This window comes from Rhodococcus sp. 06-462-5, assembly GCF_002258315.1.
Taxonomy (GTDB): domain Bacteria; phylum Actinomycetota; class Actinomycetes; order Mycobacteriales; family Mycobacteriaceae; genus Rhodococcoides.
The window spans coordinates 1-230,060 of the sequence record NZ_NOYD01000014.1 but is presented as its reverse complement, the minus strand read 5'-3'; the positions used below and the strand labels follow the sequence as shown (position 1 = coordinate 230,060).

The 230,060-nt window shown below is 63.6% G+C and carries 224 protein-coding genes, 1 tRNA gene and 1 pseudogene (1 of these 226 running past the window's edge); 122 read left to right on the top strand and 104 right to left on the bottom strand.

The genetic code is table 11. The annotated features are described in order from the left end of the window. Window positions 1–397, bottom strand: the 5' portion of a protein-coding gene (locus tag CH251_RS10885; RefSeq protein ID WP_094613223.1) for a histidine kinase. Its footprint begins 92 nt before the window's first position; only the first 397 of its 489 coding nucleotides appear in the window; it begins with the start codon at window positions 395–397; its stop codon lies beyond the left edge, outside the window. 176 nt (window positions 398–573) lie between these two features. Further along, window positions 574–1,041, bottom strand: a complete 468-nt coding sequence (locus CH251_RS10880; protein WP_094613222.1) for an SRPBCC family protein — start codon at window positions 1,039–1,041, stop codon at window positions 574–576. Window positions 1,042–1,140: 99 nt separating this feature from the next. Between CH251_RS10880 and CH251_RS10875 the strand changes: the two genes are divergently transcribed. Continuing rightward, entirely contained in the window at window positions 1,141–1,749 is a 609-nt protein-coding gene (locus CH251_RS10875; protein WP_045196986.1) for a ClpP family protease, read from the top strand. Beyond that, window positions 1,746–2,372, top strand: coding sequence for a ClpP family protease (locus CH251_RS10870; RefSeq protein ID WP_094613221.1), 627 nt, complete (start codon window positions 1,746–1,748; stop codon window positions 2,370–2,372). Before CH251_RS10875 ends, CH251_RS10870 begins: the two co-directional genes overlap by 4 nt. Here CH251_RS10870 and CH251_RS10865 read toward each other — a convergent pair. The 5 genes from CH251_RS10865 to CH251_RS10840 all read right to left on the bottom strand — a co-directional run bounded on the left by CH251_RS10865 (window position 2,330) and on the right by CH251_RS10840 (window position 6,346). Continuing rightward, window positions 2,330–2,632, bottom strand: a complete 303-nt coding sequence (locus tag CH251_RS10865) for a helix-turn-helix transcriptional regulator (protein WP_256978963.1) — start codon at window positions 2,630–2,632, stop codon at window positions 2,330–2,332. The genes CH251_RS10870 and CH251_RS10865 overlap by 43 nt on opposite strands. A 45-nt stretch (window positions 2,633–2,677) precedes the next feature. Beyond that, window positions 2,678–3,115, bottom strand: a complete 438-nt coding sequence (locus CH251_RS27850) for a protein-tyrosine phosphatase family protein (protein WP_256978961.1) — start codon at window positions 3,113–3,115, stop codon at window positions 2,678–2,680. Window positions 3,116–3,643: 528 nt separating this feature from the next. Then, a complete protein-coding gene (locus CH251_RS10850) occupies window positions 3,644–4,309 on the bottom strand; it encodes a class I SAM-dependent methyltransferase (RefSeq protein ID WP_094613218.1) in 666 nt (221 codons plus the stop codon). Between the two features lie 63 nt (window positions 4,310–4,372). Further along, a complete protein-coding gene (locus CH251_RS10845; protein WP_094613217.1) occupies window positions 4,373–5,389 on the bottom strand; it encodes an NADP-dependent oxidoreductase in 1,017 nt (338 codons plus the stop codon). Window positions 5,390–5,491: 102 nt separating this feature from the next. After that, window positions 5,492–6,346, bottom strand: a complete 855-nt coding sequence (locus tag CH251_RS10840) for an alpha/beta fold hydrolase (protein ID WP_094613216.1) — start codon at window positions 6,344–6,346, stop codon at window positions 5,492–5,494. Between the two features lie 55 nt (window positions 6,347–6,401). On the opposite strand from CH251_RS10840, the gene CH251_RS10835 reads away from it, so the two are divergent. Beyond that, window positions 6,402–6,812 carry a MerR family transcriptional regulator gene (locus CH251_RS10835; protein WP_094613215.1) on the top strand — a complete coding sequence of 137 codons (411 nt, stop codon included), beginning with the start codon at window positions 6,402–6,404 and terminating at the stop codon, window positions 6,810–6,812. Window positions 6,813–6,878: 66 nt separating this feature from the next. Here the strand turns inward: CH251_RS10835 and CH251_RS10830 are convergent, their stop codons facing one another. Continuing rightward, window positions 6,879–7,709 carry a helix-turn-helix transcriptional regulator gene (locus tag CH251_RS10830; protein WP_256978960.1) on the bottom strand — a complete coding sequence of 277 codons (831 nt, stop codon included), beginning with the start codon at window positions 7,707–7,709 and terminating at the stop codon, window positions 6,879–6,881. A 128-nt stretch (window positions 7,710–7,837) separates the two neighbouring features. On the opposite strand from CH251_RS10830, the gene CH251_RS10825 reads away from it, so the two are divergent. Both CH251_RS10825 and CH251_RS10820 read left to right on the top strand, forming a co-directional pair. Then, window positions 7,838–8,233 (top strand): DUF1761 domain-containing protein, encoded by a 396-nt coding sequence (locus CH251_RS10825; RefSeq protein WP_032396149.1) that lies wholly within the window; start codon window positions 7,838–7,840, stop codon window positions 8,231–8,233. Between the two features lie 209 nt (window positions 8,234–8,442). Next, window positions 8,443–9,276, top strand: coding sequence for a phosphotransferase family protein (locus CH251_RS10820; protein WP_256978977.1), 834 nt, complete (start codon window positions 8,443–8,445; stop codon window positions 9,274–9,276). Here CH251_RS10820 and CH251_RS10815 read toward each other — a convergent pair. Together CH251_RS10815 and CH251_RS10810 are read right to left on the bottom strand one after the other, a co-directional pair. Then, window positions 9,270–9,680, bottom strand: a complete 411-nt coding sequence (locus tag CH251_RS10815; RefSeq protein ID WP_094613213.1) for a polyketide cyclase — start codon at window positions 9,678–9,680, stop codon at window positions 9,270–9,272. The genes CH251_RS10820 and CH251_RS10815 overlap by 7 nt on opposite strands. Further along, complete coding sequence (locus CH251_RS10810) at window positions 9,677–10,498, bottom strand: AraC family transcriptional regulator (protein WP_094613212.1); 822 nt, start codon at window positions 10,496–10,498, stop codon at window positions 9,677–9,679. Before CH251_RS10810 ends, CH251_RS10815 begins: the two co-directional genes overlap by 4 nt. A 55-nt stretch (window positions 10,499–10,553) precedes the next feature. Here CH251_RS10810 and CH251_RS10805 point away from each other — a divergent pair, with 55 nt between their 5' ends. Together CH251_RS10805 and CH251_RS10800 are read left to right on the top strand one after the other, a co-directional pair. Continuing rightward, the gene (locus tag CH251_RS10805; protein WP_094613211.1) at window positions 10,554–11,225 is read left to right on the top strand and encodes a TetR/AcrR family transcriptional regulator; all 672 of its coding nucleotides are present in this window, start codon (window positions 10,554–10,556) and stop codon (window positions 11,223–11,225) included. Further along, window positions 11,222–12,154, top strand: coding sequence for a TIGR01777 family oxidoreductase (locus CH251_RS10800; RefSeq protein WP_094613210.1), 933 nt, complete (start codon window positions 11,222–11,224; stop codon window positions 12,152–12,154). Before CH251_RS10805 ends, CH251_RS10800 begins: the two co-directional genes overlap by 4 nt. Window positions 12,155–12,173: 19 nt before the next feature. Here CH251_RS10800 and CH251_RS10795 read toward each other — a convergent pair whose 3' ends face one another. From CH251_RS10795 to CH251_RS10785, 3 genes are read right to left on the bottom strand one after another with little or no spacing between them, the layout of a single operon-like run. Next, window positions 12,174–12,929, bottom strand: coding sequence for an SDR family NAD(P)-dependent oxidoreductase (locus tag CH251_RS10795; protein ID WP_094613209.1), 756 nt, complete (start codon window positions 12,927–12,929; stop codon window positions 12,174–12,176). Then, a complete protein-coding gene (locus CH251_RS10790) occupies window positions 12,926–14,482 on the bottom strand; it encodes a long-chain fatty acid--CoA ligase (protein ID WP_094613208.1) in 1,557 nt (518 codons plus the stop codon). The genes CH251_RS10795 and CH251_RS10790 overlap by 4 nt, the downstream gene beginning before the upstream one ends. 11 nt (window positions 14,483–14,493) lie before the next feature. Continuing rightward, entirely contained in the window at window positions 14,494–15,618 is a 1,125-nt protein-coding gene (locus tag CH251_RS10785) for a DUF5938 domain-containing protein (RefSeq protein ID WP_094613207.1), read from the bottom strand. A gap of 244 nt (window positions 15,619–15,862) precedes the next feature. Between CH251_RS10785 and CH251_RS10780 the strand changes: the two genes are divergently transcribed. Continuing rightward, window positions 15,863–16,501: a TetR/AcrR family transcriptional regulator gene (locus CH251_RS10780; RefSeq protein WP_094613206.1), complete on the top strand. Its 639-nt coding sequence runs from the start codon at window positions 15,863–15,865 to the stop codon at window positions 16,499–16,501. Here CH251_RS10780 and CH251_RS10775 read toward each other — a convergent pair. Then, complete coding sequence (locus CH251_RS10775; protein ID WP_256978959.1) at window positions 16,495–17,703, bottom strand: citrate synthase; 1,209 nt, start codon at window positions 17,701–17,703, stop codon at window positions 16,495–16,497. The genes CH251_RS10780 and CH251_RS10775 overlap by 7 nt on opposite strands. Window positions 17,704–17,792: 89 nt before the next feature. Between CH251_RS10775 and CH251_RS10770 the strand changes: the two genes are divergently transcribed. Then, on the top strand, window positions 17,793–18,938 hold the full coding sequence (locus CH251_RS10770; RefSeq protein WP_094613204.1) for a citrate/2-methylcitrate synthase: 1,146 nt from the start codon (window positions 17,793–17,795) through the stop codon (window positions 18,936–18,938). Further along, window positions 18,826–19,329 (top strand): annotated as a pseudogene (locus tag CH251_RS28245) (winged helix-turn-helix transcriptional regulator); the annotation flags it as partial. The gene CH251_RS10770 and the pseudogene CH251_RS28245, both read left to right, overlap by 113 nt. A gap of 46 nt (window positions 19,330–19,375) precedes the next feature. Here CH251_RS28245 and CH251_RS27840 read toward each other — a convergent pair. Genes CH251_RS27840 through CH251_RS10750 form a run of 3 tightly spaced genes read right to left on the bottom strand, consistent with a single transcriptional unit; the run spans window position 19,376 to window position 22,289 of the window. After that, a complete protein-coding gene (locus CH251_RS27840) occupies window positions 19,376–20,728 on the bottom strand; it encodes an MFS transporter (RefSeq protein ID WP_094613202.1) in 1,353 nt (450 codons plus the stop codon). Further along, entirely contained in the window at window positions 20,728–21,660 is a 933-nt protein-coding gene (locus CH251_RS10755) for an NADP-dependent oxidoreductase (RefSeq protein ID WP_218828286.1), read from the bottom strand. The genes CH251_RS27840 and CH251_RS10755 overlap by 1 nt, the downstream gene beginning before the upstream one ends. Next, window positions 21,657–22,289 (bottom strand): DsbA family protein, encoded by a 633-nt coding sequence (locus CH251_RS10750; protein ID WP_179273441.1) that lies wholly within the window; start codon window positions 22,287–22,289, stop codon window positions 21,657–21,659. Before CH251_RS10750 ends, CH251_RS10755 begins: the two co-directional genes overlap by 4 nt. Before the next feature lie 97 nt (window positions 22,290–22,386). On the opposite strand from CH251_RS10750, the gene soxR reads away from it, so the two are divergent. Continuing rightward, entirely contained in the window at window positions 22,387–22,890 is a 504-nt protein-coding gene (soxR, locus tag CH251_RS10745; protein WP_094613200.1) for a redox-sensitive transcriptional activator SoxR, read from the top strand. Between the two features lie 39 nt (window positions 22,891–22,929). Here soxR and CH251_RS10740 read toward each other — a convergent pair whose 3' ends face one another. The 5 genes from CH251_RS10740 to CH251_RS10715 form a co-directional block, all read right to left on the bottom strand. Further along, on the bottom strand, window positions 22,930–23,691 hold the full coding sequence (locus tag CH251_RS10740) for a class I SAM-dependent methyltransferase (RefSeq protein WP_094613199.1): 762 nt from the start codon (window positions 23,689–23,691) through the stop codon (window positions 22,930–22,932). Between the two features lie 126 nt (window positions 23,692–23,817). After that, window positions 23,818–24,153 carry a hypothetical protein gene (locus CH251_RS10735; protein ID WP_094613198.1) on the bottom strand — a complete coding sequence of 112 codons (336 nt, stop codon included), beginning with the start codon at window positions 24,151–24,153 and terminating at the stop codon, window positions 23,818–23,820. 461 nt (window positions 24,154–24,614) lie between these two features. After that, on the bottom strand, window positions 24,615–24,989 hold the full coding sequence (locus CH251_RS10725) for a hypothetical protein (protein ID WP_094613196.1): 375 nt from the start codon (window positions 24,987–24,989) through the stop codon (window positions 24,615–24,617). Between the two features lie 80 nt (window positions 24,990–25,069). Continuing rightward, window positions 25,070–25,618: a hypothetical protein gene (locus CH251_RS10720; protein ID WP_143537830.1), complete on the bottom strand. Its 549-nt coding sequence runs from the start codon at window positions 25,616–25,618 to the stop codon at window positions 25,070–25,072. A gap of 18 nt (window positions 25,619–25,636) precedes the next feature. Continuing rightward, window positions 25,637–26,206, bottom strand: coding sequence for a cysteine hydrolase family protein (locus CH251_RS10715; RefSeq protein WP_094613193.1), 570 nt, complete (start codon window positions 26,204–26,206; stop codon window positions 25,637–25,639). A gap of 204 nt (window positions 26,207–26,410) precedes the next feature. Here CH251_RS10715 and CH251_RS10710 point away from each other — a divergent pair, with 204 nt between their 5' ends. Next, complete coding sequence (locus CH251_RS10710; protein ID WP_094613339.1) at window positions 26,411–27,166, top strand: N-acetyltransferase; 756 nt, start codon at window positions 26,411–26,413, stop codon at window positions 27,164–27,166. 190 nt (window positions 27,167–27,356) lie between these two features. After that, window positions 27,357–28,232 carry a hypothetical protein gene (locus CH251_RS10705; protein ID WP_256978958.1) on the top strand — a complete coding sequence of 292 codons (876 nt, stop codon included), beginning with the start codon at window positions 27,357–27,359 and terminating at the stop codon, window positions 28,230–28,232. A gap of 47 nt (window positions 28,233–28,279) precedes the next feature. Here the strand turns inward: CH251_RS10705 and CH251_RS10700 are convergent, their stop codons facing one another. Then, window positions 28,280–29,725, bottom strand: a complete 1,446-nt coding sequence (locus tag CH251_RS10700; protein WP_143537829.1) for a hypothetical protein — start codon at window positions 29,723–29,725, stop codon at window positions 28,280–28,282. Between the two features lie 169 nt (window positions 29,726–29,894). On the opposite strand from CH251_RS10700, the gene CH251_RS10695 reads away from it, so the two are divergent. Continuing rightward, window positions 29,895–30,266: a PLD nuclease N-terminal domain-containing protein gene (locus CH251_RS10695; protein WP_094613338.1), complete on the top strand. Its 372-nt coding sequence runs from the start codon at window positions 29,895–29,897 to the stop codon at window positions 30,264–30,266. Here CH251_RS10695 and lepB read toward each other — a convergent pair whose 3' ends face one another. Further along, on the bottom strand, window positions 30,267–31,004 hold the full coding sequence (gene lepB, locus CH251_RS10690) for a signal peptidase I (RefSeq protein WP_094613188.1): 738 nt from the start codon (window positions 31,002–31,004) through the stop codon (window positions 30,267–30,269). Window positions 31,005–31,045: 41 nt separating this feature from the next. Here lepB and CH251_RS10685 point away from each other — a divergent pair, with 41 nt between their 5' ends. After that, window positions 31,046–31,387, top strand: coding sequence for a hypothetical protein (locus CH251_RS10685; RefSeq protein ID WP_143537828.1), 342 nt, complete (start codon window positions 31,046–31,048; stop codon window positions 31,385–31,387). 57 nt (window positions 31,388–31,444) lie between these two features. Beyond that, window positions 31,445–32,326, top strand: coding sequence for a hypothetical protein (locus CH251_RS10680; RefSeq protein ID WP_094613184.1), 882 nt, complete (start codon window positions 31,445–31,447; stop codon window positions 32,324–32,326). A gap of 169 nt (window positions 32,327–32,495) precedes the next feature. On the opposite strand, the gene CH251_RS27835 is transcribed toward CH251_RS10680, so the two are convergent. Next, a complete protein-coding gene (locus CH251_RS27835; protein WP_256978957.1) occupies window positions 32,496–32,621 on the bottom strand; it encodes a hypothetical protein in 126 nt (41 codons plus the stop codon). A 107-nt stretch (window positions 32,622–32,728) separates the two neighbouring features. Between CH251_RS27835 and CH251_RS10675 the strand changes: the two genes are divergently transcribed. Continuing rightward, entirely contained in the window at window positions 32,729–33,610 is an 882-nt protein-coding gene (locus tag CH251_RS10675; protein WP_306436820.1) for a type IV toxin-antitoxin system AbiEi family antitoxin domain-containing protein, read from the top strand. 22 nt (window positions 33,611–33,632) lie between these two features. Here the strand turns inward: CH251_RS10675 and CH251_RS10670 are convergent, their stop codons facing one another. Then, a complete protein-coding gene (locus CH251_RS10670; protein ID WP_143537827.1) occupies window positions 33,633–33,845 on the bottom strand; it encodes a hypothetical protein in 213 nt (70 codons plus the stop codon). A 93-nt stretch (window positions 33,846–33,938) separates the two neighbouring features. Between CH251_RS10670 and CH251_RS10665 the strand changes: the two genes are divergently transcribed. Next, window positions 33,939–34,232 carry a hypothetical protein gene (locus CH251_RS10665; protein ID WP_143537826.1) on the top strand — a complete coding sequence of 98 codons (294 nt, stop codon included), beginning with the start codon at window positions 33,939–33,941 and terminating at the stop codon, window positions 34,230–34,232. 74 nt (window positions 34,233–34,306) lie between these two features. Here the strand turns inward: CH251_RS10665 and CH251_RS10660 are convergent, their stop codons facing one another. Then, window positions 34,307–35,524: a GGDEF domain-containing protein gene (locus CH251_RS10660; protein ID WP_094613178.1), complete on the bottom strand. Its 1,218-nt coding sequence runs from the start codon at window positions 35,522–35,524 to the stop codon at window positions 34,307–34,309. A gap of 147 nt (window positions 35,525–35,671) precedes the next feature. Between CH251_RS10660 and CH251_RS10655 the strand changes: the two genes are divergently transcribed. The 4 genes from CH251_RS10655 to CH251_RS10640 are packed head-to-tail and all read left to right on the top strand — an operon-like array spanning window position 35,672 to window position 38,567. Then, window positions 35,672–36,877 carry an MFS transporter gene (locus tag CH251_RS10655; RefSeq protein ID WP_094613176.1) on the top strand — a complete coding sequence of 402 codons (1,206 nt, stop codon included), beginning with the start codon at window positions 35,672–35,674 and terminating at the stop codon, window positions 36,875–36,877. A 14-nt stretch (window positions 36,878–36,891) separates the two neighbouring features. Beyond that, window positions 36,892–37,248 (top strand): metalloregulator ArsR/SmtB family transcription factor, encoded by a 357-nt coding sequence (locus CH251_RS10650; RefSeq protein ID WP_032396178.1) that lies wholly within the window; start codon window positions 36,892–36,894, stop codon window positions 37,246–37,248. Between the two features lie 27 nt (window positions 37,249–37,275). Beyond that, complete coding sequence (locus tag CH251_RS10645; RefSeq protein ID WP_094613174.1) at window positions 37,276–37,800, top strand: copper resistance CopC family protein; 525 nt, start codon at window positions 37,276–37,278, stop codon at window positions 37,798–37,800. A gap of 35 nt (window positions 37,801–37,835) precedes the next feature. Further along, window positions 37,836–38,567 (top strand): TetR/AcrR family transcriptional regulator, encoded by a 732-nt coding sequence (locus tag CH251_RS10640; protein WP_094613173.1) that lies wholly within the window; start codon window positions 37,836–37,838, stop codon window positions 38,565–38,567. Here CH251_RS10640 and CH251_RS10635 read toward each other — a convergent pair. From CH251_RS10635 to CH251_RS10625, 3 genes are all read right to left on the bottom strand, one after another. Beyond that, window positions 38,540–39,508 carry a diiron oxygenase gene (locus CH251_RS10635; protein ID WP_094613172.1) on the bottom strand — a complete coding sequence of 323 codons (969 nt, stop codon included), beginning with the start codon at window positions 39,506–39,508 and terminating at the stop codon, window positions 38,540–38,542. The two genes, CH251_RS10640 and CH251_RS10635, sit on opposite strands and share 28 nt — an antisense overlap. 224 nt (window positions 39,509–39,732) lie before the next feature. Further along, window positions 39,733–40,059 (bottom strand): hypothetical protein, encoded by a 327-nt coding sequence (locus tag CH251_RS10630; RefSeq protein WP_094613170.1) that lies wholly within the window; start codon window positions 40,057–40,059, stop codon window positions 39,733–39,735. Window positions 40,060–40,251: 192 nt separating this feature from the next. Beyond that, window positions 40,252–40,683, bottom strand: a complete 432-nt coding sequence (locus tag CH251_RS10625) for a hypothetical protein (protein ID WP_094613168.1) — start codon at window positions 40,681–40,683, stop codon at window positions 40,252–40,254. Window positions 40,684–40,908: 225 nt separating this feature from the next. Between CH251_RS10625 and CH251_RS10620 the strand changes: the two genes are divergently transcribed. The 3 genes from CH251_RS10620 to CH251_RS10610 all read left to right on the top strand — a co-directional run bounded on the left by CH251_RS10620 (window position 40,909) and on the right by CH251_RS10610 (window position 43,100). After that, window positions 40,909–41,757 carry a sensor domain-containing diguanylate cyclase gene (locus CH251_RS10620; RefSeq protein ID WP_094613167.1) on the top strand — a complete coding sequence of 283 codons (849 nt, stop codon included), beginning with the start codon at window positions 40,909–40,911 and terminating at the stop codon, window positions 41,755–41,757. A 97-nt stretch (window positions 41,758–41,854) separates the two neighbouring features. Continuing rightward, entirely contained in the window at window positions 41,855–42,469 is a 615-nt protein-coding gene (locus CH251_RS10615) for a bifunctional 2-polyprenyl-6-hydroxyphenol methylase/3-demethylubiquinol 3-O-methyltransferase UbiG (RefSeq protein ID WP_094613165.1), read from the top strand. Window positions 42,470–42,692: 223 nt separating this feature from the next. After that, window positions 42,693–43,100 (top strand): DinB family protein, encoded by a 408-nt coding sequence (locus CH251_RS10610; protein WP_094613336.1) that lies wholly within the window; start codon window positions 42,693–42,695, stop codon window positions 43,098–43,100. A 6-nt stretch (window positions 43,101–43,106) separates the two neighbouring features. Here the strand turns inward: CH251_RS10610 and CH251_RS10605 are convergent, their stop codons facing one another. After that, window positions 43,107–43,427: a hypothetical protein gene (locus CH251_RS10605; RefSeq protein WP_373454936.1), complete on the bottom strand. Its 321-nt coding sequence runs from the start codon at window positions 43,425–43,427 to the stop codon at window positions 43,107–43,109. Window positions 43,428–43,497: 70 nt separating this feature from the next. Beyond that, window positions 43,498–44,526, bottom strand: coding sequence for an ABC transporter substrate-binding protein (locus tag CH251_RS10600; RefSeq protein ID WP_094613161.1), 1,029 nt, complete (start codon window positions 44,524–44,526; stop codon window positions 43,498–43,500). A 180-nt stretch (window positions 44,527–44,706) separates the two neighbouring features. Here CH251_RS10600 and CH251_RS10595 point away from each other — a divergent pair, with 180 nt between their 5' ends. The 5 genes from CH251_RS10595 to CH251_RS10575 are packed head-to-tail and all read left to right on the top strand — an operon-like array spanning window position 44,707 to window position 48,251. Beyond that, window positions 44,707–45,720 carry an intradiol ring-cleavage dioxygenase gene (locus tag CH251_RS10595; RefSeq protein ID WP_094613160.1) on the top strand — a complete coding sequence of 338 codons (1,014 nt, stop codon included), beginning with the start codon at window positions 44,707–44,709 and terminating at the stop codon, window positions 45,718–45,720. Between the two features lie 33 nt (window positions 45,721–45,753). Then, window positions 45,754–45,978 carry a twin-arginine translocase TatA/TatE family subunit gene (locus CH251_RS10590; RefSeq protein ID WP_094613158.1) on the top strand — a complete coding sequence of 75 codons (225 nt, stop codon included), beginning with the start codon at window positions 45,754–45,756 and terminating at the stop codon, window positions 45,976–45,978. Then, entirely contained in the window at window positions 45,975–46,751 is a 777-nt protein-coding gene (gene tatC, locus CH251_RS10585) for a twin-arginine translocase subunit TatC (RefSeq protein WP_256978956.1), read from the top strand. Before CH251_RS10590 ends, tatC begins: the two co-directional genes overlap by 4 nt. Then, a complete protein-coding gene (locus tag CH251_RS10580; RefSeq protein WP_094613156.1) occupies window positions 46,739–47,179 on the top strand; it encodes a preprotein translocase in 441 nt (146 codons plus the stop codon). Before tatC ends, CH251_RS10580 begins: the two co-directional genes overlap by 13 nt. Before the next feature lie 49 nt (window positions 47,180–47,228). After that, window positions 47,229–48,251, top strand: coding sequence for a hypothetical protein (locus CH251_RS10575; RefSeq protein WP_143537824.1), 1,023 nt, complete (start codon window positions 47,229–47,231; stop codon window positions 48,249–48,251). 37 nt (window positions 48,252–48,288) lie between these two features. On the opposite strand, the gene CH251_RS10570 is transcribed toward CH251_RS10575, so the two are convergent. From CH251_RS10570 to CH251_RS10560, 3 genes are read right to left on the bottom strand one after another with little or no spacing between them, the layout of a single operon-like run. Then, window positions 48,289–48,963, bottom strand: coding sequence for a hypothetical protein (locus CH251_RS10570; RefSeq protein WP_094613334.1), 675 nt, complete (start codon window positions 48,961–48,963; stop codon window positions 48,289–48,291). A gap of 14 nt (window positions 48,964–48,977) precedes the next feature. Then, entirely contained in the window at window positions 48,978–49,856 is an 879-nt protein-coding gene (locus tag CH251_RS10565) for a cyclopropane mycolic acid synthase family methyltransferase (RefSeq protein WP_094613153.1), read from the bottom strand. Then, window positions 49,856–59,671, bottom strand: coding sequence for a non-ribosomal peptide synthetase (locus CH251_RS10560; protein WP_256978955.1), 9,816 nt, complete (start codon window positions 59,669–59,671; stop codon window positions 49,856–49,858). The genes CH251_RS10565 and CH251_RS10560 overlap by 1 nt, the downstream gene beginning before the upstream one ends. Before the next feature lie 266 nt (window positions 59,672–59,937). Here CH251_RS10560 and CH251_RS10555 point away from each other — a divergent pair, with 266 nt between their 5' ends. Then, window positions 59,938–61,713 carry a DUF4012 domain-containing protein gene (locus CH251_RS10555; protein WP_094613150.1) on the top strand — a complete coding sequence of 592 codons (1,776 nt, stop codon included), beginning with the start codon at window positions 59,938–59,940 and terminating at the stop codon, window positions 61,711–61,713. A 75-nt stretch (window positions 61,714–61,788) separates the two neighbouring features. Here the strand turns inward: CH251_RS10555 and CH251_RS10550 are convergent, their stop codons facing one another. Further along, on the bottom strand, window positions 61,789–62,400 hold the full coding sequence (locus CH251_RS10550) for a YveK family protein (protein WP_094613148.1): 612 nt from the start codon (window positions 62,398–62,400) through the stop codon (window positions 61,789–61,791). A gap of 254 nt (window positions 62,401–62,654) precedes the next feature. Between CH251_RS10550 and CH251_RS10545 the strand changes: the two genes are divergently transcribed. Together CH251_RS10545 and CH251_RS10540 are read left to right on the top strand one after the other, a co-directional pair. Next, window positions 62,655–63,527, top strand: coding sequence for a hypothetical protein (locus CH251_RS10545; RefSeq protein WP_143537823.1), 873 nt, complete (start codon window positions 62,655–62,657; stop codon window positions 63,525–63,527). Between the two features lie 85 nt (window positions 63,528–63,612). Continuing rightward, window positions 63,613–64,383, top strand: a complete 771-nt coding sequence (locus tag CH251_RS10540) for an SGNH/GDSL hydrolase family protein (protein ID WP_094613145.1) — start codon at window positions 63,613–63,615, stop codon at window positions 64,381–64,383. On the opposite strand, the gene CH251_RS10535 is transcribed toward CH251_RS10540, so the two are convergent. The 3 genes from CH251_RS10535 to CH251_RS27465 all read right to left on the bottom strand — a co-directional run bounded on the left by CH251_RS10535 (window position 64,384) and on the right by CH251_RS27465 (window position 66,038). Then, the gene (locus tag CH251_RS10535; RefSeq protein ID WP_143537822.1) at window positions 64,384–65,124 is read right to left on the bottom strand and encodes an alpha/beta hydrolase; all 741 of its coding nucleotides are present in this window, start codon (window positions 65,122–65,124) and stop codon (window positions 64,384–64,386) included. 20 nt (window positions 65,125–65,144) lie between these two features. Beyond that, complete coding sequence (locus CH251_RS27470; RefSeq protein WP_179273439.1) at window positions 65,145–65,444, bottom strand: LamG-like jellyroll fold domain-containing protein; 300 nt, start codon at window positions 65,442–65,444, stop codon at window positions 65,145–65,147. A 432-nt stretch (window positions 65,445–65,876) separates the two neighbouring features. Beyond that, entirely contained in the window at window positions 65,877–66,038 is a 162-nt protein-coding gene (locus CH251_RS27465; protein ID WP_179273438.1) for a hypothetical protein, read from the bottom strand. A gap of 95 nt (window positions 66,039–66,133) precedes the next feature. Here CH251_RS27465 and CH251_RS10525 point away from each other — a divergent pair, with 95 nt between their 5' ends. After that, window positions 66,134–66,325, top strand: a complete 192-nt coding sequence (locus CH251_RS10525; protein WP_094613140.1) for a hypothetical protein — start codon at window positions 66,134–66,136, stop codon at window positions 66,323–66,325. A gap of 21 nt (window positions 66,326–66,346) precedes the next feature. Here CH251_RS10525 and CH251_RS10520 read toward each other — a convergent pair whose 3' ends face one another. Then, the gene (locus CH251_RS10520) at window positions 66,347–67,969 is read right to left on the bottom strand and encodes a polysaccharide biosynthesis tyrosine autokinase (protein WP_094613138.1); all 1,623 of its coding nucleotides are present in this window, start codon (window positions 67,967–67,969) and stop codon (window positions 66,347–66,349) included. 951 nt (window positions 67,970–68,920) lie between these two features. Between CH251_RS10520 and CH251_RS10515 the strand changes: the two genes are divergently transcribed. Continuing rightward, on the top strand, window positions 68,921–70,057 hold the full coding sequence (locus CH251_RS10515; RefSeq protein ID WP_094613333.1) for a glycosyltransferase: 1,137 nt from the start codon (window positions 68,921–68,923) through the stop codon (window positions 70,055–70,057). Here the strand turns inward: CH251_RS10515 and CH251_RS10510 are convergent. Beyond that, window positions 70,006–70,947, bottom strand: a complete 942-nt coding sequence (locus CH251_RS10510) for a glycosyltransferase family 2 protein (RefSeq protein ID WP_094613137.1) — start codon at window positions 70,945–70,947, stop codon at window positions 70,006–70,008. The genes CH251_RS10515 and CH251_RS10510 overlap by 52 nt on opposite strands. Next, entirely contained in the window at window positions 70,944–71,732 is a 789-nt protein-coding gene (locus CH251_RS10505; protein ID WP_094613135.1) for a DapH/DapD/GlmU-related protein, read from the bottom strand. Before CH251_RS10505 ends, CH251_RS10510 begins: the two co-directional genes overlap by 4 nt. 238 nt (window positions 71,733–71,970) lie before the next feature. Between CH251_RS10505 and CH251_RS10500 the strand changes: the two genes are divergently transcribed. From CH251_RS10500 to CH251_RS10470, 9 genes are all read left to right on the top strand, one after another. Then, on the top strand, window positions 71,971–74,121 hold the full coding sequence (locus CH251_RS10500; RefSeq protein WP_094613133.1) for an acyltransferase family protein: 2,151 nt from the start codon (window positions 71,971–71,973) through the stop codon (window positions 74,119–74,121). 52 nt (window positions 74,122–74,173) lie between these two features. After that, on the top strand, window positions 74,174–75,037 hold the full coding sequence (locus tag CH251_RS10495) for a TylF/MycF/NovP-related O-methyltransferase (protein ID WP_094613132.1): 864 nt from the start codon (window positions 74,174–74,176) through the stop codon (window positions 75,035–75,037). Window positions 75,038–75,254: 217 nt separating this feature from the next. Then, window positions 75,255–76,652 (top strand): polysaccharide biosynthesis tyrosine autokinase, encoded by a 1,398-nt coding sequence (locus CH251_RS10490; protein ID WP_179273466.1) that lies wholly within the window; start codon window positions 75,255–75,257, stop codon window positions 76,650–76,652. Window positions 76,653–76,739: 87 nt separating this feature from the next. Continuing rightward, window positions 76,740–78,065 carry an O-antigen ligase gene (locus CH251_RS27215; protein WP_143544964.1) on the top strand — a complete coding sequence of 442 codons (1,326 nt, stop codon included), beginning with the start codon at window positions 76,740–76,742 and terminating at the stop codon, window positions 78,063–78,065. Then, entirely contained in the window at window positions 78,062–79,312 is a 1,251-nt protein-coding gene (locus tag CH251_RS27210) for a glycosyltransferase (protein WP_094717009.1), read from the top strand. Before CH251_RS27215 ends, CH251_RS27210 begins: the two co-directional genes overlap by 4 nt. Continuing rightward, window positions 79,309–80,541 (top strand): hypothetical protein, encoded by a 1,233-nt coding sequence (locus CH251_RS27460; protein WP_179273437.1) that lies wholly within the window; start codon window positions 79,309–79,311, stop codon window positions 80,539–80,541. Before CH251_RS27210 ends, CH251_RS27460 begins: the two co-directional genes overlap by 4 nt. Continuing rightward, on the top strand, window positions 80,538–81,632 hold the full coding sequence (locus CH251_RS10480) for a glycosyltransferase family 1 protein (protein ID WP_179273436.1): 1,095 nt from the start codon (window positions 80,538–80,540) through the stop codon (window positions 81,630–81,632). Before CH251_RS27460 ends, CH251_RS10480 begins: the two co-directional genes overlap by 4 nt. Beyond that, on the top strand, window positions 81,629–82,411 hold the full coding sequence (locus CH251_RS10475; protein WP_094613127.1) for a hypothetical protein: 783 nt from the start codon (window positions 81,629–81,631) through the stop codon (window positions 82,409–82,411). The genes CH251_RS10480 and CH251_RS10475 overlap by 4 nt, the downstream gene beginning before the upstream one ends. Beyond that, window positions 82,408–83,097, top strand: a complete 690-nt coding sequence (locus CH251_RS10470) for an SGNH/GDSL hydrolase family protein (RefSeq protein WP_094613125.1) — start codon at window positions 82,408–82,410, stop codon at window positions 83,095–83,097. The genes CH251_RS10475 and CH251_RS10470 overlap by 4 nt, the downstream gene beginning before the upstream one ends. A gap of 14 nt (window positions 83,098–83,111) precedes the next feature. Here CH251_RS10470 and CH251_RS10465 read toward each other — a convergent pair whose 3' ends face one another. After that, on the bottom strand, window positions 83,112–84,239 hold the full coding sequence (locus tag CH251_RS10465; RefSeq protein WP_094613123.1) for a hypothetical protein: 1,128 nt from the start codon (window positions 84,237–84,239) through the stop codon (window positions 83,112–83,114). A gap of 469 nt (window positions 84,240–84,708) precedes the next feature. Between CH251_RS10465 and CH251_RS10460 the strand changes: the two genes are divergently transcribed. Together CH251_RS10460 and CH251_RS10455 are read left to right on the top strand one after the other, a co-directional pair. Beyond that, window positions 84,709–85,956, top strand: coding sequence for a glycosyltransferase family 4 protein (locus tag CH251_RS10460; RefSeq protein ID WP_094613121.1), 1,248 nt, complete (start codon window positions 84,709–84,711; stop codon window positions 85,954–85,956). Continuing rightward, entirely contained in the window at window positions 85,917–86,519 is a 603-nt protein-coding gene (locus tag CH251_RS10455; protein ID WP_094613120.1) for a DapH/DapD/GlmU-related protein, read from the top strand. Before CH251_RS10460 ends, CH251_RS10455 begins: the two co-directional genes overlap by 40 nt. 38 nt (window positions 86,520–86,557) lie before the next feature. Here CH251_RS10455 and wzy read toward each other — a convergent pair whose 3' ends face one another. The 9 genes from wzy to CH251_RS10405 form a co-directional block, all read right to left on the bottom strand. Further along, window positions 86,558–88,015: an O-antigen polysaccharide polymerase Wzy gene (gene wzy, locus CH251_RS10450; RefSeq protein ID WP_094613118.1), complete on the bottom strand. Its 1,458-nt coding sequence runs from the start codon at window positions 88,013–88,015 to the stop codon at window positions 86,558–86,560. Beyond that, window positions 88,012–88,965 (bottom strand): NAD-dependent epimerase/dehydratase family protein, encoded by a 954-nt coding sequence (locus CH251_RS10445; protein WP_094613116.1) that lies wholly within the window; start codon window positions 88,963–88,965, stop codon window positions 88,012–88,014. Before CH251_RS10445 ends, wzy begins: the two co-directional genes overlap by 4 nt. Continuing rightward, entirely contained in the window at window positions 88,962–90,110 is a 1,149-nt protein-coding gene (locus CH251_RS10440) for a glycosyltransferase (RefSeq protein WP_094613114.1), read from the bottom strand. The genes CH251_RS10445 and CH251_RS10440 overlap by 4 nt, the downstream gene beginning before the upstream one ends. A 1,435-nt stretch (window positions 90,111–91,545) precedes the next feature. Further along, window positions 91,546–92,541, bottom strand: a complete 996-nt coding sequence (locus CH251_RS10430; RefSeq protein WP_094613111.1) for a GDP-L-fucose synthase — start codon at window positions 92,539–92,541, stop codon at window positions 91,546–91,548. Then, entirely contained in the window at window positions 92,538–93,560 is a 1,023-nt protein-coding gene (gene gmd / locus CH251_RS10425) for a GDP-mannose 4,6-dehydratase (protein ID WP_094613109.1), read from the bottom strand. Before gmd ends, CH251_RS10430 begins: the two co-directional genes overlap by 4 nt. Before the next feature lie 75 nt (window positions 93,561–93,635). After that, window positions 93,636–95,141 carry a sugar transferase gene (locus CH251_RS10420; RefSeq protein WP_094613331.1) on the bottom strand — a complete coding sequence of 502 codons (1,506 nt, stop codon included), beginning with the start codon at window positions 95,139–95,141 and terminating at the stop codon, window positions 93,636–93,638. 503 nt (window positions 95,142–95,644) lie between these two features. Further along, window positions 95,645–96,964 (bottom strand): UDP-glucose/GDP-mannose dehydrogenase family protein, encoded by a 1,320-nt coding sequence (locus CH251_RS10415; RefSeq protein ID WP_094613330.1) that lies wholly within the window; start codon window positions 96,962–96,964, stop codon window positions 95,645–95,647. A 199-nt stretch (window positions 96,965–97,163) separates the two neighbouring features. Next, entirely contained in the window at window positions 97,164–97,463 is a 300-nt protein-coding gene (locus tag CH251_RS10410; protein ID WP_143537820.1) for a hypothetical protein, read from the bottom strand. A 52-nt stretch (window positions 97,464–97,515) separates the two neighbouring features. After that, the gene (locus CH251_RS10405) at window positions 97,516–98,961 is read right to left on the bottom strand and encodes a sugar transferase (RefSeq protein WP_256978976.1); all 1,446 of its coding nucleotides are present in this window, start codon (window positions 98,959–98,961) and stop codon (window positions 97,516–97,518) included. Between the two features lie 382 nt (window positions 98,962–99,343). Between CH251_RS10405 and CH251_RS27455 the strand changes: the two genes are divergently transcribed. Further along, window positions 99,344–99,856 carry a hypothetical protein gene (locus CH251_RS27455; protein ID WP_179273435.1) on the top strand — a complete coding sequence of 171 codons (513 nt, stop codon included), beginning with the start codon at window positions 99,344–99,346 and terminating at the stop codon, window positions 99,854–99,856. 29 nt (window positions 99,857–99,885) lie between these two features. On the opposite strand, the gene CH251_RS10390 is transcribed toward CH251_RS27455, so the two are convergent. From CH251_RS10390 to CH251_RS10360, 7 genes are read right to left on the bottom strand one after another with little or no spacing between them, the layout of a single operon-like run. Beyond that, on the bottom strand, window positions 99,886–100,737 hold the full coding sequence (locus CH251_RS10390; RefSeq protein ID WP_256978952.1) for a sialate O-acetylesterase: 852 nt from the start codon (window positions 100,735–100,737) through the stop codon (window positions 99,886–99,888). Continuing rightward, a complete protein-coding gene (locus CH251_RS10385; protein WP_094613099.1) occupies window positions 100,734–101,951 on the bottom strand; it encodes a lipase family protein in 1,218 nt (405 codons plus the stop codon). Before CH251_RS10385 ends, CH251_RS10390 begins: the two co-directional genes overlap by 4 nt. A gap of 4 nt (window positions 101,952–101,955) precedes the next feature. Continuing rightward, window positions 101,956–103,218 carry an acyltransferase gene (locus CH251_RS10380; protein WP_094613328.1) on the bottom strand — a complete coding sequence of 421 codons (1,263 nt, stop codon included), beginning with the start codon at window positions 103,216–103,218 and terminating at the stop codon, window positions 101,956–101,958. Between the two features lie 17 nt (window positions 103,219–103,235). Beyond that, the gene (locus CH251_RS10375; RefSeq protein ID WP_256978951.1) at window positions 103,236–104,480 is read right to left on the bottom strand and encodes a lipase family protein; all 1,245 of its coding nucleotides are present in this window, start codon (window positions 104,478–104,480) and stop codon (window positions 103,236–103,238) included. Then, the gene (locus CH251_RS10370; protein ID WP_094613097.1) at window positions 104,477–105,178 is read right to left on the bottom strand and encodes a YveK family protein; all 702 of its coding nucleotides are present in this window, start codon (window positions 105,176–105,178) and stop codon (window positions 104,477–104,479) included. Before CH251_RS10370 ends, CH251_RS10375 begins: the two co-directional genes overlap by 4 nt. Further along, window positions 105,175–106,419 carry a S9 family peptidase gene (locus tag CH251_RS10365; RefSeq protein WP_094613095.1) on the bottom strand — a complete coding sequence of 415 codons (1,245 nt, stop codon included), beginning with the start codon at window positions 106,417–106,419 and terminating at the stop codon, window positions 105,175–105,177. Before CH251_RS10365 ends, CH251_RS10370 begins: the two co-directional genes overlap by 4 nt. 5 nt (window positions 106,420–106,424) lie before the next feature. Next, entirely contained in the window at window positions 106,425–107,900 is a 1,476-nt protein-coding gene (locus tag CH251_RS10360) for a polysaccharide biosynthesis tyrosine autokinase (protein ID WP_094613093.1), read from the bottom strand. 111 nt (window positions 107,901–108,011) lie between these two features. On the opposite strand from CH251_RS10360, the gene CH251_RS10355 reads away from it, so the two are divergent. From CH251_RS10355 to CH251_RS10305, 11 genes are all read left to right on the top strand, one after another. Then, window positions 108,012–109,433 (top strand): O-antigen ligase, encoded by a 1,422-nt coding sequence (locus CH251_RS10355; protein ID WP_256978950.1) that lies wholly within the window; start codon window positions 108,012–108,014, stop codon window positions 109,431–109,433. A gap of 141 nt (window positions 109,434–109,574) precedes the next feature. Next, window positions 109,575–111,065: a glycoside hydrolase family 5 protein gene (locus CH251_RS10350; protein ID WP_256978949.1), complete on the top strand. Its 1,491-nt coding sequence runs from the start codon at window positions 109,575–109,577 to the stop codon at window positions 111,063–111,065. 432 nt (window positions 111,066–111,497) lie between these two features. Then, complete coding sequence (locus tag CH251_RS10345) at window positions 111,498–112,631, top strand: glycosyltransferase (protein ID WP_094613089.1); 1,134 nt, start codon at window positions 111,498–111,500, stop codon at window positions 112,629–112,631. Then, complete coding sequence (locus CH251_RS10340; protein WP_094613087.1) at window positions 112,628–113,626, top strand: GDP-mannose 4,6-dehydratase; 999 nt, start codon at window positions 112,628–112,630, stop codon at window positions 113,624–113,626. Before CH251_RS10345 ends, CH251_RS10340 begins: the two co-directional genes overlap by 4 nt. Further along, window positions 113,623–114,597: a GDP-mannose 4,6-dehydratase gene (locus tag CH251_RS10335; RefSeq protein WP_256978948.1), complete on the top strand. Its 975-nt coding sequence runs from the start codon at window positions 113,623–113,625 to the stop codon at window positions 114,595–114,597. The genes CH251_RS10340 and CH251_RS10335 overlap by 4 nt, the downstream gene beginning before the upstream one ends. Next, window positions 114,594–115,199, top strand: coding sequence for an acyltransferase (locus tag CH251_RS10330; protein WP_037195795.1), 606 nt, complete (start codon window positions 114,594–114,596; stop codon window positions 115,197–115,199). Before CH251_RS10335 ends, CH251_RS10330 begins: the two co-directional genes overlap by 4 nt. 69 nt (window positions 115,200–115,268) lie before the next feature. Next, window positions 115,269–116,339, top strand: a complete 1,071-nt coding sequence (locus CH251_RS10325) for a glycosyltransferase (RefSeq protein ID WP_256978947.1) — start codon at window positions 115,269–115,271, stop codon at window positions 116,337–116,339. Continuing rightward, window positions 116,336–117,481, top strand: a complete 1,146-nt coding sequence (locus tag CH251_RS10320; protein WP_094613325.1) for a polysaccharide biosynthesis C-terminal domain-containing protein — start codon at window positions 116,336–116,338, stop codon at window positions 117,479–117,481. Before CH251_RS10325 ends, CH251_RS10320 begins: the two co-directional genes overlap by 4 nt. Then, window positions 117,478–118,593, top strand: a complete 1,116-nt coding sequence (locus CH251_RS10315) for a glycosyltransferase (protein ID WP_094613083.1) — start codon at window positions 117,478–117,480, stop codon at window positions 118,591–118,593. Before CH251_RS10320 ends, CH251_RS10315 begins: the two co-directional genes overlap by 4 nt. Before the next feature lie 5 nt (window positions 118,594–118,598). Further along, a complete protein-coding gene (locus CH251_RS10310; RefSeq protein WP_094613324.1) occupies window positions 118,599–119,624 on the top strand; it encodes a hypothetical protein in 1,026 nt (341 codons plus the stop codon). 228 nt (window positions 119,625–119,852) lie between these two features. Continuing rightward, complete coding sequence (locus CH251_RS10305; RefSeq protein WP_143537819.1) at window positions 119,853–120,422, top strand: hypothetical protein; 570 nt, start codon at window positions 119,853–119,855, stop codon at window positions 120,420–120,422. Between the two features lie 29 nt (window positions 120,423–120,451). Here the strand turns inward: CH251_RS10305 and CH251_RS10300 are convergent, their stop codons facing one another. Further along, complete coding sequence (locus CH251_RS10300) at window positions 120,452–120,898, bottom strand: ABC transporter permease (protein ID WP_256978946.1); 447 nt, start codon at window positions 120,896–120,898, stop codon at window positions 120,452–120,454. Between the two features lie 266 nt (window positions 120,899–121,164). Here CH251_RS10300 and CH251_RS10295 point away from each other — a divergent pair, with 266 nt between their 5' ends. Then, a complete protein-coding gene (locus CH251_RS10295; RefSeq protein WP_094613079.1) occupies window positions 121,165–121,575 on the top strand; it encodes a hypothetical protein in 411 nt (136 codons plus the stop codon). Between the two features lie 84 nt (window positions 121,576–121,659). On the opposite strand, the gene CH251_RS10290 is transcribed toward CH251_RS10295, so the two are convergent. After that, a complete protein-coding gene (locus tag CH251_RS10290; RefSeq protein WP_094613077.1) occupies window positions 121,660–122,034 on the bottom strand; it encodes a hypothetical protein in 375 nt (124 codons plus the stop codon). A gap of 47 nt (window positions 122,035–122,081) precedes the next feature. On the opposite strand from CH251_RS10290, the gene CH251_RS10285 reads away from it, so the two are divergent. Further along, the gene (locus CH251_RS10285) at window positions 122,082–122,366 is read left to right on the top strand and encodes a hypothetical protein (RefSeq protein WP_094613075.1); all 285 of its coding nucleotides are present in this window, start codon (window positions 122,082–122,084) and stop codon (window positions 122,364–122,366) included. Window positions 122,367–122,376: 10 nt separating this feature from the next. On the opposite strand, the gene CH251_RS10280 is transcribed toward CH251_RS10285, so the two are convergent. Beyond that, window positions 122,377–122,784: a hypothetical protein gene (locus tag CH251_RS10280; protein WP_094613322.1), complete on the bottom strand. Its 408-nt coding sequence runs from the start codon at window positions 122,782–122,784 to the stop codon at window positions 122,377–122,379. A 200-nt stretch (window positions 122,785–122,984) separates the two neighbouring features. On the opposite strand from CH251_RS10280, the gene CH251_RS10275 reads away from it, so the two are divergent. The 5 genes from CH251_RS10275 to CH251_RS10255 all read left to right on the top strand — a co-directional run bounded on the left by CH251_RS10275 (window position 122,985) and on the right by CH251_RS10255 (window position 127,167). After that, on the top strand, window positions 122,985–123,962 hold the full coding sequence (locus tag CH251_RS10275) for a bile acid:sodium symporter family protein (protein WP_094613074.1): 978 nt from the start codon (window positions 122,985–122,987) through the stop codon (window positions 123,960–123,962). A gap of 165 nt (window positions 123,963–124,127) precedes the next feature. Further along, window positions 124,128–125,108: an SDR family oxidoreductase gene (locus tag CH251_RS10270; protein WP_094613072.1), complete on the top strand. Its 981-nt coding sequence runs from the start codon at window positions 124,128–124,130 to the stop codon at window positions 125,106–125,108. After that, entirely contained in the window at window positions 125,105–125,890 is a 786-nt protein-coding gene (locus CH251_RS10265; RefSeq protein ID WP_094613070.1) for an SDR family oxidoreductase, read from the top strand. The genes CH251_RS10270 and CH251_RS10265 overlap by 4 nt, the downstream gene beginning before the upstream one ends. 46 nt (window positions 125,891–125,936) lie before the next feature. Next, window positions 125,937–126,653 (top strand): TetR family transcriptional regulator, encoded by a 717-nt coding sequence (locus CH251_RS10260; protein ID WP_094613069.1) that lies wholly within the window; start codon window positions 125,937–125,939, stop codon window positions 126,651–126,653. A gap of 139 nt (window positions 126,654–126,792) precedes the next feature. After that, window positions 126,793–127,167 (top strand): GNAT family N-acetyltransferase, encoded by a 375-nt coding sequence (locus CH251_RS10255; RefSeq protein WP_373454939.1) that lies wholly within the window; start codon window positions 126,793–126,795, stop codon window positions 127,165–127,167. A gap of 1 nt (window position 127,168) precedes the next feature. Here CH251_RS10255 and CH251_RS10250 read toward each other — a convergent pair whose 3' ends face one another. Both CH251_RS10250 and CH251_RS10245 read right to left on the bottom strand, forming a co-directional pair. Then, entirely contained in the window at window positions 127,169–128,338 is a 1,170-nt protein-coding gene (locus tag CH251_RS10250; RefSeq protein ID WP_094613065.1) for an MFS transporter, read from the bottom strand. Next, complete coding sequence (locus CH251_RS10245) at window positions 128,338–129,177, bottom strand: MurR/RpiR family transcriptional regulator (protein ID WP_094613063.1); 840 nt, start codon at window positions 129,175–129,177, stop codon at window positions 128,338–128,340. The genes CH251_RS10250 and CH251_RS10245 overlap by 1 nt, the downstream gene beginning before the upstream one ends. 142 nt (window positions 129,178–129,319) lie before the next feature. On the opposite strand from CH251_RS10245, the gene CH251_RS10240 reads away from it, so the two are divergent. Genes CH251_RS10240 through CH251_RS10225 form a run of 4 tightly spaced genes read left to right on the top strand, consistent with a single transcriptional unit; the run spans window position 129,320 to window position 133,046 of the window. Beyond that, window positions 129,320–129,895, top strand: coding sequence for a tripartite tricarboxylate transporter TctB family protein (locus CH251_RS10240; protein ID WP_179273434.1), 576 nt, complete (start codon window positions 129,320–129,322; stop codon window positions 129,893–129,895). Between the two features lie 3 nt (window positions 129,896–129,898). After that, window positions 129,899–131,422 (top strand): tripartite tricarboxylate transporter permease, encoded by a 1,524-nt coding sequence (locus tag CH251_RS10235; protein WP_094613059.1) that lies wholly within the window; start codon window positions 129,899–129,901, stop codon window positions 131,420–131,422. Beyond that, on the top strand, window positions 131,419–132,411 hold the full coding sequence (locus CH251_RS10230) for a tripartite tricarboxylate transporter substrate binding protein (RefSeq protein WP_094613057.1): 993 nt from the start codon (window positions 131,419–131,421) through the stop codon (window positions 132,409–132,411). Before CH251_RS10235 ends, CH251_RS10230 begins: the two co-directional genes overlap by 4 nt. 23 nt (window positions 132,412–132,434) lie before the next feature. Continuing rightward, window positions 132,435–133,046, top strand: coding sequence for a methyltransferase (locus CH251_RS10225; protein WP_094613055.1), 612 nt, complete (start codon window positions 132,435–132,437; stop codon window positions 133,044–133,046). An 8-nt stretch (window positions 133,047–133,054) separates the two neighbouring features. Here CH251_RS10225 and CH251_RS10220 read toward each other — a convergent pair whose 3' ends face one another. The 4 genes from CH251_RS10220 to CH251_RS10205 all read right to left on the bottom strand — a co-directional run bounded on the left by CH251_RS10220 (window position 133,055) and on the right by CH251_RS10205 (window position 137,414). After that, window positions 133,055–133,810 (bottom strand): EAL domain-containing protein, encoded by a 756-nt coding sequence (locus tag CH251_RS10220; protein WP_094613054.1) that lies wholly within the window; start codon window positions 133,808–133,810, stop codon window positions 133,055–133,057. A gap of 45 nt (window positions 133,811–133,855) precedes the next feature. Further along, window positions 133,856–135,148 (bottom strand): lipase family protein, encoded by a 1,293-nt coding sequence (locus CH251_RS10215; protein WP_256978945.1) that lies wholly within the window; start codon window positions 135,146–135,148, stop codon window positions 133,856–133,858. A gap of 22 nt (window positions 135,149–135,170) precedes the next feature. Continuing rightward, window positions 135,171–136,760 carry a GMC oxidoreductase gene (locus CH251_RS10210; protein WP_094613052.1) on the bottom strand — a complete coding sequence of 530 codons (1,590 nt, stop codon included), beginning with the start codon at window positions 136,758–136,760 and terminating at the stop codon, window positions 135,171–135,173. A 102-nt stretch (window positions 136,761–136,862) separates the two neighbouring features. Next, window positions 136,863–137,414, bottom strand: a complete 552-nt coding sequence (locus CH251_RS10205; RefSeq protein ID WP_094613050.1) for a TetR/AcrR family transcriptional regulator — start codon at window positions 137,412–137,414, stop codon at window positions 136,863–136,865. 66 nt (window positions 137,415–137,480) lie between these two features. On the opposite strand from CH251_RS10205, the gene CH251_RS10200 reads away from it, so the two are divergent. Next, the gene (locus CH251_RS10200; RefSeq protein ID WP_256978944.1) at window positions 137,481–138,785 is read left to right on the top strand and encodes a carboxylesterase family protein; all 1,305 of its coding nucleotides are present in this window, start codon (window positions 137,481–137,483) and stop codon (window positions 138,783–138,785) included. Window positions 138,786–138,792: 7 nt separating this feature from the next. Here the strand turns inward: CH251_RS10200 and CH251_RS10195 are convergent, their stop codons facing one another. After that, window positions 138,793–140,121 carry an MCE family protein gene (locus tag CH251_RS10195; RefSeq protein ID WP_094613047.1) on the bottom strand — a complete coding sequence of 443 codons (1,329 nt, stop codon included), beginning with the start codon at window positions 140,119–140,121 and terminating at the stop codon, window positions 138,793–138,795. Window positions 140,122–140,188: 67 nt separating this feature from the next. Beyond that, entirely contained in the window at window positions 140,189–141,298 is a 1,110-nt protein-coding gene (locus tag CH251_RS10190; protein ID WP_094613320.1) for a cytochrome P450, read from the bottom strand. Window positions 141,299–141,645: 347 nt separating this feature from the next. On the opposite strand from CH251_RS10190, the gene CH251_RS10185 reads away from it, so the two are divergent. Beyond that, window positions 141,646–142,908: a CdaR family transcriptional regulator gene (locus CH251_RS10185; protein WP_094613045.1), complete on the top strand. Its 1,263-nt coding sequence runs from the start codon at window positions 141,646–141,648 to the stop codon at window positions 142,906–142,908. Between the two features lie 28 nt (window positions 142,909–142,936). On the opposite strand, the gene CH251_RS10180 is transcribed toward CH251_RS10185, so the two are convergent. The 4 genes from CH251_RS10180 to CH251_RS10165 are packed head-to-tail and all read right to left on the bottom strand — an operon-like array spanning window position 142,937 to window position 145,870. After that, window positions 142,937–143,323, bottom strand: coding sequence for a hypothetical protein (locus CH251_RS10180; RefSeq protein WP_256978943.1), 387 nt, complete (start codon window positions 143,321–143,323; stop codon window positions 142,937–142,939). A gap of 2 nt (window positions 143,324–143,325) precedes the next feature. Continuing rightward, window positions 143,326–144,477 (bottom strand): NAD(P)/FAD-dependent oxidoreductase, encoded by a 1,152-nt coding sequence (locus CH251_RS10175; protein WP_094613043.1) that lies wholly within the window; start codon window positions 144,475–144,477, stop codon window positions 143,326–143,328. Further along, complete coding sequence (locus CH251_RS10170) at window positions 144,474–144,671, bottom strand: ferredoxin (RefSeq protein WP_094613042.1); 198 nt, start codon at window positions 144,669–144,671, stop codon at window positions 144,474–144,476. Before CH251_RS10170 ends, CH251_RS10175 begins: the two co-directional genes overlap by 4 nt. Next, complete coding sequence (locus CH251_RS10165; protein ID WP_094613319.1) at window positions 144,668–145,870, bottom strand: cytochrome P450; 1,203 nt, start codon at window positions 145,868–145,870, stop codon at window positions 144,668–144,670. The genes CH251_RS10170 and CH251_RS10165 overlap by 4 nt, the downstream gene beginning before the upstream one ends. Window positions 145,871–146,030: 160 nt before the next feature. Between CH251_RS10165 and CH251_RS10160 the strand changes: the two genes are divergently transcribed. Then, entirely contained in the window at window positions 146,031–146,717 is a 687-nt protein-coding gene (locus CH251_RS10160; protein ID WP_094613041.1) for a TetR/AcrR family transcriptional regulator, read from the top strand. On the opposite strand, the gene CH251_RS10155 is transcribed toward CH251_RS10160, so the two are convergent. The 6 genes from CH251_RS10155 to CH251_RS10135 form a co-directional block, all read right to left on the bottom strand. After that, complete coding sequence (locus CH251_RS10155; protein WP_094613040.1) at window positions 146,698–146,910, bottom strand: hypothetical protein; 213 nt, start codon at window positions 146,908–146,910, stop codon at window positions 146,698–146,700. The genes CH251_RS10160 and CH251_RS10155 overlap by 20 nt on opposite strands. Window positions 146,911–146,914: 4 nt before the next feature. Next, complete coding sequence (locus tag CH251_RS27450) at window positions 146,915–147,058, bottom strand: hypothetical protein (RefSeq protein WP_179273433.1); 144 nt, start codon at window positions 147,056–147,058, stop codon at window positions 146,915–146,917. A 518-nt stretch (window positions 147,059–147,576) separates the two neighbouring features. Then, window positions 147,577–148,338, bottom strand: a complete 762-nt coding sequence (locus CH251_RS10150) for a lysophospholipid acyltransferase family protein (protein WP_094613039.1) — start codon at window positions 148,336–148,338, stop codon at window positions 147,577–147,579. A 9-nt stretch (window positions 148,339–148,347) separates the two neighbouring features. Further along, window positions 148,348–150,183 carry an FAD-dependent oxidoreductase gene (locus tag CH251_RS10145; protein WP_094613038.1) on the bottom strand — a complete coding sequence of 612 codons (1,836 nt, stop codon included), beginning with the start codon at window positions 150,181–150,183 and terminating at the stop codon, window positions 148,348–148,350. Continuing rightward, a complete protein-coding gene (locus tag CH251_RS10140) occupies window positions 150,180–151,106 on the bottom strand; it encodes a fumarylacetoacetate hydrolase family protein (RefSeq protein WP_094613037.1) in 927 nt (308 codons plus the stop codon). Before CH251_RS10140 ends, CH251_RS10145 begins: the two co-directional genes overlap by 4 nt. Window positions 151,107–151,146: 40 nt before the next feature. Continuing rightward, window positions 151,147–151,782 carry a VOC family protein gene (locus tag CH251_RS10135; protein WP_094613318.1) on the bottom strand — a complete coding sequence of 212 codons (636 nt, stop codon included), beginning with the start codon at window positions 151,780–151,782 and terminating at the stop codon, window positions 151,147–151,149. 118 nt (window positions 151,783–151,900) lie between these two features. Here CH251_RS10135 and CH251_RS10130 point away from each other — a divergent pair, with 118 nt between their 5' ends. Next, window positions 151,901–152,530, top strand: a complete 630-nt coding sequence (locus CH251_RS10130; protein WP_094613036.1) for a TetR/AcrR family transcriptional regulator — start codon at window positions 151,901–151,903, stop codon at window positions 152,528–152,530. Between the two features lie 251 nt (window positions 152,531–152,781). Next, on the top strand, window positions 152,782–155,136 hold the full coding sequence (locus tag CH251_RS10125; RefSeq protein WP_094613317.1) for a pyruvate dehydrogenase: 2,355 nt from the start codon (window positions 152,782–152,784) through the stop codon (window positions 155,134–155,136). A 165-nt stretch (window positions 155,137–155,301) separates the two neighbouring features. Here the strand turns inward: CH251_RS10125 and CH251_RS10120 are convergent, their stop codons facing one another. Continuing rightward, window positions 155,302–155,733, bottom strand: a complete 432-nt coding sequence (locus CH251_RS10120; RefSeq protein WP_094613035.1) for an SRPBCC family protein — start codon at window positions 155,731–155,733, stop codon at window positions 155,302–155,304. A gap of 141 nt (window positions 155,734–155,874) precedes the next feature. On the opposite strand from CH251_RS10120, the gene CH251_RS10115 reads away from it, so the two are divergent. Both CH251_RS10115 and CH251_RS10110 read left to right on the top strand, forming a co-directional pair. Further along, a complete protein-coding gene (locus tag CH251_RS10115) occupies window positions 155,875–157,077 on the top strand; it encodes an oxidoreductase (RefSeq protein WP_094613034.1) in 1,203 nt (400 codons plus the stop codon). Window positions 157,078–157,147: 70 nt separating this feature from the next. Continuing rightward, on the top strand, window positions 157,148–157,813 hold the full coding sequence (locus tag CH251_RS10110; RefSeq protein ID WP_179273432.1) for a TetR/AcrR family transcriptional regulator: 666 nt from the start codon (window positions 157,148–157,150) through the stop codon (window positions 157,811–157,813). Here the strand turns inward: CH251_RS10110 and CH251_RS10105 are convergent. Next, a complete protein-coding gene (locus CH251_RS10105) occupies window positions 157,810–158,559 on the bottom strand; it encodes a tryptophan-rich sensory protein (RefSeq protein ID WP_094613032.1) in 750 nt (249 codons plus the stop codon). The two genes, CH251_RS10110 and CH251_RS10105, sit on opposite strands and share 4 nt — an antisense overlap. 69 nt (window positions 158,560–158,628) lie before the next feature. Between CH251_RS10105 and CH251_RS10100 the strand changes: the two genes are divergently transcribed. From CH251_RS10100 to CH251_RS10090, 3 genes are read left to right on the top strand one after another with little or no spacing between them, the layout of a single operon-like run. Then, the gene (locus CH251_RS10100) at window positions 158,629–159,825 is read left to right on the top strand and encodes a S9 family peptidase (RefSeq protein ID WP_094613031.1); all 1,197 of its coding nucleotides are present in this window, start codon (window positions 158,629–158,631) and stop codon (window positions 159,823–159,825) included. Then, window positions 159,819–160,682, top strand: coding sequence for an alpha/beta fold hydrolase (locus tag CH251_RS10095; RefSeq protein ID WP_094613030.1), 864 nt, complete (start codon window positions 159,819–159,821; stop codon window positions 160,680–160,682). Before CH251_RS10100 ends, CH251_RS10095 begins: the two co-directional genes overlap by 7 nt. Beyond that, window positions 160,672–161,769, top strand: a complete 1,098-nt coding sequence (locus tag CH251_RS10090; protein ID WP_094613316.1) for a M20 family metallopeptidase — start codon at window positions 160,672–160,674, stop codon at window positions 161,767–161,769. The genes CH251_RS10095 and CH251_RS10090 overlap by 11 nt, the downstream gene beginning before the upstream one ends. Here the strand turns inward: CH251_RS10090 and CH251_RS10085 are convergent. Then, window positions 161,730–162,755 (bottom strand): LacI family DNA-binding transcriptional regulator, encoded by a 1,026-nt coding sequence (locus CH251_RS10085; RefSeq protein WP_094613029.1) that lies wholly within the window; start codon window positions 162,753–162,755, stop codon window positions 161,730–161,732. The genes CH251_RS10090 and CH251_RS10085 overlap by 40 nt on opposite strands. 201 nt (window positions 162,756–162,956) lie before the next feature. Here CH251_RS10085 and CH251_RS10080 point away from each other — a divergent pair, with 201 nt between their 5' ends. From CH251_RS10080 to CH251_RS10045, 8 genes are read left to right on the top strand one after another with little or no spacing between them, the layout of a single operon-like run. Beyond that, window positions 162,957–163,823, top strand: coding sequence for a BtpA/SgcQ family protein (locus CH251_RS10080; protein ID WP_256978942.1), 867 nt, complete (start codon window positions 162,957–162,959; stop codon window positions 163,821–163,823). A 3-nt stretch (window positions 163,824–163,826) separates the two neighbouring features. After that, on the top strand, window positions 163,827–164,723 hold the full coding sequence (locus CH251_RS10075) for a carbohydrate kinase family protein (protein ID WP_094613028.1): 897 nt from the start codon (window positions 163,827–163,829) through the stop codon (window positions 164,721–164,723). Then, complete coding sequence (locus CH251_RS10070) at window positions 164,720–165,733, top strand: substrate-binding domain-containing protein (protein WP_094613027.1); 1,014 nt, start codon at window positions 164,720–164,722, stop codon at window positions 165,731–165,733. Before CH251_RS10075 ends, CH251_RS10070 begins: the two co-directional genes overlap by 4 nt. Before the next feature lie 4 nt (window positions 165,734–165,737). Beyond that, on the top strand, window positions 165,738–166,520 hold the full coding sequence (locus CH251_RS10065) for an ATP-binding cassette domain-containing protein (protein ID WP_045197204.1): 783 nt from the start codon (window positions 165,738–165,740) through the stop codon (window positions 166,518–166,520). After that, window positions 166,517–167,551, top strand: coding sequence for an ABC transporter permease (locus tag CH251_RS10060; protein ID WP_094613026.1), 1,035 nt, complete (start codon window positions 166,517–166,519; stop codon window positions 167,549–167,551). The genes CH251_RS10065 and CH251_RS10060 overlap by 4 nt, the downstream gene beginning before the upstream one ends. After that, a complete protein-coding gene (locus tag CH251_RS10055; protein WP_094613025.1) occupies window positions 167,548–168,576 on the top strand; it encodes a phosphotriesterase in 1,029 nt (342 codons plus the stop codon). The genes CH251_RS10060 and CH251_RS10055 overlap by 4 nt, the downstream gene beginning before the upstream one ends. A 9-nt stretch (window positions 168,577–168,585) precedes the next feature. Next, window positions 168,586–169,338: a glutamine amidotransferase gene (locus tag CH251_RS10050; protein ID WP_094613024.1), complete on the top strand. Its 753-nt coding sequence runs from the start codon at window positions 168,586–168,588 to the stop codon at window positions 169,336–169,338. Further along, window positions 169,335–169,961: a TenA family protein gene (locus tag CH251_RS10045; RefSeq protein WP_094613023.1), complete on the top strand. Its 627-nt coding sequence runs from the start codon at window positions 169,335–169,337 to the stop codon at window positions 169,959–169,961. The genes CH251_RS10050 and CH251_RS10045 overlap by 4 nt, the downstream gene beginning before the upstream one ends. A 64-nt stretch (window positions 169,962–170,025) precedes the next feature. On the opposite strand, the gene CH251_RS10040 is transcribed toward CH251_RS10045, so the two are convergent. Next, on the bottom strand, window positions 170,026–170,466 hold the full coding sequence (locus tag CH251_RS10040; RefSeq protein ID WP_094613022.1) for an Hsp20/alpha crystallin family protein: 441 nt from the start codon (window positions 170,464–170,466) through the stop codon (window positions 170,026–170,028). Between the two features lie 168 nt (window positions 170,467–170,634). Further along, window positions 170,635–171,804: a thiolase family protein gene (locus CH251_RS10035; RefSeq protein ID WP_094613021.1), complete on the bottom strand. Its 1,170-nt coding sequence runs from the start codon at window positions 171,802–171,804 to the stop codon at window positions 170,635–170,637. 93 nt (window positions 171,805–171,897) lie between these two features. On the opposite strand from CH251_RS10035, the gene CH251_RS10030 reads away from it, so the two are divergent. The 5 genes from CH251_RS10030 to CH251_RS10015 are packed head-to-tail and all read left to right on the top strand — an operon-like array spanning window position 171,898 to window position 173,649. Further along, on the top strand, window positions 171,898–172,395 hold the full coding sequence (locus CH251_RS10030; protein WP_094613020.1) for a helix-turn-helix domain-containing protein: 498 nt from the start codon (window positions 171,898–171,900) through the stop codon (window positions 172,393–172,395). After that, on the top strand, window positions 172,392–172,592 hold the full coding sequence (locus CH251_RS10025; protein WP_094613019.1) for a DUF1737 domain-containing protein: 201 nt from the start codon (window positions 172,392–172,394) through the stop codon (window positions 172,590–172,592). Before CH251_RS10030 ends, CH251_RS10025 begins: the two co-directional genes overlap by 4 nt. Beyond that, the gene (locus CH251_RS10020) at window positions 172,592–173,086 is read left to right on the top strand and encodes a hypothetical protein (RefSeq protein ID WP_094613018.1); all 495 of its coding nucleotides are present in this window, start codon (window positions 172,592–172,594) and stop codon (window positions 173,084–173,086) included. The genes CH251_RS10025 and CH251_RS10020 overlap by 1 nt, the downstream gene beginning before the upstream one ends. A gap of 42 nt (window positions 173,087–173,128) precedes the next feature. Further along, window positions 173,129–173,257: a CGNR zinc finger domain-containing protein gene (locus CH251_RS28240; RefSeq protein ID WP_179273431.1), complete on the top strand. Its 129-nt coding sequence runs from the start codon at window positions 173,129–173,131 to the stop codon at window positions 173,255–173,257. Beyond that, a complete protein-coding gene (locus CH251_RS10015; protein WP_094613017.1) occupies window positions 173,254–173,649 on the top strand; it encodes a VOC family protein in 396 nt (131 codons plus the stop codon). The genes CH251_RS28240 and CH251_RS10015 overlap by 4 nt, the downstream gene beginning before the upstream one ends. A gap of 188 nt (window positions 173,650–173,837) precedes the next feature. Here the strand turns inward: CH251_RS10015 and CH251_RS10010 are convergent, their stop codons facing one another. The 7 genes from CH251_RS10010 to dcd form a co-directional block, all read right to left on the bottom strand. Continuing rightward, on the bottom strand, window positions 173,838–174,953 hold the full coding sequence (locus tag CH251_RS10010; protein WP_094613016.1) for a fused (3R)-hydroxyacyl-ACP dehydratase subunits HadA/HadB: 1,116 nt from the start codon (window positions 174,951–174,953) through the stop codon (window positions 173,838–173,840). Between the two features lie 50 nt (window positions 174,954–175,003). After that, window positions 175,004–175,972 (bottom strand): Hsp70 family protein, encoded by a 969-nt coding sequence (locus CH251_RS10005; RefSeq protein WP_256978941.1) that lies wholly within the window; start codon window positions 175,970–175,972, stop codon window positions 175,004–175,006. Between the two features lie 140 nt (window positions 175,973–176,112). Then, window positions 176,113–176,400 (bottom strand): ANTAR domain-containing protein, encoded by a 288-nt coding sequence (locus CH251_RS10000; protein WP_094613014.1) that lies wholly within the window; start codon window positions 176,398–176,400, stop codon window positions 176,113–176,115. Between the two features lie 150 nt (window positions 176,401–176,550). Next, window positions 176,551–177,660, bottom strand: coding sequence for a hypothetical protein (locus CH251_RS09995; RefSeq protein WP_094613013.1), 1,110 nt, complete (start codon window positions 177,658–177,660; stop codon window positions 176,551–176,553). 81 nt (window positions 177,661–177,741) lie between these two features. Further along, a complete protein-coding gene (locus CH251_RS09990; RefSeq protein ID WP_094613012.1) occupies window positions 177,742–179,184 on the bottom strand; it encodes a CYTH and CHAD domain-containing protein in 1,443 nt (480 codons plus the stop codon). A gap of 55 nt (window positions 179,185–179,239) precedes the next feature. Continuing rightward, window positions 179,240–180,784: an Hsp70 family protein gene (locus CH251_RS09985; RefSeq protein WP_094613011.1), complete on the bottom strand. Its 1,545-nt coding sequence runs from the start codon at window positions 180,782–180,784 to the stop codon at window positions 179,240–179,242. Between the two features lie 169 nt (window positions 180,785–180,953). Further along, window positions 180,954–181,532: a dCTP deaminase gene (gene dcd / locus CH251_RS09980; RefSeq protein WP_032396620.1), complete on the bottom strand. Its 579-nt coding sequence runs from the start codon at window positions 181,530–181,532 to the stop codon at window positions 180,954–180,956. A 140-nt stretch (window positions 181,533–181,672) separates the two neighbouring features. Here dcd and CH251_RS09975 point away from each other — a divergent pair, with 140 nt between their 5' ends. The 6 genes from CH251_RS09975 (at window position 181,673) to CH251_RS09950 (ending at window position 188,867) form a co-directional block, all read left to right on the top strand. After that, a complete protein-coding gene (locus tag CH251_RS09975; RefSeq protein ID WP_094613010.1) occupies window positions 181,673–182,386 on the top strand; it encodes a hypothetical protein in 714 nt (237 codons plus the stop codon). Continuing rightward, entirely contained in the window at window positions 182,383–184,512 is a 2,130-nt protein-coding gene (locus CH251_RS09970) for an Rv1355c family protein (RefSeq protein WP_094613009.1), read from the top strand. Before CH251_RS09975 ends, CH251_RS09970 begins: the two co-directional genes overlap by 4 nt. Before the next feature lie 117 nt (window positions 184,513–184,629). Continuing rightward, on the top strand, window positions 184,630–186,411 hold the full coding sequence (locus tag CH251_RS09965; protein ID WP_094613008.1) for a bifunctional diguanylate cyclase/phosphodiesterase: 1,782 nt from the start codon (window positions 184,630–184,632) through the stop codon (window positions 186,409–186,411). A gap of 31 nt (window positions 186,412–186,442) precedes the next feature. Continuing rightward, window positions 186,443–186,516: transfer RNA gene (locus tag CH251_RS09960), tRNA-Gly, on the top strand. 374 nt (window positions 186,517–186,890) lie between these two features. After that, window positions 186,891–187,742: a glycoside hydrolase family 16 protein gene (locus CH251_RS09955; protein ID WP_256978940.1), complete on the top strand. Its 852-nt coding sequence runs from the start codon at window positions 186,891–186,893 to the stop codon at window positions 187,740–187,742. 168 nt (window positions 187,743–187,910) lie between these two features. Next, window positions 187,911–188,867, top strand: coding sequence for a triacylglycerol lipase (locus CH251_RS09950; RefSeq protein ID WP_094613006.1), 957 nt, complete (start codon window positions 187,911–187,913; stop codon window positions 188,865–188,867). A 3-nt stretch (window positions 188,868–188,870) separates the two neighbouring features. Here CH251_RS09950 and CH251_RS09945 read toward each other — a convergent pair whose 3' ends face one another. After that, on the bottom strand, window positions 188,871–190,058 hold the full coding sequence (locus CH251_RS09945; protein ID WP_094613005.1) for a CdaR family transcriptional regulator: 1,188 nt from the start codon (window positions 190,056–190,058) through the stop codon (window positions 188,871–188,873). Between the two features lie 188 nt (window positions 190,059–190,246). Here CH251_RS09945 and CH251_RS09940 point away from each other — a divergent pair, with 188 nt between their 5' ends. The 5 genes from CH251_RS09940 to CH251_RS09920 all read left to right on the top strand — a co-directional run bounded on the left by CH251_RS09940 (window position 190,247) and on the right by CH251_RS09920 (window position 195,660). Then, the gene (locus tag CH251_RS09940) at window positions 190,247–191,965 is read left to right on the top strand and encodes an aldehyde dehydrogenase family protein (protein ID WP_179273464.1); all 1,719 of its coding nucleotides are present in this window, start codon (window positions 190,247–190,249) and stop codon (window positions 191,963–191,965) included. A gap of 34 nt (window positions 191,966–191,999) precedes the next feature. Further along, window positions 192,000–193,586 carry a GMC family oxidoreductase gene (locus CH251_RS09935; protein ID WP_094613004.1) on the top strand — a complete coding sequence of 529 codons (1,587 nt, stop codon included), beginning with the start codon at window positions 192,000–192,002 and terminating at the stop codon, window positions 193,584–193,586. A 164-nt stretch (window positions 193,587–193,750) separates the two neighbouring features. After that, the gene (locus tag CH251_RS09930; protein ID WP_094613313.1) at window positions 193,751–194,437 is read left to right on the top strand and encodes a hypothetical protein; all 687 of its coding nucleotides are present in this window, start codon (window positions 193,751–193,753) and stop codon (window positions 194,435–194,437) included. 90 nt (window positions 194,438–194,527) lie between these two features. Next, complete coding sequence (locus CH251_RS09925; protein WP_094613312.1) at window positions 194,528–194,998, top strand: hypothetical protein; 471 nt, start codon at window positions 194,528–194,530, stop codon at window positions 194,996–194,998. Next, a complete protein-coding gene (locus CH251_RS09920; RefSeq protein WP_094613003.1) occupies window positions 194,995–195,660 on the top strand; it encodes a methyltransferase domain-containing protein in 666 nt (221 codons plus the stop codon). The genes CH251_RS09925 and CH251_RS09920 overlap by 4 nt, the downstream gene beginning before the upstream one ends. On the opposite strand, the gene CH251_RS09915 is transcribed toward CH251_RS09920, so the two are convergent. Then, window positions 195,647–196,963 (bottom strand): hypothetical protein, encoded by a 1,317-nt coding sequence (locus tag CH251_RS09915; protein WP_094613311.1) that lies wholly within the window; start codon window positions 196,961–196,963, stop codon window positions 195,647–195,649. The genes CH251_RS09920 and CH251_RS09915 overlap by 14 nt on opposite strands. 79 nt (window positions 196,964–197,042) lie before the next feature. Here CH251_RS09915 and CH251_RS09910 point away from each other — a divergent pair, with 79 nt between their 5' ends. The 5 genes from CH251_RS09910 to CH251_RS27445 all read left to right on the top strand — a co-directional run bounded on the left by CH251_RS09910 (window position 197,043) and on the right by CH251_RS27445 (window position 200,546). After that, the gene (locus tag CH251_RS09910) at window positions 197,043–197,840 is read left to right on the top strand and encodes an S-methyl-5'-thioadenosine phosphorylase (RefSeq protein ID WP_094613002.1); all 798 of its coding nucleotides are present in this window, start codon (window positions 197,043–197,045) and stop codon (window positions 197,838–197,840) included. Then, complete coding sequence (locus CH251_RS09905; RefSeq protein WP_094613001.1) at window positions 197,837–198,895, top strand: NAD(P)-dependent oxidoreductase; 1,059 nt, start codon at window positions 197,837–197,839, stop codon at window positions 198,893–198,895. The genes CH251_RS09910 and CH251_RS09905 overlap by 4 nt, the downstream gene beginning before the upstream one ends. Beyond that, entirely contained in the window at window positions 198,888–199,541 is a 654-nt protein-coding gene (locus CH251_RS09900; RefSeq protein ID WP_094613000.1) for a glycosyltransferase family 2 protein, read from the top strand. Before CH251_RS09905 ends, CH251_RS09900 begins: the two co-directional genes overlap by 8 nt. Beyond that, the gene (locus CH251_RS09895) at window positions 199,538–200,188 is read left to right on the top strand and encodes a DUF2064 domain-containing protein (protein ID WP_094612999.1); all 651 of its coding nucleotides are present in this window, start codon (window positions 199,538–199,540) and stop codon (window positions 200,186–200,188) included. The genes CH251_RS09900 and CH251_RS09895 overlap by 4 nt, the downstream gene beginning before the upstream one ends. 196 nt (window positions 200,189–200,384) lie before the next feature. After that, window positions 200,385–200,546, top strand: coding sequence for a hypothetical protein (locus CH251_RS27445; RefSeq protein WP_176459095.1), 162 nt, complete (start codon window positions 200,385–200,387; stop codon window positions 200,544–200,546). Window positions 200,547–200,552: 6 nt separating this feature from the next. Here the strand turns inward: CH251_RS27445 and CH251_RS09890 are convergent, their stop codons facing one another. Continuing rightward, on the bottom strand, window positions 200,553–200,987 hold the full coding sequence (locus tag CH251_RS09890; protein ID WP_094612998.1) for a MarR family winged helix-turn-helix transcriptional regulator: 435 nt from the start codon (window positions 200,985–200,987) through the stop codon (window positions 200,553–200,555). A gap of 162 nt (window positions 200,988–201,149) precedes the next feature. Between CH251_RS09890 and CH251_RS09885 the strand changes: the two genes are divergently transcribed. The 3 genes from CH251_RS09885 (at window position 201,150) to CH251_RS09875 (ending at window position 204,797) form a co-directional block, all read left to right on the top strand. Beyond that, complete coding sequence (locus CH251_RS09885; RefSeq protein ID WP_256978975.1) at window positions 201,150–202,235, top strand: DUF4185 domain-containing protein; 1,086 nt, start codon at window positions 201,150–201,152, stop codon at window positions 202,233–202,235. A gap of 23 nt (window positions 202,236–202,258) precedes the next feature. Then, window positions 202,259–202,882: a bifunctional 2-polyprenyl-6-hydroxyphenol methylase/3-demethylubiquinol 3-O-methyltransferase UbiG gene (locus CH251_RS09880; protein ID WP_094612996.1), complete on the top strand. Its 624-nt coding sequence runs from the start codon at window positions 202,259–202,261 to the stop codon at window positions 202,880–202,882. 79 nt (window positions 202,883–202,961) lie between these two features. Beyond that, the gene (locus tag CH251_RS09875; RefSeq protein WP_094612995.1) at window positions 202,962–204,797 is read left to right on the top strand and encodes an acyl-CoA dehydrogenase; all 1,836 of its coding nucleotides are present in this window, start codon (window positions 202,962–202,964) and stop codon (window positions 204,795–204,797) included. Between the two features lie 369 nt (window positions 204,798–205,166). On the opposite strand, the gene CH251_RS09870 is transcribed toward CH251_RS09875, so the two are convergent. From CH251_RS09870 to CH251_RS09855, 4 genes are all read right to left on the bottom strand, one after another. Then, complete coding sequence (locus CH251_RS09870; RefSeq protein WP_094612994.1) at window positions 205,167–206,153, bottom strand: hypothetical protein; 987 nt, start codon at window positions 206,151–206,153, stop codon at window positions 205,167–205,169. 507 nt (window positions 206,154–206,660) lie between these two features. Further along, the gene (locus CH251_RS09865) at window positions 206,661–207,152 is read right to left on the bottom strand and encodes a flavin reductase family protein (RefSeq protein ID WP_068049175.1); all 492 of its coding nucleotides are present in this window, start codon (window positions 207,150–207,152) and stop codon (window positions 206,661–206,663) included. A gap of 151 nt (window positions 207,153–207,303) precedes the next feature. Continuing rightward, window positions 207,304–209,577 carry a VanW family protein gene (locus tag CH251_RS09860; RefSeq protein WP_179273430.1) on the bottom strand — a complete coding sequence of 758 codons (2,274 nt, stop codon included), beginning with the start codon at window positions 209,575–209,577 and terminating at the stop codon, window positions 207,304–207,306. Between the two features lie 228 nt (window positions 209,578–209,805). After that, window positions 209,806–211,110 carry a CdaR family transcriptional regulator gene (locus CH251_RS09855; RefSeq protein ID WP_306436819.1) on the bottom strand — a complete coding sequence of 435 codons (1,305 nt, stop codon included), beginning with the start codon at window positions 211,108–211,110 and terminating at the stop codon, window positions 209,806–209,808. A gap of 148 nt (window positions 211,111–211,258) precedes the next feature. Here CH251_RS09855 and CH251_RS09850 point away from each other — a divergent pair, with 148 nt between their 5' ends. From CH251_RS09850 to CH251_RS09830, 5 genes are read left to right on the top strand one after another with little or no spacing between them, the layout of a single operon-like run. Then, window positions 211,259–212,113 (top strand): ABC transporter ATP-binding protein, encoded by an 855-nt coding sequence (locus CH251_RS09850; protein ID WP_256978938.1) that lies wholly within the window; start codon window positions 211,259–211,261, stop codon window positions 212,111–212,113. Beyond that, window positions 212,103–212,825: an ABC transporter ATP-binding protein gene (locus CH251_RS09845; protein ID WP_094612992.1), complete on the top strand. Its 723-nt coding sequence runs from the start codon at window positions 212,103–212,105 to the stop codon at window positions 212,823–212,825. Before CH251_RS09850 ends, CH251_RS09845 begins: the two co-directional genes overlap by 11 nt. A gap of 26 nt (window positions 212,826–212,851) precedes the next feature. Then, entirely contained in the window at window positions 212,852–213,730 is an 879-nt protein-coding gene (locus CH251_RS09840; protein WP_094612991.1) for a branched-chain amino acid ABC transporter permease, read from the top strand. 1 nt (window position 213,731) lies between these two features. Next, window positions 213,732–214,775: a branched-chain amino acid ABC transporter permease gene (locus tag CH251_RS09835; protein WP_094612990.1), complete on the top strand. Its 1,044-nt coding sequence runs from the start codon at window positions 213,732–213,734 to the stop codon at window positions 214,773–214,775. Next, on the top strand, window positions 214,772–216,091 hold the full coding sequence (locus CH251_RS09830) for an ABC transporter substrate-binding protein (protein ID WP_094612989.1): 1,320 nt from the start codon (window positions 214,772–214,774) through the stop codon (window positions 216,089–216,091). Before CH251_RS09835 ends, CH251_RS09830 begins: the two co-directional genes overlap by 4 nt. Before the next feature lie 152 nt (window positions 216,092–216,243). Here CH251_RS09830 and CH251_RS09825 read toward each other — a convergent pair whose 3' ends face one another. Next, window positions 216,244–217,587, bottom strand: a complete 1,344-nt coding sequence (locus CH251_RS09825; RefSeq protein ID WP_094612988.1) for an acetyl-CoA C-acetyltransferase — start codon at window positions 217,585–217,587, stop codon at window positions 216,244–216,246. Window positions 217,588–217,670: 83 nt separating this feature from the next. On the opposite strand from CH251_RS09825, the gene CH251_RS09820 reads away from it, so the two are divergent. Further along, window positions 217,671–219,017, top strand: coding sequence for a 3-oxoacyl-ACP reductase (locus CH251_RS09820; protein WP_094612987.1), 1,347 nt, complete (start codon window positions 217,671–217,673; stop codon window positions 219,015–219,017). Beyond that, window positions 219,014–219,871, top strand: a complete 858-nt coding sequence (locus CH251_RS09815) for a MaoC/PaaZ C-terminal domain-containing protein (protein WP_094612986.1) — start codon at window positions 219,014–219,016, stop codon at window positions 219,869–219,871. Before CH251_RS09820 ends, CH251_RS09815 begins: the two co-directional genes overlap by 4 nt. Before the next feature lie 108 nt (window positions 219,872–219,979). Here CH251_RS09815 and CH251_RS09810 read toward each other — a convergent pair whose 3' ends face one another. Together CH251_RS09810 and CH251_RS09805 are read right to left on the bottom strand one after the other, a co-directional pair. Further along, window positions 219,980–220,582: a TetR/AcrR family transcriptional regulator gene (locus CH251_RS09810; protein WP_032377568.1), complete on the bottom strand. Its 603-nt coding sequence runs from the start codon at window positions 220,580–220,582 to the stop codon at window positions 219,980–219,982. A 62-nt stretch (window positions 220,583–220,644) separates the two neighbouring features. Further along, on the bottom strand, window positions 220,645–221,823 hold the full coding sequence (locus CH251_RS09805; RefSeq protein ID WP_094612985.1) for a glycoside hydrolase family 3 N-terminal domain-containing protein: 1,179 nt from the start codon (window positions 221,821–221,823) through the stop codon (window positions 220,645–220,647). A 153-nt stretch (window positions 221,824–221,976) separates the two neighbouring features. On the opposite strand from CH251_RS09805, the gene CH251_RS09800 reads away from it, so the two are divergent. From CH251_RS09800 to CH251_RS09790, 3 genes are all read left to right on the top strand, one after another. Further along, window positions 221,977–222,444, top strand: a complete 468-nt coding sequence (locus CH251_RS09800) for a universal stress protein (RefSeq protein ID WP_027495380.1) — start codon at window positions 221,977–221,979, stop codon at window positions 222,442–222,444. A gap of 103 nt (window positions 222,445–222,547) precedes the next feature. Continuing rightward, complete coding sequence (locus CH251_RS09795) at window positions 222,548–222,718, top strand: DUF2613 domain-containing protein (protein ID WP_082073827.1); 171 nt, start codon at window positions 222,548–222,550, stop codon at window positions 222,716–222,718. A 22-nt stretch (window positions 222,719–222,740) separates the two neighbouring features. Continuing rightward, on the top strand, window positions 222,741–226,988 hold the full coding sequence (locus tag CH251_RS09790; RefSeq protein ID WP_094612984.1) for an alpha-(1->3)-arabinofuranosyltransferase: 4,248 nt from the start codon (window positions 222,741–222,743) through the stop codon (window positions 226,986–226,988). Here the strand turns inward: CH251_RS09790 and CH251_RS09785 are convergent. Continuing rightward, window positions 226,966–228,114, bottom strand: coding sequence for an acyltransferase (locus CH251_RS09785; RefSeq protein WP_179273429.1), 1,149 nt, complete (start codon window positions 228,112–228,114; stop codon window positions 226,966–226,968). The two genes, CH251_RS09790 and CH251_RS09785, sit on opposite strands and share 23 nt — an antisense overlap. 166 nt (window positions 228,115–228,280) lie before the next feature. On the opposite strand from CH251_RS09785, the gene CH251_RS09780 reads away from it, so the two are divergent. Further along, entirely contained in the window at window positions 228,281–229,417 is a 1,137-nt protein-coding gene (locus CH251_RS09780) for a DUF3068 domain-containing protein (RefSeq protein WP_094612983.1), read from the top strand. A 66-nt stretch (window positions 229,418–229,483) separates the two neighbouring features. Here CH251_RS09780 and CH251_RS09775 read toward each other — a convergent pair. Continuing rightward, the coding region (locus tag CH251_RS09775; protein ID WP_306436846.1) for a nitrilase-related carbon-nitrogen hydrolase at window positions 229,484–230,060 on the bottom strand (577 nt) is incomplete at its 5' end.

The following is a 230,060-nucleotide window of genomic DNA, read 5'->3' as shown; positions in this document are numbered from 1 at the left end:
GCACCAACCAGGTGTTCACCGACATACCGTCCGCCGCCGCGGCCTCGTCCACACGTGATTTGAGCGCGTCCGGCAGCCGAAGAGTGGTGCGAGATGTGCTCGTGTCGTCGAGTTCGATGCTGGGAGGGGTTTGTTCGTCATCTTCCGGTTCCGAGACAGGTGCCGCCACGACGAATTCGATCTCACGTCCGCGGAGCCTGATGTCCACGGAACCAGGGGCAAGGTCGCGGTTGATGTCTCCTACCGCGGCCGACAGCACGTCGAGCATCACCAGACGCGTCGCCGCATCCATCCCGTCGACGAGTCGTTCAGCGGCGGCACGAGTGTTCTCGTCTCCGGTTGCTGCCGCCTCGACCAACCGACGTTGGAGGTCGTTGACGTACTGCCCAAGTTCCATGGTTCAACAATGACACCACAGTGGTGTCACGTCAAGGCCCAGTGGTGTCACGATGGTCGACGACGTGCGTCATCGCCCGTCGATGGTGCGCTCAATGTCCACTATTTGCGTCGAGAGCCCGATTTTCCGTCGTCGTCGTCGAATAGTGGACAGTCAGCGCACCTGGCAGACAGTAATCAGGCCTCGGCTTCCACGATTCGCTTGATTGCCGCCAGGGTCTGCGGGATGCCGTCGAGCGCTGCCTGGCTACGTGTGTCGATTTCCTTCTGCGCGTCGTCGCCGAATTTGCGGTGGAAGTGGGCGATGCCACCGGGCAGGAAGTTCCAGTTCTCGGTCAGGCGTGTCCCACCGTCCACCTGCTCGAGGGTGTAGCCCCAGCGGACGAAGTTGTCGCCCACCACCCACGCGAATTCACGGCCGGGTTCTGCTGCGGCCACTGTCGACACGGTCTCCCACGTGCGGCCCGGCACCACGTTGCGTCCTGTGAAGGTCGATCCGACGCCACCGCCGTCGGCCTCGTTCCACCAGCACTCCTGGCAGATCGGGCTCCACTCGCCCGTTCGGGTGATGTCGGAGACGACGGCGTACACGTCGTCGACCGACGCAGCGACGACAATTGATTCGGAGAACTCGAGTGCAGTCATTTCACCATTGTCCCTCCACGTACAACGAAGCTGTGGGCAGAGTCGCTGCCTACAGCAGAAGTACTGGTGCGCAAACGAATTCGGACGCAGACTCGACTCATGAGCGAATCGCCTCGAATGTTCCCGCCCGAACTCCGCAACCAACTTCTCCGCCATCGGGTTCTCGTGCTCGACGGTGCCCTCGACGACGACAACGGCACCGTCCTCACCACTCATCTGCTGACGTTGGCGGCCGAGAATCCCTCCGCCGACATCGCTCTGTGGATTCACTCACCGGGAGGGTCGGTTCCTGCGATGCTGGCCATCCGGGACGTGATGCACCTCGTACCCTGCGATGTCTCGACGCTCGCGCTCGGATTGGCCTGCAGCGCTGGTCAATTCCTCTTGTCCTCGGGTACGCGCGGCAAGCGGTACGCCCTGCCGCACTCACGGATTCTGATGCATCAGGGCTCCGCCGGCATCGGAGGGTCGGCCGTCGAAGTGGAGGTACAGGCCAACGATCTGCGGCATACCCGAGATACGGTGCTCGGCCTCATCGCCGACGACACGGGGCAGACGCGCGAGCAAATCTTCGACGACTCTCTGCACGATCGCTGGTTCACCGCGGAGGCTGCCCGTGAGTACGGGTTCGTCGACGCAATCGTCGACTCGTTCGATCAGGTCATGCCTGCGCGACGGGTGTCCTTCGGAATGGAGATGGCCCGATGAGCACGTACACGATTCCCAATGTGATCACGCGAGATTCCCGCGGCGAACGCGTCGTCGACGTCTATTCGCACCTGCTCAGTGAGCGCATTGTTTATCTCGGCACCGGCATAGACGCCGGTGTGGCGAATGCAATGATCGCGCAGTTGCTGCACTTGGAGGCCGACTCGCCAGACCAGGAGATTTCGATGTACATCAACTGCGAGGGCGGTGACACTGCTGCCATGCTCGCCGTCTACGACACGATGCAGTTCATCGGATCACCCGTTGCCACAACCTGTGTGGGGCAGGCCGTTGCAGCAGGTGCGGTGCTGCTCGCAGCGGGAGCACCGGGCCGACGCTCGGCGCTGACCCACAGCAGGGTGGTGTTGCATCAGCCTGCGGCGCAGGGACGCGGCACCATCCCCGATCTGATTCTGGCTGCCGACGAGGTCGTGCGCGTCCGGGCCGAGATGGAAGCAATTCTCGCGAAGCACACGGGACGCGACGTCGAGAAACTCCGCCACGACACCGACCGCGATCTGGTGTTGACGGCACCGGCTGCCCGTGAGTACGGCGTCGTCGACCAGGTGCTAGAGGGCCGTCAGGCAGCCATCAACGTCGCGTCGCCGCGAGACAGGTCGTGATGCGCCAGGCCTGAAATCTCCGCCATGGATGTGCCGAGCGCACCAACGACGGCCGCAAGAATTTCGCTCGACGGGTCCTTGCGGCCACGTTCGACCTCCGACAAGTACTGGGGCGCAATGCCTGCGCGTGGAGCGGTGTCGGCCAGGGTGTCGCCGCGGGCGTGTCTGCGCTCGCGCAACCGTCTGCCGACCACCTCACGCCACAGCGGTTCCACTGCGCGCGCTGCTCGACGTTCATCAATCTGTATGACCTCGCCCATGACCGGAGCCTAGGCCTCGATTCCACGACGGGTCGGCAATTCTGCTCAGAGCAGAGAGTCTGGTTTCGCGAATGTCTTCGCAAAGCGCTTCTGCCAGGGCGTCTCCAAGGCTCGATGCGAGTACTGTCGCCGGACGTAGTCGATGGCCGCGTCGCCGAGCACACCGTCGAGCGCGACGAGACATGCCAGTGCCGTGCCAGTGCGTCCGACACCACCGGTACACGCAATCTCCACTCTCTCGGTTACTGAGCGGCGCAATGCTTCTCGCAGTACGACCTCGAGTTCTGTCGAGCTGGGCGGAAGCCAGAAATCAGGCCAACGAACCCATCGACTGTCCCAGTCGAACCCGCCGGGATCCCTACCCTGCAGGTAGACCCCGAAATCTGGTGAAGGTCCGTCAGGCATCGGATCACGCAAGGCGCGTCCACGAACTACGCTGCCCGACGGCAACTGCAGCACGCCCGGGCTTTGTGCGTCCCACATGTACTCGTCCTTCCCCGGGACCGACTCCCCACGCTGTACCCGCTCGTCTTCTGGAAGTACCGATACTGCGGTATCGTTCGCTTCAGCAAACCGAAGCACTCACCGGCCCGCCTCCGTTATGGCGCACATGATGACAATTTCGCACGAGAGGGCAAAGCCCCCGTTGGTCCGGTGAACCCCCACAGGCCCCGCAAGGCGCGGTCCGATGGTTGGGCACTCCAATATTTGGCGCAGTGGCGTCGACGAGTCGAATATCTGGAACATCGCGTCAATCGAAAGCCCAGAGCGTTGTCCGACAACCGGGTGCCGATCTTGGCCGGATTCACGGGTTGTCCCGCTTGCGACGGCCACTTCTTCGGCGACGGGCCTCGCGATCGATTGGAGCGACTCATGCGACGTGATGGGCGTCGTGCCCACCGATTGCGCGTCGCAGTAGCTCGATTGGATCAGCGGTACCGCGACGTGACCGTGGAGATCGATCAGTCCAGAACGATGCCGTGGTGGGAACGCCGAGCACCGTGGGTGTGATTACCGCGGTGGCTTCGTCCACTCGATCGTGTGTCGAAACCCTATGCGATGTCGCATCATCGCACCCGGTAGCCACTTGTCGACCATGTTTTCGATCTCGTCGAAGCTCAGCACGGGGTCCTTCACCGGGAACGGAGGCGGCGGTGCTGTCACCGGACTCGGCCATGGGTGGTGCAGAAATCCGATGAGGGGATTGGTCACGATCGAGACCGAATCCCACAGCAGATCTCGTACGCTTCGCGGTGGTGCAAGCCCGACGATGAGCGCGCGCCCGCCCGGCGCAAGAATTCGTTCAACATGGCGCAACGCGTCGTCCATGTCGAGGCGGTGCAGGACGGCGACCATTGTCACGAGATCGATCGAATCGTCTGCCCAGGAGTCGAGTTGGCGATCCGTGATCGACACGTTGTCCGCAGCGGCAGAAGTTGCCTCTGCGATTCGGCGCATCTCCCCATCGGCGTCGGCCCCGACGACGTACTCGAAATGCGGAGCCAGCGCACGAACCAGACCGCCTCGACCACAACCCATGTCGACTGCAGTGCCGCGCCCCTCCGGCAGATTCGCCAGAATCCAGCTGTGAAAGTAGTCGTTGTGGCTCCAGGGGTGTCGCTCGTTCAGCTCTCGCACCCACTTGGCCCCTCTGCCTCCGATAAGGGACGTTCCCATTCGTCTCAGCACCACGGGGCCCAGTATCCACCAGGCCCGCCCGCAACGGCTTAATGAACCACGTCAACTGGCCAGCTTCACGATCAGGTTTCCACGATGGTCACCTGCCAGGAGTTCGTCCAACGCAGTCATGGTTCGACTCAGGGGACCTTCCAGCACAGTGTGTGGAAAAGTGATCGTGCCCTGCGAGAACGAGGGGATGTAGTGGCCGATCCAAGCCTGGATCTGTTCGGGGTTATGCATGGTCGTGAACGGCCGGATCTGAACTTCCTTGACGATCGCGGTCATGATGTCCAAACGCGGATGTCCGCCGTCACCGCCGCCGATCTGTCCGGCGAGCGCCCCGCACAGCGCGAATCGCGCGCCGAAGGCTGCGTGTCGGACGGCAGTCTCGAACTGCGTGCCGCCGATGGTGTCGAAGAAGACGGTGATGCCCTTCGGTGCGAGTTCACCGAGACGAGCGTCGAGATCCTCGTTCTTGTAGTCGATCGCCGCATCGAAGCCGAGCTGCTCGGTGAGGTAAGCGCATTTGTCCGGACCACCCGCGATACCGATCACCAACGCGGCACCCTGCGCCTTGGCGATCTGCCCTGCGATCGACCCCACTCCACCTGCCGCCCCGCTGACCAGAACCACGTCGCCCGCACCCACTCCTGCGATGTCGACCATGCCATGGAAGGACGTCACTCCCTGATTGAGCATGTACTCAGGGCCTGGGAACACTCCGTCTGGAACGGGAAATACCGCGTTCGACGCTATCGCGGTCAGGTCCCTCCACCCCTGGTTGTGCTGCACGACGGTTCCGAGCGCAATCTCCGATCGAGATTCCACTACCCGCCCGACCGCCGGCCCGTACAGAGGCGCACCGACCTCGAAGGCCGACAGCGGGAGACCCGGGTTCTCGAACATCAGGTCGGCATGCACAGCAACGATCTGTAGAAAAATGTTCTCTACGAGCACTTCTCCATCCCCGATAGGTCGCTGATCCACGACTCGAACCTCCAGCAGCTCGGACGGCTGCTGACCGACATCCGTGCGGTGCGAGCGCAGAACCACCGCTGTGGTTTCGGTCGAATTCATCTCTGTTCCTCTCGACGGCGTGCGAGACCCGGTCTTCCAGGTGCGATGCCGACGGTAGGAACAGATGCGGACAGCTTCGGTCCTCTTGACCGATGGCCCGAATCACGTTGACGCCAACCACGCGTCCAAGGCCTGTTGGACGAGGGATGGGGCCTCGAGCGGACTCAGGTGCCCCACACCCGGAAGAAAGATCACTTGCGATCGCCCCGGCAACAACTGCCGCTGTCGATATGCCTGTTCGACGGGAATCGAGGGGTCCTGCTGGCCCCATCCGATGGAGGTGTCGCAGCGGACTCGGGGAAGTGCGTCGACGATCGGTCGCGTGTCCTCGGGCCGCAGTTCGGCGATCTGTCGGTAGAAGGCAGGCTGACCGTCGTCGGACATCCAGGGTTCGGCCAACATCGCCACGATGTCTCGGTCCGGCCGCTGATGTGACGCTCCTGCAATGTATTCGGACACCAGTGCTGCGTGCAGGGAAGCCGGCAATGCGGCGAAAACGTCGCTGTGGTCCGCAACGAGCCGGAAGAATGGAGATCCCCACGGGTCCAGGGTCACCACGTCCCACAAGAACAAACTGCCGTAGTCGCATCCCTGTATCAGGTGGGCTCCCAGGGCGACTGCGCCGCCGATATCGTGCGCGACGACGAAGGGCCGCTCCAACTTCCAGTGGTCGAGCAACATCGCGAGCCGTGACATCTGTGTGGCCAGGTCGGTCCGCACCTGAGGTCCCTGCGCGGAGCGGCCGTATCCGGGCATGTCCCACAGGTAGACCCGATGCCCAACGCCGAGGTGGCGAGCGGCCTGCGCCCACACCTGCGCCGACCAGGGAGTTCCATGGCAGAACACGACGTCAGCGGATGGTGCGTCAACCTCGGGGGTCAGCTCGTAGGTCGCTACTCGATCGCCGCCCACGGACACGAAGACGGGCTCCGGTAGATGGAATCTGTCGGTCGTCATGGCGAGGACCTTAGAACTTCAGGTCGACCTGAAGTCAACGTGAGAGCATCGGCGGGTGAAGATCGGAGAGGTTGCGCAGGAGCTCGGGGTTCCGACCCATGTGTTGAGACATTGGGACGACGCCGGTGTTGTTGTGCCCGAACGCCTACCGTCGGGCCACCGCGATTACAGCGAGGAGCATGTACGACGACTGCGGGTGCTGCGAGCCTGTCAAGGAGTCGGAATCAGCTTGGCCGATATTCGCCTGATACTTCATCGAGACGAGCCCGAACGGACGTCGGTGATCGAAGAACATCTGGCTCGAATACGACGGCAACAAGCCGAACTCGACCATGCCGAGCGCTTTCTCGCGCACGTCGTCTCGTGCACGCATGGTCTGCTCACCCGATGCGCGCAGTGCAGCGAGTACTCCACTACGCAGCTTCGGTCACCACTGGACGCCGGCGCGCCGATCGATTCCGAGTAATCGGTACACGACACGGTGACGGAGGCCGAGGTATCCACGCGCAGAGGACCTTCGGTAGAACCTCTCTCAGGCGCGGACGAGTGCAGCGAGTTCACGAAGATACGCGCCCGGCGTAATTCCTGCGACGCCTCGGAAGTCGTTGATCAGATGGGCTTGATCGACATATCCGAGATCCGCGGCAATGTGGGCAGCGTCGGCATCGGGAAGCGAGAGTTGCTGCAACACTTCCTGTAGTCGAACCCGCCGGGCGACTGCTTTGGGGCCCATCCCGAGTGTCGATCGCAGTGCCCTCTGCACGGCACGTTCACTGACCCCGAGCCTTCCTGCCACGGATTGCCCGGATTCCCTGCCGGCCCCCTGCACCAATGCGTCGACCGCGGCGTTCGCGAGTCGGTGTTCGGGAGTGGGTGGTCGATTCGCCACCATCTCGGTGATCACCGAATCTGCCCGTCGAGCATGGTCGGCAGCCGAATCCTGCGCGGATACGGCGCCGAGCATGCCGAAGAGGACGTCATCGAGTTCTCTGGTGATCGGTTGCGCTGCGGGAAGTCTCGTGGGATCGAGGTTGGACACCACAGCCAGGCCGGCTGGACGCAGTCTGACGCCGAACACGAAGCCTCGACCTTCGATCGTCCGGGACCACGCCCTGCGCTGAACATTTGTGAGCATGAACGGCGCAGGCACTGCACCGGTCTCCACACTGACCGTGACTGCCGGAAACTCGAGGACTCGCTGCTCGATGGTTTCGTCCGCGGACAATTCCCATCGCACACTCCAGTACGCGTCGACTACATCTCGAACCTCTGCAGCCGGTTCGTGCCAGGTGGCGTCGAAGCGACGAAGAAGCGAGGGAGCCATGACGCCGGATCGTTCGAGAACGTCGATGGGCTTCGACACGCCCGTCTTTCTTCCATGTCGCAATTCTGCAATACAACCGACCTTCAGTCTCGAGACGATCACGTCATGACCACCAGATCTTGGACCGTCGTCGACCGGGCGACTCAACCGGGCCGAAGGACAGTGTCGTGAACTGGCTGTATGTAGCCGTGGCGGCGGTTGTGTACTACGCCCTCGGCGCGCTCTGGTTCGGTCCCCTGTTCGGGCGTGCGTGGGATCGTTCGATCGGGCATGATCGGGCGCAGACGGGCGGCCGATTCCCGTTGTCCTACTACGTAGTTCCGCTCTGCTGCTCGGTGGCGACGACCATCGTGATCTCTCTCGTTCTCGACGCTATCGACGCGGACGCCGTGACATCGGGCGTACTCGTCGGCCTCGGAGTCGGATTGGCCTCCGCTGCAGCATCATTGACCAACGCGCTGACGCCCCACACTCCGCAACCATTCGTCTTCGGAGCTGTCACCGCAAGCTATCACCTCACGGGAGCAACAGTAGCGGGCGCGATCCTCGGAGTCGTTCCGTGACGTTCGGTCAGTGCAGTACCGAATCGTCGCTGTTCCGTCAGTCAAACAACCTTGCACATGCTCGATTCGTCTGGTGTAGTGACGTCGTGACCGAACCCGGACCGCCCTCGACAGTGCGTCCGTCCACTCGTGCATGGGTGACTCGACACCTGAACTCCGATGAACGCGTCACCGAATCCGAAACGCTAGCCGGCGGTATCACCGCAGAGATGCGGAAGCTGACCATCTGGACCACCGCTGGATTCAGCCGGAACCTTGTGTTGCGCACCTATACAGAACCAGCCAGTGTGCAGCACGCACAGGACTCGTTGGAGCGGGAAAGCGCCGCTTTGACAACGCTTTCGGGGTCAGCCGTACCGGTCCCCGAACTGTTGGCATTCGATTCCACAGCCACTCATTGCGAGTATCCCTCGCTACTGATGACTCATCTGCCGGGTTCGACGGTTCTCTCCGACGCGGGCGTGGACGATCGAGTCCCCCTCCTCGCTCGGCAACTCGTCGAGATTCATGCAGTGGATTCCAGTACTCGGCCCCGTGAGTATCAGGCGATGACGACTCCCGATACCGTCGTGGTCCCTGCACGGGCCGACGCGACTGTGTGGGCCGCCGCGATCGACGTACTTCGCAGGCCTGTACCCACATACGGCGGGCGAGTTCTGCATCGAGACTTCCAACCCGGGAACGTTCTGTTCGACGTGTCGCAGAACGCCACGCCTCGGATCACCGGAGTTGTCGACTGGGCGGGGGCATCATGGGGGCCGACGGATCTCGACGTGGCACATTGTTCGACCAACCTGGCTCTGCTGCACGGGCCGCAGTGGGGACCACGGTTCGCCCTCGCCTACGAAGAAGCCGGCGGCGTACTCTCCGAAAGCACTCTGACGCGGCAGTATTGGCGCGTACGCGACGCACTGGCCTGCTCAGAGGAGGTGCAGTCGTGGGCATCCCCGTGGCGCGATGCGGGCCGAATCGACTTGACGCCGCGACTTGTGGAGGATCGACTGAACGCGTACGTCTCGATGTTGATGGAGTGTGGTCACTGAGTTTCCAGTACTTCCTTCAGTCTCTTCAGGTCTTCGGCCACCATCCCGAGATCGCGCTCGAATTCTTCGTCGCTGAGTTCGATTTGACGCACCGTGAACAAGATTTCCGCGCCGTTCGGGTGGCTCAGCACCCGTACGGGATTGTTCACAACCGTCCCTGACGGCAGCGTCACGTCGTGATCGAGGACGCCGAGATCGTTGCGTGGCACGAAACGTACTGCCACCTGTCCCATCGGCGATTCAGCGAGAAGTCTGTCGCCCTCGATGGTCACGGGACTGTTCGCCAGTCCTGCTGCCCATCTCGGTAGGTTCGCAGGGTTCGCCGCGAACTCGTACACCTGATCCGGTGTACACCCGATGACTTGACTGACATGCCGACTTACCACGACGGATTCTCGATTCATACCAGCGACCCTACGTATGACGGTCCGCGGCGTTCTTCCAGAAATCGGACGGGTGTCAGTGTGGTGAGTGCACGCACCTCGTCACACATGTGCGCCTGACTCGCAAATCCCGCGGCATACGAGAGTGACGCCAGAGCGGGAACGGTGGCGGCGACGTCGACGAGCCGACCGACTCGCAGCACTCGGGCGAGCATCTTCGGTCCGTAGCCGACCTCGTCGACGAACTTCCGATGCAACTGCCGGACAGCGATTCCCAAGCCGTCGGCGAGATCGACGACTTTGATACCCGGCCGCGCCTCGAGTACCCGCACAGCGGCCAGGACCAGCCCGTCCTCGGCAGGCCTCATGGCCCGAACAGTCAGGTCGGCGAGGAGCTTTCGCCGCGCAGGCATCGCAGCGTTCGCATCGTGATCAGCGAGGGAACGGGCAACCTCCATCAACGACGCTCCCAAATCTGCGACATACGGTTGCTGATCGCACAGTTCGCCGATCGGAATCGCACTGACCCGTCGAGCTACGGCAGGAGCGAGACGCACGCCGACCATCTCTACCGGAGCAATCGTGACGGCTCGTCGAGCTGCGGTATCCGGGCCCGCCACCTCCAGTCGTCCGTCGGAGAACCAGATCAGATCCACACATCCGTCGGGAACGATCAACGGCCGGTCCCCCGCGTGCGATCGACGCTGCCAGGTGCACCGAATTCCCTCGACGGGCGCGGGAAACTCGGTGTACGTCCTCTCCTGCGACAGCATGAAGACATTCTCCTCGGTCGGGCCCATCGGAACCAGATCTTTCCGTCGAACCGGAATCTTGAACATGTTCAAACAATGGTCTACGGTCAATTTTGAACACGTTCAGAATTGAGGTGAATCGATGGCTCGCACGTCCGAGACTCGCGACAAGGTGGTCGAGGTTGCACTACGTCTCTTTCGCGACGAAGGGTTTCAAGCGACCACGATGCGTCGCATCGCCGACGAAGCGGGTGTCTCTCTCGGGAATGCGTACTACTACTTCGCCGGCAAGGACGAGTTGGTCAACGAGTTGTACATGGTGATTCAGCGAGACCATCGCGAGCGCGCCCTCGACGTTCTCGTCGACGGCGGTTCGCTGTCCGAAAACTTTGCTGCCGTTCTGCATTCCGGTTTGGACGTCATGGAGCCGTATCACGCCTTCGGTGGATCCTTCCTGCAGTTGGCGCTGCCCACGAGATCCAGTTCCAGCCCGTTCTCGGAGGAATCGTCCGACGCCAGGTCCATGGCCATCGACCTCATGCGAACCACCTTGGAAACGTCGAAGCAGAAGGTTCCGGCGTCTCTGAAAGACGCTCTTCCACAGCTGCTCTGGATGATCTACATGGGTGTCACCCTCCACTGGGTCACCGACTCTTCGGACAACCAGGCGCGCACCCGCACGTTGGTCGACGGGCTCGTGCCGTTGGTGGCCAAAGCCGTCCGCCTCGCTCGCCTCCCGGTGGCGCGGGGGTTGGTCACCGACGTGGCCGGCCTGTTGAAACGAATGACCTCCCCAGAAGGGCTCGAACAATGAGTGATTCACCATCGACCGTCGTCCTGTGCGGTGCCTCCGGCTACATCGGACGGTATCTACGTCGGTCCTACGAAGATCGCGGCATTCGCGTCAGGACCATCGGCCGCGGAACATCCAGCGATGCAACGTGGTCCGATCATCGCAGCCTCGTCGATGTGCTCGACGGTTCCGATCTGGTCGTCAATCTCGCAGGCCGCTCGGTGAGCTGTCGCTACAACAAGACGAACGCGGACGAGATCATGTCCTCGCGCATCCAGACGACGGCCCAGCTCGGCCGCGCTCTGGCGGACGTATGCAACGCACCAGATTTATGGGTCAACGCCAGCACCGGCACCATCTATCGCGATTCGCGTGACAGGCCGATGGACGAACGGTCCGGCGACATCGGGTCGGGCTTTTCCGTCGAGGTCGCACGCGCCTGGGAGCGTGAGCTGTTCGACGCCGAAGTGACCATTCGCAGAGTGGCGCTTCGTATGTCGATCGTGCTGGGCGCAGGCGGCGGGGCCATCAACCCCATCATCGACCTGGCGAGAGTGGGGCTCGGCGGAAAGATGGGCGACGGCGGCCAGAAGTTCAGTTGGGTGCATGTCGCCGATGTCGCTCGTGCCCTCGATCATCTCTACGACCAACCGGACATCTCCGGGCCAGTCAACGTTGCTACTCCGTACCCGGTGACCAACGAGGACATGATGCAGCAGGTCAGGAATGTTCTCGGCCGCAGTCACGGGCTACCGGCACCGGCTTGGCTGCTTCAGTTCGGTGCACGGCTGATTCGCACCGAGGCCGAGTTGGTCTTGAAGAGTCGCTGGGTGGATCCACAAGTGTTGACGGGCAGTGGTTTCGAGTTCCGGTACCCGAAGCTGGACAGTGCACTGGCAAACATTGCGTCCGAGACGCCGCGAGGGTTGCTCCCCGTCGCCCTGGGATGACGACGGGGAACCCTCGAACCTAGACGAGCGACGCCGACAAGCCTCCGTCCAGGATGTAATGGCTTCCGGTGATCCACGACGCTCGGTCGGAGGCGAGGAACAGCGTCACTTCCGCGATGTCCTCGGGAGTGCCCAACCGTCCCTGCTTGGCTTTGACGAGGTCACCGAACGGGATCTGGGTCGCAGCCTCGAAGTCCGGGACCAATCGATCGACCATTGCGGTATCGGCGAATCCGGGGCACACGGCATTCACCCGCACTCCCGATGCGCGCATCTCGATGGCCGCGACGCGTGTGAGCTGGATGACCGCAGCCTTTGTGGCACAGTAGGACCCGAGCAACGCTGTTCCGCCCACGCCGGCGAGCGAAGCGATGTTGACGATGTTTCCCTTCGACTCGACCAGTGCACCGATCGCGGCCTTCATCACCAAGAATGTGCCCTTGACGTTGACGGAGTAGATCTTGTCGAAGCTCTCCGTCGACTGCTGGAGCAGCGGCGACGACACTTCGATTCCCGCGTTGTTGACGACGATGTCGAGTCCACCGAGAATCTCCACGGCCTGTGCCACCGCACTCTGCACCTGGCTTTCGTCGGACACGTCGCAGTTCGCGATGCCGGCGGCACCGATCTCCTCGGCCGTCTTCGCTGCTGCGCCTTCGTCGATGTCGCTGACGACGACACGAGCGCCTCGCTCGATGAACATCTTGGAGATGGCTTTTCCGATGCCGGCTCCGGATCCGGTCACGAATACTCGCTTGCCCTCGAACTCGGTCATGGTGTGCTTCCCTTCGATGATGAGTGAGACATGGTGCTGCGTACTTCGGTTTTGAGGATCTTCCCCACCTTCGAGCGGGGAAGGTCGGTCCAGATCTGAATCTGTTTGGGTGCCTTGACGCTTCCGATCCGCGCTTTCACGTGGAAAATCAGATCCTCGTCGGACGCGTCACGGCCGGGCCGCAACAGGACTGCGGCGGTGACGCGTTCGCCCCACTTGTCGTCGGGCAGTCCGACGACGGCGCATTCCTTCACCGAGGGGTGCGACAGCAGGGCCTGTTCCACCTCGGCCGAGTAGACGTTGAACCCGCCGGTGATGATCATGTCCTTGGCACGATCGACGACGTACAGATAGCCGTCGCCGTCGAGGTACCCGATGTCTCCGGTGTGATGCCACCCGTGGGCACCGACTTCGGCTGTGGCGTCGGGATTCTCGTGATAGCCCTGCATCACGAGGGGACCGCGGACGACGATCTCGCCACGCTCGCCGCGCTCGACCAGTCCACCGTCGTCGTTCATGATCGCCACCGTTGTCAGGGGCGTCGGCTTGCCTGCCGAGCTCAGTCGTTCGGTGGCGATCGATCCGTCGCTGCGGAAGTGATCGGCCGGAGCGAGTGTTGCGATCATGTTCGGTGCCTCGGTCTGCCCGAAGAGCTGTCCGAGAACCGGCCCGATGCGGGTCAGTGCCTCTTCCAGTCGAGTCGGCGACATCGGCGCGGCCCCATACCAGAGGCACCGCAGCGACGTCAGATCCGTGACGTCGAGATCCGGATGATCGAGCACGCCGTAGATCACCGTCGGCGGCAGAAACGCGTGAGTGATCCCGTGTTGCTCTATGAGTGACAGAAACTGTCCGACGTCGGGAGCACCCATCACAACGACGTGTCCGCCGAGACTGAGGATGGGAAACGTCAGCACGCCCGCAGAATGAGTCAGCGGTGCGAGAGCCAGGTACCGAGGTCGATCCCCGAAGGGGTAGCTCATGAGTGCTGTTGCCGTGGAGGTCATCATGTTCTCCTCGGTCAACCTCACTCCCTTGGGTTTTCCGGTCGTACCGCCGGTGCCGGCGATCATGCACAACCCGTCCGCCGGTCGTCTCTCGGCAACGGAATCGGAGCCGTGTTCGACGAGCCAGCTGTCGTACGAGAGCGCTCCCGGCACGTCGCCGTCCAGGCAGACGAGCCATTCCAGTCGAGGAAGCTGATCGCGAATGCGACCGACGAGATCGGCGAAGGCTTTCTGGAAGAACAGGAATCGGCAACCGAACAGCTCGAACAGTTGCCGGTTCTCGTCTGCTTCGTTGCGTGGATTGATCGGGCACCACACCGCCCCTGCCCGCGAGATCGCGAATACGCAGGTCAGCGCCAGCGGATCGTTGGCGGAGAGCACGGCGACCCGGTCACCTGCCTCGATTCCGTTGTGCTGCAACGCAGCGGCGATGGCCACTGTGTCGTCGTACACCTGGCCGTAGTCTCGGGTGGTGTCACCGATGGTGAGACAGGGTGCGTCTCGGCCCAGTGACACACCTTTGTCGAGGTAGTCGGACAGCCGCATCGGCCCTGTCCTCAGCTGTGTGCAGTGACGATGGGTTCGAGCACCAGCCCGAACGCGCGAAGCACGCCGAGCAGTTCCCGATGTCCGAATGCCTGGCAGCTCGAGGCGAATCCGACCTTCTTCGGCGGTCCCTGCAGCAGATGCGCCGCTGCGTAGGCGTTGAGCAGCGCTGTCTGCTTGTAGTTGCAATTGCCGTGGATCACGGTGTGTACGCGACCGAGTGGCCCCGACGCGTAGACCGAGTCGAGTGAGGTGTTGATGCGCGGATTCTCCCGTGGGGGCGTCTCGCTGCGCACCGACGACGACACCGTGTCGATGATCTGGTACTTCTCCGCATCGGATTTTCCTTCCATCTGAGCCAGTGCGGCAGAGATGATCTGGGGCACGGCGAGCATCAGCGGCTTGTTGATGACGCCACCCAGGGCACGTGCGTTCGCTACGCGCGGATCGTTCTTGAACCACACCGGATGGGATGTCCCACCCCAGGGAAGCGCCAGGCCCAGGTCGTGCTGGCCGGGCACCACGACCTGCATGACGCCGTCGTCCGGCCATTCGACGTACTCGTTCTGCTCCAGGTAGTAGGCCTTGGAGAACGCGGCGTTGGTGAGGATCGTGTTCGTCGACGCGACCGTCGGGTGCCCTTTCCAGAAGACCTCGATGTCGAGTGTGTCCAGCCCCGGCGTCTCGAGGCAGATGTTCGCAGCGATCTCACCGATGCTGTACATCTGCGCCAAACCTGGTGTGAGTACGAGGTTTCGGGATGCGAACTCGGTGCCGTACTTCGCCTCGGCGTCGATCATCCAGTCCTGCTCACCGGTTGTGTCGGTGTAGTGCGCACCGATCTCGATGCACGCCTGCGCAACTTCGTGCCCGTACCGCGAGAACGGACCGACCGTGTTGAGGACGATCTCGGCACCCCTGAATGCTTCGGCGAGAGCCGCTGCGGTGTGGTCGACCTCGACGACGTCGTACTCGACGGTCTCGATTCCGGGAACCACGTCGACGATGCCCTTGACTCGGCCCTCGTCGCGTCCGGCGGCCAGGAACGGGATGTTGTACTCGCGCAGGTATTCACAGATCAGTCGGCCGGTGTATCCCGACGCTCCGTAGACGACGACGCGCTTGTCGGTTGGCATGAAAAGTCCTCTCGTGATCGGCCCGTCCGCACGGCGGACCGAGATGGGTTGAGACTTCGGGCACCGGAGGGGACGTAGGGAACATCCGCCCTTCTGACGTGTGCCGTGGCTCACACTAAGATAGAATTTGTACAGACGTCAAGCTTTTTCTTGACGACTGCCCAGGATCTGCGCGACGCCGAAGTTCCTCGTTCGGCCGTCGGGCATACACTGGTGACGACCACGCGCGGAAAGGACACGGACCATGACCCAGACCGCTGATCCGCGCGCGCGTATCGAAGAGCGCGCCCGCAACAAGTTCGAGTCCAAGCGGACCGAGCTGGCCGAGGCGACGCTGCACACACTGGCCGAATTGGGTTATGCGCGCACGTCACTGCGGGAGATCGCACAGAATTCCGAGTACTCACACGGCGTGCTGCACTACTACTTCACCGACAAACTCGACCTGATCACGCACGCCGTTCGCCAGTACGAGGCCATTTGCGTCACTCGTTACGACGAGGTCGTGGCCAACGCCTTGGACGCCACCCGCCTGTACGCGGACTTCGAGGCGAAGTATTTCGCCACCCTGGCTGCGGACGCCGGCATTCATCGTCTTTGGTACGACCTTCGCAATCAGGCCCTGTTCGACGGTTCGTTCCGCAGCGACGTGCTCGAGATCGAAGAGCGTCGCGAGGACATGATCTGGCGAGTGGTGGCTCGGTACTGCGAACTTCGCGGCACCACTCCTGCACTCGACAAGGCCTCCGCGTACATCCTTCTCGACGGCATCTTTCAGCGCGCTCTACTGCATCATCTGGCCGGCAACACAGCCGAGATCACTTCCGCGCATGCGCAGCTGCATGCGGCGTTCGCATTACTGGATTGCCCGACGCCTCAGTAGGTTCCCGGCCGAGTTCCCGTGTAGATGCCGGGAACCCGAAAGCGCAGGGGCGCTTCGTCGTATTCCTCGAGGGCGTGTGCGGTCCAGCCGACAATGCGGGCGAGGGCGAACACTGTTTCCGGCGTGTCTGCCCTGAGCGCGTGGGCGAGGGTGAACGTGGCGAGAGCGAAATCCGAGTTGGGAAACGTATCGAATCTGTTGCTCACCTCCTCGATGATGACGTCCGCAGCAGCGACCACTACGGGGTCCGCACCGTGCGCGGGGTCCCGAAGCAATCTCAGTATTTCCTCGGCACGCGGGTCTCGGTCGGTGTAGATGACGTGCCCGAAGCCGGGCACCCGCTCCCCCGACCTCAATTGTGTTGCGAGAGCGCCTATCGGGTCGTCGACTGCCGTCGTCAGGAACCGGTACACGGGATCGGCGGCGGAGCCATGCAATGGGCCGTCGATGCAGCCGAGTCCCGCCGACACTATCGAGTAGAGATTGGCTCGGGTGCTCGCAGCAACCCGAACTCCGAGCGTCGACGCGGCCAGACCGTGATCGGCCATCAGGACGAGTGCGGCCTGCAACACCACATGGCCGTCCGGATCGGTGTCGTCCGACTTGATTGCCTCCCAGACCGATTCGGCGATCGGGAGCTCCGCTGAGCCAGAACCGAGGGCTGCTGCGACCGTCACCAGCAGCTGCCCGGCCTCGCGGACAACGGATGTGGACCCGGTGTCGAATCGCATCGGCCGGTAGGTGGAGGCGATGTCGACGGCGATACGGATCCGGTCGATGGACCGGCAGTTCGGGTACATCAGCCCCAGTGCGTCTCGGCATCGCTGCACCACAACGGGATCGGCGGCGAAGTGAGCTTCCTCCATCAGCTCACCCGTCCACACGAAATGTGCGACCGATTCCAGAGTGCGTGAGCTGAGCTCGACCGCGTCACGCCCCCGGTAGTAGAGATGCCCGTCATCGATCAGGGTTATCCGAGTCCGAATTCGTTCCACGGCACCGATGTCGGTACGCCGAGCCGTGTCGCGTCCGGCGAGGGACTCCACCTCGTCTACGTCGAACACGCTCCCCCGCACTCCGGGCAGTCGAGTACTGGTCAACAGACCGCGACTGACGTAGGCGTACACCGTTTCCGGTTTGACTCCCAGCCGTGCGGCGGCCTGTGCGGTGGTGAGCATGTTCCGACCGTCGGCGTGCGTCATGTCCGCCTTCCACATTGACTCGATCAACATTGACAAGAATCAACGTTAGCGCGGATCGTAGGGGTTGACCAGCGCAAAGGAGTGCAGCCATGACCGTTCTCGACGCCCCACGGGGGCTCCACAACGTCGTCGTCACCACCACATCGATCGGAGATGTACGAGGCGACGAGGGTTTCTATCACTACCGCCAGTACTCGGCGATCGACATCGCGCTACACATGACGTTCGAGGATGCATGGTTCCTCATGGTCGAGGGCCGGTTGCCGAGCGAGTCCGAGCGCGCCGAGTTCCTGAGGGCGGTGGCACCGCTGCGCGTGCTGCCGACGGACGTCGCAGCGGCCGTGAAGACGGTGGCACTGTCGGGTCCCGAGCAACCACTCTTCGCGTTGCGGACGGTGTTGTCGGGAATGGCAGGTGCTGTACCGCTGTACGAGTCGTCGGAATCGGACAAGCGTGCGACCGCGCTGCGGCTGTGCGCGATGACACCGACCATTCTGGCTGCAGTACACAGGATTCGGGCCGGGCAGGAACCAATCGAACCACGCGATGACCTGACGATGGCTCAGAACTGGTTGTTCATGATCACCGGGCAGGTGCCCGATGCCGACCACGCCCGAGCGATCGACCGGTACCTCACCGCCACGATCGATCACGGGTTCAACGCGTCGACCTTCACTGCGCGAGTCGTGGCGTCGACGGGGTCGGATATCGCCTCCGCAGTGTGCGCTGCGATCGGCGCCTTTGCCGGGCCGCTGCACGGAGGTGCCCCGGATCGCGCCCTCGACGGGCTGGACGAGATTGTCGACGTCGACTCCGCCGATGTGTGGGCACGCTCCAAAATTGCTGCAGGCGAGCGCATCATGGGCTTCGGTCATCCGGTGTATCGAACCGATGACCCCCGGTCGGTGATGCTGCGCGAGACTGCGCAGGAGTTGGGCGGCGACCTGATCGACAAGGCCGTCCAGGTCGAGAAGGTCATCGCTGCAGCGCTCGCAGATCTCAAGCCGGACCGCAAGCTGTACGCCAATGTGGAGTACTACGCAGGCGTCGTCATGGAGCTCTGCGGGATTCCTCGGTCGATGTTCACCCCTACGTTCGCATGCAGTCGAATGGTGGGGTGGTGTGCCAACATCGTCGAACAGTCGCACGACAGCAAAATCATCCGGCCGATCGCCCGCTACGACGGCCCGGTGCCTTCGGCAGTGGTGCGGAAAAGTGCCACCCAGGGCACTTAGGCACGCCACTGTGGCGGAGCCGCACACCGCTTACAACTCGCAGGCAAGTGACCAGGTCGCCGACGGGTGTTGCCGCGATGGCCGTGACGCTTACCAATGGGATGCCCGCGAGGACTGTGGCGTCAGGCAGATTCTCGATCGTGTCGCCGACAAGTGGTCCCTTCTGGTGATCGCGTTGTTGGACGAGCAAACCTTTCGATTCGGCGAACTCCGACGAGAGATCGACGGGATCAGCACTCGCATGTTGACCGTGACTCTGCGCAACCTCGAGCGCGACGGGTTGATCGATCGGCGCATGTACCCCGAAATTCCTCCGCGCGTCGAGTACCGACTCTCGGACCTGGGTCGAACGTTGCTGGGAACCATCCAAGCTCTCGTCGAACGGACCGAACACAATCAGCAACGAACTCCCCACGCTCGGGCGGTATTCGACGACGTCAGCAGTGACTCCGTCTCAGGTTCGAGTCGGGTCGACGCGCAAGGAGAACGGCCGCACCGCCGACACCAGCAATCAGCGTGTAGGCGATCAGGAACTCGTGCGCGATCGCGAGCGACAACACCGCTCCTGATACCGCGATCAATATCGATTGGTTCATCGACTCCGAGATCTGTAGACCGGAACTGTTGGCACCGTATTCGGCCTCCGTCGATTCCGCCAGAACAGTGGCGGTGATTCGCGGGTACGCCAGCCCCATACCTGTTCCCATGACAATGCATGCGACCACCAGAGCAGGTACCGGTATCGCTCCGGCGATGAACAGCCACGCGCCGACAGGACCGACGAACACCAGCACTACTGCTCTCGGTACCAGAGCGGAACCACCGCCGGAGCTTCTACCCTGCAGCCAGGCTCCGGCAATCCATCCGATCGCTCCGAGGGCAACGATCAGGCCGGACGAACTGGGACTGTAGCCGAGCTGGCGCTGGAGGTAGAGAGGCAGATAGATGTCCGTTGCCGCAACGGTCGCACCCAGCAATCCACGCAGCACGGTCGCATGAGGAATGCCAGGTCGAATCCTGAACGTGCCCTGGGGAAGAAGGCGTGTTGCCGACAACCCGATCAACGAAACGGCGCACAAGCTGCCCAGGACAAGAGTGGGAACTGTTTGCTGACCGGCGAGGTGCAGCGCGAGCACGCCCGCCGCTGCAACTATGGCCCATCTTCCTCGACCTCCGAATATTGCTGTGCCGTTGCGTAACTGGACCGAACCTCGGACCGCGACAAGCAGTATCGTCAAGGACACCCCGGATCCGACCAAAGCCAGCGCGAACACCGTTCGCCAACCGACGAACTCGACGAGTACACCGGCGAGCAGTGGTCCCGAAATTCCGGGTAGAAGCCACGCAGCCGTCAACAGCCCGAAGGTTCGAGAATGCAGCTCGGCTGGGATGCACTGTGCAATGACTACGTACAAGACGACAGAGTTGATTCCGCCGCCGAATCCCTGCAGCAGCCGACCTGCCACGAAGAGCTCGATCGTGGGTGCCACCACACAGAGCGCAATCCCGACGAGAAAGGCAGTACCGCCCACTGCCATCGGGACCTTGACACCGCGTCGGTCGGCCCAATTTCCCCCAATTGTCATCCCCACCAGAGCTGCGGTCAGTGTCGAGGCATACGCAAGCGAATACCAGCGATCGGCATCGAAGTCATCGACGATCACGGGCAGAGCAGTCGTGATTGCGAACGACTCGAACGCAATGAACGTCATCGTTCCCAGCAGGCCGATGATCAGCGGCCGATGTTCTCCCGACAGCAGGCTCGAAGGACGGTCCACCCTGTCGGTCATCAGCTTCCTTCATCGACGAGCAACACGACCTTGCCGCGCCCGTGTCCGGTCTCGACGTCACGATGCGCCTGGCCGGTCTCGTCGAGCAAGTACGCGGCCCTAACTGTGACGCGCAACTGTCCGGTAGCGCACAGATCGACGAGTTCGCGCAGACGCTCGGCCGATCGATCGCTCGAAATCCATTGGCAATTCAATTCTCTTGCCAGTGCCATGTCTACGATCGTTCCGATGCGGGAACGGTCGGACGTCAGATCGACTGCGGTGCGCAGGTTCTCATGCCCGGCCGCGTCGAGGACCACATCGACTCCTTCCGGAGCCGCTGCCACGATTCGTTCGATCTGGCCCTCACCGTAAGTCACTGCAACAGCGCCCATCTGCTCCAGATACGGGTGATTGTCTCGACTCGCCGTACCGATCACCCGCAGGCCTCGATGAAGCGCCAACTGAACCGCCATCGAACCCACCCCACCCGCTGCCCCATGGACCAGCAAAGTTTCACCTGCCCGCGCGCCCAACCGTTCCAGGGCGGTGTGGGCCGTCTGACCCGACGCGGACAGCGACCCCGCCGTGCGCCAGGAAACGTGAGGGGGCTTGGCTACAATCTGGTCGGTCGGAACGCTCACGTTCTCCGCGTAGCAGCCGAGAACTCGATATCCCAGGACGTCGTCACCGACCGCGAACTGGTTGACATCCGCACCGAGCGCCTCGACGGTTCCCGCAAATTCGTTGCCGAGAATCTGCGGAAACTCAATTCTCGCGCCCGGCGGTACCCACCCTTCCCGAATCGCCGCATCGGTCAGTTGCACACCGGCCACTCGAATCTTGACCAGCACCTCTCCAGTATTCGGAGTCGGACGGGCCAGCGTTCGAGTCTTCAGCACCGATGCGGGTCCGTGTTCGTCGATCGCAACGGCGCGCATCGTGTTGATCATCGGCCGACCGCCGGGCGAACTTCGATCCGATCGAGACCGACGCTCGGATCACCAGTGATTCTCACCGAGTTGGCAAGAACAGTCGGAATCGAGCTGATGCCGAGCGCGGCCGCATCGCGTATATCGTCGTCGACGGCGGCCGAGCACTCGTCGGTCTCTACGAGCATCGTGATGTCGCCGCCCGCCAGGCCCACCTGTTCGCCGACCGAGCGGAGCACCGTCCAATCCGCGATATCGTCGTTGGACTCGAAGTGCCTCGAATACAAGGAATCCCACGCCTCGAATCTGTTCAACTCTCGATCCGCCACCAGCTTCAGCAGTCGGTGCGCATTGCGCGAGTCGACTACCAATGTGGTGTCGATGTTGATGGTGAGCGATTCCGATGTACCGCCCGCCACGATCTTCCTGCTGTGAGCTGCCCATCGCTCTTCGTCGAAGCCCCACGAGGACAGCGCCGCTTCCCGAACGGTGATGCCGGCGCGAGTTGGACCGGCCGGTTCGAGCAGAAAGCTCCTGTACTCGACCCGCGTGCCGGATTCGAGACGACCGAGTGCCCGCCCCAGTTGTCGATGCCCAATCCAGCACCACGGGCACCGAAGGTCCGCCCAATTCGTGATCGTTGTCGTCAATTGTCTCTCCTGACCTCGCCGAAGACTGCGATGTACAGTGCACTTCATCAAGTGCACTTGATGTCAAGGCGTGTGAGCGAACCCGGAGGGGCAGGTCATGACACAACTGGATACGGACGCGGTATGGCTCAAGCCTGGCCAGGTCGCAGAACGCGCCGGGGTCGCGGTATCCGCCCTGCACTACTACGAACAGGTTGGATTGATTTCCAGTCGCCGCACGAGCGGAAACCGTCGGGAGTACCGGCGCGACGTGCTGCGGGTTATCGCCTTCATCAGAACAGCTCAGCGTCTCGGCGTGTCCCTGGAGAAGATCAAGGATGCGCTCGACCAACTGCCGGAACAGGCGATACCGGGAAAACGCGATTGGGCGCGGATATCTCGACAGTGGCGCGACGAACTCACTGCTCGCATCGAAGAATTGACTGCGCTGCGAGACAACTTTTCCGACTGTATCGGATGCGGATGCCTGTCGCTGACATCGTGCCCCTACTCGAACCCCAATGACATTCTTGGACAACAAGGTACGGGAGCACTGCGCCTCACAGCCCGGACTACGCAATCGACGAAACGCACAGGAACCGAAACCTCGCTGTTTTCGTGATCGTGGAACGATCGACGTGCCACGGACTTCTCGAACAGCTCAGTCGATTTTCTTGGCCTCGATGAGAAATCGAGTCGAGTGTGCAACGAATGGCCCGTCGTTCTCGATTCGTTCGTGCAGTTCGTACAACGAGTCGCGATACTGCTCGACGGTGAAGCCAGGCACCATCCAGATCACCTTGCGCAGAAAGTAGATGACGGCACCGACGTCGAAGAACTCGGTCCGTAGCGACTCGAACTGGATGTCCACCACGTCGAGTCCAGCGTCCCGAGCATCTGCGCTCTCGTCCTCGTAGTGACGCGCGCGCCGAGTGGCCGCGGGCTGCGGTCCCAGAAAGAATTCGACGAGTTCGAAGACACCCGAATGTCCAACGTGCTGCGCGAAATAGGTTCCGCCCGTGCGCAGGACGCGGGAGATCTCGTCCCACCACACCGTGGCGGGATGTCTACTCGTCACCAGATCGAAGGCCCCGTCGGCGAAGGGCAGAGGCGGCTCATCGGCGTCCTCCACCACCACAGCTCCGCGCGGATGCAGCAGCGCAGTCGCTTTCGCTACGTTCGGCGGCCACGATTCGGTAGCGGCCATCACCGGCGGAAACGACGCTGCACCCGCCAGCACCTCTCCCCCTCCGGTTTGGATATCGAGTGCCGCCTCGGCGATTGCGAGCCGCTCGCCCATGAGCCGCTGATATCCCCATGAGGGACGCTGTTCGGACGCGCGACCGTTCAACCATGAGAAGTCCCAGCCATCGACCGACACGGAGTCCGCTTCGGCCACCAACTCCTCGAACGATCGGGTCATGGGGCACAGCCTGCCAGACTCCAGACGTTCAGTTCCAGACATTTTCGCGACGGATGGCGACGTTCTGCCTCTCATCACCGGAGCCATGTCGAGCTCCTTCGTGGGTTCGGCAACATAAGTCACCAATCACAAGGTCTTGATTTTGGCGAACGGGTAGCCACTGATCACCACAGCGACGAACACGTAGGCTGCCAGCCCGGCCAACTCCCACGTCGTTCTTTCGCGCTGAAAATCGGAGAATATCCAAAGAAGCGGGGCCAGAAGCAGAATGGCGGCGACGACGCCGCAGACCACGAACAGTCTGTTCGCCCGCGCACGCAGGTGCGGCGTGGTCTTCACCCGGTCCGGTACGTCGCGGCCGTAATAGTCCGGATAGAGCACTTTGCGTCGCAACCCGACTGACGAGCCGTACGCGAACGCGACGATTCCCGCGATCAGCCCAAGAGCGAGTGCAGTGTTCACGGATCACCGTGCCGTTGCAGCTCGGCCGGACTTGGAGAGCGCTCTATAGTTTCGAATCGTGTTGACGCACAACCACCCAGTGACGATGGGGGCGAAGAACCCGAGTGTCAGGCCCTCCCCCATCAGCGACATCACAACGACGGCGCACCCGAGCAGAGTGACACCCACCAAATCGATCTTTCGGCCGATAGACGAACCCGCGGTCGCGACGATTCCAGGAAATCGCGGCGAGTCGACAAGAATCCGTATCGCTGCGATGCACGCAATCAGTCCTGCAACGACCATAAATGCGAACACAATCGTTCCACCCCAACCGATCTCAGCCCAGTTCAACCGCGGCTCGAACAGCCCGCGAACGAATGCCTCAAGAATCGGGACCGACGCGAAATAGCCCAGATACAGCAACACGATGGGTCCCGCCAGACCCGCTGCAGTCCGCCGATTCGCCATACCGAACGGTATCAAACGGCTCGAATGTCGTCAGGCGTTGACGCCGAAGGTCGTGATTTTGCCGTTCGGAGTGCTCGCATCCGTCGCAGCACACTCGACACACTCGCCACGAATACGACGGCACATGCTCCGCCCAACCCCGTGTTCTGCCAGCTCCAGCGTGTGGTTCCCACGGCGAGGTCGATGTCGACATAGTTGACGCAAATTCCCACCGGCACGGGCAACCACGCCCAGTGCGCCTCGTAGAGCGCACCGGGTATCCGCGTGCACAGTTCGTCGATTCCGCCCATCAGCCCCCACTGCGCGAAGGTCCCGAACGACGCGATCCAGCCGACGAGCGATACAGCGGCGACCACCGCAGTGAGGGGTGTTGCGATTCTGCTCATCCCGTCTCCGTTCGACCCCTTCAGCGATACCCACGTATCTCGACTCATATTGGTGCGCAATCGAAGTAGTGGACGACCGCCTAGATTTCACCTCGAACGCTTCGCATGTATTCTCGCCATCCCTCCACATAGGGCTTCACATCATCGATTTCGATCAGAGCGACATCTTCGACCGGGTAGTTCCGACTTTCGATGACGAGCGAGACGGTGTCGACTTCGCCGGCGGCCCACCATCGGTCGGGTCCGCCCCACTTCGAGAACTCGACGCTCACACCGTCGCAGGGTATTGGCACAGCGACCCCGGGAGCGTCGCGAACTGCCCGGTGCCGGTTCTCGTAGTCGGGCTCCCTCGGGGAAATTCCGGTAGCGCTTTCGATCGCTCGAACCACCTCCCGCCGAGGATCTCCGACCACCGTGCTGATCTGTACAGACAGGTCGCCGTCAGGAGTGCCGTGCACGAGTCCGGCGGATGAGAGTCGGTCGTCCACCCATCCCCAGTCACCGATCGTGATGGGGCCGATCCACTCCTTCATTCCGAACACGCGAACCTGCCGAGCTTCCGAAAGCACTCGGCTCTCGAGCTGGCTCATGTGTTCCCAGAACTCGTCCGGGGACAATTGCCCTGCCACCTCCATTGCGCACCTTCTTCAGTCCGAGAGCAGGTCTTCTGTCGTGACAACAGTTGCGAATTCATCGTGCAGGTTTGTCGCGGTGATCGCAGACAAGGTCGCGGCAGGCACTGTGGTCCCATCGAGCCCGACGCGATCGAAGGTGTGTGTGGCGTCGATGACGAAGTAGGTGTCGTATCCGAGGTTTCCGGCCATGCGAGCTGTCGTCTCGCAGCAATGATTTGTCGTGATCCCGCAGATGACGACCTGGTCGATGCCCTCGGCCCGTAGCCAGGCATCGAGATCCGGGGTGCCATAGAAGCTCGAATTGACCCGTTTGCTGATCAGCAGATCTGGACTTCCCTCGATGACGTCTTTGAACGCGTGCCCGGAACTACTCGGTGACAACGGAGACAGAGGGTTGTCGGAGTCGTGTCGAACGAACACCACCGGCCATGACCTGGATCGCCAAAAGCGTATGAGGGCTGCGATATTGCCTTCGCACGACGGGTTATCTCGCGGACCCCAGAACTCGGCATTGTCGAATCCCGCCTGTACATCGACGACTATCAGAGCGGGCCTTCGGAGGTCGATCTGCGATGTGCCCATGCAGCCAAGGATACGGCGAGTTGTGCGCGGGTTTCGGCATCGCACTCATCGCTTCCGCGGCCGGCCAGTTTCATGCCTAGAGATACGCGGTGACGGTTGGCAGCATGCATTCCGGGTCGAATCGGGTGCAGGCGACCGCGCTGAGCGCGGCTAGCTGCACCCGATATTTGTTCTTCTCATGCAGCTGTCGTGCACGATGGTCTCGTGACTCTTGCTGTGTCGGTTCTGGCCGATCGTCCTGATCTCGCGATCGCAGCCTGGAACATGACTTCGTCTTGGCCGACGTTCATGACGAAGGATCCGATTGGATCGATGTACTTCGACCCCGACGTTCTGGCTCTTTTCGCCGAACACATCCTCGTCTGCCACGACGAAGCCGATGCCGTGGTCGGCAAGGCACTCTCCATACCGATCCACTTGCCCGACGGCACAGCCCTTCCCGACGATGGCTGGGACGGCGCGATACGACGCGGGACAAGGGCGCGTCTGGTTGGCACACCAACCAACTTTGTGTCCGCGCTCGAAATTTCAGTCGTCCCGGGATGGCAGGGTCGTGGCTTGTCGGCATTGCTTCTTGCAGCACTTCGGGACAATGCCCAACGCCTAGGATTCGACGAATTGATTGCCCCACTGCGACCGAACGGCAGATCTGATCTCGACGAATCCTTCGCCGCTTACGTTCAACGGATCCGGTCGGACGGCTTACCCGTCGACGCCTGGCTGCGTGTTCACGTCCGCGCTGGCGGTCTCATCGACGCGATTGCCCCGCGCTCGATGGTGGTGCCAGGAACTCTCGACGAGTGGCGCCAGTGGACAGGGCTGCCGTTCGACCGATCCGGTCCCGTCCATGTTCCGGGTGGACTCGTTCCTGTCATCTGCGACATGGATCGCGGGACCGCTGTGTACACCGAGCCGAATGTGTGGGTGCGCCACAGGACCACGCCCACGCTGGACACATGAGAGTTCGATTGAACCCCGGGGCATCGTTCGCCGGTGGGTAGCCCGCGGTATGCGCAAGTCCGCTCGGGCAACCCTGGTCGTTGTGTCGTGTGGACTGTTGACGGCGTGCAGCGACATCGTGCCTTTCGCTGGTTTGGAGACAGAGTCGTATCGACCACCCACAGCGAGTACGACGCATACTCCGAACTGCATGGCCGAGAACATTTTCACCGCGCTCACCGGATCCGGGCCGTGGGACCCCGAGATCACCGCAGATGCTCCGACACCGGGGTATCCCCCGCGGTATTTCACGCCGGTCGAGGTACTGCGGTGCGAGAGAGCGTTGAGTGACGACAACGTGTTGACACTGGATTCGGTACGTCTGCGCGGGGACGTCGATGCTGCGATGGACGCGTTCGCAGTTGCCTCGGAACGCTATGCGGGGCACGTGACGGTGAGCTGTGCGTACTCGGTGGAAGCACCCGTCGGACTGTGGTTCGTCGACGGGTCTGGACGCGCATTTCGGCCGGCCTGGCCTGCTGTTCCTTGCGGACTGCAGGACGAGCCCCTGCGTGCACTGAGCGAGCTCGAAGAAGTCTCCCGAACCGTGCACCCATTGGGATACGACTACTCCACCACGTGCACAGGACCCGCTACCGGCGAGTTCTTCGACACCACAGCCGAATACGTCGACCACGCAATCGAGGCCGAGGCCAATGGAACCGCTTCGTTTCCTCCCACGCTCGTGATGCCGACTGACGACGTCGGATTTCTGCGGATCTGTACCTATCCAGTCGTCGACATTGCGTCAGCGCTGCCTGTCGAGATCGGGACGGTGCCCGGAAGCTCAGCCAACCTCGACCGGCCGAGCAGCATCGAACTGATCGTCGACCTCGCCGCCGCGCCCATTGCACAGCCTTGCTCGGCTCCGGCGACACGGTTCGCCCACGCCGACTTACGCCGCCCGGACGGGTCCGGAACCGCCCGCATCACAGTCGAATTGGACGGCTGCCGACGCATCGCGGGAATGGGATCCTTCCGAGAACTGTCGGCCGATGCATTCGAAACCCTCACTCGGGAGCGATGAATCGATCGAAAGTCGCGATTCCTGTCCACCTCGCGTTCCGCGGGCTCCTACCCTCCGATTCCCCTGTACACACCATCGGCGTCGGTGTTCTCGGAGAAGTCCTCGAAGTCCATGTTCGCGATGGACAGATTGTTCTCGATCGACGCGATCTCGGACGGAATCACTCGGAACGACTGTCCAGGTTGATGATCAGTTTCTTCGGGTCCGGTATCGACCACCACAATCGGACTCTCCGGATCGGTGATCGTCTGGCGGTCCGCTAGAAAGACGTAGTAGATGGGGCTGTCACCGATCGACGCCAGAAGGGCATCGATCGTCAAGCCGTCGTACCGCACATTGTCGATGCACGTCAGATTGGCATAGAAGTCCGACTCGTCCCAGCTTCTGGGAGCCGTGGCGGCTGCCACCAGGTCGCGCCATGCTGCGTCGTCACTGAAATCAGTTCGTATCAACAGCGATACGCCTTCTCGGTCGTCCAGGTAATCGTCCAGCGTGCGGCCGGTGCCGAGCATCGCCTCCAACTCCGACTGACGTTGCTGGTCCCTCTGCCGCACAAGCAGGTTACGAATCTCATCCACCGAGTCGTTGGGCGGTTCGGGCGTCTCGATGGATGCGACGATGCGCTCGCAGTCCTCGGGCGACATAGCAGTAAACCCGCGAATCTCGTAGGTCCAAGGCCCCCTGTCCGCCCGATACACGGCCGGCATGTTCTGTATGGCCCAATCCAACTGCGGTTCCCCGAGTTCGGTGATCCATTGGCGAAGCAGCATCTGCACGTACTGAGCTGTGACGTGCAGATCGAGTGCACCGGTGCGTACGTCACCATTTTGTGGCTGGGTCGTAATCCGCCTCGGTAACCACGTGATGACCGGTTGCGGCATGTCGGTCAGCTCACGAAGCCGAGCTTCGCGCTGCGCTTGCCCTGACGAAACCGCCTCGTCGGCCTCCTTTCTGATCGGACCGGACCACGTGAAAATAGAGGGATCGAACTCCTCGTCCAGAACAGGGTTCGCCAACTCAAACCAAGCCGAATCTCGCCTCCACGACAAGGCGATACCCAATACTGCGTCGATGACGTACGTATCTTCCTGGCCGTTGGAGGGATCATGAATCGTGACCTCCCAACCCTCACGGCCACGAACTTCCACTCGCCGAGGTGCTGTGATTGCCTCAACCGTTTCTCGGCCGGAATGCGCCTCCACGTGGGGCCACCTGGCGTAGGCAAGCAACAGCCGTCCCGGGCCTCCGCCCATGGTCGACATCATCCGCTGGGCTGACTTCTCGGAATGCACCATCACGCCGTCGTCCGCGAGGTAGTACTGGTCGGTGTCGTTTTCGACGAAAGTGACCGCACCCGTCGGGTTTTCATGTCGCCACAGCGACTTCGGCGTGTGCCACACTCTCAACGAGTAATCGCCGAGTCCGTAGATTTCCGCACGAACGGACCTGCCCATCGTGCTGTAGCTGAGTCCCCGAACCTGTGGCCACGTCATCGACATGTTCGCTAACCCTACCGCCGGTCCGGTTTCTTGTGACTGCCTCGACTTGATCTTGTCGCGACGTTTCTTCGATTGGTCATCCTCTCGGGGCTGTCGAATTCCGCACCATCCCGCTACGATGCTCGGTACATCAGACCGAACGGTCTTGAACATGGAGGATCACATGCCGTATCTCGGTCTGCTGGTGATGTTGCTGTGGGTGTTCTGTCTGATCGACGTGATCACGGCCGACGACGGTGGAGTGCGATTCCTCCCGAAGATCGTCTGGCTGCTGTTGGTGGTGTTTCTCCCGTTGGCCGGCTCGTTGGCATGGCTGTTCGCGGGACGTCCGATAGGTGGCGGAATCTGGGGAGGTTCCGGCGGCGGTAACCGGCGCGCGAGCAATTCCGCGTTTCCGGAGTACGAGACGCGGCCCGGTCGTCAGGCCGCGCAGAATCCCGACGCCGATGCGGAATTTCTTCGGCAGTGCCGAGAGCGAGCGGAGGAGCAACGTCGACTCGAGCGCGAACGTCGCAAGCGAGATCTCGGATTCTGATCAGTGTTGCTGAATCGACGGAGACTCGATGGTGCCCCATCGCGACGGCGGCAGCACGATCAGGCGCGCTTTGCCGATGATATCTGCGACGGGGACCGTGCCGCCCAGTTCGTCTGTGCGGTGAGCTCTGGAATCGGCTGAGCCGCTGCGGTTGTCACCCATCATCCAGAGATTTCCGGTGGGCACGGTCACCGGCTCGAAACAGCGTCCGGATTGGGGAGCGGTCTCGCAACTGAGCGTGTTCTCGATGAACGAGAAGTCCATGACGACGTATGGCTCGTCGAGTGGCTGACCATCCACTTCGACGCGACCTTGCGCATCGCAGCATTGCACGGTTTGGCCACCGGTTGCGATGACGCGTTTGACGAGGTCGTTCTCGTCGGGTGCAACCAGTCCAGCCCACGAACCGGCGTCTTGCAGCGCCTTCGCTATCGGGTTGGTCGACCGCGTCGAGCTGTACCCGACGTTCCACGACGGGGTCGGCGCACGGAACACCACCACATCACCCGGCTCCGGGTCATCGAAGCGAAAGGTCATCTTGTCCACGACGATCCGATCGCCCGTACATCCCGCACACCCGTGCAGCGTCGGCTCCATGGACTCGGACGGTATGAAATACACGCGGCCGACGAACGTCTGCAGAGAAACGCTCAACACCAGCGCCACGACGACGAGGACGGTGATCTCGCGGAGCCAGGACGGGACTCTGCGTCGCTGCGGATCACGTGCCGTTGCCATCCTGGCAGCCTAGAGCCCTGCCGTTGCGTAACGTACTGAGCATGTTGTTTCTGGGTCTTGCGGTAGCTGTAGTGGGAGCAGTCATGATGACCGACGCCACGCTGCGACTCGCCCGAATCAACGAAGGACATCGCCTACCGATGACGTGGGGCAGATTTGCAATCGCGTCACCGAAGGACCTCACCCGCCGACGGGTGGGAGCCCAAGCCGTCTCCGCACTCGGTGCCGCGATCGTGCTCACGTCGACGTGGGACTACCGAGCGGCGACGCCTCCCACGGTCGCCGGAGCCATGACTCTCGTTGCTGCCATTGCAATTCCAGTCATCGTCATAACCTCCGCACACAACAGACGCCTGCCGGACTCCGGTCTGCGAAATCGATGATGCCGTCGTCGGACATTGCCAGCAAGCTCCGATCACAACAGAAGGAGTGCAACCCAGATGAAGTGGTTCGTATCGGCCCGCAGCGCAGAGACTACGAGTAGCACCATCCGCACAGGCGAAGCGCCGGATTGGGCCAAGGCCGTTGCGCAGGCAATACAGACCGGTCGAGAACTGACGCACGCGGACGACGGCACGCCGCTCCAGCCCGGAAGGAACTATCGAATCGGCGACGGTGAGGTGGTGTCGAAGGACAACGGTAGCCACACCGCGAGCGAAGACGATCTGCGACGCCGCATACAACTGCAAACCGAGTACGACGCCGGAGTCGTCAACCCAGCTCCACATCAGGCCGCGTCCCCCAGTCCGGCGGACCCGGTTGTCGAACAATGGGGCCGAATTGCCCAGTGGCTCGCCGACAACCTCGCGACCGTCTCGATCGCCGGTGCCATAGACGAACAAATTCAGGACGCGATGCGCGCAACCGGCGGCCTGTGGCCCGAGGAATTGACGTCGTTCTTCCGTCTGGTCAACGGCTTTCCGCGCGAGAACTGGGTATCGATCTTTCCCATGCACGAGCTGTTCGACCTCGACCGCGCGGTCGACGAACGCCAGCTGGAGCTCGACATCTGGGGTGAGATCGACGCCGAGATGGGTGCCGAACCTCAGTTCGGTACGTCGGCTGGAGACTACGTCGGAACCTACTTGCCGGAGTTCATTCCGTTCGCAGGAGCAGATGGGTATCTGCTGTTCGTCGACGCTCGGTCGGGGCCTCTCCGTGGGTGCGTCACAGAGTTCCAGAAGGTCGATGCCGACGGCGCAGGCCCCAAGTGGCCATCGTTGAGCGCGATGTTGGCGGATTTGGCCGACGCCCTAGAGACCGGCGGATCCTTCGACGGTCGGACTCCGGCCGTCGTCGATGGCCAATTGCGTTGGCAGTAAGCAGTGGTGGCTCGACATCGATACGTACCGAGCCGATGAGAAGCGCCGGAACAGCCACCATCGGCCCTTGTCATGCGGTCTACGCATTGGCAAGGACGAATTAGTTCGTTCGTGCCTCTTGTCGAAATCCGCTCATGATGAGCCACCCTGTCGCCTGTCTACATCAGATTTAGGTCGGTTGCCCCTCCACCGGTGGAGACAGAGGCCGTCCCCCTGCATCCAGATACTCCTGGTTGACCCCGGTCAGGGCACCGACGGTCGCAGACAAACCGAACTCCTCGGACACCCAGTCCATGCGAACGACTCGAACACACAGCGCCTTGCCGATCGAATCGGGTGCAGCCAGCCGCGCTGAGCGCGGTTCAGTGCACCCGATTCGCTTCGTGGAACCGCTCCGGCGCCGTGCACGTCAAAGTGGACATGCTCGGTGAATGGCTTGCGCAGCACGACGGCGTCATCACTCGCGCGCAGGCGGCGTTCTGCGGCCTGAGCGGCGATGCTGTGGACCGTTCGGTGCGCGCGGGTGCGTGGCGAACGATTCACCGCGGGGTGTACTTCGTCGTCGACCGTCCGTTCACTGCGGACGCGCGCATTCGGTGCGCTGTGTGGGGTGCGGGACCGAACGCCGTGCTCAGCGGGGAAGCCGCGGCATTCTGGCACGGGGTGATAGCCGAGGTGCCGAGCATCATCGAGGTCACCATCCCACGCAGGGGGCGAAGCCGCGCCGAGGGATGCCGACTCCGCCGCCGCGATATCCACAGCAAGGACATCGTCGAGCGCCGCGGACTGCAGGTCACGTCTCTCGAACTCACCGTTCTCGAAGCTGCGATAGGCAAGGCGCACATCATGGATCGGGCACTTCAGCGACACACCGACCTCGGGCGATTGCGGCAAGCCCACGCGCGCAATGCCGGTCGCACCGGTGCTCCCGAAGCGAAGCGGCTACTGAAGGTCGCAGCGAATGGCGCCCGTTCCGAGGGAGAACGTCTCTTGATCGGAGAGTTCCGGGCCCGCAAGATCAGCGGCTGGGTGGTCAACTATCGATGGGGCGAATACGAACTCGACATCGCGTTCCTCGTCGAGATGGTCGCCATCGAAATCGACGGCTGGGCATTTCACTCCGATCACGATGCATTCCAACGGGATCGGACCAGGCAGAACGGCATGAGTCAGAGTTGGACGATCCTCCGCTACACCTGGGTCGACCTGACCGAAGACATGGATCGCGTGATCGTCGAAATCCTCGCTACTCTCGATCGAATCCGGTGCAGCCAGCCGCGCTGAGCGCGGTCAGCTGCACCCGATTTCATGGCCGCGGGGACCGGGGCGGACTGTGCGACCCATCGAGTCGACCTCTGATGCGCCGGATCGCCTTCCATCCCGCAGGCGTCACCGCGGTGCTGATAATCGCACCGAACATGACGCCCTGCAGCAGTGCCGACCACTGGCCGGGGCTGTCTCCGAACAGAGGCCACTTGTACAGAATTGCGAGGACCGCGAGGAACACCAGAGCACGCATACCTGCACCCTCCCACGACATCGTCAGCGCCGCGAACTATCCGGTACCGTGGAGGAAACGGGCAAAGTGGACCACACCAGGCCGGAGGCCGAGATGCAGAAGCCATTTCGCAAGTGGGTCATGACCGGGGCCCTGAGCAAGAAGTGCGGCGCAACTCGAGCCGATTACATCAATGCTCTGGCCCTCGTCCCAGCGATCGGAATCGGCTTCCTTCTGATCCACTTGGCGATCGACTCGGGCTCCACAGCACTCGATATTGCAGCAGGGTGCCTGGGCGGTGCGATCACCGGATTCCTGTATCTCTACATCGCGTATCGAGTCGATTCACGCAAGAACCGTGGGCCTACTCCTGCGCCGCCGCTGGGTGCTCGGCCCACACGGCTCTGAGATGCGCCCTGCTCCAGCGGATCAATGCGACTCTGTTGCATTCTGACCGACTGAAAGTCACATTGATCCCGATCTCAGGCGCGCTTCGAGGAATACATTCGTTCGTCTGCGATGCGTAGCAGATTGTCGGGGCTGGTGGTCGGCTCCCAGCTCCAGCCGACGCTCACTGTCACCTGGATTGCGGTGCCTGCGATGTCGTACGGTCCGGCGAGTAGGCCGACGACTCGTTCGGCCAGTCGCTCTACTCCTGCGAGTGAGCGGGCACTGCGCAGCAGGACGACGAATTCGTCTCCTCCGATGCGGCAGGCGACGTCGTCCGAGCGGACGTTGTCGAGGATGCGTCGTCCGATTCCCTGCAGCACGGTGTCGCCGACGGCATGGCCGAATCGGTCGTTGATGGACTTGAAGCCGTCGACGTCCACGAAGAGTATTCCGACGGGGCGGTCGCCTGCCGACTCCCTGAGCGAGTGCAGTTCGGCCATCAATCGTCGCCTGTTCGCCAGCCCGGTCAAGTCGTCGATCAACACTTGTCGTTCGAGATCGGCTTCGGCGGTTTTTCGCGCGGTGATGTCCTGGATCTGGGCGATGATCACGTCGCCGGCTTCGCTGTCGCGTACCAGCGTGGCGTTTCGCTGCACCCAAATGGTGGCACCGTCCTTGCGGATGTACCGCTTCTCCGACGCGATATTCGTCAGGGTTCCTTCCGCCAACGCGCGCAGGTGTTCGTCCGCGAGGGGGATGTCGTCGGGATGAGTGAGATCGCGAAACGTTTTCTGCTGCAACTCTTCTGCGGTGTATCCAAGAAGTTCGCACAGGGCCTTGTTCACCTGCAACCAGCGTCCACCCACGGTCAGAACGGCTTTGCCGATCGGGGCGTTCTCCATCGCGATCTGGAACAGCCGGATCGCTCGGTCTCGTTGCCGTTCCACTTCGGCGCGTGCGCTGATGTCGACCACGAATTCGGTGAATCCGACGACGGTATCGTCGACGATGTCGGGAACGTAGGTGGCCTGCGTGACGCGAACCGCGCCGCGCACATCGATGAGTGTGCGATCGAACTGTTGCTGTTCGCCGGCGAGCGCGGCGGTTATGTAGGGAGAGTTCAACCCGTACAAGGTCTCGCCGAAGAGTTCACCGATGTGCATGCCGACCATCCGTGACGGCTCGATGCCGAAGTAGTCGGCGTAGACATGGTTGGCGAAAACGTTCTGCTGCGAAGGATCCCAGTATCCGATCATCGCGGGCAACTGATTGATGGCCCGGAACGCACTCTCCACGAAGGCGTCGGCCATGAACCACCCCCGGATGCTCGATTGTGGTCCCGAATGTACCGAAAAATCCCAGTTCACGTGCGGTTACTCATGCAACGCGAGCACAGAGATCCACCATCCAACAGCATTATGAGTGCGCACTTGCGCACATATGTGTATGTTGAAACGATGCTGCTCGACATTCCCGCGTTCCGACGCCTCTTCACCGCGCAGGTCGTCGCATTGCTGGGCACCGGACTGTTGACGGTGGCGCTGGGGCTGCTCGCCTACGACATCGCCGGCAGTGCCGCGGGCGCCGTGCTCGGCACCGCACTCGCGATCAAGATGATCGCGTATGTGTTTGTCGCTCCGATTGTTTCGTCACTGACCACCACGCTCCCCCGCAAGCTCGTACTCGTCAGCGCCGACGCCGTCAGGGCGCTCACCGCACTGGCATTGCCCTTCGTCGATCAGGTGTGGCAGGTCTACGTGCTGATCTTCGTTCTGCAGGCGGCGTCGGCCACCTTCACTCCCACCTTCCAGGCCGTCATTCCGTCCGTGGTGCCCGACGCGCAGCAGTACACCCGCGCGTTGACGCTCTCGCGACTCGCCTACGACCTCGAATCACTGGTCAGCCCACTGATCGCCGCTGCATTGTTGACGGTCATCGGCTTCCACACGCTGTTCGTCGGCACAGCTCTGGGGTTCGTCGTCTCCGCAGTGTTGGTGGTCAATACCGAATTGCCGAGACACCTCGCGCTCGAGATCCGAAGACCGACAACAGGTATCGCGACGTTCGTCAGAAATCACGAACTTCAGGGGTTGCTCGCGCTGAACACGGTGGTCGCTGCAGCGACGGCTCTCGTGGTCGTCAACTCCGTTGTCTACGTCCGCGATCTGTTCGGAGGGTCGAGCAGCCAGCTGGCCATCGCTCTCGGCTTCTACGGTGCCGGGTCGATGGTCGCCGCACTGTTCATCCCGCGCGTCCTCAGAGCTACGACCGATCACTCCCTCATGCTCACCGGAGCCGCCGTGGCCGTGACAGGCACGGCTGCAGCAACATTGGTGTCGACCTTGCACGGAGGGTCGACCGCCTGGGTTGCGCTGGCCACGACGTGGGCGGTGCTGGGTGTCGGCACGTCGATGATCAATACGCCGTCGGCGAGGATTCTGCGTCGTGAATCCGACGAGAGCACCCGAACGTCCATCTTCACGGCGCAGTTCTCGTTGTCGCACGCGGCGTTTCTGCTCACCTATCCCATTGCGGGATGGGTCGGGGCCCGGTTCGGACTGTTCACCGCGGCGATGGTGCTCACGGGCTTGGCTACACTTGCGGCACTGACCGCAGCACGCCTGTGGAGTCGCTCCCGAATGTCGGTGGTCGCCTCCGCGTAGGGAGACGACGTTCGATGCCACCGAAGAAGGAACCGCGCATCAGTCTCGACCATGCCGTCGAACCGGACTCCGCACGCCTGGCCACGGCCAGTGACACCTTTCGGATGCTCTCCGACCCCACGCGACTGCACATCCTCTGGCTACTCGACCGAGGCCCCGCGGACGTCAGCGCATTGACCACGGCCACCGGAACGTCCCGCACCGCCGTCAGCCAGCATCTGGCCAAGCTCCGATTCACCGGACTCGTCGAGACCCGACGCGACGGCCGCAACGTCATCTACCGCCTGGCCGACGGTCACCTCGCGCGTCTCGTGCGTGAGGGCCTCAACTTCGCCGACCACAAGGTCACCGGCGAGCCCCCGCACGAATAACCCTGCACCACAACAAGAAAGCACCCGATGAAACGTCTGGCCGTGATTGCAGCCGCCATTCTCACCGCGACTGCACTGTCGATCGCCCCGGCAGCTGCGCATGCAACTCTGCAGTCCAGCAACCCTGCCGAGAACTCCGTGCTCGACGCCGCCCCGGACGAGGTGACCCTGACGTTCAATCAGTCGGTGCAGTCGAACTTCGCCACCGTCACCGTCGTCGGAGCCGACGGAACCCAATGGGCAGCATCGGATCCCGTCGTCGACGGCAGCACGGTGACCGTGGATCTGGACGGGCTCGGTGCGGCGGGCGAGTACAACATCGGCTACCGAGTGGTCTCCGCCGACGGGCATCCGATCACCGGCAGCATTCCGTTCCAACTCACCCAGCCGTCCCCGACGTCGGCAGCACCCACAGCGCCGGCGACAACCGAAACAACCCCAACCGCCGTGGAAGAGACCGCCAGCGGATTCCCACTCTGGCCTATCGGGGCAGCGGTGGCCGTAGTCGGTGCAGCCGGTGTTCTGTTCGCACTTCGTAAACGCAGCAACTGACGTCTACATCCGATGGGGACGTGAGAGCATGCAGCATGAGTGACGGTGGCCCACGCCCGAAGTCCGATGGCCGGAAGCGGCGTTGGGAACAGCACAACACCGATCGTCGACGTCATATCATCGATGCCGCCATGACGGTTCTGGCGCGCGATATCGCTCCCGGTGAGCGGCTCACCACCGCTCAGATTTCCGCGGAGGCCGGGGTACATCGCACCGGGCTGTACCGGCATTTTCGTGATCGCACCGACTTGGACACGGCTATTCAGCGGGCCATCTGCTCGGAGTTGACGGCCACATTGGTCTCATCGTTCGCGTTGACCGGCACTCCTCGCGACGTGGTGCATCGCATGGTGAGCACCTATGTCCGCTGGGTGGCCGAGCATCCCGCGTGGACGCGGTTCGTCGAGCAGGACGTCAGTGCCGAGTCGCCCACGCCCCTCGAGGAGACCAACGCTCTGCTGGCAGAGCAGTTGGAAGTGAGCGTCGCCGCGTTCCTGTCGCTGGTCCACGCAGACCTGACCACCGACGACTGGTCGCTGGTGCGGCCGTGGGTGGCGGGCCTCGTCTCCGGTTGCATGGGTGCGGTGCGCAGTTGGAGCGGGCAGACCGAACATCGCACCGGTCTCGATCATTTCGCGACGTTCCTGGCCGACACCATCTGGCTGCAGGTCAAGGGCCTGGGGGCATCCCGCGGGATCGCAATCCCGCAGGTGCCCCTCGAAAGCGTCATCGACGAGCCTCAGCCGAACGACGGCTCACTGCGGTAGCGCGAGGGGCGTCCGTCGATACCGAGGGCGCGCCAGAGGCGTCGGGACACGCGGTTCATCAGTCCGAGCTCACCCGCCAGCATTCGGACGTCACCGAATGTGTCGCGCAACGCCTTTCGTGACGGTTCGCTGTTCCACCACACGGCGTCGACAACCTCGTCGGGGATGTCGAGGTCGCGTCGCATCTGCTTGCTCGGCTTCATGATCACATCGCACAGCAATCGCATGATGATGGGCGTCAGGATCGAGATCGACGCCTTCTCGAAGGGGCCGAGCCGCGGGGCCTTGTGCTCGAGATACTGATGCGCGAAGCCGATGTGTCGCGCTTCCTCGGCGATGTGAATCTGCATCACGCGCTGGACCAAGGGGTGTCCGACGCTACCGGCACGCAGGACGCCCTTCTGCATGTGATCGATCGGCTCTTCACCCGCGAGGACGCCGACGAAGAATCCGAACGGTGCCGATCGAGCGGCGAACACCGTGAGCACAGGTACGACCTTGCGGAACCACGCGGGCCCACCCGGCACGTCGATGCCGATGCGGTTCACCAGCTCCTGGAACATCTGGGTGTGGTGGCACTCTTCGGTTGCTTCGTGCGTCGAGTACCGGAATTCGGGTGAATCGTTGGGCAGCGTGAGGGCGTACTGCATGAGTCCGCTGATGAGGATCTGCTCGAACTGCAGGCCGACCTTGACCATGCTGGCCTGGCGATACATCCCGATGTGAATCTGCCGGTCCAGGGGAAGCGACTTGTACCAGTCGGTGTGGCCGAGCGGGTCCGCGTCCGGGAGCACCCAGCGTGGATCGTTGGGAACGATCGCGTATTCGGGCTCGTCCCAGGGGATGTCGAGGAAGGCGTCGAAGTGCTGATGCACCGATGCCGTCGACAGTGCATGCAGCCTGTCTCGGTAGAGCGTTCGTGCGTCGTCGACTGCAGTCATGGTGGTCCTTCCGCCTGCGTCCGAACAATGTGTACGCAACACAGCGTCACACATAAAACGGGTTGGTGCAACGCTCCGTCGCAGATACATGAGAAATGTTCTTCGAAACGACGAAACCGGCCGACCGCAGTGCGGTCGACCGGCCTCGAGGCAGGCGCTCCGGTCGTGAACGGTAATTCGTAGTGGGCTACGAAGTTCTACTCACATGCGACGAAGTCGCTCCATCACCAGTACGGCAGCACCATCACCACGAATCCCAAGCCGACGATGATTCCGAGAATTCCGGTGCCGACAGCCAGCGCAGCATCGCTGCGATCGGCGGGCGGTCCGGAGAGGTCGGGGCTGCGATCGGCCCACAGCGCAGAGGCGACGGCAATCAGGCCTGCCGCGATGCCGAGGCCGGCGGCCCAGAACGAGACGATCGACAGCGCACCGAACATGACGGCATATTCGGTCACCTGTGCGCGGGTACGAATGCGCCGGTTCCACCACTTCGGTGGCATGTCGTCGTCCGAATCACGTGTATCGAAGTGGGGAGAGGTGACGGTCACTGCGGACTCCTTTCGAGTGAGAATGTGCCTCCCATTTTGGCACTCGACGGTTGAGAGTGCCAATCCCCTGGACGGGGCCGATGGGTGCGCGCGCCTCCGGTTTCGCACACACGCGCGCACTTGTCGGACGCGTCCGGATTCGCCACCGATCCGGGCATAATTCTCGCGAACGCGCGCGCGTTTGCGGAGAGATCAGGGCCACAGAAGCCGTTGCCCCACAGACGCCTTCGTCGGACCCAGATCGAAGGTCGTGGCGTCGGGCATCAGGTACGGGACGAGTATCCGCATCGCGTATTCGCGGTGTTCGAGCAGAACCTCGAGATATGTGCCCGACGCCTCCTCGCCGGTGACGTCGGAGACGATGGCGTACGACCGCAGATCTCCGGCGACGGCACGCAGATCGTGGACGAGTTGTTCGTGCATCACGGTGTTCGATGCCCCGCCTCCCTCCGACTGCAGCGGCGTCAGCACCCGCTGACCGCCGGAGAGGTCGTTGACGACGGCCACCGGGTGCAGTCCCCAGTTCTCACTGATCCGTTCGGCTGCGATGTCGATACAGACGTCGAGCAGGTCGTCGAAATCCTGTTGGCACTCGATGCTCGTCACTTCTCGCCACTTCGTCATGCTCGAACGTCCCCCGTCGTCGACCGACTACCCCATCCCTTCGACGCTCGACGGCGACGGATAGTTCCCGAAAGTCGTACATTCGTGCCAGTTTGACGCTTACCGGCGACAGTTCCAGCACGAGTCCGCCGGACGGAGCTGCCGGCAGCCGACTGCGCCACAGGGCTCGAGCAGACTTCAACTAGACTCCCGATCCGGGAAGGGGAGAAAGCGGGTCGTTGCGTCGTGGAGGATCACTGGTACCGGCGCATGTTCGCCTCCAGCCCCGTGGCGCAGGCTCTCTCCGACGCCGATGGGCTCTTCGTCGACGTCAATGCGGCCTATTGCGAACTCGTCGGCTTGTCCTCCTCGGAACTGATAGGTCGATCCGCGACGGTGCACACTCACCCGGACGACCTCCCGCTCCACGGCAGCGTCGAGGATCTGATGGCCGCTGGGAAGGCCGCGGATGAATCCGTGAAGGTCGAGGTGAGGTTCGTTCTACCGAACGACGAGATTCGCTGGGTTCTGCTGACTCTGGTCCCTTTCACCGGTCCGTCCGATGCCGAGTGGACGCTCGGTGCAGCTCTCGATATCACCGAACGAAAAGTGGTCGAGGACGGCATCCTGCTCGCGTCCCGAACGGATCAGCTGACCGGGGCACTCAACCGTCGCGGCTGGTCGGATCACGCGGTGTCCCTCGTCGACGACGATTCGGTCGACACAGTCGTCGCGGTTCTCGATCTGGACCACTTCAAGCAGTTCAACGACCACTTCGGCCACGCCGCCGGCGACGCGTTGCTACGAGACTTCGCGTCGACTGCCCGCAGCTGCATCGGCGTCGATGGACTCTTGGCACGCTGGGGCGGAGAGGAATTCGTGATCACTCTGCGCAATTGCGATCGTCGCGGTGCTCTTCGATCACTCGAGGCTCTCGCCGCCGCCACCATGTCATCGGGGGTGACGTTCTCGGCCGGGTACACGCTCCAGCGACCGAACGAAGGCCTTCGCAGCACACTCGACAGAGCTGACGCATTGATGTTTCAGGCGAAGCGCGCCGGCCGAAATCGAATGATCACCGACGCACCTTCTTGACGCAGCACAACTTGCTGAAACGGCAAACATACTTGCCATAAATGCACACAGGCTGCCACGCTCGATCCCAGGACATCGACGCGAGAGGACCCTGCACATGACGCACGCATTCGACAAGGAGTATTGGGAGCACCACTGGGATGACCGAACATCCCATACCGTTGCAGCGAACCCGTATCTCGTGCAGGAAACGGCCGGATCGACGCCCGGTACCGCGCTCGACGCAGGCTGCGGTGCCGGTGCAGAAGCGATCTGGCTCGCCGAGCAGGGCTGGCGAGTCACCGGTGCCGACATCTCCGCCGCGGCCCTCACCACCGCCGCACAGCAGGCACAACATGCAGGGGTCGACGTCACCTGGATCGAATCCGACCTCACGACCTGGAATCCGACCGAGCGATGGGATCTGGTGATGACCCACTACGCGCATCCGTCGATTCCGCAATTGGAGTTCTATCGACACATCGCGCAGTGGGTTGCGCCGGGCGGTTCGCTGCTCATCGTCGGGCATCTGCACGATGGCGCACAACATCATTCACACGAGGGCGAGCCTCCGCACGAGGCCACCGTCACCGCGAAAGACATCACCGCCCTGTTCGACGCCTCCTCGTGGCGCATCGACACCGCAATCGAGCGTTCCAGGACGGTCGGCGGTACCGGTGTGCACTCGAAGACGTTGCGCGATGCGGTGGTTCGGGTGAGCCGTCGGCTCTGATTCCGCGGTCGCAGCAATGTCTGTCGCCCAAGGGCCAGGACCCAGGCACATGGGCAGGCGAACGGGTGTACGGTCCGGTGATGCACGGCGAACCAGGAAGTGATCTGTACGGCTGTTTCCTCGACGACGTCGAGCCGCACCCGTGGTGACACCGCAGCAGGACGACGCCGCAAGCCGTGTCGCTGACGCTTTTCTGGCGATCACGGGCGGGAGCCTGTCGTCGATGACGGAAATCCTCCGGGACCTGGGCGACGAGCTGGCCAACACGAAGCCGGACCTGCCCGGTGCCAACAGTCCGTACGCCATCGTGTTCCACTGCGTGGCGGTGATCGAGTACTGGGCGGGCTCGGTGATCGCCGGTCTGAAGATCCCGCGGGACCGCGCCGCCGAATTCACGGCCGAGGGCCGGGTCGACGAACTGACCACACGGGTCGACGAGGTTCGAGCGCGTCTACCCGAGTGGGTGAATGTCGGCTTACGCGAGGGGATTCGCGATCGGACCGTCATGGGCACCACCCGCCCGGAGCTCGCAACCGCCACCCCGGAGTGGGTGTTGACGCACCTGGTGCGCGAGCTGGCCCAGCACCTCGGCCAGCTCGAGCTCACACGCGACGTCCTTCGTCAGGCGTGACCTGGGTCAACGATCGATGGTGACGGTCGGCCACGGCGGCCGCCTCAGGACCGCAGCACATCCCAATGTCGCAGCAACGAGGCCGGTGAGCACACCGATCAGTTGGATGCGGCCGGCATCGACGGCTGGGGTCCACACCGCCGTGCCGTCCGTGATGGTGAACAGCCCCACTGCGGTCTCTGCTCCCCGAGTCGATCGACGCGATACCGGCAGAATGGTCGTGCGGTCGTCCACTCTGACGGTCTCGCCGTACTGCACTGCAGACGGGCTGAACACGTCGGGCAAGCGTGAGGTCATGAGCGCACTCCCGGAGTCGACCGATGTCATTGCGGTCAGACTACTCGCGCGCAAGCACCTCCGGGCTCTTCCGAATGCCCTCCACCGCACCCCATCGTCGTCAACGGTCGGTGTTCACTGCAGCAGCAAGTCCGTCGACCAGGGTCGGCAGGAAGTACGGAATCGACAGTGCCGTCGGGCCCACTGCAGCTCCGGCTTCCTGGCCGACGAATCCGGCTACCGCACCTGCTGCAACAGCCGGAATCTGGCGTGAGACAGGCGAATCGAGGAACTGCTGCAGGGCGTCGTCGCTGTCGACCTGAGTGAACACCACATCGGCGTCGATTTTCGAGATGTTCTCGGCCGAGACCGTTGTCGAGTACGTGGCATCGTCGGTCGCGAGGTCGGTCACCGATGCAGGCGAGGCGAAGCCGAGGTTCTCGAGCAGCTCCACCCGAGGGTCCGACGGCAGCAGCAGGTAGTACACGTCCGCAGCCTCGGACACGTATGCGATTGTGCGGCCGTCGAATTCGGGATGCTGTGCGCCTGCGTCCTGCACTTGGCGGTCCAGGTCGGCAACGAGATCACTTGCCCTGTCCGGCACTCCGAGCACATCACCCGTCGTGGTGATGACATCGCGCCACGGCGTCGACCACAGTTCCTCGGGCGGGGCGATGACGGGAACTCCGGCAGCGGTCACCGCGTCGTACTCGGCCCGCGTCAGCCCGGAGTGCGGAGCCAACACGACATCCGGGTCGGTAGCGAGAAGCTTCTCGACGGACAGTGCGTCCGTGACGTTGTCGAGCAGAACCGGTGCCGGACCGCCCGACGACTCGATCGCGTCGGACACCCACGGGTAGATCAGATCGTCCCCTCCGCCGTACTCGGCCGAGGGCATCGCCACCGGGACGACCCCGAGGGCGAGGACCGCGTCGGTGGTGCCGAATCCCCACGTCGCGACTCGTTCGGGCACCTCGTCCAGCGTGGTGTCTCCGTACATGTGGTGCACGGTCAGCGGAAACGAGCCGGTGGACGGGGCGACGGCCGCGTCCTCCGCAGTATCGGCGGAGCTGCAGCCGACCAGCGCGATGGATGCGGCGGCCACGGCGGTGAACAGTGCAGCGAAGCGAGTGGTTGCACGGTGAGTCATCGAAATCCTGTACGTCGAGAGCGGGACAGACTGAGGTTAGCCTTAGCTACTCCGCTTGCCAAAATCCGACGACACCGCTCACAGGAACCTCGCAGCGAGGGTTCAGGGTCCTCACCGGAACATCCCAGAGTATTGGCACTACCGAAACATTCAGTGCCGCAACGAAGGAGACGTACGACGATGACCCGAATCCCCGAGCCGACCGATACACCCGACGGACCCGCCTACGAGGGACGACTTCTCGATCGCCCCACCGAGGAGGTCGTCGACCAGGGCGCAGGCTTCGATATCACCACCCTCGTCACCCGCCGCCGCGTGCTGAGCCTCGTCGGCGCCGGAGCCGGCGCGTTCGCGTTGGCCGCATGCTCGAGCACCTCCAGCGCCGGAAGTTCCACCGCCACCACGGCAACCGCGTCGACGACCACCTCGACAGCGACGAGCGAGATCCCCCAGGAAACCAATGGCCCCTACCCGGCCGACGGCACCAACGGCGTCAACGTCCTCGAGGAATCGGGCATCGTCCGCAGCGACATCACCTCCAGCCTGGACGGCGGAACCACGGTGAGTGGAGTGCCTCTCACGTTCACCTTCACGCTCACCGACCTGGCGAACGACAATCGACCGTACGAGGGTGCGGCCGTGTACGTGTGGCAGTGCGATGCGGACGGCCAGTACTCGATGTACTCCGAGGGTGTCGAGGACGAGACGTATCTCCGCGGCATCCAAGCCGCCGGCTCCGACGGCACCGTCACATTCGAGACCATCGTTCCCGGCTGCTACTCCGGTCGCTGGACCCACATGCACTTCGAGGTCTACCCCGACGCCGCGTCGGCGACCAACGTGGACAACGCCATTGCCACCTCACAGGTCGCCTTCCCGCAGGACATGCTCGAGACGATCTACCAGGACAAGATCGACCTCTACCCCGAGTCGACGAAGAACCTGACCCAGCTGGGCAGCCTCGACAACGACAATGTCTTCGGCGACGGCTACGAGCTGGAGATGGGCACGTTCACCGGCGACCCCACCTCCGGCTACGTCGGATCACTCGCAGTGGCGATCGACGCCACCACCGAACCGGCGATGAGTGCTGCTCCCGCGGGCGGAGGCGGCGGTGGCGGCCAGGCCCCCATGGGCGGCGGCACTCCCCCGGCGGGCGGACCGCCCAACGGCGGCTCTGCACCCACCAACTGATCACCCATACCTCACACCACCGAAGGAATCACCATGTTGCACAACCTCACCGGCTGGCACGCTCTCATCGTCCTGGCCATCCTGCTGCTCGTGTTCGGCTCCACCAAGCTCCCCTCACTGGCCAAGGGCGTCGGTCAATCGTTGCGCATCCTGAAAGACGAAGTGCGCGAGGAGAAGAAGACCGCGCCACGTGACGACACGACGGCACCGGTCTTCGCCGACGCGTCCACGCCGGTTCCGTACCGACACACGTCGTGAGCACAGCCACCGCCGCGCGAGGAGTGATGCCCCTTGCCGGGCATGCGCGCGAAGCACGTCGTCGCGCGATACGCGCGGCGGTGTCGCTGCTCGTCGGCATAGCGATCGGATTCGCTCTCTCCGATCAGATTCTCGACATCCTGCGCGCACCCGTCGAAGAACTCGCCCTCACTCGCCAGGCCAGTCTCAACTTCGACACCGTCACCGGCGCTTTCGATCTCGAACTGAAGATCGCCCTGTTCACCGGCGTGATCGTGTCGTCTCCGGTGTGGCTGCGTGAGCTGTTCGCCTACCTCACCCCCGGCATGACGCGTCGGGAAAAGAAGTACGTCTACGGGTTCTCCGCTGCCGCAGCTCCACTGTTCGTGGCCGGCTGCGTGTTCGGGTTCGCCATCTTCCCGCGCATGGTCAGCGTCCTCGCCGGATTCTCCTCCGACCAGGACAGCACCATCCTCAACGCCTCGTACTACGTCGACTTCGTGATGAAGATCGTGCTGGCCACGGGCATCGCCTTCGTCCTCCCGGCCCTGCTGGTGATGCTCAACTGTCTCGGCATCCTCTCCGCACGCAGGCTACGCAGCAGCTGGCGCATCAGCGTCGTCGCCATCGCGCTGTTCAGCGCACTTGTCACCCCCGCGGCCGACGTCCTGTCGATGTTCCTCGTAGCGGTTCCGATGGCAACACTGTTCGGAGCAGCAATCGTCATCACCGAAGTACACGACAGACGCGCCCTGACATCACCGAAACCGGAGCTTTCATCATGTTCGGCTTGACCTTCGAGAAACTGTTCCTGGTCGCGATCATCGCCGGGTTCGTCCTCGGCCCCTCCCGCCTACCCGGATACGCCCATCAACTGACCCGCGCCGTACGCACCGTGCGCCACTTCGTCGACACCACCCGCACCGCGGCCGAAACAGAAATGGGCGTTCCACTCCGACGCTCCGAATGGGAATCGATGAACCTGCGGCAATACGACCCACGCCGCATCGTCACCGACGCGTTGCGTGACACCGACTCCGCTCCGAAATCCGAGTGGCCGGAACAGGTGCTCACCGAAGCAGCCCGCATGCGACCCGGTCAGAAATATCTCATCACCGGGCCGGCATCGCATCCCCGACGCATCCTCATCGACTCACTACCCCAGCACGACCCACGCCGCATCGCGGCGCAGGTACTGCCGGATGTCGCAGCTGCAGGTTAGGGCGGCGAAAGAAGGACAACGTGTAACACATTCGGGCATGATGTAGCCCATGACTACCAGCGTCGTAGCTGCTACCGAGTCCGGTGTGACGTCGATTCAGGTATGGACCTTGATCGTCGTCGTCATCGCTGCGCTCGGTGCCGCGTGGGCGGCGATGAGTGTCCGACGGGTCGGCGCGAACGAGGATGTGATGTCGCGGGAGTTGGCGGCGTTGCACACCTCCGTCGATCGCCAGGTGCGCCAGTCCAGCGACAACGACTCGTGGATCCGCGACCAGGTGACGGCGCGTTACCAGGAACTACTCTTCGCGCTGTCCAATGTCGATCGAGTTGTGGCCGAGGAGATTTCGGCTGCGGTGGTCTCGACGCCGGTCGGTGACCTCAAAGCTGCGACGCGGGCGTTGGACAAGGCGTACGACCAGCTCAATCTGGCGCTCACTGCGGCGTTGGTGGTCGCGCGCAGGCGGGTTCATCCGTTGGCGTTGGAGTTGTCGACGGGCATCGATCGTCGGGTGTTCACCCCGCTGGCTCCCGAGACCGGAATACCCGCTCCGGCACACGAACGTCTGCAGAGCGAGCACGCGTACATCACCAGAATGCACTCGCTGCTGCTGACGGCAATGCGCGCCGATCTTGGCCTGCTCGATCCCAGCGCCGAAGCGACACTGATCTTCACGACCAAGGAAGTGGAATCCGGTGTGCTGGCGGATCGGTCGACCGCGGCCGGACGTAGTGGGGTACAGCTGATCAACCTTCTCGAGGACTTCGGCGTCATCCCGTTGCTCGGAGCCGAGGACGACTTCGTGATGTCCGACGCGCTGGTTGTCCAATGCGAGGAGCTCTACAGCGCGGTGAGCCCGAACTTTCAGGCGGTACTGCGCCACATCGGCGACGAGATCCATCTCGCGATCAGGCCCGATCTCACCGACGATCGCCTCGAGGAGATCTACGAGATCGCGGCACGACTGGTCGAAGCCGGATTGCGCGGAAACATCCATCGCAGAGACGGATTGGACGGCAGCAGCCTGTTCCTCATCGATCCGACGCACCAGGCGGGAAAGGATCGGGCGTAGGTCCGAACTATCGCGCCATCCCCGGAAGCTCTGTCGATCAGCTTCCCACCGGCCGGAAGCCCGCTCCCGGGGCCCCCGATTCACCCAGCAAACGCAACGACTCCGACGCGGAAGCGTAGGCGGTGGGACTGAGCAACGGAGTGCCCGAGGCATGGCTGGCGATTCCGACGAGCGTGGTGCCGGCCACCAGCGGTGCCCCGGAGTCGGCCCAGACGGTGACGGCATCGGACATCAGGTCGCTGCCTCGGTTGTCGACGATGGTGCCGCAGGTCAGTCCGCTGCCGACCCCGCTCTTGCAGACCGGCTGACCCACCGATCCGATGCCGATGTCCGTCACGGTGATTCCGCCCAGACTCGATACCGGCGTGACCTTGGTGGGATCGAGAACGATGACACCGTAATCGGGTCCCCAATGCCCGACGGCCGTAGTGCCGACCGGGGCCGCGGGCGATCCGACGAGGGTGACGGGCAGACCCGTGCGCAGAATGCAGTGTCCGGCGGTCAGGGCGACGAGTCGGCCGGCGTCGTCATATCCGACGGCCGCGATGGAGCACGCGGTGAGGTCGTCGATACCACCGGTGGTGACGAAACCACTGCCGGGGCCGACGACCGGTAGGGGTGCCGCAGCAGCGGTACCGGGAGCCATCGCGGTGAGCGCCAGGACCGCTGCGGTGAACAGTCCACTGACAAAACCGAGTCGAGCGTTCTTCATGTTGGGCATCCTTGTCACTTCACAGGTATGTCTGTAGCCGTCAGCGTGAATTGCACGACGTCGATACGTGAACTCTTGAATCGCTCCGACGAGCCGGTGAGGTACTGCACGTACTTGTCGTAGGTCGCCTCCGAGGACACGGCAATGGCCTCGTCGCGAGATGCGATCAGTTTCTCGGCCCAGGTATCGAGAGTCCTCGCGTAGTGCAACCTCAGAGGATGCTCCCGAAGCAACTCGAAGCCTGCCTCGGCCGCCTTGGACTTGATGACCTTGACGAGCGTCAACTGTCCGCCGGGAAAGATGTCGCGCAGGATGAAGCGGGAGAAGTGCGCATCCTCGCGCGTGAGGCCGCCGGCACCGGACGTCGGATCGGGCGGCGTGATGACGATGGTGTGCAACAACATCCGCCCGTCGTTCGCCAGTACCGAGCGGCACTTGGCGAAGAACGCCGAGTATCGGTTGCGTCGAAAGTGCTCGAAGGCACCGATACTGACGATCCGGTCGACGGGCTCGTCGAATTCTTCCCACCCCTGCAACCGGATGTCGACGGTGCGGTCGGTCGACAGGCCGGCAACAACGGTGCGTCCGTGCTCGTACTGATTGCGGCTCAACGTCAGACCGATGACGTTGACGTCGTACTTCTCGACCGCTCGCTTGGCGAGAGCTCCCCAACCGCAGCCGATGTCGAGCAGCGTCATCCCCGGCTTCAGGTCCAGCTTGCCGAGGGCTAGGTCGATCTTGGCAGTCTGCGCCTCTTCCAGCGTCATGTCCTCACGCTCGAAGTAGGCGCAGCTGTAGGTCATACTCGGATCGAGGAACAGAGCGAAGAACTCGTCCGACAGGTCGTAGTGTGCTCGCACGTCATCGACGTACGGCTCCAATTGTTCGCTCATCACGCCACACCTTTCCCCACCGCATCGGTGCCGATCACTCGGCCTAGTGCACGGGCACCGAACTCGCCCAGCATGTCTTCGTGTTCTACATCCACCCGGTGAACCGAAATCCGCCCGCCCACGAATTCCGTCCACTGCTCCGCGCCGTGCGAGCCGCGGGCGGCGAAATAGTGCACCGGCCCGGCGAACACAGCCGGCGTGTACGACGCCACCCAGGTGGGAGCCATCGCGACGGGTCGATACATTCGCCGTAGATGATCGACGGTGAGAAACGCCAGTTCGCTTCTGCTGCCGTGCAACCCATCCACGACGGTCTCGAACGAGTCACCCTCGACTCCGAGCTGACGAGCGAGATCGTCTATACCGAACTCCGCAGCACCCTCCGGTGCCGAGAGCTGCGCGTCGACGAGCGCCAGCAGCGCGACGTCCTCACCTTCCGACTGCAGTTGTGTCGCAACAGCATGCGCGATCACGCCGCCGAGCGACCAACCGAGCAGGTGGTAGGGGCCGTGCGCCTGAACGCCCCGGATCTCGCGCACATATCTCTCGGCAAATTCCTCGATCGAGGTCGGTGCCACCTCACCGTCGGCGATACCGGGCACCTGAAGGCCGTACAACGGACGTTCGGTCTCCCCGAGCAGCGAGAAATAGCTCCACGCGATTCCGATGGCCGGGTGCACACAGAACAGCGGCGCGCCGACGCCCTCGGTTCGGAGCGGAAGCACCACCTCGAAGGCTCTGTCGGCACCGTGCTCGCCCTTGTCGAGTTGTGCCGCAAGGGCCGAGATCGTCGGATGGATCAGCAGCAGGCTGATGGGAAGCCGCTGGCTCAGCCGGTCCCCCAGTGCATCCATCACCTGCACCGCCGAGAGGGAGTGACCACCGAGATCGAAGAAGTTGTCGTCCACACCGACGTCCTCGGCGGCCACCTGCAGTACCGCGGAGAACACGGCATGGACCAGTACTTCGTTCGCCGAGACCGGAGCACGTCGTTCGGTCGACATGACCGAGGGCTCGGGCAACTTGCTCGCATCGACTTTGCCGGACAACGTCATCGGCAATGCGTCGACGACGGTGACGGTACTGGGCACCATGTACGCCGGCAGTGTCCTGGCCAGGAAATCGCGAGCCTCCCGCGGTTCGACGCCGCCCACCACGTAGGCAGCGAGAGACTGTGCACGGCCGATCACGCTGGCCTGGCGCACTTCCGGGTGACGCAGCAGTGCCGCTTCCACCTCGGACAGCTCGACGCGATGGCCGCGGACCTTGACCTGCGAATCGACCCGGCCCAGATATTCGAGTTCTCGATCGCTGCCCCGAACCACGCTGTTCTGAACAACCCAGCGCACGAGATCGCCTGTGCGGTAGAGCCGACCGTGACCGAACGGATTGGCAACGAAGCTGCTCGACGTCGTCCCGCTCTGCCCCAAGTATCCTTCGGCAAGACCGGTCCCGCCCAGGTAGAGCTCCCCGACGACGTTGTTGCCCACCGGACGTAGACGGGCATCGAGGACCACTGCGTCGAAGCCGCGAATCGGCCCGCCGATGGTCACCGGTATCGCCACGCCCCATTCACGGTGGTCCGTGGTGCAGGTGCTCATGACGGTTCCCTCTGTGGGACCGTAGGCGTTGAACACCGAGCGTCGACTCGACCATCGTTGCAGCAGTGCAGAATTGGCGGCCTCGCCCGCCATGACGATCACGCGCAGCGACGGCACGGCCTCGGCGTCGGTCACCTGCAGAACGGTCGGCGTGAGGCAGGCATGGGTCACCTGGTGGTGCTCGATGAGCGCTTCGAGTTCACGCCCTCCGTGCACCTCCGGCGGCACGATCACCACGGCGGCTCCCGCACCCACGGCCATCAGTGTCTCGAAGATCGACGCATCGAAGCTCGGCGACGCGAATTGGAGCACCCGGGATTCCGGATCCACTCCGAAGAGGTCTCGTTGGCTCTGCACCAGATTCGCGATGCCGCGGTGCGTCACCCGTACGCCCTTGGGCACCCCCGTCGAACCGGAGGTGTAGACGACGTACGCCACGCTGTCCAGCGATGCCTCACGAACATCGACGTGATCGAGCTCTTCGCCGGTGACGCTCATCCAGTCACTACCGACCGAATGAAATTGTGCAGCCGAGATTCCCGTGACCGGGGCTGCGCGCTCGAGGATCTCCTGCACCCGGGCCACGGGTTGAGACGGGTCGATGGACAGGAATCCTGCACCGGTCTTGGCCACGGCACAGATCGCGACGAGGTAGTCGACGGAGCGAGGGTAGGCGATCGCCACCAGTGTGCCTGGCCCAGCGCCTGCACGTACCAGCTTGTCTGCCAGCGCATTCGACTGTCGATCCACCTCGCGGTAGGTCAGTGATCGAGATCCCTCGATCACTGCGACATTGTCGGGCCAACTCTGCACTGCCTGCTGAAACACTGCCGCCAGTGTGAGTCCGGGTGCACTGTCGCGGTGCGAGGTAACGCCCGACGCCACGTGCCCGAAGTCTGCGCTGCCGAGCCGAATGTTCGGCTGGGCCCCGACCATGGTCAACACCTCGGTCAGGCGCTCCGCGAGTCCGAGGATCACCGATCGGGAGAACCGTGCGGGCGAGTACCCGAGATGGCCGATCAATCCGGACTCGGACTCCTCGACCAGGACCTCCAGGTCGAACTGGGTGTCCGTGATGTCCACCCGGCGCGGGGTGATCGGGGACGAGCCCAGTTCGATTGTCGGAGTGGCTGTATCACCGAAGGCGAGGAGCACCTGGAACAGCGGGTGGGTATCGATCGCGCGGGTGGGTTGCACCGCGTCCACCACCCACTCGAACGGTACGTCCGCGTTCGCGAAGGCATCGAGATCCCCGTCGCGTACCACGGTGACGAAGTCCTCGAACGTCGTCGACGGATCGACCTCCGTCCTGAGTACGACGGTCCCGACGAACATGCCGACGAGATGGTCGAGTGCCGGGTCGGATCGGCCCGCCACCGGGGTCCCGATGGCGATGTCCTGGGTGCCACTGGCTTCGGCCAGCACGGCGGCCAACGCCGCGTGGACCACGACGAACACCGTCGCGCCCAACCGATGCGCGAGCGAACGCAGACGAGTCAGGCTCTCCGGGCCGACGGAGAACTCCAGGGCCGTCGCATCGGCGGAGGCATCGGGGGTTCCGGTCGGCAGGTCGAGGAACTCCGGAACTCCGCCCAGGGTGCGTCGCCAGAACTCGAGCTGATCCGACGCCACGGTGTCGAGAACATCCCGCTGCCACAGTCGATAGTCGGAGTAGTCGACGGTGAGAGAACCGAATTCCGGTACGGAGCCGGACATGCGGGCCAGGACAGCGATTTCGACGTCTCGGGCCAGGGGACGGAGCGAGAGGCCGTCGACCGCGATGTGATGCGCGACGACAGACAGCACGCGCTCGCCACCTCGATCCAGCAGGCCCAGCCGCAACGGTGCTTCGAGAGTCAGGTCGAAACCATGCAGGGCAACATCGAGCCCTGCATGAGCGTCGTCCAACGTCGACAGCACGATCTGCGGGTCGAGAACAACGGTGACGGGACCTTCCCCAGTCGACGGATACATCGTGCGCAGCGGCGTATGCCGTTCCAGCACATCGGCTATCGCGGCGCGCAGCACATCGAGATCGAGGTCTGCCGGAAGCGGCACCTCGAACGCGATGTTGTACGCAGCCGATGTGGGGTCGTATCGATTCTGCAGCCAGATTCGTCGCTCGGCCGGGGCAAGACCGGGGTACGACCTTGCGTCGGGATCGTGGACCAGAGCGGGTAGTGGGGTGTAGTTGTCGGACAATAACTCGATTGCCGACGAAAGCTGTTCCGCGGTGGGCGATTCGAAGAGGGTCCGCACCGGTACGTTGGTGCCGAGCGCAGCGCTGATACGGGTGGCAGCACGCGTCGCGACGAGAGAGTCCCCGCCGAGGACGAAGAAGTTGTCGTCGACGGCCGGATCGTCGACTCCCAGCAGGTCGGCGAAGATTCCGAGAATCACCTCCTGCGCCAAGGTGCGCGCCTCCGCCGGATCGCCGCCGGACTGCGTCTTCGCGGTCAAGGCGACGAGATCCACTTTTCCGTTACCGGTCAGCGGAATGCCGTCGATCCGGGTGATGGCGGCCGGCTGCATCGACAACGGCAGCCTGTCCAGCAGCCACCGGGCAGCGTCGTGCTCGTCGATGCCGACCACCCAGGCACGAATTCTGTTCTCGCGCAGTATCGCTACTGCGGCGCTGACGTCGGGGTGCGCCGTCAGCGCACTCTCGATCTCCCCCAGTTCGACGCGCACACCGTTGATCTGGACCTGATCGTCCCGGCGCCCCCGGTAGTCGAGCCCGCCCGAGACGTGCTGGCGAACGAGGTCTCCGGTCCGGTACATCCGAGTGCCGCCAGGTGCGGCGACGAATCGCGCGGCGGTCGATGCCGGGTCCGAGTGATAACCGCGAGCCACGCCCGAGCCTGCGAGGTAGAGCTCCCCGACGCCCCCCAAGGGCACCGAGTGCAACCGGTCGTCGAGCACGAGCGCTCCCACGTGCTCCAGCGGCCGACCGATGGTGACCGGTTCACCGGTACGAAGCGACTCGGCCAGCGTGGCCACCACCGTTGCCTCACTGGGACCGTAGGCGTTCAGCATCGACCGCCCTGCCGACCAGTCGTCGACGACACCCTGGCCCAGCACGTCTCCGCCGACGGCGACGGTCTCGATGCCGGCGATCGGCGGCACGGTGGCGAGCACCGCGGGCGTGGAGAGGTAATGGGTGACGCAATGTGCAGTGAGGAAGGCCGACATCTCGTCGCCGCCGAGTAGTTCGGGCGGCGCGATCACCATGGTCGCCCCGGCCCCGAAGGCAAGGACGAGTTCGAGCACAGCGGCGTCGAAGTTGACCGAGTAGCCATGGAGCACGCGAGAACTCGATGACACCCCGTAGCGCGGAACGACCTGCTGCGCGAGCCCGTACACCCCCTGATGCGTCACCACCACGGGCTTGGGGGTTCCCGTCGAACCCGACGTGTGGATCACGTAGGCGGGGTGCGCTGGTGTCAGCGCTGCCAGGCGGTCCGCGTCGGTCATTGGCAGGTCGCTGAAGTTCTGGGCCTGATTCTCGTCGAGCCAGTGCACTGTCGGCTCGACTCCGCCGAAACCGATCTCGATGTGCCCCAGCATCTGTTCCCGGCGGACGGCCGGGTAGCGCGGATCCACCGGCACGAACGCCCCGCCCGCCTTCACCACGGCCCACAGCGCGACGATGTACTCGGCCGAGCGTTCGAGAGACAGAGCGACAAGAGTTTCCGGCCCGACGCCGTGTGCGACGAGCAGCCGCGCGATCCGGTTCGAGCGACGGTCGAGCTCGGTGTACGTCACCGATTCCTGGCCGTCGATGGCGACAGCGTCACCGGAAATGGTTGCGCCACCTATCAATACGTCCAGCAGCGTGCCGCTGGGTGTCGAGGAAGGCAGTGCCGGCGTGTCGGCGAGGGCGAGGTCGCCGACGAGAACTGCGGGGTTCGCGACCGCCGCGTTCAGGATGGTCAGAATCACCGACGCGAACTGTTCGACGGTTGCCCGGTGGTACAGGTCCACTGCGTACTCGATCTGGCCGGTCGACGAAGCCGAATCACCCTGTTCGTCCGCCAGCACGAGCGTCAGATCGAATTCCGATGTGCGGGTCGCTATCTCCAGCACCGAGACGGGCAGGTCCTCGACCGACCGGTGCGGTGCATTGTCGAATGCCAACATCACCTGGAACAACGGATGCCGGTCGAGGGATCGATCGGTCGCCAGGGCGTCGACGATGCGCTCGAACGGCACGTCGGAATGCGAGAAGGCGTCGAGGTCCGCGGTGCGCACTGCATCGAGCAACGACGCGAAACTCACCGACGGGTCCACTGTGACTGCGAGAGGCAGGGTTCCGACGAACATGCCCACCATCTCGTCGAGCGCTTCGTGACCTCGCCCTGCAGTCGGGGATCCGACCACCACGCGGTTCGACGTACCGAATCGACTCAGGGCGGCGGCCACGGCGGCATGGAGGACCATGAAGGTGGTCGAGTGGGTCGATCGGGCCAGCTCACGAATACCCGCGTGCAGGTGTGACCCGATCTCGAAGGGAACGGCGTCCGTGATCATCGATTGCACTGCAGGCCTGGGGAAGTCCGTCGGCAGCTCCGCCGCGGCCGTGTCGGTACCACCCAAAACTGAATCACTCAAGACCGAGGTCCAGAACGAGAGCTGTTCGTCGGCAACCGAATCCACCATCGCCCGGTTCCACACCGCGTACTGGCCGTACTGCGCACGCAGGCGCGGCCAGGTGGGCGCGTGACCCGCTCCGCGAGAGGCGTGGGCGAAAGCGAAGTCGCGTACCAGTGGGTCGACCGACCACCCGTCCATCGAGATGTGGTGCACCACCACCACGACGATGGTCTCGCCCGATTCCTGCACACTCAGAAGTGTTGCGCGGATGGGCACTTCGGCCGACACATCGAATCCCGCGGCCACGGCCGCTGCGACAGCAGAGTCGAGGTCACGCTCGGAGACAGTGCGCTCGGGCACCTCGACGAGGACGGTGTCGGTGGGCCGCACCACCTGCCGCGGCCCGTCGTCGTCGGCCGGGTAGTACGTGCGCAAGGCTTCGTGTCGCTCGATGACGTCGCGCAAAGCCGTCAGAACCATCGAGGGATCGTCTCCGGCTCCGCCTCGCACTGCGACCGGCATGTTGTACGCGGGCGATGCGGGATCGAACTGGTTGAGGAACCACAACCGCTGCTGGGCATACGACAGCGGGATACGGCCCGGCACAACGGTATCGAGAAGCTCGAGCGACACCTCACGCGTCGCGGACACATCGACGGCCGCGGCGACTGCGCGGACGGTGGGGTCGGCGAACAACACGGTCAACGAGACTGCGGAACCGAGGCGTGCGAGAACGCGGGTAGCGCTGAGCGAGTCACCGCCGAGCTCGAAGAAGGAGTGCTCGCGCCCCACATCCTCGACACCGAGGACGTCGGCGAAGGCTTTCGCCACGGCACGTTCCGTATCGGTCTGCGGAGCAACGTATTCGGTATCGACGAATGCGGTGGGGGCAGGCAACGCACGACGGTCGACCTTGCCGCTCGCCGTCATGGGTAGTGCATCCAGAACGACGACGATGCTGGGAACCATCCAGGCGGGCAGACGTTTCCGGAGATGACCGTCGAGATCCGCCGAGACTCCCGTGACGTACAGGACGAGTCGGTTGTCGCGAACGACGGCCACTGCGGCGGTCACCCCCGCGCACGTCGTTGCCGCGGACTCCACCTCGCCGAGTTCGAGACGACGCCCGTGCAGCTGGATCTGCTGATCACTGCGGCCGAGGTATTCGAGCGACGATCCGTCGAACGACCGGCGAACGATGTCTCCCGTGCGGTACAACCGAGCTCCGGCTACCCCGGGGTCTGCGACGAACCGCGTCGAGGTCACACCCGGCTGCCCGCTGTACCCGCGGGCGAGTCCGTCGCCGCCGAGATAGAGCTCGCCGACGCCTCCGCACGGAGTGGGCCGCAGGTGGGCGTCGAGCACCAGCCCGCGGACACCCGGCAGTGGCGAGCCGATGGTCACCCGTTCGGCGGCGTGCATCGGCTCGGACAGCGTGGCCAGCACCGTGGCCTCGGTCGGTCCGTAGGCGTTGCGCATCGTTCGATCGGCAGAGACGAACCGGTCCCGCAACGCGGGTGGGCACTCCTCTCCCCCGACGTCGAAGACGTCGATGGAGCTGAGGTCGTCCAGGTCGAGAGTGGCCAGCACCGTCGGCGAGGTGATCAGATGCGTGATCTTCTCGCGGTCGAGCACGCCGGCGAGGGCGGGACCGGCGTAGACGTCGGCCGGGGCGATCACCAGGGTGGCACCCGCAGCGAACGCGGCGAGTATTTCCTGGATGCACGCGTCGAACACCGGCGATGCGGCGTGCAGCACGCGCGAGTCGGGGGTGACGGCGTACTTCTCGACGACGTTGGCCGCGAGTTGCGCGAGTCCGCGGTGAGTGACGCTGACGGCCTTGGGTTTACCCGTCGACCCCGAGGTGTGGATGACGTAGGCCTCGTTGTCGACGTGCAGGGTCGGCGGCGTGAACGGCCTCGCGTCGGCGTCGAGTAGGTCTTCGATGTCGAACCATTCGATCGTGCTCGGAAGTTGTTCCAGCACAGCCCCTGTGGTGACACCGAAGGCGACGTTCGCGTCGACGAGCACTGCGGCCAGCCGCTCGGCAGGTTCGGTGGGGTCCAGGGGAACGAACGATGCGCCGGCAGTGGAGACCGACCATGATGCGAGCACGGACTCGTAGGAGCGTTCGATGGCAACGGCGATGCGCGTCTCGCTCGACGCGCCTATCGAGACGAGTTGCGCAGCAATATGTTCCACCACACTGATGAAGTCTTCACTGGACTGATCGACTCCTGTGGCACGCACCACCGCGCCGCGTCTCAGTAGCGAGGTCAGCGGCACGGGGGTTGCCGTCGCAGATGCGCCGATCACCGCTGCCTTGTCCTCGGCGTCGATCACCTCGAGCTCGGACACCGCGAGCCCCTCGGGGGCGTGGACCACCTCGCGCAGGAGTGCCAGGAAGCGTAGATGGTGGGCTGCGAGCTCGTCGGTGCTGTAGAGGGCCGGGTTGCCGAGGAAGTCGACGCGGGTACTGGTGCCTGCGACGCCGGGGTAGACGTTGACCATCATGTCGTCGATGGGTCCGCTGGAGAGCACGCGGTATTCACCGACGACGTCGCCGAGCCGAATTGTGCTGTTGTACATCATGATATTGACCGTGGGACCGAACACTCCGCGTCCGGCCGCGGCACTGCCGGTGCCGTCGCCGGTCGCTCGCTGCATGTCCTCGACGCGGAATCGCTGATGGCGAAGTGCGCCGGTGAGTTCCACCTGGATCCGTCGAAGAAGTTCCTCGACGGTGACCCCCGGTTCGACACCGATGCGCAGCGGTACGACGTTGGACATCATGCCGGACGATTCCCGCAGTTTGGTGGTCGCTCGACCCGATACCGGCAAGCTGAGCATGACGTCTTCGGTGTCGGTCATGCGCGCGAGGTAGAGCGCGAACGTGGCGAGCACAACGGGGACGTCGGAGGAGTTGTACCGATGCGCCACTGCGGCAACGGCTTCGGTGAGGTCTGCGTCCAAGACGGCACCGACACTCACCGTCACTCCGCTGGGAGCGGCCGGTTCGCGGGGGTTGCCGGCCAGCCTGGGGGCCTCATGGTGGCCGTCGAGTCGACCGAGCCAGTACTGGCGATCGGTCTCGTAGCGGGAGGAGTCGGGGTACGCGGCCTCGTAGTCGTAGATCTCTCGCACTCCGATGGACCGGGTCTTCGGGATCTCGGTGTCCGAGATCAACGCGGTGTACACCGCAGCGGTGCGCTCCTGCACCGAAATTGCGCCGAGTCCGTCCATCACGATGTGGTGAGCCCGGCTGTACCAGTAGTAGTGGCAGCTGCCCACCTGGATGATCTCGGAGGCGATCAGTTGGTCGCGAACCAGATCCACCGGTTGCCGGTACTGCTCGTCCATGTAGCGCTTGGCATCCTCGATGGGATGGTCTCGGTCGGTGAAATCGCGGTAGATCATCGCGTACGGCACCCGCAGGTCCGACCACTGGTACGGGTTACCGTCGTCCACGCCGATCCGCACGGCAGGCGATTCGAGCTGTCGGCAGGCGATGTCCGTCGCGCGAATCAACACGGACGGATCGATATCGCCGCGGATTTCGACGTATTGAGCAATGGTGAACGGCACATCCGGTGCCAGTTGCTGAGCGAGGTAGATATTCATCTGAGCAGCCGACAGAGGGAAGCGGCCATCCTCGAACCGCTGATCCGCCTCTGGCGACACTCCCCGACCTCCTCAACGCACGCACCCTGACGGCTTCGATTCGGCCGGCGGCACCGCTCATCGACGTCGATCTTTTCATCGCCCACTACAAACTAGTCGACACACTGTGAATGCTCTACCTGGATCGAAGACAGGTACGCCAGATCGACTCCTCCCCTTTAGGCTGTGCACTCGAATACATTTCCTCGACCGAGAGGCCACCGACGATGGCAACCAGTTCCACCGATACCCGGGGCCGGAAATCGGGCAGAAAGCGGCCGATTCTCATCACGGTGGGGGTATTTCTGGTCATCGTCATAGCTTTTGCGGTCTGGCTTGGTTACGAAGCCTATTCCGCGCAGTCGAGTTTGACTGCCACCCGCGACTCGGCCACACAGGCCAAGGACGCATTGCTCGACGGCGACTCGGCCGGAGCCGAGGCCGCCGCGGCTCGCGCCTCCGAATCCGCGGACGACGCTGTATCGGCAACGACGTCCATACCGTTTTCCATCGCCAAAGCCGTTCCATATCTCGGTAGTCCCCTGAAATCGGTAGCTCAGATCAGCGACGTGGTGCAGGGACTGGCCGTGGACGTGCTCGCCCCCGCGTCGGCCGCGGGTGCGAGCTTGAATCCGAGCAGCCTCGTGGAGGGCGGCGGCAAGGTGGACACCGCGGCCCTGCGGGACGCGCAGCCGGTACTGCAGCAGACCTCCGCCGCAGCCGACGAGCTCAGTGAGCGGGCCCAGCAGGTGGATGAGCCCGCCTTCCTCGGCGTGGTGGACGAGGCTCGCACGTCACTAATCGACCAGACTCACGAACTCGCGAATCTGCTCACCAACACCCGGATCGCCAGTGAACTGCTGCCGTCGATGCTCGGCGACAACGGCCCGCGCAGTTACTTTCTCGCGTTCCAGACCAACGCGGAGGCTCGGGGCACCGGTGGGTTGCTCGGTGGCTACGGCATCATTCGGGCCGAGAACGGCACGGCCCGCGTCGATACTCTCGGCAGCAACAACGAACTCGAGTTTGCCGAGCAGCCCATCGATCTGGGCCCCGAATACAACGCGCTATGGGCTCCTCGGAGGACGACCATCGACTTCCGTAACTCGAATGCGAGCCCGCACTTTCCGTATGCCGGCCAGATCTGGTCGTCGATGTGGACGGAGCAGACGGGTGAGGTGCTCAACGGTGCCATCGCCACCGACCCGATCGCGTTGAGCTACATCCTCGATGCCACCGGCCCGGTTGCGTTGGCCGACGGTGAGCAGATCACTGCCGAGAACGTCGTCGAAATAACTCTCAGCACGGCGTATGCCAGGTTCGGCGACGACCAGTTGGCTCGCAAGGCGTATCTCCAGGAGATTGCCGCGGCGGTGGTGCAGAAGATGACCACGGGCGCAGCACCCACCAGGTCGCTGCTCGACGCGGTGGGCCGCGCCGGCAGCGAGGGTCGCATCTCGGTGTGGAGCGCTGATCCGGCCGAGCAGGCAATTCTGGCCGGTACCAAGGTGGGTCACGTATTGCCGGACAGCCCGGCCCCGTACGCCAATGTGGTGGTCAACAACGCCGGCGGTAACAAGCTCGATTACTACCTGACGCGCGACATCACGTATTCGGCTGAATCCTGCACGGCGGGTACCCGCAAGTCGACCGTGACGGCCACACTCACCAACAACGTGAATCCGAACGGCCTCACGCCCTACGTGGCAAGCACGTTCCAGCCGACGGCGGAGTACGGCACCAACGAATCGATCGTCTACCTGTACGGCACTCAGGGCGCGAAGATCACGTCCATGAAGGTCAACGGCATCACGGGATTCTCCATCCAGGCCGGCACCGAGCTCGGCCGGCCGGTGCAGGCTGCTTACCTCACCATTCCGCCGGGCAAGTCACAGACGGTGACGTGGGAACTCGAGGAGCCTTCCGCTCCCGGCGAGGCGACGGTACCCGTGCAGCCTCTGGTGGATCAGCCGACGGTGAGCATCGACGTTCTGCAGTGCTGATCACTCGGCAACTCGGTCGGCCCGGGGATCCGGACGATGAACCGCTAGGAACTGGGTTCTCCGAAATGAGTCCGATCAGTGTCCGGTCCCATTCGAGCGGTGACGGGCAAACACCAACGCAGTTCCGATGAGCAACCCCACTGCTGCTCCGCCCACAAAGTAGGCCCGGGTGTTCGGGCTGATCGGTGCATCCGACGCTTCGGCCTGGCTGTACATCTTCAACGCCACCGAGGGCGGCTCGCCGTCTCCGGGAGCGTTGAGCTCCGCAACCAGGGCGCTCAATTCTGTGGCCATGGTGTTCGCAATATCGCGCGCGAGCTCCGGCGAAGTATCGGTGGCGACGATATCGAACACGACGGTGTCCGGCGACGACGACGTTGTCACCTTCTCGATCAACTCCGCCGGAGTGAGATCGAGTGCGAGATCGGCGATCACTTTCGAGGCCAGAGCCTCGTTGGTCACCAGTCCTGCATACGACGACACTGCCTGCCCCACGAACAAGTTCCCCACGTACGTATCGCTCACGGTCGAGGACCCCGAGGTGGAGACGAACATCTGAGTGCGTGATTCGTACACCGGTGTGATCAGCGAGGTGATTCCGAATGCCGTCGCCATCGACAGCGCGATGGACACGGCAACGACGTGCCAGCCCGCGATCACGGTCTTCACGAAGCTACGCACCGACATCCCGATCCCTCCCCATCTCCCAGTCTCGCGTCACGCTATGAGAACTCCTCGACGCACCGACCTGGCCGGCTTTGACACCCGTAACGTCGTTCAATCGAATGAACTTTCGCGTCTCGAGGCTATGGAATCGACCGGCTTGTTCGCACAAATATCTCGCGTTATGCACCCGTTTCAGGCGAGGCAGCGCCGGGCGGTACGGCATGATTGCTGCACATGCGAATCGGTCAGCATCCCAACGTTGCGGAAGCACGCTCATGACAGAGGCGAACGCCGGTCGATCCTGCGTGTTCTGCGGCAACCGGCCCGTGACGAAAGAGCACGTTTTTCGGAATGCGTACAGACGGTTGCATACAGACGAGGTCACGAACTACAGACATAAGAACTTAATGTCCGGAGATGCAAGGAACCTCCGGGGGAAGACCCCGTTTGAAGAAACACAGGTGAAACGGGTCTGCGCGCAGTGCAACAACGGCTGGATGAATGACCTTGAGGTTGCTACAGAGCCGACGTTGTGGCCTATGGTGCACGGCAAACAGACACTCGTGGACGCAGGTTCTGCTCAATTGCTCGCGCTCTGGGCGGTGAAAACCTGCATGATGAGGGCCTTCGCCGATCCGCATCACGCGGTTCAACAATCTGATCTGAAGCACGTCTTCGCGAACCGCCGACCTCCCGACCACTGGCGGGTTTTTCTTGGACGAACTAGCTCGAATGGCCTAGCCGAAAATACCTGGTGGAGCCAGTCCCTGTTGTCCGAAACCGGCACGAAGCCCAAGTTGGGAGCTGAGCCCAATCTGCACCTGCAGCAACACAACCTGATGATCGGGGACGTCTTCCTCTCGACCATTGGCTGCGCTTCGACGTACGGCACGTCCACGGCAAAGGTGGTCGTCGATCTCATGACCTCGGAAATCCAGTCCACGACAACGAGTCAACTGCTGATGCTTTGGCCTCAACCGCAACAGTTCACCTGGCCGTTCGAGCCACCCGTTCCGGCTGCCGGGTTCGCAATGGTGGGGTCGGCCGTTGAGCGGTTCGCCCGTGAATCACCTCCCCTACCCGGGGCGTCTCTCGGTCGGCCGGTTGGTGGATTTCTCTCGCACTTCGTGTTCCCTGCGGAGGATTGACGCGATCATCTGCACAGCTCGAAAGCCGCTGGGGACACGGCAGCTTGCCGAGCGGCCAGACCGGGCGGTACGGCATGATGCACGCATGGCAAACACGGACCCGCGTGCGTACGACCGCAGCAAAGTCGCAGTCGGACTACTGGTGGCCTTCACCCTGATCGCAGTCGTCGCGGGAGTGGTCTGGCAGAACGGCCAGTTCAGCCGCACGACCAACGAGGCGCAGAGCGCAGCGGCGATTTACACCGCGCCACCGCCGAAACCTGCAGCATCCGTCTTCGTCATCGGGGACTCGTACACGGCCGGTTCGCTGCAAGGTGGGCTGAAACGCCAGAACTGGGTGCAGCGCGCGAACATCGGATTGAACGAGGGCGCGTACCGATTCACGTTCACGAGTCAAGCGTCACTCAGCACCGGGTACACGCGGCGAGGTCCGACCGGCTACACGTTCCAAGACCTGTTCGCTAACACCCCGAGGCCGCTCGTCGATCTCGTTGTCGTGTTCGGTGGAGGGTACGACCGCGGCATGGACGTCGACACCACCAGCCGCAACCTCTACGAACTGATCCGGTCACGTTCGCCGGAAGCCTCACTCGTCGTGGTCGGCCCGCCATCCCCGGACCCCGAGGTGCCCGGTGACATTCTCGCAGTTCGTGACGTGTTGCAACGGAACGCAGTAGCCGCGGGTGCCACATTCGTGGACCCAATCGCGGAGGGCTGGTTTCGCGGCGAGAACGCGAAGTTCATCGGACAGGATGGCTCGCTGCCGACCGATGAAGGTCACCAGTACATGGCTGACCTGCTCGCGCCGCAGATCCAGACCGCGATCGAGAATCGGCCGGTAGACAGCTCGGAATAGCTACGCGAAGCAGCGTTTCGCGAACGCGACGAAGTCAGCCGGGTGGGTGCAGTAGTTCGCGAGGTGCCCGCCGCGGTGGGTGACCATTCCGGACTCCGGTGCCGCCGCGATCTTCGTTCTGAATGCGTCAGCGTTCGTCGCCTTCTCGACCTGCGTGGTGTCTGAGGTCGACTGGTAGAACCGCCAGCGCTTGGAAGTGAAGGCGGACGCGGCCAGTAAGTTCGGGTCTGATCCCGCCGTTTTCGCCGCGTAGTCCGAGCCATCCGAGGCGATGCCGTACGCAGTCTTGATAGTGCCCGAGAAGTCGGCGAATCCGGCGCTCGGTCCGTATGCCTTCGCGAGGTTGGTCACGGCGTCGATGAGCGCTACACCGACCACGGGGATGCGGCCGTCCGGGACAGCTAGTGCCGATGCGAGGCCACCCATCGACTGACCCCACATGAGGACCTTCGGCACGGCCTGGCGGGTGTTCATCATCGAGTACAGATCGACGTTGTCGTTGACGGCAGTCGGGTTTCCCCACGAGTTCGCGTGCATGTTGGACGCGGCCACCCGCCACCCTTCGGCGATGCAGGCGGTGATCACGGCGTAGGTGTAGCCCGCTGCGCTCGGGGCAATCTGCTCGTTGCCGGTGTACTGATGGGACACGATGATCAGGGGCGCGTCGGGCAGTAGCACCGGGGGTTCCCAGATGCGGCAGGCCTGACCGTTCGGCTGGACGGTCTGCTCGAATGTGATCATCTGCTGCGGTGTTGCGGTGGCTACCACTTCTCCCCCAATGCGGTTGTGATGAGTGCGACCTGCTCGAAGGTGAGCGCGGAGTTGAAGACCATCGCTTCGGCAATGTCACCCACCCACGGCGCGGTACCGCCTCCGTTCGACCCGAGCGCCAGTCCGCGCAGCGTGTTCGCGCCGTGCGTCTGGGTCGTGGACGACGCGACGAGATAGCCGTCGATGAGCGTGGCGTTGCCGAGTGGAGTGAGGATCGCCGCGAAGATGTGCCACTGCCCGTCGTCGGCTGCGGGTCCACCGCTGGAGTTCGATGCAGCCCGGATCTGCACGCAGCCGAGGTTGCTGTCCAGGGCGACGGTGCAGTCCTGCGCGGTGCCGCTGATGAGGTACCCGGGGGGGTGCCGTTCGGTGCGGCCACGGTTGCCCGTGCGACGGCGATGAAGGTGAGCGGCTGTGCGATACCGGCACTCGGCTGCAGCCAGTCGCCGTTGCCGAGCAGGGAGCGAGTCAGGTAGGCGTTCGCACCGCACGCAAGGTACTTCTTGCCTGCGGGATTGGTCGCGACGGTTGGTCGACGTGCCGCAGTGACCTGAGTGAGGTGGTGTCCGTTGCCCGACATGTCGGGCAGGAAGGGCACTGTCGCGCCCGACGCGATCGCGAGAATCGACGGGTCGTACCAGGCGAGCAGGGACGATGGGAGGTCGCGGCGGGGGTCGAGGTGGTCGAGCCGGGACCCGCGCTTGTCGCGCATGTACGCCATGTCAGACCACCGTCCTGATGATGATGTCGTCGATTTCGCCGTTGGCGTCGAGGACGATGTCTGCGGCCTTGGTGGGGATCGGCTCACCGGCCTGATCTACGACGCGAGCGCGCAGCGTGAAGGGCGCATAACGCGTGTCGAGAGCCTCTTCCCTGCGGCACACAACTCCCGAATGCGCTGTAACCGAACACCTTTCATGGCGCACGCAGGGTGTAGCTTCGGCCTGGTAATCCACATTCCACAGGTCAGGAGCCACTCATGAGCCAGAAGAAGCCGATCGAACCCAGCATCAGCGACAAGGTGACGGCCGTGATTCAGATACTGTTCGCTGTCGCCATCGCCGCTCAGGTACCGAATGTCACGACACCGGTCGTACTCGCCACGATGACCCTCGCGGGCGTAGTCGTCGGCGCGAGTGGACGGCCCAAGCGAAGCTCTGGGCGATCGTGATGGATTCCGATCGCCCAGCGCCTATTTCCTCAGACGGGGGTTCTCGACGCCGTTTCTGGGCAGATCACCGGGTGCCTCGGGACGCCGTGCCCGCGAGTACGGCGCGGCGGCGGGAGCTGCAGTACGTGCGGCTGCGCTCGGTGCAGCCGATGCGGTCTGGGTCGATCCGGGGCGCGCCGAGGTCGGTTGCGGCGCAGGTGCCGCTGCGGGGGTCGGAGGAGCCGGCGCTGCGACCGGAGCCTGAGGTGCAGGCGCGGGAACCGGCGGTGTCACCTGCTTGGGCAGATTGGTATCGGCGGTGTAGTTGTACGAGTAGCTGTACATGTCGCCCTTCTTGGAGGGCGTCAATGCCAGCACCACACCGAGGACGTGCGCACCAATCGTTTCCAAGTTGCCAATGGCCCTGGACAATTCGTTGCTCTTGGTGTGCCCGTATCGGGTGACCAGGAGAGCACCGTCGGCGTGCGTCGTCAGGACTGCCGAGTCGGTGACCGGCAACAGAGGTGCGCCGTCGATGATGACGTAGTCGAACTTGGAACGGAGTTCCACCAACAGCGCCCGAGATGCCTCCGAGCCCAGGAGCTCGGACGGGTTCGGCGGAATCGGGCCGGACGCCATGGCTTGCAGTCCCTCGTACCTGGTCGGCTGAAGCACCTCGTCGACCTTCGCCTGTCCGGCAAGGACGGTGCTGAGGCCGACCGAACCGATGAGACCCAGATACTTCGAGACGCGGGGCCGACGCAGATCGCCCTCGACAAGGGCGACGTGGTGGCCGGCCTCGGCGAGCGAGATTGCCAAGTTCACCGCTGTTGTGGTTTTGCCTTCACTCGGAATCGCGCTGGTGACGACGATGACGCGCGGAGGATGGTCGACTTCGAGGAACTGCAGGTTGGTGCGGAGCTCACGGAAGGCCTCGGCACTGGACGACTGGGCAAGATCCTGGAAGTCGACGGCCGGATGCGTCTTGCGCTCCTTGTCGAACGGGATGGTGCCCACCAACGCCTTGCCGGAGATCGACTCGATCTCGCGACGGTCCTTGATGGTGTTGTCCAGACGATCACGCAATACGGCAAGTGCGATACCGAGCAACAGGCCGACGGCCGCACCGAGGGCCAGGTTTCGCTTGGTGTTCGGGCTGACCGGCGATGCGGACGCATCGGCCTGCTGGAAGGTCTTCACTCCCGCCGACGGGGTTCCGCCGTCCTCGGGGGTTTCGAGGTCGCGTACCTGTGATGTCAGCTCCGAGGCCATCGCGTTGGCGATGTCGCGAGCCACCGCGGGGGACGGGTCGGTGACGGTGATGTCGAACAGAACGGTGTCGGGAGTCGACGACGCCTTGACCTTCGCGGCCAACTGCGACGGCGTCAATCCGAGGGGAAGGACGTCGAGCACTCGGGCTGCCAGTGCCTCGCTGGTCACCAACTCCGAGTAGGACGCCACTCGCTGCTGCGAGAACAAGTTGCCCTGGTACGTCTCACTCACCGACGTTCCACCGGAGGTGGAGACGAACATCCGTGCGCTCGACTCGTAGAGCGGCGTCGTCAACAGGGACGCGCCCAGGGCACCCAAGATGGCGACGATCATGGTGACGGCGATGATGATCCACCTCGCCTTCAGGATTCTCAGATAATCCTGTATCTCCATGCTTCGCGCTCCTAATTTGTTTTCGTACTACTCGCGACGTGTCACTGCGTGGCTCAATCGTTACATAGCTGGTCGCATTCCGTGCACCGGATGGACCCGGGCGCAACGCGAGTCAATTCATTCGTTCGATATGCGAGCACAATCAAGTCAATTCCCCGTTGTGACGTGTCACCGAGGAACCGGGCCTGATTCTGTGCGCGAACTTCGTTGTTCGGCTGAGCTCCTCCACCACGGTGACAGACGCCTGTGCACCGACGATAGACAAGCACGCACCCGTCACGTCACGTTAAGTGATCCTGAACACCCCACCGGTCTCGAACTGCCGGTCGACTCACCCCTGCAGCCGCCTTTCTCGCCCGGATCGGATGCCGCGCTCGAAGCGGCGCCACGACACGCCACGCGATGCGATATCGACCAGGATCGACAGCTGGGGACAATCCAGCTCGGACCGAGTGCGCTGACTTACTTCGCGGCCGCGTTGCCGATCCCCCGCGCGAGCTCCGGAGACCTGTCGGCAGCGGACGAGATCAGCTTGGACACCTGGGCGCGCGATTCGTACATCGGCGTCACGAGAATCAACCCACATCCCGCAGCGATCGTCTTTGCGATTTCTCGTGCCGTTGACCCCTCTGCGATTCGTCACACCATCCCCAATCAGTACTTTAGCGAACTTACCGGCCAACGTAACAAACCGACCAATTCAATACTGCCAGCAATTCGGGGAACCCACCGGCGTCTAAACCGTCTTTTCGGATCCATTCCTGCATCGGCGTCCAATTCTACGGGTCGTTGACTGTTTCCGAAAGCTGTTCGCGCGCCCAAGTATTCGCATCTCTCACTTACTCAGCCAACTAGGAAATTGTTGTATAACATCGCGCTCGACGGCGCATTTATCGATCGTGCACGGAGGTCGACGAGCGCACAGCGCATCACTTTCCGGTGGGGGCACACATGACTCGTACGATCGCAATAATCGGCACGCGCGGATATCCGAGTTTCTACGGTGGATTCGAGACCCTGGTTCGACACCTTGCCCCCTACCTGGCCGATCGCGGTTGGAACGTGGTGGTCTACGGCAGACATACTGCACTGAGCTCGAATCCGGCAGATAAAGATCACCGAGTGCGGTCGGTGATCACGCCAGGAATCGACAGCAAATCCGCAAGCACTCTCACATATGGAGCCACCTCCGCTCTGCACGCCGTTGCCACGAAACCCGATGTGGCACTGGTGATGAACGTTGCGAATGGATTTTGGCTGCCACTGCTTCGCGCCCGGGGAATTCCCACGATGGTCAACGTCGACGGTATCGAGTGGGAACGTGAGAAATGGGGCCGTGTCGCCAAGACGATCTTCGCCATCGGCGGGCGCGCGACGGCGCAGCATGCCACTACGCTGATCTACGACTCACGTGAACTCGGTGCTCGATGGGAGGACCTCTCGGGCCGAACCGGGGTGTTCATTCCGTACGGTGGTGATCCTCGGACTGGAGATGACCCACCCGACGGGCTCGGTCGACGCAAGTATGTGCTGATGGTCGCACGCTTCGTACCCGAGAACACGATCGCCGCCTTTCTCGATGCGGCCGAGAAGCTCTGCGACCGTGTGAAAGTGGTCATCGTGGGATCCTCAGGCTACGGAGGAGAATTCGACGAACGCGTGGCCGCTCTCGCCGCGGAGAATCCCAACGTTCGGTGGTACGGGCATCTGAGCGACGACGACACATTGTTCTCACTGTGGGAGAACGCCGGGGCATATTTCCACGGTCACAGCGTGGGCGGCACAAACCCGGCTTTGGTGCAGGCAATGGCGTGCGGGGCACCAGTAGTGGCCAGAGATACCGTCTACAACCGCGAGGTTCTCGGCGATGGAGCACTCTTCGTCGACCCGACGGCGAACAGTATTGCCGCAGGTATCGAAACGTTGCTCAACGACACCGATCTACAGCAGAAGTTCAGTACCATCTCGACCCAACGCGCTCACGATCACTACACGTGGGAGCGGGTCTGCGCCGATTACGACAGCGCGCTACGCAGTCATCTGCCGTCGGACTCGGTGGTCAGCGAACCGAAGACCGCGCGAGAATGACGCGCAAAATTTCGGGCCGAATCACGCTGTCCAGCAGCGGGATTCCGCAGAGATTGCAGCTGGAACACCAGCGCCCGGAACGCGAGACCAGCACCAACCACCACGCCCCACCACAGCCGCTGCAGTCCTGACCGGGCCAGGTCTCTGCGGTAGAACTCGTAGAGGTTGAGCACCCAGGCGGAGTTGGTCTCCATTGTGGCTTTGTTGTTGCTCCTGCCCACCAGATGCCGTGCCCGTGCACACGGCTGAATCACTACCGCGCCACCACTACGGCCCACCCGCCAACAGAACTCGATGTCCTCGGCGTACATGAACCAGCGTTCGCTCAGTCCGCGGACTCGACGCCAGGTCTCGGCGTCGACGATCAGACAAGCGCCGGTGACCCAGTCGACGGATACCACGTCGTCGCCTATGTCGGACGGCAGCAGGTAGTGCCCTTGCAGCCTGCGTCGGCCACGGGCGAGTCTGGACAGCCCGAAGTAGTGCGAGGCCATCGCCCACGCGGTCGGCATCCGCCCGGCAGCAGCCACTCGGACGCCCTCGGTGTGGATTAGTGGGGCCACGATTCCGCCGTGCGTGGACGCCACGGTCTCGGCGAGGATCCACACATCCTCGGCCGCGATTACCGCATCGGGGTTGAGCAGCATGATGTTTCGGCCGGTGGCCTGCGCTGCAGCTCTGTTCACTCCACCCGCAAAGCCCAGGTTCCGGTTCCCTGCGATCACCGAACAATGCGGAAAATTCTCTTCGATCAGAGTCACGGTCGCGTCGGACGAGGCGTTGTCGTAGACGATGACCTCATGGTCCGAGCCCAACGCCGCCAGGCAATCACCGATCACGTGCGAGCTGTTGTAGGTGACGATCAGTATGGAGACCTCCGGCCGACTCATCCGGCAGTGTGCTCCCGCGCCTTGATCAGCTTGGCCGGCACCCCTCCCACGATCGTGTACGGTGCCACATCTTTCGTCACCACGGACCCGGAGCCGACGATTGCCCCCTCACCGACGGTCACACCCCGGGTAACGACGGAACCAGCACCGATCCAGGTGTCCGAGCCGATCACCGTAGGGCTACGGATGAATCCCTGGCGATTCATCGGCACGGACATATCGGCAAATTCGTGGTCTTCGCTGAAGATCGAGACATGTGGCCCGATCATCGCGTTGTCCCCGATGGTGATGCCGCCCTGCCCCCAGATCACGTTGTACATCCCTACTGCGACGCCGTCACCGATCACCACGCCGACGCCGGGTTCCGAGATCACCCCGGACCCGTTGATCGACGATCCGCGGCCCACCGTGGTCCGATCTCCGATTGTGATGCCGTGTGCGGAATGCGCGTCGATCGCGACACCGTCGCCGAACACGACGCCGGTGCCGACGTGCAACTTCGCCGCGTTACGTACTTTCACCCCGCGACCGCGGAAGTGCACCGCCGGTCCCTTCACGTACGGCAACCCGAGAATCTGGCCACGTAGAGCTTGCGCCACCCGGTCGAGGACGAAGCTCATCAACGTTCCGGCTGGAATGTCGTCGGGCATATGTCGGTGACGCAGTCGCCAATAGATCCTGTCGATCAACGCGTGCAGCATGACGCACTCCCTCGAGTCGCAACCGATGCGCTCACGGTAGCTCCCCGGCCCGGCATCGGCATCCCGATCGCGGGCTTTACGCATGGCGAACAATATTGTGCCGCAACGTAAACCGTTCTTACCTACCAGTAATGACTACTCAAACAATCATCCGGTCGGCTACGGAGGCATTCACCCGACCGCGGACAACACAATTCGGCGAGTCTCGGCAATTCGTTGAAAAGCGCAGATTTCTTACCGCGAACACGCGCACCGATTCGGACTATCATTCGCGACATCGTCCGGGTATTCCGGTATCGCGCAACCACATCGGGGATCGTAGATGACTCTGCTCGCGAGAAGAGCCGACTCCACGTCGGCCACTGTGACACCACCGAAAGCTGCCTCTGCACCCGGGAAGTCCAACGATTTCGGATTCTTGCTCGACATTCAGGGTCTGCGCATGATCGCGGTGACACTGGCCATCACGCACCACGTCTTCCGTTGGCCCGAAGGTGGATACGTCGGTGTCGACATGTTCTTCGTCATCTCGGGATTCCTCATCACCAGCCTCCTACTGCGAGAGGGTTTGCGCTATGGGCGGGTGTCCATCGCGGACTTCTATCGTCGACGTGCCCGTCGCATCCTGCCGTTGGCATTGTTGGTCATGGGTGCCACCCTTACCGCGTCGTACGTACTGGTGCTCACAGGCCGATTCGAGTCCATCGTCGTCGATACCTGGTGGTCGGCGGCGTTCATGATGAACTGGCATTTGATCTCGGTCGGCACCGACTACTTCCAGACGGCGCTGCCGCATTCACCTCTACAGCACTACTGGTCCCTCGCAGTGGAGGAACAGTTCTACGTCGTGTGGCCGCTTCTGATGGTGGGGCTGCTGTTCATCGCTACCCGGTCGGGAAAGAACCTGCCGCTGCGGCCTTTCGTGGCCGGGTTCGCCATCATTGCCACCGCAGTGTCGTTCCTCTGGGCCATCGACGAGAGCGTGGCCAGTCCGACGGCCGCATACTTCTCCACTTTCAGCCGAATCTGGCAGTTGGCCGCTGGGGCGCTACTGGCCGCCGCTGCTCCCCTCTTTCATCGCACACCCGTGTGGCTCAGGTCTGTCATGGCCGTAACCGGCCTCGTCGGAATCTTCTACGCCCAATTTACCTTCGAGGTCACCTACACCATTCCGGCCCCCTACGGCGCGCTTCCGGTGATTGCGACCTGCATGGTGATCGCTGCGGGAATCGGCTCCACCGGCCTCGCAGTGACATGGCCTCTCCGATTGCGACCCGTCGTCTACATCGGTGCGATCTCCTATTCGCTGTATCTGTGGCACTGGCCGCTGGTCGTACTCCTCCTGACCGTTATGAACGTCGGACTCACGTACTACGTTTCCGTCATTGTGGGCACCGTGGTGTTGTCCATCGCGTCGTACCACCTGGTCGAGAAGGCCGTGCTCGACTCGAATTTCCTCGCGCCCCGTTCCCGAAGCCGCGGACACAGAGCGCCTTCGAACGACAACAACGACGGGCAGCGGGTGTTCGTCGGTGCCATGGGTGTGGTGATGGTCTTTCTTCTCGTCGCGCTGTTCAATCAACCGTCAGTCGTGCTGCGGGACGACGGCCCCAAGCCGGTGCTCGCCGCGGCGGCCGTCGGTCAAACTCAGGATCCACTCGAGGCCGCCATCCGAGAGTCGCTCGCGGCCAGAACCTTTCCGGCGACGAGTCCGCCATTGGACGATGTCGAGAGCGGTAAACCCATCGAGATGACGCCGGAAGCCGGGTGCTTGGATCCGCCGGAGCTCAGCCTCGACATCTGCAATTTCGGGGCACCGGATGCGCCGCAGTCGGCCATCGTCGTCGGTGATTCGTTCTCCGCTTCGTGGCTGCCGGCCATCGCTGGAGCTCTGGTGCCCAACGGTTTTCGGGTGCACGGTATAGGCCTGAACAACTGCCCCTTCATTGCCTCCGACGTGACCATCGGGGTGGATCAGGAGTCGACCGATCGATGCAATTCGAGCCGGGACGAGGTGGCCGATCAGATCAACAGCGCCCGACCCGACATGGTGGTGATGGTCGACATGGAGTACGGAATCCAGGCGATGGTGGACAACAAGGGTTCCGAGGAAGCGTGGACCACGGCCCGAACCGAGATCATCGACCGTATTGCGCCCAGCGATGCCGCCGTTGTCATCCTCACCCCGAATCCACTTGTCAAAGCCGCTACCGAGTGCGCGGGAAGGTTGGCGGTGCCATCCAACTGCATCAGCACCATATCGGAGAATTGGCTGGCCAAGCACAGTGCTGACGAGGCTGCCGCCCAGCAGACCGGTGCGACGTTGATCGATACTCGGGCCTGGTTCTGCTACCGCAACACGTGCCCACTGTTCGTATCCGACATCGTGATCAGTTGGGACACCGGGCACATCACCCGGCAGTACGGCGAATACCTGATTCCGCGTCTCGAGGAAGCGCTGCTGCCGGCATGAGCCTCGAGTACATCGCAAGGCACACCGCGTATTTCGTTGCTAGTGTGTGCCGATGATCAACGATCAGACGAACTCCGATGATGTTCGACGGTTGTATCTGAACCTCGTCAAACGGTCTTTGACGGGAGCCCTTGCCGAAGACAACGACTCGGTGCTCGGCGGCGTTCGGTGGCAGGGCAACCCCTCGCTGCCGAAACGGCTGGCAAGTAGATTCGCACAGGTCGCAGCGAAATTCGATGTCGAGATCGCCATCAAGAAGCCCTACGACGAACACCAGCGCGAGCTCGGCCTGGACTGGCCGTCGCGGGCCGAGTCGATGATCGGTCTGGCTCGAATGACCAACATCGAGGAATGTATCGCCACCGTGGTGTCGGAGAACGTTCCGGGCGATCTCATCGAGACGGGTGTGTGGCGGGGTGGCGCATCGATCTTCATGAAGGCCAACCTCGTCGCGTGGGGCGACCGGGAGCGCGTCGTGTGGGTCGCGGACTCGTTCGAGGGTCTGCCTCCACCCGATCCCACCAGGTTCCCCGCTGATTCAGGCGACCGCAATCACGAGCTCGGCGGGCTCGCTGTCGGAACCAGAACAGTGCAGCACAATTTCGATCGTTACGGCCTGCTCGACGATCGGGTGCAATTCCTCGTGGGGTGGTTCAAGGACACACTTCCTACCGCCCCTGTCGGGTCGCTGGCGCTGATGCGATTGGACGGGGACATGTACGAGTCCACCATCCAGGCCCTGGAATCGTTGTACCCCAAACTGTCCCCCGGCGGATTCTGCATCATCGACGATTACGGCAGCCATTCCTCCCAAGCGGGGCAGGCGGTGCGCGATTATCGGCTTGCCCATTCCATCGACGAGGAGATCGTCGATATCGACGGTTCCGGAGCGTTCTGGCGTCGGACACCGATCTGATTCGCACCGCACAACACCTATCGTCGGTAGGTTTCGATTCCACAAACCGATACGAAGCATGTTTCGCCTCAGTAGCTTTCATCGATAGCGGGCGTATCGGATTAGGTCGTGTGGTTAGTCCGCCAATTTCATCCCCTGCCAGTAGATTGATGGACGATGACATTCGGGCGACCGGTGACGCCGCACAGATTTACCCCGCCGAGGAGGTAGCCGCGTGATGATTCGCGAGTATGCGGCGGCGCTCCGCGCGCGATGGCTGACCATCGTGGCGACAACGATCGTCGGAACCACTGCGGCCGTGCTGTTCTCGCTTCTGTCCACGCCCGCCTATCAGGCCACCACTCGCTTTTTCGTCTCGACAACGGCTGTCACCGCCAGTGACGTTTATCAAAGCAATTTGGCCTCGCAGCAGCGCGTTGTTTCCTATGCCGAACTCCTCACCGGACGCACCCTGGCGCAGCGAGTCATCGATCAGTTGTCGCTTCCCATCGGCGCAGACGAACTCAGTGCGCAGATCGAGGCAACATCCACACCCAACTCGGTGCTGTTGGACGCGTCCGTGCTCGATACGTCGCCACTGCGTGCCCGCGACATCGCCAACGCACTCGGAGAGCAGTTCCCCGCACTCGTCAGTGAGTTGGAGACCCCGGCCGACGGGGGGACTGCGTCCGCGTCGGTGGCCGTAGCCGAAGCGGCCGAGACCCCGACGGCACCGGTGACACCGAAGAAGCTGCGCAACGTGATCCTGGGTATGACGATCGGGCTGTTGGTCGGTATCGCCGGAGCTCTCGTCCGGGACAGGCTCGACAACACGGTGAAGAAGGCCGGTGAACTGCAGGAGCTGACCGACAGCGTATTGGTGGGCACCATCCCGTACGCCAAGAAAGTGCGAGACACTGCGGCCATCGACTTCGGCCGGTCCACTGCCCCCGTTGCCGAGGCGTACCGGGAATTGCGGATGAATCTGAAGTTCCTCGCCGTCGACAACCCTCCCCGCTTGCTACTGATCACCAGTTCCATTGCTGGAGAGGGAAAATCGGTCACCGCCGTCAATCTCGCGCTGTCTCTGGCCGAGGTGGGCAACAGGGTGGTTCTGGTGGACGCCGATCTGCGGAGGCCACGCATCTCGGAGTACCTCGACATCGTTGGATCGGTGGGAGTCAGCTCGGTACTCTCGCACGAGGCCACGGTGGACGAGGTCGTTCAGACCACCACGTTCAACAATCTGTGGGCTCTGGGCGCGGGACCGGCCCCACCGAACCCGAGCGAGCTGCTGGGAAGCACTGCCGCGCAATCACTCCTGCACGAGCTCAAGCGCGCATTCGATTACGTGGTGGTCGATTCCCCTCCGGTGCTGCCGGTCACCGATGCCGCAACTCTGGCAACCCAGTGCGACGGCACGATCCTCGTCACTCGCTACGGCTTCACTCGGCGCGACGAGGTGAGTAGGACCGCGGCGAATCTGGAGACGATCGGGGCTCCACTTCTCGGGGTCGTCATGTCGGTGGTTCCGACGTCGAGGAAGTCCGAGTACCGCTACGGATACGACTTCGAGCCGGGCCGTACCCCGGCTCGCGCTGCAACACCACCGACCATCAGCACCAACCGGCACTGATCGGATCTGTGGGAGGTGCGTCCGCGTATCAGTGGTCGATCGACCAGTGGTCGATCCGGTGCGTCCTCGGCAGAGTTGTGCGGGCTGGTGGCGTTGGCTGTCGTGGCGGTCTGCGTCGCATTGGCTGCACCGTTGGTGGCCATTGCCGCGATGTGCGTGGCAGCAGCGGTCGCTGCTGCGATCCTGTCGATCCGAAGTATCCGATGGGCATGGAGCATCTACTTCTTTGCACTGTGCGCCAATGGACTGCAGGTCACAGTAGGCGGCTTCACCGTCCGTCCCGAGTACGCCGCGACTCCGTTGTTTCTCCTCGCGCTCTACGCCTACGCCGGCCGCGAGCCCAGTGCCAGAACTCGGTCGCCGTTCATCGTGGGCCTGATCAGCGGCTCGGTCGGGTTGGTTGCCGTGGGGCTCACCTCCGGCATGCTGTTCGCCCCCGAAACTGCAGCCAGCCTGCGCATGGCCGTGCAATTGATCGTGGCACTGATCGCTGTGGTCCCCCTGACTCGGGTGGCTCTCGACCCCAGATTCGTGGTGCGGTCGGGTACCGCAATCCTGTCTGCGATCTCGACTGTCAGTATTGTCGGCTTCGTGTTGGACCCCAGCACTCGCGTCGCCGGCCTGGCCTTCGAGCCCAACATCATGGGGTGCCTGTGCGCCGGGTGGATCGGGGTCCTGTACTACTTCGCAGGCGATGGGTCGGTGGTGACCCGGCAGGTGGTGTTGCTGGCGGCCCCCATCCCCGTGGCGCTGATACTCACCACTACTCGGGCGGCGTGGATTGCCCTCGCAGTCGTCGTTGTCTGCGTGATGGGACGAAACGCGGCCAGATACCCGGTGACCATCGTGTGTTCGTTGCTGGCGTTCACGGTCGGCGTCGCGTATCTCCACGACGTCTACTACCGGGTGGGCGATGCGGACACGTTCCTGTGGCGGGTCGTCCACGTCATCGATATCGAGAGTGGCACCGGCGCGTATCGGCTGCAGCTGTGGAACATCGCGATCGACCAGATCGCGGCCCGCGACTGGAGTGCGGCGATCGGAACCGGGTTCAACACGTTCCCCCAGTTCAATCCGGTGGATCCCACCAATGTCGCTGCTGCGTATCTCAGTTCGATGTGGTTGGGGCTGATTTACGACGTCGGCTTCGTAGGGAGCGCCTTCTTTGCCGTACTCGCGATAAGCCTGTTCCTGGGAGTGCGGCACAAGAGGCACGCACTCCCCCTGTTCATCGCATTGGCCATCTGCACATCGGTGACGAACGTGATCTGGTTTGCGTTTCCCTGGGTGTTCATGGCGCTCACGGTGACGGCAGCGCGCAGCGGATCGAGTTCCGCGTCGGAGGAAAACGATGTCCGCAGGCTCGGTCACCCTCACAAACGCCGACGCCACCGAGCGGCGGTAGCCTCATGAGCAACCGGAGACACGCAATAGTGCTGTGCTCGTTCACCGTTCACCCGGACATGCCCAGCGAACCGGGCATCGGATGGCAGTTCTTGATTGCCACCCTCGAACACGCCCGAACGGTTGGGGCGACGGTGATCCTGGTGACGATGCGTCGCTCGGCCCAGGCCTGCGCTGGGCGGGTACCGGCCGAGCTCGAACGGCACCTCGAGGTCGTCACCGTCGAGATCCCGATGGCTCCGTCGTTCTTTCGATGGCACTATCCCCGGTTCACCCGCATCGAGCACGAACTCTGGGTTCGATTGGCCGTCCCGTACGTCCGTGAGATCGAGCGGACGTTCTCCGTGGTCTATGCGCACCACGTCACGTTCGCCTCGGAGATTCTGTCGACGCCGATCACCAGGATGTCGCCGAACATCCACAAGGTCTGGGGCCCGGTCGGCGCGGGCGGTGTCGCCGACGTGTTCGCCATCTCGCCCACCTCGCGCTCGTCACGCAAGCAATGGCTTCTGCAGATGGTGCGTGACCGAGTCGCCTCGATCCCGGCTACGCGTATCGCTCGTCGGTGCGACCTGGTACTTGCACAGAACGGAGCAATGGAAGCCACTGTCGCACAGACGAATACACGGTGCCATCGGTTCCCCAATGTCGTCGTCGATCTCCCGGCCGATCGGCCTGTACGGGCCGAACACGACGGCCTCGCGATTCTCGTCGTCGGGCATCTCATCACGCGCAAGCGGCAGGAACTGGCGATCGAGGCGCTGGCAGCCACGGCGTTGCAGGACGCCCATCTGCACATTGTGGGCTTCGACAGCACGAGCCACGGAACGTATCTGCATCGCAGGGCAGAGATTCTCGGGGTGCAGGATCGGGTGACTTTCCACGGATCACTCGACCGCACAGCGGTATTGGACATGATGGTCCAAGCGGATGTACTGATGCACCCCTCGGGACGGGAAGGTGCCAGCGGGGTCGTGGGCGAGGCCGCCTCGTGCGGGTTACCGGTGGTGTGTTTCGAGCGAACCGGAGCAAGTTCGGTGCTCGAGGATTCCGGCACGTCCGGGGTAGTGCTACCGGCCGATGCCGCAACCACGCGAGACACGCTGGCAGACGCAATTATTCGCGCGTCGCAGATGCCGCGCATCAGCACGACTCAGTGGACGAAACAGCGGTTCGTCGACCTTGTCGCGCAGCTCTACGCCGAAGGCCTGGCATTCGATGCTGCACTTCCCGGCCGGGCGGGTCGAACTCGATGACCACCAGTGCTGCCGTTGAGAACGCGTCCGTCACCCGGGCTGGCGTGCTGATCCGCACTCTCGATCAAGGCCTGTGGTCCCTCGGCTTCTTCGTCTTCAACGTCACGGCCGGTGTGTCGTTGACGGTCGGCGAGTTCGCGTCACTGTCGGTCGGTGCAGCGCTGGGGTTCATTGCCGTGGGCACCTCCCGAGCCTGGGGAATATACGCGCCGATAGTCGACGCTGCACGGCTCGGCGTCCGCCCCGAAAATTCCATCGACCGGAGTTCGAGCTGGCGGGGCACCATCGCATTCGCGACCGTCGTTGCCGTGGCGGCACTGTTGTGGATCGGCCGCGGCGGTGAGTGGGGATACGCGGGCGCGGTTGCGGCGTTGCCTGGGGCGATGGTGATCTGCGACCTTCCGCGTCAGGTCCTGATCATCCGAGGCCGCTATTCCCGTGCGGCCTGGTTGGCGGCAATCTATGCCGCCGGCGCGTTCGTCTGCGCGGGAACCCTCGCGCTCGGTGTCGACAGCGCTGCGCTGCTGCCGATGTGGTTGTGCACCTTGCTCATCGTGCTCACCATCGGCATCGCCTTCTGCGGTAACGCCACGTCCACCATCAAGTCCGAGTCTCATTTCTCCATCGCCTGGCGCATCACCGCAGAGGCCGTCTACCTGGGAATCGGCAGCCAGATCGCGACACTGCTGCTGTATCTGATCCAGGACGACACCGCCACTGCCGGTATTCGGTTCGCCTACTCGCTGGTGTTCGCGCCAGCGTTCGTCATCATTCAGAGCATCCAACCGTTGATCTTCAAGCAGTTCGCCACTCTCAGTGTTCAGGGCACGCGCGCGGTCCTGCCCGTCTCGGTGCGATGGAATATCGCGGTTGCCCTCGGCCTCGGCGCGTGTGGACTGGTGGGGTACACCGCACTCTCGACGGTGTTCTCCGACATCGGCCCCGCCACCGCGCTTCCCTACGTAGTTCCGGTGGGCTTGGCGATCCTGTCTGCGCAGACCTTCGAGGTAGCACTGATGGCCACTCGATTCTTCGTCAGCCCTGTCTTCACACATCGAGCGCGATTGATATCGGTCCTCGTGGATGTAGGGAGCCAAAGCATCGCTGTATTCATCGGCGGTGCAATGGGTCTGGTGTGGACTCTCATCGTCCTGAGCGCGCTACGCATCGCTGTGTCGGTGGCGATGCTCGTCGTACTGCCACGACGCGACAGAACGGAGACGGCATGAGGGTCTTGTTCGACGGGTACTACTGGTTCGGCGGTCCCCCCGCCGGCATCGTCATCACACACGAGAAGATCGCGGCGTGGCGACGCGAGTTTCCCGACGATGTGCTCACTGTGGCGCTGCGGCGCAGTCCCACCCCGGCGGAGGCCTCGGATCTGAAAAGGCAGGGGGTGCGGTGGATCCGCACATACCTACCGACGCAGCCGCTGAAGAACATGATCGAGCTATCGCTGCGTGTACGCCTCGGCCCCTACGACATGGCATGGGGTTCCAATTATTCTCCGCTGCTGGGCAAATCGGCGGTCTTCGTGCACGACGCGCTGTTCCAGTCCAACCCCGAATGGTTCACGGCGATCGAGCGCGTCTACCTCTCCCCCATCATGATCGCCGCACGCGCGGCGAGCGTGTTGTTCGTCAGCAGTAGTACCGAGGCGGCTCGCATTGTTCAGCACAACCCGCGCCTGGCACCGTCCGCCGTCACTGGCTTCGGCATCTCACACGCGCTACTGGGCGCGAATCCAGAACCACCTCCGGCGCTCGACCTTCGGCCCAGCTCCTTCGTGCTGTCCGTCGGACGATTGAACACCCGGAAGAATCTGGCGACAACCCTCTCCGCCGCTGTCCGTTCGGGCGCGATCTCACCGAGCCACCCGTTCGTGGTCGTTGGTCCGGCGAACGGCAAGGCCGACCAGCTCGAGCACCGGGTACTCGCGGCCATCGACGACGGCTCCATTCGCTACACCGGTTTCGTCGAGACCGAACAGCTGGCATGGCTATATCGCAATACCGCCCTGTTCGTCTATCTCTCTCTGAATGAGGGTTACGGGCTACCCCCACTCGAGGCGGTGCGTCTCGGCGCACCCGTGCTGGTGAGCGAACGGCCGATCTTCCGAGAACTGCTCGGTGAGTCGGTGCGCTACTGCGACCCCACCGACATCGACGCAGTGGCGCAGGCCATCACGCTGAGCCTGTCCCGTGGTCCACTCCCGATGCCGACCGGCTTCGAGTTTCCGTCGTGGGAGCACATGGTCCACACGATGCGTGACGCGATGGCCGATCCGAAAGGCGCATCCCGTCGGCGGTTGACCTCATGACACCGCGACGCGTGGCAGCCGCCGTGGTCGTGGCGGTGACGCTCCTAGCGGCTGCGGGGTGCAGCACCCCGGACACGTACCGCCCTGTCACGGCCGCAACAACAAATTCGGTTGCACAGCAACCGCTGTCCAGCAGATTGGCTGCGGCGAACGATCCCGTCGACATGCTGCTCGTCGGCGACGGTACCGGCATCTCGCTCGGTGGTTGGGTGTTCTTGACGATGCAGGGCCTGGCGCAGGAGTACGGCCGCCCAGCGGTGATCCACGAGTGGAATTTTGCGGCGGGTGCGGGTTACCTCGAGCCGCCAATTTCCGTCGCTGACGGTGTCGGCACACCGATCTCTCTGTGGAACGCGTCGGTCTCACGCAACGTCGGTTTTCTGACGAGCGCGCTTCCACAGATCCGTCCACCGTCGAATATCGATGTGGTGTTGGTGAACAACGGTCTCGACATGGGTCCTCGCACGCTCGCCGTCGAGTCCGTTCCGCTGCTGCGCACACTCGCCGAGACGTACCCCCAGGCAGCGGTGGTCGCGATACTGCAACCGTCCCCGAAGGAGCCCGAGGACATCGGGGACCAGGTGCGCGCCAACGTCCATGATCTGGAAATTTCCGCCCGGAAGAATGACTTCCAGATCATCGATGCGGCGGCGACGGTCAACGGTGCGGAGGGAACGTACGACGGCGCGAATCGTTACCCCAATTCCGAGGGGTCACGACTATGGGCCGTGGCGGTCGCTGATGCCCTGATCGATGCAGTGGGAGTGCCGGCACCATGAAGGCGAGGAGGGCGGTGCTCATCTACATCGCTGTCTCGGTTCTGATCGTGGCGTTCAGCGGAATTCTCGGATGGCAGATCGGCTCACGGTCGGAGCCTCCACAGGCAGCACCAGCTCCCACACGGTTCATCCCGGATTCGGTGCCCGTGGTCGTGTTTCTGGGTGACTCGTACAGCAAGGGCACCGGCGCCTCCTCCAACGGGAAGCGGTGGACGACGCTCGTATCGGCGGCGATGGGATGGTCCGAGCTCAACCTCGCCGAAGGTGGCTCCGGCTACACCACGAGCTATCTCGGCCAGAAGACGGACTACGCGATCAAGCTGGATGTGGTTGCCGCAGCCCAACCGGACATCGTCATCGTGTCCGGCGGCCGCAACGATTACGAGGCCGGCACCTCGAGCGTCACCGGGGCTGTTGCTTTATCGCTGTTCGAGGCCATCAAAGCTGTGGCACCGAACACGAAGGTGATAGTCACCAGCCCGATCTGGGACTCGACCGAGCCCCCGGCGGACTTCGCGATTCTGATCGACGGAGTGAAGGCCGCAACCGCAAGCGCGGAGGCCCGATATCTCGACATCGGTGAGCCACTCGCCGATCATCCGGACATGATGGACCCCGACGGTCTGCATCCCAACGACGCGGGTCACCGAACCATTGCGGGTGCGGTCATCGGTGTATTGGGGTGAGCTTCGCTGTGACTTCAAGAACGAGCATCGACTTGATGGCGATTCGTCAGCCCGAGGATGGCTGGCCAGCAGGCAACGACAGCCCCGATCAGAGCCAGTAGCGCCGAGACTGCAATCAGCTCAGTGTTCGCGCTGTACCAAGACTCCAACTGCTCGAACGGCTGCGGGCGCAACGAGTATGTGAATCGGGACGGGATGACCGAGACGACCGCAGGGATCGCGAACATGACGCCAACCGCGATGCGGACTTTGCCCGACTCCGAGAGGGCCATCGCGCAGAGGGGCACCACGGCCGGAAGGGCGAACACCAGTAGTCGACTGGTGTCGGTAGCGAGGGGAAGAACCGCAACACTCAAGACTATTGTCAATGAGAAGTACTGAAGATCCTGTCGCGCAACCACCTTCCGCCCGCGCGAAATCTGCAGAACCGCTATCGCGGCGAGAAGCCACGCTGCTCCCAACCCGAATGCAAACTTCACAACGAGCCCAACGGAGAACTCGGGGAGCAGGGCAGAGCCTGGGGCTGACGACACCACTCCGTAGTAGAGCAGCCCGGCAGACAGGACACACGCAATTGTCAGCTCCCGCCACCGACGACGCAGCAACAGCAACAGCAGAAATCCGATCACCACTTCCTTGATCGTGACGCCCAGTACGGCCAGAGCCGCGAGTGCCCAGTAGTTCTCTCGCCGATAGGCGATGCCGATGAGCGCGAACACGAACAGACCCGCAGAATCGACCAGAAACGGGTTTTGAAACAGCACGAGCAGCGCCACACCTGTCGCGCTGAAGGCCCACGCACCAACCATTGCTGAAGCCGACAAGGCGTAGTCCGCAGCGAGGTAGGTGATCGCCGCAACCGCGAGAGACAGGAACAGATAGTTCAGCGCCTGCAGCGCGCCCACCGATGCGCCATCCGCAAGCGATGCCACCCGCGGCACCAACCAACGCCCGCCCCACGGATACGCAGTCGGGTCGCCCTGCGCCAGCCCGATATAACGACCTGCATCAGATCCAGCGAGGCGATACCACACGTCGTCAGCGTTACCGCTGCGAGAGGGGATGAGGAGCACGCCGATCAGAGTCACGGCCAAAGCAAACCACAGCAGAAACAGCCAATCCTTCCGCTTCTCGTGGCTCATGTGGAGATCATGCCGCACTTCCTCAGCACCTGCCGGTTCTTCCTCCGACTCCAGACACGGTCGAACAACAGGAAAATAACCCATGCCGGAGAGACAGACCCCTGGCACCGGAGAGCCAACTGTGCAACGTCTTGGGCTTCCTCTGCCGCTCCTACGCTTGCGAAACGCGGCGAGAAACCCGACACGGCTCGAGCCTCGTTGACACCCAGTTCGCGGCCAACCCCTTCGATGGCGCACTATAGACGCGATCCGCGTTCGGACGGTCTCGACACAGTACTCGGTTGTGGATGAACTGCGCGGACAGGACAGGATTGCGTCCTTCGACCGGCACACCAAGTTCCTCGATCTCAGTGTCCCTCATCGGCCGGCCGGCGTGACCAACGTGACGAGAATGGCTATTCGACAGCGTTCCAATTGCAACACCCCTCAAAAGGTGCGCCGAACACCAGTCATCATTTAGGATTTCCATGTGAACGCTAAAAAGGCACGAGTCACGATCATCTCGCTTAACTACGCGCCAGAACAGACTGGCATCGCCCCCTACGCGACCGATCTAGCAAACGGCCTTCACCAACGCGGGCACGCAGTCCAAGTCATCGCTGGTTACCCTCATTATCCTTCGTGGGAAGTCTCCGACGGATATCCGGGCAAACGAATGTCTGAGACAATTGATGGTGTCGCCGTACGGAGAGTAAGGCAGTACACACCGCGACACCTCACCAACGCGAAGCGTATTCTACTCGAACTAAGTTTCGGTCTCGGCGCAGTCTTGCAGAACTGGAACAAACCGGATGTTGTAATATGTACGTCGCCAGCACTTCTTTCAACACTCCTCGTTTCCCTGAGATTGCGTGCCTTCCGGAGGCGTCCAAAACTCGGAATCTGGGTTCAAGACATATACAGCAAAGGTTTGGCTGAAATCTCAGACCAACCGACGAAGATATCGGGGCTGGCCGCGAAACTCGAATCTGCGGTTCTTCGGTCAGCGGATGGAGTACTGGTAATTCACGACCGGTTCAGATCCACTTTAACTGACGGCATGTCGATCGAACCCCGGAAGATAGTTACGATCAGGAACTGGACACATATTGTCAAAAATGCGGAAACGACTGCGCATAACGCCAGAGAAAAACACGGCTGGCCGGAACGCAGCACCGTAATACTTCACGCCGGAAATATGGGTGCTAAGCAGGGACTCGAGAATGTCATCAACGCAGCGAAAGCAGCCCACCTTTCAGCATTGCCAATGTACTTTGTCTTACTTGGCGATGGGAATCAGAGGGAACACCTAACTAAGCTTGCAGGAAACCTTCCCAACTTACAATTCCTCGACTCATTGGATGACGACGATTTTCAAAGCGCTTTGGCCGCCTCCGATATGCTCTTAGTCAATGAACGAGCGGGTGTTGTCGATACCGCTGTGCCCAGCAAGTTAACAACCTATTTTCTGATGGAACGACCAATTATCGCCGCCACTGACAGACGTAGCGCAACAGCCGACGAAATCCGCGATTCACAAGCCGGAATTGTGGTCCCACCTGGAGACCCCGAAGCGCTGATCGAAGCGATCCAGACGCTAATGGGAGACAGTGGGTTAGCTACGAGCCTGGCGCGAAACGGTGGTGACTTCTACCGAGCAAACCTGGACAGAAACTTTGCAATTGACCGATTCCAGCTATGGTTGGGTCACGTATCAGGGAAGGGCGATCTCAAGTGATAAAAAATCCTGGAGACAAACCGCGGCCGGACTCCGAGAGCGGTGAGAGACAACTCGCAAACTTTATGGGTACCGGCTATGACAAAGGTCGGTCAATTCCAGTTCAAGTAGCTTGGATGATCGTGTCCACGACTGTCCTTCCACGATGGTGGATGCCGAATGCAATTCGCATCAAAATATTGAGAATGTTTGGAGCAAACATTGCAGATGGCGTGCTTATTCGACACGGAGTGAAAATCCACTGGCCATGGAAGCTCACCATCGGTGCCCACAGCTGGATCGGCGAACGCGCGTGGCTCCTAAACTTAGAGCACATTACAATCGGTCAGAATGTATGCGTCTCGCAAGATGTCCTGCTCTGCACCGGCAGCCACGACCGCCACTCACCCAGTTTTGAGTTCGACAATGCAGCAATCACCATAGAGGACGGTTGCTGGATTGCAACGAGAGCGACGATATTACGTGGAACTACGATTGGAAGAAACTCCGTCATTGGCGCAACGTCCTTGGTGACGCGCAACATCCCCGCAGGCACTCTTCATACGAATAACTTGATCGTGTAACCCTCTTTTTTAACAGTGGTCCACATCTGTGCCCGACTTTAGGTAATGGCGGTAGGAACGTCTTTATCTAAAGAGGACTTAGTCAACTTCGCCAATATCAGAAGGGGAATTCCAAAAAACAAAACCATGATCGTTAAAGCAGAAACCGAACTCCACCACATGTATAGAAATCCCCAGTACGTTCCTGCGTAAGCGAGGACACCAAAGAGGCCGCGACGAAAGCACACTTTGGTCCACCAAGCCGCGAACAGCCCGATCAGTAGACCACCGATAGTGGCACCCAGCAGACCGTAATCCGCATAGAACGTCGACACCGGACCGTAGGTTGGACACAGAGAAGTGCATCCTGAGCTAGACAGACCGTACCGGTACTCAATTAACTCATTTCGCAGCGATTCAGGTTTTCCCGGCCAAATCTGTTGCGGAATCGGTTGCAAGATCGTCTCTGCTAGGGTGTACCTACCGAGACCCTCATCGATACCAGCCGATTCAGCATCCTGGATTGCCATGGCAAAGGCGGGGAGCATCGAGGTCGACTGGCTTGAGAAAAGTCCCTCAAAAGCACCCGCCGGGTCGCCACCGAACCGCACGACCGCCGAGGCAAAGCTCCCGCCGGAATCACTCCCACCCTCCCGGACAGATTCGAGAGGAAGCAATACGAGCACAACGCCCAAGACAGCCACAAGAGCAACTTTGAGGACAGGGATGCTGCCGCGGCGAATTATGAACCAGCTAATACATAGGCCTACCAACAGAGGAAGCGCGTAACGGCGTGACCCCTCGGCCAGGGTAATCGCAACGACAGGGAATGCCATCAAGAGGCCGAACCTCAGATCCGTTGAACTGCCCGGATTGCCAGGTAGGAACGACAACGAGATACGTAACACCGCGGCTACTACGCCAAGCATCATGGTGTACTGGATCGCAGCGACGCTCTCAATCGCTGTAGCCGACCCACGAGTAGAGATGAATGCAAGCGGACCGCCGGCGATGACTAGAGTTGCGGCTATTGCGCAAAGGCCAATAGCAAAGAGCAACCAGCTTCCACGCCGAGCCGCTAATATCTCCTGTTCATTGACCCTCAATCGACCAACCACCCCCTTGAGCTTTGGTCTTGCTGCCAGATAGCCTATAAAAAATGAAAGCGAGAATAACGCGGTGGAAAGAACGGCTAGTCCATAAGTCGCCTCAACATTTACGTTTACCCACTGTAGTGCGGGCTTACCCAAATCGTAAATAATGCGCGCACAATAGATGGATATAATGAAGGCACCAACTCCGACGGGTATTTCGAAAGTAGCGGCGCGAGACCTGCTGAGCATCACCGCAATGACGGCCACTATGATGCAGCAACCCGTGAACCCTAAGATCTGCAAATCGCTGGGCAGCTCGAACTTCGGAGTTAGGTAGAAGATTGCAATAAAAACCAAAACATACAAGGCTGAAGTAGGAACTAAATTCGACCGCGCTCCCGAGGCGACCGAGAGGGAGATCAACGGTCCCTACCTTTGTGCCACGCCAACTGCGCCGATAATCCGTCGTGAAGCGACGTTTTCGGAGACCAATCTAGCTCGTCTCTAATTTTCTTCGAGTCGCCAGCAGTTCTGCGTACGTCGCCAGAAACAGCTGGCACGCGCTCCACAGGAACCGGAGAGCCTGCTATGCGTTCCAACGTCTCTAACACATCATTCACGGTGGCATCCGTCCCTCCGCAAACGTTGTAAATGGATCCTTTGCCGACATTCGAATGAGTCATGGCCAATATATTTGCGCGGACAATATCGTCGACGTAGGTAAAGTCGCGCCGCTGGCCCCCGTCACCGAATATCTTTACGGGGTTTCCGGAAATTGTTGCTTCGCAGAATCTGTGAAAGGCCATATCTGGACGCTGTCCGGGACCATACACAGTAAAATACCTGAGAGAGGCAGTGTGCAGTCCGAAATTCTCCGCATACAAAGAAACGAGATGTTCGGCAGCAAGCTTGGTCACTCCATATGGTGAAAACGGCTGAGGTGTAGCTGCTTCCGAGCAAGGCCAGTGCTCCTGATTACCGTACAAGCTAGAGCTCGATGCGTACACAAATCGTTCGATCGAGAATTCTTTCGAAGCTTCGAGAAGGCGTTGCGTAAGGATAACATTCCGACTTACATATTCATCGAAGCCACTAGACCAAGAATTACGAACACCTGGCTGACCGGCTTGATGGACAACGAAGCTAGCCGATTCGATGATTTCTTTGAGTGGAAGATCCAGGAGGTCACCCCGGATGAAAGTGAAGCGCTCCCTCCCAGAGAGTTTCTTCAGCCGGTCCTCTTTCATCGCTGGGTCATAGTAGTCGTTCATACTGTCAACACCCAAGACCTCGTAGCCCTCTTGAAGCAAACTGTCAGAAATGGTGCTGCCAACAAACCCCGCTGCGCCAGTAACCAGTACTCGAGAAGTCACAACCTTGCCCCCTGATTTCTGTCAGACCTGCTTGATTGCAGGTAGATCTCCTCTAACCGTTCTGCAACAGCGCTCATGGAGAATGTGCTATTGCAAAGATCAAGGGCATTCTGCCCTAGCTCATGCCTAAGATTCGGCTCCTCAGCAAGCCGTTTCAAGCCTTGAGCAATTCCGTCTGCTCCATGCTGCACGACGATTCCAGCGTGATTGGCCTCTAAGTACGGAGCTATTCCACATTCTTCGGTACAGATGGATGGCAAACCTGTGGCTAGCGCCTCCAGTAGGCTGTTGGGAAATGGCTCATGCCGCGACGGCAGCACATACGCATTATAACGGCTCAAAGCCGACCTAACTTCTCCATACGCCAGCGGTCCGCAATAGCGGACGCTATCTTGCACTCCATTCCGGGAAATGGCGGCTTCCACATTAACCACGTCCCCCTCGTCTGGCCCATAAATGTCCAGACTGATTTGAATGTTTTGCTGCAACAACTTGCTCACCGCCGCTACCAAATCTGGCATATGCTTGCGTGGATGTATGCGTGCCGTGGTCACTACACGCAGGCGGCCATCTCCGATTCCCACTGGCAACTGCATCGCGGGGTCATCGACTCCATTTAAAACTAGCTCAGTCCTCGGCATCCAATTCCATTTATTGAGCTGCCGTTCCTCGTAGTTTGTGAGGTACAAAGCTGCATCCGCTGGGGCATAGGCGCGCTGTGTCATCACGGAATCGTAGGACTGGACCGTCTTTGTTTTACGTGGGTTCAGCATGCCATGGGTTTGTATCACAAAGGGTACGCCAGCCTTCAATATAATCCGGCATGCGTTGAGAATCCACACTTCGCGCCCACCGTGAATGTGGACGACATCAAAATTCCTGACGTTGTGGCGCAGCCAGTTCAATGCGGCGATCGAGACTAGGCCACCAAATCCCGGCAGAATAGGTAGCTGATGGGCAGGAAAAGTCACTAATTCAACGCCAGCATTTGCCGGACCTTCGGGTTTTAATCCCTTCCACAGCGAGAGCACAGTAACCGAGTGACTTCTATCCGTCAACGCAATAGCCTGACGGATAGTCCCGCGAGCAGGGCCTCCGTATTCTGCATTTGCTCCAATTAGAGGTACTAGATGCAGGATCTTCATATTGCTCCTTCCGATGAAAATTGCCGAGCGGCAATGAACGACAAGCTAATCCATACTGCCGCAGAAATACCCGTCGATATAGCCAGAGCCCAGCCGAGAGTTTCCAATTCGCCGATGCGCCAGGCGATAAGTCCGCCAACAATCGCGAGAATTGCTTGAGACACGCGAGCGATCAAGCTCAGCGATGTGCGTGCTGTCGCTCTCAGCATTAGAGTAGAAAAACTGATTAGAGACAGGGCTAAGTATTGCAGAGATATTGGCAGGATTAACCCCCTCGCATACTGAAAGGATTCGCCGAGAAACAATGGCCCAACGAAGTCGCCAACGCCAATCACTATACTTGAGAATGCAAGACCCGATGCAAGTATTGGCCATCCCTGCGATAGCCAGACTGAACAGGCCCCAGGGGCGGGGCTTTGGTGAATAGCCTTCGTAATTCGTGGTACCACAGCAACTCTAATGGCAGTAAACAACACGTTCATAGGTCCGAATAGAACCTGTATGCCCCGAAATCCCGCAGTGTCTCCTAACGATAGATACAAGGGTGTAGAGTAAAGAATCGCTTGATTTGCGCCTTGCATTACTCCAAACTCAGCCCCTAGATCCCTCCGATACTTGCCTGGAATTTTGGCCAGGCCGTGTTTCGTCCTGTAACGCGCAAGATTCTCAACCGCGAGAACCACACACCCTCCCGTAATAGACACGGGAATTAAGTAGGCCATTAACGCATGCAAGGCAGACGAACCACCCATCATAAATTGCGCAAATGTGAGCAGCAGGGAGAAGTACAGGAGGCAGTCAATCCGCAGCGCCTGCCAACCCCGCGCGCCCGACTGTAGTACGACGCGGTTAGCGTCAAGCACTAATACGAGCGGTAGCGTCACACTCATTGCCAGTACTAGGAGTATCCACGTTCGTGGAAGCGCCAACGAGCACAGTGCCAAAGCGGACGACAAGAGAAGGCCAAATTTGAGTGTCGCCCGCAGAACCATTCGACGATTTATTGCGCTCAAGATACTAGCGTTCCGACTCGCGACGAGCATCAGCGGTTCTACGTTGACCGCCTGATTTATTCCTGTCGCGAATACGATGGTGCTATACGCCAGTAGAAAGGCTCCCATCTGCTCAGGGTCCAGCTTCCGCGCGGAGATGACCACAATAATCAAGTTAACGAGACTATTCGCGGCCATAGACGTGAGTGCGGGACCGATTGAGCGGTTGAACCTACCAGCGAAACGGTGCCAGACGTGCTCGATGGGCTTATCTAGACCAATTAGGCGCAGGTCGCCATCGGTTGCAGACTCAGCCGAAGCACTTGATGTCCTGGCCATCTCTCAGCCCGCCTCTGGTCGGGCTTCTGCAAGAACCCTGCCACATCGTGCAGTTTGCCGGGCAGTTGCCGGTCTAGTGTGCGTCATTGCTATTAGCCCATTTACTATTCGCGCAGGCTATCGACGTGGCCTCGGTACCATTCGACGGTCGAAGCGATGCCAGACGCCAGGTCGATCTGCGGCTTCCATCCAGAGTCCCGAAGCTTGGTCACGTCCAGAAGCTTCTGCGGTGTGCCGTCCGGCTTGGAGTTGTCCCACTCGGTCTCGCCTTCGAACCCGACTGCAATTGCCACGATGTCGGCGATCTCTTTGATCGTGGCGTCTTCGCCGGTGCCGACGTTCACCTGATCCGGCCCGTCGTAGTTCTCGAGCAAGTGGATGCACGCAGCTGCCATGTCGTCGACGTGCAAGAACTCGCGTCGCGGAGAACCGCTGCCCCAGTTCGTCACCGTGTCGATACCGTCGCGGCGAGCCTCGTCGTAACGACGGATCAGCGCTGGCAGGACGTGCGAGCCCTTAGGTGAGAAGTTGTCACCCGGCCCGTACAAATTGGTCGGCATCGCGGAGATCCACGGCAGGCCGTACTGCTTACGCACCGACTGAATCTGCAGAATGCCCGCGATCTTCGCGATGGCGTACGCATCGTTGGTCGGCTCGAGGTGCCCGGTGAGGAGGTACTCCTCCTTGATCGGCTGTGGAGCCAGCTTCGGATAGATGCACGACGACCCGAGGAACAGCACCCGCTCGACGTTCTGTGCCAGAGCTGCATCCAACACGTTCACCTGGATGCGCAAGTTGTCCGAAAGAAAATCGACGGGATATGTGCTGTTGGCAAGAATGCCGCCTACCTTGGCGGCTGCCAGCACCACCGTAGCCGGCTTGGTCTCCTCGAAGAATGCAAAGACCGCGTCACGGTCTTTGAGATCCAGTTCGGACGACGAGCGGCCGATCAGATCGCTGAAACCGGATGACTCGAGCTGCCGCCAGATAGCCGATCCGACCAAACCGCGGTGCCCAGCAACGTAGAACGGCGCGTCTCGATCGAGTGGAGCTGGCGTGTAATCGGAAACCGCCGATCCATTCGTCGCCACGGTACTCATGCCCAATCCGGGAGTGCCGGACGGTCGATCCACGGACGTCCCTCGTGCTCGAGTGCCGCGATATCTGCGTCGACCATGATTTTCGCGAGTTCGGGCGTGTGCACCGTGGCCTTCCACCCGAGTTTCGCTTCGGCCTTACTTGCGTCACCTATGAGAGCGTCCACCTCGGTGGGGCGCAGGTAGCGCTCGTCGAACTTGACGTGCTTCTCCCAGTCCAAGCCGGCCCGCTCGAACGCGACCACGAGGAAGTCTTTCACCGAGAAGTTGCCACCGGTGGCCAACACGAAGTCGTCCGGCTCATCGACCTGCAACATGCGCCACATGCCCTCGACGTACTCCGGCGCGTAACCCCAGTCGCGGATGGCGTCCAAATTGCCCATGTAGACGTTCTGTTCCAGGCCGGCCTTGATGCGCGCGACCGCGCGGGTGATCTTGCGGGTAACGAAAGTCTCTCCACGGCGCGGAGATTCGTGATTGAACAGAATGCCGTTGACGGCGAAGATGCCGTACGCCTCGCGATAGTTCTTGGTGACCCAGTAGGCGTAGACCTTGGCGGCGCCGTACGGCGAGCGGGGGTAGAACGGAGTCCCTTCGTTCTGTGGGGGCGGAGTTGCGCCGAACATCTCGGAGCTCGACGCCTGATAGAAACGGCACTGTAGTCCCGCGAGACGGACGGCCTCAAGCAAACGGATGGACCCGACGCCGGTCGTGTTGCCGGTGTGCTCGGGTTCGTCGAAGCTGACGCGGACGTGCGACTGCGCACCCAGGTTGTAGACCTCGTCCGGCTGGATCTCGGTAAGCAGAGTGACCAACCGTGCGCCGTCACTCAGGTCGCCGTAGTGCAGAAACAGCTTGGCGTCTTTGTCGTGCGGATCCTGGTACAGGTGATCGATGCGAGAGGTGTTGAAGGTGGACGACCGCCGGATCAGGCCGTGCACCTCGTATCCCTTGCTGAGCAGGAGTTCTGCCAGGTATGAACCGTCCTGGCCAGTGATCCCAGTTATCAACGCGCGCTTCATCGTTTCCGCTCCTCCAAGGCCCCACATGTGTGGGCCCGACAGATCTGAATTTTCAATAGGACTCGGCATGAGTGATCAGTAAGCCCCGTCGCTTCCAGCCACTGCCCTCAAGGTCTTGGCGATGATCAGCAGATCCCCCACCATCGACCAATTCTCGACGTACGAAAGGTCGAGCCGCACAGTCTCTTCCCACGACAAGTCGGATCGCCCACTGACCTGCCAAAGACCCGTGACTCCCGGCTTGACCAGCAATCGCCGTCGAACCTCACCGTTGTAGGTCTCCACCTCACGTCGCAGCGGAGGCCTCGGCCCCACCACGCTCATCTCGCGCTTGAGCACGTTGATGAACTGCGGCAGTTCGTCGAGACTGAAACGCCGTAGCACCTTGCCGACCGGCGTCACCCGTGGATCGTCACGCATCTTGAACAGAACCCCGCCGGCACCCTCGTTCTGATCGAGGAGATTCGCAACCTGCTTGTCCGCGTCGATAGTCATGCTGCGGAACTTGATCATCGAGAACGGCTTACCGTCGATTCCCATGCGCTCGGACTTGTAGAACACCGGGCCCCGACTCGTGGCCTTCACCGCGATGGCCACGGCCAGCAGGATCGGTGAGATCAGCACCAGCACCAGTGCCGCGAATGTGAGATCGAAGGCGGTCTTGCTGAACCGAGTCGCACCGTTGTACTGCGGCTTCTCGACGTGAATCAGCGGGAAGCCGGCAACAGGCCGCATCACCAGTCGCGGGCCGGCTACATCGACGACCCCCGGCGCGACCACCAAGTCGACATCTTTCTTCTCCAGGTCCCAGATCATCTTGCGGATACCCTTGTGGCCGAGGTGCTCGGTGGCCGTTACCGCAACGGTGTCGGCACCGCACTCTTCGATCGCAGCGAGGACGTCGTGCTCATCGCCCAGCACCGGAATGTCGGTTCCTTCGATGTGAACCACGCCGTCCCGCGGAGCTTCGTAGCCGGGCATGCAGATTCCGACCACCGCGTACCCCGCGGATGCAGACTTCTCGAACGACTGCGCCATCGACACCGCGGCCGTACGGCTACCCACGATCAGGACCGAAGTCTTGTACTCGCCCTTGCTACGCAGCCGAGTGACGGCTTTGCGCCAGGTCCACCGGCTCAGCAGCAGTGCGAGCAGTCCGACGGGGAACGCGATCGCTAGGTAGAGGCGAGCGAAGTCGATACGGAAGAGCAGCGACACGATGGCGATGACACCGAACAGGCGGAACGTGGCCGACACGATGCGGCGGTACTCCTCCGCGCCGTTGCCGATGACACGAGGCGATCGGGTACGAAAGATCGCGAGGAACGCGATCCAGAAACCGGCCAGTGCGACGGAGACACCCGTGTACGTCATGGTCGAGAGCAAGGCCGTGGTCTCGACACTCCCGAACCGCACGATCTGGGCCAGTGCAACCGACAGGACCACAGCCAGTACATCGGTCACCCGCAGGCGTGCGATGTATTTCCGTTCCCACACATGCCGCGATGTCAGCGTGCGCGTTGCCACGACGTCCGAGCGCCGGGGAGATCCCCAGAGAGAGCGGTGTGCAGCCCCGACCATTGCCACGTGCTCCCCTCCTCTGCACTAGTACGCACGCCACCGGCGAGCGGATGAATCCGATCGATACCCATCCGCTGTGCGACTGGTATCGAATTGAAATAGTCCCATGCCGTCTGATGTACCACCATGCGAGCGGCATAGATCACAAACGAATAACAGCATTGACGTTGTTTACCACATCGAAGGTAGTGCTGCGATCCGCGAGAACAATCGAACTGCGCTAGCAATTTTTCCGCCCAGAATTGCTCTGCGACAAGCGGATTGAACATGAGCTGTGACTCGTCACAGGTATCGAAGTTGTTTTTAGGGCAATTATCCTATATCGCAGCGTGTGCTTACTGCCGATAAAGGGCTACAGCACCCCGAGACGCACGTCGAAGCGAGCGAAGTACCCAATACGGGCTGGCAACCAGCGCGAAAATTGGATTCCATCGAAGATGCCCCAGTGGTCCCGAAATTCATTCCCTTGAATGAACTTCAGGAATCGGCCTTTGCCACTGCGATCAGGGACGGCCCAACCCGCGGTAGTTCCAACCCGCCGCACGCCACTGTTCCGGGTCCAGACAGTTGCGCCCGTCGATCAACGTCCTGCTGCGCACCGCACCCTCCAGGTCCTGCGGAGTAAGTGCCTTGAATTCCTTCCACTCCGTCAGCACCAGCACCACGTCAGCGCCCTCGCACGCTTCGAGCGCGGAACTGCTGTAGGTCAGGGTGGGGAACAGTGCGCGGGAGTTCTCCATGGCCTTCGGGTCGTACACGTTGACCGCTGCACCCTGGAGCTGGATCTGCCCGGCCACGTTCAGGGCCGGTGAATCACGAACGTCGTCCGAATCGGGCTTAAAGGCCGCGCCCAGGACCGCGACCCGTGCACCGAGTAGAGACCCGCAGGCCTCACGCGCCAACTCGACCATGCGCGTGCGGCGTCGCATATTGATGTTGTCGACCTCACGCAGGAACGTCAGTGCCTGGTCAGCGCCCAGTTCGCCGGCCCGCGCCATGAACGCCCGGATGTCCTTGGGCAGGCAGCCACCGCCGAAGCCGATGCCGGCATTGAGGAACTTGCGGCCGATGCGCTCGTCGTGGCCGATGGCGTCGGCGAGCACGGTGACGTCGGCTCCCGCGGCCTCACACACCTCCGCGATGGCGTTGATGAACGAGATCTTGGTGGCCAGGAATGCGTTGGCCGATGCCTTGACCAGCTCGGCCGTCGCCAGATCGGTGACCAGGAACGGGATCTTCTCGTCGAGAAGCTGCGCGTAGACCTCGCGAGCCAGCTCCTCGGCACGGCCCGGACGGGAACGATCGACGCCCAGCACCAAGCGGTCGGGATGCAGTGTGTCCTTGACAGCGAAGCCCTCGCGCAAGAACTCGGGGTTCCACGCGACCTCGACGTCGTCACCGGCAGGTGCGAGGTCGCGAGCTATCTTGCCGAGCCGCTCCGCCGTACCCACGGGGACGGTCGACTTACCGAAGATCACGGCGGGCTTGGTGAGCAATGGCGCGAGAGTCTCGATGACCGAGTCCACGAACTTCATGTCGGCCGCGAACTCCCCCTTCTTCTGGGGCGTACCGACACCGAGAAAGTGCACCTCCGCGAAGTCCGCGGCTTCCTGGTACGACGCGGTGAACCGCAGACGTCCGGCCGCGATGTTGCGCTGCAGCACCTCTTCGAGACCGGGCTCCCAGAACGGGACCTCGCCGGCTTCGAGCTTCGCGAGCTTGGCCGGGTCCACGTCCACGCCCAGAACCTCGTGGCCGAGCTCGGCCATACATGCCGCGTGAGTGGCACCGAGGTAACCGGTACCGAACACTGTGATTCGCATTTGTTCCATTCCCCGTCAGTCGTTCTGAACAATGGCGTACTCGAAAAGAGCCCGTGACGACCCGTCACAGTAAGCGCCTGGAGGACATCGCCTTCAGGTCACGCGCACATACGGGAATAGTAAACACAGGCGATCAGGACCGTCACCCAGGAGACTGCGGTCACAGGACCAGTTGAACAACCGGCAAAGCGAAGGTCTCTCAGCGACGAACGGGAAACTGCGGGTTCTCCGGTTCTTCGACGGCCTCGGCGCAGCGGTGGATGAAATCGCTCAGTTCCGAGCGGACCTCAGCAGCGAGTAGATCCAGGGGTGCATCCGTGCCGTGATACTCCGCGAACGCCGAGGTGTAGGCATCGACGCTGTCGGAGATCACCGCGTGCAGCGAGGTGGACCTGTTCAGATGAACCTTGGCGATCACGTCGACGCGATCGGCCAAGAAATCGTGAAACGTATTCTGCGCCATGGTCATGCCACGTCCGTTCTCCGAAACAGTTGTCATTGCGTCATGGTACGAACAAAACCGACCGTCCGCAGGGTGAGCGTCGGCGCTACTAGTACGCGCCGTCACTCTTGAGAACTGCGACCGCGGTCTTGGCGATGATGAGCAGATCCCCTGTCATGGACCAGTTCTCGACGTACGAGAGATCGAGGCGAACGCTCTCCTCCCACGACAGGTCCGATCGGCCACTCACCTGCCACAACCCGGTGATGCCGGGCTTGACGAGCAGCCTACGACGCACTTCACCGTCGTACGTTTCCACTTCGCTACGCAGCGGCGGCCGCGGACCCACCACACTCATCTCGCGCTTGAGCACGTTGACGAACTGCGGCAGCTCGTCGAGGCTGAACTTGCGCATCACCTTGCCCACCCGGGTGACCCGTGGGTCGTCTCGCATCTTGAACAACACCCCGCCTGCCCCTTCGTTGAGGGCGGCCAGCTCCTGCACTCGCTTGTCTGCGTCCTGCACCATGCTGCGGAACTTGATCATCTGGAAAGGCTTGCCGTCGATACCCATTCGCTCGGACTTGTAGAAGATCGCGCCCTTGCTGGTGAGCTTGATGATTGCGGCGAGCGTGAGCAGGACCGGAGAAATCAGCAGCAGAATCGAGGCGGCGAACAGGAAGTCGAACGCCGTCTTGCCGAATCGCTTCGCGCCGTTGTACTGCGGCTTCTCGACATGGATGAGCGGAAAGTTCGCCACCGGACGCATCACCAGACGCGGACCCGCGACGTCCACCACTCCGGGCGACACGACGAGGTCGACCTTCTTCTTCTCCAGGTCCCACACCATCTTTCGCAGTCCGTGATGGCCGATGTGTTCGGTGGCGGTGACGGCGACCGTATCTGCGCCGGAGGTCTCGATGGCCTCGACCACACTGTGCTCGTCACCGAGCACCGGAATCTCGACGCCGTCGATGGTGAAGGACGTGTCGTTACCGGGCTCGTAGTTGGGTAGGCAGATGCCGACCACGCTGTAGCCGGCCTCGGGAGAGCGCTCGAACGACTTGGCCATGGCCAGAGCCGAGCTCCGACTGCCGACGATGAGCACCGAGGTCTGGTATCCGCCACGAGCACGCTTGCGTGACACTACTTTTCGCCATACCCACCGACTCAGCAGAAGTCCGACCAGGCCGACGGGCAGCGCGATCGCGAGATACAGACGGGCGATGTCCAGACGGAACAACAGGGAGAGGATCGCGATGGTTCCGAAGAGCCGGAACGTGGCCGACACGATGCGGCGGTACTCCTCCGAGCCGTTGCCGATCACCCGCGGTGAGCGGGTGCGGAAGATGGCGAGAAACGCCAGCCACAGAATTGCGAGTACTCCGGATATCCCGAAGTAGCCGATGATGGACCACGGTTCACGAAAATCGATGTCGCCGAAGCGGATGATCTGCGCAACCGTCACCGCGCCGAGAACGACCACCGTGTCGGTGACACGGAGTCCCTCGGTGTAGTGCGTCTCCCATTCACGACGCGATGTAAATCTGCGCAACCGTCGTGCGTCACGCCGCGAGACAACCGAACTCTGCGCTTCCAGATCGCTGACTGACACTTGTTTCCCCTCGGTACTTACGCGTTGCCGAACCCCTGCGTGATCGGCACAGCTCCGTGCCACCCCGTCGTGAAGATTATCTTTTCGTACTTATTGTGTCACTTGGTAACGATATGTTGATCGACACGAACCCGCAGGTCGTTACATGTTTCTACTGCATTAACCAGACGCGTCCACCGCGTTGCCGAATTCTTCGGAAGCCCCCATTCCGGTCATTCTCGACCACCTATTAGTGCCACATCCACGTCATGTGTCAAGCACTGTCGGTCGAACGAGGGACCGATACCGGGGTGCTAACGTGTGACGACTCCGGGGAAGCGTTGTGAGTCTCGAAATGCGTCTGCTGCGCGTCGCGGCGTTGCTGGGGTTGTTTCTGGCGGTGGGTCTTCTGCTGCCCAAGCTAGGGCCGCAAGCACCGGACTCGCACCAGGGAGTCGCGAGACCCGCCACGACCACGACCACCACTGCGCTACAGCCGACGGGATCGACCGCACCGACGTCCACGCGCGTGGGACCGCCGCCAGGCTTCCCCTCGATGGAATTCCCGCCACCCGAGAACGAAGTGTCCGAGGGCGACCCGATCCCGATCGACACCAAATACAAGATCAGCTACACCGTGCCCGGCGACTGGCGGGACTCGTCCGGAGCGATCGCCGGTTGGGAGGGCGACATGGGATCCGTGACATACGGAGCCATTGCCATGTACGGATACGACTACTGCCCGGACGAACGCGATGGGGCGCGCAAGGCAATCACCGGGATGACCGGCCGCAACGGCACCGACATCGCCACCGAGGTCGACCGAATTGTGTCGCCCCTCCGCCGACAGAGCTGACGACCGGGGAATCCCTGGCACTAGTTTTCCTACTCGGCAGTTCGAGCCATGCCCTGGTAGGCCTCCCACATACGTCGACCCAATTCCCGTTGCCCTGCCGCGTTGTAATGAATCTTCTCGGTCTCGCTGTTGTACATTCCCTCCGGGCCCGACACGAAGACGACACCCTTCCTGCGCCGGGGCGTATCGGCATGAACCGCGTCGATGACGGCGTAGTTCGCATCCCCCGATTCGATCTCGTCCGGCACGATCTGCCCGATGACGAACGGCACGTTGCCGAACTCGGCACGCACGGTGTCGATCACCGAGTCGAGCTTCTCGGCATACACCGGCCCCGACGTCAACGGCACGTCACTCTCACCTTGATGCCACAGCACTGCAACGAGCTCGTTACCAGACTTGGTCGCCAGCCCGGTCCTGATGCGCTGCATCGCATTCCAGAACAGGTTGACTCGGGCACCGGTGTCGGCCGGATCCCAGGAGATGCCGTTGACCCGCGCGAACGCCGAGTCGCCGCGCGCATACGGAACCAGCAGTACCGGCCTACCCGTCGTATCGGCGAGGTGCGCGGCAAAGGTGGGGCCGAATCCAACTGCCTTGGAGGGTACTTCGTGAAACAGAGGATTGCTCCCCGCCACGATGGTGTTCTTCGACCGACCCGAGGCCGCCCACTGATGCACCCGTGGATGCGGCGCATCCAGACCGACCCTGTCCAATCCGACGCCGGCACCGTGCGCATTGGACTGCCCCAGCACGGCAACAACAAGATACGGCTCGTCGAACGGCTCCACCGGAATGCCTCGTCCGAGCCGCCTCTTGATGACATCCTTCGCCCGTACCGTCAGATCCTTGCGCAAGCCCACGACGCTCCCCCTACTCACGTGCAGTCGTTCTGAGCCGGTACCCCGGCGAAACGATCCCCTATCCACTGATTGACGGCGTCGCCGTTCACATCCCCGTGCCCCCGCCCGGACTGCCGGTCGATGGTGATGACATCGCCCAGTTCGCATGCCGACTGCAATGCCGCATCGGTCCACGCCACGTCTATGTAGGTGTCGGCATCTCCGTACGCCACCAACATCGGTGCCGACGCCGGCCCCCTCGGCAGAGCCATCCGGGTCAGCTCCTCACGCAGCGCCGCAGCCGCCGCGGGGGACTCGGGGGCAAAGTCTTTGCTACCGAGCCTCTTCGCCGCATCGGTGCGCGCACCCGCCTTGTCCAGCGTGCACTGGGTGAGCGTGTCCCAATCCCGCTCGGCGTTGCCGCTGCGGTAGTCGTCGAGGTTCAGATTCTCGTCACGTCGAGCGAGTGATTCGAGAATCCACTGCAGCACCGGTCCCTGGTCCTCGGTCAACGTGCCCGCCACCGCCTTGTCCACCAGGCCCACCATGTTCGCGGTGGGTGCCAGAGCCACCGCACCGACCAGATCCAGCTCCGGCGCGTAGGAATCGGCGAGTTCGTTCGCCGCCCAGGCAGCACCGCCGCCCTGCGAACCACCGAACGCAGCCCACCGCGGACCCACATCGGGAAAGACCGTACGCAATGCCCGTACGGCATCGATCACGTCGTAGCCGGCGGTGATGTTGTCCAGGTAGGCATGGTTGCCCGGATGTCCGAGTCCCTCGTAGTCGGTGATGGCGACCGCGAATCCGGCTGCGGTGTAACCCTGTACGAGCGCCGATGCCCCCAGCAACGACGCCGATCTCGACGGCGCGCAGGCCTGCTCGATACCCGTGGTTCCGTGGGCGTAGGAGATGACGGGCCACCCACCCTCGGGCGCATCACCGGACGGGGTGAACACCGTGCCCGATACCTCGCGCTCGCCCACACCCGGTTGCACCGAGCGGTACACCACCTTTGCGGCTTCGATACCCGACATCCGCACCGGCAGCGGCAGATTCGGCATCGTCTCGGCACTCACGATCGAGCCGCTTCCGGTACCCGGGTTCGCGATGTCCATCGGCTCCGGATCGGAACCACGGATCACCGACGCCACCGCCCCCTGCGCCTGGCCGCCGAGCGGAACCACCACGGCGCATCCCGCGAGCAGAGGGAGGAGCGCCAGCGGCGCGGCGAGCCTACGGACGATGTGCATGAATCTATTTGCTCGCCTTGAATCTACGCGCGTAGGTCAGCGACGGCTTCTCGATGAATCGGTACGTCACCGCACCGAACGCGATGCTCACCGCGCTCACCAGCACGAAGTTCCGCAGTAGTCCCAACGGGCTGTCGCCTGCCATCCATCCGAAGCGCCCCAACATGATCAGGATGGGAAAGTGCCACAGGTAGACGCTGAGCGAGATCATGCCCACGTAGCTCAGTGGCGCCCAGTCGGCTCGTTCGGCCAACTTGGACCGCTCGCCGCGTGCGAGCGGCACGATGATGAACAGAATGAGCAGCGCCGATCCGAACGACACGGTGGATGTCTGCCAGCGCGAGTTGACGTCGATCAACATCAGTGAGATCACCGCGGTGGGGATCATCGCGATGCCCGTCCACCACCGCATCCGGGTGACGATCGCACCCCTGAGAATTCCGTTGTCGATCGCGACGAACACCACCGCCGCCAGCATCCCGTACGTGAAATTGTCTGCCAGCGACCAGAAGCTACGGCTGAGCACCGCGATCTCGTTGGGTCCCCATTCCAGCAACTTCGGATCGGTGATGCCCGACGGCCCCACGCGCGAGGCGGTGTACAGCTTTCCGGTGATTCCGATGACGAACATGATCACCACCGGGATCAACGCCAGCACCGGTGCCGAGATGGACGTTCGCTTGCGCAGGAAGAAGGCGATACTCGTCAGCAGCGGTAGTGCGATGTAGAACGCGAATTCCAGCGACAACGACCACGACGGGTTGATGCCGGTCTGGATCATGCTCGGAATGTAGGTGTGCACCAGCGTCAGATTGGCCACCAGCGTCAACGGATCGGTGAGGATGCCCAGACCGTTGTCGGTGAAATGTTGTTCGGCCACAGCAGCGTTCTCCACGAACACCGCACGCATCACGAAGTTGGCGAACAGGAAGATGAACAGGTACGCCGGGAACACTCGCAGCAGCCGATGCATCGCGTAGCTGACGTTGTTCGGCATCGGTTTGCCTGCGAACAGTTTTCGTACCATCGGGAGGAAGATCAGAAAGCCCGACAGCGCGAAGAAGAAGATCAACCCCTGCCCCAGCACGCCGAGCTTGTAGGTCAGGACGGTCTGCGGCGAATAATGTCCGCCGACGTGCACGGCGAGCACGCACAGGCAGGCGAATCCGCGGGGACCGTCGAGCCCGACGAGGCGGGCAGGTCGCTTGGTACCGGTATCGGCGACCGCGGTGGCGGCGGTCGCAGTGCTGTCGGGTGTGGCGGTCATGGGTACCTTCTCCAAGGTCATGGCGCAGGAGGCGGGCAGAAGCTGATGGCGTCGGCACCGGCGAACCGGTCTTCGAGCCATCCGAACGCAGCAGCACCGTCGATGTCTGCGTGACCGGAATTCGGTTGGAGCACAGATTGAATGGAGTCCCCGTTGGCGCAGCCGGCCGAGATGGCGGCCTCGGTCCACGACTGCGAGATCAGCGTGTCCTTGCCGCCGTAGAGAACCAGCATCGGTGCAGCGGCCGGAGCCATCGGCAAGCTCATCTCCCGCAGGTAGTCCGCGAGCTTCGCCGTCGCCTCGGGGGTTGCCGGACGCAGATCGTCGTCGCTGATCTGCGCTGCCAGGGACGTGCGGTCGGCAGCGAGAACGCCGCCGCACGCCGAGAGCTCGTCCCACTTCTCGGCGACGATGCCCCTGCGATAGTCGTCCAGGTCCAGTTCGGGGTGAGACTGGGCGAGGCCGACCAGAACCCACTGCAGCAGCGGCTTCTGATCGTCGGTGAGGGTGCCGGTGGCGGCGGCTTCCGCCAGACCGACCATATCGGCCGCCGGTACCAAGCTGACCGAGCCGACCAGGTCGACGCCTTCGCCGTAGCTACCTGCGAGTTCGTTTGCGGCCCAGGATGCCTGGCCGCCCTGGGACCCGCCGAACGCCGCCCACTTGGTGGAGGCCTCGGGTATCAGCTTGCGGGCAGCGCGTACCGAGTCGATGAGGTTGTTGCCGACGGTACGGGCGTCGAGATAGGGATGATACGAACCCTCGAGGCCCAGCCCCTGGTAGTCCGACACCGTGACGACATTTCCGGAACGCACCAGCGCTGCGACGATCTGCGAGCTGCCGAGCAACTCGGGATCGGTCGACGGTGCGCAGTCCTCGAGCACACCGGTGGTGCCGTGGCCGTACGCGATGATCGGCCAACCGCCCTCGGGCGGAGTGCCTTCCGGCGCGAAGATCGTGCCCGAGACGCGCTGCGGCGAACCGTCCACGCCGGAGGTGGACGAGTAGACCACCCGCGCGGCGACCGAGGAGACCGCACTGACCCGGCGATCGATGGTCAGCAATTGCTGCGCACTCTCGAGCGAACCGGGGCCGGCTTCACCGTAATCGGCGTCGAGCGTGGCACCGAACGCCGCGGATTGCGACACCGAGTACGGATCGGCAGGCGGATCGTCGGAGGCGCACCCCGACGTCACCATGATCAAGGCCAGTGCGCAGGCACCGCCCGCTCGGCTCACTCTGCGCTTTCGAGACAGTGTCATCGGACCCCCTCTGTGGCAGGCGTCCGCTTGGCCGCGGTCGCCTGCTTCACGATGTTCTCCACTTGATCGCGATGGTCGATCGAGTCGCGTGCAATTCCGAAGGCCAGAACCAGCACACTGCTCACGATCGCGCCCATCACTCCCCCCAGAATCATGTTGCTCGTCGGCTTGGGTGTGGTGACCGAATCGGGAGTGGTGGCCGCGTCGACGAGCGTCACCGCCGACACCGCTCCGTCGGCACCCAGGTCGATCTCACCCACGAGCTTGCTGAGCTGCACTGCAACAGAATTGGCGATGTCCCGAGCCAGCTCGGCGTTCGAGTTCACCACCGAGATCTCCATCAGGGCGGATCCCGGAGTGGGCACCACCGTGATGTCGTTCTTCAGCTCGTCGGGTTCGACGGCCAACCCCTGCGAGGCGATGACCCGGCGCAACACCTGCTCGCCCGTTGCCAACACCACATACGATTCGACGCGAACCAGTGACCCACGGTTGCCGTCGAGCGAGTTCTTGGGCGACGTGGGACCGGGCGCGGTGACGAACACCCGAGACGCTGCGGTGTACGTGGGCTCGACCAACTGCGTCGCCAACCACCCGGTGCCCGCCGACAGAATCGCAGCGGCCAGGATCAATGCCCAGCCGGACAACAGAATACGGCCGTAATCTTTGAGGGTCGGCACACCCGTGGGTGCGATCATCGATTCAGCTCGCACGTGTTCACCGGTCGTTGGCCGGCGAACATGCCCTTGACCCACGGCAGCGACCGACTGCTGTCCAGATTGCCGTGACCCTCGCCCTGATGCAGCTCGTATTCAACGAGGTCTCCGGAATCACACGCGCGCTGCAACGCTTTCTCGGTCCACGGTTCGAGAATCAGATCGTCCTCGCTGCCGTACATCACCAACAGTGGTGTCGACGAACGCTGCTGCGGCAGAGCCATATCCGCCAGGTATCCGCGTAGACGATCCGTCGCTTCGACGCTGACGGGGGTCAGGTCGGAAGCTTGCAGGCCCGCCAGGAGACCGGGCACGTCGTCGGACTTCGGCGGTACGCACTCCATGAAGTCGTCCCACCGCTCCCGCGCCAACCCGGATCGGTAGTCGTCGAGGTTCATCTCGGGATGACTGATCGCCAACGTGTGCAGCGCGTACATCAGCAGCGGGTACTGGGCCCGCGTCAGAGTCTGATTCGCGGCAGCATCGGCCAAGCCGGACATGTCCGACACCGGCACCATCGCCGCGGTGCCCACCAGCTCGAGCCCGCCCCCGTACTCGGCATTGCGGTCGCTGGCCGCCCAGGCCGCCATGCCACCGAGCGAGACACCGTAGGCAGCCCACCGCGAACTCAGGGTGGGCATGAAGTTCCTGGCCGCACGGACGGCATCGATCATGTTGTAGCCGAACGTCTTCGAGTCCAGGTACGGGTGATACGACCCGCCGAGCCCGAGGCCCTGGTAGTCGGTCATCGCAACGGCGTAGCCGTTGAGCACCAGCGCCGCCACGATGGGGGCACTGCCGAGAAGGTTGGCGTACCTCGACGGCCCACAGGCCTCGAGCACACCCGTCGTACCGTGCCCGTAGGACACCACCGGCCAACCCCCCTCGGGCGCAGTGCCACCCGGGATCACCACGGTGCCCGACACCTCCGTCGGCTGCCCGGTGACTCCCGACGTCGATCGGTAGACCAGGCGAGTCGCAGTAGCACCCAACTCGGTGATGTCTGCGGCGATGTCCTCGATCGGCTCGGCCGAGATCAGCGAACCAGGGCCCGCACCACCGAAATTGGACGGTGGTGGCGGCTCCGACGTCGCCGGAGCGGCCGTGACGGGAGCCGTCGGCGCACCGGCAGGCAGCACGATCGGAGCCTGCTGCGAGCAGGAGATCGACACCACGGCTGCGGTCACCAGGACGCCGACCCGGATCGTCCACCTACCTGACATCGAGGCTATCCTCTGCTCGCCGAGGAGGTCGCAGAGTCGTTCTTCGCCGGCCTCGGCCTGACGGCGGCGGCGTGCGCGGGTCCGGACGGAGCCGCTTCCGTGGACGGAGCAGTGGAAGCCTCTGCAGCAGATGATGTTTCACTGGAGGTGCCGCCTGCTGCGGGGCTGCCACCGCGGAGGCGTCGGCCCGCGGGTTCGAAGGTGGTCACGACGCCCAGCACGATGCCGCCGACGCCGTCGAGCGCCTTGATCGCACGTCGCAGCTTCTCCCGCGTGGTGCGGCCGGTGCGGGCGAGAACCACTGTGCCGTCGGACAATGCAGTGAGAATCGCGCCGTCGGTGACATCGAGCAGAGGCGGGGTGTCGACGATGACGTAGCGGTAATCGGCGCGCAGCTCTTGCAGCAGGTCCTGAGCGCGGTCCGATCCGAGCAACTCGCTCGGGTTCGGCGGCACCGGTCCCGCAGGAAGCACCGACACACCGTCGAACACATCGTTCTGGATCGCATCCTCCACGCTGTGCTCGCCGGAGAGGACGGTCGACAATCCGCTGTTCTGCTCGATGCCCAGGCGGGTGCCCAGGGTCGAGCTTCGCAGGTCGCCGCCGACGAGCAGCACCGTGTGCCCGGCCTCCGCGAGAACTGCGGCCAGATCGATGGCGGTACTGGTACGCCCTTCGCCCGAGGCCGCACTCGTGATGGTGATGACACGCGGCGGCGATCCACCGCCGAGGAAGCGAATGTTGGTGCGCAGGACGCGCAGTGGTTCACCCATCGTCGCCATCGACGCCACCGGCACGGTGGGACGCGTCGCATCCACCGGGAGACCACCGAGTACGACACGGCCCGAGACGTCCTCCGCGCGTGGACGATCGCGAATCGAGCGATCAACCAGCCCACGGAGCAGCGCGAGGGCGAGGCCGAGAACGAAACCGATCGCGCCGCCGAGACCGAGGGTGACGAACAGACCCATGCCGATCGGTGCCGACGGAACGTCACCCTGATCGACGATGGTGGCACCGGCCGCGGGGTTACCGCCGCGCTGGGACGTCTCGAGTTCCTGCACCACCTGGGTCAGCTGCCCGGCGACGGCATTGGTCAACGCCTGGGCGACCTCGGGATCGGCATCGGTGGCACACAGGTCGAGCAACACCGTCTTCTCGATCGGCGTCGCAGTGATCCTGGAACGCAGTTCGGCTGCCGACTCCTGCAGCTGCAACTGATCGACAGCTCGCTGGGCAACCTGTGTGCTGGTGGCCAACCCGGCGTACGAGGACACGCGTTCCTGCGAGAACAGATTGTTCTGGTAGGCCTCACCGACGGAACTGCCACCTTCGGTGGTGACGAACAATCGAGCACACGCTTGGTACTGCGGCGTCGTGAAGAACGTGTAGGCATAACCCCCGGCGACGCCGATGGCGGTCGCGAGAGCGACGATCCACCACCCTGCGCGAAGGATCCGCCAATACTCTCGAATCTCCACGAATGCTCCTATCGAATAACCGTCGGTCAAGGGGAAAGAATAAAGCGCAGCGAAGGATTCGGCAGGGCGTAGATGTTGCGAGTAGATGAAAGCGTGACAACATCAGAACCCATGAGCATCACGCAGCGGGTCGGATGGGTCGCCATCGTGGCAATCCCCGTTCTCGTTACATTCGCCATGATCGTGGGCGGAACTCCAGCGAAATTGGGGGCTTTCGCCCTCGTCGCGCTGACCGTGGGAGCGTATATCGGCCTACGTCATCCGCTGTATTTGACTCGCGCTCTTGCATTTTCATTGGGCGCACTTCCCTTCGGCTACGTACCGGGCACCCCCGCGCCGTTGGTCTTCACGTTCGCTGTCGCGACGATCCTCGCCACTGTGATTCACCGCACAGCAGTGAGCCGCATCACATGGCCCGAAACGACCGTCATTGCGCTCATCGTTCTCTCCGCTCTGTCGGTCGTCGTCACGGCGACCGGACTCGGCGATTTCTTCGAATTCGGTAAATGGGTCATATCGACCCTCGTGGTGGTGTGCCTGCTGCGCATGCCGAGGGACGAAATGGCCATGTTCGGCAGGATCTACGTCTACGCAGCGTCGGCCGCCGCCGCGTTCGCGCTGCTGATCTTCGTCGGCGATCCCGCGGGCAAGCTCATTCGCTACCTGTCGATCTTCGGCTACGGTGCCGAAGAAGAGAGCACGCGATTCGTCTACAGCCCCACCGGAGCCACCTCGGTTCGCCTGGCAGGGACGTACATCGACCCCAACGCCGCCGGAATCGGCTTCGTCCTCGCACTGATGCTGTGCATTCTTTTGCTGCGTGGATACCTGAGTATGGCCCTCGGTGCCCTGCTGTTCCTGTCGATCGTGCTGACGCTCTCGCGAGCAGCCCTGTTCTCGGTGGTGTTCGGCGTACTACTGATGTTCGCGTTCCAACAACTGCGCACCAGGGAACGCCTGGCCATCGTGGGCGCATTCGTGGCAGCCATCATCGGAGCGCTCGCAGTACCGAGCGTGCGCAGCCGCGTCTTCTCGTCCTTCGGCAGCGAGGACGCGGGCTCGAGCGCACGCGGCGACGCACTCGCCGAATTCCCCGGCCACATGCAAGGCCACTGGCTGTTCGGCCTCGGTTGGGGCCGGCCGGAATTCGTCGATCCCGCCACCGCGTTCGAGGTGAACTTCGTCGCCAACTCGCCACTGCTGACCGTCTACCGCGGCGGCATTTTCACCGGCCTCGCCTTCACCGCAATTCTCGTCGCCGGTGCCGTTGTGGGCTACCGGATGCTGCGATCGGGACGCTGGGAACTCGGCTTCTACGGCGGCACATTCATCGGATTCTCGGTGGTCGCGCTGCAACTCGACTTTCCCGTCGTCAGCAATCCATCCACCACGACAACGTTTTCGGTGATGCTCGCATTCGTCGTCTACGCGTGGGAAAAGACTAGGGAAACCAAGCCCGACGGCGACAACATCGAGGATACGAAAACGAAAAGCTTGCTTTCGGCCGGAGGTACTCGACCAGCAGTTTCATAATTATCGGTCCGCTTTCTGGGATTTGTACAAAAACGCGTTGAAGGTGCAATGATTCCCGCACCGGCCCGTCGAATGTTGGTACGGACCCCCTGGTGGAGAGAATTGAAAATGGTTCACTTTCGCGGTGGTTTTCGCACACTGATGTCAGCAACAACCGTTTTGATCGTCGCTGCCGGACTCTCGTTCGGAGTCACGTCCGTCATCACTTCACCCGAACACCTCGTCGGTCCGTCACGCGCCGAAGCGGCCCCCAATCCACCCGGCGTCGGCATCTCCGACGGCGGCGGACTGCTATGGGCCTCCGACGCGGAACTGGACACCACCGTGCAATTCATGACGGGAATGGGCGTGAAGTCCATGCGTATCGCCATTCCGTGGTCGACCGTCGAGTACACCCAGAATCAGCTGGACTGGTCGGCCGTCGATCGCGTCGTGAACAAGCTTCGAGCAGCGAACATCTCGATGCTCGGCATCATCGCGTACACCCCGCCGTGGGCGACCTCCCCGGTCAACCAACCCATCAACACCCGCCCGGCATCGCCTGCAGCATTCGGCGACTTCGCCGGCAAGGTCGCCGCTCGCTACAAGGGCAAAGTTGCCGACTACGAGATCTGGAACGAGCCCAACGGGTCGATGTTCTATGGGCCGCAACCCGATGCGGCCGGCTACACCGCCCTGCTCAAGGCCGCTTACCCCAAGATCAAGGCGGCCGACTCGGCCGCAACCGTCGTCGGCGGCGTCCTCGGCGCAGCCGAACAGGGCTGGGGCATCGTCAACCCCGTCGACTTCACCAACCAGATGTACGCGGCAGGTGCGGCCGGCAACTTCGATGCACTCTCCTACCATCCGTATCAATACTCACTGAAGTTCTCCGAGGGCCCCTACGTCGAGCATTCACCGGCCCGGCAGGTCATGGACATGCGCGCGGCCATGGTCGCCAACGGCGACGGCAGCAAGAAGATCTGGGCCACCGAGTACGGCGTTCCCACCTCCGTGGTGTCGGGAGATCAGCAGAACGTCATGATCACCGACTTCATCCAGAAGTGGCGCGAGCTGCCCTACACAGGCCCGATCTTCCTGTACACGATGCGCGACAAGGCAACCGGCAGCAACGATCCGGAAGACACGTTCGGCCTGCTCGAGAGCAACTGGGGTGCAAAACCGGCCCTGTGGGGACTGATGGGTCTGCTGCAGCAGGGCATCCCGCGCACTGCCGAGTACAACCGATTCGCTGCTGCTCCGAACAACTCCGGAGCGGTACTGGGACCGGTGTTCCCCGTTCGCGATACCTGGGCGCAGTACCGCCAGGATGCGGTTCTCTACGAGATGCCGAACGGGTTCGTCGCCGTCCCCCGCGCAGTGGCCGAATCGATCCGCGCCACCGGCTTTCTCCCCACGACACCGTTCAATGGCACCTACCAGGATTTCGACAGCCCCTTCGGCCTTCGTGTGTTCTCCACCGCCATCGGTGGCACCCACAACATCGGCGGCGGCATCTACAGCGCCTGGGATCCCACCCTGGGGCCCGCGACGAGCGACGAGATGCCGCAGTACGGCGGCGGCGTTCGGGTGACGTTCCAGTACGGCGCGATCACGTGGACACCGTATGTCGGAGCGACCGTCACCCGCTGAATTCGTTCGGTCGATAGATTTACAATTCACAAACCGCACACCCCTTTTGATTGGGGGAAGTGTGCCCATTTCTCGGGGCCATCATTGCGTCCGCGTTAACTCTGCGCAAAGGCGCGGTTTCGCTTTACAGATCAATTATTTTGCGTTGTGAACCATCTCACTTAACGCTATCTATTTCGTGCTGAAACGGATATTCATATAGCGCGAACGAATGACTCTTCGTGGCAGGATTATGTCCAGTGTTCGCACGTCTCGTCGGGGGACGCCGATAATTCGACGCTGTTGTCGTGCACCGTCGCACGTCATCAGCGCCAACAGGCGTTTCGGGATGCCCTAGCTCCACTCGAGTACGGACCGACACGATGGGTAGCGCATGAAGACGGATAGTGTTGTGCCACTGTTCATTAAGCCAGTGTTAATTCGGGCCGCAATATGACCGACGGCCTCCGCGTCGCTATTGCGCACGACTACCTCACCCAGCGCGGCGGTGCCGAGAAGGTCGTCCTGGCCATGGCCCGCGCCTTCCCCGACGCCCCCATCTACACAACGCTCTTCGAGCCGTCGACGACGTTCCCCGAATTCTCCGAACTCGATGTGCGCCCATCGACGTTGAACCGTGTCGGATTCCTGCGCAAGAACCACCGCGCCGCACTTCCGTTGCTGCCCTTCGCATCCTCGTCCATCGAGATCGACGCCGACGTGGTGCTCACCAGCACCAGCGGCTGGGCACACGGCTTCCACACCTCAGGACGCAAACTCGTCTACTGCTATTCACCTGCGCGTTGGTTGTACGAATCGCAGATGTACCTGGGGGAAAGTCGCAGCCCTGCCAAACGTGTTGTGCTCAAGGCACTCTCGTGGCCGTTACGACGGTGGGACCGGCGAGCCGCGCTGTCGGCGGATCGCTACCTCGCCATTTCCACCGTGATACAGCAGCGCATCACCGACGCATACGGCATCCCGTCGACGGTGGTGCCTGCCCCGTTCACCGTCGAGACGGCACCACCACAGTCGATCCCCGAGGCAGCGACATGGCTCGACGGCACCGGCTATTACCTGTGCATCTCCAGGCTGCTGCCGTACAAGAACGTCGACAAGGTGATGGCCGCGTTCGCCGGCACCGACCGCAAGCTGATCGTCGTCGGCCGCGGCCCCGAGGCCGACCGTTTGCGAAAGTCGAAGTCCGACAACGTACTCATGCTCAGCGATCTGACGTCTGGCCAGATGACCTGGCTCTACCGAGGCTGTAACGGTTTGATCGCCGCGAGCTATGAAGATTACGGATTGACCCCCATCGAAGCGGGTTACCACGGCAAGCCCAGCGCCGTACTCCGCTGGGGCGGCTTCCTCGACACCGTCGAGGAGGGCATCTCAGGGGTGTACTTCGATCAGCCACAACCGGATTCGATTCGCGAGGCGGTCACCGCTCTCGAACGGACGGCCTGGGAACCACTGAAGATTCAGGCACACATGGAACAGTTCAGCGAAGAACGCTTCGCTGCCGAACTCATTTCCGCAGTATCCGAGATCAACGCAGAACGAATCGAGAGGACCGCGTCGCGATGAACACCAAGCGCGCTTTGATCACCGGCATCACCGGACAGGACGGCCTCTATCTCGCAGAGCTGCTGCTGAGCAAGGGATACAAAGTGTTCGGTTTGCTTCGCGGACAGAACAATCCGAAAGCCCCGATGCTGGAGCGAGTACTACCGCAGGTCGAAATTCTGCACGGCGACCTACTCGACCTGTCCGCGCTGATGCGCGCGTTCGCCGTGGCCGATCCCGACGAGGTCTACAACCTCGGAGCCGTCTCCTTCGTGGCGTACTCCTGGGAGAACGCTCGTCTCACCACCGACGTCACCGGCGGCGGCGTGCTGAACATGCTCGAATCCACCCGGTTGTACGAGCAGGTAGCGGGCAAGCAGGTTCGCTTCTACCAGGCATCGAGCTCGGAGATGTTCGGCAAGGTGCAGGAAGTACCGCAGCGCGAAGAAACGCTGCTCTGGCCACGATCGCCGTACGGTGTCGCGAAGGTCTACGGCCACTACATGACCATCAACTACCGCGAGTCCTACGACATGCACGCCAGCTCCGGAATTCTGTTCAACCACGAATCACCGCGTCGCGGACCGGAATTCGTGACACGAAAGGTCTCCCAGGCCGTCGCACGCATCGCACTGGGGCTGCAGAGCGAGATCTCGCTGGGCAACCTCGATGCAAAGCGCGACTGGGGATTTGCAGGCGACTACGTCGAAGCCATGTACCTGATGCTGCAGCAGGATCAGGCCGACGACTACGTCATCTCCACCGGCGAGACCCACTCGATTCGCGAACTCCTCGACCATGCTTTCGCTGCCGTCGACATCGACGACTGGGAGCCCTACGTCAAGATCGATCCGCGCTTCTTCCGGCCCGCCGAGGTCGACCTCCTCGTCGGCGATTCGTCGAAAGCACAGGCTGCTCTGGGCTGGAAGCCCAAGGTCGCCTTCCCCGAACTGGTGGCCATGATGGTGCACAACGACCTCGCCGAACAGTCCCCCGACACCGTCAAGATCGCGTGAACACCGGGCCCCACCCGACCGCTCTGATCACCGGAGTGGCGGGCCAGGACGGCAGCTATCTCGCCGAACTCCTGCTCGGCCGCGGCTGGGCAGTGCACGGCGTCGCCAAGCCTGGCGGGACCCACCACTCGGTGAACCCCCTCATCGAACAGCACGAAACCAACCTGAGCGACCACAGCGCCGCAACGGCATTGGTCACCGAAATCGACCCCGACTACGTGTTTCACCTAGCCGGGATCTCCTCGGTATGGCGGTCGTGGAACGACCCGGTACTGACCACCAGGGTCAACGGCGTCTCTGCAGCAGCATTGCTCGATGCCTGCTTTACCCACCAGGAGGCGTCGGGAAAACGGATCGTGATGATCAACGCATCCAGTGCCGAGATCTTCGCCGGATCGGGCGTCTCGCTGCAGAGCGAGGCGACCCGAATTGCCCCCACCTCGCCCTACGGTGCATCGAAGGCGCTCAGTCACCACATGGTCGATGTCTACCGATCACGCGGACTCGAGGCCACCAATGCCATTCTCTACAACCACGAGTCACCGCGGCGGCCGGAATCCTTCGTGACTCGGAAGATCAGCAAGGCCGCGGTCGCCATCTCACGTGGACGCCAGACCACGCTCGAACTCGGCAACCTCACTGCGGTACGCGATTGGGGCTGGGCTCCGGACTACGTGGACGCGATGGTGGCGATGGCCGAGTACGGCAAGGGTGACGACTTCGTGGTTGCCACCGGCCAGGCCCACAGCGTCGCCGACTTCGTGTCGACTGCCTTCGAGGCCGTTGGCATCGACAATTGGCGTGACTACGTGCGCAGCGACTCGGAGATGCTCAGGCCGACCGATTCGGCCAGAATGGTCGGCGACGCCTCCAAAGCCCGAAACCTGTTGGGCTGGGAACCGACGAAGACCTTCGATCAGGTGGTCCGAGCAATGATCGAGTTCGACATGACCGAGGAGATTGCAGCATGACAGCGGTGGAAAAGCCCGAGAACGAGATCTACGACGTGTCGAACTACAAGATGCAGGACATCACGTTCAAGCGGAAGCTGCGCAATCGCATCGGCACACTGGGCTTCAACATGATCGTGACCTACATTCCGTCACACTGGATTCGGCAGAACTTCCTGCGCGCCTTCGGTGCAACGATCGGCAAGGACACCTCGATCTTCCGCGGCACCACCATCCTCGATCCGGAGGGCCTCACCATCGGTGACGCCTGTGCCATCGGGTTCCGCTGCATGCTCGACGCCCGCGGCGGAATCACCATCGGCAGCAACGTAGTCATCGCCAGCGACACCCACATCATCGGTGGGTACCACGATCACAACTCCCCCGAGTTCACACCGATCCTCGAGCCCTGCGTGATCGGCGACTACGTGTGGATCGCCAGTCGCAGCACCCTTCTGAGCGGAGTGACCCTCGGCCGCGGTGCCGTCGTCGGTGGTTGCTCGATGGTGCGCTCGGATGTCGGCGAACTCGAAGTGGTTGCCGGCGTGCCCGCGAAGGTGCGCGCGATGCGTGATCCCAAGGCACTCGCCTACCGCCCCAAGTATCGGCCGCTGTTCTACTGACCCCCATGTGTGCGGAACTTCGTAGCCCACTACGAACTTCCGCTCACGACGGAAGGGAGCCACCGGAAGGTGATCCTGCGTGACTGCCGACTCGTCTACGTCGCCCCCCGATCCGGGGTGGGCGGCGTGGGCGACTATGCCGACGACTTCGCCGACGCCGTGCGGCCGCACTTCGCCGAGGTGATCGAGTATCGCCACGAGGGACCCGGATCGCACTCGATGCGCGATATCCTGCGCCACCGCAAAGCAATTCAAGAACTCGTCGACGCCGATCCCGGCCGCGTCATCGTGCACTGCGAACTCAGCGGCGGTTCGGTGATGCCGTTCTGGGCAACCGCCCAGCTCACCGGCGACCCGGTTGTGACCGCTACGGTGCACGACCCGCCCGGACTGGTCTGGTGGCCCGCACGAACCAAGTTCCTCGCGGGCAAGAAAGTGCTCAATCACGGCCTGCACTACCCACTTCGGTCGGCATGGCGCGCACTCGAACGCCGAGTGGCGGGCAGCCGAACGCTGTTCGCTCTGACCCGCTCCGGTGCCGATTCACTCGCGCGCGAGTACCCCGACGCCACCGCCAAGGCCAGCGCCCTCTTCGTTCCCGCGCGTCCCGACATCACCCCCGCCGAGGAGCGGCCGCTTGCGGTCGGACTCTTCGGGTTGGTGTATCGCGGCAAAGGTTTCGACCAGATCCACCAACTCCGCGACAGCCTCCCCCGCGACATCGCGATCCGCATCGCAGGCCGGGGAACCGAACTGCTCGACCCCGTCGACGGCGTAGAGATACTCGGCGAGGTCAACGGACCGGACGAGGATGCCTTCTTCGCGTCCATCCGCGCACTCGTCCTGCCCTACGGCAAACGGAGTATCTACGGAGATGCGTTCCCCGCCTCCTCGGTGGTGACGCGAGCGATCGCGTATCAGACCCCGGTGACCTGCCTGAAGGTCGGCGCACTCGCCGAGTCCGACAGCGGAGCCCTGGTTGTCGACGGCGGTGTCGACGAACTCGCCGACGCCACCGCCGAACTCATCACCGATCCGATTGCGCTGGGCAAACTTCGACGCGAGGTCGAGGCGCTGCGCATCTCCCACACCGCAGAGCTCGTCGTCGAGGACTTCGTCTCCGTGTGGGCGGCGCAATGAACGCCAATCTGCTCAAGGCCGGGATCGCTGCTCTGTGGACCTACGGCGGCCGCGGCATCGGCCTGCTGTGGACCGTCGCGCTGATCGCCAAGCTGGGGATCTCCGATTACGGCCAGTACGCGATGGCCTTCGCCCTCGCTGCGATCATCGCAGCTCCACTGGATCACCCCTTCACCGTGCGCTCGATCCGCGTGAACGAACGAGAGTTTCTGGGCGAGCGCACTACTCGCGTGCTCGTCGGTGCCGTTCTCATCGTCGGCGGCCTGTGCCTGGTGCAGGTGAACTACATCGCCTGGTTCGCCCTCGTGATCGGCGGTGGCGAGCTGGTGTTCAATGCCTACAAGAGCAGGGCACTGCGCGACGGCCGCCCCGACCTCACCCAGCGGCTGGACACAACACGCCAAGCCACGTCCATCGCGCTCGCGACGGCGTACTTGTTCGCCGTGCCCGACCCGAATCTGACTGTCGCGAGTCTGCTCTACGCCGCACCGTATTTCGTCATCGCCGTGCTGGCCGCGGTACGGACGCGCGCCGCAGCTCCGCGCATCCCCGGTTCCTGGCGCGAGATGTCGATGCTGTTCTCGGAGAACCTCGCCAACGCGGTCTACATCCAAGGCGACGTGCTGCTGCTCGGCTTCCTCACCGACTCCACCATCGCGGGCTACTACTCCGTCGCTGCAGTGACGGCCTGGGCGGTGGCGTTCATCGGTCAGGCCTTCGGCAACACCTTCCACGAAAAGCTGCGTGCAGCAGACGGACTCGTCAGCGCCGGACCGGCCTTGAAGCACACCGCGGTGCTCGGCGGTGCCGCAGGCTCACTGCTGCTGGTGGCGGGTCTGCTGCTCTTCTTCACACCGGCGTCCCCTCAGGTCGCGGGGGCACTCGTGGTGATGTCCTTGTTCGTGGTGATGCGAGTGATGAACCACGTGTTCACCACGGTGCTCTACCTGCAGCACCGCGACCGCACACGAGTGATGGCAGCGGCGACGCTGGCACCGCTGAAGATGGTTCTCGTCCTGTGCCTGTTCCCCTTCGGTGCCGTCGGCGCAGCCGTGGCCTCGGTAGTCACCGACGCCGTACTGCTCGTCTGGTTCATGCGTGCCCTGTACCGCGATCCGGTGAAAGAAGAAGTGACGCAATGAGACGCGCGACGTTCCTGCTCTCCAAAGACCCCGTCACCGAGCACGGCGGCGATATCGCGCTGTCTCGCTTGATGATGCAGCTCGCCCGCGAGGCATTCGAGGTGCGGTCGATCTGCCTGTCCAAGGAGACCGACGTGGCCCCCGACGTCGTGCGCGTACCCAAGCCCAAGGTCGATGTGGGCTTGCTGATGAAGTCGGTGCGGCCGACGCGCTCGGTGGTCCACGGACGTTACGACGTCGACGCCTTCCGCGACGCCATCGACGCATCCACCTCCGACGTGTATGTGGCCGAACACAGTTACATGGCCGAGTCGTTTCTGCGCTCGTCCAAGCTGGGGTCACCGTTCGCAATCAACACCGTCAACACCGAGTCGCAGGTGTGGAAGGTGACGCGCGGAGTGATCGGCCGCATCGAGGCACCACGCATCCTGCGGGACGAGATTCGCGTCGCCCGCGCGGCAGATGCCGTCGGGACCTACGATGCCGACGAAGCGCAGATGTACCGCGACAACGGAGTTCGCGACGCTCGGTGGATCGACCTCACTCTCGAACCCGCGCCGCAGCTGGACCTGTCCGCGACCGCGAAGCGCCTGGTGTTCATGGGGACTCGCGATTGGCCGCCGAACCAGGAGGCCTTCAAGATCGCGCTCGACTACTGGCCGGCGATCTCCGCGGGCATCGAGGGAGCCGAACTGTGCATCATCGGAGCGAAGGCCCCGGGTGCCAAAGATCCCGTCTACCCCGCCGGAGTCCGCGATCTCGGCTTCGTCGACGACCTGCAGGAATTCCTCGGCACCTGCCGGGCGCTGATCGCTCCGGTCGCCACCGGCGGCGGCGTGCGCGTCAAGATCCTCGACGCCGCGAGCAAGGGACTACCCGTCGTCGGAACCTCGGCTGCCGTCGGATCGCTCGACTCGATCTTCGAGCTACCGACGTTCGACGACACCGAGCAGTTCGTCGCCGAATGCCGCCGCTACCTGCTCGACCGCACCGCCGCCGTCAAGGCAGGTGAGCGCATCTACGAGTTGAACACCGCGCGCTGGAACGATCGCGTACCCCATTCCACCGTCGAAGCACTGATCAGCGCCCCGCTGACGAGCACCCTAGGATGATCGCCATGACCTTCCGCTCCCGTCTGCTCACCGTTGCCGCAGCCGCCGCGATCGCCGTCGGACTCTCCACACCCGTCGCTCACGCGGCCCCGGCCGACCTGGGCTTCACCGGTGGCGCACCGTTTCTGACGCTCGACGACGCCACGCTGAACAACGAGCTCGGTGCCGGACGCGACATCGGTGCATCGTGGGTGCGGGTGGTCGTGAACTGGGCCGCAATCGAAACGGCACCGGGAGTGTTCGACTGGGGCAACACCGATCGCGTGATCAACGCCGCGACGGCGCAGGGCTACTCGGTACTGGCCGTGCTCGGCGGAACCCCCGGATGGGCGCAGGGCGGCATCGCCTCACCTCTGCCCGGTGCAGTTCCGTTGGATCCCAATGCCTTCGGCGCATTCGCCGGAGCGGCCGCGGCGCACCTCGGTAATCGCGTCGACCACTACGAGGTGTGGAACGAGCCCAACATCCCGACCTTCTTCGCACCCGTCGACGCCGTCCGCTACACGAACATGCTGCGCGCGGCCTACCCCGCGATCCACAACGCCGACGCCGGAGCCACCGTGCTGAGCGCAGGACTGGCAACCACCATCAACGCCGGAGCCTGGACCACCGCACCGGTGACCTTCCTGCAGCAGATGTACGCCGCCGGAGCAGGCGGATTCATGGACGCCGTGGCCCTGCACCCCTACACCTTCCCGTTCACCGTCGAGAACGACCCCAACGGCCAATGGGCACAGGTGGATCAGGCCTACGGCACGATGGTGGCCAACGGCGACGGTGGCAAGAAGATCTGGATCACCGAACTCGGCGCACCCACCGGAAACGGCCCGGGAGCGGTTCCCGAGGATCTCCAGGCCTCCATCATCGGCTCGAGCCTGGCCAAGGCGTCGTCGCTCCCCTACGTCGGCCCGGTCTTCGTGCACTCCCTGCGGGACTCGGGAACCAACCTCGCCGACACCGAACAGAACTACGGACTGCTGCGCACGGACTTCAGCGCCAAGCCGGCATACGACGTGGTGCGGGGTTCGTAGAGCTCGGCAGGATCCCGTGCACTCGACTCGATACCGAACAATCAGGTCCGGTCAGCCTTTCCTGAGGCAACTTCTGCTCCACTCCGCGACGCGCGCGTGTGAATCCCGCCGACCGAAGCCTCGAGTGGAGCGTCTTGTGCAGATGCTGGGACGGTCGCATGTAGTCCTGCAGATGGGATGCGTACTGGCGTATCGCGGTGGTTGACTCTCATCCGGTAGGAAGTAGCTGTGGCCTCCGAATATTCGACCCTCGGCGAGGCGCTCCGCAGTGAGAGACCAGTCGTGTTGCCGGAGACACCGGACCTGAACCGGACCGACAGCGCGGTCATCTGGCTCTCGGGCGTTCACGTCTATTCGTTCGGGGTGATCCTCCTGGTCGCTGCTCTGACCGAGCAGTCCGATTACGGCCTCGCGTTGAGCGATGATGACACGGCCGACCGGTGGCCGGATGAGATTGCACCGATTCGGCTCGGGATCGAATTCTCGGACGGCACCGCCATTTCGTTGGACCGCGCCGCGCCCGCCGGGACCATTCTCGAGGTCCGGCAGGCTTCGGGCAATGCCGGTTCACTGCAGGCCACCGTGTTTCTTCGTCCCATACCTCCACCCGGACCCGTTCGGATCATCACCGCCAACCCGAAGCTCGGCATCTCCGAGTCCGAAGCCAGAATCGATGGCCGACAGATCATTTCGGCGTCGGAGAGTGTGGAGCGATTGTGGACCACCACATCGCGGACATCGCGCGGACTGGGCGGAGCAGGGCTCCGCAGCGGCAGCTGGTTCAGCCGATGGGATTGAACGCTCTCCGGACCGTCGACGCTTCTGATCTAGCGGGTTCGGACGAACAGTCCAAAAGATGCGCCGGGGTTACTTGCGGGCATCCGCTTTCCAGGGACAGTTCGCTGGAACGCCGTGATTACCGATCCGATGACGGCCAAGGGAAGAGCAAAGATGAGCAACCTCGTGTAGGAGTCACTCGTGATGCGGAACAGTCCGGTAACGAACAAGCCCAGGAGGACTACGACAGCAAACCAGGACACCGACTTTCGCATCGCGATCGCTGCCACTGCTGGTGGCGTTGCGAGCAACAGTCCTACGCCGATCAGGGGCCATACCCCCAGCACGTCGATGGCTCGGTCGCCGCACTCATAGGTTCCGCCTTCGCCGATCTTCGAGCATGACATCGACATATCGAACATGGTCAGCGAGTTCGCATCCCACATGGTGAATGCCAACGCAGCGACGGTCAAAGCCCACCACGCTGATCGCACCATGCAGGCAGCCTAACCGCCGAATGTGCACGGACCTAGGAAGTCCAGCCCTCGCCCGAAACAGCTTCGTCTTCGGGGTCGGTTGCAACGTTGTCCATTGAGGCACCGACTGTCTGGTCGACTCGGTGGTTGTTCTGATCGCTCACGGACGCAATCGAACCACACCATGTGGTACGAAATATGCCAGAACCAGACATGTACCCACACAGGGCACGAGTTAGGCGAAGGAGTAGGCAATCAACGACGTCCGGATCGAGAAGAACGGCGACTTGCGACGAGGTCTCGCCGCCGTCATCGCTGTCGTACTGCCCGTCGCTGGTTGCACAGTCGACGACACAGCAGTGCCGACTGTGGGCGGGCCGGACGCCGTAATGGTCGCCACCGTCGATTGCGGTGACGACGGCGCAGCTACGGTCCGCGCCACTTTCGGTTCCCGCGACACGGAGGAGCTGTCGGTGGCAAAGTCTCCCGAAATTGCGTCAGCTGCAACAGTCCCGACTTACTCCGACGAGTTCAGAACAGAGGACGGCGCAAACGAATCCGCATTGACCATCTGGACATCACCTACCCGCGGAGTGTGCACCACTGCGCTGACCGACCGAGCGACGGGCAACGTGCTGGTCCAGGTGACCGGACCAGCAGCTGAGACAGTCGAAGGCCTGGTGAAATCTGACGGCTAGACGGTGGAGCGTGCCTCTGCATGCCGATGCGTTCGTCAACTCGAGTCCGGACCAGGAGGCGAAATGGCTGCGAGCCTCGCGACCCTAACCCGGCGAGAAGCCCCCCACATCCAGGGAAATCCAGAGGAGGGCCAGAAGTCCGTAGATTGCAGTGAAAGATCCAATGGTGCAGACGCTCACCCACATCGACGGGCGCGCAGCCCACACGATCAGTCCGTAGCAGCCGTACACAGCGATCGGCGGAATAAACCACGTCAGCCAATACGTAAGAGGTACGTCGGGCGCGGTCACGCCACGATCCCGAACCGGCACGGCGAAAATCGACGGAAGATCCGGTGCCACTCTCAGTGCCCACACGGCACCCAATACACCCAGCCCACCTCCGACAACGAGGGCTACCGCCGACAGGAGCGAGTCCAGTAGTCCGCGGTTGGCTTCGCGATGATCCTCGTTGTGCACGTGACCAGACTAGGACCTGACCGTCCGCACTCGGTCATGATGGACCGGTGCCGACTACCGATCCGTTCCACGCCCTCGTACTGATGAATGCAGTATTTGCCTCTGCAGCATGGTGTCTCGCGAAGCCGTCGTGGCCCGCAGCGATATCGCTGGTCGCTTCCTCCATCCTGTGGCTGTTCTTGAACGCCCCCATCGAAGGCGCAGTGCTGTACGTGGTCGACGCGAACAGAGGGTTGACCGAATCCGACTTCATCACGGTCGCTGGGGTGATCCTGGCTGGGGTGACCGTTGCCAGAGTCCGGCGCGGGCGACGATCGAGCGCGAAGGCGTGAACCTGTGGATCTACTGCCGGCTGCGTTCGCGGACACGCGCACGAAATTGGCCGATTGCGAGGACGAGCAACGCCACCCCCAACAGCGTGAGGGGAATGTGGGCGAGAGGAGCGTAGATGTCGAGCACGACGAGCTGCCACACCACCCACCCGATGGTCACCAGCCCCGCACACGCTACATACACCGCAGCCTCGGACGCGTCGACCAGCACGGCAGCCACGCAGATCAACGGTCCGAGTCCGAGGAAGAAGAGCACGAACAACCCCGAGATGCGGTAGTCCCAGGTATGCCAGCTGGGGAGCATTCCGACGTTCAACCCCAGCGACCGCCCACTGGGATCGGAGGTCAAGGACAGTCCGTTGAACGTCCCCGCCGCACCGAGCAGGATCAGCAGTGCCACCGTCGAGAGCTTGTTCACGGTGACGTCATGCGTTCGTCGTCCTTCGGTTGTGGCCGGCAGCGGTTCACGTAGAAGTTGATACTGCCAGAACGAGGCCGATTGGTCTTGTTCTATTCGAATGCCCTGCGCCGTGGGCACCTGCCGGTCGAGGCTGCGGCTAGGCTCGATGGGTTGCGCGCCCGCCCGGGGCCGTGCCCCGACCGCACAGGAGACTCCGCATGCCCAAGCTGAAAACCGTCAGCGAGTTCACCGGCAAGTGGTTCGCCCTGATCGTCGTGGCGGCGGGAGCGCTGGCCCTCATCACTCCCGACACGTTCAGCGGCGGCACACCGGCCGTTCCGTGGTTGCTGTCGATCATCATGCTCGGCATGGGAATGACGTTGCGGCTCTCCGACTTCGCCGTCGTCGCCCGCCGACCGTGGGCACTGTTGCTCGGTGTGGCCGCACAGTTCGTCGCGATGCCGCTCCTCGGTCTGGGCATTGCCAACCTGCTCGGCCTCTCTGCCGCGTTGACCGCAGGCATGGTGTTGGTCGGTTCGGCTCCGGGCGGCACTGCGTCCAATGTGATGGTCTACCTGGCCAAAGGCGACACCGCGCTCTCGGTGGCGATGACGTCGGTGTCCACCCTGCTCGCACCGATCCTCACGCCACTGTTGGTGCTCTGGCTCGCCGGTGAATACCTGCCGGTCGACGCCGGTGGCCTGTTCGTCTCGATCCTGCAGATCGTGCTGGTACCCGTCGTACTGGGAGTTGTTCTGCGCCTACTGTTTCCGACAATCATCAATCGCATGCTCGACGCTCTGCCCTTGATCTCGGTCGCCGGAATCACCGCCGTCGTCGTCCTCGTCGTGGCAGCCAGTGCACCCACATTGCTCTCGATCGGAGCACTCATCGTCGTGGCCGTGGTGCTGCACAATTCGCTCGGACTCGCGGTGGGTTACGGCATCGGCAAGGCATGCGGACTCGATGTCGCCAGCCGACGCGCGATCAGCATCGAGGTGGGAATGCAGAACTCCGGCCTGGCCGCAGCACTCGCGTCGGTCCATTTCAGCCCCGCGGCGGCTCTGCCCGCAGCCATCTTCTCGGTGTGGCACAACGTGTCCGGCTCGCTTCTCGCCAGCTACTGGTCCAGGCGCTCGACCGACCCACGGCCGGCCGAGCGCGCACCGGAATCGACGCGTACGACAACCGAGTAGAGCCTCCACGCTGGATTACACACAAGAATCCGGTGCAGCTGACCGCGCTGAGCGCGGCCAGCTGCACCGGATTTTTCAGTTCAAGACTCCTTGCGTTATCTGCACTCGATATGCAATATTTGCACCACGCTCGGCCACCGCCGAGTTCGACGTCGAGGAGGCCCCATGATCACAGTGACCAGTGCCGCGGGTGGTGTCGGCCGCTTGCTCGTTCGACAGCTCGCCGCACAGAACGTGCCGGTTCGAGCGGTAGTGAAGAACACGGCGCAAGCGGAGACCACTCGCAAGGACGGAGCCACCGAGGTCGTCGTAGGTGATCTCCGATCACAGGACACGCTCCACACCGCCCTGGCAGGGGCCGACGTCCTCTACCACGCTGCGCCGACGCAGATCATCGACGAAAAGCCGATCATCGATCACCTGATTGCAGTGGGACCGGCAAGCGGGTTGAAGCACATCGTTTTCCACTCCGTGATCCATCCGAACCTGCATCAGCTGACGCACCATCACCAGAAGGACATCGCCGAAGGGATGCTGCGCGACAGCGGAATTCCCACTACGGTGCTCAGACCGTCGCACTACATGCAGAACTACTTGGAAGTATGGGAATTTCTGCAGGCCGGCGTGATGCCGTACCCGGTTTCACCGGACAGCGTCATGGGCGTTGTCGATGTAGCCGACGTCGCCGAAGCGGCCGCGAACATCCTGATCGACCCAGCGCCGCACACCGGTCGCGTCTACGACCTGTCCACCGTGGAACTCACGCGTCACGAAATGGCCGAGATCTGGTCGGATGTACTCGGCCACGAGATAACTGCAATTCGGATCCCGCCGTCGTCGCTGACGAACTCACTGACGGTGCTGCCTGCGCTCGCCTCGGTCGTCGGACACGCGTTGCTCTCGACGAAACTGAAGTCCATCGGCCACCTCGTTCGTGGTGCCAAGGCTGCGTCCAACCCGCGTGACATGAAGAACTGGCCCGCCGACGCACGCACGGCGTACCGCACGATGATGACCCACTACGACGGCCACGGCCTGCCGGCAGGAGACCTGAAAGTTCTTCCGACGCTCCTCGGCCACGCTCCCACGTCGTACGAACAGTTCGCACGGCGCTCGGCCGCTGAGCTCGGGCGGTCGGATCGATGATCGGCCGAGGTTCTCGGTACCGTCCCGGCCGGTCCTTGGTCACCGGCGCGAGTTCCGGAATCGGTGCCGAGTTCGCCCGGGCGCTGGCGGCACGGGGCTCCGATCTCGTACTCGTCGCCCGACGGGAAGACCGACTGACCGCTCTGGCGAAGGAGCTCGAGCAGGAACACGGAATCCGTTGCCGCACAGTGGCCTGGGACCTGTCCGAGGAAGCGAGCGGACGACGACTGCGCGAGATCGTGCCCGAGCAGATCGATCTCGTCGTCAACAACGCAGGGTTCGCCGTACAGGGAACATTCGCAGACGGCGATGCCGACGACTTCGAGCGCCTCATCGCCGTCGATATCCGCGCTGTCGTGGACATCTGCTCGGCGTTCCTTCCGGACATGATCGACCGCAGGGACGGGACGATCGTCAACGTGGCCAGCACGACGGCTTTCCAGCCCGTTCCCTCGCTCGCGGTGTACGCGGCCGCCAAAGCGTTCGTGCTGAGCTTCAGCCAGTCCCTGTGGTACGAATCGACACAGAACGGAGTCAGGGTGTTCGCACTCAATCCTGGCCCGACCCGCACCGAGTTCTTCGATGTCATCGGAGACTCCGCCGCAGCGACCGGCACCTATCAAACACCGAACGAGGTCGTGGCCACTGCACTGCGCGCACTCGACGCCAAGAGGTCTCGGCCGCAGGTGATCTCGGGCCGGCGAAACACCGTTCAGGCAATCGCGGCGGGTCTCGTCCCCGCACGAGTTCTACTGCCCGCCCTCGCGCGGATGCTCCACTAGGTTCGAGCCGGACTCGGCACCTGACGAGGAATGTAGTGTCACGACCATGGCCAGGGTCTCCAGATTCACACTCGCCGATCGGCAGGAAGCTGTCGCCCGTGCTTTCGGCGGTTCCGAGAGCCCGGCAGCCGTGGCCACTTCGCTGGGCATCCACACCACGACGCTCTATCGATGGGCCGGGTCTTCGGCTACCGACGAACCCGGGCCTGCAGCGGCCCGACTGATCGAGGCCACCCAGGAACTATTACGAGACTCCGACTACGCCGACATCACGATCGAAAGTGTCGCTCTCCGTTGCGGTCTCGCGCCGAGAACCGCGTTCCACCACTTTCCCACCAAACGTGAACTCTTCCAGGCCGCCGTTGACGACGCCGCCACCGTGCTGATCGGCCGCATCCACGAGAAATCGGCAGCAGCCAGCTGGCCGCACACCCCACTCGAGCAACTACAGACATTTCTCCATATCGCGGCAGCGAGCATCTACGACACCCCGCGCACCCACGTACTGTTCCGCAATCTCGGAGTACCGAGATCCGAGGGCTCGGCAGAACGCTGGCACGACAGCTTCGTCGATGCCATTGCACAATTACTGAGGGCCGCGACGGAAGCACAACAGATCCGCAGCGACACAGACATCGTCGCCACCGCGCACCTCCTCACCGGGGCCATGCGAGGGATCCACACAGCGGTATTCGAGGGCGCGGACGCGGCCACCGCACTGGGGCTCGTGGAGCGAGTTCACTTGTTGATCCCACCGCACTGACATTCGGTGCGAGCCGACACCGGGCGACGTGGGAGAATCGCCCGATCCAGGCAGCACCCCCCGCCAAGAATGGACCTCCGTGTCGAATCTCCACCATGCACCGCTTGCGGACGTGGCACCGAACACCCTGTACCGCATCATGGCGCTTCGGGTCGCTGTGTTCGTGCACGAGCAGAAGATCGTCGACGAGGCGGAACTCGATGGTGCAGATCTGCTTCCGACGACGGAGTTGTTCTGGATACAGGACGAGAGCAGCGAGGTGGTGGCCACCCTCCGCGTCCTCGTCGAGGACACGGTCCACATCGGCCGCGTCGCCACCGCCGTTCAGGGGCGTGGCCGCGGTTATGCGGGAGAACTCGTCGAGGCCGCACTGAAGGCATACCCCGGGGTGGTCGAAATCTCCGCGCAAGCGCACCTCGAAAAGTGGTACGGGCGCTTCGGATTCGCTCGAGTGGGAGAGCAATACCTGGAAGCGGGAATTCCGCACGTGAAGATGCTGACCCGCTCCAGTTGAGTCAGCCTCGACTCCTCGGATGCGAGGCCGCGACGATCGATCCCCCGAGCACCAGCGCATTACCGAGCAGAATGCCCGTCACCCCGAATGGCCCGGCGATGGCACCGACAATCAGTGGGATGAGAATCTGGGCAGATCTATTGGCGGACATCCGCAATCCCAACGCCTCCCCCTGCGTGGATTTCGGCACGATCGACACCACCCACGACATGGTCAGTGGCTGCGGAATACCCAACGCGATGCCGAGTGCAATCATGACTCCGATTGCTCCGACTGCCTGCACGAACGGCAGCACTGCGAGAGCGATCGCGCCCGCCGTCAGCGAAACATTGAGCAGCACGGTGCGACCGAACTTCGCATCGAGTCTGCCGAGCCCCACTCGGCTGACCACCGACACCCCGGCACGCAACGCCAGCAGCCACCCCACCGTCGTCACCGACACCCCACGCTCGACGGCCCACGCCGGCACGAAGGCGTAGAGCAGATCGACCGTCACCAGCACTGCGCCGCTGACCGTCAACGACTGCCACATGCCCGGCAGCTTCAGCAATTTCAACCCCGATGCTTCCCCCTCGGCAGGTTGCTGCGCGCGAATGTGGTTGCGGCCGAGCATCAAGAACAGTGCGGTGGGGAGCGCTACCGCGGTGAACGCACCGGCAGTGAGGATGCCTGCCGTCGTGTTCGGACTCTCGACGCTCGCGCCGCCGAATCTCGACGCGACGGCCGTCACCGCGAGCGGCCCGACCAACTGACCCATCGACGCGGCGGCCGTCAATGCGCCGAAGGCACTTTCGTTTTTGCCGTCGACATGGACGTGTGCAACGAACGCCTGCTGCCCGATCATGATCAGAAGATTGCCCAGACCGAACGCGGCCGTGCACGCGAGCAACGCCCACATTGCCGAAAACGCAACGAGTACACCGGTTGCGATCGAGCACAGAACGATTCCCGATACGATCACCACCGGTCCGCCGAACCTGTCTGCGATGCGCCCGATCGGCAGGGCCGCCAACACCGCGGGCGCGGCGAACAATGCCGCGATCACCGCCAGCGTTCGAGTGTCGGCCCCCTCGGCGATCGCCCGATAACCGATCATCAACCGCACCCCGACCCACCCGGCCTGCGCAGTCGTCGCCTGAACGGTCAGAGCAACGGAATCACGAGAAGCCATCAGCGCAAGGGAATTTCGTCGGTTCCTCCGACCAACCTCGACACGTCGTTGATGTCGTCGCGCACCGCCCCGTACCGATCGGGATCGAGGTGGAAGATTGCCAACTGCAGTGCGTACGCAATGGCGATGGGAATGATGAGAGTGTTGTACTCGGAATCGTCTCCGCGTTGCGCGACGAGGAGATGCGTCGGCGCGGGCCGGAAGTGATATCCCGGCGCATCGCTGATCAGGATCGACGTGCCGCCGCGTCGTTCCGCTTCACGGACCAGAGCAGGTAGCTGAGACGGTGCCTCGCGCAGCGCGAACGCAATAAGGACGGAATCCTCGGTGAAGCTGACGAACCGCTCGGCGAGGTCCTTTCCCCCGAGACCGAGCTCGACGACGACAAGACCGAGTCGGCGGAGACGGCGGGCCAGCATATCAAGGGCCGGGCGTTCGTCGGCCTTGGAGAACAGGTAGACCACCCGCGCCCGATGAATGGAGGACGCCACGTCCACCAGCTGCTCCTGCGGGATGAAGCTCGACAACCGCTCCAGTGCACGGGCCTCGTCGCGCGCGAAGACAGCCAGTTCGTGACCCGTATCGCTGCGCATCAGAGCCGATGCGGTCACGGGTTCGGGGTTGTCGCGTTCGAGATCCGCGCGCAAGTCCGGGAAGCCGCTGTATCCGAGCTTCTGCGCCAACCGCACGACGGTCGACTCGTGAGTTTGCGCGCGGGCCGCGACTGGGGCTGCGCGCAGACTCGACGGCTCGGGCTCGCCGAGAAGCACCGCAATGACCCGTTTTTCGGACGCGCTCAGCGACTTGCCGCTACTCGCCACCACTGTTCGGAAGCTCATACCCTCCACTTTCCACTGTGTCTGTTGACACACTCAACCACAATCCTGTAAACCTGTGCAAGATTGCAAGTGATCCACAGCACAGCAACCCGGCCGACCTTCTCAGGCCGCATCCGAACATATGTCAGAAAGGCGGCAGGCCGTGAAGGTACTGCTCGGCACACAACACACGATCGAATGGATCGTGCTCGGCGCGACCCTCGTCGTCGGCCTGGCGACGGTCACCATGGCAACCGGGTACGGCGTCACAGCCGACCCTGGCGTCGGGGCGGGCTTCCTGCCTTTGGTGGGCGGCCTCGGCATGATCCTCGGCGGTGCGATGTGGGCAATTCAGCTCGTCCGAGCACCGCGAACGAGCGCGCCCGAACCGGATTCCGAACTCGAACCTGCTACCTCCGCGGCCGTCGCATTCCTCTCCAGTGACAACGAGGAGGACGCCGACGAGGCCGAACTGCCCGACCGCGCCGGTTGGATCAGAATCGGAGTGGTCGTTGCCGCGATCGCCGGAGCCGCACTGGTTCTCCCCACACTCGGCTACACGCTGTCCATGGCGCTGATGCTCGCCGTCGTGTTGACGTTCGTCGGCAAGCGCACCCCGGTGGTCGCCGTCGGCGTCGCAGTGGCCACCACCTTGGCCACCCGGCTGGTGTTCGACGTCTGGCTCGGCACCGCCCTGCCGGCTTCCTCCATTCCGTTCCTCGCTGATTGGGGGTTGTGAGTCATGGGATTTCCCGATCTGATGGCAGGCTTCGTCAACGTCCTGACTCCGACGCATCTGCTGTTCGCACTACTCGGCTGCGTGCTCGGGATGCTCGTCGGTGTCCTCCCCGGGTTCGGTCCCGCCGCGGCGGTATCACTGCTGATACCGATCACCTTCGGACTCGACGCCACCACAGCGCTGATCATGCTCGCCGCCATCCTGTACGGTGCCGCGTTCGGCGGCACCGTCACCGCAGTACTGCTGCGCATTCCGGGTGAGGCGTCGTCCATCGCCACCACGCTCGACGGCTACGAGATGGCCAAGAGTGGACGCGGCGGACCCGCTCTCGTCGTCGCCGCACTCGCGTCGTTCGTCGGCGGACTGGTCGGCGTCATCGGATTCGTCGTCGTCGCCCCGTTCAGCCGATTCGCACTCGAATTCGGCGCTCCCGAACTGTTTCTCGTCGCACTGCTCGGCATGGCCCTAATCACCAGCTTCTCGGGCAACAACCCCGCGAAAGCCCTGATCAGCGTCGGACTCGGACTGGCCATCGCGTCGGTGGGCATCGACTCAGGCCAAGGCGTCCAGCGATTCACGTTCGGCATGCCGGAATTGTTCGACGGCGTCGCACTCGTAGCCGTCGTGATGGGCTGCTTCGGCCTCACCGAGATCCTCATCCAGGCCCGCTCGGCGGGAGGTGCCGGCCGACGACCACTCGCCGTCGGCAAGCTGCTGCCCACCAAGACCGACATCACCCGGTCTGCAGGCCCCACGATGCGCGGATCGATCATCGGCTTCTTCATGGGCCTGCTCCCCGGATCTCCGGGTGCCGCAACCTCATTGGCGTCCTACGCAATGGAGAAGAAGCTCACCAAGCGTCCCGGGCAATTCGGCAAGGGTGCCGTCGAGGGTGTCGCCGGACCGGAATCGGCCAACAACGCGCTCGCGCTGTCGTCGATGATTCCACTGTTCACCCTCGGTATCCCTACCTCCGCCACGGTCGCCATCATGGCCAGCGCCTTCACCATCAACGGTCTGATCCCCGGCCCACTGTTGTTCCGCGACAACCCCGAGGTCGCCTGGACCATCATCGCCAGCTTCCTCGTCGGCAACATCATCCTGCTGATTCTCAACGTGCCGCTGGTTCGTCTGTGGATTGCTGTACTGAAGATCCCGTTCCACTACCTGATGGCGATGATCCTGGCCTTCATGTTCCTCGGCGTCTACAGCATCAACGGCAGCGTCTTCGACATCTTCATCATGCTCGGCGCAGGCGTCGTCGGATACCTGTTCCACCTCACCAAGATTCCGCTCACACCCCTCGTCCTGGCGCTGATCCTCGGGCCACTGCTGGAAGAGAACTTTCAGCGCTCACTGTCACTGTCCCGCGGTGATTACGGAGTCTTCGTCGAAGGCCCCATCAACAAGGTTCTCCTGCTCGTCTTCATCGCAGCCGTTCTGTTCGGAATGCTGCGCCCCGTCCTGGCTCGCATCCTCTCCCGCCGCGCCACCGCGAACCACCCCATCAAGGAGCCCGTCTCATGAAAAAACTACCCATCCTCGTTGCGGCCATCTCCACCGCCGCACTGATTGCCGGATGTAGCGGGGGCACAACCGATTCGGGAGCACCGTTCCCACGTGACGGTGCCACTGTCGAATGGGTCGTCCCGTCCGCCGCAGGCGCAGGCAACGACATCCTGGCCCGCATCATGGCACCGGCCATGGAAGCCGAGCTGGGAGTCCCGGTCAAAGTGGTCAACAAAGAGGGCGGCAGCCAGGTCGTCGGACTGAACTACCTGGCCAACGCCAAGCCGGACGGCGAGACCATCGGCTTCACCAATATTCCGTCGATCCTCGGGCGATACCTGGACCCGAGCAAGAAGGCCGGCTTCGATCGTGAAAGCTTCTCCCCCATCGGGTCGTTCGCGTCCAACGACATCGTGATCGGGGTCAACAAGTCCAGCCCCTACGCGAACATCGGCGAACTGTTCGATGCCGTGAAGGCCACCCCGGGCACCATCACGGTGGGCACCGATTCCCGTGCGGGCGACGATCACGTCAACCTGCGCACCCTCGAAGACACTCTGGGCCTGGACTTCAACATCGTTCACTACAACAGTGGTGCGGACAAGATCTCGGCACTGGTCTCCGGCGAAACCGACTTCGCCCTCGGCGGAGTGTCCAGCTTCTACGGCCAGTTCGCCTCGGGTGAAGTGAACATCCTCTCGGTACTCACCGAGGAGCGAAACAAGCTCATCCCCGACGTACCGACGCTGGCGAGCGAAGGATTCGACGCCCCGTTCATGACCAACAACTTCGCCATCAGTGCCCCCGCAGGCACCCCGGACGCGACGATGACCACGCTGCAGAACGCCCTCGAGACCGCGCTGGCCGACCCGACCGTGGCCGAGAAGCTGACCGGCGCAGCGACACAACCCGATTGGGTCTCCGGCGCTGACGTCGAAACCCTGTGGGAACAGCGTGAAACCGAGATCGAGCCGATCATCGCCGAACTGCTCGCCGACCAGCAATAAGACACCCGAAAGGCATTGATCTCATGAGTACCGAAACCTATTCCGCCACTGCCGTATCCGACGACATGATCGAACGCTTCTCTCGAGTGCCCGCGGCCAACGTAGGCGATGCCCAGGAACGTTTCGGCATCATCGCCGGCCTCCGACCGATTTGGGCCGGGGCAGCAGTCACCGGGCGGGCCTACACCGTGTGGACCCGGTCGGGCGACAACCTCTACATCCACAAGGCTCTCGACGACGCCCGCCCCGGCGACGTCATCGTCGTCAACGGCTCGGGCGACGACACCCGCGCCCTCATCGGCGATCTCATCGGGATCCGCGCCAAATCTTTGGGTATTGCGGGCTTCGTCATCGACGGTGCCGTCCGCGACGCCGACGCATTGGCCGAACTGGGACTACCCGTGTTCGCCCGAAGTGTCACACCGGCAGGACCGTACAAGAACGGGCCGGGCCGGCTCGACGAGCCGGTGGCGCTCGGAGGCGTCGTCGTCTGCCCCGGCGACGTCATCGTCGCCGACGCAGACGGCGTGGTCGTCGTGAAGAGCTCCGATGTGGACGTCGTCATCGTCGCTGCCGAGGAAGTAGTGGCGCGTGAGGCCTCGAAGCGGAAGAGCTTCTCGGCCCGCAGCCACTGAACACCGCCTCAAACAAACAGATCCACCGCTGCAGGGCGGCCGATTCGGTAGCCCTGCAGCAAGTCTGCCCCGATCGACATGGCCGCCGCGAGGTCCTCGTCGGTCTCCACACCCTCGAACACGCATCGGGCGCCGGTCTTGCGCGCGAACTCGAGCACCAGTTCGGCCAGAGCCATCTTCGCCCGGTTCGCCTTCATCTCGTGGACGACGAAGGCATCGAGTTTGACGATCTCGGGTTCGAGCAGGACGAGATGCCGCATTCCCGCGTACCCCGATCCCAGATCGTCGACCGCCACGGCCACCCCGCCGCGTCGAAGTTCGGCCAGGACGGACACCACCGCGTTCTCGTCGACGAGGGCGGCATGTTCGGTGATCTCGACAACCAATGGCCGACGCCGCCCGACATCGAGCAGTACATCGACCAGAGCCGAGTCGACCAACAGCGTTGCAGCGCTGAGATTCACCGCAACGAAGGGCCCGCTCGGCAGACGAGCGGATTCTTCCAGTGCTCTGAGCGCCGCCGATCTGTCGAGTGCGGGCCCCAGGCCACAGTGCGCAGCATCGGCAAACCACGCTTCGGTGTCACCGCCGCCGGCCGGAAAACGAGAAAGAGCCTCGTATCCCTCGATCGCACCGTCACCAGCTCGAACGATCGGCTGAAAGACGATCTGCGGACCACCGCAGGCAATCACGGCCTCTACCCGACGCCTCGCACGCAACAGTGTCGAATGCAGCGGCGTCGAGGCACCTCTAGTCGACGACACGGGTCATCGAATACATCCGAGCGAGTAGTTCGGCCGCGACCTCGATCAATCGACGCTGCATGCTGCCAGAGGAAGATCGGCGAACCGATCCATCAGGAACTGGGCAGCCTCGCCGCCGTAGCCGTCGATCAGCTGCGGTCCGAAGTGGTTGGGCAACACCGCACCCTGCAGAATCGGCGGCAAACCGTTGCTGCGGAACTCGACGCTCGCGCCCCGGTCACACCAGTCGTACGCCAATTGCCGGGCCTGGCCGTACGGCACTGTGTCGTCGTTGATTCCGCTGGTGATCATCACCGGTGCATTCGGCGTACTGCGGCCGATGCGTTGCTCGTCGAAGATCGCCCCGGCCTGCGGGATGCCACGCAGGTTCTCCAACATGGACTTGCCGTCCTTCGTCAGCGTCTCCGTGCGCAGGAACGGGTGCTCGAGAATCGTGTCGCCGATGCATTCCGTCGACAGTTCGTTCAGCACCGCCTTGCCGTGATCGGTGATTCGCTCCTCGATGAGCGGCCGCAGACTCGGGTCCCGTTCGACGAATCCGTTGAGGGCATACCCGATCACACCGCCGATCAGCGTCCCGTCGACCGTCTTCAACACCTCGAGCAGATCGGCCGTCGGAGCCCCGGCCCACGTCCCCTTCATGTTCAGCTCCGGCGCGTACTCGCCGGCGAGTTCCGCAGCGGCGGCGGCCGCTCCCCCGCCCTGTGAGTAGCCCCAGATCCCGATCGGTGCATTCTCGTCGCCGGCCAATTCTGTTGCTGCACGGGCACCGTCGAGCACGGCGTGCGCCTCCTCCACCCTGTTCACGTACGTGTGGAGGCCGGGCGTTCCCAGTCCGATGTAGTCGGTGACGAACACGTTCGCGCCCATCGACCCCCACAGCGTGGACGAGAGCAGTTCCTGATTGAACGAGATCGACAATGGTTGCGCCACAGCGTTGATCGAGGTGGGAAATGCTCTCGACGGGGCGCACTGATCACCCTGCCCGACGGTTCCGGGGGCAACGACGACGGTCGGTCGCGGGCCGGCTCCGCGCCACGGAACCTCGGTCTCGATGAACGTGCCCGACACTGCCACCGGCGTATCGTCCTGTGTCCGAGAGTTGTACAACACCCGCTGCGCCTGCGCCGGATACGAGCCGTCCGTCCCCGGCAGAGCGGCGAACAACGACATCGGTTGCGTCCGCACGACGGATCCCGGACTGTCGTCGAGTTGCGCAGGTGGCACGTAGAAGTCGTCGACGGGATCGGCGTGCGCAGTCGAGGTACCGAGTGCGGTCACCGTGGACGCGAGTACGGCGGTTGCGACGACACCGATCATGGTGCGATACAGATGCATTGGGCTCTTTCTGCCGAGGGGATCAGATGTTCGTGCCGAGGTCGCGGGCGACGATGTTGTCCAGCGCTCGTTCGGCCAACGCCGCGATGGTCATGGACGGATTGCAGGCCGCGGTGTTACCGGGCATCAACGCACCGTCGAGAACGTACAGTCCGCGTTGACCGTGCACACGGCCGTCGAGGTCGCACACCGGGCCCATGTTCGCCCCGCCCAACGGATGCCAGGTGGACGGGAACAACGCATTGGTATCGGTGAGGATGCTGCCCGAACCTGCGATGCGCCGGACCGTCGGATCGATGGAGCCGTCCTGAATGACGGAGTCGCCGTTGGCCGGCCAGTGCAGTTGGGCCTCGTCTCGCGCCGAGTCGTAGCCGAAGTGGCCGCGCCCGTCGCTGACTCCGTATCCGACGAGCATGGTGCTGCGCGCATCGAAGGACAGTGGCGGTATCGATGCCTGGATGACCGTGTGAGCGGTACGCGGATCGTCCCAGTTCAAGCTGCCGAACACCACCGGACCGCCCTGCGGCGTACCGAACTGCTGCTCGATGCTCGACCACACGTAGATGCGATCGCCATTGGTACCCCAGCCCTGCCCGAGCTGGTCCGGTAGATCGGGAATCGCACCGGTGGCACCTGCGCGGACAAGCAGCTTGGTGGTGTTCAGACTGCCTGCGGCCATGATCAACGCGCCGGTGGTGAGGATCTTGTTCTCCAACACCGTTCCGTCGGAATCGATTCGATCGACATGGACGGTCCAGCGACCATCGGTGGCACGCTCGACGTGCGTGACGTTGTGCTGGGTCGCCACGGTGGCCAGCCCCGTCGCCTCTGCAGCTGCGATGTAGGTGACGTCGACCGAATGCTTGCCGCCGTTGTTCACGCCGAATGCACCCGCACCGTTGGTGTACGACGGCTTCATCACCCCGCGGGTTTCGTCGAGGGCGTAGTTCCAGTCGATCGGCATCGGAATCTTCGACACCGGCAGACCCGCCCGACGCGCACTGTCCGCGAACACCCGCGCCGCTCGATAATTGGGAGTGTCGATCAACTCGTCCGGGGCCTGCGCGAGCTGCAGCATCCGCGCGACCCGGGGGTAGTGGACTGCATTCAACCTCGTCCAGTCGAGCTCGACCGGAAAGTGCGTCTCGAACACGGCCTGCGACGGCTGCAGCGTCATCCCCTGATAGATCAGGGATCCACCGCCGACACCCGCGGCGCACAGCGCGGTCATGTTGTCGCCGGGGACGGCCTCGAGCAGGCCAACGTACGGATCGAACGGAACGGGCCTACCGAACAGATTGGGGCTGGAGCCGTACCACAGCATTCGCTTGTCCGGCGCGGTCGCGTTGGGGAAGGTATTCGCATTCGGCCCTGTGGGCCAACGCCTTCCGCGCTCGAGCACCAGAACGGGGATGCCGGCCTCGGCAAGCCGCAACGCTGCGACGCCGCCGCCGAATCCGGATCCGATGACGACTACCCGATGGTCCTCGCGGGTGAGCGGAATCCGGGTTCTGGTTCGGGTGTCCGCGCGGGCCACACCGGTCCCTGCCACGGCAGCCAGACCCGCAACCGCGGTAGCGCCCAGAAATGACCGACGATTCAGATTCGACACGTTCCCCCCACGGTTGCTGACGCGCACGCATCGAGACTCGGGTCACATGTACGCGCGGTGCCAAACTAGACAGAAGGGGACTTGGGTGTCAAGTTTTTCTTGCTAAGCAAAGGGCAAGACCGGGATCAACCACCGTTCGAGGTAGTCACGCAAACCGTCGTCCTCGTTAATGGACGGGTCGTCGAACAGGATCACCGACAGCCCCACCCGCACGACGACCCCGTCGATACCGTCGAACTGCGCGGAATCGAAGCCGGGATTGCGCTCGACGTATCCGTCGAGAAACTGGCGCACCACCGGTAGCGCCCGATCCATCATGTCCGCGTCGAACAGCGGGTTCGCGTTGCCCGAGCGCAACAACGAGTTCAGAACAGGTTCGCGGCGAATGAGATTGCGCGCAGCGACCACGGTCTCGACGATGAACTCCGTCGGAGTTTCGGCCTGATCGGCCTTGTCCCTGATACCGCCCAGCACGTCGACGATCAGGCCCACCATCGCCTCGGAGACCATGTCCTCGCGGGTGGTGAAGATCGAATACACCGTCTGCCGCGTGACACCAGCAGCACGAGCCACGGCCGCGATCGTGACGCCCTCGAAGCCGGACTCGGCGATCAACCCGAGTGTGGCATCGAGAATCTTCTGCTTGGACCGCATGGTCCGATTATGACGCCACGGGCGGACGATATGCTCACGCTGTTCGACACAGGGGGGGTTCTGGACTTGAACGACGAGACAACTGCCGGATCGACGCGGCGCACGATCACCGGCACCACCAGCGGAGACCTCGAAGCCGTCGAATTCGACGGGCTGATTCACGCTCGGGGGATTCCGTACGCCACGGCCACGAGATTCCGTAGACCCGAACCGGTCGACACTCCGGGTACGACGCGCGACGCCACCCGCCGCGGCCCGGTGTGCATTCAACTTCCCTCCCGGCTCGACAATGTCACTGGCCCGATGATCGACGGGCTCGAACAGAGCGAGGACTGCCTCGTGTTGACGGTGACCGCTCCTGCTGCGGCGGAGGGACTTCCGGTCATGGTGTGGCTGCACGGCGGTGGCTACGTCTCCGGGGGCGGAGAAGCCGAGAAGTGCGACGCCGACCACCTAGCTCGGGAAGGTGTCATCGTCGTCAGCGTCACCTTCCGGCTCGGCGGGTTCGGTTACCTGACCCCGAAAGGCGAAGGGGACAGCAACATCGGTGTTCAGGATCAGATCGCGGCACTGCACTGGGTGTCGAACAACATCGCTCGATTCGGTGGTGAACCGCACAACGTGACGGTGTTCGGTCAGTCCGCGGGCGGTGATGCCGTCCTCACGCTGATGGCGTGTGAGGCCGCCGAAGGGTTGTTCTCGAGAGCAATCGTGCAGAGTGCCCCTCTCGGATTGCGATCGGGTCGTTCGGCTCTGTACGACACGGCACGAACGGCGTTCGCAGCTCACTTTCGCACGGATCCGGCTACCGCTCCCCCGTCGGACGTGCTCGATGCCGAACACGCCGTGACGCGTGCCGTGCGCAGGTTCGGTGCCGCGGGCGGAATGCCGTTCGGGCCGGTTGCTCACCTCGAACCACTGTCCGGTGACCCCGACGACGCGCTACGCCGAAGCGCCCCTCGCGTCGAGCTCCTGATCGGTCACACCAGAGACGACGCTGCTCCGTTCGTGGACATCGTAACGAACATGCTGTGGCTCAACAGGTTCGGCGTTGTCAGTTCGACACTCACAGCGCCAGTCGTCCGACTCGTCACCAGCATGCTGTTCGGCGTCGACGGGATGGTGAAGATGTGGCACCGCGCCGGAGGTCGCGTCGCCAGCTATCGGATCGACTGGGCACCGAAAGACGCACCGCTGGGGGCATGTCACTGCATCGAGTTGCCACTGCTGTTCGGAGACGCGTGGTCGGACGCGCCGATGTTGGCCGGCCACACACCGCCGACGGCGTTGGCCGCCAGGGTACGTCGCACGTGGGCTGCGTTCGCCCGAGAGGGAGTGGCCGGGCTGCCCGAGCGCTCGCTGGTGTTCTGACATACACCTACTTCAGCTCGACCTGGTTGCCTCTCATCGCCGGTGCACCCAATGCCGTTGTCCAGGAGGGAATCTCCGAGGGCAAGACTCCAAGCCTGTTGGCGTAGACGACGTCGAGCGTGGTCTGTTCGAGATCGGATCCGGAATATACGGCCGGTGTCGCGGGAAACACCCGGTCGTTCGGGGTGGTGCCGGCATCCTGCGGCCCGGGGTTACGCGATGGCACCTGATACGAACCGTCGTTGTACGAGCCTCCTGGATACTGCGGAGCATTCTCGCCGCTGCCGGGAACTGCGCTCGGAAAGCACTGCGGCCCACGACCGTCCAGGAACCTCGGCTCGTCCTGATTCGGCAGGTAACGGCCCTTGGGGTTGACGAACTCGGCCGTGCCCTGGATTCCGGGAAACTCACTGTCCGTCTCGAGCACTTCGGGAATCTGAGGCGTCACGGCGACGATCTGGTCGAGGAAGCAGTCGACAGTCGGAATGTACTCCTCGAGCGTTTCGACCAGCTCTCGCGAGTCGGCCGCCACACCGATGATGTCGTCGGAGTTGGCCGCGAGGAAGTCCGCAGTGGTCGAGGAACTCGAGGTCAGTGACGCGATCAGGGTATCGGTCGCAGGACGACGTTCGACGACCGTGTTCCCCGTGACCCGGAGGTTGTCGAGAGCGTCGACCAACGACGGTAGGGCCTCGGAGTAGGTGTCGACGAGATCCGCGACACCTCGAATATCGTCACGGAGTGACGGCATCTCGACGTTCAGCTGCGCGAAGATGTTCTCGAGCCGGTCGATCGTGGAGCCGAGCTGCTCACCCCGACCGGAGAGTCCTTGCGCCAGCGCACCGAGGGTACTTGTCAGATCCTGAGGGGGCACGGCCTCCAGTAGCGGCTGCAGGCCGTCGAGCAACACCCCCACCTCGATGGCGCTACCGCTGACGTCCTGCTCCAGCACAGAGCCATCGACGACGGGGTCGGCGGAACCCGTGGGGTCGAGCAGGGCGACGTACCTTTCTCCGAAGAGGGTCTTGGGCAGCAAACGCGCAGTGGTGGACGACGAGATTTCCGAGGCGTATGACGGTGTGATGGCCAGATGCGCGACGACGGCACCATCGTTCGTAGTGGTCGAATCGACATGTCCGACAACAATTCCACGGAACTTGACGTCCGCGCGTTGCGGCAGGGCGTTGCCAGCGGAGTCCAGGATCAGGTCGACGCGAACAACATCGTCGAACGTTCCGTCGTACCGGGTGACACTCCATCCGACGAAGAGTGCCACCACCACGAAGAACGCAGCACCGAGAGGGATGGTGGTCGACCGTCGGTGCGCCTCGATCATGTCGAGGCCTTACGGAGCGAGTGATTCATGCCCTGTTTCCCCGAGTGCCACCCGCCGCACGAGCCGCTCACTTCGGGTCGGACACGAGGTGCAACGGAAGAACTGAGAATCGATGAATGACGTTGTTCACGGCGATCCGAGGTGTTCCTGCCAATTCGATCCGATCGACGTGATGTAGCAGAGCACGCAGTATCGCTTCGGTCTCCATTCGAGACAGCCCCTGGCCTGCGCAGCCGTGGACGCCGTATCCGAAGCCGACGTGTGCGGACGCATCGCGAGTGATGTCGAACCGATCGGGTTCCTCCCACACCAGCTCGTCCCGATTCGCCGACGCATACATCACCAGTAGTTGCGACCCCGCAGGCACCGGAACTCCGCCGATCACCGAATCGGTCTCGGCGCGTCGGGCGAACGCCCGCAACGGAGACTCGATTCGGATCACCTCGTTGATCGCGTTGGGCAACAGTGCATCCGGGTCCTGCCGCAGCAGCTCCCATTGATCCGGGTTCTCGGCGAACAGCCACAACGCGGCGGCGATCCCGCTGACGGTGGTGTCGATCGACGGCCCCAGATAGTCCATCAGGAAGGCAGGCAGATCGGCCGCGCGGAGGCGACCTGCGTCGATGTGCTCGATCATCTCCTCGGCAATACTTCCCGGAACCACGTCACGTCTACGGGCGAGGCTGTGTACGAAGTACAGCATCCGAAGGCTCGCAGTCGTTGATCTCACCGAGACACCGTTGAGCGGGCCGAGCATGTCGAAGATGGCCCCGGCCCATTTCACGAGCTCTTTCCTGCCACGCTGCGGCCAGCCGATCAGGTCCGGCACCACCGTCATCGGCAACTTCATCGCGATGTCCTCGACACCGTCGACGAAGCGGTCGGCCACTGCAGCGCGAACGACCTGATCGGCGAACGCATCCACGTCCGCACGCATCGGACGCAGCGCCCGCGGAGTGAGTCGATGCGCAGCCACCTTCCTCTGCGCGACGTGCGCATCGTCGTCGGACATCAGGAAACTGCGGTTGCCGACCCTGCGAGCAACGGGATTCATCGCGACGCTGCCCGACGAGCGGTATGTCGCATCGTCCGCCAACACCTGCTTGACCTCGGTGTATCGAGGCAGGGCGTACATCCGCTGCTTCTCCAACCACACCACCGGACCGAGTTCGCGCATCGCCCGATAGTGGGGATAGGGGTCTTCGATCGCCGAGACCGAGTACAAGTCCTCGGTATAGATCGGGAGGCCCGTCGGCGCTCGCCGACGACCGAAGCGGGTCCTCGACACATCCGTCGGGCGGGGGTGGGCGGACCCGGCAGCGACCGGGCACTTCTGCACATCGGAGATCCGATCGGATGACATCGACAGGCCCTTCGGCGTTCGGTGAGATCGCGGTGCTCGTGATCCCGTGGGCTGGAAACTCACCACAGTGTGTCGGAGCACGTGCCCACCAACCAGAGGCACGATGCATCGACTTCGTGCTTCTGCGGTGCACTTCGCACCATCATTAGTACTGTGTCGCTATGCCGTGGGACCGACCGTCAGAGCGAACACGCGACCTCATCCGTCAAGGCGCCGAACTCATCGTCCACCACGAATCGACATGGCTCGACGCCTTCACCACCGGTTTCATGCAATCACCCGGCATGGAAGCCACCCTCGTCGACCCAGTGCTCGCGACGGAGACCGAACGAGCCGCCCGTGCCGCCGTCGTGCGATGGGCGATGTCCAACATCACCGACCCCGGTGCGCCTGTCGTTCCTGCTCTCGACGCGGACATCGTCGACATATCCAGAGACCTCGTCCGCCGGGGACTCGACGACCTCGCCCTGAACAGCTACCGAATCGGTCAGACGGCCTCATGGACGTTGCTCGTACGCGTCGCGTTCTCGCTCACCTCGGAGCCCGAGGAACTCGAGGTTCTCCTCGATGTCTTGGCCCAGTCGATCGCCGATTACATCGAAGGCACACTGGTTCTGGTCGCCGAACGTGTACGCATCGAGCGCGAGGAGCTTCACAGAGGGACCCATCCGCAACGAAGGGAAACCCTCGCTCTGCTTCTCGAAGGTGCACCCGTCCCCATCGATCGGGCAGAGATGCGCCTGGGATACAGCCTCCACCGGACCCACACGGCCGTCGTCGCCTGGAGTACCGAGCCGGGTACCGAGCTCGGTCACCTCGAGCGCACGATCGCACGCCTGGTCGAACGCGCAGACAGCCCAGCACCGTTCACCATCGTGCCTGCTACCGCCACCGTGTGGGCATGGGTTCCGAGCGATACGAAGATCGACGTGCGACATCTCGTTGACCCGATGGGCGCGGCCTCCGATGTTCGAGTCGCCATCGGATCGCCCGCCCACGGTCCCGACGGATTCCGGCGCTCCCACACAGAAGCACTTCTCACACAACAGATGCTGAGCAGATCACCCTACGGGCAGCAAGTAGCCACCTACGACGAGGTGAAACTCGCGGCCGCCATGATCCCCGACCGAAGCGACCAGTTCCTTCGCCAGACGTTGGGCGGCCTGGCAGACGCGGACGCCGCCCTTCGGCACACGGTACTGACGTTCGTACGGGAGCTCGGAAGCGTGACGCGGACAGCGGAAACGCTTCACGCACATCGCAATACGATCGTCCGGCGACTTGCCCAGGCAGACACACTGCTACCCAGGCCGCTGATCGACAACCCGGTTCACGTCGCTGTGGCACTCGAAATCGCGCACTGGCACGGACCGAGCGATACCCATCGACACCGATCCCGTGGCCAATCGGAGACTCGGGACTGACCTGGGCGACGACTCGTCGCCCAGGCAGCTAGCGGTCCAGTCGAAGGTCGGCCAGTACCCCCGCGACCACGAAGCCTCCGGCAACGGCGCAGCCGGCCACTCGGGTGCGTTGAGGAAGGTACGCGGTCAGAGCGAAGGCACCGGTATCCCACACATCGACAGCCACCCCGGCGCGAAGCAAGGGACGCACGAGCGTCGGGGCGTACTTCGTGGCCGCATACAGTCCCCCACCGATATAGATTTCTCGAATCCCGAAGGTGCGGGCGGCCGCTCGCGTGGTCGCCACTGCCGCGTCGGGACCGGCGAGCAGTTCGTTGGCGCGGGTGGGAGCGATCATGTGGGCGACGCCGATCGCGGCGCGGCCGAGCCCGACGATCTCGGGGAGTCGTCGAACGAGTGTGGTACCGAAAGACATTGTCATATTCCTTGTTTGGTGGAGACCGAGCTGTCGCGGGCGAGCCGCCGGAGCAGGCCGACCGGCTTCTTGATTCCGAAGGCCACGATGGTGGTGCGGCCGTCGTCGTGATTCCACTGCAGGAGGGCCGATCCCTCGTCCATCGACCCTTCGAGAATGGTCGGTTCTCCCCGAAGAGGAAGGGGGCCGACCACTTTGATGGACAGTCCGAGGATCTCGGTCCAGAAGTAGTCGTCGGTGGGCGGACACGTCGGCTCGAGGCCGAGAGCGGAGGCCGCGGCCACCTTGCCCTGCGCGACGGCATTGGACCAGAACGGGGCGCGGGCCGATGTTCCGCGGGAGTAGGTGACGTCCCCGGCTGCGTAGACATCGGGAACCGTCGTGGTGCAGAGTTCGTCGATTCCGACACCGTGACTATCTGCGATTCCGGTGCCGTCGAGCCAGTCCGTCTCGGGAACATCACCCGCGCAGGTGACGACGAGATCGGCTGTGCGAGTGCGATCGTGGAGCTCAATTCCGGCGACAGGATCCCCGGTCAGGGCAACCGGCCCGTCGGCCCTGACGAACTGGATCGAGGAGTCCTGGGCGCGGGCGGCGATCGCGTCGGACAGAAACGATCCCAGGAGCCGTTGCAGCGGAGGGTCGACATCGACGACGGTGACCTCGATACCCCGTGCGACGCAGGCACTGGCCACTTCCATGCCGAGGAAGCCTGCCCCGACGACGATCGCTGTTCGAGCCGAGTCCAGCTTCGAGCGCAGAGATCGAACGTCTGCGAAAGTCCGCAATACATTCTCGCCCAACTGATTCGGACCGGCGATACGTCGGGCGGACGCTCCTGTCGCCACGATGAGGGCATCGTAGGGAACGTCGGTGCCGTCGGTGGTGGTCACGGTGCGTCGATCAGTGTCGACCGAGACAGCGCGATCGGCAACGGTAGTGACGTCGAGATCGGACAGGTCCCACGTCTCGGCTTCGGCCCCTTCGCCTTTGAGAACATGCTTGGACAAAGGCGGTCTGGCGTAACAGCCGTCGGCGTCCGCACCGATCATCGTGAGTGCCCCGTTGTGCCCTCGAGCGCGGAGCTCGCGGGCCGCGGTGCAGCCCGCGATGGAGTCTCCGACGATGACGATCCGACGGCCTCCGAGGCTCACTTGCTCTCTCGGAGAGCTGCCACCGGACACACACCCACGGCCGAACGTGCCCCGGCAGCAAGTTCGTCGGGTATGTCGTCGTTGTCGAAGGCGTAGTGCAGTTCGCCCTCGTCGTCCAGGCTGAACACCTTCGGAGCTTGATCGGCGCAGATGCCGTGGCCTTCGCACCGATCCCAGTCGACGTCGATTCTCATTTCTGTGTCCCTTCTGCGGCCACCAATGTCAGCGGCAGCTGTTCGTAGCGGTGAATCACGTTGTTGACGGCACGTTTCGGCGTTCCCGACGGGACGAACCGTTCCACTCGTCGCGCCAGTACTCGGAGCATGGTCTGCGTCTCGAGTCGAGCGAGACCCTGGCCCGCACACCCGTGCACTCCGGATCCGAATCCGAGTTGCCTGGCGGCGTCGCGGGTGACGTCGAAAACATCGGGGTTCTCCCACCCGCGTTCGTCACGGTTCGCCGACGCGTAGATCACCAGCACGCGTGCGCCTTTCGGGATCGGTGATCCGTCGATCTCGACATCGCGCACTGCTCGGCGAGAGAACGCCCTGATGGGGGACTCGTATCTGACGACCTCGTTGACGGCATTCGGGATCAGATCGGGGTCCTGGCGGATGGCCTGCCACTGCTCGGGGTGACGAGCGAACAGATCGAGTGCCCCGGAGATCGCTCCGATCGTGGTATCGAGCGATGGGCCGAGGTAGTCGATCATCAATGCCGGGCAGGCGGACTGGCCGATCCTGTTCTCGTCGGCGGCTTTCAGCACGTCGTCGCCCATGCTCCCGGGGAGCACCGATCGCTGCCGCACGACCTTCCTGGAGAACGCGAGCATCTCGGTGGCGGCCTTCACGGCCGTGACGGAGTGACGATTGACGGGCCCGAGCGAGTCGAATGTTGCTCCGGCCCAGCGGAGAAGCTCGTCGCGACCGTCTTCGGGCCACCCCACGAGGTCGGGCACGACGGACATCGGCAGCGCCGTGGCGAGGTCGTCGACACCGTCGACAAACCTCTTGCTCAGGGCCGCATCGACGATGCTCTCCGCCTTCTCCTCCACTGCGGCCGTCATCTTTCGGACGGCTTTCGGCGTCAAACGGTGCGCGAGAACTGCACGCTTGGTCGCGTGCTCGTCACCGTCGCTGTTGAGCGTCGTACCACGGCCGAGCCGGTTGGCAACCGGATTGAGTCCGACCCCGTCCCCGGAGATGAAGGTCTCGTCGTCGAGCAGGACCTTCTTGCAGTCGGCATAACGCGAGATGGCGAACACCTGCTGATTCGGCAGCCACACCACTGGTCCGAGCGCCCGGAGCCTCGCGTAATGCGGGTACGGATCGAGGATCGCATCGGTGGAATAGATGTCGGTGCGGTACTGGGGGATCGTCGCGTTCGTTGTCATGAGGTCCTTCGCCGCCGGAAGAGTAACTTCGCCCTGCCTGCGCAGGATATTGACGATATCGTCACCCATGACACAGCCGCCGGTCAAGCTTTTTGACGAATTCGTCATGAATGGAACGCGATAGGCTGCCCTCACTCACACCGCAGACCAGGAGCAGATCGTGACCGAAGGCAACCGCGTCGAGCGCCGCAAGGCACGCACCAGAGCCGCGCTGATCCGCGCCGCTCAAGGGCTTCTCGCCAGCGGAAACACCAACGCCCCTGTCCTCGAGATCACGCAGGCCGCCGACGTCAGCAATGGATCGTTCTACAACTACTTCGAGAGCAAAGAAGAGCTGTGGCAGGCGGCCATCGACTCCGCCCTCGAATCCGCAGGCGACTATCTCGACTCGCTCACCGTCGACCTCGACGACGCGGTCGAGAAATTCACTCAATCCTTTCGATTGTCCGGACGCCTCTTCCGACTCGAGCCGGAACTGAGTCGTGTCCTGCTGAACTCCGAAGCCGCGGCATTCGCCGCAGCCGGGGGCCTGGCACCGCGTTCGCGCCGCGATATCGAATCGGCCGCCGCACAAGGACGATTCGACGTGGACGACCCGGATGTCGCACTCGCCATCGTGGCAGGCTCGCTGCTGTCCATGGGACGACTGCTGCTCGCACAACCCGAGCGCGACGAAGCGGCAACCGTGGACGACACGACGAAACGGGTCCTTCGAGCACTCGGAATCTCTGCCGTCGAGGCCGAAACCTTGTGCAGCCGAGAACTTCCGGCGTCCTATCGAGGAGGAGTGCACGCAGCGATCGACCCCACGGCCCAGCCGACCGAAGTCAGTCGTCCGCAGCCCTGAGCGCGACACTCAGCGCCTCTTGCGCCGATATGTCCGCTTCGATCGCACCGCGCATCTCGGCATCGTCGAGGTCGACGAGCAACGGAGAATCGGTGTCGGACTGTCCGCGCACATCGGCGAGTTCCTGCTCGCGATCTTTCGCTCGCCGATAGACGGCAAGGGCCTCGTCCTGCTTCTCTCGTGCAGTGGCCATGTCGTCAGGCTCTCTGGTGTCGCGCGGGGGCGTGCACAGGCACTTCGACGGGCACCGATGCGTCCACGGGTTCGACCTTCCGATCACTCCCACGTGCGCTCATCTTCATGAAGTTCTGCAGTTCGTCGTGAATAGGTGTGTCGGTCATGAGACTCGACCTTCTCGACCTTCGATGATCAGGTCGGTTCGGTTTCGCTGAACCATTGTGTGCGCTGAACGAGCGGCGTGACACCGACCCTACGGTCTTTCCTCCCACGCGGTCCGCGCTGCGCCGAACATCCTCGACCAGAACTCCGTTGCTCTCGACGAGCTGGGGGCTCGGGGTCTACTGTCGCTCATGTCGACAAGTTCGATCACGAAGAAGCGGCAGTCGATGGTCGGCCCTCGGTACACAGCGCGGGGTACCGGCGACTCGAACCTCGGCACACATTCCTGCCGAGGACACCTGCTGCTCGACCGGGACACGCACGGCTGCAGCATTCGACGTACAGGATCGAGTCCGAGTGCTCACCTACAGCTTCAATCTCGATTACCGGGGCATATGCCCCATCTGCGAACAGATCACGTTGGGAGAGAACGTCATCGATTCGCCGGCCGTCGGACCGATGAACAGCCGCATCTATGCCTCCTGTGAAGCGTGCGGATGGGAAGGACCTGGCTGACAGCTCAGCCGATCACCGGCGTGCGGTCCTTCGTCAATTCGTCGAGTTCTGCTTGCATCGCCGAGTGGACTCGGTGAGCGAAGTCCTCTGCGGACTCGTCGGGTTCGGGACGCATCGGCGCGAGCACCGACGTCTCCAACTTCGTGGGTAGCGGGAGATACGGAAGCAACCCCACCACTCCCACGTTGAAGCCCCATGGGATCGACACCGACAGCGGGAGCGTCTTGGTCCGAAGCGATGTCTTGTGCAGCCCGAGCGCTTGGGCGATGCGCTTTCCACTGCTGAGGACCAGAAGAGACTCACCTGCGCCCGCGGTCACGACCGGAACGATCGGCACCCCGGCTTCAATGGCCAGACGGGCGTAGCCGCTGCGTCCGGCGAAGACGATCTCGTTGCGATGCCGCCACGATTTGAGGGCATCGAGGTCACCACCGGGGAAGACCACGACATTGTGTCCCTCCTCGAACGCATCGAGAGCATTCTGCCGGGCAGCAGGCCGAGCACCGAACGGCTCGACCAACTTTCCTGCACGCAGTGTCCACGCGATCTGGTGCGTCAACGCGATCACTTCCCGGGAAAGCTTCAGATCGTCGTACGCCGCCGCGAATGCGAACACGTTCAGATCGATCACTCCGCCGAACCCGTGATTGCACACGAACAACACCGGCTCTTCGGGAACCGGTTGTGCGACCGACACTTCGAGGCGGTTGTACAGACGGACCGCATTGATTCCCATAGTCCGAATCGCCCGAGGCACTATATGCATGCGCGCACTCTAGCCGGGCGCGCGCGCATCCATATCGGATTCACCCCGGCCGTGGTCGGTTCGGGTGGCGGCAGTGAAGTAGCGGCCCCACTGCGAGCTCAGGAAGCCGGCGAGCGACGCACCGGCATCGGACGCGGGGGCGGTCGTTCGCCACGCCACATGGCCGTCTGGGCGAACGAGGACCGCTCCGGTCTCACCCACCTCGTACAGGCGAATCAGCTCATCCCGAGCGGCATCTGCCGGTAGTTCCGCAGAGATCAGAGTGACGCCGGGTCCGACCTTCTCGAGCTCGGACACCACGCCTGCCCACCTGTCGCCGTCGAAAGTGAACAGCGACAGCGTGTTCGGGTCGAGTGTCTCGTGCACCGGCACCTGTGCACCGCCTACCGAGACCACCGAGTGCGGGAGTCTGGCCCCCGGGTACGTCGTGGGCAGATAGTCGACCACGTCTTCGGCGGGTTTGGCCGAGGGATCCCGTGCGATCAACGGACCGGCATAGAGGTAACCGAACTGCAAGCCGATCGACACGAAGTGCTCCACCTGAAGCGGGATGGCGTCGGCGATCTCGCGACGAAGCTGGGCGGACCCGGGTGCGTCGGGATCGACTTTGTGCGATCGCGCCATCTGCTTCCGGGTGGCAGCGGCAGCCAATGGCGCGATCAACTTCCCCGGAACCTTGTTCAGCGGCGGCCGACCCACCACCTGAGTCGCTTTCGCCAACATCTTGTTGGTGATGCCCACCCTCTTCCCGATGTCGTCCATCCGGAAGTGGTTCGCCACACTCTGCTCGGCGAACTTCTCCACCACCGGACGACGCTCGGTCTCGTAGGTGTCCAACAGAGACGGGGACGCGGTGCCGGACAGAACGGCGTCGAGCTTCCAGGCCAGATTGTGGGCGTCCTGAACACCCGAGTTCAGCCCGAAACCACCGGTGTGCGGAAACCGGTGCGCCGCATCGCCGAGCAGGAGCAGACGGCCACGACGGAACGCATCGGCGGTCTGCGATGTCATCACCCAGGTCCCGGTCGACTCCAGATCGAAGTCGTGGTCTCCCAACACCTTCGGCAGCGTGCGTGACCAGTAGGCTCGACTGTCCTTGGCGATCTCCTGGTCGGGGTGCAGGTACGCCGTCATCAGAATGTATCGATGGTCGGCATGCGCGATCATCACTCCGCACAGGTCCGGCGTGTAGATCCAACTGAGCAGCGGCCGAGCATCATCGGGGAAGAGTGTCTTCGAGGTGAAGAAGGCACTGCCCATGTTCGCCAGGACAGGTCCGGTCAGTCCGACCCCGGTACCGTCTCGTGTCGCGCTGTTCGCACCATCGCATGCCAGCACGTACTCGGCCTCGATCTCGGCCACTCCGCTCGCGCAACGCCCACGCACACGGGCACCGGACGGGTCGGTGTCGACGGACTCGACAGTGCATCCGCGTCGAAACTCGATCAGCGGTTCGGCGTCGAGAGCGTCCCATAGTGCGGGCATCAACAGATGCTGGCCGATGTGTGAGACCAGGAACGGACTTTGGCTCTCGACGATGGCCTTGCGCTCGGGGTCCGAGAGTAGGTCGATGGAACCGATGGCCTCGTCTGCCAGATCTCCGTACCAGCTGATGAGGTTGACGGTCTCGTGCGGCGGCGACATCGCGGCGATCGATCGCGCCAGCTCGGGGCTGTATTCGTTCCAGATCTCGAGGGTGCGGGCGTTGATCACGTGCGCGGCGGGATGAAAGAGCGGCGCGTCTCGTCGCTCGAGCACGACACTGCGAATCCCTCTGCGCGCCAACAGCAACGCGGCGGTGCAACCAGCCGGGCCGGCTCCGACCACGACGATCGGCACGGTCATCGGACCACCGTCTCCTGCGTACCCAGATCGATGACTCCGTCGGCGGTCTTGATTCCGGCGGTGATCACATCGTCGACCGAGAGATACTTCGGATTCTTCGCCTGCCGGGCGAAGAAGAACTTCCACTTCAGCGCAGGCGGAATCAACTCACCGATCTTCTGCACGATCTTGGGCGGCGCGGAAATGGCGGTGCCGATCGGTGTTCCGGTCAGGAGTACGTCACCGGCGGTCATGTTCTGGAAGCGCGCAAGCCGCGTGAGTGCCTCGGCCGGCGGGGTGATCAGGTCGTTGCCGATCGTCTGGTCCTGACGCGTCTCGCCGTTGACCGCCAGGGTCATGTGCAGCTCGGGGATTCGTCGGAGCTCGTCGTTGTCCAACAGCACCAATCTGGGGCCGAGCGGGGTGAACGTGGGATACGACTTGCTCTCGTACACCTGAACTTTCGTCAACTGGATCTCGCGCGCGGACACGTCGTTCGCCACTATCACCCCGGCTACGTAGTCCGAGAGGTTCTCGTCGGTGACCGTCGTACCGATGGGAATCTCGGCACCGACGACGATCCCGAGTTCGATCTCGTAGTCCAGCAGCGCCACCTCGGGTGGCTGGCGGATGGGATCGAACGGGCCACTGACCGATGCCGAGGACTTGCGAAAGAAGGTTGGCTGCAAGGTGTTCGGGTCGGAGCCGGCATCGATCGCGTGCGACCGATAATTGAGCAGCTGCGCCACCACCCGGCACGGTGTGGTGACCGGAGATACGAGCTCTAGCTCGTCGACACTCGACCCCGCACCCGACGCGCCGGTGATGGCGTCGCGATCGGCAAGAAGTTCGCGGGTGGTCGCGGCCGTCGTCTCGATACGGATTGCACGGTCGCCGTCGAGGCGCCACCAACCGTCGATGGTCCGGACTACGTTGACTGACATGTGAGTCTCTATCCCCCTGGTTCGATCGAAATCGGCTCGTTCACAAAGTTTTCGGCGTGATGGTCTTCTTGTTGGCGACGACCGGATGCCCGGGCCGAGTTCCGGCCTCGCGTCGGCGAAGTTCCTCGTGCGGCACGCCGTTGCGCAGCTGGCTGAGCAGGTAATCGGGGTCGATGTTGACGCCGATCGGGTTCTGCGCGAACTCCTCGGTGAAGAAGAACGCCGCAGTGTTCTCCGCATCGAAGTTCTCGACCTGGAATTCGAGGCGCACCCCATCGGGATCCTCGTAGTACAGGGAGATCGTCGGTCCGTGATTGATCGACCAGACGGGCAGGATGCCCAGCCGCTTGAGCCGCACGTAGTTCTCCAGCAATCGTTCGAGCGAGATGAACGTCAGCGCGATGTGGTCGATGCCGTACGCCTTACGCCTGAACTTGGCGAACGGGAACAGGAACCGGACGGGCTTCGGCACGGCAATGATCGCCAACCGGTGCGACTCGTCGTCCCAGGTCAGGAAGGTGATTCCCTCGTCCTGATAAACGATCTCGGCACCGAACACCGCTCCGTACCACCGCACCATCTCCTCGGTGCGAGCCGACTTGACCACCCAGTGGGCGATGAGATCGGGCGCAACCCTCGGCGCTTTCCGACTCTCTGCATCCTGCGTCGCACTCATCGAACGAGCCTTTCCTCGGGTCACCTGTTGTGACCTACGCTACGACCACTTTGACTGGCAGTCAAGAAATTGATCGAGCGTCAGGAGAGATTGCGCCGGGTGGGCTAATGTCGGATCGGTGTCGAACACCTCGCCCACCGGTGCCGAGCGGTCGCGCCGTGCCCGCCCCCGATTGGACCGTCGGCAGGCCTTGATCGACGCCGCCATCGAGCTGCTGGCCGAGGGCAACAGCGCCGACATCAGCGCAGCCGCGATCTCCCGTCGAGCCGGCGTGGCGCACGGGCTGCTGTTCTACTACTTCACCGACAAACAAGGCCTGGTCGCGGCCGCACTGGCCGACGTGTTGTCGAAGTTGTCGGACTTCCAGGAGCCTGCCGCCGACGAGGAGTCCGTACGGGCACGCATGGAGGGTTTCGTGCGACGCCACATCGAGTTCCTCGAGCGTCACCGCGCGCTCTACGTCCGCGTGGTCCGGGAAGGAGAACTGGGCGATTCCGTCGTCGAACATGCGGTTCGAGAAGCACGGGCCGAGGGTGCGCGACAGGTCGCAGCACTCGCAGAACTTCCGGAACCTTTGTCTCCGTTGCAAAGTGCCGCAATCTCGGGCTGGACCGGCTTTCTCGATCGGACCGCCGACGCGTACTTCGACACCCCCGAACTCCCGCTCGACGCAGTCGTCGCGCTCGTGGTGGACACGTTCGAGGCGGTCGTGAACGCAGCGCAGCCCCGACCCGACGCGCGGCCCTAGAGGTCAGGACGACCAAGTTCAGTACCCCTGAACGGTCCGAAACCGTGCAACCTGCACGGTCTACAAAGCACTACTTGCGCAACCCGGGATGCGGCTGGTCCACTGTCCGTCATCGCAGCACAGTTGCATTCCCTCGGCGATTCGAAACCCGAACGCCCGTCCGGACCGCAGGACCACACTCGGCCCTCGTCGTCCGCTTCGCAATGTTCATTGCCCCCGGCACATTCGACGTCGATTCAGGAGCACCTGTCATGACCAGCATCAGTCCCGCCGACCGCCGCTCGCCCGCCGGTGACCACCGCGACCTGCACGAGCTCGCCCAGCGGGTACTGTGGCTGTCGACGTCGATGATTCACCATGCCAATCGAATTCGGCCCAACCCGACCGGACTCAAGGTCGGCGGTCACCAAGCCTCCTGCGCGTCGATGGTCTCGATCATGACCTCGCTGTGGTTCGAGCAGCTGCAGCCCGGCGACCGCGTGTCGGTCAAGCCTCATGCCTCGCCGGTGCTGCACGCGATCAACTACCTGCTCGGTGAGTTGGACCAGAAGTACCTGACGACACTCCGTGCGTACGGCGGTCTGCAGTCCTACCCGTCGCGGGCCAAGGACCCGGATACCGTCGACTACTCCACCGGATCCGTCGGCATCGGTGCCACGGCCCCGATCTGGGGAGCGATGTCCCGACGCTTCGTCGAGGACCGGTTCGGCCCGGAGGAATCCACACCGAAGACCCCCGGCTTCAGCGGACGGCAGTACTCGTTGGTCGGTGACGCGGAACTCGACGAAGGCGCGGTCTGGGAAGCGATCATCGACCCGGGCATCGCCGAGCTCGGCGAGATCGTCTGGATCGTCGACCTCAACCGTCAGTCGCTGGACCGGGTGGTCCCCAACATCGCTGCACGTCGCCTCGAGAAGATGTTCGAGGCCGCCGGCTGGCAGGTCATCACCGTCAAGTTCGGCCGGTTGCTCGAAGACCTGTTCGCCAAGCCGGGCGGCGACGCTTTGCGCACGCGCATCCTGGACATGCCGAACCCGGAATACCAACGTCTGCTGCGCTGCACCGCCGACGAGGTGCGCACCAGACTTCCGGGGTCGGGTACCGACGCGACCGCCATTGCCGACCTGATCGCCGATCTCGACGACACACTGCTGACCGAGTCGATTCGCAACCTGGGCGGACACGATCTGGATGCGTTGCGCGAGGCCTACTCTGGCATCGACGACACCCGCCCCACCGTGATCATCGCGTACACGGTCAAGGGATTCGGTCTGCCGACCCAGGGACATCCGCAGAACCACTCCTCACTGCTGACCGTCGAGGAATACACAGAACTCGCACGTACCCTCGGCACCGATCCCGAGAAGCCCTGGGGCCGGTTCGACAGCGACAGCGGACCCGGGCAGCTGTGTGCTGCCACCGCCGAACGGCTACGCCGCGAACCGATTCCGGCGGCGACGCCACCTGCCGTCCCCACCGACATCGGACGCACCCCCAAGGGCACGGCCACCACGCAGGCCGCGCTGGGCCGCACCCTGATCGACCTCACCCGAGAAGCCCCCGACGCGGCTCGTCGTGTCGTCACGGTCAGTCCCGACGTCAGTTCGACCACCAACCTCGGCGGTTGGGTCAACAAGGTCGGCGTCTGGTCGTCGTCGGATCGACACGACTGGTTCGGCGACGACGCCGAGACGATCATGCACTGGCGTGAAGGGCCGTCCGGTCAGCACATGGAACTCGGTATCGCAGAGACCAACCTGGTCGGCCTGATGGGCGAGCTCGGTGCCACGTGGAGCCGTTGGGGAGAGCCGCTGTTCCCGATCGGTGTCATGTACGACCCCTTCGTCGAGCGCGCACTCGAGCCGTGGTCGTACGGCATCTATGCGGGTGGTCAATCGATTCTGGTCGGCACGCCGTCGGGAGTCACCCTGGCCGCGGAAGGTGGAGCGCACCAGTCGATCAAGACCCCGTCCATCGGACTCGAGCAGCCCGGCTGCATCACTTACGAGCCCGCATTCGCCATCGACGTCGAATGGACACTGCTCGCCAGCATCGGCCGACTAGGACGCCCCGACGGCACTTCGGCATACCTGCGTCTGTCGACGCGTCCCGTCGACCAGTCGAAGGCGGACGTCCCCAGCGATCCGGCTGCCCGGGAACGCAGGCGTCGTCAGGTCGTCGCAGGCGGCTACCCACTGGTGCGTCGAGACGGAGCGACGGTGACCATCGCGGCCATGGGAGCGTTGATGACCGAAGCTCTGGACGCCGCAGCGCGTTTGGAGCAGATCGGCGTCATCGCCGACGTTCTGTGCATCACCAGCCCGGGCGAGCTCTACCGCGCGCTGCAGGCCAGGCAAGGACACAACGTCGGCGAATCCTGGATTCTCGATCAACTGCTGCCTGCCGAGCGTGCGACCCCGATGGTGACGGTGCTCGACGGCCATCCGCACACCCTCGCGTTCCTCGCCACCGTCAACCGGGTTGCGTCGACGTCGTTGGGCGTGAGCAACTTCGGACAGGTGGGCTCACTCGACGAGGTGTACAAGCACCACCGAATCGACACCGACTCCATCGTGGGCGCAGCTCTCGATGTGACCGGTCAGTGACACGGCCCCTCCGACAGCGCAAGCAACCATGACCGCATCGTCGACGGTGCCGCTCGCCACCTCGGCGATGTCGGGCTTACTCGAAAAGGTTTACACAGTAGATCGTCTCGACTGATCAGCGAACATCTCGATCGCCCCGCTCGCACGCGCGGGGCGATCGGCATTTCACGCGAGGTACTCCGCGAGTCCGTTCAAGGTGGCGGTGAGCTTCTTCCTGAACGTGCCCTGCAGCGCCTTGCCCACCACTCCGAACAGCAACGGACTGGTCACCTGCAGCTCGAGCGTGACGGCGGAGCCGCTTGCGCGAGCGGCGCAGTTCATCGTCAGCCGAATCTTCGATCCAGTCGATCCGGCACCCACCAGGACCAATTCCTCCGGTGCACACAGACGTTCGACCTGGAACTCGATGGTGTCGATGATGCTCGCGATCTTGATCTTCTCGACCATCGTCGACCCGACTTCGAGGTCCCTCGGAGGCGTCTCCACCCACTCCTCGTGCAGGGCATGCCACTTCTCGAAGGTGCTGACGTCGGACAGAGTTGCCCACACGTCGTTCTGCGAGGCAGGCAGTTCCTGCGTCATGGTGATGTTCAGCATCGGAGGTTCCTTCGCTCGAGGACGGTGTTCCACCAACTACGCCACACAGTTGATCGGAAGTCAATGTTGACCTCAGGTCAAATTGCGCTTAGCTTCGTGACACACGCCTCACAGCCATGGGGCCGAACCGGAAGACGAGCCATGACGACTACCGAAGCGCTATCCGTTGCAACCGCCACCGATGTGATCGCCAACCTTCGAGCCCTCGTGCCCGACCTGAAGGCCGTTGCCGCCGAGAACGAGAAGGCACGACGCCTCTCCGAAGACACCGTCGACGCTCTCCGCCGCGCGGGCGCATTTCGAGTCGCAGCACCGGCGAAGTTCGGCGGACTCGAAACCGACCTGCGCACCATGCTCGACGTGTCCGCGATCATCGCCGAAGGTGACGCCGGTGCCTCCTGGGTGACCACCCTGTCCAACGTGAACAACTGGGCGGCAGGCCTTTACAGTGACGAGGCTCAGGCCGAGATCTACGCCGACGGACCGGACGCCATCATTTCCGGCGTCGTCACCCCGGGCGGCACCGCCCGGAAGGTCGAGGGCGGCTACCGACTGACGGGAACGTGGCCCTACGCCTCGGCCAGCCTGCACTCACAGTGGTTCACCGGCGGAATCATCATCAACGACGAAGACGGCGACATGCTCGACCAGGGCATGGCGCTGCTCCCGCGCGCGGACTACCGCGTCGACGACACCTGGTACGTGGCCGGCATGCGTGCTTCCGGTAGCAACACCGTCGTCGCCGAGGACGTGTTCGTCCCCGAACACCGGATGCTGTCGATGATCCCCGCATTCAGCGGTGCCAACGTTGCCGAACGTACCGACTCCGCCTTCGCCCGTTCGGCCTTCGGACCCATGCTCGTCATGGTCCTGGTCGGTCCACAACTCGGAATGGGCCGCGCTGCAGTGGAACTGGTACGAAAGAAGGCCGCAGAGAAGGCCCTCGCCTACACCGTGTTCGACCGTCAGGCCGATTCGGTGGCATTCCAGATGCTGCTCGCCGAAGCAGCGCTGAAGGTCGACACCGCGCACCTGCACGCCTACCGCGCAGCAGAAGACGTCAAACGTTGGGCCGAGGCCGGCGTATATCCGGACCTGCTCTCCCGTGCCCGTGTTCGCGGGGACGCAGCCGTGGCGCTACGGAGCATCAACGAGGCGCTGAACATGCTCGTCGATGCCACCGGTGCCGGAGCGTTCGCCGAAGTCAATGCTCTGCAGCGCATTTGGCGTGACTCCAATGTCGGTGCCCGCCATGCCGTCATGCTGCCGCGAGTGTCGATCGAGACCTACGGCAAGGCGCTGCTCGGCTTCGATCTGCACGACCACATCACCCCGATCATCTGATGACGCCCTAGGCTCGTACCGAGCCCTCGGTGACAGCCGGACGGGCAGGCCCAGGCAGATTGGACATTCGGTGCCAGATCGTTCCGCCAAGCCGGTTGCCCGAGTCAACCGGGCCACCGCCCGAGCGGCCGAGACTCGGCAGCGAATCGTCGACGCAGCGGCGAGCCTGTTCGCGGAGGCCGACTACGACAAGGTTGCCGTCTCGGACATCGTCGAGTCGGCCGATGTTGCCCACGGCCTCCTGTTCCACTATTTCGGCAACAAGAGGGGCATCTACCTCGAGGCGATGCGGGCCACCGCCGCGGCGATGTCGGAGGCCTTCGCAGACATTCCCGACTCGACGCCCGACATCCAGATTCGGGCTGCGCTGACCAGCCACCTGAATTATCTCAGCCTGCACCGAGGTCTGGCATTACGAATGGTGTTGGGCGGCAGAGGCGCAGACCCCGAAGCCTGGGAAGTATTCGAGAATGCCCGAACCGCAGTGCTGGAGGCGGCGGCCACGCAACTCGGACTCGACGCTGAGAACGCAGGCGTCAGACTCGTCGGGCACAGCATCGTCGCGGCAATCGACGGCGCGACGGCCCGATGGCTCGAACAGGACGACGGCATCGACGTCGAGCAAATGGTCGAATGGCTGGTGCACATCATCGTTGCGTGCCTGCGCACCGCACCTGTCTTGGACTCGGCCCTGAACGTCGACGACGCTGTCGAGGCGATCCTCGGACGCGGCTAGGTTACCGACCGATGCGCGCGGGCCCTGGTCGCCACAGTCGATGCGGCAACCACCAGGGCCACGAGGACCGCGACATATCCCACCGTGGAGTTGGTCAGCTCGCCGGACAGGCGGCCCTGCGCCAACCACCCCAGTCCCCACACGATCGACAGCATCGGGGCGATCGCGCCGCGAGAGTAGCGGGCGAGCAGCACTCCTACGGCCGCGGCGACGACGAGCACGACGATCGCCCAGACCGTTGCTCCGCCGGTGAACCCGAGGCCGACCAACCAGGCGGAGATGTTCGCGATCGTCGCGACACACACCCACCCGAGATAGAGGCCCATCGTGCCGTCGGTGATCACTGCGTCGGCGACGCCCTCGGGCCGGTACTGCTGCATCAGCACGAACACGCGCACGAGCGCCGCCAACAGCACCACGATGACCAGCACGCTCAACCACACCTGACCGAACTGGACCGCAAGTATCCAGGCCGGATTGAGCAACATCGACGCGATGATCGGTGCCCGCAGCGCGTCGTGGCGTGCAGTGCGCCCGGGCAGGAGCTGCCAGACGGCATAGACGATCAACCCCGCGTAGATCACCGACCAGATCGAGAACGCGGGCCCTGCGGGTGCCACAAGAGTCGACGTGGCACTGAGCGCTCCGTCCGCCGCCTCGGCGATGGGCGTCCCGATCCATGCACCCGACCCGAGAAAAGACACGACAACGGCCACGACCGCACTGAGAACGACGCCGATTTTCACAGTCGAGTTGATCCCCGATCGACGGGCAGTGCAAACACAGCAGCAGCCCGGTTCTGGTAGACACGCGGTGTGCATTCCTCTTCCCGATCGACGTTCGCTGCCGTCTGCTGCCTCGCGTTGGCCGTGACCGCCGGATGCAGTTCCACGCCGGAGCCCGCTCCCACGGAATCGACGTCTGCTCCGGAACCGCAGTACGAGTTCACAGGAGTGCCCGGCACCGTCCTCGATTCCGCGGACTTCGGTGATCGATCCCCCGCACTCGCCGCGACCGGAGCCACGCTCTACCGATTCGTCTACGAATCGACATCGGGCGTCGACAATTCCCCCACCGCGGTCTCCGGGGTGGCAGCCGTTCCGGCGGGCACGCCACCCGAGGGTGGGTGGCCGATCATCGTCTACGGGCACGGCACCACCGGAGTGCAGGCCGATTGCGGACCGACCCTGTATCCCGATCTCCTCGGATACCAATTCGCTGTGCAGGACTTCACCGCACTCGGATACGTCACCGTGCTGCCCGATTACCAGGGCCTGGGCACCGGCGGTGGCACCCACCCGTACCTGGAACCGCGCACCACCGGAAACAACATGATCGACGCGGCTCGCGCGGCGCACACCGCGCTGCCCGACGTCTCCACGCGCTGGGCCGCGGTCGGCCTCTCGCAGGGTGGCCAAGCCGCCTGGGCTGCAAACGAACTGGCCGCTTCCTACGGTCAGGGCCTGGACCTGGTGGGATCGGTGTCGCTCTCGCCCCCGACGGATCTCAAGCCGCTGGTTCGATCCAGTAACGACGGAACCCTGACCAGGCCGCAGAAGGAACTGTTGCCGTACCTGCTCTACGGCGCTCAGCAAGTCGACCCCTCGATCGATCCGACGGACTACAGCGGCAGTGTCGCCGAGGCCAACAACGCACTGCTGCTCACCTGCTCGGGCGGCGACACCGCAGGCAAGGAGCGAGCCGTCCAGGCTATGGTGCCCGACGAGTTCGCGGCCGACTCGGCAGAATCCGAGCAGAAGCTCCTCGACGTGATCGATCGCTACACACTTCCGCAGGTGCGAACGGAGGTACCGATGTTCGTGGCGTACGGCGCGAAGGACGACGTCGTACTGCCGCAATGGACATCCGACGGTGTCGAAAAGGCATGCGCCCTGGGTGATTCGGTCGTCGCGCAGGAACAGCCCGAACAGGGCCATGACGTCAGCGACGAAGCGGCTATGCAATTCCTGGCCGCCCGGTTCGCAGGACAGACGGTACCCAGCACATGCTGACGAGCGGCTCTGCACCCGAACGAATCACCGAGTACACCCACGCCGGTCTCGTGTTCGACGTCCTCGACCAGGGACCGCTCGACGGCCCGGTCGTGTTGTTGCTGCACGGATTTCCCGAACGTGCATCGTCGTGGTCCGCGGTGATGGAGATACTCAACGAGCACGGGATGCGCACGATCGCACCGGATCAGCGCGGATACTCCCCACGCGCCCGGCCCACGAGGCGACGAGACTATCGCGTCGGCGCACTGGTGGGCGATGTGGTCGCCCTGATCGACCTCATCGGAACGCCGGTTCACCTTGTCGGACACGACTGGGGAGCGAACATCGCCTGGGTCACCGCCGGTCGACGTCCCGACCTGGTCTCGTCCCTGACGGCGCTCTCGGTTCCGCACCCCGGCGCATTCATGACCGGTCTGCTCAGCTCGAAACAGATACTGCATTCCTGGTACTTCGCGTTCTTCCAATTGCCGGTGCTGCCCGAGAAGTGGATGATGCAACCCGGCCGCAGGGCCGAAAGATGGTACGAGAAAAGCGGAATGACCGAAGCCGATCTCGAACGCACGCGGACGGAGATCGTCGACTACGGCGCGCTGCCCTTCGCTGTCACCTGGTATCGCGGACTGCCGTTCTCGAACCCGGGCATCGGCCGCCTGCGCATCACCGTGCCGACGTCGATGGTGTGGAGTGACGGTGACACATTCATCGGACGCTCCACCGTCGAGAGTGCCCAACGGCACGTCGACGCGGCCTACACATTGACAGTGTTGCCCGGCGTCTCGCACTGGATTCCGACCCAAGCACCCGATGCGGCCGCCGCTGCAGTGATGCGGTTGAGTGCTCCCCATGGCACTTGACCGCACCACTGCCGTGGGCATGCTCACCGAACTGGTCGCACAACGCACCGTGTCCGGCGACCCGGTGCCCCAACGTTCCTCGATGGACGCCGTCGTATCCGTTCTGAGGGCGCGGACGACCGGCATTGCGGTCGAGGGAGATCGGGACGGCGCGCACCCGTGGCTGCTGATCACCAACGACGCCCCTCCCACGACCACGCGACTGATGTTCGCCTGCCACGTCGATACCGTTCCCGCAGGCGATCTATCGAACTGGCAGTTCGATCCGTTCGCCGCAGACGTCGAGGGCGGAGTGATGCGAGGCCGGGGTACGTCCGATATGAAGGCAGGCCTGGTGGCCGCGACGGCCGCTGTGCTCGAAGCCTTCGAGAACGGTGTTCCCGCAGCACTGTTGCTCACGAGCGACGAAGAGATCGGCTCACTCGGAGCGCTCGCCGCCCGCCACGCCGTCGCCGAGTGTTCGGTGGGTGCCGTCGTGGTGCCCGAGGCGACAGGAAACCAGGTTCATCTAGGCCATCGCGGAGCATTGTGGGTCGATGTCACCACCAAAGGCATTGCAGCACACGGCAGCACGCCCCAGCGAGGCGAGAGTGCAATCATGAAGCTCGTCGATGTCCTGGCCCGAGCCCGCACCGAACTCCCACTGTCGACGGATCCGTTCCTGGGTACCGAGACGTTCAACGTCGGGTTGATCGACGGGGGTTCGGCCCCCAACATCGTCCCGGACACCGCACACGTCGTCGTCGATCACCGGACCGTCGGTGACGGCTCGACATTGCTGTCGTGGTGGCGGGATCAACCCGAGGTCGACCGCGTCGAGGCGCGGATCGATCTGCCCGGTGTGCGGACGGCCGGTGGCAACGGCTGGATCGACGAGCTGCCGCATTCCGTTGCGACAGAACCGGTCACGTACTTCACCGACGCGTCCATCATCGCCGCGGCGGCTCCCGGTGCGCCGATCGTCGTGTGGGGACCGGGGACTCCGGCCCTGATGCATGCCGCCGACGAAACCGTCACGCTCGACGAACTCGATGCGGCCATCACCGCCTACACCGCAGTGACGCGCGCCTGGCCGACCGTCGACTGACGGACCACCAACTCCGCCTGCAGAGCGATGTGCGCGGTGCCCGTCTCGTCACTGTTCATCGCCTGATCCAACAGCCGAGTGGCCTCGGCAGCAATCCGTTCCTGCGGCTGCCGGACGGTGGTCAGCGGCGGATTGCTCAACGCGGAGAACGGAATGTCGTCGAACCCGGTCACCATGACATCGGTCGGAACCGACAGTCCGAGAGCCTGGCAACTCTGCAACACACCGAGCGCGATCAGATCGTCGGCACACACCACCGCGTCGGGACGAGAGGCTGCTTCGAGTATGGGCCGAGACGACTCGCGGCCCCAGTCGATCGAGTAGTCGCCCAACAGCGTCCACTCCTCTCGTGTCTCGATACCCACTCGCTCCGCGTGGCGGAAGAAGCCTGCTCGACGTAGCTCGGTCGACGAGTTGGTCAGTTCGGAACTGATGAATGCCGCGCTCCGAACACCGAGAGCGGCAAGGTGGTCCATCACCAGCGCCTGTGCGGCATCGTCGTCGACCCCGACCCAGTCGGTGTGGGTGTCGAGCGCGAACCGGTCGAGTTGGACGACAGGAATCGCGCGAGCCGTTGTGCGCACGGCCTCTGCGGACCGCTCGCCATGGCACGGGCTGATGATGATGCCGTCGACCTGACGCGAGACCAAGCTGCGCAGTCTCTGCGCTTCGACGTCCGGGTCGGATCGGGAGTCGCACAGAAACAATTGCAAGCCGCGCTGTGACAGCACATGCTCGACGTTGACCACCAGCGAGGTGAAGAAGGGGTTGGCAATACTCGGCACCACCATGCCGACGGTGTCCGTTCTGTTGCGGCGCAGGGAACTGGCGATGATGTTGCCCGAATATCCCAGATCTTCGGCCGCCCGTCGGATGGTGGCAGCAACGTCTTCCGAGACCGGACGCGAGCCCGAGAGCGCTCGAGACACCGTGGCCGTCGAGACGCCTGCGCGCTCGGCAACGTCGCGAATGGTTGCTTTACGCATCCAACTCCTACTCTCACGTGTGGACCCGAGGCTATCGAACCGCGCGGTCGCTTGCGTTGCTGTTTACACAGTAGAGGCAATCGTTTACATAAACGACTCCGAAATTCCTTGACATGAATAGGTACCGATCCCTTACGGTGCATACATGCGAGGTAATCGATTACATGATCTCGCCCGACGATCACCCGAGGAGTTCCCTACGTGAGTACGTCCCTGTCGGATCAGCACCCCGAGCAGTCGCTGGGAGTCTTTCCGACCAAGCCGTCGGCTCTGGCCGCGATGTTCACCTCGGCACCAGCACTCATCGGTGCCATCCACCTGCCCGCCCTCCCCGGCAGCCCGCATTACAAGGGCCGGCCCGTCTCGGAGATCTCCGAGTTCGCCCTGGCCGAGGCACACGCATACATCGACAATGGTTTCGACGGAGTCATCGTCGAGAATCATTGGGACATACCCTTTCTCAAGCCGGGTGAACACGGATACGAAACCGCGGCCAGCATGGGCGTCGTCACCGCCGCCGTCGTCGGCGACTTCGGCGACCGCGTCGGCGTGAGCATCCTGTCCAATGCCGGCGAATGCGGTGTGGCCGCAGCGTGGGCAGCGGGCGCGAGCTTCGTCCGCGTCAACCAGTGGGCCAACGCGTACATAGCCAACGAAGGATTCATCGAAGGTCAGGCCGCCAAGACCACCCGCTTCCGCCACCGCATCGGTGCCGACCCGGTCAAGATCTTCGCGGACGTGCACGTCAAGCACGGCGCGCATGCCATCGTCGCGGACCGCACGATCGCCGAACAGACCGAGGACGCCGAGTTCTTCGACGCCGACGTCCTCATCGCCACCGGCTCCCGCACCGGAGACGCCGCCTCCGTGGACGAAGTCTCGGTGATCAAGAACAACACGATGCTTCCTGTCATCATCGGCTCCGGCATCACCGCGGCCAACGTGGGCGAGCTGATGAAGGAATGCGACGGGGCCATCATCGCGTCGTCGGTCAAGGAGAATGCCCGCTGGTGGGGACGCGTCGCAGGCGACAAGGTTCGTGCCGTCGCCCGCGCAGCTGGGAAATAGCCGATGATCGTCTTCTTCGGTTACGCCAACAACGATGTGACGGTGCATGTTCCGCATGTTCCAGTGCTGGGCGAGAGGGTGCAGGCAACAGCGATCGACACGATCGACGGCGGCATGAACGCCAACGCCGCGGTCTCCGCAGCCCGTATGGGTGCCCGCGTAGCCTTCGCCGGCGCAGTGGGCCCCGACGCCCGGTCCACCGAGTTTCTCGCCGGACTCGAGCACGACGGAGTAGACACCAGCTGGGCCCCGCGTGACGCTTTCCTCTCCACCGCAGTCGTTCTCATCGCCGAGGGCGGTGATCGATCGATCATCAGCCAGGACGACGCCAACGACGCACAACGGCTGGCAGCCGTCCTCGAGGCCCTCTCCGACGACGGCGGCCGACTGTTCGTCGACGGCTACCGAGCAGAGATGCTCCCCGCCGAACTGCCCGACAACGTCAGCCTCGCCATCGATCTCGACGGCTGCGACGATCTCGACGCCGCACTCCATGCGTTCGCCCTCGCCGATCACGTCATCGTCGGACGCAGCCTGTGGCAGAACAGCTTCGGCATAGACGCCGAACGGTGGTCGACGATGACCGCCGAGCACGACACTCACCTCGTTGTCACCGACGGCGAACACGGGTGGACCCTGGTGACACCCTCGGGTGAGACGATCACCGAACCCGCAGTACAGGTCGACGTCGTCGACGCCGTCGGAGCCGGAGACTGCTTCTGCGGCACCTACATCGCCTTCGTGGATGCAGGCGAACCCCCGGCTCATGCTGCACGTCTCGCCGGGGCGTCCGCTGCTCTGGCATGCGCCACGGCCGGACCACGCGGCTGCCCCAGCATCACCGAACTCAACGAATTCACTGCCACCCTGGCCACTGTCGACCTTCAGGAGACCCGATGATCAAACGCGCACTCCCCCTCGTCCTCGGCACAGCACTTGCCCTCGGTCTCACCGCGTGCGACTCCGCCGCCCCCAGCGACACCGCGGGCGGCACCGACGCTTCCGCGTCGTCCATTCCGGATCCGTCCCGCGTCGCCGACACCTGCGACGGTAAGAACGGCACCCTCAAGGTCGGCCTGGTGACCATCAATCTGCAAGCTCTGTTCTTCAACCAGATCAACAACGCCGCCCAGAAGGTCGCCGACGAAGCCGGTGTCGACCTCCAGATCATCAGCGGCAACGACGATTCGGTCACCCAGGCCAACGCATTCGACAACCTCATCGCTTCCGGCGTGGACGCCATCATCGTCGACGCCATCGACACCGACGGCATCAAGCCATCCGTGTCCAAGGCCGCCGCAGCAGGTATCCCGGTGGTGGCCGTCGACGCCACCGTCGACGACCCGGGCGTCTCGACCCAGGTGGGAACAGCGAACGCCGAGGGCGGCGCTCAGATCGGTGACACACTCGCCGAGCTGGCGAACGACACCGGCACCGTCGGTATCGTCGGCGCGCTCAACAGCACCATTCAGCTCGAACGTCAGAAGGGCTTCACCGACACGGTCTCCGCCGCGGGCATGACCGTCGGGACGGTCGTCGACGGTCGCAACATTCAGGAGAACGCGCAGACCGCCGCGGAGAACCTGCTCACCGGCAACCCGGACATGGAATACGTCTACGCCACCGGCGAACCCGCACTCATCGGGTTGGTCGCGGCAGTGAACAGCCAGAGTGCACAGGACCGGATCAAGGCCGTCGGATGGGACCTGTCGGATCAGGCTGTCTCCGCCCTGCAGGCGGGCTGGCTCGAAGGCGTCGTGCAGCAGAACACCTTCGAATTCGGCTACGAGGCAATGAATGCCGCGATCGATCTCGGCTGTGGTCGCACCGCACCCGCGGACATCCCGGTCCCGACGCAGATCGTCACCCCCGCCAACGTGGGCGACTACATGTACTACCTGGAGAAGTAGCCCTATGGCACAACATGATCCGACAACACCGTTGATCGAACTGTCGGGAATCACCAAATCGTACGGCCCGGTGAAGTCGTTGCAGGGAGTCGACCTCCGGCTCTCACGCGGCGAAGTACTCGGCGTCGTCGGAGACAACGGCGCCGGCAAGTCGACGCTCATGAAAATCCTTGCCGGTGCCGTTCAACATGACGGTGGTGAGATGCGAGTCAACGGAGAACCGGTTCGCTTCTCGACACCGCTCGATGCGCAGCAGCAGAAGATCGGCATCGTCTATCAGGACCTGGCGCTGTGCGACACCCTCGACGTCGCGAGCAACCTGTTCCTCGGCCGTGAACCCCGCAAGGGACCGTTCCTGGACCGGCACGGCATGCACGAACGTGCCGCGAAGATCCTCGCGGACCTACATGTCAAAGTGAAGTCGACGTACCAGGAGATCGGCCAACTCTCGGGCGGGCAGCGGCAGACCGTCGCCATCGCCCGGGCCGTCTCGTTCCGTCCCGACGTGCTGATCCTCGACGAACCGACGGCCGCACTGGCCGTCGCCGAGGTGGAATCGGTCCTGAAACTCATCACGGACGTTGCGGCACAGGGCGTCGGCGTCATCCTCGTGACCCACCGCCTGCAGGATCTGTTCCGGGTCTGCGACCGGATCACCGTCATGTACGAGGGACAGAGCGTCGACGACGTACCGATCGGTGAGCTGAACATCGAATCGCTCGTCGGCCTGATCACTCGCACTCCGGTTCCCCAGCGTTCACCGTCCTCGCCGGAAGGCCGCCCATGAGCACTCTCGACAAGAACGCACAGCCCAGTGTCGCGAAACTCGCTGCGCGACCGACACTGTGGCAGCAGACCAACAAGCCGACCCTGGCCATGCTCGCGGTCACCGTCGCGGTGGCTCTCGTCTTCTCGGTGACCACGTCGTCGTTCCTGACGTTCACCAACATCTCCAACCTCGCCACTCAGATCGCGCCGGTTCTGATCATCGCCGTCGCGATGACGTTCGTGATCACCACCGGCCAGATCGACCTATCCGTCGGAGCGACCGTCGCCTTCGTCGCCGCGATGAGCGCCGAGCTCATCCAGGCAGGCGTCGACTCCTCGGTGGTGTTCGTCGCGGCTCCACTGATGGGCGCAGCATGGGGCCTGGTCAACGGTTGGCTCGCTGCCTACCAGGGCATTCCACCGTTCATCGTCACCCTCGCCACGCTGTCCATCATCCGCGGCATCGCGCTGTACCGCACCGAGGGCTTCTCGGTCCCCATCACCCCGGGCACCGCGTTCGCCAAGCTCGGCACTGCGTCCTGGCTCGGATTCTCGGCGAGCGCGTGGATCGCCCTCGCCGTGGTCGTCATCGGCGCAGTTGCATTGAGCCGCACACGCTTCGGCCGCTACGTCACCGGGATCGGTTCCAACGTCGAATCCGTTCGACGCTCCGGCGTCAACACCCGTCGAGTGTTGATGATGACGCTGGTGTTCACCGGTCTTGCCGCAGGCATTGCGGGCCTGCTCATCGCCGCACGACTGGGATCGGGCTCGGCCAACTCCGCCAACGGTTTCGAGCTGACCGTCATCACCGCGGTGGTGCTCGGTGGTACCAACCTGTTCGGGGGACGAGGCACGGTGGTCGGCACCGTGATCGGTGCGGTCCTCACCGGCATCATCGCCAACGGGCTGACGCTGCTCGGCGTGAGCCCCTTCCTCACGCCGATCATCACCGGAATCGTGCTGCTCGTCGCCATCTGGATCAACATGCGTGGGCATTCGTTGGCGTCACTGTTCAAGCACCTGCAGAGCGCACCGGGCAAGCAGTGATCGTCCGGACGGTCACGGGGCCGGTCGACTCGAGCGAGCTGGGGCTGGTGTTACCACACGAGCACCTGCACAACGACGCCTCGGTGGCGTACTCGGAATCGCCCGATCCCACTGTGGCGCAAATCCTCTCCGGGCCGATCTCCGCCTCGGACGCCTGGCTGTTGCACGACAATCCGTATCACAGCGCCGACAATTGTCGGATCGACGACGCGGCGGCTGTGTTGGCGGACCTGAAAACCTTTGCCGACCACGGCGGGACGACCGTCGTCGATCTGACACCACCGGGCATCGGTCGTCGACCCGAGATACTGGAACGATACTCCCGCGACTCGGGGGTCCGGGTCGTCATGGGCTCGGGCTGGTACCTCGAGGCCACGCACCCGGCCGAGGTCGACTCGCTGAGCATCGACCAACTCGCGTCGGGACTCGTTGCCGAGTTCTCCTCGAACAACGGGCCTCGCCCCGGGGTCATCGGGGAGATCGGTGTCTCGCCGTCGTTCACCGCCGCCGAGAAGAAGGCGTTACGCGCGGCATGCGTTGCGCAACGAGAAGTCGCTGTACCACTGTTCGTTCACCTTCCGGGCTGGCAGCGGCGTGGGCACGAAGTGCTCGACATCGTCCTCGAGGAGATGGGTGTCGACCCGAGTGCTGTGGTGCTCTGCCACATGGACCCGTCTGGCAACGATCCCGACTACCAATGCGCTCTGGGTGATCGCGGGGTGTATCTGGAATTCGACATGATCGGCATGCCCTTCGAGTTCCCGGGTGAGGGCCAGTCTCCGTCGCCCGCCGACACCGCCTTCGCGGTCGCCGGTCTCATCGGCGGCGGATACCGACGGCAATTGCTCCTCAGTCACGACCTGTTCCTCAAGTCGATGCTCCGCACATTCGGTGGCAACGGTTTGGCCTACGTACCAGTCTCTTTCGCAGCAAGACTCGTGCGAAGCGGAATCGATCCCCAGCACGTGTCCTCGCTCATGCGAGACAACCCGAGGTCGCTCTTCGAGAGCGCCGGAAAAGGATAGAGAACCACCATGGGTAAGAAAGTTCTGATCGCCGGTGAAAGCTGGATGACGACCTCGACGCACGTCAAAGGCGTCGACGAATTCACCGTGCACTCCTACGTCGAGGGTGTCGGACCACTCAAGGATGCCCTGGTCTCCCGCGGACACGACGTGGTGCACATGCCGGCGCATCTGGTGCCGACGCAGTTCCCCGGTAACGCCGAGGCTCTGTCCGCCTACGACGTCATCGTCCTCTCGGACATCGGTGCCAACTCGATTCAGCTCGCGCCCAACGTCTTCGATCGTTTTCAGGCGGGCGAGGACCGACTGGTGGAGCTCAGGAACTGGGTGCACGACGGCGGTGCGCTGCTGATGATCGGCGGTTACCTCTCGTTCTCCGGATTCCAGGCTCGAGCCGCGTTTCGGCAGACAGCACTCGCAGACGCTCTCCCGGTGACGATGCTCGCCGAAGACGATCGCGTGGAGACCCCCGGCGGCATGGTCCCCGTGGTCGTCGACGACAAGCACCCCACAGTGAGCGCCAGTGGGATCGAGTGGCCTGCACTGCTGGGCTACAACCGAGTGATCGCCAAAGACGGAGTTGCCGTCCCCGCCACCATCAACGGAGATCCGCTCGTCGCTGCGGGCACATATGGCAAGGGCCGCTCGGCGGTCTTCACCTCGGACTGCTCGCCGCACTGGGCACCGCCGGAGTTCTGCGAGCAGTGGCTCGGCTACGCCGATCTGTTCGACGGCCTGATCACCTGGTTGTCCGCGGAATGAGTCGCTCCGCCGAACTGATTGCGCGGCAACATCACAACCTCGTTGCTGCGCAGCGAGTTCCCTTCATCGTCGAATCGATCGACGGCACATTGAGCGACGACGACTTCCGGCGTTACCTGGTGATCGAGGAGGCGTTCGTACTCACCGCGGTGCGTATCCTGGGACTCGTCGTCGCAGAGTCCGTGTCCTTGGACGACGCAACCGATCATGTGGTGTCACTGTCGAATCTCGTCGGTGAGCAGCGGGAGTACTTCGCCGGGCTACGCGAGCAGTTTCCGTACGACGGTGACATCGACGAGTTGATCGAGAGTTCGTCCGTGCTGTCCGACTACGCACTGGGACTTGCCCGTCGAGACGGTAGGGCTGCGGCACTGGTGGCGATGTTCGCCGCCGAGACCCTGTACCTGTCCTGGTGCAGCGCAGCACTCGATACGTCGGCCGATCGCGAACCGGCGCTGCAGGAGTGGATAGAAATGCACACCCGACCTGCCTTCGTGGCGCAGGTCGACGCGTTGGCCCGAGAGGTCGACGCCATGAACGCTGTGGACGATGCAACGCTCGACGAGTGGTTCGCAGGAATGTTGGCCGCCGAGAACGAATTCCACAACGCGGCGATGAACTAGTGCCTGCGGCAGTGGTGTGGTTGGGTGCCGCAGGGGGCACCCAACCACACCACTGCTTCGGCACTCAGGCGGTCTGGGTCTCGATGGTTCGTTGCGTGTTGTCGTGGGCGATCTCGATCTTGCGTGGCTTGGCGCGGGCAGCGAGGGGAATCGTCACCGTCAGCACGCCGTTGTCGTAGGAGGCCGAGATCTTCTCCGCGTCGACACCGTCACCGAGCGAGAGCTGGCGACGATACGTTCCGGCGAATCGCTCCGACGAAAGCCACTGCACGCCATCACTGGTGGGCGCGGTGCGATGCGCGGTCAACGTGAGAGTGCCGCGATCGACGTCCACATCGATCGAGCCCGGATCGACACCGGGCAGATCCGCGTTGAGAACGTAGTGGTCATCGAGTTTGTACAGGTCCATCGGCATGAACCTGGGTGCACGGTCCGAACCACTGGTCGCGCCGAGCATCCCGGCAGCAATCGAGTCGAGGTCACGGAACGGATCGAAGCGAAGCACAGCAACCACCTCCTGTACGACGATGCGTCCGCCCCAGCGGCGGGCCGCCTCTCACTGTGCGAGACCCAAATTAGCACTCTCCACCGGAGAGTGCCAAGAGGGAATTGCTACGCAGTGGTGTGTTCATGTGCCGCCTGGGGCACATAAACACACCACTGCCGCAGGCACTTACAGGCGTTCGACGATGGTCGCGTTCGACAGGCCGCCCGCCTCGCACATCACCTGCAGTCCGAAGCGCTGCTCACGTTCGGCGAGCGCGTGAACCATCGTCGTCATGATGCGCGCACCGCTGCCGCCGAGGGGGTGACCGATCGCGATGGCACCGCCGTTGACGTTCACCTTGCTCGGATCGGCGCCGGTCTCCTTGGCCCACGCGAGCACCACGGAGGCGAAGGCCTCGTTGACCTCGAACAGGTCGATGTCGTTCATCGTCAGCCCGGCCTTGGCGAGCACTTTCCGTGTGGCCGGGATGACCGCGGTGAGCATCATCAGAGGATCGTCGCCGACCACAGCGAAGCTGTGCAGCCTGGCCATCGGAGCGAGCCCGAGTTCCTTCGCCTTCTCGCCGGTGGTGATCATGACCGCGGCGCTACCGTCGTTGATCTGACTTGCGTTGCCCGCGGTGATGTTCCATTCGATTTCGGGGAACCGCTGCGCCATGGTGTCGCTGTAGTAGGCCGGACGCAGCCCGGCCAGGGCCTCCGGCGTCGACCCGGTACGGATCCCCTCGTCGCGGTCGAGCCCACGGATGGCGGTGATCTCTCGCTTGAAGCGTCCTTCTTCGGTTGCCGCCGCGGCCTTCGCGTGACTGGACAATGCGAACTCGTCCATCTCGGTGCGGCTGATACCCCATCGCGCAGCGATCAATTCGGCGCTGATGCCCTGCGGCACCAGACCCTCGGGGTACCTCTCGGCGAACGCAACACCCGCAGGATCTTCGGTACCGATCATGTTGGAGCCCATCGGGATTCGACTCATGGACTCCGCCCCGGCCGCAATCGCCAGATCGTATGCTCCGGAGATCACGCCCTGCGCCGCGAAGTGAATCGCCTGCTGACTGCTTCCGCACTGACGATCCACCGTGGTGGCAGGCACGGATTCGGGGTAGCCCGCCGCCAGCGCCGCGCGGCGAGTCATGTTCGACGCCTGATCACCCACTGCGGTGACGACACCACCGATGACGTCGTCGATCTGGTTCGCGTCTATTCCACTGCGCTGCACAACTTCCCGCAGACTATGGGCCATCAGGTCCACAGGATGCTCGGGATGCAAAGTTCCGTTCGCTTTGCCCCGTCCGACCGGGGTTCTGACTGCCTCGACGATGACTGCGTCTCTCATGACGGCTCCTTGTCCGATCGATCCGTTCCTATCGGATCGCTGGCACCACCGTACGAGCTAGCTATAGTTTTGTAAAGTCAGTACTATCGTGACATGCCCCTCAACATGGACGGTCCCCTGTCCGATCTCGGCAGCTGGACAGCCGGCGACCGCTGCTCCATCGCACGCGCGCTGTCGGTGGTCGGCACCCGATCGACCATGCTCATCCTGCGCGAGGCGTTCTACGGCACGACGAGGTTCGACGACTTCAGCAGACGCGTGGGCATCACCGATGCCAGCAGCGCGGCCAGACTCAAGGAGCTGGTGGACGTCGGAATCCTCGTCAAACAGCCCTACCGCCCCGACAAAGGACGAACGCGCTACGAGTACGTCCTGACGAAAATGGGGGAAGACCTGCTGCCCGTCGTACTCGGGTTGATGCAATGGGGCGACGAGTATCTACAGGACGATGACGGTCCCTTCAATGTGGTTGATGCGCAGGAAAATCCAGTGCACGTCCGCATCACCGACAACAACGGCGCGGAAGTGCCGATGAGCGAGCTGAGAGTACAGATCGCGCGGCACCGAGCTGTGCCAGAATTCGATGCATGACCGGACGTTTGCCTCGATACCGAGTCCTGACCGGCCCAGACGACGCCGCATTTTGCCACCGCGTCAGCGATGCCCTGAACCTCGGGTACGAGCTCCACGGTGGACCGGCTTTGACCTACGGCCATCGAGGGGTAGTGGTGGCCCAGGCAGTCATGTGGCCGGGATCGAGTGAGCCACCGCTGGACAGCAAGCCTTGATGCGCTCGATTGCAGCAGCTTTGGGCGTTGTCCTTGCAGCGACGCTCTCCCTTCTGTGGCACTTCGCCGCGCCCCTTGCACCCTTCGACCCAGCGGCTGTATCCGGCGAGAGCGGAAGCGTGTCGATCGTCGGTTACGCGCAACTGTTCACCGAAGAGGGTCCGCCGTGGTTTCCGTCGTCGCTCGTCATCGGTGCACTGACACTGTGCGTGGTTGCAGCGGCAGCTCGGATTCGAGGATCTCGGCAGTCGCCGTTCTGGTGGCCGCTGCCGACGTCGATGTTTCTCGGAGCTTCCGTGTGGGCCGCCGCCGCCGTCAGTCCGCCGCAGGTCTCCGGCATTGCCTTGGTTCACCCCGACTCGATGGCCGCGCAGATGTCGGAGTCGCCGCTGTTCAGAGAGTCGAGTCTCGTATTCCTGATCGAATGCTTGACGGCGTCGATCGTGATCGGTGCCGTGTTCGCCGGCATCCAATACGTAGTCGACCGACGCTGACGCCATACGTTCAGGTCCCCGCAGGACCTTGCTGGCCTGGCGTTGTGCGAAGCCTCGCGATGCGGTCAACTGTTCCTGCAGGATCGACCCGATAAGCAATGGTGTTGCGGAGCATGCGGCTATCGGGCGCGCGCGGCACGACACCACGCCGTCAAGAAGGGCAGATCATGAACATTTCGGTACATCAAGTGGTTCTCGACTGCACCGATGCCCGTGAGTCGGCAGAGTTCTATCGGCAACTACTGGGATTCGAGTACATCCCCGGCGACGCCGAACTGGTCGATCCGGATTGGCTCGCGATCACCGCACCCGACGGTTCGTGGCGAATTGCGTTTCAGCAGATCGCCGCACTGCCGGCCGCAACATGGCCGGACGGCGAACACCCCCAGATGTTGCACCTGGACTTCCGCGTCGACACCGTCGAGCAACTCGACGAAGAGCATTCGCGCGCAATCGAACTGGGTGCGCGACTGTTGCGGGACCTGCGAGACGATCCAGAAGAACCGATCAGAATCTATGCCGACCCGGCCGGCCACCCCTTCTGCATCTTCGTGAGAGCGTGAGCCTGGCGCACCTGCAGATCAGCTCCCCACATATGGATACCCGACGCCGATCGGAGTCAGGAATCCAAAACTGGGGAGCCGATCCGCGGCAAAGGCGGCCCCACCCACCAACTCGCCAGTCGCCCGAGCATCGAGTGGTGTGAATGAGTGCCGCCCAGGGCACTCAACCACACCACTGCCGCAGGCACTCAGCCCAATTGCACTGTTGCCGTAGCGCGGTGGCCGAAGATTCGCTTGCCCTCGAATGTCGCGCCCAGTGAGATCACTGCAGTACGAGTTGCCTCGTCCTTGGACTTGATCTTGCCGGTGAAGACGATTTCGGCGGCCTTGTGGGTGTCCACCGGGATAGGCGTGGTGAAGCGGACGGTGTAGTCCTTCACAGCGCCCGGGTCGCCGAGCCATTCGGTGATGTAGCCGCCGCCGACGCCCATCGTGAGCATCCCGTGGGCCAGCACATTCTCGAGATCGATCAGCTTGGCGAACTGCTCACTCCAGTGAATCGGGTTCGCGTCGCCGGCAACACCTGCGTAGTTGACCAGGTCACCGCGGGTCAGGCGCACCGTGCGTGGCGGCAGTTCGTCGCCGACGTTCACGTCGTCGAACTTCTGCGTAGGCCGACCCCGGTACTCCTCGACGACCAGCGGTTCGTGTTCCTGCGGAGTGGACAGTGTGCCGCTCTCGCCGGAATCGGCACCGCTGACGTCCGTCGTCGCGCCGAACATCACCAAGTTCTTGGCAGACTCGGCGATGGCCGGATCGATCTCGCCGGACCGACCGACGAGGAGCGTGGTGTACGTCGTCTGCACCAGTTCGTTCTTCTGGTTGGACACGACGTTCTTGGTGACCATCATGTCGCGGCCCATGACCGTCTTGAACGAATCGAGCGACACATCGCAGGTCAGCTGATCGCCGGCAAGGATCGGCTTCTGGAACACCAGCACCTGATCGGTCTGCAGAATCTGGCTCAGGTCGTAGCCCTCGGCGATGGACTGAAGAAGCTTCTTCTGCGCGAGGGTGCCGACCAGCGACATGAACGTCAGAGGTGCGACGAGGGCACTGTGACCCAGCGCGGCGGCGGCGTCGCCGTCCCAGTGGGCGGGGTGGAAATCCTGGACGGCACGGGCGTATTCACGGACCTTCTCGCGGCCCACCTCGTAGTAGTCCTCGGTGCGGTAGTGATAACCGACCATGCTCCGAGCATGTTCCGCCGGATCGAATGCCTCCCCGTCGGTTGCTGCCGTACCGGACTCCGCTACCTGCTCTGCCACTGTTGTCCCACCGTCTCGTACCCCACTGTTCACCATTACCCGAGCAACCTACCGAACAACGGCGTTCGTTGGCCAGGCCGGCGGGTTCAAGCCGAGCGGTGTCGCGGTGTGTCGTGGTAGCCCACCATGCCCACCATCGAGGCGTGTTGCGACGGCGCAACGTTGGCGATCGTGGCACCACGCGGGCGGTGTCGACGCGACGCGACCGCGTCGACTGCCATCAGAGCCGCACCGTGCGCAGTGAGGGACTCCGGATTGGCAGGTGCGACGACCGGCAGCATCAGATCACGGCGAAACAGGCGCCTCAGCGTCGGAATATTGGCGCAGCCACCGACCATCACCAGCGCGTGGACGGCACAGGGCGCGTCGACGATGACACTGGCCACCCAGTCCTCCAACGAACGAATGCTGCGCTCGAGAACATCGTCGAAGGTATTGCGCCACAACCTGACCGGACCACCGACGAAGGGTCCGGCAACTTCCGCCACCCGCAGTCGGGATAGCTGCTCGCGCGCGGTTCGGACCGACACCGTCAATTCTGCTCGGGCGCGATCGGACGCCAACTCGTCCGCTCCGTACGTCGAGAGCAAGTAGCGGGCAAGCTGCTCGTCGCAGCTGTTGCCCCCGAACAGCGTGGTGCGCACCGAACTGAAGACCGTACCGGTGGCCGGGTCTGCGACGGACATCGTGGTGCCGGACGCCCCGATGTCGCAGACCGCGACGGTACGAGCGCCCTCGAGCTGGCCCGTGCCCCGCAGATACCGCAGTTGAGCTCCGAGTTCGGAGGCAACAAGCAGGCGATCGGCCTCGTACGTGGAGTAGGCGGACGTACGCGCGCGAGCACCGGGATCGTCGGGCACCGCCAACACGATGTCTGTTCTGTCGACCATCTGGTCGCGCGACATGGAGTCCAGCAAGTCGATGGCCACCTGAAGGTGGTCGTCAGGATCGAACGAGTGAACGATGTGGGCCGACCGCACCGACTCGTCGATCGCATCGACTGCGACCCCTCGGGCAGTGGCAGAACCCACCGAAACACCAAGGACTGTTCTCATGATTCCTCGACTCGACTGGCTACTCCGACCTGCCGATAGTAGCCGCCGAACCGCCGTCTGGACAGCAATCTCGGTATCTGAATGAACTTTTGGTTTGTTTTGGGAGATATAACAAGCAGCCGAACAAGTGTCGCCCGATCTCAGGCGACGTGATCGTAAGGATCTCGACGGTCCGCCAGCAGCGGGCCCCATTCCTCCTGCGCCGACGTCATCGCCGAACAGGCAACGCCGTTCGCCGAGTCCATCCCACGCGCGGCCGCGACGATGGAGCGAGCAGACTGTACGAGGGAGACATCGAAACGGAAGCTGTGCGCCGCCAATTCGGCGAACGCATCCTCCGGACTACAGCCACGCAGTGCGATGAGAACACCCACTGCCCTGTCGATGGTCGTGCGGGTCACCGGTTCTGCTGCGGGATGGTCGGTCATCGAATACTCACCGTCTACTGGTCGATCACTCGATGGTAGCGACGCGTGAGCAGAAGTTCAGGTGTCGGAGTCGAATTCACACACCCGTCACGCGAAGGACTTGTCCGAGTATCAAAGCCGCTCGCTCACAATGGAATCAACGAATCGGGGCTATTCGACCGGACTCACCGACGGTTCTTCGTCGACGGTGGTGGGTTCGGTGGTGACCGGAACCTCGGTGGTCGGCTCGGACGGGTCCGTGGTCGTCGGAACCTCGGGCTCGGGCTCTGGTTCCGGATCGACGGTCGGCGTTTCTTCTCCACCCGAATCACCACCGTCGGATCCACCGCCACCCGGGTTGCCGCCGCCCGGTGCCCCGCCGCCCCCATCGCCGTCCGAGTCGCCACTGTCATCGTCGCCGCCTCCGCCGGTGACCGCGCCGGGTCTGCCGCCACCTGGCTGGACAGCACCGGAGTTGCCGCCGCTCGACGACACCTCGCCGGACGAAGTGGGGATCGGACCCGCGGGGAGCGCTTCGCTCCAGGTACCGACCGGCACCGGCCCGTACACGGGGGCCTCGAACACTCCGGCCTCGACACGCGGAGCAGCCGACGGGCCGACAGGTGGGACCGCCGAATCGGCGACCACCGCCACCGTCGACGATGCGACTTCGCTGCCCCCGGCCGACGGCATCTCGGTCGGATCCGCGCTGTCGACCACGGCATTCTGTGTCGGACCGGCCTCCGACAGTGCCCACACCGTGGCTCCGCTCAGTGCCGCGAGAACCGCGACGCCCAATCCGATCATCGTCAATCGCGCGCTGCGTGGCGTACCGGCCGTATTGCTCCCGGAACCGGCCCAGACCTCGTCGACCGCCTCCGCAGGGGCGGCCACCGACTCGCCCGTCCACGCCGCGGGAGCTTCGGCGGTGCCGAACAGTGCCGCCGCGATGTCGAGCGAACAGTCGGCATTCAATCGAGGATCGCCGGCATCCACCACCCCGACGTCGCGAACATGATGGGCGGCCAGAGCGGCGCGAACGATCCCGCAGAGCGCGATGCTGTCGCAGACCACCCCGGAACCGCTGATCAGCAGGTCGTTCTGAGCCGCTTGTACCCTCATGATTCCGAGCATCGTGGTGACGGCGTCACCGACACCGCCGGGAACCGCGGAAACGGACACCGTGCGAGTGGAAATGGGCCCGAGTTCGGGCAGATCGGCCTCGACCAGCGAGGCGGACACTTCTTCGACACCGACGTGCACCCCGAGCGCAATGGCCATGATCGTCGACTCCCCCGAATTCGATTCCGACTCAGAGTACCCTTCGAGCCTAGAATCGGGGAAATAAACCGGTTTCGACGATCAGAACTCCAACCTGCTCGCCTCGTCCCGGGCCATCTCCGCGGCACGGCGCTCGCGCTCGAAGAGCAGGCCGAACGTGAATCCGTTCTCCCCCGCCGTCGTCCCTGCTCGCGCGCCGAGAGTCCGCAGAATTTCGGCCGCGATCACCGCGTCCTGATGCTCCCCCAGCACCTCTTGAATCGTCTTGAAGTGCTTGATGTTCGCTTTCGACGTCTTCTTGTCCACCACCGGCGCAACCAACTCGGCCGCGTACCGCGCGCGCTTCGACGCCTTCCGTGCGCGATGCAGCGCCTCGTCGTCGGTGCCGCGCACGGCACTCTTCGTGCGATCGATCGCCTTCTTCCCTGCCTTGCGCGCCAGCTTGACCAACACGCGATCGGTGACCTCGCCGTCGATCGGTAGCCCGCGCGACCACTCCGACAGCGTCGTGAGCAGCGCACGGTAGCGGTCGCCGTCGAGTTCGGTCATCGCCGCCTCGCGGTACCGAATCTGCTCGGCCAGCAGGTCGTTCTCTATGCGCGACGCGACCGGCCCGAGCACCAGTTCCGGCGGCAGTTCGCGCAACGCAGCCGCGAACCGGGCACGCTGCACCTGACGATCGCGCACCTCACCGAGAATGCTTGCATACCAGGACAGTTCGGCCTCGAGCTGCGCGGCGGGCTCGTCCTCGAACAAGCTCCCGAACACGCGGAGAGTACTGCGGTATCGCCGAATCGCCACCCGCGTGGAATGAATCGGATCCAGCCCTCGACGCAGATAGACATCGCCCGCAACGATCGCCTGCGCCTGATCGTCGAGATAGTCCGCCAACAGCACCACCCCGGGTTCGGCGGGCACCTGGCGCACCACCGACAGCGCCCGATCCAGCTTCGACGGATGCGCCGACGGCCGAGCACCGGCGGCGCGCAGCATCTTTCCCGCCTTCTTCAGAAACGACTCCGAGCCTGCGGGTCCGAGTTCCACCTCGACCTCCCGCCACCGCGGTCCGGTCGCGCCGCCGATCAGGACGACAGAGACCTCGTCGTCGGCAACTTCCGCGACCACAGCCCCATCGGCGTCGGACACGGTGTGAATCGTTCGATGCGTCGTCAGAGTCGCGACCGCGGACAACTCCGCCCCCATCACCGCACCGCGCAGCACGTCGTTCAGCTCGTCCGGCACCGCATTGTGCGCACTGTTGCCGAGGGGGAGCCGAATCTCGGTCCGCGCCTTCTCCGCCGGGACCTTCGCGTGCCAGCCGTTGTCGGAATCACCGGTACGACGCCGAACCGTGATTCCGCGCCGCAACAGGTCGTGGCCGGCAGTGTCGAAGTACTCACTGCTCAGGTCGGTCTCGCTCGATGCCAGTGCGCCGCCTGCGGGCACCAGTGAAGCGAGAGTGGGCAACTGAAAATCTGCGTCGACGTCGAACTTGTCTTCGCGCTCGGTCTGAATCGACTCCATACCTCTCATCCTGCCTCGAGTACCGGGGCCGATGGAGCCGGAAAGCGCAGACCGGTCAGCGTCGCGGAAAGTCGAAGTCCGGGAACGGAATATCGAACGTCCGAGTGGACCGCGTGGTGGTCGGGGGACGCGTCGTCGTCGTGGCCCTGGTCGTCGTGGCGGGGCGCGTCGTGGTCGGCCGAGTCGTGGTGACTGGTGGGACCGTCGTCGGCACCACGGTCGACCGATCGGGGGTGGGCCTGTCGGGTGCCGTCGTCTCCTGGATGTCGGACGGGGCACTGGTCGTGGCCACGGTGCGCCGAGCTGCGGTGGTGCTCGCCGCGCCCGCCGTGGTCGGTGCGTCGGCCGATGACGAGGACGGCGACGACGCCGGTGCGCCGACCGGAGGGGAGGTCTGTGCCGTCGTGGTCACGAGCGGCACCGACGATCCGGTGGGGTCGGCGGGTGACCCATCGGCGGCAGGCACCACGGACTGCGACCGAACGGTCTGTGAGGAGTCCTGCGAACTGTTCACCGACGGCGCTGGATCGTCGCCACCGGTGCGCGCCGCCGCAGTGACCACGGTGCCGGCTGCGCACACCGCGACGAGTGCCGCGAGCGCGCCACCGAGGTGTCGGGACTTGTTGACCCTGGTCATGCGCTTGGAGGAGGTGTCGCTGTGCCGCGGGCGCTTCGAGGCCACCGGGGCAACCGCCGCCACCTTCAGGTCTGCGGAATCTCGATCCACGGCAGCGAACCGATCGGTGAGCACCTCGGGCGGTGCCGGCGTCGGCCGCAGACCCACCGTCCGAGCGATCCCAGCAGCGCCGTGCGCCGCCAGCAGTTCCGGCTGCTCGGGCACGTAGACCGGCATCGAGACCGCGTCGAACAGGACCTGCCGAATTATCTGCATGTTGGCACCACCGCCGACGGCGACGATGGCGTCGACGTGAATGCCCTGCGCACCCACCTCGTCGAGCACGTCGACGGCCATCGAGACGGCACGATGCACGGCGCCGCCGATGAGCTCGTCGAGATTGCCACGCCACAGCGACGCACGGCCGCCGACGAACGGTCCGATGATCGACACGCTACGAAGCAGTGCCAGTTCGTGTTTCCCGTCGCGGACGTCGTGGACGAGCCGCCGCCGAGCCTCGACCGTCAACGCCTCGGCCGCACCGAACGTCGCGATGAGGTGATCGCACAGCACCCGGTCGCAGTCGTCACCACTGAGCGCGTCCGTACGACGCGACGCGATGACGTCACCGCTGTCGATGTCCACGACGGAGACCGAGGTACCGGATGCACCGACGTCGAACAGAGCGACACAGCGCTCGCCCGCCAGCACCCGCGTCTCACGCAGCGCGCCCAACTGCGCACCGAGTTCGGACACGAGCACAACGCCGTCGGAAAAGTCCTGGTCGTAGGCCGTCTTGGGGGCGCTTTCGCGCAGCGCGAGCACCGGGTAGAAGTCCGCAGACGCGTACTCGGTCGCCAGATTGTGTACCGATGTGATGACGGCATCCCACGGATCGGGAGCGAGGCCGTTGGGTGCGGGTCGGGATGCGACGGGCTCGTGTACTTCCAGGACAGCGCCGGAGCGAGCGTTGTCGTTGATCACGCTGCGAAGACCACTCGACCCCAACGAAGCGCCGAGTACGGACACATCGGGAACCGCGGACACTAGAAACCTCGCTCTGGTAGGCCCCAACCCACGTCAGGTCACCAGAGTACCGCTACAACCGGACATTCACCACGTTTCGCAGCGATGAAACAAACTACGTGATCGTTTACTCGACGCTCGACCGAACGAAATTCAGGTAGGCCTTCGACGGCGTCGGCCCGCGCTGGCCCTGATACTTGGACCCCACCGCGGCACTGCCGTACGGATTCTCGGACGGCGAGGACAGTCGGAAGAGACACAGCTGCCCGATCTTCATGCCCGGCCACAAGGTGATCGGAAGGTTTGCGACGTTGGACAGCTCCAGCGTGATGTGGCCGCTGAAGCCCGGATCGATGAAGCCTGCGGTCGAGTGCGTCAGCAGACCCAGCCGCCCGAGCGAGCTCTTCCCCTCGAGTCGACCGGCCAAGTAGTCCGGCAGCGTCGTCAATTCCAGCGTGGAGCCGAGAACGAACTCACCCGGATGAAGAACGAACGGCTCACCGGCCGCAGGTTCGACCAGCGTCGTCAACTCGTCCTGCTGCAGCGACGGGTCGATGTGGGTGTAGCGGGTGTTGTTGAACACCCGAAAAAGCTTGTCGAGCCGCACATCGACACTCGACGGCTGAACCATCGACGGGTCGAACGGTTCGATCGCCAGGTTTCCCAGGGTCACTTCGGCACGGATATCACGGTCGGAGAGCAGCACCTCTGCAGGCTACTGGTCCTGGGCGGTCCCCCGCGACACACCCGAGCCCCGATCACGACACGTAGCTCCACAAAGGAAAAGCCGGACAATCGAGCGGCACGACCATTCACATTCGGGCAACTCCTATCAGAAAGAGTGAAATGACAATTCCGTTCGACGTCCCTTCGTACTGGGACGACAGATCTCAATGCCTCGTTCTGGCCACCACTCCCGCCGAAAATCCAGCCTTGTGGGAACAATTCCTGGACGGCGCAGAAGAAAGCTACATGCGACACGGTGTGACCGCCGCACTCGAAATGTCGACCATTCGTGACGGCGGCACCACGGCTCTGTTCTTCGCCGCACTCGATCGAACCGGACAAATAGTCGGCGGGGTACGAGTGCAGGGACCGTATTCATCGGTCGATCAATCGCACGCGCTCATCGAATTCGCCGAACATCCCGAAGGGCTCCGCCACGTGCACACCATGCTCGACGAACGTATCGGCTACGGAGTGGTCGAACTCAAGTCCGCATGGGTCGCTCAGGACGCACCCCACGGCCGCGCCGTCACCGCGATGATCGCGGAGTCCCCCGCCTACAGCACCGCACTTCTGGGCGCGCGCTACGCCCTGGCCACCGCGGCATCCCACGTCCGTGCCGCATGGCTCGACACCGGAGCCGTGATCGCCACCCAGATCGCGCCGATTCCCTACCCTGACGAGCGCTATCGAACAGAGGTGTTCTGGTGGGACAGAACAACACTCGCCTTCAACGCCGAGCTGGCCACCTGGCGCCGGATGCGGCACAACACGGTCGCCCTGCTCGCACACCGCCGCGCAGCCGTCGAACTCCCGGAAGCAGTCGCATCATGAACGATCGAAACACACCCGACCACCACTGGAAGCCTGTGATATTCGACGAGACGGACGCCACACAGCGCGCCGCTCTCGACGAACTCAGACGCGATCCGACCCTCACATTTCTGGACGAGCGGAAGACACAAAGAAAAGGACTGCACTCACTGCTTCCCAGCCCTGAGCAGAGCCTTCTCGACGAAAGCGACAGGTGGGTCTTCTTTCCGTGGCGGAAAACCGTCGTGGCCGTACTCGGACCGAACTCGTTCCGACACCTGAGGCTGGACAGGAACAGGAACAAGATAACCCTCGCGGAACAGAATTCCTTGGGACATCTCACGATAGGAATCATCGGACTCAGCGTCGGACACGCCATTGCCCACACCCTCGCACTCGAAGGAATCTGCGGGACGCTCCGCCTCGCGGATTTCGACGAGATCGAGCTTTCCAACCTCAACAGAATTCCGGCGTCCATACTCGATCTCGGCGTCAACAAAGCGGTCGTCGCTGCCCGACGCATTGCCGAAATCGACCCGTATCTGCGCGTCGAAATCGCCGAGGACGGCATCACCGAGAACACCATCGACGAGTTCTTCGACGGACTCGACCTACTCGTCGAGGAATGCGACTCCCTCGACGTCAAGGTCCGCGCCCGCGAGGCGGCCCGATCGCGACGCATCCCGGTACTGATGGAGACCTCCGACCGTGGACTTCTCGACGTCGAACGCTTCGACCTCGAACCCGACCGCCCGGTGTTCCACGGCGTGCTCGGCGAGATCGACTCTGCGAGCCTGCGGGGGCTGGGCACCCGCGACAAGATCCCGATAGTGCTGGACCAGCTCGACGCCTCGCTGCTCTCGGCACGCATGGCCGCTTCGATGGTGGAAGTGAGCGAAACGATCGAGACCTGGCCGCAACTGGGCGGCGACGTTCAGCTCGGCGGTGCCACCATCGCCGCAGCCGTTCGACGCCTCGGCACCGGAGCGCACCTACCCTCCGGACGAATCCGCATAGACCTCGACACCCATCTCGACGCGCTCGCGCCCCCGAACCCGACGCGTCGGATGCAGGAGCCCTCGGTCGATACCGCCGTCGACGTCCGACGGGCCTGCGTCGATCCCGACGCGCTCGTTCTCGAGGCTGCCCGTCGAGCGCCGTCCGGCGGAAACAGTCAGCCGTGGACTTTCACCCGCGACGGACGCACCGTGCGGATCGAGGTCGATCGTTCACGAACTTCGACCCTCGACATCGCCTTCCGCGGCAGTTGCGTTGCAGTCGGTGCGGCCGCCTTCAACGCGCGAGTGGTGGCCACCGCGCAGGGCAGGCTCGACCGCACCGATGTCGTCGAGCACGGAGTCCAGATCACGCTGAGTGCGGGCGACCCACAACCCGTCGCCGATCGACGCCTGCTCGACGGCGTTCTCGAGCGGTGCACCAACCGGGAGATGGGCAACGGCGCGCCCCTGGACGCGGACATCGCCGCCGACATCGCCGCTGCGGCAGCAGCAGAAGGCGGACGGGCCGTGCTGCTGACGACACCCGAATCCATTGCCGCAGCCGCGAATATCCTCGCCGCAGCGGATCGAATCCGGTATCTCACACCGCACCTGCACCGTGACATGTTCTCCGAGTTGCGCTGGCCGGGAGATCTCGATCCCGATCGAGGAATCGAGGTCTCGACGCTGGGGATCGACGAGGCGGACCTGTCCAAGCTCGAGATCGTCAAGCGGCCGGACGTGATGGAGCTCGTGCATGCCTGGGACGCAGGGGCGGCACTGGGGACCGATATGCGCGATCGAGTGCTGTCGAGTTCGGCACTTGCAGTGGTCGTCGTACCAGGATCGACCGCGGCGCATTACATCAGGGGAGGATATGCAACGGAGAACGTATGGGTAACTGCGCATTTGCGCGGATTGGCAGTGCAACCGGTTTCCCCTGCGTTCCTCTACGCACGTACCGCGGAGGAGTATCGACAACTGTCCACACACCACGCAGAAGCACTGCAGCAGTTGAGTTTCGAGTTCGACACCCTGCTTGAAATCGCAAGCACCGAGTCCGTAGCACTGGTGTTGCGGCTCAGTTGCGCCCCGAAAACCGCGATACATAGTCGCAGACTTCCTGTTTCAGCGTCTGTATCGGGGTAGGATTCCGCCGAAGACCAGGGGGAACCGTCCTGCACTGCGTCTACGAGAGGCGGGAGTGGGGTCCTGGAGCACAATCGGACGCTCGAGGTCCTCGTCACCGGCGTCGCAACCGAACTCATGGGAGTCGATGCGGCGACGGTGCGCGAGGCCTACGAATCCGTGCTGCGGCAACTCGTGGACTACCTCGGCATCGACTTCAGCTTCCTCCGGCACAACGACTTCGAGGCCAGGGCCACCAGACTCACCGCAGAATGGCCACCGCGACTGAGCGTGCCCGATCCCGATCCACTCGCAGTGGTCTACTTCGACGACGCAGACTCGGTATTCCGCCTGGCCGAGACACTGACCGAACCTGCAGTGTTTCGGCCGGATCCGGACCAGGAGGACTACCGTCGACGCGTCGAGCAGGGGTCGGGATTCTCCGCGACCTCGATGGCCGTCGTGCCACTGCTGCACTCCGGACGCACCACCGGCATCCTCGGTTTCATCAAGATCGGCGACCGAAGCTGGTCCGAGGCAGAACTCAACGCGCTCAAAGCAATTGCGGCGCTGCTCTCTCAATTGCAGTCGCGAGTGATCGCCGAGGAGCAACTTCGATTCTCGGCACTGCACGACCACCTGACCAAACTGCCGAACCGCACGGCCCTCGCACAACACCTCCGCGAACGACTCGACCCGTCCATGCCCGGCCCCGTCGCCGTGATGCACATCGACCTCGATCGACTCAAAGCACTGAACGACTTTCTGGGCCACCTCGCCGGAGACCACTACCTCGAGACCATCGCCGATCGACTGCAGAGCTTCGTCGGCAGGTCGGCCGGTCTCGTCGCACGCCTGGGCGGCGACGAGTTCCTGGTGGTACTGGCCGGACCGTGCTCGGCCCGCGTCGCGACACACCACGCCGAGATGATCGCCGACGCCATGAACGCCCCCGTCACCCTCGGAGTCGAACGCATCAGCAGAAGCGCGAGCATCGGAATCGCCTTCGGCCACCCGGGCAAGCACACCGCCGAGTCGCTTCTGCGGCAAGCAGATCAGGCCGCCCTGGTGGCCAAACGCGCCGGTGGCCACGACATCGCCCTGTTCACCGAGGAGATGCACGCCGAAGCCGAACTCCGCAACGACGTCGAGATCCATCTGCGCGAAGCCATCGCAGGCGACTCGCTCACCCTGCACTTCCAACCCGAAGTGGACCTCGCCACCGGACGCATCACCGCAGTCGAAGCACTGGTCCGATGGCAACACCCCACCCGCGGACTACTTCCCCCGTCCGCATTCATCCCGGTCGCCGAGGAGACGAACCTCGCCGGTGAACTCGGTCGCTGGGTCCTCGACCACGCCTGCCGCACCCTCGCCGACTGGCAACGCGAGATCCCCCACCTCGACATCGCGATGCGCGTCAACATATCCCCCGTCCAACTCGTCACCAACGGATTCGTCGGTGCCGTCGCCAGAGCGCTCACGGAGTTCTCCATAGCCGGGCCCAGCCTCTGCCTCGAGATCACCGAAGTGGCAGTGGTGCAAGATCTTTCCCGCACCCGCGTCACACTGCGCGAACTCCGCGAACTCGGCGTGCAAGTGGCCATCGACGATTTCGGCACCGGATACAGTTCCCTGTCGCACCTCAAGGAACTGCCCGTCGACGCACTCAAGATCGACCGCGCCTTCGTCACCGACCTGGGCGACGAAAACACCGGCGACCTCGCAATCGTTCAGTCCATCATCGGACTCGCCCGCGCCTTCGGGCTGACCATCATCGCCGAGGGCGTCGAAACGCAGAGTGCCAGAAAGACCCTGATCGAACTGGGGTGCACCCGCGCGCAGGGATACCTGTTCTCCAAACCGGTGGCGGCCGACGACGCCCTCGAACTCCTCCACGGCGTGCGCATCGGCATCTGAACGCCCTGATAACCTGACATCCGCACCACACGCCGGTGTAGTTCATTGGTAGAACGCGACCTTCCCAAGGTTGAGAGGCGGGTTCGATTCCCGTCACCGGCTCCACTCCTGTTTGTCTCGAGTCATTCCTGCAGGCTCCACTCCTGCCCATCTCGAGTCGTTCCTGCAGGCTCCACTCCTGACACCCACTTCGGGCCGTCACGCGCACCACTCCTGCTCATCCCAGTCGCTCCCGTCTCGTCCGTATCGCTGAACCCATAGACGCTGCCGGGTCACTGCGGTCACTCCTGAAACAAACCGACCACCGCCCAATATCGGTCGGTACCCTTGCTACCGACCAGTAATATAGCCGAATTCATTCATTGTATTCGCAAGAATTCCTGCATTTCAGAAGAAACTTCTAACGCCTAGTTTGGCGTGCTAGAAATCCAGTGTCGACATTTGTTCACCGACATATGACCTGACAGGAATCCCCCCTCATGCGATCACTACTAACAATTGTCGCGGTCACTCTGACGACGATGGCCGTGGCCGTCTCGTCGGCAACCGCCGCCCCGTCACTCGCCGCACCTCCGAGAACCCAAGGCGGAGCCGGAACCCTTCTGTGGGAGGACCAATTCAACGGCTACGGCGGACCCGACCCCGCCAAATGGGGCTTTCAGACCGGCCGCTGGGGCGCGAGTTCCGGTGAGCAGCAGTACTATACGAATTCCTGGAACAACGCCAACCAGTTCAACGGCTCACTGAACATCACCGCGCGTCGGGAGACCGCACCGGACCGCAAGCGGGCACCGTACAACTTCACCAGCGCCCGCGTGGTCAGCATGGGCAAGCAATCGGTGACGCCGCCGGTGCGCATCGAAGCATCGATCAAGATGCCGAGCGCCCAGGGCCTGCTGCCCGCATTCTGGACCCTCGGCCTACAACCCGGTGGCGAATATTCATGGCCCAGTCAAGGGGAAGTGGACATCGTCGAAATTCCCGGACTGTACGGACCGTCATTCAATTTGCACGGCCCCTCGAAGTGGAACTCCAATCAAGATGTGAAGACCGGCGGCGGCATGAATCCGGTCAACAACGGATTCCACACGTACCGAATCGACTGGCTGCCGAACAGCATCACCTGGTTCGTCGACGGAGTCGCTCGGTTCTCCCTCACTCAGGCCCAGTACGAGGCGAAGGGCGGCAATTGGAAGGCCTTCTCGGGCACTTGGCCGCACTACATCCTCTTCAACGTAGCCGTGGGCAACAACTGGACCGGCAAGACACTGAACAGCACGCCGTACCCGCAGACGATGAGCGTCGATTGGCTCCGCGTGAGTCGCCTCTGACCTGCAGAGCAGCACCTCCACTCCGCGCGGGGCCCAGCCACTACGGCTGGGCCCCGTGCGGTGTGCGCGTTCGGCACGGTTTCGACGACAGAACAATTCTTGTGACTTTTCTCAGCCATGACGTCTCTCTGTAGGGACATTCCACAGTTGGAGGAATATCGTCTATCCATGCGCGGGCCACGGCGGAGTCTGATCACCTTCGTCATCGTCGGTGCCGCCGTATTGCTCGCGCCTTCCGCACACGCGGGTCCGGTGATGCCCATCGCCGCAGCCCCCGAACAGCCCGATCACGCCGATGCCATCCGCTACTCGGCGTCGAACCGCGATGCCGCCCCGCCCGGAGCAAACGACATGAGCTGCACACCCACCGCAGCGCACCCGAATCCCGTCGTCCTGGTGCACGGCACCGACGCCACCGCGTACTCCGACTGGGCCGGCTTCGCGCCGATCCTGAAGGCAGCCGGATTCTGCGTCTTCGCCATCAACTACGGCGCATCGCCGGACGGTGAATCCAACGGGTACGGCGTCATCGAAGACAGTGCAGCGCAACTGAAGGCGATGACGTTGTCGATACTCCAGGCAACCGGTGCCGGCGCAGTCGACGTGGTCGGCTACTCGCAAGGTGCCGCGGTCGCTCGGTACTTCGTCAACAGGCTCGGCGGTGCGTACGTGGTCGATCGATGGGTGGGGATCGCATCACCGACGTACGGCGGCACCATGTACGGAGTTGCGCCCGTCGTGCAGGCGGTGCCCGGTGCAACCGGGGTCGTGGCAGGCGAATTCGGGCCTGGTCTCGCCCAACTGATGGCCGGATCCGACTTTCTCGAGCGACTCAACGCAGGCGGTGACACCGTGCCCGGGGTGGAGTACACGTCCATCGCAACCAGGGTCGACGAGGTCATTCAGCCGTATACCAATGCGCTGCTTCGGGATCCGGGAGCGCACAACATCGTGGTGCAGGACGTGTGCCCCGATACCGAGGTTGCGCACTTCACGTTCACCTACGATCCCACCGCGCTGCGGCTGGCGCTGAACGCTCTGGACCCGGCGAACGCGCGTCCCCCGACCTGCGTACCGGTGCCGCTGGGAGCCGGCATCCTCGACGTCGTCCTCGCCAGCCACTGATCCTCAGGTCAGGAGCTGATACGCCCTGAGCCCGACGTACAGTTCGGCGGCCTGGATCGGATCACGGAAGTCGCGACCGGTGAGCTCGGCGATTCGACGTAACCGATACAACACCGTATTGCGGTGGTAGTGCAGCGATTCGGCGGCATCGCGGGTGGAACCGCCGCACGAGAACCAGGCGTCCAGGGTGTCGAGCAAGCTCTGCCGTTCGGCTCGCGGCAACGCCAGCAGATCACCGAGTATCTGCCGGGAGGCGATCCGACCCGATTTCGGATCGCGGACCAGAAGTAGGGGTACCGGCACGGAGTCGTAGCGCACCGGTGCGGGCGGTGACGCCTCGCTCGAGGTGCACGACCTCGCCAGCCGGGCCTGGCCCACGGCATCACCGATACCCGAGGGGGACCTGAAGACCGAGCTCACCCCGACCCGTCCCGGACACAGCTCACTGAGCGTGATCAACGCCGAGTCGATCTCCGATTCCGTTGCGGCACAGATCAGCCCGACGCTACCGTCCACCTCGGCATCCCACACCGATTCGGCACCCGCGGTGCGGAGGCGGGCGATCAACCCGTCGATCCCCATCGCTGCGGTCAACGGCTCCTGCGAGACCACCGCGAAGTAGCCGTGGTCGGGAATGCGAAACGTTCGCAACGCGTCCGCTGCCGCAGTCGGATTCGCGCCGTGATCGGCGAAGAGCACACGGATGAGGCGCCCACGGGCTTCGGCGCTTTCCCGCGCACGCATGTCGGCGCTCTCTCGATAGGCTTCCGCCGCCTCGTCGGAGTACACGTCGACCAACGCCCAGACCTGAGCGGCCATGTCCAGCAGCGCATGACTCGCCCGGCCGTCCGAGCGTTCCATCAACTCGTCCCAGACCAACCTGCCGCCCAGCCTGAAGGCGTGCAGCAGGGCAGCCAGCGGTACCCCTTGCTCGGCCTTGAGCCTGCCCGCGTCCCGCGCCGACTCGAGGCGCATGGGAGCACGACCGGACAGCTTGCCCAGCATCGACGCCAGATTGCTCCGCGACGCCTCGTAGAGCTGCTCGGTGGTGAGCAGCGTCGATTCGAGGTAGGCGTGCTCGGCCCCCAGGATGCGTCGCACCAATTCGGTCGCGAGGTCGTCGACGCCGTCGAGCATCGTCGCGGCCAGATCGGTCGGTGACGGATGCACGTCGAACTCGGTCACGGTCATGACAGAACTCTAGCCGCACCCCTGTAAGCCACGCCACAGCGAAATTGTGCAGCGGCACAAACCGTCGCTTCCAATTGAGGCACGTGGCCCATAGCGTCCCGCGCCCGAGTGCGACCACAATCACAGTGAAGCCGTATACCCGAACGACGAGTGGAGCCGAGAAGTTGACCAGCGACGTCACCCCACACCTGCAATCCGTACCGACGACGGGACCCACCGAGGCAGTCGACTCCGCACTCGCCGATCTGTCCGAGGGTGAGAAGAACTGGGGACGCCTCACCCTGGCCGAGCGGCGGGCGCTCCTCGAACGCGTGCATGCGCTGACCACAGCTCACGCGCAGGAGTGGGTGACGGCGGCAACGTCGATCAAGGGGCTCGACGCCTCCTCCAGCCTCGTCGGAGAGGAATGGCTGTCGGGTCCGTACTCGTTCCTGAACGGACTCGGCACCGTGGCGCACACACTCGCGGCGCTGGAAGCCGGCACCAGCCCGCTGGCCGGTGCCAAGTTCGGGACGGCTCCCGGTGGGCGCACGACGGTGTCGGTGCTGCCCCTCAACATCTTCGAGCGACTCCTGCTCAACGGATTCACCGCCGAGGTGTGGCTGAAGCCCGGAATCGACCGTGCAACCGCACAGCGGACCGCGGGCCTCGCCCAGCTCGATCCCGCCCACACCGCAGGCATCGGAGTGGTCCTCGGCGCAGGCAACATCACCTCGATCGCGCCGCTGGACGCGTTGTACGAACTGATCGCGTTCAACCGAGTGGTCGCACTCAAGCTCAACCCCATCATGGATCCACTGTTGCCGGTGTTCGAGAAGATCCTCGCCCCGCTCGTGGACATCGGCGCACTGCGTCTGCTCACCGGCGGAGCCGACGTGGGCACCTACCTGGTCCAGCACTCGTCCGTCGACCACGTCCACATGACCGGCAGCGCCATCACGCACGACGCGATCGTCTTCGGTACCGGCGCGGACGGAGCTGCGCGCAAGGCGGCCAACGACCCGATCCTCACCAAGGAAATCTCCAGCGAACTCGGCGGAGTCTCGCCCACCATCGTTCTGCCCGGTGAGTGGAGCCGTGCCGACATCGAATTCCAGGCCGAACACATCGCCACCCAACGCCTGCACAACAGTGGATACAACTGTGTCGCTTCGCAGGTCGTCGTACTGTCCTCGGAATGGAAGCAGCGCGACGAATTCGTCGCCGCCCTACGCGCTGCCCTCGACCGCGCGCCGGCACGAGCGCCCTACTACCCCGGCAGCGACAAGCGAGTGTCCGACGCCACCGCCACCTACCCGTCCGCCGAACGCCTCGGTGAACGCGGTGGCCGCGTGCTCATCACCGATCTGAACCCCGGTGAATACGCTCCGCTGCTGCAGACCGAGTACTTCGCACCGGTCATGGGCATCATCGAATTGCCCTATAGTGGAGCAGCATTCGCCGCCAAGGCGGTGCAGGCCGCGAACGAGGAGTTCACCGGCACACTCGGCATCAACATCATCGGCACCCCGGGCACCATCAAGGGACTCGGGGAGAAGTTCGACACCATGCTCGCCGACCTGCGCTACGGCACCATCGCCGTCAACGCCTGGACGGCCATCGGCTTCCTCACCGCAGCGGCCACCTGGGGCGCATTCCCCGGACACACCGTCGACGACGTGCAGAGCGGAATCGGCGTCGTGCACAACGCATTACTGATCGACGGGGCCGAGCGAACAGTGGTGCGGGGCCCCTTCCGGCCGCTGCCGCGCTCGCTGGTCAACGGCGAACTCTCCATCTCCCCGAAGCCACCGTGGTTCGTCACCAACAAGACCGCAGCATCGACAGGCAAGCTGCTCACCGCATTCGCGGGCGCGCCGTCCTGGTCCAAACTGCCTGCAATATTCGCTTCCGCCCTGCGCGGCTGACACCTCTGCGCCCGCAACGACTTCAAGGACAAAGATGAGCTCACAGCACAAGACTGCCGACTACATCGTGGTGGGCGCAGGTTCGGCAGGCGCAGTGGTGGCCAATCGCCTCAGCGCAGACCCGCGCAACGAGGTGATCCTCCTCGAGGCCGGCCCCGAGGACAAGAACAAGTTCGCTCACATCCCCGCTGCATTCTCCAAACTCTTTCGCAGCGAGGTCGATTGGGATTACCTGACCGAACCGCAGTCGGAGCTGCGAGATCGCAGCATCTACTGGCCGCGCGGCAAGATGCTCGGTGGATCGTCGTCGATGAACGCCATGATGTGGGTACGCGGATTCGCCGCCGACTACGACGACTGGGCAGCGGTGTCCGACGACTCGTGGGCTTTCCGCAACCTCGTCGGATACTTCCGCAAGATCGAGAACATCGAGGGCACAACAGCACTCGACGCGGGAACCGACGGCCCACTCATCGTCTCGCACCAGCGCAGCCCCCGCGACCTGACGTCGTCGTTCCTCGACGGCGTCGAAGAAGCAGGCTATCCGCTGGAAACCGCCAACCTGCCCGAGCCCAAGGGCTTCACCCGCACGATGGTCAACCAGAAGCGTGGAGCACGGTGGAGCACCGCCGACGCGTACCTACGGCCGGCGAAGAAGCGCAAGAACCTCACCGTCCTCACCGAGGCACATGCCACTCGCGTCCTTTTCGAAGGCACTGCGGCAGTAGGCGTCGAGTACACCTCCGGTGGACAGACACACACCGTGCGCGCGCACAAGGAAGTAATTCTCTCCGGCGGAGCCATCAACACCCCCCAGCTGCTCATGCTCTCGGGCATCGGCGACCAGGAACAGCTGAAGTCGCACGGCATCACCGTTCAGCACCACTCACCAGGTGTCGGGCAGAATCTGCTCGACCACCTGGCCGCCCTCATCGGCTGGAAAACCGAAAGAGACTCTCTCTTCCACGCCGAGAAGATCCCCGAGTTGGTCAACTACCTGACTCGCCGTCGCGGCATGCTCACCTCGAACGTCGCCGAGGCGTACGGATTCATCAAGAGCCGAGAAGACCTGGCCCTGCCCGACGTGGAACTCATCTTCGGACCGGCACCGTTCTTCGACGAGGGACTCGTCGGCCAGGATTCGCACGCCGCAGTCATCGGCGCGGTGCTCGTCAAACCCGAGAGCAGAGGCGAGATCACCCTCCGCTCGGCCGACCCCCTGGCCAAGCCCATCGTCGAACCCCGCTACCTCAGCGACCCCGGCGGACTGGACCGCAAAGCAATGATCGAAGGCCTCCGCGTCTGCGTCGCGATCTCCGAAACCCCCTCGCTGAAGGGACTGCTCGGCGACGTCGTACGCCCCAGGGTGGCGTCGAACATCTCCCCGGCGGACCTGCTCACCGAGGCCCTCGAGCAGAATGCGCACACTCTGTACCACCCCGTGGGCACTGCCCGTATGGGCAACGACGCCGACAGTGTCGTCGATGCCGAGCTGCGGGTGCGGGGCGTCGACCGCCTTCGCGTCGCCGACGCGTCGATCATGCCGAGCATCATCCGCGGGCACACTCACGCGCCCTCTGTGGTGATCGGAGAACGCGCAGCGGACTTGATCCTTCGTTGATCCGCAAGTGAACCTTTCGGAAAATTTCCGGTTTGGACGTCCGGTTTGTCGGGTAACAGGTGGGCACGCTCCCTTGCAGGGGATCGAGATGGAACCCATCCGCTCGGCAAGCAGCGCCGAATGACCCACAACGCTCGAGAGACGAGCACGGAAGGTTGACCGACATGTTCACTGTTCGTAAAGCTTTGGCCGCCACCGCAATCGGTGCACTCACCATCGTCCCGCTTGCCGCATGCTCCAGCGAGGAAGCATCCGACACCGTCGACGCAGCCACCTCTTCGGCAGCAGAGGCCGTGGAGAGCGAGCCCGAGCCCGCAGCCGAGGTCGACGACCTCACCGGTGTCGACACCGCAGTTGCTCTCGATCCCGGCTTCACCGGCGCACTGACCACCCTGGGCCTCACGCCCGGTGTCGTCGGAACCGCGACTCTCGCAGACGGATCCATCCGCTTCCCGATCACCGGCGGAGACGTCAAGTACTGGGAGCCCGGCACCGTCGACCCCTACGTCCAGGGCGAGATCAACCACGACGGCAGCGGCCTGTCGCTGACTGCCGGCGAGACCGTCGTCGAGCTCATCAACTTCGACATCGACCCGGGCACTTCGCTTCTCACCGGTGACGTCATGGTCAACGGCGAGGAAGCAGCCGCAGACGCAGTGCTGTTCGATCTCGACGGCCGCACCCTGCAGCCGCTCGCTACCGGACCCGACAACACCGCAATCCTGCAGGGCACCGAGGTGAAGATCTCGGAGACCGCTGCCGGACTGCTCAACAGCACCTTCAACACCGATGCTGTGACCCCGGGACTGCTCGTGGGCGTTGCAACCATCACGATCAACACCGCTGCATAACAGTTTCCTGAACCCGTGCGCGAGGCGTCACCGTCGACGACGGTGGCTCTCGCGCACGGGTGTTTGCATCGCCCGGTCAGGAGCCTGAAGATGAGAGCCTTCACGAAGATCTACGGTGGCCACCCGCTGCACGCGGTCGGTCTGCTGCTCTCGTTCGCCCTCGTCGGCTACGTCGTCACACTCGCAGGGCCGCAAACTCTGTGGAACAGCGACGTGTGGTGGAAATCCGTTCTCGTGTGGTTCTTCGGATCGGTACTGCTGCACGACGCCGTACTGTTTCCGCTGTACTCACTGGCCGATCGGCTTCTCACCAGCATTCCGCGCCGCCACCTGGCCGTGTCACCGGTGAATTTCGTTCGAGTTCCCGCTCTCGGGACAGCGCTGACGTTTCTGATGTTCTTCCCCGGGATAATCTCCCAGGGCGCGGAGTCGTACCGGGCCGCAACCGGTTTGACTCAGGAACCCTTTCTCGGACGTTGGCTCGCGCTGACCGCGGTGTTGTTCACCGCGAGCGCCGCCGCATACTTCATCCGATGGACCCTTGTACGGAGCCGAGCATGAGCGTCACCGCCGATACACTCTTCAACCGCGCAGCAGCCGGACTACCCTGCTGGATAGGCGATTCCGACGGCAGCAGGCAGCAACTACCCACCGCACGGTGGATGGGTGGCAGCGCTTCGTCGGCCGAGGATCGCCGCGCGGACCACGCCATGCTCAGCCGCTGTACCGGGCCCACGATCGATCTGGGCTGTGGGCCGGGTCGGCTCACCGAAGCGCTCGCTCGACGCGGCGTTTCGGCACTCGGTGTCGACACGTCCCGAACAGCAGTCGATCTGACCATCGGGCGCGGCGGCAACGCCGTTCTCCGCGACCTCTTCGAGCCACTGCCGGACACGGGCAACTGGTCGTGTGTCCTCCTCGCGGACGGCAACATCGGCATCGGCGGCGACCCCGTGCGATTGCTCCGCCGGGCGGCCGACCTGCTCGCACCACACGGAGCCGTCATCGCCGAAGTGGATGCGCCCAGCGACACAGGAATTCGTCACCGCACCGTTCGATGGGAAACCGACACCATGGTCGGCGATTGGTTCGCCTGGTCGAGTGTCAGCGCCGACGCCACCGTAGATCTCGCCGGTGCCGCAGGCCTTCGAGTGGTCGACGTGGCACCGATCGACGGGCGCTGGTTCGCTCAGATGACGCTGGCTCCGCTCACCAATTCGTGAACAGCAGATGATTGATCGCCAACGCACCGATCACCTGCAGCGCCAACCAGAAACGATGGGTCCTGATCGGCAACACCGCGGGCGCGATCAGCATCCACATCGCGAAGGGCAGCCAGATTCTCTCGGTCTCGGCTTTGCTCAACTGACTCAGGTCCGCCATCACCACCGCGGCGATCGCCGCGATCACCAACAGATTGATCGGCTCGAGCCGCGTGAGAATCCGTGGAAACGCCGCGGGCACAGCAATTCCCAGCGCGCAGAACAGCGCTGCGAAGTTCGCCCAACCCCAGTACTCGAACGGGCGATCGATTGCGATGCCCTGGTAGTAGCGCTCCTGCACCAGCAAGTAGCCGTCGTACCACCAGAATCCGTACGCGGTGAAGATCCCGGCGACGATCAGTGCACCGATCAGCGCGCCGACGAACGGCAGAATCTTCCGTGCGGCTATCAGGACCGCGACGGCGGGCAGGCCCATCAGCACCAACCCGTAGTTGAGATACACGCCGAACCCGAGCAGGACTCCCGCACCGATCGACGCGGGCCACAGGTACCGCTTCGTGGAGATCGCCAGCAACGCAATGCCCCACGCGGCAACACCGGCATAGAACGCATCGGCCGAGACGGCGATCCAGATCGCCGCCGGGGCAATCGCCACGAACGGTGCAGCACGCCGTGCGATGTCCTCGTCGCCGAGCACCCGGAGGGTGAGTACCAGCGCCACGGCGGCACTCGTACCGACCAGCACGCAGAGCGTCGCCGCCCAGGCTCCGCCACCGAGACCGAGACGGTCGAGCCACACGAAGGTGAGCAACGCGCCGGGTGGATGACCCGACACATGCGTCGTCCAGGAATCGGCCTGGTAGTCCAGAATTCGCTCGGAGAACCCGCGGAGCGTGGCGGGAATGTCGGTGATGCCGGGCACCTCGTGCAAGTACTCGTCCGTCGACGCCAGCCGGTTCACGAAGCCGCGTTTCCAACCGTCCACCATCGCCAGCGACATCGTCCATGCCGCCGACGCACCCCACACGACGAACAACAGTCGCGTCCACGACAGTCGACGTGCCACCGTCGGCCCCCACAACACAGTGGCCACGGCGATCAGAACGGCGGCGGGAGTTCCCCATCCCACGTGAATCTCGCGGAAGCCGAACAGTGGTGCCGCATCGGCGAAATCACGCACCTGCTGCGGAGTCCTGTTGATGATGGGGGTGACGAGTTCGTTCCCCAGATACGGAACGACGAACGCGACCACGACGAGCACGACGGCCAATGCACCGGCGACGGCTTCTCTCCAGTAACGGATAGTGTTTTCTCCCTGCGGACCTCGAGACGAACACGACTTCGGACCAGCATATCGACCGGCAGTGATGGAGGATGAGTAGATGAACAACGACGGGCAGGGACGGGCCGAGATCGCCGTCATCGGCGGCAGCGGCTTCTACTCGTTCTTCGGCAGCGATGCCGAGGAGGTGGTGGTCGACACTCCCTACGGTGCCCCGAGTGCTCCGATCACCCTGGGCGAGGTGGAGGGTCGGCAGGTCGCGTTTCTCCCCCGACACGGCCGAAACCACGAGTACTCACCGCACACGCTGCCGTACCGAGCGAACATGTGGGCGCTGCGGATGCTCGGGGTGAATCGAGTGTTCGCCCCCTGCGCGGTCGGATCCTTGGTGTCCGAGTACGGCCCGGGAACCGTCGTGATCCCCGACCAACTCGTCGATCGAACCTCCGGGCGGTCCCAGACCTACTTCGACGAGGGTGGGATACACGTCGAGTTCGCCGACCCGTACTGCCCCACGTTGAGGAAGTCCGCGATCCAGGATTCGGCGATCGACGGCGGCGTCATGGTCGTCGTGGAAGGTCCTCGGTTCTCCACTCGTGCCGAGAGCCAATGGTTCGCTCGCCAGGGTTGGACGCTGGTGAACATGACCGGCCACCCCGAGGCGGTCCTGGCTCGCGAACTCGAGCTCTGTTACGCACCGATCGCATTGGTGACCGACCTCGACGCGGGCATCGAGTCCGGTCAGGGCGTCAAGGCGGTGGACGTGTTCGCCGAATTCCAGAGGAACATCGAGCCGCTCAAAGCACTGGTGCGCTCGGCCATCTCCGACGCTCCCACCGGCGACTGCCCCACGTGTCGGGTGCACACCGGCCTCACACTGCCGATCGAACTGCCATGACGCGGGTATTGCTCACCGGCGCAGCCGGATTCATCGGCGGTCACATTCTCGATGCGGCTGCCGTCTCGGGCCACGAGGTGGTTGCCGTCGACGCCATGCTGGAGTCGGCACACGGCCCGGGAGCGCGAGCCGACGGGATCATCGATCTCGATGTGCGCGACAAGGACTCGCTCGTCGACGCATTGCGCGGGGTGGATGTCGTGTGTCATCAGGCCGCTGTCGTCGGAGCGGGCGTCGATGCCGCAGATGCCCCGGCCTACGCCAGCCACAACGACTACGGGACGGCGGTTCTGCTCGCTGCGATGTACGAGGCAGGTTGTTCGCGCCTGGTTCTCGCGTCGTCGATGGTCGTCTACGGCGAAGGGCGGTATCTCAATTCGTCCGGCGAGACGGTGATTCCTCGCCCCCGCACCCGAGCCGACCTCGACGCCGGATTGTTCGACAATCGCGACCCGATATCCGGTGAGCCGCTCGATTGGCTTCTGGTCGAAGAAGATTCGACGCTCGAGCCCAGAAGCACCTACGCCGCGAGCAAGCTGGCACAGGAGAACTACGCCTCCGCATGGGCGGTCGCCACCGGCGGCTCGGTGATCGCACTGCGGTACCACAACGTGTACGGACCGCACATGCCGCGCAACACCCCGTACTCCGGTGTGGCCGCGATGTTCCGGTCGTCTCTGGAACTCGGTCAGGCCCCGACGGTCTACGAGGACGGCAAGCAGGCCCGCGATTTCGTGCACGTGCACGACGTGGCAGCGGCGAACATCGCATCGATCGAGGCAGAGCTGGACGGATTCACCGCCCTCAATGTCTGCTCGGGACAACCGATCACCATCGGTGAGGTCGCCACCATCCTCGCCGACGCACGCGGCGGGCCAACGCCCGAGATCACCGGACGTTACCGAGCAGGCGATGTACGGCACATCGTCGCCAGTTCCGCACTGGCCGAACAGACTCTTGGCTTCCGCGCGAAGATCATGCCGAGGGACGGTCTCACCGCGTTCGCCGACGCACCGTTGCGCGACGCCGAGGGCACGGGTCCGCCCCGTGTCTGAACCGAAATCCGTCACAGTCGTCATCCCCTGCATGAACGAGGCCGAATCGCTTCCTGCAGTGTTGGATTCGGTTCCGCCGGGCTACCTGACGATCGTGGTGGACAACAACTCCACCGACGCCACCGCCGCCGTGGCTGCTGCCCACGGAGCAACAGTGGTCTCCGAGACGGTGCCCGGCTACGGTGCGGCAGTCCATGCAGGCGTCGTTGCGGCCGACACCGACATCGTCTGTGTCCTCGACGGAGACGGCTCGATGGATCCACGCGATCTGCCGACCCTCGTGACGGCCCTGGATCACGCGGACCTCGCCGTCGGTCGTCGCCGACCGGCGAAGGGAAGCTCGCCCCTGCACGCCAGGCTCGGCAATGCCGTTCTCTCACTTCGACTTCGCACCAAGTACAAGCTGCCGGTACACGACCTGGGAGCAATCCGCGCAGTACGCCGTCAGGCACTGCTCGACCTCGACGTCACCGACCGCCGCTCGGGCTACCCGCTGCAGCTGCTCGTGCTGGCGGCCGAAGCCGGCTGGACCGTCGTCGAACACGACGTGGACTACCGACCACGGACAGCCGGAACCTCCAAGGTCTCGGGCTCGGTGAAGGGGACGATCGTCGCCGTGCGAGATTTCTGGAAGGTGCTTTCGTGACCGTCACCGCTCTCGTCGTCGCCAAAGCCCCCGTTCCCGGGCTGGCCAAGACCCGCCTCGCCGCCACGATCGGCGACGCCGCCGCCGCGGAGCTGGCCGCGGCCTCGCTGCTGGACACCCTCGACGCCGTCTCGGCCGCCGACGTCGACCGCCGTGTCGTGGCCCTCACCGGCACTCTCGCCGACGCGGCCCGCGCACACGAACTCACCCGGGCTCTGGCGTCGTTCACAGTGATAGCGCAGCGCGGCGACGGGTTGGGCGAACGACTGGCGAATGCACACGCCGACGCAGCCACCTCCGGAGCCGTACTGCAGATCGGCATGGACACTCCACAGGTCACGGCGCTACTGCTCTCCGACGCGGCCGCACGACTCGGCAGCAGTGACGTGCTGGGCTCGGCCGAGGACGGTGGCTGGTGGGCGCTGGGCCTGCGCAACCCCGACCACGCACGGTCCCTGCTCGACGTGCCCATGTCTGCGCCGTCGACGGGTGCCGACACGCTCGCTGCTCTGACCGCCGCGGGAGCGTCGATCACGATGCTCCCCGAATTGCGCGATGTCGATTTCGAGTCCGATCTCGAAGCGGTCGCGCAATTGTGCACACCGACCAGCCGGTTCCGAATTTCCGTCCGGCAAATGAGTAATTGATCGGAGTCTCGGTCCGTTCCGTGAGGTCTGTTTTCACCGAAAGTCGACTTCTGGTCCGGAATCTCCACATCCGTTGCGGAACAGCGCCTTCGATCTGCCCGAATTGCCGGACCGTAAACAACCAATATCGAATCGCAACAAATCCGAACCACCGTTTCACGGCGATTTCACAGACACAGGTGCTAGAAAGTGTGACATGACCGGGTTGTTGATAGGCGTAGCCGTGTGGATGGTGATCGCGACAGTCGTCGCCACCGTCCTCGGCCGCGTCGCGCGCCGGGGTGACTCCGAAGAATTGGGGTCCACCATCGAGTGGGACGTCGACGCTCTCGATCACGAAGTTCATCACGAGAACTGACGGTTCTCAGTCGACCCGTTCGACGATCTCCGTCAGGATGCGAGCCGCTGCGGCCAGTGTCTCCCGCTGCTGCGGCGTCAACTCGTCCAATTGCTCCGCGAGCGCAATTTCCCTAGCGGCGACCTCCTGACGCGCAGTCGCAGTCCCCGCATCGGTCAGCTGCAGAACCACCTGCCTGCCATCCGTCGGATGCGGCTCCCGGCGCATCAGCCCCGACTCGACCAAGGCGTGCGAAGACCTGGACACCGACGGCGGCTTGATCCGCTCCCGCGCCGCCAATTCGCCCGTCGTCATCGGTCCCTCGCGGAGCAACGTCGTCAGAATCGACAGGTGAGCGACGGGCAATCTGTCGCTGGAATGGCGCAGACGAAGTCTCCGATTCAGCCGCATCGCACTGACGGACAAATCCCTCGCCAGCCGGGAATCGGGCAGATCACTCACGCTGTCCAGATTACGACACCGAGGTGCAATCGCCCGATTTCTCGAAACAGCGGACAGCTCGATTTATTACGCCTCGAACAAACCGCTGATATGGTTCTCCTCGGTTATCGGGGAGAGAATCGAAATCGGGAGAACGTCGTGAGTCGCGTGGGTTCGAGATTATTGACCGTTGCAGTCATTGCCGTGGCCGCGTCGCTGCTGGTCACCGGCCCCAACGCACTCGCCAACCCCAACGCGGTCAATCCCATCGCCGGACTCAACGGCACGTTCGGGCTGCCGCAACTGAACGGTCGCGCACAAGCCGTCGCTCAGGTGACCGGAATGTCGAGCCCCAACAACACGCAGAACGTCAACATGATCGGGACCGATCTCGGCATCATGTGGGACAACGGACGCGGAGAGGTGCTGACGGCTTTCGGCGACACCGCCGGTCTCGGCGTGCCCAACCTGCTGCAGGGCAGCCTGTGGTCCTGGCGCAGCAACGCCATCGTGCGTAGCAACGACCGCAACCTCGCCGACGGCATGAACTTCGACAGCGTCGTACTCGACCCGATCGGCCAGACCAAAGAGGTCGTCCCCAGCCCCAAGATCCCGTTCGTCGAGATCAGCCGAATCCCGACGGCCGGCGTGGCCGTCGGCGACACCCAGTACCTGAACCTGATGTCGGTGAAGAACTGGGGACCCGCAGGAACCTGGGAAACCAACTTCTCCGGCCTGGCAGTGTCGAACGACAACGGGGAGAACTGGGCAGCACTTCCCGACACCCAGCGGCCCAGCGTCGGCGGCGATCGCAACTTCCAGCAGAGCGCATACCTGAAGGACGGCGGCTACGTCTACCAGTACGGCACCCCGCCCGGCCGCTTCAACCTCGGACACGTCGCCCGCGTCAAGGAGCAGGACATCGCCAAGCTCGGCGAGTACGAGTACTGGACCGGCCAGGACTGGAAGAAGGGCGACCCGGCGGCGGCCGCACCCATCGTCGGGGGCGTCGGCGAACTCTCCGTCGCGTACAACGCGACCCTCGGCCAGTACCTGATGATGACCACCGACAACGCCAACTCGATCGTGCTGCGGCGCTCGCCGTCGCCCGTCGGGCCGTGGAGCGCGCCGGAGGTTCTGGTCGACACCCGCGAGGTCAGCTCCATCTACGCGCCGTACATTCACCCGTACTCGACCGGCCGCGACCTGTACTTCCTGGCGACGGTCTACCAGAACTACAACGTGCTGCTGCTGCGCGCGACGCTGTAGCAACCCCAACTAGGCTTCCCCGGGTGGACGCCGCAGACTGGGATCGCAAGTACGAAGGCCGAGAACTCGTCTACGGCGAGGCACCGAACGCAACATTGGTGGAAGTCGCGACGACGCTGAAACGTGGTCGGGCACTCGATCTCGCGTCCGGTCAGGGCCGAAATGCCATCTGGCTGGCCACCCGCGGCTGGACCGTGGACGCCGTCGACTTCTCCTCGGTCGCACTGACGAAGGCGAGCCGAGTCGCCGCCTCGGCACCGCGGTCGGTGCGCGAGCGCCTGACCTGGGTGCACGCAGATGTGACGCAGTTGTCGACAGAACCGAACTATGACCTGGTTCTCATGTTCTACCTCCACCTGCCCCCGGACGAGCGGCGCACGGCCGTATCGACGGCAGTTTCGGCGCTGAAACCTGATGGAATCCTCATGATTCTCGGGCACCACACCGCGAACATCGAGTCCGGCATCGGCGGACCTCAGGAAGCCGAAATCCTTTACACGCCCGAGGATTTGGCGTCGGACATCGGTTCTCGACTGACCGTCCTCACTGCCGAAAACCGCTATCGTGACGTGACCGGCGGCACAGCGATCGATGCACTGCTACTGGCGAGTAGGTCTCCCCTTGGCAGCAAACGGGATCGGGGGTAATATCCCTTATGTTACCGACGAGTAGCTAACTTGGGCGGTACTCACGAGACCGCACCACCGACTGGAGAGCGAACGCGCAATGGGCCATTACAAGAGCAACCTTCGGGACCTCGAGTTCAACCTCTTCGAGCTCTTCGGACTCGACGAGACACTCGAAGGCGACAACTTCGGCGACATGGACGGCGAAGTTGCCCGCGACATGCTGCGTGAGGTCGTACGCCTGGCCGAGGGACCGCTGGCCGAGTCCTTCGCCGACGCCGACCGCAATCCACCCGTCTTCGATCCCGAAACCCACAGCCTGAAGCTGCCCGACTCCTTCAAGAAGTCGTTCAAGGCGCTCTACGACGGTGAATGGTGGCGCGTCGGCCTCGACGAGGAAATCGGCGGAATGCCCGCCCCGCGCAACCTCCTGTGGGGCATCAACGAGATGCTCCTCGGCTCGCAGCCCGCCGCATTCATGTACTCCGCAGGCCCCGGCTTCGCGAACATCCTGTTCCACAACGGAACCGACGAGCAGAAGGAATGGGCCAAGGTCATCGTCGAGCGCGGCTGGGGTGCCACGATGGTCCTCACCGAGCCCGACGCCGGATCCGACGTCGGCGCAGGCCGCACCAAGGCCATCAAGCAGGACGACGGCTCGTGGCACATCGAGGGCGTCAAGCGCTTCATCACCTCGGCAGTGTCCGACGACCTGTTCGAGAACATCTTCCACCTCGTACTCGCTCGTCCCGAAGGCGCCGGACCCGGCACCAAGGGCCTGAGCCTGTTCTTCGTACCGTCCGTCCTCTTCGACTTCGAGAAGGGCGAACTGGGCGAGCGCAACGGCGCATTCGTCACCGGCGTCGAGCACAAGATGGGCCTCAAGGCCTCCGCCACCTGTGAGCTCACTTTCGGTGGCCACGGCGTCCCCGCCAAGGGCTGGCTCGTCGGCGAGGTCCACAAGGGCATCGCGCAGATGTTCGACGTCATCGAGCACGCTCGAATGATGGTGGGCACCAAGGCAATCGGCACCCTCTCCACCGGCTACCTCAACGCACTCGAGTACGCCAAGGAGCGCGTCCAGGGCGCTGACCTGACGCAGATGACCGACAAGACCGCTCCCCGCGTCACCATCACCCACCACCCCGACGTGCGTCGCAGCCTGATGATGCAGAAGGCCTACTCGGAGGGCCTGCGCGCGGTGTACCTCTACACCGCCGCACACCAGGATCCGGTCACCGCCAAGCAGGTCTCGGACGCGGACGCAGACATCGCATACCGCGTCAACGACCTCCTGCTGCCCATCGTCAAGGGCGTCGGCTCCGAAATCGCCTACCAGGTACTCGCAGAATCCCTGCAGACCCTCGGCGGCTCCGGATTCCTGCAGGACTACCCCCTCGAGCAGTACATCCGCGACGCCAAGATCGACTCACTGTACGAAGGAACCACCGCCATCCAGGCGCAGGACTTCTTCTTCCGCAAGATCGCCCGCGACCGCGGCGTGGCACTGGCTCACGTTGCCGGACAGATCAAGTCGTTCATCGACAGCGAAGCCGGTAACGGCCGCCTCAAGGCCGAGCGCGCACTGCTCGCCACCGCACTCGAAGACGTGCAGGCCATCGTCACCTCGATGACCCAGCACCTCATGGGCGCACAGGACCAGCCCACCGAGCTGTACAAGGTCGGCCTGGCATCGGTGCGCTTCCTCATGGGCTTCGGCGACCTGCTCATCGGCTGGCTGCTGCTGCGTCAGTCCGAAATCGCCATCGCCGCACTCGACAACGGCGCAGAGGGCAAGGACAAGGCGTTCTACGAAGGCAAGATCGCCGTGGCATCGTTCTTCGCCAAGAACATCCTCCCGCAGCTCACCTCCACCCGAGCAATCCTCACCAACATCGACAACGACATCATGGAACTCGACGAAGCAGCATTCTGATTCCCTGAGACATCTACGGCCGCACTCGTTCTCGAGTGCGGCCGTTGTCGTGTGGTGGGTGGGGCGGGGTCCGGTTGCCGCAAACGCGCATCGCGAGCCCCCGGTTGCCGCAAACGCGCGCGCATTTGTTGAAGTGGCGGAGTTGCGGGGCCCGGTTGCCGCAAACGCGCGCGCGTTTGTCAGATGCGCGCAAATTCTGCGGGATCCTCAGGCAATTTCGCGCGCGTTCGGCAAATGCGCGCGCGTTTGCAGGGCTGCGGAGTTGCGAGGCAACAGCGGTCGGAAGGTTGCGGGGTTGCGGGGTTGCGAGCCCCCGGTTGCCGCAAACGCGCGCGCGTTTGTCAGATGCGCGCGAATTCTGCGGGATCCTCAGGCAATTTCGCGCGCGTTCGGCAAATGCGCGCGCGTTTGCAGGCCACACGGCGCACTCCGCACGCTCCCTCGCGGTGGCGGTAGGGCAGCAGCCCGCTCCACGGCTCGGGCTACGCGCGCCACCAACTCCGCCGGATTCGCCAGGTCCGCCCAGGTCCAGTGCACCACGGGATAGCCGAGATCGCGGACAGCGTCCTCCCGCACCTTCTCCCTGAACACCACGTCGCCGGGGTTCTCATCCTGCCGTAGGTACTTGGTGTACTTGGCCTTACCATCGAATTCGCACACGACGACGCCATTGACCAGCCAGTCGATCCGCGCCAGCAACCGCCCATCCGGATCCAGGATCTCCACCTGCGACACCACGTCGAATCCATTCTCGCGCAGAATGATTCGACTCTGAGATTCGCCGGGGTTTTCACTCCGCCCGTCCATGAGGGACACGGCTCGTCGCGCCTGCGCCACACCTTTCCATCCCCGAGCACGCTGCAACTCCGCGTCCAGCTCCTGAGGATCGCAGCGCTTCAGAGCCGCGTCACCTGCGATAACCGCCGACAGAAGGGGCTCAGTCCGGGCAAGGTCGACAACCGTCCGCGCCAACGAGGTCACGGGAATTCGGTCGACGGTCGCGTACGGCACCCATGGAGCACAGTGCACGATGACCGACGCGTTCGCGCGACCCCCGCCGCGACGATGTCGGGTGACGTGAACCTTGTCGAATCCGCCAGTGGGCAAAGGCAATCCGTGCAGTAGCGCCGCTGAACGGTGACTCACTGCGCTGCCCTCGGCAATGGTCGGAAATACGGCGTCGATCAACAGCCGGTGCCGCGCCTGCTCCGAAAGGCCGGCAAGCCTGGACGACGGAACGTAGACGCCGTTCACCAGACGCTCCCAGCCCTGGCGTTCGTACAGCGCCCGCAACTCGTGATCGGCGTGGCCATCGGCAAGTGCGTCCGCGCGTCGCACCATTCGGTCATCCTTCATCCTGCGAGTCTCGACTACGCCCGCAGCGACTCGAAGGCGAAAGTAGCTACCTGTGCACAACTTCGGACCTGTGGATGAATACAGGTACGGGTGTACCAGTTCGCCACGCCGTCCGTCGCGCGAACGCGCGCGCGTTTGCCAAATGCGCGCAGAATCGCCCACGACCCGGTCACCATTCCGCGCGCGTTCAGCAAATGCGCGCGCGTTTGCGAAGACATGGGCCGAACGAGCCGAACGGGTACCCCGAAAATCCGAACACCGAGCGAGTCCGCGGCGCAACAACACATACCGGGCCGAACTAGCCGACCGTCGACCCGAGTCGCCGGAGCGCAAACGCGCGCGCGTTTGCCAGCTGCGCGCGGAATCGCCCACGACCCCGTCACCATTCCGCGCGCGTTCAGCAAATGCGCGCGCGTTTGCGAAGACTGGGGAGCCGGAGCGGGCGAACTGGCAGAGCCGAGCAGAGCCGAGCAGAGCCGAGCTGAGCAGGAGCGAATCGACCAGCCGCTATTGCTGCAGTTTGCGGAACTTGCTGCCGTGGAACACGATTGGGTTCACTTCGCTTTGCACGTCCAGGGAATGTATGCGCAGCAACACTATTGCGTGGTCGCCCGCGGGGATTTGCTGCTCGATGGTGGTGTCCAGCCACGCGGTGGCACCGACGATGAATGCTGCTCCGCCGTCGGTGACGGTGAGATCGAGGCCGGCAAAACGGTCTCCGGTTTTGGCGGCCAGGGTACGGACGGCGTCGTTGTGAGCCTCGCCGAGAACGCTGACGCCGATGTTGGGTGCCAACTCGAGTTTCGGCCATGTCGTCGACGTGTTCTGGATGCATACCGCGACGAGTGGCGGGTCGATGGACACCGATACGAAGCTGCTGGCCGCCAAGCCCACCAGGACGCCGTCGATCTTCGCAGCGATTGCGACGACGCCGCTCGGGAACTGCGCGTACGCCTCACGAAGTGTCTGCTGATCGAGGACGGTACGTGTGAGCGTCATTGGACGAAGCTCCCTTTCGATCTCGTGGTGCACCCCCCGGCGTGGGCACAATTGCGTCGAGCGAACACCTAATGCAAGCAAACACCCGATCGGGCGGCGACGCCACAGTCCGAATCGACGTGATTCGAATGGCACCCTCGCGGTTGCGGCATCACTCGTCCTCGTCCGGTTCCGGAGCGGGACCCTCCGCGGGTGCCGGGGCGGGGTCCGGGCGATCGGGCTGAACGCATCGCACGATGGGAATCGGGTCGTACTTCACCGTTCTGGTGTTCCGCGAAATTTCCCGGCCCGACGCGGCATCGCTGATCACCCTGGTGTCGCTGGCGGTGAATCCCTGGCCTCCGCCGGACGCGACGCAACCTGCGCCTGCGGGCAATGTCACCGTGTTCGGTGAGGTGAAATTGGTTCTCGAACCGGTGATCGATTCGACGTCGACCGTTTTCGTTCCCCACAGTCGAACGGTGACGCTGGACGAGTCGGCGAACGATTGGATGACCACGCCGGTGTCGTTCGGGTTGGTGAACTTCAGGTCGATGGCACCCTCGAAGACCGTCGCCTCGCGCGCCTCGGGGTATCGGCTGATGTAGTAGCTGTGCTCGGTGTGGTCGGTGTCTTCCATGCCTGCGAAGTACGACGCGTTGTAGAGCGTCGTCGCGAACTGGCTGATGCCGCCGCCGACGGCGCGATCGGGTCGACCGTTGTCGATGATCCCCGACTCCACGAAGCCCTGCGCGCTGCCTCGAGGACCGGTGTAGCCGTTGAGCGAGAACGTCTCTTTCGGCTTCACGAGCGCACCGTTCACGATCTGCGCCGTCAGCCCGATGTTGACGCCCGACGCGTACTCGAAGCCACCGGTGGTGTACTCGGCGATCACTTCTCGCACACCGAGATTCTGCGCGGCCTCGGTGGTGAGGGCGGGCGGGGCCGGCTCGTAGATCGCGTCGGTGGTGCGGGGTCCGTCGGCGGACAGCAGCGCCGGCAGTTGCTCGAGGGTCTTGCGCCACTCGACCAGCTCGCCCATCTCTCCGGGAACGACGGTCGGGGCACCTCCGGAGAAGGTGAACGACGCGTCCGTCGGCGGTATCTCGGTGCGCACGAGTTGCGGCGCGAGAATGCCGGTGGCGACGTCGGTGTCGTAGATCGGGGTCAGTCCGCCCTGGCCGTCGGGGTCGAAGCGCAGGACCTCGCCCACACGATCCGTCGGCAGAATCGCGTCGACGTTCTGCCGGCCCGCTACGGTCACCGGTGCCTCGACGGCAGGGACGGCGATGTCGGCGAAGGCTCGATCCACGGCGTCCTGCGTCACCGTGACGGGTGTTGTTTCGTAGGCCGCTTCCGTTGCGCCCGAGGCCCATTCGGCCTGCAGGTTTCGACGCGTTCCGTCGGCGTCTAGAACCCGACCGGACAGCGGCGCGACGGCGATCGGAGTGCTGCCGTCGAACACGACGTCACCTTCGACGGGCTCGCGGTCGGTCTCGACGCGCAGTCCGTCGACGGCAGCGGTGAGCGCTTGCTCGTCGGTGGTCGACACGACGCCGATTTCGCGGCTGCCGAACAACGACGTCAGCCGAGTGATGGGGTTGATCGGCTGCGATCCGGCGCGGTCGAGCGTCGCGTTCCAGTCCACACCGAGACCGGCAGCGGCCGGCAAGACCTCGACCTGTCGATCGCCGACGTCGACCGACACGGGCTGCTCGGCGCGAGCACCCAGCTCCGAGCGCAAGAGAGCTTCGGCGTCGGAATGGCTCTTGCCGCCGACCTCGATCCCGGCGACGGTGACGCCGCGGGGCACTCGGTCGCTGGAGGTGATCCAATCCGCCGCGTACAGCAGCGCGAGAACGGCAACCACCGCGCCGGTCCCGATCGCGATCTTCCGCCACGGCGGCGTGAAACCGGAACCGTCGGCGGGCTGCGGCGAGCCGTCCTCCGGCGGGATCACGGGTGGCTCGACCGGCGATTCGGATCGGGGAGAGACCGCGGTCTCTGCAGGAACATCGGCCCGAGCAGGAACAACAGGTTCCGCAGCGACTGCAGGCTGCGCGGGAACTACAGGCTGCGCGATGGTCGGCGATTCGTCAGCAGCAGGCGGTTGCTGCGAGGTCGGATCAGGCTCGGCGGCGTCGGTGGCCTCGTCGACTGTCGGATCCGCGGCCGCCGGATCTGCGTTTACCGGCTCTTCTGCCACCGGACCTTCATCTACCGAACCAGCAGCGACCGACCCCGGCTCATCGACATCGGATTTCGCGTCGGAAGGCTGGTCGGCCTCGGTTTCCGGGACCTGCTTCGCCTCGGACGAATGCTTCGGATCGTCCGTCTCGTCGCGGATCGCACCGAAGACCTCGGTGGGAGCGTCGTACGGCGGTACGTCGGGTTTCGGTTCGGCACCGTTGGGCGCGTCACCCGACCTACTGTTGCCCTCGCTCACGTTCGACCCTTCCAGGACCACCGTTGGTTGTTGTTCCGCCCTTCTGCACGGCGTACCCCTCGCACGAGCTTACGCAAACCGAACGGTGACGCTCACTCGGAGACCATCGGCACAGTGACGAGAAAGGCCCCGCGCTGCTGCCGGGTCGGGGGTCAGGCAGCAGCACGGAGCCAACTGGAATATATGCACTCTTCGTCTGTGCGTTACACCGAGTCCAGGATTGTTTCATCAATTCATTCGGTTGAATGATCCACGGGCCGTCGAACTGTCCCCTTGCCCGACGGCTCGGGCCCAATGTCCCGTCCTGACCAGCGCGAGAGTGAGCAGAAGCCGATCTCGCGGATCGGTCAGATCATGCCCGGTCAACTCCTCGATTCGGTGGACTCGGTAGATCACGGTGTTTCGGTGACAGTAGAGCGCCTTGGCGGCGTTGGTGGGCGAGCCGTCCGACGCGAGCATGTGCGCCAGGGTGTCGAGCAGTGTTCCCCGATGCGGCTCCGGATGCGTCCACAGCTTCCCCAGGGCGTGGCGCACCAGCAATTCCGACGATCGATCGTCGGCCGCCATGATCACGCGGGGCAGTCGATCCGTCGCCAACGCCACGCCGCTGTCCTCGGTGATGGTCTCGGCCGTCAATGCTGCGAGGCGGTACGCGGCAGCGAACGACGACAGGCCCTCCGGCGAATGCGCGACCCCCACAGGCCCGACGGCCCGAGCAGCGAGGGCGTCGACGACGGAGTGCCACGATCCCGTTCCGAGTGCGACGAGCGCGAACTGGTGGCCGTCCCTGGTGTTCCAATGCGAGACCGCACCGATCTGATCCAACGCGTCCTCCGGTGCCGGGAGCGGCGGCGACCCTTGATCGTCGAGCGGACCGACGACACACGCGATCTGCTGCGATGCCGAAAGGCCAAGGGTGGCACGCGCTTCCATGACGAACGCTGGATCACCGCCCCGCCCCGACCGAAGGCCGTCGAGTATCACCAACACGTTGGCTAGATCGCGCTGCTGCATCCGGGCGCTTTCCTGCCGGTATGCCTCGACGAGGGTTTCGTACTGACTGTCGAGCGCCCGCCACAACTGTTGACCGGCCACGAGCAGCAGATGCTCGTCGATGCTGGTTCGGCACTGCTCGCGCTCGAGCATCAGCTCCTCCCACAGTGTCCGGCTCCCCAGCGTGTACGCCTTGAGCACCAGTTCCATCGGAATCCCCTGGCGCGCACGTTCTCTGCCGGTGCGACGCCATACCTCGCGCGCGTTGTCACCCGCGGCGGTCAGCCCCGACAGGGTGCGGAGACCCTGATTGATGTGCTCGCGAGTGCTGCGCCGAATCTCGCCCGCGATGTCCGGAGTGGAGCTGGCCAGGTAGGCGGGTTCCTGCTCGATCAACGCCAGCGTGATGGAGTCCGCGATCGAATCCGCCCGTGACGTCAGGGCTGCCCAAGCGCGTCGTATCTGCTCCTGGTCGGCGTCCGTGACCGCGCCCCGGGCAGCCGAACGCGCCGATCCGCGTCGACCATCGGGAGCTCCCACCTGCACAGTTTTGCGCACTGAGCCCACATGACAGGTCGATTTGACCGTTACTGGTGCCCAGGGACCCAAACATTCTGTGCGCAGCGCCCATATCGCCGGTTGTGCGAAACGCACCATAGTGAACGCAACAGATTGTGAGGTGGATCACTTGAACGCTATCGACACGAAGGACCCGGTCCTCACCATGACGGACGTCGAAGTGTCCTTCGGCGGAATCGTCGCGCTGTCCGGGGTCAGTCTCGAGGTGCGACCCGGCGAAGTCCTCGGCGTCATCGGACCCAACGGCGCGGGCAAGACAACGCTGTTCAACGTTGCGTGTGGACTCGTTCGTCCGCAATCGGGAACGCTCGGACGACACGGCGAAACGTTGACCCGTCTACGACCGCACGACCTGCCCAGGCTCGGCATGAGCCGAACGCTGCAGGGACTCGGACTGTTCGACCGGATGACAGTTCTGGACAACGTCATGGTCGGTGCCGATCGAACAGCGCACACCGGAATCCTCGCGGGCCTGCTCGGCCTACCGTCGAGTGCCTCCGACGATGCCGCGGTCCGCTCCACCGCTATGGCCACCCTCGAACGCCTGCGGATCGACGGCTATGCGCATCGATTGCCACCGAGCCTGCCGTACGCGGTGCGCAAACGCGTCGCACTCGCACGCGCCCTGGTGAGCGAACCGACACTGCTCCTGCTGGACGAACCCGCCTCGGGTCTGTCGAGCGACGAAATGAACGAACTCGGCGACGAGATCCGAGCGCTCGCAACGTCGACGGGTCGTTCCGCAGGACCCACTCCTGCGGCATCGACCGGCTCCGAACCGGAAAGACCCGCAACATCGGTCATGCTCGTCGAGCATCACATGGATCTCGTCATGACTGTGTGCGACCGGATCTACGTGCTGGATTTCGGCAAGGTCATCGCCCAGGGAACGCCCGACGAGATTCGCGAGGATCCGGCCGTGCTGGCTGCATATCTCGGAAACGAAGTGGCACATGAGAACTGACGCGGCGCACCTGACGATCACCGATCTCACCGTTCGATACGGACCGGTCACCGCCCTCGACTCGGTGTCGATGACCGTCGCGGCCGGAGCCGTCACGGCCGTACTCGGCGCGAACGGAGCAGGCAAGACGACTCTGCTGCGCACCATTTCGGGGTTGCTGAAACCGGTGTCGGGGCAAATCGAACTCGCCGGGGTCGACATCGTCGGCGTGGCACCGGATCGCATGTCCCGCAAAGGTCTTGCGCACGTTCCCGAGGGGCGGGGCGTGATCGCCGAGTTGACCGTCGACGAGAATCTTCGACTCGGTGCCATGGGACGCAATCGAAGTCACGACGCCGTCACCCTCGACCGCATCTACGACATGTTCCCGCCCCTGACCGGTCGTCGAACGTCCTCGGCACACACGCTGTCCGGTGGTGAGCGACAGATGCTCGTGATCGGTCGAGCGCTGATGGCGACACCGTCGGTACTTCTGCTCGACGAACCGTCTCTCGGACTCGCACCGAAAGTCGCCGCGCAGATATTCGAGACGTTGCGCGGACTCGTCGACTCCGAGTCCATGACCGTCGTGCTCGTCGAACAGAACGCCCGCAGCGCGCTGTCGATCGCCGAACATGCCGTCGTCCTCGATCTGGGCAAGGTCGCGGTGGAAGGTCCCGCCGACACCTTGGCCGGGGACGACGCCCTCCGACACGCCTATCTCGGGTTCTAGAGCAAGCCGAAAGGACGCCAGCCACAGTGCAACAACTGCTCACCATCCTCATCAACGGCGTGACGACAGGCATGATCTACGCCGCGTTCGCGCTCGCCCTCGTACTCATCTGGCGATCGACCCGCATCGTCAACTTCGCACAGGCCCCGATGGCCATGATCACCACGTACGTGGCACTGGTCGTCATCGACGCCGGCTACTCGTACTGGATCGGATTCGGAGTCGCGCTCCTGTGCGGCTTGCTTCTCGGAGCCTTGACGGAGCGCCTCGTCATCCGATTCGTCGACAGCTCGTCGCACATCAATCCGGTCATTCTCACGCTCGGATTGTTCATCATCATCCATGCGGTGGCCGCTATCGTCTTCGGCAACCAATTCCGTTCTTTCCCTGCACCGTTCGGCCTCACCGGACAGCGGATCGGCGACGTGAACGTGGCGCTGACCGGGTACGACATCTTCAAGATCGTCGCCGTCCTCGTGGTCCTGGGATTGCTGATCCTGCTCTTCCGATTCACCGATCTGGGACTGAAGATGCGCGCGAGCGCCTTCGAGCAGGAGGTCGCCAAACTCCTCGGCGTGCGAGTGAGTCGAATGCTCACTCTGGGTTGGGCGCTGGCCGCAGTGGTCGGTTCGCTGGCCGGACTGCTCATCGCAGGTGGCTCGCTGGTACATCCGGGTTACATGGACTCGATCGTCGTATTCGGTTTCGTCGCAGCAGTTCTCGGCGGACTGGACAGTCCGGCGGGCGCAGTGGTCGGCGGCCTGTTGATGGGCGTCGGGCTCAGTTTCGTGAGCGGCTACCTCGGTCAGGATCTGGTCTCCAGCGCGGCATTGGTGATCCTGATCGTCGTGCTTCTACTGCGACCGAGCGGGTTGTTCGCCAGCTCCGCGGCCAGGAGGGTGTGACATGAACGCAACTCTCACTCGCCTGACCGCAACCCCGGTTCGACGCCACATCCTCGGTGCCGTCATCGGACTGGTCGTCATCGTGCTCGCCCTCGAATCCCTGAGCACCTTCCGTCAGAGCCAACTCACCTCGGTGGCCTACCTGGCCATCGCGGCCGGCGGACTGACGGTGCTGACCGGGCTGAGCGGCCAGCTCTCGCTCGGGCACGGCGCGTTCATGGCGGTCGGCGCGTACACCGCGGCATTGATGTTGCGGGCCAACGATTCGGGATGGTCGATACCCCTCGTTCTGCTCGCCGCCACCGTGATCTCGGCGGTGGTGGGTGTCGTGGTCGGTGTGGCTGCCGCCCGACTGCACGGGCCGTACCTGGCCGGTGCGACGCTTGCGCTCGCCGTCGCGGTACCGGGCCTCGCCCTGTACTTCTCGGACTACCTCGGCGGTGAACAGGGACTCGTCGTACCGGCACCGAAGGTGCCCGAGCTGATCGACGACATGATGTTCTTCGTCACCGGAAACGAGCTCAGCGGAACGAAATTCGTCGCCTACGTCAGCTGGATACTGCTGGTGCTCGTGTTCTTCCTGCTGGCGAACGTCTCGGCGAGCCGAACAGGACGTCGCTGGCGGGCTGTTCGGGACGACGAGGTCGCCGCCGAGTTGTCCGGAATCGACCTGGGGCGCGCACGGATTCTCGCGTTCGTGGTCAGTGCGGCCTGCGCGGGCGCAGGCGGTGCGGTCCTGGCGATGTCGGCACGAATTGCGGCACCGAGCGGGTTCACGCTGACCCTCTCGCTGACCCTGCTCTCCGCCGTCGTCATCGGCGGGCTCGGAACCCTCTCCGGCGCACTGATCGGGGCAGTTCTGCTGACCTACATCCCGCCTGTGGTCACCAACTTCGGTCTCGATCTGGGGCTGAGCAGTCTGCAATCGGCCGAACTCGCACCACTGGTGACCGGAATCTTCACCGTCCTCGTCATCCTGTTCGCCCCACTCGGTTTGGTGGGCACGTATCGCAAGTTCCGTCTGACCAGAAAAGGAATGAAATGAAAAAGTTCGGATCGGTGGCATTCAGAACGACCGCGCTCGTCGCCGTCGTCTCGTTGGCCGCGGCATGCGGTGCAGGTGGCCGAGAAGAGGCGACGGAATCCTCGGAAGGGTCGACGGTCGGCATCACCGACACCTCGGTGAAGATCGGTGCCCACTTCCCGTTGACCGGAGTCGCAGCGCCCGGATACAGCGAAATCCCCACCGGCGCACAGGCCTACTTCGACTACGTCAATGCCGCGGGCGGCATCAACGGCCGACAGATCGAATACGTGGTTCGGGACGACTCCTACGATCCGACGACCACCACCCAGGTCGTCAACGAACTGGTTCTCCAGGATGAGGTGTTCGCCGTCGTCGGCGGTCTCGGCACGGCGACCCACAGCGCGGTCATCGACTTCCTCAACGAGGAGGGCGTGCCCGACCTGTTCGTCTCCTCCGGCGCGATCATGTGGGGCAACGATCCCGAGAAGTACCCCAACACCTTCGGCTGGCAGCCCGACTACCAGGTCGAGGGCAAGATCATCGGCGACTGGGTGACGAAGAACCGGCCCGACGCCAAGGTCGGACTGTTCCTCCAGGACGACGACCTCGGCCGAGACAGCGAAGAGGCGGTGCGCCAGTATCTCGACGATCAGATCGTCGAGGTCGTGCGGTACACCTCGGGCAACACCGACGTCGCACCTCAGATCGCGGCCCTGCAAGGTGCAGGAGCAGATCTGATCCTCGGCTTCAACGTTCCCTCGTACACCGCACTGAGCCAGCTGACGGCCATGCGGCTCAACTACGACCCCGAGTGGTTCTACAGCTCGATCGGATCCGACGTCGACCTCGTTGGTTCCCTGCTCGGACGCTTCTCCCAGGGTGCGGTCACCGACGGCGCGCAGTCGCTCGAAGGGATGATCTCGCTGGAATACATCCCGGGCGTCGACTCTCCGGAGAATCCGTGGACCCAACTGTGGCAGAAGGTGTGGGCCGAGAACGGAACCGGCGACCCGTTGACCAACTACCGCATCTACGGACTGAGCCAGGCATACGCGTTCGTGCAAGCCCTCCAGGCAGCAGGCGAGAACCCCACCCGTGAGGGCATCGTCGCAGCCATCCAGGACGGCGGCATGGACTTCGAGGGACCGCAGTTGGCCCCGTTCCGGTACTCGGATTCGAGCCACCTCGGAATCTCCGGTGCCAGTGTCTTCCAGATCCGCGGCGGCGTACCCGAGTACCTGACTCCGGTGCTGCAGACCGACATCGGGGATTCGGCGGTGGAGGAATACACCGGCGAGGAGTCCACACCACCGGAAAGCGGCATACCCAGCTGATCACACACGAAAAAGGGGCACGCAGCGTATGCGTGCCCCTTTTTCACGTTGTGGTCGGCAGATCCGAAAACCCCTCGATTACCGGATCCGCCGACCCTTCTGTCCCCCGGACTGTGTCCCCCTGGACACCGCGCAGCCGAAGCTGCAGCCGGTCAGCGTTCGATGATCGCCGTGACGCCCTGGCCACCGGCCGCGCAGATCGAGATCAGGCCACGGCCCGAGCCCTTCTCCGCCAGCATCTTCGCCAGCGAGGCCACGATGCGTCCGCCGGTCGCCGCGAACGGGTGACCCGCGGCGAGCGAGGAGCCGTTGACGTTGAGCTTGCTGCGGTCGATGGAACCGAGCGCAGAGTCGAGACCCAAACGCTCCTTGCAGTACTCGTCGCTCTCGAACGCCTGCAGAGTTGCGAGCACCACCGAAGCGAACGCCTCGTGGATCTCGTAGTAGTCGAAATCCTGCAACGTCAGACCGTTGCGCGCGAGCAGACGCGGAATCGCGTAGGTCGGAGCCATCAGCAGACCGTCCTTGAACGATCCGTTGCCGTGGACGTAATCGACCGCTGCGGTTTCGGAATCGACCAGGTGCGCGAGCACCGGCAGGTTGCGCTCGGCAGCCCACTCGTCGCTCGACAGCAGGGCAGCCGACGCGCCGTCGGTGAGAGGCGTCGAGTTACCGGCCGTCATGGTGGCGTCGCCCAGCTTGGTCCCGAAGACCGGCTTGAGCGTCGCGAGCTTCTCCACGGTCGATCCCGGACGCAGGTTGTCGTCGCGCGTGAGGCCGAGGAACGGCGTCACCAGATCGTCGAAGAAACCGCGGTCGTATGCGGCTGCCATGTTCTTGTGGCTCGCTGCGGCCAGTTCGTCCTGGTCCTCGCGGCGGACGCCGAACTCCTTGGCGGTGATGGCGGCGTGATCGCCCATCGACAGGCCGGTGCGCGGCTCTCCGTTGCGCGGAATCTCGATACCGAGCATGCCGGGCCGGACGTTGCCGAGCAGCTTGATGCGGTCGGTGGTGCTCTTGGCCCGGTTCAGGGAGAGCAGGAACTCACGCAGTTCGTCGTTGACGCCGATCGGGGCGTCGGACGTGGTGTCGACACCACCACCGATGCCGGCATCGATGCGGCCCGACGCGATGGCGTCGCCGACGGCGATGATCGACTGCAGGCCGGTGCCGCAGGCCTGCTGGATGTCGAAAGCCGGGGTGTACGGGCTCAGTGCACTGCCCAGTACGACCTCGCGAGTGAGGTTGAAATCGCGTGAGTGCTTGAGCACGGCACCGGCGGCGACGAGGCCGAGGCGCTCGCCCTGCAGACCGAATCGCGAGACCAGCCCGTCGATGGTCGCGGTGAGCATGTCCTGGTTGGACGCCAGCGCGTACTTCTTGTCCGAGCGCGCGAAAGGAATGCGGTTGCCACCGACGATTGCGACCGGTCGTAGCTGCTTGCTTGTCACTGACGTCTCCAAACATCGTCGAAAAAGGCCCTGGTGGAGTTTCATCTTACTGGCGAGTAAGTTGGTTGTCGACACCCGGTCGTGCGCCTCGCTCCTCGAGCGAGCAGCGCTGAATGAAAGGTACGACAGTGGCAGCCTCCAAGGGAGCCCCAGATCTCTACTCAACGTTCCTCGCGTCCGCGCCGGGAGCCTTCATCGCCAAGCAGGCCGGCCTGCCGCAGCCCGAGAAGCTGCGCCGTTACAAGGCAGGCGAGCCGCCGCTGGCCGGACCGGTCCTGATCGGTGGCAGCGGTCGCCTCGTCGAGCCCCTGCGTGAGCTGCTCTCGGACTACCCGCAGTCGCAGCCGCACGACGACAAGCACGGCGGACTGGTGTTCGACGCCACCGGCATCGGCAACGTCGCCGAGCTCGAGCAGCTGTTCAAGTTCTTCCAGCCGGTCATCCGCAACCTGGCACCGTCGGCACGCGTCGTCGTCATCGGCACCACCCCCGAAGAGACCTCGAGCGTCGACGAGCACATCGCTCAGCGCGCCCTCGAAGGCTTCACGCGCAGCGTCGGCAAAGAGGTCAAGCGCGGCGCCACGGCGCAGCTCGTCTACATCTCCCCCAAGGCATCGACGGGCCTCTCCGGTCTCGAATCCACCCTCCGCTTCCTGCTCTCGGCCAAGTCCGCATTCGTCGACGGCCAGGTCATCGCCGTCGGTGACGCCGACTCGCAGGCACCGGCCTCGTGGGACAAGCCACTCGCAGGCAAGGTAGCCGTCGTCACCGGAGCCGCCCGCGGTATCGGTGCCACCATCGCCGAGGTCCTCGCCCGCGACGGAGCCACCGTCATCGCAGCCGACATTCCCGCTGCCGGAGAAGCACTCTCGCAGACCGCCAACAAGGTCGGCGGCACCTCGCTCGCACTCGACGTCACCTCACCCGACGCCGGAGAGGTCCTCTCCAAGCACCTGCTGGAGCGCCACGGCGGCGCCGACATCATCGTGCACAACGCAGGCATCACCCGCGACAAGACCCTCGCCAACATGGACGACGCCCGCTGGAACTCCGTCATCGGCGTCAATCTCGCTGCCCCGCAGCGCATCACCGACGAGCTGGTCGCATCCGGCGCGCTCAAGGACGGCGGCCGCGTCGTCGACGTCTCCTCCATCGCCGGCATCGCGGGCAACCGCGGCCAGACCAACTACGGCACGTCCAAGGCAGGCGTCATCGGCCTGGTGCACGCGTCGGCACCGGTGCTGGCGAAGAAGAACATCACCATCAACGCCGTCGCTCCCGGCTTCATCGAGACCGCGATGACGGCTGCGATTCCGTTCGCCACCCGCGAGGCCGGACGACGCATGAGCTCGCTGCTGCAGGGCGGCGAGACCGTCGACGTCGCAGAGTTGGTCTCGTACTTCGCTTCTCCCGCATCCAACGCCGTCACCGGCCAGGTCGTGCGCGTGTGCGGCCAGAGCCTGCTCGGCGCATGAGCACCGTCACGCTCACCGCGCAGCCGAAGACGTCCGACATCTACACCTCGGCCGCGCTCGGCGCACTGCCGTTCTTCGGATCCAGGTCGTCCTCGGTTCCCAGCACGGTGTACGAGCTCAAGGGTCTGCGAGTGGACCCCGACAACCTCGCCGGGTACTGCCGCGCGACGGGGCTGCGATTCGGCGACCAGCTCCCGGTGACCTACCCCTTCACCCTCGTCTTCCCGACGGTGATGAAACTGATGGTGTCCAAGGGCTTTCCGTTCGCCGCCATCGGTTCGGTACACGCCGAGAATGTCATCGAGCAGTTCCGTGGCATCTCGTCCTCCGAGCCGCTGGACGTGCGAGTGCACGCGGAGAACCTGCGCGAGCACCGCAAGGGTTTGCTCGTCGACCTGGTCAGTGAGGTCAAGGTCGGGCGCGAACTGGTCTGGAAGCAGACCTCGAGCTTCCTGAGCCTGCAGAAGACGTCACTGTCCGGTGGACCCCGCGAGGCACCGCCCGCCGACGAGGTTCCGCCGCCCCCGACCCGCACCCTGCGCGTCGACCAGCGGATCATCAGCCGGTACGCGGCAATCTCCGGAGACCGCAACCCGATTCACGTATCCTCGCTGGGCGCAAAGGCATTCGGGTTCCCGAAGACCATCGCGCACGGCATGTGGAGCGCGGCAGCCGTGCTGCAGACCGTCGAGGGTCGCATCCCGGAAGCTGTGAACTACAGCATCCGCTTCGGCAAGCCGATCGTCCTGCCCGCGACGGTGAATGCATACGCCGAGGCCGTCGGTACCGGCTGGGACCTGTCGCTGAAGAACCCGAAGAAGGGCTACCCGCATCTGACGGGCACCCTGCGGTAACCGGCTCACCCTCGAACTCGAAGTTGTGGACGGATTTCCTCGGATTTCCGTCCATAACTTCGAGTTCGGCAGCAGGAGTGGAGCCTGCGGAACGACACGGGCGGCCAGCTAGGTTGCGGCTGTTTTCTTGCCTGCCAGGCCGCGCCAGGCCAGATTCTCCAGTAGGTCCGCGGCCGCGTCGACCTCGATTTCGCCGCCTGCCACTCTGTCGGCCACGGCCTCACCGGCCCCGACCAGTGCGACGGCCATCAGCCCGAAATTCTGTGACTGTTCTGGATCCCTCGTGCTCATCGCCAGCAAGCCTGCCGTCAGCTCGATCAATCGATCTCGGCTGCTCTGCACCTGTGAGGCGAACGCCTGCTGACCGATGGCCTGACGGTAGAGCACCATCCACGACTTCCGGTTCTCGCCGACGAATCCGAGGAAACCGATCAGGGCCTTGCGCAACTGCTCGCGCGGCGTCAGCGTCGGATCTGCAGCGGGAGTCAGAGCCTCGACGAACTTGACGCCCTCACGGTGGATGCACGCGGCGAACAATTCGTCCTTCGACCCGTAGTACAGGTAGAGCATCGGCTTGGAGATGGCCGCCTTCTTGGCGATCGAATCCATCGATGTCTCGTGAAAACCGTTGTCGGAGAACACATCCACCGCCGCGTCGAGCATCTGCTGCTCGCGGACGGCGCGGGGCAGTCTCTTTGTGCCGCCAGCCATGGACCCTCCAATACGTACGAAGTACTAGACGTTACTCCACAGTAAGGTCGAGTACCGCGCAATCAGGCCCCACACGCCCCCTTGAACCGAGCCACCGTCGCTGCGGCCTCGTCCACCTGAGCCGCAGGCAGGCGTCCCGTCGCCACCGCGTCTTCGAGATTGTCCAACACCGCGGGCACCTGATCGGTGGTGAGCCACAGCGCCACATCGGCTCCCGCCACCAACGCCGCCTCGACCGCGTCGACGATTCCGAGTCGCGCCGTGATCGCCGCCATGCCGCTGAGGTCGTCGGTGAAGATCGGGCCGTCGAACGGCGCGGCACCGTATCCGACGCCATCGCGCAACAACGCCATCGCGGCCGGGCTGATGCTCGCAGGCACACCCGGCTCGGTCAGTCCGGGAACGTCGAGGTGCCCGACCATGACGCCGACGCCGGTGTTGTTCAGCGCCGCGAACGGCAACAGATCCTTGGTCTTCAACTCGTCGAGCGACGGCGTCGTCACCGCGCCGGTGTGCGAGTCGCCCGAACCCGAACCATGCCCGGGAAAGTGCTTGATGACGGGCTTGACGCCCGCGTCTTCCAGACCCCGCGCGTACGCCCCCGCGTAGTCGATGACGACCTGCGGATCGTCGGAGAACGACCGATCGCCGATGACGGAATCAGCGGGCTGACTGCTCACGTCGACCACCGGAGCGAAGTCGACGGTGACACCGAGATCCTTCAACCCCTGACCGCGCATCAACGCCATCGAATACGCCTCGTCCACCGACACCGTCTGCGCCAGCTCCCGCGCCGACGGGGCAGCGCCCAACAGATCCGCGACCCGCGAAACCCGCCCGCCCTCCTCGTCGATCGTGACCATCGGAGCCACCACGGAGGCGTCGAGCACCTGCGGTACTTCCCGATTGCCGAGCATCGACTCGTCGGTCCAACTGCCGACGAAGATGCCGCCGACCTGCTCGGTGGACATGATCTGCACCGCGTCCGCAGTTCCGGTGACTCCGACGGTGAGCAGCTGCGCCAGTCGCTGGCGCTCCGACAATCCATCGACGAAGGCAACGCAGGCGTCGACGGGTGCTACCGGTTGCGGCGGCGCCGTCGTTTCGGCTTCGGTCGTCGTCGGAGCAGGTGGTACCGACTGCGTCGACGCGACCGGCGCAGACTCGGTGGAGCACGAGACCAGCAAGCCGACGCCGACCGTCATCACCGCAGCGGACCGAACCGAAAACCGAAGTCGCATGGAATACGACGGTAGCCGAGATCGTCGGTGTCGATGCCCACCCGGGGTTCGGATCAATGCGCCTTTGTTGCACTCCGACCGACTGAAACCCACATCGATCCGCCGAGGGGTGGGGGTAATCTGGACGAACGCGACATGAGGAGGAGATCGACCATGACCGCAGACCTCATACTCATTGCCTACGACGGCTCCGACAATGCCAAACGCGCCATCGACTATGCCGGACGGTTCCTCACCACCTCACGCGCGATCGTCGTCACCGCATGGGAGCCGATGGTGCGTCAGGCCGCTCGCATGTCCGGCCTCTCCGGTGTCATGCAGCCCGAATGGGTGCCCGACGACGAGGCCGAGGACGTAGCGCTCACCGACGCGAAAGTGACCAACAGCGAAGGCGTCGCGCTGGCCGAGGCCGCGGGCCTGAAGGTGGAGGGTCAGTGCACCGAATGCACCACCGCCATCTGGAGTGCGATCGTGGAGAAGGCCGACGAGATGAACGTCGACATCATCGTCACCGGCACGAGAGGCACCACCGGTCTTCGTGCGCTGCTCCAGAGTTCGGTGGCCGAGCACGTTCTGCGACACAGCCATCGACCCGTCCTGATCGTTCCGCCCGGCAAGTAACGCGTCCACCGGCCTGATGGGCGGGTGCGAGTGATACCGTGATGCCCGCGTGGGGGTCCACCTCGCCCGCTTCTTTACTGAGCCGACTGACTGGAGAACCGAGATGAAGTTTGCTGTCCCGGGTGTCATTGCCGCCGTCGTCGGAGCCGTGCTGGGTGCGGGCGTCGTCTTCGGAGTCACCGCAGCTGCAGCCGACAACTCTCGTCCGGATATCGATCGCTCCGGAAACGCCGACTCGTCCTTGCTGAACCAGGTTGAGTACGGCAGCCGCTGACGCTGGTCGCTTTCGTGAATCGGTGATCTCGGCCGAGCCGCTCGGCCGTAAGTGGCTTCTCGGCGTCTCGATCCTGGCGTTCCTCCTCACCTTTCTTCAGGTCCCCGGCTTCACCGTCGCCGATACCAAGTACGACCTGGCTCAGAACCCGCTCGGATTCCTCGAACGCGCCTCCCATCAGTGGAACAGCGCGGCTCCGCTCGGCCAGGTGCAGAACCAGGCCTACGGCTACTTCTTCCCACACGGAGCATTCTTCGCCGGTGGTGACCTTCTCTCGATCCCGCCGTGGATCACGCAACGCATCTGGTGGGCGCTGCTGCTCATCGCCGGATTCTGGGGAATCGTCCGGCTCGCCGAAGCTCTCGGCATCGGCAGCCGCAGTTCCCGTCTGATCGCAGCGACGGCCTTCGTTCTCTCGCCGCGAGTGATCACCACCCTCGCGTCGATCTCCTCGGAGACGATGCCGATGATGCTGGCACCGTGGGTGCTGATCCCGATGGTGCGGTATCTCGACTCCGACTCCGGGAAGTACACGATTCGCCGCGCCGCCGCACAGTCGGCGCTCGCGGTCGCGTTGATGGGCGCAGTCAATGCCGTCGCCACTGCCGCCGCCGTTCTGGTGGCCGTGATCTGGATGCTGACGCATCGGCCGAACAAGCGATGGTTCGTCTTCGGCGCCTGGTGGTCGGGCTTTCTGGTACTCGCGACGCTGTGGTGGATCGTTCCACTGCTGTTGCTGGGCAAGGTCTCTCCACCGTTTCTCGACTACATCGAATCGTCCGGCACCACCACACAGTGGACGTCGCTGACGGAGGTGCTGCGCGGCACCGGCAGCTGGACGCCGTTCGTCTCTCCCGAGCGAGTGGCGGGCGCCGTTCTGGTGACTCAGCCTGCGGCCGTCATCGCGACGGGTTTGATCGCGGCTGCTGGAATCGCCGGCCTGGCGATGCGGTCCATGCCCGCCCGCGGCCGGTTGACGATCATGCTGTTCGTCGGTCTGGTCGGCCTCGGTGCCGGGTTCGTCGGCGATCTGGACGGACCGTTCGCTGCCGCCGTTCGGGTGTTCCTCGATTCTGCAGGCGCACCGCTCCGCAACATCCACAAACTCGAGCCGGTCATCCGAATTCCGTTGGTGCTGGGCCTGGCTCACCTGCTGGCCCGGGTTCCGCTGCCGGGTTCCGCTCCGCGGACGCAGTGGCGAGCGGCCGTCGCGCATCCCGAGAAGCATCCGATGATGGCGGTGACCGCCTTGGTCCTGGTGGCCTTGACGCTGTCCACCTCGCTGGCGTGGACGGGCAAGCTCGCGCCCCGAGGAGCGTACGAGGCCGTTCCGCAGTACTGGCACGACGCGGCCGACTGGCTCACCGAGAATGCGTCGGGATCGAGCCCCGACGGTTCCGACGCGCAGCGGGCCCTGATCGTGCCCGGCGCACCGTTCGCACTGCAGACCTGGGGATTGACCCGAGACGAACCAATGCAGGCTCTGGCCACCACCCCCTGGGCCGTCCGCGACGCCGTGCCGCTCACCCCGCCCGGTGCCATCCGGGCACTGGACTCCGTGCAACGACTGTTCGCCGACGGTCGGCCGTCGGCCGGATTGGCCGATACCCTTCTGGGCCAGGGCATCAGCTACGTCGTCGTGCGCAACGACCTCGATCCCGAGAACTCCCGATCCACCCGTCCGGCATCGGTGCACCAGGTGCTCGACGGTTCGCCGGGACTCGAGAAGGTGGCCGAATTCGGTGAGGACGTGGCTCCCGGTCAGGTCGACGGCGTCGTACTCGACGGAGATCTGCGACCGCCGTATCCGGCGGTGGAGATCTACTCGGTGGGCGATTCGGCAGACATTACCGCGTCCGGTCCCTACACCGTCGATCTCGATCGGGTCCCGGTCGTCCAGGGTGGTCCGGAGTCCATTCTGCGCTCGAACGAGTTGCGGAACAACGGGATTCGCAATCCGGTGCCGTCGGGCCCCACGTTGTTGGCCTCGGATGCAGCCGCGGCGGGCATTGATGTGAACTCGGTGACGGTGACCGACACCCCGATGAATCGCGAGACGGACTTCGGCCAGGTCGACAATCACAGTTCTGCCCTGCGGGCGGCCGACGAGCCGCGCCGTTCGCTCAACGAGGTGTCCGACTACCCGGTGTACGGGGCGAAGACCGTGGACGCCGAGTGGGAGGGCGCGACCCTGACGGCGTCGAGTTCGGCGTCGGACGCAACGCAGATCGGCGGCAGCGCCCCCGGCAGCGGTGTCGCCGCCGCGGTGGACGGCGACCTGGCCACCAGCTGGATCAGCAACGGCATCGAACGTGCTGTGGGGCAATGGCTTCAACTGGACTTCGATAGTCCGGTGCGTGGCGGGCTGCTGCGTATGCGCACCAGCCCGGGGACGATCGGCGACCCGGTGAAGTGGGTGGAGATCACCACCCCGAACGGCTCGACGGCGGCGCGCGTCGACGAGCCGGGTGAGCCGATGACGGTGTCGCTGCCGGGCGGGGAGACGCCGTGGCTGCGCATCACCGCGAAGTCGACGGTCGACGGAACCCGTGGCAGCCAGTTCGGCATCAGCGAGGTGTCGGTGGACGACTACACCGACCGCGACAACCCGAAGCAGGTACCGATCGTGCACCGCGCGGTGCTGCCCGAGACTCCCGCCGGAGCAAGCGTCGACGCCTGGGAACTGGGCCAGGAATTCCCGGGCCGCTCCGGGTGCCTCGACACCGAGGATCGAATCCGTTGCAGCAGTGGACTGTCCAAGTCACCCGAGGAACTGGGGCGCTTCTCACGCACGATCGACGTGCCGATGGGCACCGCGGTGATCCCCGACCTGACGGTACGCACGCGCCAATCTCCCGAACTCGAAGCGCTGCTCGCACAACCGGGACGGCCGTTGGCCAGCGGGGCGTCGGACGTCGCGGACCTGCACGGCTCGGCGTTCGCCGCGACCGACGGTGATCCGCGCACGTCCTGGGCCGCGCCGGAGAAGTCGATCACCGATCGCGCCGGAACCAACCCCACCCTGACCATCGAATTGCCTGCTCCCACACTGGTGGACGGGCTCGAGCTCAGCCCCAGCCTGGGCGCACTACCGGCCCATCCCACTCGGGTCGCGGTCAATCTCGGCAACGGGCCGATGGTGCGCGACGTCGACACCGACGGATCGACGACCCTCGAGCTGGCACCGCAGGTGACGGACAGGATCGTCCTGTCGATCGTGGACTGGGACGGGGTGTTGGACCGAAACTCTTTGGGCTTCATCCAGTCTCAGCCACCCGGCTTCGCCGAGGTGACGCCACTGTCCGGTGGTGAAGCGATCGGCGCACCGTACGACGGTGACCGCGAGATCACCGTGGACTGCTTCGACGGCCCCATCGTCTCCATCGCAGGGCAGACGGTGCGCACGTCGGTGACGGCCACCGCGGACCAGTTCCGTTCCGGGGAGCCGCTGAAGGCATCGGTGTGCGATGCCGACACCCCTGTGAACGAGAGCTTCGTCAACCCGGTATCACTGCCCGAGGGACGCCAGGACGTGGTGGTGGAGCCGGGAGCGTCGTTCTTCGTCGACGGTGTTCGGTTGCGCACCATGCCCGTTCCGGCCGACTGGCCGACGAGCTCGGCACCGCAGGCCGCCAGGACCACCGCCTGGAGCCCCGATCATCGCGAAGTGACGCTGACCTCCACGACACAGGATCGCTTGCTGGTCATCCCGGAGAGCAACAACAGTGGCTGGCGCGCAACCACTCCCGGAGGCGTCGAACTGTCGCCGGTGGTGGTCGACGGGTGGCAGCAGGCCTGGATCGTTCCGGCCGGGGCATCGGGCACGATCTCGCTGGATTTCGCCACCGATCGTTGGTACCGACTCGGCATCTTCGGTGGGTTGTTGCTGTTGATTCCACTGCTGTTCGCGGCGTTGCGCAGGCCGCGCAGCATGCCCGATCTCGGGCCCTCGCCGCGGCCGTGGCAGAGCATTTCGGCTGCCCTGGTGGCGCTGCTCGGGGCGACGATCGTGTTGGCCGGAATTGCCGGTGCGATCACTGTGGCCGTGATCGGTATCGGTGCGGTGTTCCTGGACCGCCGCTACGGTCGCGCGCTCTCCTCACGCGTGTTGGTGTGCACGGCAGGCGGATTCGCCTTGCTGGGCGCGGCGCTGCTCTCGCTCGGGCCGTGGCGATCGACCGACGGATACGTGGGCGAATCGTACGGAGTGCAGCTGGCCGCGCTGATCGGGATCGTCGCGTTGGCGATCAGTGCGATGCGGAAGCCGTGATCGGCTTCTTCACGGGGGCGAAGCGTCGTCGGGCAGGTTCCTCGATCAGCGCGTAGCTGGCCGCGGCCACCGGAATCGACAGCGCGAGAGTCACCGTCAGTACGAACCACATCCCACCCGAGAACGGGATGATGCCGAACACCGGGAACACCACGGCCAGGACGGCCAGGTGCCAGATGAAGATTCCGTACGACCACCGTCCGAGCGTGAGCATCACCGGATGCTCGAACACTCGGTGTCGACGGCCGGTGTCGGCCAACACCAGTGGCGCGAGCATCGCGAACGCGAGCACGGCACCGAACACGATCTTCAGCTCGAACTGCCACGGCTCGGGACGTACCAATCCCTGTGGGCCCGCCAGCGGAGTCGCCGACAGCACGAAGGCCGCCACCGCGATCGACGGCATGACCCATCTGCGCCGAGCCCAGCGATGCACCCAGGTCTGTGGGCCGACGGACACCTCCGCCAACACCATCCCGGTCGCGAACCACGGAAAATACCCGGGCAGCCAGTTGTCGTGGTGAATGGCGTCCGCTGTCGTGATCGGGAGGAAGGCCCAGGACAGAGTCACCGCAGATGCACCGAGCAGCACGGAGATCCGGTGCCGGGCCGAGGCCCCGCGTAGCCGAACCATCAGCCAGGCGAACACGGGTAGCAGCAGATAGAAGGCCACCTCGACCGACAGCGACCACATCTGCGTCATGCCCTCGGTCAACGTCAGTGGCACGAACACCTGCGTCAGAGACAGATTGGCCAACCACACCCGGTAGTCACCACCCGCGTTCGGCAGGAACAGCAGCACCAGCACGACGACGACCCAGTAGGCCGGCAGGATGCGCACTGCCCGCGACCAGAAGTAACGCAGAGCCGGCTGGGCCGGCGCGAGTCCGCGGGCCTGCGCGGCATGGGGACGCCACAGCAGAAACCCCGACAGCGCGAAGAAGATGGCGACCGTCAGATCGAACCTGCCCCAGATACGCCCCATGAGCGGGGAATTCGCGGCACCGGTCTGGAATGCGACGTGGGTGACGACGATGCCGATCGCGGCCAGCGCGCGCATTCCCTCGAGCGCAGGGACGAACGCGCGCAGCGGAACGACGGAGGGCGAGTGGACTCGAGTGCTCATGGTGGTCTCAAGTGTGCCGTGTCGAACCGGCGCAGACGAGACCGGTGCCACTGTCGGCTGTTACTGTCACCTGCGACGTGTCGTAATAAATCGGGCATCGGGTCGGGGCGAACACGTTTCCCGCCCGCGGTGTCTTCCATGAAGCGGTCAACTAAGGAGATTCAGCATGGCGGAGCGCTCAGGGCCGAGCCGGATACTTGCCCTCGTACTCATCGGCTTGGGCGCGTTTCTGGTGGTCGCCGCCATCCTCATTCCCACGTACACCATTTCGGCGCTCGAGAAGACGCCGTTGGACCTCGAAGTCACCACCGTCTCCACCGGTGAGGGCAGTGTGCTCAATGCAAGCTCACTCGCGGCCGGTCGCGCAGTCGTCGACCAGAACGTTCCCCTCGTCTCGCAGCGATTCGTCACCGTCGAGGATCCCTCCGACGCCGACATCATGACGCTGCAGGCAGGCCAGACCCTGCGTCGCAGCGACAAGCAGGCCGATACCGGGCTGCTGACCGCAAGCGTCGACCGCGTCACCATCGACCGCAAGACGTCGATGCCCGTCGAGAACCCGATCGGCACCATCCAGGTGGCAGGCAACGCGCCCGCCGAAGAGGTGGCCCACACCGGACTTCAGTACAAGTTCCCGTTCAACTCGGAGCAGAAGAGCTACCCGTACTTCGACGTCAATGCCCGTGCGACCAAGGACATCGACTTCGTCGAGGCAACCGAGATCAACGGCACGCCGGTGTACCAGTACCAGCAGACCGTCGGCCCGGTCGACCTCTCGACCGTGGTGAACCTGCCGACCAACAAGGTCACCCTGCCCGCCGACACCTGGGGCGTCGAGGGTGGAGCCGCGCCGGTGACGATGACTCGCTGGTACGAGAACACCCGCACCCTGTGGGTCGAGCCCGAGACCGGCGTCGTCGTCAAGGGTGAAGAGCAGATTCACCAGTACTACGCACGTGAAGCAGGCCAGCCCGAGGTCGACGTCCTCAATGCTCCGATCACGTTCGACGAGAACACGGTCGAATACCAGATCCAGCAGGCCAAGGACGGCCAGGACCAGATCTCGCTGTTCGGCCGCACCATCCCGATCATTGCCGGAATTCTCGGTGTCATCTCGCTGATCGCCGGAGTGTTCCTGCTCCTGCGCGGCGGCGGGAATGGCGGACATCGCCAGCCGGCCCGTACCGACAACACCCCGCGACCGACTCCCGGCGGCGGAGCAGCTCCCGCTCCTTCGAGCAACCGCGATTGGACGACGGACCGCACCGAAGAGATTCCGAGGACGAACCTCAACAAGGAGTAAGTGCGCTACGCGCAGTGGCGTGGTTGAGTGCCCGTGAGGGCACTCAACCACGCCACTGGTGTTTTGTCAGGCGGTCGAGAGAATCCCGTAATGGTGAGGTTGCCGCATCAGAACGAGGTCTTTGCGTCGCACGACGTTGGTCGGGTACGGCCCGCCGAGGTTGGTGGTGTCGACGATGCTCGTCGCGTGGCCGGGTTCGGGTCCATCGATGATGGATTCGGTTCGAGGGAATGCGAACGTGTCCGGCCCGAACACTCCGCTGTGTCCGGTGATTCCGCGGCTTGGGTCGACGGCATTGGCGAAGGCGAAGTAGACGTTGTTCTCGCCTGCACGCACGCGCATGTGGTGCCAGTGGGTCGCATCAGGCCCGGTGAGAACCTCGGCGGCAAGAGGAATCTCGGTTCCCGGGTGTGATCCCACGAAAGTTTGTGCCAGTGCGGACGGGCAGGCGATCAGGTCGCAACCACGCAATGCGAGTACTCGCCCCGATTCCGGCAGCAGCGCATCGTTGCCGATGAGAAGCCCGACTCGTCCCAGAGGAAGATCGACGACCGGGTGTACAACTCCGCCGTCCTGCTCGGAACCGACGGGGTCCGTACGTCCTACCGACAGATACACCTGTCCACGGAGCACGCTCTGCTTT

What these genes read in the sequence shown, in the direction of transcription:
- CH251_RS10880 (WP_094613222.1), bottom strand. Translation starts at nt 1,041, where the DNA reads ATGACTGCACTCGAGTTCTCCGAATCAATTGTCGTCGCTGCGTCGGTC.
- CH251_RS10875 (WP_045196986.1), top strand. Translation starts at nt 1,141, where the DNA reads ATGAGCGAATCGCCTCGAATGTTCCCGCCCGAACTCCGCAACCAACTT.
- CH251_RS10870 (WP_094613221.1), top strand. Translation starts at nt 1,746, where the DNA reads ATGAGCACGTACACGATTCCCAATGTGATCACGCGAGATTCCCGCGGC.
- CH251_RS10865 (WP_256978963.1), bottom strand. Translation starts at nt 2,632, where the DNA reads ATGGGCGAGGTCATACAGATTGATGAACGTCGAGCAGCGCGCGCAGTG.
- CH251_RS27850 (WP_256978961.1), bottom strand. Translation starts at nt 3,115, where the DNA reads ATGTGGGACGCACAAAGCCCGGGCGTGCTGCAGTTGCCGTCGGGCAGC.
- CH251_RS10850 (WP_094613218.1), bottom strand. Translation starts at nt 4,309, where the DNA reads ATGGGAACGTCCCTTATCGGAGGCAGAGGGGCCAAGTGGGTGCGAGAG.
- CH251_RS10845 (WP_094613217.1), bottom strand. Translation starts at nt 5,389, where the DNA reads ATGAATTCGACCGAAACCACAGCGGTGGTTCTGCGCTCGCACCGCACG.
- CH251_RS10840 (WP_094613216.1), bottom strand. Translation starts at nt 6,346, where the DNA reads ATGACGACCGACAGATTCCATCTACCGGAGCCCGTCTTCGTGTCCGTG.
- CH251_RS10820 (WP_256978977.1), top strand. Translation starts at nt 8,443, where the DNA reads ATGCGGAAGCTGACCATCTGGACCACCGCTGGATTCAGCCGGAACCTT.
- CH251_RS10815 (WP_094613213.1), bottom strand. Translation starts at nt 9,680, where the DNA reads ATGAATCGAGAATCCGTCGTGGTAAGTCGGCATGTCAGTCAAGTCATC.
- CH251_RS10810 (WP_094613212.1), bottom strand. Translation starts at nt 10,498, where the DNA reads ATGTTCAAGATTCCGGTTCGACGGAAAGATCTGGTTCCGATGGGCCCG.
- CH251_RS10805 (WP_094613211.1), top strand. Translation starts at nt 10,554, where the DNA reads ATGGCTCGCACGTCCGAGACTCGCGACAAGGTGGTCGAGGTTGCACTA.
- CH251_RS10800 (WP_094613210.1), top strand. Translation starts at nt 11,222, where the DNA reads ATGAGTGATTCACCATCGACCGTCGTCCTGTGCGGTGCCTCCGGCTAC.
- CH251_RS10795 (WP_094613209.1), bottom strand. Translation starts at nt 12,929, where the DNA reads ATGACCGAGTTCGAGGGCAAGCGAGTATTCGTGACCGGATCCGGAGCC.
- CH251_RS10790 (WP_094613208.1), bottom strand. Translation starts at nt 14,482, where the DNA reads ATGCGGCTGTCCGACTACCTCGACAAAGGTGTGTCACTGGGCCGAGAC.
- CH251_RS10785 (WP_094613207.1), bottom strand. Translation starts at nt 15,618, where the DNA reads ATGCCAACCGACAAGCGCGTCGTCGTCTACGGAGCGTCGGGATACACC.
- CH251_RS10780 (WP_094613206.1), top strand. Translation starts at nt 15,863, where the DNA reads ATGACCCAGACCGCTGATCCGCGCGCGCGTATCGAAGAGCGCGCCCGC.
- CH251_RS10775 (WP_256978959.1), bottom strand. Translation starts at nt 17,703, where the DNA reads ATGACGCACGCCGACGGTCGGAACATGCTCACCACCGCACAGGCCGCC.
- CH251_RS10770 (WP_094613204.1), top strand. Translation starts at nt 17,793, where the DNA reads ATGACCGTTCTCGACGCCCCACGGGGGCTCCACAACGTCGTCGTCACC.
- CH251_RS27840 (WP_094613202.1), bottom strand. Translation starts at nt 20,728, where the DNA reads ATGACCGACAGGGTGGACCGTCCTTCGAGCCTGCTGTCGGGAGAACAT.
- CH251_RS10755 (WP_218828286.1), bottom strand. Translation starts at nt 21,660, where the DNA reads ATGATCAACACGATGCGCGCCGTTGCGATCGACGAACACGGACCCGCA.
- soxR (WP_094613200.1), top strand. Translation starts at nt 22,387, where the DNA reads ATGACACAACTGGATACGGACGCGGTATGGCTCAAGCCTGGCCAGGTC.
- CH251_RS10740 (WP_094613199.1), bottom strand. Translation starts at nt 23,691, where the DNA reads ATGACCCGATCGTTCGAGGAGTTGGTGGCCGAAGCGGACTCCGTGTCG.
- CH251_RS10725 (WP_094613196.1), bottom strand. Translation starts at nt 24,989, where the DNA reads ATGAGCAGAATCGCAACACCCCTCACTGCGGTGGTCGCCGCTGTATCG.
- CH251_RS10715 (WP_094613193.1), bottom strand. Translation starts at nt 26,206, where the DNA reads ATGGGCACATCGCAGATCGACCTCCGAAGGCCCGCTCTGATAGTCGTC.
- CH251_RS10705 (WP_256978958.1), top strand. Translation starts at nt 27,357, where the DNA reads ATGGCCGAGAACATTTTCACCGCGCTCACCGGATCCGGGCCGTGGGAC.
- CH251_RS10700 (WP_143537829.1), bottom strand. Translation starts at nt 29,725, where the DNA reads ATGACGTGGCCACAGGTTCGGGGACTCAGCTACAGCACGATGGGCAGG.
- CH251_RS10695 (WP_094613338.1), top strand. Translation starts at nt 29,895, where the DNA reads ATGCCGTATCTCGGTCTGCTGGTGATGTTGCTGTGGGTGTTCTGTCTG.
- lepB (WP_094613188.1), bottom strand. Translation starts at nt 31,004, where the DNA reads ATGGCAACGGCACGTGATCCGCAGCGACGCAGAGTCCCGTCCTGGCTC.
- CH251_RS10685 (WP_143537828.1), top strand. Translation starts at nt 31,046, where the DNA reads ATGTTGTTTCTGGGTCTTGCGGTAGCTGTAGTGGGAGCAGTCATGATG.
- CH251_RS10680 (WP_094613184.1), top strand. Translation starts at nt 31,445, where the DNA reads ATGAAGTGGTTCGTATCGGCCCGCAGCGCAGAGACTACGAGTAGCACC.
- CH251_RS27835 (WP_256978957.1), bottom strand. Translation starts at nt 32,621, where the DNA reads ATGGACTGGGTGTCCGAGGAGTTCGGTTTGTCTGCGACCGTCGGTGCC.
- CH251_RS10670 (WP_143537827.1), bottom strand. Translation starts at nt 33,845, where the DNA reads ATGCGTGCTCTGGTGTTCCTCGCGGTCCTCGCAATTCTGTACAAGTGG.
- CH251_RS10665 (WP_143537826.1), top strand. Translation starts at nt 33,939, where the DNA reads ATGCAGAAGCCATTTCGCAAGTGGGTCATGACCGGGGCCCTGAGCAAG.
- CH251_RS10660 (WP_094613178.1), bottom strand. Translation starts at nt 35,524, where the DNA reads ATGGCCGACGCCTTCGTGGAGAGTGCGTTCCGGGCCATCAATCAGTTG.
- CH251_RS10655 (WP_094613176.1), top strand. Translation starts at nt 35,672, where the DNA reads ATGCTGCTCGACATTCCCGCGTTCCGACGCCTCTTCACCGCGCAGGTC.
- CH251_RS10650 (WP_032396178.1), top strand. Translation starts at nt 36,892, where the DNA reads ATGCCACCGAAGAAGGAACCGCGCATCAGTCTCGACCATGCCGTCGAA.
- CH251_RS10645 (WP_094613174.1), top strand. Translation starts at nt 37,276, where the DNA reads ATGAAACGTCTGGCCGTGATTGCAGCCGCCATTCTCACCGCGACTGCA.
- CH251_RS10640 (WP_094613173.1), top strand. Translation starts at nt 37,836, where the DNA reads ATGAGTGACGGTGGCCCACGCCCGAAGTCCGATGGCCGGAAGCGGCGT.
- CH251_RS10635 (WP_094613172.1), bottom strand. Translation starts at nt 39,508, where the DNA reads ATGACTGCAGTCGACGACGCACGAACGCTCTACCGAGACAGGCTGCAT.
- CH251_RS10625 (WP_094613168.1), bottom strand. Translation starts at nt 40,683, where the DNA reads ATGACGAAGTGGCGAGAAGTGACGAGCATCGAGTGCCAACAGGATTTC.
- CH251_RS10615 (WP_094613165.1), top strand. Translation starts at nt 41,855, where the DNA reads ATGACGCACGCATTCGACAAGGAGTATTGGGAGCACCACTGGGATGAC.
- CH251_RS10610 (WP_094613336.1), top strand. Translation starts at nt 42,693, where the DNA reads ATGACGGAAATCCTCCGGGACCTGGGCGACGAGCTGGCCAACACGAAG.
- CH251_RS10605 (WP_373454936.1), bottom strand. Translation starts at nt 43,427, where the DNA reads ATGACATCGGTCGACTCCGGGAGTGCGCTCATGACCTCACGCTTGCCC.
- CH251_RS10600 (WP_094613161.1), bottom strand. Translation starts at nt 44,526, where the DNA reads ATGACTCACCGTGCAACCACTCGCTTCGCTGCACTGTTCACCGCCGTG.
- CH251_RS10595 (WP_094613160.1), top strand. Translation starts at nt 44,707, where the DNA reads ATGACCCGAATCCCCGAGCCGACCGATACACCCGACGGACCCGCCTAC.
- CH251_RS10590 (WP_094613158.1), top strand. Translation starts at nt 45,754, where the DNA reads ATGTTGCACAACCTCACCGGCTGGCACGCTCTCATCGTCCTGGCCATC.
- CH251_RS10580 (WP_094613156.1), top strand. Translation starts at nt 46,739, where the DNA reads ATGTTCGGCTTGACCTTCGAGAAACTGTTCCTGGTCGCGATCATCGCC.
- CH251_RS10575 (WP_143537824.1), top strand. Translation starts at nt 47,229, where the DNA reads ATGACTACCAGCGTCGTAGCTGCTACCGAGTCCGGTGTGACGTCGATT.
- CH251_RS10570 (WP_094613334.1), bottom strand. Translation starts at nt 48,963, where the DNA reads ATGAAGAACGCTCGACTCGGTTTTGTCAGTGGACTGTTCACCGCAGCG.
- CH251_RS10565 (WP_094613153.1), bottom strand. Translation starts at nt 49,856, where the DNA reads ATGAGCGAACAATTGGAGCCGTACGTCGATGACGTGCGAGCACACTAC.
- CH251_RS10560 (WP_256978955.1), bottom strand. Translation starts at nt 59,671, where the DNA reads ATGAATATCTACCTCGCTCAGCAACTGGCACCGGATGTGCCGTTCACC.
- CH251_RS10555 (WP_094613150.1), top strand. Translation starts at nt 59,938, where the DNA reads ATGGCAACCAGTTCCACCGATACCCGGGGCCGGAAATCGGGCAGAAAG.
- CH251_RS10550 (WP_094613148.1), bottom strand. Translation starts at nt 62,400, where the DNA reads ATGTCGGTGCGTAGCTTCGTGAAGACCGTGATCGCGGGCTGGCACGTC.
- CH251_RS10545 (WP_143537823.1), top strand. Translation starts at nt 62,655, where the DNA reads ATGACAGAGGCGAACGCCGGTCGATCCTGCGTGTTCTGCGGCAACCGG.
- CH251_RS10540 (WP_094613145.1), top strand. Translation starts at nt 63,613, where the DNA reads ATGGCAAACACGGACCCGCGTGCGTACGACCGCAGCAAAGTCGCAGTC.
- CH251_RS10535 (WP_143537822.1), bottom strand. Translation starts at nt 65,124, where the DNA reads ATGATCACATTCGAGCAGACCGTCCAGCCGAACGGTCAGGCCTGCCGC.
- CH251_RS10525 (WP_094613140.1), top strand. Translation starts at nt 66,134, where the DNA reads ATGAGCCAGAAGAAGCCGATCGAACCCAGCATCAGCGACAAGGTGACG.
- CH251_RS10520 (WP_094613138.1), bottom strand. Translation starts at nt 67,969, where the DNA reads ATGGAGATACAGGATTATCTGAGAATCCTGAAGGCGAGGTGGATCATC.
- CH251_RS10515 (WP_094613333.1), top strand. Translation starts at nt 68,921, where the DNA reads ATGACTCGTACGATCGCAATAATCGGCACGCGCGGATATCCGAGTTTC.
- CH251_RS10510 (WP_094613137.1), bottom strand. Translation starts at nt 70,947, where the DNA reads ATGAGTCGGCCGGAGGTCTCCATACTGATCGTCACCTACAACAGCTCG.
- CH251_RS10505 (WP_094613135.1), bottom strand. Translation starts at nt 71,732, where the DNA reads ATGCGTAAAGCCCGCGATCGGGATGCCGATGCCGGGCCGGGGAGCTAC.
- CH251_RS10500 (WP_094613133.1), top strand. Translation starts at nt 71,971, where the DNA reads ATGACTCTGCTCGCGAGAAGAGCCGACTCCACGTCGGCCACTGTGACA.
- CH251_RS10495 (WP_094613132.1), top strand. Translation starts at nt 74,174, where the DNA reads ATGATCAACGATCAGACGAACTCCGATGATGTTCGACGGTTGTATCTG.
- CH251_RS10490 (WP_179273466.1), top strand. Translation starts at nt 75,255, where the DNA reads ATGATTCGCGAGTATGCGGCGGCGCTCCGCGCGCGATGGCTGACCATC.
- CH251_RS27210 (WP_094717009.1), top strand. Translation starts at nt 78,062, where the DNA reads ATGAGCAACCGGAGACACGCAATAGTGCTGTGCTCGTTCACCGTTCAC.
- CH251_RS27460 (WP_179273437.1), top strand. Translation starts at nt 79,309, where the DNA reads ATGACCACCAGTGCTGCCGTTGAGAACGCGTCCGTCACCCGGGCTGGC.
- CH251_RS10480 (WP_179273436.1), top strand. Translation starts at nt 80,538, where the DNA reads ATGAGGGTCTTGTTCGACGGGTACTACTGGTTCGGCGGTCCCCCCGCC.
- CH251_RS10475 (WP_094613127.1), top strand. Translation starts at nt 81,629, where the DNA reads ATGACACCGCGACGCGTGGCAGCCGCCGTGGTCGTGGCGGTGACGCTC.
- CH251_RS10470 (WP_094613125.1), top strand. Translation starts at nt 82,408, where the DNA reads ATGAAGGCGAGGAGGGCGGTGCTCATCTACATCGCTGTCTCGGTTCTG.
- CH251_RS10465 (WP_094613123.1), bottom strand. Translation starts at nt 84,239, where the DNA reads ATGAGCCACGAGAAGCGGAAGGATTGGCTGTTTCTGCTGTGGTTTGCT.
- CH251_RS10455 (WP_094613120.1), top strand. Translation starts at nt 85,917, where the DNA reads ATGGTTGGGTCACGTATCAGGGAAGGGCGATCTCAAGTGATAAAAAAT.
- CH251_RS10440 (WP_094613114.1), bottom strand. Translation starts at nt 90,110, where the DNA reads ATGAAGATCCTGCATCTAGTACCTCTAATTGGAGCAAATGCAGAATAC.
- CH251_RS10430 (WP_094613111.1), bottom strand. Translation starts at nt 92,541, where the DNA reads ATGAGTACCGTGGCGACGAATGGATCGGCGGTTTCCGATTACACGCCA.
- gmd (WP_094613109.1), bottom strand. Translation starts at nt 93,560, where the DNA reads ATGAAGCGCGCGTTGATAACTGGGATCACTGGCCAGGACGGTTCATAC.
- CH251_RS10420 (WP_094613331.1), bottom strand. Translation starts at nt 95,141, where the DNA reads ATGGTCGGGGCTGCACACCGCTCTCTCTGGGGATCTCCCCGGCGCTCG.
- CH251_RS10415 (WP_094613330.1), bottom strand. Translation starts at nt 96,964, where the DNA reads ATGCGAATCACAGTGTTCGGTACCGGTTACCTCGGTGCCACTCACGCG.
- CH251_RS10410 (WP_143537820.1), bottom strand. Translation starts at nt 97,463, where the DNA reads ATGACAACTGTTTCGGAGAACGGACGTGGCATGACCATGGCGCAGAAT.
- CH251_RS10385 (WP_094613099.1), bottom strand. Translation starts at nt 101,951, where the DNA reads ATGCACATCGTCCGTAGGCTCGCCGCGCCGCTGGCGCTCCTCCCTCTG.
- CH251_RS10380 (WP_094613328.1), bottom strand. Translation starts at nt 103,218, where the DNA reads ATGACCGCCACACCCGACAGCACTGCGACCGCCGCCACCGCGGTCGCC.
- CH251_RS10375 (WP_256978951.1), bottom strand. Translation starts at nt 104,480, where the DNA reads ATGACACTGTCTCGAAAGCGCAGAGTGAGCCGAGCGGGCGGTGCCTGC.
- CH251_RS10370 (WP_094613097.1), bottom strand. Translation starts at nt 105,178, where the DNA reads ATGATCGCACCCACGGGTGTGCCGACCCTCAAAGATTACGGCCGTATT.
- CH251_RS10365 (WP_094613095.1), bottom strand. Translation starts at nt 106,419, where the DNA reads ATGTCAGGTAGGTGGACGATCCGGGTCGGCGTCCTGGTGACCGCAGCC.
- CH251_RS10355 (WP_256978950.1), top strand. Translation starts at nt 108,012, where the DNA reads ATGAGCATCACGCAGCGGGTCGGATGGGTCGCCATCGTGGCAATCCCC.
- CH251_RS10350 (WP_256978949.1), top strand. Translation starts at nt 109,575, where the DNA reads ATGTCAGCAACAACCGTTTTGATCGTCGCTGCCGGACTCTCGTTCGGA.
- CH251_RS10345 (WP_094613089.1), top strand. Translation starts at nt 111,498, where the DNA reads ATGACCGACGGCCTCCGCGTCGCTATTGCGCACGACTACCTCACCCAG.
- CH251_RS10340 (WP_094613087.1), top strand. Translation starts at nt 112,628, where the DNA reads ATGAACACCAAGCGCGCTTTGATCACCGGCATCACCGGACAGGACGGC.
- CH251_RS10330 (WP_037195795.1), top strand. Translation starts at nt 114,594, where the DNA reads ATGACAGCGGTGGAAAAGCCCGAGAACGAGATCTACGACGTGTCGAAC.
- CH251_RS10320 (WP_094613325.1), top strand. Translation starts at nt 116,336, where the DNA reads ATGAACGCCAATCTGCTCAAGGCCGGGATCGCTGCTCTGTGGACCTAC.
- CH251_RS10315 (WP_094613083.1), top strand. Translation starts at nt 117,478, where the DNA reads ATGAGACGCGCGACGTTCCTGCTCTCCAAAGACCCCGTCACCGAGCAC.
- CH251_RS10310 (WP_094613324.1), top strand. Translation starts at nt 118,599, where the DNA reads ATGACCTTCCGCTCCCGTCTGCTCACCGTTGCCGCAGCCGCCGCGATC.
- CH251_RS10300 (WP_256978946.1), bottom strand. Translation starts at nt 120,898, where the DNA reads ATGGTGCGATCAGCGTGGTGGGCTTTGACCGTCGCTGCGTTGGCATTC.
- CH251_RS10275 (WP_094613074.1), top strand. Translation starts at nt 122,985, where the DNA reads ATGCCCAAGCTGAAAACCGTCAGCGAGTTCACCGGCAAGTGGTTCGCC.
- CH251_RS10270 (WP_094613072.1), top strand. Translation starts at nt 124,128, where the DNA reads ATGATCACAGTGACCAGTGCCGCGGGTGGTGTCGGCCGCTTGCTCGTT.
- CH251_RS10265 (WP_094613070.1), top strand. Translation starts at nt 125,105, where the DNA reads ATGATCGGCCGAGGTTCTCGGTACCGTCCCGGCCGGTCCTTGGTCACC.
- CH251_RS10260 (WP_094613069.1), top strand. Translation starts at nt 125,937, where the DNA reads ATGGCCAGGGTCTCCAGATTCACACTCGCCGATCGGCAGGAAGCTGTC.
- CH251_RS10255 (WP_373454939.1), top strand. Translation starts at nt 126,793, where the DNA reads ATGGCGCTTCGGGTCGCTGTGTTCGTGCACGAGCAGAAGATCGTCGAC.
- CH251_RS10250 (WP_094613065.1), bottom strand. Translation starts at nt 128,338, where the DNA reads ATGGCTTCTCGTGATTCCGTTGCTCTGACCGTTCAGGCGACGACTGCG.
- CH251_RS10245 (WP_094613063.1), bottom strand. Translation starts at nt 129,177, where the DNA reads ATGAGCTTCCGAACAGTGGTGGCGAGTAGCGGCAAGTCGCTGAGCGCG.
- CH251_RS10235 (WP_094613059.1), top strand. Translation starts at nt 129,899, where the DNA reads ATGGGATTTCCCGATCTGATGGCAGGCTTCGTCAACGTCCTGACTCCG.
- CH251_RS10230 (WP_094613057.1), top strand. Translation starts at nt 131,419, where the DNA reads ATGAAAAAACTACCCATCCTCGTTGCGGCCATCTCCACCGCCGCACTG.
- CH251_RS10225 (WP_094613055.1), top strand. Translation starts at nt 132,435, where the DNA reads ATGAGTACCGAAACCTATTCCGCCACTGCCGTATCCGACGACATGATC.
- CH251_RS10215 (WP_256978945.1), bottom strand. Translation starts at nt 135,148, where the DNA reads ATGCATCTGTATCGCACCATGATCGGTGTCGTCGCAACCGCCGTACTC.
- CH251_RS10205 (WP_094613050.1), bottom strand. Translation starts at nt 137,414, where the DNA reads ATGCGGTCCAAGCAGAAGATTCTCGATGCCACACTCGGGTTGATCGCC.
- CH251_RS10195 (WP_094613047.1), bottom strand. Translation starts at nt 140,121, where the DNA reads ATGATCGAGGCGCACCGACGGTCGACCACCATCCCTCTCGGTGCTGCG.
- CH251_RS10190 (WP_094613320.1), bottom strand. Translation starts at nt 141,298, where the DNA reads ATGCGCGAACTCGGTCCGGTGGTGTGGTTGGAGAAGCAGCGGATGTAC.
- CH251_RS10185 (WP_094613045.1), top strand. Translation starts at nt 141,646, where the DNA reads ATGCCGTGGGACCGACCGTCAGAGCGAACACGCGACCTCATCCGTCAA.
- CH251_RS10180 (WP_256978943.1), bottom strand. Translation starts at nt 143,323, where the DNA reads ATGTCTTTCGGTACCACACTCGTTCGACGACTCCCCGAGATCGTCGGG.
- CH251_RS10170 (WP_094613042.1), bottom strand. Translation starts at nt 144,671, where the DNA reads ATGAGAATCGACGTCGACTGGGATCGGTGCGAAGGCCACGGCATCTGC.
- CH251_RS10165 (WP_094613319.1), bottom strand. Translation starts at nt 145,870, where the DNA reads ATGACAACGAACGCGACGATCCCCCAGTACCGCACCGACATCTATTCC.
- CH251_RS10155 (WP_094613040.1), bottom strand. Translation starts at nt 146,910, where the DNA reads ATGGCCACTGCACGAGAGAAGCAGGACGAGGCCCTTGCCGTCTATCGG.
- CH251_RS27450 (WP_179273433.1), bottom strand. Translation starts at nt 147,058, where the DNA reads ATGACCGACACACCTATTCACGACGAACTGCAGAACTTCATGAAGATG.
- CH251_RS10150 (WP_094613039.1), bottom strand. Translation starts at nt 148,338, where the DNA reads ATGCATATAGTGCCTCGGGCGATTCGGACTATGGGAATCAATGCGGTC.
- CH251_RS10145 (WP_094613038.1), bottom strand. Translation starts at nt 150,183, where the DNA reads ATGACCGTGCCGATCGTCGTGGTCGGAGCCGGCCCGGCTGGTTGCACC.
- CH251_RS10140 (WP_094613037.1), bottom strand. Translation starts at nt 151,106, where the DNA reads ATGTCAGTCAACGTAGTCCGGACCATCGACGGTTGGTGGCGCCTCGAC.
- CH251_RS10135 (WP_094613318.1), bottom strand. Translation starts at nt 151,782, where the DNA reads ATGAGTGCGACGCAGGATGCAGAGAGTCGGAAAGCGCCGAGGGTTGCG.
- CH251_RS10125 (WP_094613317.1), top strand. Translation starts at nt 152,782, where the DNA reads ATGACCAGCATCAGTCCCGCCGACCGCCGCTCGCCCGCCGGTGACCAC.
- CH251_RS10120 (WP_094613035.1), bottom strand. Translation starts at nt 155,733, where the DNA reads ATGCTGAACATCACCATGACGCAGGAACTGCCTGCCTCGCAGAACGAC.
- CH251_RS10115 (WP_094613034.1), top strand. Translation starts at nt 155,875, where the DNA reads ATGACGACTACCGAAGCGCTATCCGTTGCAACCGCCACCGATGTGATC.
- CH251_RS10095 (WP_094613030.1), top strand. Translation starts at nt 159,819, where the DNA reads ATGCTGACGAGCGGCTCTGCACCCGAACGAATCACCGAGTACACCCAC.
- CH251_RS10090 (WP_094613316.1), top strand. Translation starts at nt 160,672, where the DNA reads ATGGCACTTGACCGCACCACTGCCGTGGGCATGCTCACCGAACTGGTC.
- CH251_RS10085 (WP_094613029.1), bottom strand. Translation starts at nt 162,755, where the DNA reads ATGCGTAAAGCAACCATTCGCGACGTTGCCGAGCGCGCAGGCGTCTCG.
- CH251_RS10075 (WP_094613028.1), top strand. Translation starts at nt 163,827, where the DNA reads ATGATCGTCTTCTTCGGTTACGCCAACAACGATGTGACGGTGCATGTT.
- CH251_RS10070 (WP_094613027.1), top strand. Translation starts at nt 164,720, where the DNA reads ATGATCAAACGCGCACTCCCCCTCGTCCTCGGCACAGCACTTGCCCTC.
- CH251_RS10065 (WP_045197204.1), top strand. Translation starts at nt 165,738, where the DNA reads ATGGCACAACATGATCCGACAACACCGTTGATCGAACTGTCGGGAATC.
- CH251_RS10060 (WP_094613026.1), top strand. Translation starts at nt 166,517, where the DNA reads ATGAGCACTCTCGACAAGAACGCACAGCCCAGTGTCGCGAAACTCGCT.
- CH251_RS10050 (WP_094613024.1), top strand. Translation starts at nt 168,586, where the DNA reads ATGGGTAAGAAAGTTCTGATCGCCGGTGAAAGCTGGATGACGACCTCG.
- CH251_RS10045 (WP_094613023.1), top strand. Translation starts at nt 169,335, where the DNA reads ATGAGTCGCTCCGCCGAACTGATTGCGCGGCAACATCACAACCTCGTT.
- CH251_RS10035 (WP_094613021.1), bottom strand. Translation starts at nt 171,804, where the DNA reads ATGAGAGACGCAGTCATCGTCGAGGCAGTCAGAACCCCGGTCGGACGG.
- CH251_RS10030 (WP_094613020.1), top strand. Translation starts at nt 171,898, where the DNA reads ATGCCCCTCAACATGGACGGTCCCCTGTCCGATCTCGGCAGCTGGACA.
- CH251_RS10025 (WP_094613019.1), top strand. Translation starts at nt 172,392, where the DNA reads ATGACCGGACGTTTGCCTCGATACCGAGTCCTGACCGGCCCAGACGAC.
- CH251_RS10020 (WP_094613018.1), top strand. Translation starts at nt 172,592, where the DNA reads ATGCGCTCGATTGCAGCAGCTTTGGGCGTTGTCCTTGCAGCGACGCTC.
- CH251_RS10015 (WP_094613017.1), top strand. Translation starts at nt 173,254, where the DNA reads ATGAACATTTCGGTACATCAAGTGGTTCTCGACTGCACCGATGCCCGT.
- CH251_RS10010 (WP_094613016.1), bottom strand. Translation starts at nt 174,953, where the DNA reads ATGGTGAACAGTGGGGTACGAGACGGTGGGACAACAGTGGCAGAGCAG.
- CH251_RS10005 (WP_256978941.1), bottom strand. Translation starts at nt 175,972, where the DNA reads ATGAGAACAGTCCTTGGTGTTTCGGTGGGTTCTGCCACTGCCCGAGGG.
- CH251_RS10000 (WP_094613014.1), bottom strand. Translation starts at nt 176,400, where the DNA reads ATGACCGACCATCCCGCAGCAGAACCGGTGACCCGCACGACCATCGAC.
- CH251_RS09995 (WP_094613013.1), bottom strand. Translation starts at nt 177,660, where the DNA reads ATGGCCATTGCGCTCGGGGTGCACGTCGGTGTCGAAGAAGTGTCCGCC.
- CH251_RS09990 (WP_094613012.1), bottom strand. Translation starts at nt 179,184, where the DNA reads ATGGAGTCGATTCAGACCGAGCGCGAAGACAAGTTCGACGTCGACGCA.
- CH251_RS09975 (WP_094613010.1), top strand. Translation starts at nt 181,673, where the DNA reads ATGACAATTCCGTTCGACGTCCCTTCGTACTGGGACGACAGATCTCAA.
- CH251_RS09970 (WP_094613009.1), top strand. Translation starts at nt 182,383, where the DNA reads ATGAACGATCGAAACACACCCGACCACCACTGGAAGCCTGTGATATTC.
- CH251_RS09965 (WP_094613008.1), top strand. Translation starts at nt 184,630, where the DNA reads ATGGGAGTCGATGCGGCGACGGTGCGCGAGGCCTACGAATCCGTGCTG.
- CH251_RS09955 (WP_256978940.1), top strand. Translation starts at nt 186,891, where the DNA reads ATGCGATCACTACTAACAATTGTCGCGGTCACTCTGACGACGATGGCC.
- CH251_RS09950 (WP_094613006.1), top strand. Translation starts at nt 187,911, where the DNA reads ATGCGCGGGCCACGGCGGAGTCTGATCACCTTCGTCATCGTCGGTGCC.
- CH251_RS09945 (WP_094613005.1), bottom strand. Translation starts at nt 190,058, where the DNA reads ATGACCGTGACCGAGTTCGACGTGCATCCGTCACCGACCGATCTGGCC.
- CH251_RS09935 (WP_094613004.1), top strand. Translation starts at nt 192,000, where the DNA reads ATGAGCTCACAGCACAAGACTGCCGACTACATCGTGGTGGGCGCAGGT.
- CH251_RS09930 (WP_094613313.1), top strand. Translation starts at nt 193,751, where the DNA reads ATGTTCACTGTTCGTAAAGCTTTGGCCGCCACCGCAATCGGTGCACTC.
- CH251_RS09925 (WP_094613312.1), top strand. Translation starts at nt 194,528, where the DNA reads ATGAGAGCCTTCACGAAGATCTACGGTGGCCACCCGCTGCACGCGGTC.
- CH251_RS09920 (WP_094613003.1), top strand. Translation starts at nt 194,995, where the DNA reads ATGAGCGTCACCGCCGATACACTCTTCAACCGCGCAGCAGCCGGACTA.
- CH251_RS09910 (WP_094613002.1), top strand. Translation starts at nt 197,043, where the DNA reads ATGAACAACGACGGGCAGGGACGGGCCGAGATCGCCGTCATCGGCGGC.
- CH251_RS09905 (WP_094613001.1), top strand. Translation starts at nt 197,837, where the DNA reads ATGACGCGGGTATTGCTCACCGGCGCAGCCGGATTCATCGGCGGTCAC.
- CH251_RS27445 (WP_176459095.1), top strand. Translation starts at nt 200,385, where the DNA reads ATGACCGGGTTGTTGATAGGCGTAGCCGTGTGGATGGTGATCGCGACA.
- CH251_RS09875 (WP_094612995.1), top strand. Translation starts at nt 202,962, where the DNA reads ATGGGCCATTACAAGAGCAACCTTCGGGACCTCGAGTTCAACCTCTTC.
- CH251_RS09870 (WP_094612994.1), bottom strand. Translation starts at nt 206,153, where the DNA reads ATGAAGGATGACCGAATGGTGCGACGCGCGGACGCACTTGCCGATGGC.
- CH251_RS09865 (WP_068049175.1), bottom strand. Translation starts at nt 207,152, where the DNA reads ATGACGCTCACACGTACCGTCCTCGATCAGCAGACACTTCGTGAGGCG.
- CH251_RS09845 (WP_094612992.1), top strand. Translation starts at nt 212,103, where the DNA reads ATGAGAACTGACGCGGCGCACCTGACGATCACCGATCTCACCGTTCGA.
- CH251_RS09835 (WP_094612990.1), top strand. Translation starts at nt 213,732, where the DNA reads ATGAACGCAACTCTCACTCGCCTGACCGCAACCCCGGTTCGACGCCAC.
- CH251_RS09830 (WP_094612989.1), top strand. Translation starts at nt 214,772, where the DNA reads ATGAAAAAGTTCGGATCGGTGGCATTCAGAACGACCGCGCTCGTCGCC.
- CH251_RS09825 (WP_094612988.1), bottom strand. Translation starts at nt 217,587, where the DNA reads ATGAAACTCCACCAGGGCCTTTTTCGACGATGTTTGGAGACGTCAGTG.
- CH251_RS09815 (WP_094612986.1), top strand. Translation starts at nt 219,014, where the DNA reads ATGAGCACCGTCACGCTCACCGCGCAGCCGAAGACGTCCGACATCTAC.
- CH251_RS09810 (WP_032377568.1), bottom strand. Translation starts at nt 220,582, where the DNA reads ATGGCTGGCGGCACAAAGAGACTGCCCCGCGCCGTCCGCGAGCAGCAG.
- CH251_RS09805 (WP_094612985.1), bottom strand. Translation starts at nt 221,823, where the DNA reads ATGCGACTTCGGTTTTCGGTTCGGTCCGCTGCGGTGATGACGGTCGGC.
- CH251_RS09800 (WP_027495380.1), top strand. Translation starts at nt 221,977, where the DNA reads ATGACCGCAGACCTCATACTCATTGCCTACGACGGCTCCGACAATGCC.
- CH251_RS09795 (WP_082073827.1), top strand. Translation starts at nt 222,548, where the DNA reads ATGAAGTTTGCTGTCCCGGGTGTCATTGCCGCCGTCGTCGGAGCCGTG.
- CH251_RS09785 (WP_179273429.1), bottom strand. Translation starts at nt 228,114, where the DNA reads ATGAGCACTCGAGTCCACTCGCCCTCCGTCGTTCCGCTGCGCGCGTTC.
- CH251_RS09780 (WP_094612983.1), top strand. Translation starts at nt 228,281, where the DNA reads ATGGCGGAGCGCTCAGGGCCGAGCCGGATACTTGCCCTCGTACTCATC.